Source organism: Enterobacter sp. JBIWA008 (genome assembly GCF_019968765.1).
In the GTDB taxonomy this organism is placed as follows: Bacteria; Pseudomonadota; Gammaproteobacteria; order Enterobacterales; family Enterobacteriaceae; genus Enterobacter.
In genome coordinates, this window is sequence record NZ_CP074149.1 from 1429155 (window position 1) to 1659840 (window position 230686).

Below are 230686 nucleotides of genomic sequence, written 5' to 3' on the forward strand. Positions count from 1 at the left end.
AACCTGGAAGGCAGTGAACCGCTGGTGTATGGCAAAAGCGTGACCGATGCCTGCATTGGCTGGGACGATACCGATACCATCCTGCGTCAACTGGCGAATGCGGTAAAAGCGCGTCGCGGCTGAATTCTCAGGCACAAATAAAAAAGCGCGGAAGGCTCCGCGCTTTTTTTATGTCTGGCGAAAATTACTTCGCTTTACCCTGGTTTGCGACAGCCGCTGCTTTCGCTGCGATCTCATCTGCGTTACCCAGATAGTAGTGTTTGATTGGCTTGAAGTTTTCGTCGAACTCATACACCAGCGGTACGCCAGTTGGGATGTTCAGTTCGAGGATTTCGTCTTCACCCATGTTGTCCAGGTATTTCACCAGCGCACGCAGGGAGTTACCGTGAGCAGCGATGATCACGCGCTCGCCGCTTTTCAGGCGTGGCAGAATGGTTTCGTTCCAGTAAGGCACAACGCGGTCGATGGTCAGCGCCAGGCTCTCGGTGGTTGGCAGCTCAGCGTCGGTCAGTTTCGCGTAACGCGGGTCGTGACCAGGGTAGCGCTCGTCATCTTTGGTAAGCTCTGGTGGGGTGACCGCGAAGCCGCGACGCCACTGTTTAACCTGCTCGTCACCGTATTTCTCAGCGGTTTCCGCTTTGTTCAGGCCCTGCAGCGCACCGTAGTGACGTTCGTTTAGTTTCCAGGACTTCTCAACCGGCAGCCAGGCCTGATCCAGTTCGTCAAGCACGTTCCACAGGGTGTGGATGGCACGTTTCAGCACAGAGGTGTAAGCAAAATCAAAGCTGAAGCCTTCTTCCTTCAGCAGTTTACCTGCTGCTTTTGCTTCGCTTACGCCTTTCTCAGACAGATCAACGTCGTACCAACCGGTAAAGCGGTTTTCGTTGTTCCACTGGCTTTCGCCGTGACGCACCAGGACCAGCTTAGTTATAGCCATCTCTTACTCCTCAAGCATTTTTAGAATGATAACAATTCTCATTATATTGCCGTGACCGTGCCACCAGCAACGCTTAACCCTAACCATAGCGAAAATAGTCTCTGAGTGTAAGATGCTTGTGAATCCAGGGTTGTGATTTTGTCTGCGATCGGCGCTATTTTCAGCAAGGCATGCAGAAAAAAGCCCTCCGGAGGGAGGGCTGGACATTAATGTGGAATAAAATGGTATTCCGTCATGCTCACGTACTCTTCACCCGGGCGCAGCACGCACCCAGGCTGCGGCCATTCCGGGTGGTTTGGGCTGTCCGGCAGGAACTCGCTCTCCAGCGCCAGGCCTTGCCAGTCGCTGTACTCATCGTGTTCGCGCGCCGTCGTGCCGCCGAGGTAGTTGCCTGAATAGAACTGCAGGGCAGGGGCAGTGGTGTAAACCGTCATCTGCAGCTTCTCATCCGCAGACCAGACCTGCGCGGCAGGCTGTTTTACATCACCTTTGGCCTGCAGCAGGAAAGCGTGATCGTAGCCTTTCACCTTACGCTGATCGTCATCGCTCAGGAAATCCTGGGCGATGGTTTTCGCGCTGCGGAAGTCAAAGCTGGTGCCGCTCACGTCTTTAAGGCCCTGATACGGAATGCCCATCTCGTCAACCGGCAGATACGCATCCGCCAGGATCTGCAGCTTGTGCTCACGCACGTCGCACTGGCTACCGTCCAGATTAAAGTACGCATGATTGGTCAGGTTGACAGGACACGGCTTGTCGACCGTCGCACGGTATTCAATGGCGATACGGTTGTCGTCGGTCAGCGTAAAGCGCGCGGACGCGATAAGGTTCCCCGGGAAGCCCTGATCGCCATCAGGCGAATCCAGCGAGAACAGCACTTCCCCGTCGTTTTGACGAACAATCTTCCAGCGGCGTTTATCAAACCCGTCCGGTCCGCCGTGCAGCTGGTTCTCACCCTGGCTTGGAAGCAGGGTGTACTGCTCGCCGTCGAGCTCAAAACGGCTCTTCGCGATGCGGTTAGCATAGCGCCCAACGGATGCGCCCAGATAGGCGGACTGATTGACGTACTGCTCAGGCGAGGCGCAGCCGAGCAGGGTCTCGCGCACGCTGCCGTCCGGCATCGGTACGCGGGCAGAAAGAAGGGTCGCCCCCCAGTCCATCACCGTAACGACCATCCCCGCGCTGTTGCGCAGGGTTAACAGACGATACGGCAGACCATCCGGTGCGAGTGTAGGCGTTTCGTTTAGCACTGTCCGGCTCCTTGTGATGCTTTACAAACATAGAAGGTTTCTTTGATGCCTGTTTTTGCTTCGTACTGCTTCGCGACGGCGTCCTGGACGGCAGGGACCAGCTCTTCTGGCACCAGCGCAACGATGCATCCGCCAAAACCGCCGCCCGTCATGCGAACGCCACCTTTGTCGCCAATGGTAGCTTTAACGATGTCCACCAGGGTGTCGATCTGCGGCACGGTGATTTCAAAATCGTCGCGCATGGAGGCGTGAGATTCAGCCATCAGCTCACCCATGCGTTTCAGGTCACCTTTCGCCAGCGCGGAGGCGGCTTCAACGGTACGGGCATTTTCCGTCAGCACGTGACGAACGCGTTTAGCGACGATCGGATCCAGCTCGTGCGCCACTTTGTTAAATTCATTGAGCGTCACGTCGCGCAGGGCAGGCTGCTGGAAGAAGCGGGCGCCGGTTTCACACTGTTGGCGGCGGGTGTTGTATTCGCTGCCCACCAGCGTGCGCTTAAAGTTGCTGTTGACGATCACCACCGCCGCGCCTTTCGGCAGGGGAACGGCTTTGGTACCCAGCGAGCGGCAATCAATTAACAGGGCATGCTCTTTTTTGCCGAGCGCGGAGATCAGCTGGTCCATAATGCCGCAGTTACAGCCCACGAACTGGTTTTCTGCTTCCTGACCGTTCAGGGCAATTTGCGCGCCGTCCAGCGGTAAATGATAAAGCTGCTGGAACACGGTGCCAACGGCGACTTCCAGTGACGCAGAGGAGCTTAATCCCGCACCCTGCGGCACGTTGCCGCTGATGACTAAATCCGCACCGCCAAAGTTCTTGTTACGCTTCTGAAGGTGTTTCACCACCCCGCGCACGTAGTTAGACCACTGCTGGCTGTCGTGCGTCACAATCGGGGCATCAAGGGAAAACTCGTCCGTCTCATTACCGTAATCCGCCGCAACCACGCGGACTTTACGGTCGTCGCGCTTCGCACAGCTGATGACTGTCTGGTAATCGATAGCGCACGGCAGCACGAAACCGTCGTTATAGTCGGTGTGTTCACCGATAAGGTTAACGCGGCCTGGTGCCTGGATAACGTGGGTGGCAGGGTAGCCAAATTTCTCAGCAAACAGGGATTGTGTTTTATCTTTCAGACTCATTTTTTAGACTCCTGATTCGCGATAGTGGACGTCGCTAACGGCACGCAGACGTTCTGCTGCCTGTTCCGCCGTCAGGTCACGCTGGGTTTCTGCCAGCATTTCATAGCCCACCATAAATTTACGTACCGTCGCAGAGCGCAGCAGCGGCGGATAGAAATGGGCGTGCAGCTGCCAGTGTTGATTCTCTTCGCCGTTAAACGGAGCGCCGTGCCAGCCCATGGAGTACGGGAAGGAGCACTGGAAAAGGTTGTCGTAACGGCTGGTCAGCTTTTTCAGCGCCAGGACAAGGTCGTCGCGCTGCGCGTCGCTGAGATCGGTGATGCGCTGCACGTGCGCTTTCGGCAGCAGCAGCGTTTCAAACGGCCATGCGGCCCAGTAAGGGACGACGGCCAGCCAGTGTTCGGTTTCCACCACGGTGCGGCTGCCGTCGGCCAGCTCACGCTGGGTGTAATCCACCAGCATCGGCGAACCGTTTTCCGCGTAATACGCTTTCTGCAGACGGTCTTCACGCTCGGCTTCGTTAGGCAGGAAGCTGTTCGCCCAGATCTGGCCGTGCGGGTGCGGGTTAGAGCAGCCCATGGCCGCGCCTTTGTTTTCGAACACCTGCACCCACGGATAGCTCTGCCCCAGCTCTGCGGTTTGCGACTGCCAGGTGCTGACGACCTCTTTCAGCGCGTCCACGCTCAGCTCCGGCAGCGTTTTGCTGTGATCGGGCGAGAAGCAGATCACGCGGCTGGTTCCGCGCGCGCTTTCGCAGCGCATCAGCGGATCGTGGCTGTCCGGCGCGTCCGGCGTTTCGGTCATCAGGGCGGCAAAATCGTTGGTGAAGACGAAGGTACCTTTGTAGTCCGGGTTTTTATCCCCGGTGACGCGCGTGTTGCCCGGACAGAGGAAGCAGTCCGGGTCGTGCTGCGGCAGCGTCTGTTTTGCAGGCGTCTCCTGCGCTCCCTGCCAGGGTCGCTTGGCGCGATGCGGAGAAACCAAAATCCATTGCCCGCTTAACGGGTTAAAACGACGATGCGGATGATCGACGGGATTAAATTGCGTCATGACGGATCCTTAGTCCGGATAGCCTTGCGGGTGGCGTGACTGCCAGTGCCAGGTATCCTGTGCCATTTCATCAAGCGTGCGCGTCACACGCCAGTTAAGCTCTTTGTCGGCTTTGGTGGCATCGGCCCAGTAAGCAGGCAGGTCGCCATCACGACGCGGAGCGAAGTGGTAGTTCACCGGCTTACCGCAGGCTTTGCTGAAGGCGTTAACCACGTCCAGCACGCTGCTGCCGACTCCGGCGCCGAGGTTGTAAATATGCACGCCCGGTTTGTCAGCCAGCTGCTGCATGGCCGCAACGTGACCGTCGGCCAGATCCATGACGTGGATGTAGTCGCGCACGCCGGTGCCATCTTCGGTCGGATAGTCATTGCCAAAAATCGCCAGCGAGTCGCGGCGACCCACGGCAACCTGAGCGATATACGGCATCAGGTTGTTCGGAATGCCCTGCGGATCTTCACCCATATCGCCAGACGGATGCGCGCCGACCGGGTTGAAGTAGCGCAGCAGCGCGAAGCTCCACTCCGGCTGTGCTTTTTGCAGGTCGGTCAGGATCTGCTCCACCATCAGCTTGCTTTTGCCGTACGGGCTTTGCGGCGTACCGGTCGGGAAGCTTTCAACGTAAGGGATTTTGGGCTGATCGCCGTAGACGGTAGCGGAGGAGCTAAAGATGAAGTTTTTGACGTTGGCCGCGCGCATGGCGGAGATGAGGCGCAGGGTACCGTTGACGTTGTTGTCGTAATACTCAAGCGGCTTCGCAACGGATTCACCGACCGCTTTCAGACCCGCGAAGTGGATCACCGCTTCGATGGCGTGGTCGTGAAGGATCTCGGTCATCAGCGCTTCGTTGCGGATGTCGCCTTCCACGAAAGTCGGTTGTTTACCGCCAAGGCGTTCAATCACCGGCAGCACGCTGCGCTTACTGTTGCACAGGTTGTCGAGAATGATGACGTCGTGACCGTTTTGCAGCAGTTGCACGCAGGTATGACTACCTATGTAACCGCTACCACCTGTTACCAGAACTCGCATATTTCGCTCCATTGGGCTTATGGTATGTAATAACCATAGCATAACAGAGACGCGAAAAGTGTGACATGGGATAAAATAGTGGTATCGTTTACACTCGTTTTCACACTCACTTTTTCAATGACTGAGCGCATTCTAGATCAAAGAGATAGCGATGTATTGATGCAAGTTATCTGAAAAAGAGGAGGGCGGAGCCCTCCACGATTAATCGACGTTGCTGAGAAGGTAGCGATAACCCTCACCGTCCGGCACAAACTCCAGACGATGCGTGATGCAGGCGGGGGCATCTTCGGCATGGTGTGAAACGAACAGCAGCTGCGTTTCGCCTTCGCTAATCAGCACGTCCACAAAGCGGCGGATAAGCTGGCGATTCAGCGGATCGAGTCCCTGCAGAGGTTCGTCGAGGATCAGAAGCGTAGGGTGTTTCACCAGCGCGCGAACGATCAGGGCCAGGCGCTGCTGCCCCCACGACAGGCTATGAAACGGCGCGTCAGCCACCCGGTTGTCCATGCCCAGAATATCCAGCCACTGCTGGGCCAGCTTGTGCTGTTTGTCCGACACCGCCTGATAAATACCGATGGAATCAAAATACCCGGAAAGAATCACGTTGCGTACCGAGGTACTGACCCGGTAATCCAGATGCAGGCTGCTGCTGACATAGCCGATATGTTTTTTTATATCCCAGATGGTTTCGCCGCTGCCGCGACGCCGACCAAACAGCGTCAGATCGTTGCTATAGCCCTGCGGGTGATCGCCGGTGATCAGGCTCAGCAGCGTGGATTTTCCCGCGCCGTTAGGGCCGACAATCTGCCAGTGCTCGCCAGGATTGACCGTCCAGCTTAGACGGTTAAGGATCGGGCGATCGTCATAAGAGACAATTCCCTCCCGCAGCACGATGCGCGGCTGGTGGGGATCGAGCGCATGGCGGGCCGAAGGGGCGTCAGGTTCCGGAAGGGTAATACCGTCGAGTTGTTCGCTGTGCGCGAGCTGGGCAATGAGCGCCTGCTTAAGCAGCGCGTTTTTTTCCCCGGTCTCGGTCAGGTTACAGTCTGCCAGTACGCCTGCGTGCTGGATAAATTCCGGAATTTCATCGAAGCGGTTAAGCACCAGCACCAGGGTATATCCCTGCTGATTAAGCGACTCCAGCAGGGCCGCCAGCTGCGCACGGGACTGCACGTCAAGGCCGTCAAACGGTTCGTCGAGGATAAGCAGCTCGGGCTCGCTCATCAGCGCCTGACAAAGCAGCGTTTTTCGCGTCTCGCCGGTCGAAAGGTATTTAAAGCGCCGGTTCAGCAGGGCGGTGATGCCGAACCGTTCTGCCAGGCGCTGACAGCGGGCGGGATCTTTAATCTCATCCTGAATAATTTCCGCCGTCGTACGGCCGGTATCGTCTTCGCCAGGGCTGAGTAAATCAGTGTTATTGCGCTGCCACTCGTCGCTCACCAGCTTTTGCAGTTGTTCAAATGACAGGCGCGTCAGGCGCGTAAAGTCGCCCCGGCATTCGCCCTTGAGGAGAGGGAGCTCGCCGGCCAGTGCGCGGGCCAGCGCGGATTTACCGCTGCCGTTAGTGCCGACAAACGCCCAGCTTTCACCCGCGCGTATCGTCAAATCAGCAATCGTCAGCGTTCGGGTATCGCTAAGACGAAACGTGCCTTGCGAAATATGCAATGATGACATGATTTATCCCTGTTTTTGCAGCAACAGATATCAGGGATACGCACTGTCGGCTCGATTGTCAATGCGCTCAGCACAATGTGGCGATAATCACCCGGTCTGCGTTGAACCAGGCGGTAACGACAGAACCTTCTTCTAAACCGTCCGCTTCGCTAAGCGGTATTGTCGCGCAAAGCGGTTGCCCGTCTGCGAGAGTCATCAGTACTTCGCACTGCGCTTCACCGCGTTCGATATGGCTAATTGCGCCCTGTAGCTGGTTATCGGCTGCCTTTGCGGCGTCGGGATCGCGCGTGATATTAACCCACGGTGCTTTCAGCAGCACCAGCACCTCTTTACCTTCATCCAGCTCAAGGCGCTCTGCGCTCTGCTCCGTTATGGCGGCCTTCAGACGGGTGGTGCCATCGGCAAGCAGGATCTCAATATGCTGCTGTACCTGGAGATTATCCCGCGCCGTCACCGTACCAAACCACTGGTTGCGGGCGCTGGTTTGTAACGAGAAGCGGGAAATGGCGGCCAGCAAACTGTCCAGCGGAACGTTATCGTCATCGCTCAATACATCGAACGCTTTTTGCTGGATCTGGGCCAGCAGATCGTAAAGATGAATAAGGCGCTGGCCATAGCGCGTCACGATCGCACCGCCGCCGCCTTTGCCGCCTGTGGCTCTGTCCACCAGCGGTTGTTCGCTCAGGGTGTTCATTTCGTTGATGGCGTCCCAGGCACTTTTGTAGCTGATGCCCGCGTTTTTCGCACCCTGGCTAATCGAGCCAGTTTGTTCTATTTGTTTAAGCAGGGCGATACGTCGCGGATCGGCGAAAAGCTTTTGCTGAAGTCGTAGAGTGAGAAGAATTTCGGCCTGCATAACGGTGTCCTGGCAAAAAGAGTATTGTGACCCAAATGGTGCAGGGCGCAAAGGGCACCGCACAAAAGGGGATGTTTTTCTCACTTGAAAGGGTAGAATGAGCTATTCACAATATCTGGAGAAAACCATGTTAGAGTTGTTGAAAAGTCTGGTATTCGCCGTGATCATGGTACCAGTAGTGATGGCCATCATCCTCGGTGCCATCTACGGCCTGGGTGAAGTGTTCAACCTCTTTTCGAACATTGGTCATAAAGACCAGGCTAAAAAGCAGCATTGATTCCCCACAAAACGCCCGGCTAGTCCGGGCGTTTTGCTCTCAAGATTTTCCCGTGTACGCCGATATCATTCAATGCATCACCCCGGTTTACCCCTTGAGCGGTACGATTAAACGCTGGGATCTCCCTGACGTTACCGTTATATTAATATGTATATAACGCTACTCACAGGAGTTACAAATGGCACGTACATGGGTACGCCTTTTCGCAGGGGCAACGCTGACGCTTTCACTTACCGGCCACGCGCTGGCGGACGAGGGTAAAATCACGGTCTTTGCGGCGGCGTCGTTGACCAATGCAATGCAGGATATCGCGGCGGCGTATAAAAAAGAGAAAAACGTCGAGGTTGTCTCCTCTTTTGCCTCTTCCTCGACGCTGGCGCGTCAGATAGAAGCGGGCGCACCGGCGGATCTGTTTATTTCGGCTGATCAGAAGTGGATGGATTACGCGGTGGAGAAGAAATCGATTGATGCGGCAACCCGCGAAACGCTGCTGGGCAATAGCCTGGTTGTTGTGGCGCCAAAAGCCAGCGCGCAGGCGGACTTCACCATCAACAAAGAGACCCAATGGACCCGCCTGCTGAACGGTGGCCGCCTGGCGGTGGGCGATCCGGAGCACGTTCCGGCCGGGATTTATGCCAAAGAAGCGCTGCAAAAGCTGGGCGCATGGGAGGCATTGGCACCGAAGCTGGCCCCGGCGGAAGACGTGCGCGGCGCGCTGGCGCTGGTGGAACGCAACGAAGCCCCGCTGGGCATTGTGTATGGCTCTGATGCCGTTGCCAGTAAAGGGGTAAAAGTGGTCGCAACGTTCCCGGAAGACTCACACAAGAAAGTGGAATATCCTGTTGCGATTGTTGATGGACATAAAAATGCGACCGTGACGGCCTTCCGCGATTATCTGAAGGGGCCGGAGGCGTCCGCTATCTTTAAACGTTACGGATTTACGACTTACTGATGATATTGACCGATCCTGAATGGCAGGCTGTTCTGCTGAGCCTAAAAGTCTCTTCCCTGGCGGTTACGCTGAGTTTGCCCTTTGGGATCTTCTTTGCCTGGCTACTGGTTCGCTGTCAGTTTCCCGGCAAAACGCTGCTCGACAGCGTGCTTCATCTTCCGCTCGTTTTGCCGCCCGTGGTGGTCGGTTACCTGCTGCTGATTTCGATGGGGCGACGCGGTTTTATCGGCGAGAAGCTCTACGACTGGTTTGGGCTGACGTTCGCGTTTAGCTGGCGCGGTGCGGTACTGGCGGCCGCGGTGATGTCTTTCCCGCTGATGGTGAGGGCGATCCGCCTCGCGCTGGAAGGCGTGGACATGAAGCTTGAACAGGCGGCCCGCACGCTGGGGGCCGGGCGCTGGCGCGTTTTTTTCACCATCACGCTCCCGCTTACGCTGCCGGGCATTATTGTCGGGACGGTACTGGCCTTCGCCCGCTCGCTGGGCGAGTTTGGCGCGACCATCACGTTTGTGTCGAACATCCCCGGCGAGACGCGAACCATCCCGTCGGCGATGTATACTCTGATTCAAACGCCGGGCGGAGAAGGCGCGGCGGCGCGGCTGTGCATTATCTCAATCGTTTTAGCCCTTGTATCGCTAATGGTGTCTGAATGGCTGGCGCGGCTCAGCCGCGAGCGGATGGGGAAATAAGCATGCTTGAACTCCATTTCACCCAGACGCTGGGTAACCATACTCTGACGCTTAACGAGACGCTGCCGGCAAGCGGAATCACCGCCATCTTCGGCGTCTCTGGTGCGGGAAAAACGTCGCTGATTAATGCCATCAGCGGCCTGACCCGCCCGCAGTCAGGCCGTATTGTCCTGAATGACCGCGTCCTGAATGACGTGGAGAACAGAATTTACCTCTCGCCGGAAAAACGCCGCATCGGCTATGTTTTCCAGGACGCGCGCTTGTTCCCGCACTACAGCGTGCGCGGCAACCTGCGTTACGGCATGGCGAAAAGCATGGCCGGGCAGTTTGATAAGCTGGTAACGCTTTTAGGCATTGAGCCTCTGCTCGACAGGCTGCCATCCTCGCTCTCCGGCGGAGAAAAACAGCGCGTGGCCATTGGCCGCGCGCTGCTGACCGCCCCCGAACTGCTGCTGCTCGACGAACCGTTGGCCTCGCTGGATATTCCGCGTAAACGCGAACTTCTGCCCTATCTACAGCGCCTGACGCGCGAAATTAATATTCCGATGCTATACGTCAGCCATTCGCTGGATGAGATCCTCCATCTGGCCGACAGGGTGCTGGTGCTGGAAGAGGGCAGCGTGAAGGCCTTCGGCAACCTGGAAGAGGTATGGGGCAGCAGCGTAATGCACCCGTGGTTACCCAGGGAACAGCAGAGCAGCATCCTGAAAGTGAGCGTTCTCGAACATCACCCGCACTACGCGATGACCGCCCTGGCGCTGGGCGACCAGCATCTGTGGGTCAATAAGATCGACAAACCGCTACAGTCCGCGCTGCGAATTCGCATCCAGGCGTCGGACGTCTCGCTGGTGCTGCAGCCGCCGCTGCAAACCAGTATTCGAAATATTCTACGCGCCAAAGTCGCGGAGTGTTTTGATGATAACGGGCAGGTGGAAGTGAAGCTTGAAGTCGGCAGCAGGACGCTCTGGGCGCGCATTAGCCCGTGGGCGAGGGATGAGTTAGGGATCAAACCCGGCCTGTGGCTTTACGCGCAAATTAAGAGCGTCTCAATCACCGCCTGATTACAGCAGGTGGGTATAAATGTACTGCGCGATGCTGTCGGTGGTGTTGTCGCCAATCACCACGCTGGCGCGGGCTTTGACCGCGTCGTCGGCATTGCCCATCGCCACGCCGGTACCGGCGGCTTCCAGCATGCTGATGTCGTTGTAGTTGTCGCCGAAGGCGATTACGTCACGCATCGACCCGCCCTGCGATTCAACATACTGCGTCAGGCGCTTGCCTTTGCTGTTGCCTTTGCGGGCAATATCCACCTGGTCATGCCAGGACCATTCGCACTCCAGACCCAGCGTTTGTTCCACGTGTTTTGCGAAGGTATTCAGTTTGGTGGTGTCTTCATCCGTCAGGGCGAATTTCCAGATAGCCTCAACGTCCTGGGCTGCCTGACGCAGGGAGGAAACCTGGGTAAAGACCGGACGCTGCGCTTCAGGCAGGGATAACGCCCAGTTGCTGGTGCGCACCACGTGGCCGGTAGGGCGCTCGTACAGCATCGCGTTATCCACGTACATCAGGCCGTGAACGGCGTGCTCATCCAGCAGATCGATCAGCTGCAGCGCCTGGGGAACCGGCAGCGGGTCGGATTCTAAAACCTTTTTTGCCTGATAATCATACAAATAAGTGCCATTACAACAAATTGCAGGTGTATCTAACGCCAGTGCCTGATAAAAAGGGTGAATGGCAACGTGATGTCGACCCGTTACGATAAGGAGTTGATATCCCACTTCCTGCGCGCGTTTTAGCGCCTCAAGGGAGGAGGGGAGAAGGGTTTTTTGCGGCGTCAGTAAGGTACCGTCTAAATCCAGAGCAATCACACGCGAGGTCATCTGTTTTCCCGGGTTAATATTGAATTTACGTTTTGATGGGATGGTACACCGAGAGGCTAACGCTTCAAAACTCCTGTCGACAATTCAGCATTCACCGTCAAAAGTTAACTACTTTCATGCGCAGTGAGGAGTGAATATTCATGAAACAAACCGTTTATACCGCCAGTCCTGAAAGCCAGCAGATCCACGTCTGGCGCTTAAATACCGAAGGGACACTCACGCTGGTTCAGGTTGTTGATGTGCCAGGCCAGGTGCAGCCGATGGTCATCAGCCCGGATAAACGTTTCTTGTACGTGGGTGTGCGCCCGGAGTTCCGCGTGCTGGCCTATCGCATTTCTCCGGATGATGGCGCGCTGACGTACACTGCCGAAGCACCATTGCCGGGCAGCCCAACCCATATCTCGACCGATCGTAAAGGCAACTTTGTCTTCAGCGGCTCTTATAACGCGGGCTGCGTCAGCGTAACGCGTCTGGAAGATGGCATTCCGGTCGAAACCGTGGATGTGGTGGAAGGGCTGGAAGGCTGCCACTCGGCAAATATCTCTCCGGATAACCGCACGCTGTGGGTGCCTGCGCTGAAGCAGGATCGTATCTGCCTGTTCACCCTGAGCGACGATGGTCATCTGGTGGCGCAGAATCCTGCCGAAGTGACTACCGTTGAAGGCGCCGGTCCGCGTCATATGGTCTTCCATCCGAACCAGCAGTACGCCTACGTGGTCAATGAGCTGAACAGCTCGGTGGACGTATGGGAGCTGAAAGATCCTAACGGTCAGATTGAGTGCGTGCAGACGCTGGACATGATGCCGTCTGACTTCTCCGATACCCGCTGGGCGGCGGATATCCACATTACGCCAAATGGCCGCCATTTGTACGCCTGTGACCGTACTTCCAGCCTGATTACCGTGTTTAGCATCTCTGAAGACGGCAGCGTGCTGGCGATTGAAGGGTTCCAGCCAACGGAAACCCAGCCGCGCGGCTTTAATATCGATCACAGCGGTAAATACCTGATTGCGGCGGGGCAGAAATCCCACCACATCGCGCTGTACGAAATTAAAGGCGAGCAGGGGCTGCTGGAAGAGAAAGGACGTTATGCCGTAGGCCAGGGGCCAATGTGGGTCGTGGTAAACGCTCACTAAGCGGCTAAAAACAAAAAACCTCGCGAATGCGAGGTTTTTTTTATGCCCGGTAAACGCAGCGCCACCGGGCAAAACAGCTTACTGCTTCGGCTCAGCAACCACTTTGCTCCCCAGACCGCGGTTGTTGTATTCCCACATGCGGTTGAAGTTAGCGTCGTTCAGGTTGCGCTGCACGTTCCCTTTATCATCCACCGCACCGGTATTGCCGGAGAACGGACGTTTGGAGATCGCGGCATCAGCCCACGGCTTCGCCATGTTGAAGCCTTCGTTGATCGCGCTGTCGCGGATCACGACCTGACCGTTGGTTGCAGAGTCGACGTCCAGGGAACGTCCCAGCTGCGCCACGCCGTCACCGGCAGCATTAAAGCGGCTGTTCACGGCCAGGAAGCCGTAGAAGAGGTTAGACTGGGTTGCCGGAGCAAACACGTAACCTTCCTGCTGAGTGCGTGAGTTCACCACGCGGAAATCGGTATTATCAAACACCACCGCGCCGCGACCGGACACCAGATCCACGTCACCTTCAACGTAGCTGTTGGTCACCAGAGTACGGGTCAGACGGTTATTCTGCAGGGTGTTCTGCACGCCGCTGTTGGTCACGAAGAAGGTGTTCTGACGGCCCAGAATGTTGACGTTATTAACCTGCACCTTATCGCCATCGCTGCGCAGCGCAACGGCCTGGTGGTTACCGGCATCAACGCTGTCGCCCAGGGTATTCTGAATGGTCAGGTTCTGCAGCTGCAGACCGTTATTCTGAGACCAGAATACCGCGGAGCACATCACGCCAATGGTGGCGGAACGCTTGCTCTGGCAGTTATCAAACATGTACCACGCCGGTTTACCCGGCATATATTTACCGGCCGGGTTCACCAGGTGGCGCCAGGTGTTGCTGTCAATTTCGGAATCAATCGCCAGGCCAATTTTTACGTCGATCGCTTTTTCGCCCAGACCGTAAAGCGTAATGCTGCCTGGTGCCGCAGGAACATACACGGTGCCTTCATATTCACCAGGCAGGATCGCGATGTACTGGCGAGACGCGCTGTGTTTGGTGATGGCAGCATCAACCGCAGCCTGAATAGAGGTATGCGTTACGCCCTGCGCACCCGCCGGGCCAACCACGAAGTCAGGCTGTTTAGGCAGGTTAATAGAAGACGGTGTCCACGGCGCAGCGTTAGGATCCATCGCTGAGAAGTAGTGCGCACGATCGAAGTTCTTCGCTTCATCAGCGGACAAAATCGGGCGGGAGGCGGTACCAGGCGCAACCTGCTCAGAAGGGCGCTGATCCGGTGGAGTTGAACTGCATGCGGATAAGGTCACGCCAAAGGCGAGTGCTAACGCCAGACGGGAAATCCTGGAAATGTTCAAGGTAGAGCTCCTGGGTATGCAAGTCTTAACGGGATAGACGAAATAGCCTGCTTTTTTATACTAAGTTGAGCGAAACGGGAAGATAAAAAGGGTAAAAGTTGCATTTTTAGCCCCGGAGCAGCAGGTAAGTGATCACAAATAAATAACATTTTCCTTCAGGGCGGTTGACAGTAGACGGCGGATGCAAATAAATGTCTATACAACCCATGACAAGTGGAATGCCCCATGCAGCAGATTCATCCCGACGATGTAATATGGCGAAATGCGCGACTGGCTACGATGGCGCCGGACGTACCTGCGCCTTATGGACTGAAAGAGCAACACGCCCTGGTCGTGCGCGGCCACACAATCCTGGCCGCGATCCCTGAATCTGAAATTCCTTCCGGACACCGACACTGTGTCGATCTTCAGGGACGTCTGGTCACGCCTGGCCTGATTGACTGCCATACCCATCTGGTATTTGGCGGCGACCGCGCGGCGGAGTGGGAGCAGCGTCTGAACGGCGTCTCTTATCAAACCATCAGCGCCCAGGGGGGCGGGATTAACGCAACCGTGGCGGCGACGCGCAGCAGCTCACCCGAAACCTTGCTGAGACTGGCGCAGCAGCGGCTCCAGCGTCTCATGAATGAAGGCGTGACGACCGTTGAAATCAAATCGGGATACGGGCTAAACGCCGAGGCCGAAGATAAGATGCTGCAGGTTGCCCGCCAGCTGGGCCTCAATAATCCGATCGATATCAGCCCAACGCTGCTGGCGGCCCATGCGGTTCCGCCGGAATACCGGCAGGATCCGGATGCCTACCTCACGCTGGTCTGTGAGCAGATTCTGCCCACGCTGTGGCAAAAAGAGTTATATGAGGCAGTCGACGTGTTTTGTGAAAACGTCGGCTTTACCCCGTCGCAAACCGAGCGCCTTTTCCAGGCTGCCGCCGCGCTCGGTATCCCGGTGAAAGGGCATGTCGAACAGCTGTCGAATCAGGGCGGCGCGGCGCTGGTCAGCCAGTATAAGGGTCTTTCCGCCGATCATATTGAATATCTCGACGACGCAGGCGTTCAGGCGATGGCGGAAAGCGGTACGGTTGCGGTATTGCTCCCCGGCGCGTTCTATTTTCTTCAGGAGCGCCAGCGTCCGCCGGTTGAACAGCTCAGAAAACGGGGGGTTCCGATGGCCGTCGCCACCGACTATAACCCCGGCACCAGCCCGTTCGCGAGCCTGCACCTGGCGATGAACATGGCCTGCGTCCAGTTTGGACTGACCCCTGAAGAAGCCTGGGCTGGCGTAACGCGCCATGCCGCGCAGGCGCTGGGCCGTGGAGCAACCCACGGGCAGCTGCGGGCCGGGTTTGTCGCCGATTTTATCGTCTGGGATGCCCGCCATCCGGTAGAGATGGTCTACGAGCCGGGACGCAATCCGCTGTATCAACGTATTTTCCGTGGGGAGGCAGTATGAGGTTATGGCGGCCCGTCGCCGAAACGGTCTGGCAGGGGCGCGACGACAGCGCCGAGGCCAGCAGTGCAAAGCGCATTTTCCAGACGATACAGCAGCAGGGGCAGTTCACGCCGCTTGCATCCGGCATCGCGCTGATAGGCTTTGAATGTGATGAAGGGGTTAAACGCAATCAGGGCAGGCCCGGCGCCGTGCAGGCACCGGATATGCTGCGAAAAGCGCTGGCAAATATGGCAAGCCATCAGGGACACGATCGGCTGGCGGATATGGGCTCGGTGTACGTTGAAGGCGACGAGCTGGAAGCGGCACAGCAGGCGTTAAGCGATGCCGTCACGGCCTGTCAGCGGTCCGGGATGCGTACGCTGGTCTTTGGCGGCGGGCACGAAACCGCCTGGGCGCACGGTCGGGGCATTCTGGATGCATTCCCGAACGAGCGCGTGGCGGCGATCAATCTTGATGCGCATCTTGACCTGCGCAAGGCCGACCGGGCGACATCCGGCACCCCGTTTCGCCAGCTGGCGCGCTACTGCGATGATCGCGGACGGGAATTTCAGTACGCCTGTTTTGGCGTCAGCCGGGCGGCGAACACGCAGGCATTGTGGGATGAGGCCGAACGCCTGAACGTCGCGCTGGTGGAAGATCTCCATTTCAGGCGCGATTCGCTCTCCGCGCTGGAAAAGGTGCTGGCGCAGGCCGATCGTATCTATCTGACGATCGATCTGGACGTCCTGCCCGCCAGCGAAATGCCTGCCGTGTCCGCACCGGCGGCGTTAGGCATACCGGCGCTGGATCTTTTGCCGGTTATCGAACAAATCTGCCGTAGCGGTAAGCTACAGGCCGCCGATCTGGTAGAGTTTAACCCGCAGTACGATCGGGACGGACAGGGCGCTAAGCTCGCCGCCCGGCTGGCCTGGCAAATTGCTCACTGGTGGGCATAACACTATTCAAGGAGTCACGATGTTTTCACGCTCACCTCTGCCGCAACCGAGCCCTCCCGCGCCTTTCTACGAAAAGGTGAAGCAGGCGATCAGCGAAAAAATCGCCACCGGCGTCTGGCGGCCGCACGATCGCATTCCCTCGGAGGCCGAGCTGGTGGCGCAGTTTGGTTTTAGCCGGATGACCGTCAACCGGGCGCTGCGCGAGCTGACCGACGAGGGGCTTCTGGTGCGTCTTCAGGGCGTGGGAACATTTGTGGCGGAACCGAAAGGGCAGTCGGCCCTGTTTGAAATCCGCAGCATTGCGGACGAGATAGCCGCGCGTAATCATCAGCACCGCTGTGAGGTGCTGGTGCTCGAAGAGACCCAGGCCAGCGCCGAGCAGGCGGTAGAGCTGAATGTCAAAGAAGGCAGCCGCATCTTCCACTCCGTGATGGTGCATTATGAGAACGACATTCCGGTGCAGATTGAAGATCGCTGCGTTAACGCTGAGCGGATACCGGACTATCTGAACCAGGATTACACCCAGACCACGCCGCATGCCTATCTCTCGCTCGTCGCACCGCTCACGGAAGGGGAGCACATTGTGGAGGCCGTGCGCGCCACGCCGCAGGAGTGCGAACGGCTGCGCATTAAAGAGCACGATCCGTGCCTGCTGATCCGCCGTCGAACCTGGTCCTCGTCGCACATTGTGTCGCATGCCCGGCTGCTGTTCCCGGGTAACCGCTACCGGCTGCAGGGCCACTTCATGTCATAAGTTTTATAAGCGTGATCGCTAACGCAATATAACAAAATTGTATCTTTTTTGTTAAATCCGACCTTGTGTGTGCTTGTCTATACAAGTATATCTAAATGCATCATCTGTCCCCTATGAGGAGCACACAATGTCGTCAGGTAAATACCGCCAGCAGGACGTCCGCGCCGCGCGCGGCACCACGCTTACCGCCAAAAGCTGGCTCACCGAAGCCCCGCTGCGCATGTTGATGAACAACCTCGATCCTGAGGTGGCGGAGAACCCCCACGAGCTGGTGGTCTACGGCGGCATAGGCCGCGCCGCGCGCAACTGGGAATGCTATGACGCAATTGTAAAATCCCTGACCGAACTCGAACACGACGAAACCCTGCTGGTGCAGTCCGGCAAGCCGGTTGGCGTATTTAAAACGCACAAAAACGCGCCGCGCGTGCTGATTGCCAACTCTAATCTCGTGCCGCACTGGGCTACGTGGGAACACTTCAACGAACTGGACGCGAAAGGGCTGGCGATGTATGGCCAGATGACTGCGGGGAGCTGGATCTACATCGGTAGCCAGGGGATTGTCCAGGGCACCTACGAGACCTTCGTGGAAGCCGGTCGTCAGCACTATAACGGCTCGCTGAAAGGCCGCTGGGTGCTGACCGCGGGTCTCGGCGGCATGGGCGGCGCGCAGCCGCTGGCCGCCACGCTTGCCGGCGCATGTTCTCTAAACATTGAGTGCCAGCAGAGCCGCATTGATTTCCGCCTGCGCACCCGCTACGTCGACGAACAGGCTGAGAATCTCGATGACGCGCTGGCGCGCATCAAAAAATACACCTCCGAGGGCAAAGCGGTGTCGATTGCCCTGTGCGGCAACGCGGCGGACATTCTTCCTGAACTTGTCGCCCGCGGCGTGCGCCCGGATCTGGTCACCGACCAGACCAGCGCCCATGATCCGCTGCACGGTTACCTGCCAAAAGGCTGGACGTGGGAAGAATATCAGCAAAAAGCGGAAACCGACCCGGAAGGCACGGTGCTTGCCGCGAAGCGCGCCATGGCGGAACACGTCTCCGCGATGCTGGCCTTCAGCGAGATGGGCATTCCGACCTTTGACTACGGCAACAACATCCGCCAGATGGCGAAAGAGATGGGCGTGAATAACGCGTTCGACTTCCCGGGCTTCGTTCCGGCCTATATCCGCCCGCTGTTCTGCCGCGGCATCGGCCCGTTCCGCTGGGTTGCCCTGTCCGGCGATCCGGAGGATATCTACAAAACCGACGCCAAAGTGAAGGAGATAGTCACCGATGACGAACACCTGCATCGCTGGCTGGACATGGCCCGCGAGCGCATTAACTTCCAGGGCCTGCCGGCGCGTATCTGCTGGGTAGGGCTGGAGTGGCGTCAAAAACTCGGTCTCGCCTTCAACGAAATGGTGCGCAGCGGTGAAGTCTCCGCGCCGATCGTCATCGGCCGCGACCACCTTGACTCCGGCTCCGTCGCCAGCCCGAACCGCGAAACCGAAGCCATGCGCGACGGCTCGGATGCGGTTTCCGACTGGCCGTTGCTGAACGCCCTGCTGAATACCGCAAGCGGCGCGACCTGGGTGTCGCTGCACCACGGCGGCGGCGTAGGGATGGGCTTCTCCCAGCATTCCGGGATGGTCATCGTCTGCGACGGAACCGATGAAGCCGCCGCGCGTATCGCTCGCGTGCTCCACAACGACCCGGCAACCGGCGTGATGCGCCACGCGGATGCGGGTTACGAAATTGCCATTGACTGTGCCAAAGAGCAGGGCCTTAACCTGCCGATGATCCCTGCCACACAAGGAAAGCATTAATGAACGCATTAACACTTACTCCCGGCTCGCTGACGCTCAGGCAGCTGCGTAACGTCTGGCGTAACCCGGTCACCCTTTCTCTTGATGAAAGTGCCCACGCCGCCATTAACGACAGCGTTGCCTGCGTCGAAGCCATCGTTGCCGAAGGGCGCACGGCTTACGGGATTAATACCGGCTTTGGCCTGCTGGCGCAGACCCGCATCGCGACACACGATCTGGAAAACTTGCAGCGTTCGCTGGTGCTGTCACATGCGGCGGGCGTCGGCCAGCCGCTTGACGATGAAATTGTCCGTCTGATGATGGTGCTCAAAATCAACAGCCTGGCGCGCGGTTTCTCCGGCATTCGCCTGAGCGTGATTCAGGCGCTGATGGCGCTGGTTAATGCGGAAGTCTATCCGTGGATCCCGGCGAAAGGCTCCGTCGGAGCATCCGGCGATCTTGCGCCGCTGGCGCACATGTCGCTGCTGCTGCTGGGCGAGGGCAAAGCGCGCTGGCAGGGCGAGTGGCTTCCTGCGAAAGAGGCGCTGAAAAAAGCCGGGCTGAACCCGATCACCCTGGCGGCGAAAGAGGGGCTGGCGCTGCTGAACGGCACGCAGGCGTCGACCGCTTTCGCGCTGCGCGGCCTGTTTGAAGCGGAAGATCTGTTTGCCTCGGCGGTGGTGTGCGGTGCGCTGACCACCGAAGCCGTGCTGGGCTCGCGTCGCCCGTTCGATGCCCGCATCCACGAGGTGCGCGGTCAGCGCGGGCAAATTGATGCCGCCGCGATGTACCGTCACGTGCTTACCGACACCAGCGAAATTGCCGATTCACACCATAACTGCGAGAAGGTTCAGGATCCGTATTCCCTGCGCTGCCAGCCGCAGGTGATGGGCGCGTGCCTGACGCAGCTGCGACAGGCTGCAGAGGTGCTGCTGGTGGAGGCCAACGCGGTGTCCGATAACCCGCTGGTGTTCGCCCAGGAAAACGAGGTGGTTTCCGGGGGCAACTTCCACGCCGAGCCGGTGGCAATGGCGGCGGATAATATCGCCCTGGCGATTGCCGAAGTCGGCGCGTTGTCCGAGCGCCGCATCGCGCTGATGATGGATAAACATATGTCCCAGCTGCCGCCGTTCCTGGTGCGTAACGGCGGGGTCAACTCGGGCTTTATGATTGCCCAGGTGACCGCGGCGGCGCTGGCGAGCGAGAACAAAGCCCTGTCGCACCCGCACAGCGTGGACAGCCTGCCAACGTCAGCGAATCAGGAAGATCACGTTTCGATGGCACCGGCTGCCGGGCGTCGTCTGTGGGAAATGGCGTCCAACACCCGCGGCGTGCTGGCGGTGGAATGGCTGGCGGCAAGTCAGGGTGTCGATCTGCGTGAAGGGCTAAAATCCAGCCCGCTGCTGGAGCAGGCGCGTCATGTGCTGCGCGAGCACGTATCGCACTACGACGATGACCGCTTCTTTGCGCCGGATATTGATAAGGCGATGCAGCTTCTGGAGGAAGGACGGCTGGTGGGATTGTTGCCTTCGGTGCTGTGATATTTTGCCCTCACCCTAACCCTCTCCCTGTGGGAAAGGGCCGAGGTGAGGGCATCAGCCCGCACTATTACGAATACATCGCCGTAATCGACGCGCTGCCAAGCGAATGGAAATGCACGTTAAACCCTACCATCGCGCCGCTCGCCCCTTCATCGACCTCAATCTTCTCCACATCCAGCGCGTGCACCGTGAAGATATAGCGGTGGGTTTCCCCTTTTGGCGGCGCAGCGCCGCCGTAGCCCGCTTTACCAAAATCGGTGCGCGTCTGAATGGCACCTTCAGGCAGGGCAACCAGGTCTGAACCGGAACCCTGCGGCAGGACGCGCGTGTCGGCAGGCAGGTTCGCCACAATCCAGTGCCACCAGCCGGAGCCGGTCGGCGCATCCGGGTCGTAGCAGGTCACGACAAAGCTTTTTGTTCCGGCCGGAACCTCGTCCCACGCCAGGTGCGGGGAGATATTGTCTCCCTGATACCCCATGCCGTTGAATACGTGGCGTTCCGGCAGTTTTTCACCGTCGCGCAGATCTTTACTGATGATTTTCATACGGTTTACCCTCGTTGATCGCTCGTTCAGCAAGTGTAATGCATAGGGTTACATCGTGAAATGCGCGGGAATGTTAACGGCTGTTACAACCGCGCCGGTTAATTTACGCAGCTGCTCCTGCGTGATGCTGTACGGCGGCATCAGGTAGATAAGCTTGCCGAAAGGCCGCACCCAGACGCCCTGCTCAACGAAGAAGCGCTGCAGCGCCGCCATATTCACCGGATGGGTGGTTTCAATCACCCCGATGGCGCCCAGCACGCGCACGTCCGCCACGAAATTCGCACCCGAGGCGGCGCTCAGCTCGTCTTTCAGCTGCGCCTCAATCGCCGCCACCTGCGTTTGCCATTCGCCGCTCTCCAGAATGGCCAGGCTTTCGCTTGCGACGGCGCAGGCGAGAGGATTACCCATAAACGTCGGGCCGTGCATAAAGCAGCCCGCCTCGCCGTCGCTGATGGTGTCGGCCACCTGGCGGGTCGTGAGCGTGGCGGAGAGCGTCATGGTGCCGCCTGTCAGCGCTTTACCCAGACACAGAATATCCGGGGCAATACCCGCATGCTCGCAGGCAAACAGCTTGCCGGTGCGGCCAAAGCCGGTGGCGATCTCATCGGCAATCAGCAGAATGCCCTCGCGGTCGCACATCCTGCGAATACGCCTCAGCCATTCCGGGTGGTACATCCGCATTCCGCCTGCACCCTGCACAATCGGCTCCAGGATCACGGCGGCGATTTCATGGCGATGCGCCGCCATCAGCTGGGCGAAACCGACCATGTCCATCTCGCTCCACTCGCCGTCGAAGCGGCTCTGCGGGGCAGGGGCGAACAGGTTTTCCGGCAGATAGCCTTTCCACAGGCTGTGCATCGAGTTGTCCGGATCGCACACCGACATCGCCCCGAAGGTATCCCCGTGATAGCCGTTGCGGAAGGTGAGGAACCGCTGGCGCGTTTCGCCTTTGGCGTGCCAGTACTGCAGCGCCATTTTCATCGCCACTTCCACCGCCACGGAGCCGGAATCGGCCAGGAACACGCACTCCAGCGATTCAGGCGTCATCGCCACCAGGCGACGGCATAAGTCCACCGCGGGCTGATGGGTGATTCCGCCAAACATCACGTGCGACATCTGGTCAATCTGCGCCTTCATCGCCGCGTTCAGGCGCGGGTTGTTGTACCCGTGAATGGCCGCCCACCAGGAAGACATTCCGTCAACGAGCCGTTCGCCGCTGGCGAGGTGCAGCTCGCAGCCGTGGGCCGAGGCCACCGGATAGACGGGAAGGGGGCGGGTGGTGGAGGTGTAAGGGTGCCAGATATGCTGCTTGTCGAAGGCGAGATCGTCCTGGGTCATAATCGACTTGTAAACCATTTTGAAAAGTTTTAGGTTTACGAGTATAAACCGAACCGAAAATTAACAAAACCCTTTGGAGAAGCCCCATGGCTCACCACGCACGCTGGACGATGTCGCAAGTCACTGAATTATTCAACAAACCTTTCCTTGAGCTGATGTTCGAAGCCCAACAGGTGCATCGTCAGCACTTCGATCCCCGCCATGTTCAGGTCAGCACGCTGCTGTCGATCAAGACCGGTGCCTGCCCCGAAGACTGCAAATATTGCCCGCAGAGCGCGCGCTACAAAACCGGTCTGGAGTCAGAGCGCCTGATGGAAGTGGAGCAGGTGCTCGACTCGGCGCGCAAGGCGAAAAACGCCGGCTCGACCCGCTTCTGCATGGGCGCGGCGTGGAAAAACCCGCACGATCGCGACATGCCGTATCTGGAGCAGATGGTGAAGGGCGTGAAGGAGATGGGCCTCGAAGCCTGTATGACCCTCGGCACGCTGAACGACGAGCAGGCTCAGCGCCTCTCCGCCGCAGGGCTGGACTACTACAACCACAACCTCGACACCTCGCCGGAGTTTTACGGCAACATCATCACCACGCGTACCTATCAGGAGCGTCTGGACACGCTGGATAAAGTGCGTGACGCGGGGATCAAGGTCTGCTCGGGCGGTATTGTCGGCTTAGGCGAGACGGTTAAAGACCGCGCGGGCCTGCTGCTGCAGCTGGCGAACCTGCCGACCCCGCCGGAAAGCGTGCCGATCAACATGCTGGTGAAGGTTAAAGGCACGCCGCTGGCGAATAACGACGACGTGGATGCGTTTGATTTTATCCGCACCATCGCGGTGGCGCGCATCATGATGCCGACCTCTTTCGTGCGCCTCTCTGCGGGCCGTGAACAGATGAACGAGCAGACCCAGGCGATGTGCTTCATGGCTGGAGCCAACTCCATCTTCTACGGCTGCAAGCTGCTGACTACGCCGAACCCGGAAGAGGACAAAGACGTTCAGCTGTTCCGCAAGCTGGGGCTTAACCCGCATCAGACCGAGGTGCTGACGGGCGATAACGAGCAACAGCAGCAGCTGGAGCAGCAGATTTTCAACGCCGACACCGACCAGTTCTACAACGCGGCAGCAGTATGACCTGGCAGGCACGAATTAATACCGCGCTGGACGAACGCCGGGCGGCAGAGGCGTTTCGCGTTCGCAGGGTGGTGGAAAACGGCGCGGGCCGTTTTCTTACCCGCGACGGGCGGCAGTTTTGTAATTTCTCCAGCAACGACTATCTCGGGCTGAGCCAGCATCCGGCCATCATCCGCGCCTGGCAGCAGGGTGCTGAGCGGTTTGGCGTGGGCAGCGGTGGCTCGGGACACGTCAGCGGCTACACCACGGCGCATCAGGCGCTGGAAGAGGCGCTTGCCGACTGGCTCGGCTACCCGCGCGCGCTGCTCTTTATCTCCGGCTTTGCTGCGAATCAGGCGGTGATTACCGCCCTGATGGAAAAAGAGGATCGCATAGTCGCTGACCGCCTGAGCCACGCCTCGCTGCTGGAGGCGGCAAATTTAAGCCCGGCGCAGCTGCGCCGTTTTGCCCATAACGATGCGGGGCAGCTTGCTGCGCTGCTGGATAAACCCTGCGACGGACAACAGCTGGCGGTCACCGAAGGCGTGTTCAGCATGGACGGCGACAGCGCGCCGCTTGCCGCGCTGCACGAGGCCGCAAAGCGGCAAAACGCCTGGCTGCTGGTGGACGATGCCCACGGGATTGGCGTAATGGGCGACGAAGGTCGCGGCAGCGCGCATCAGCAAAACGTGAAGCCGGAGCTGCTGATTGTCACCTTCGGCAAGGGCTTTGGCGTCAGCGGCGCCGCCGTGCTGTGCAGTGAGTCCGTCGCCGACTATCTGCTGCAGTTTGCCCGACACCTGATTTACAGCACCAGCATGCCCCCGGCGCAGGCCGTGGCGCTATCTGCGTCGCTGGCGGTGACCCGCAGCGCAGAAGGGGATGAGCGTCGTCAGCGGCTGGCAGAGCATATCTCCCGCTTCCGTCAGGGGCTAGCGGCGCTGCCTTTCCACAGCCCCGATTCGCAGAGCGCTATCCAGCCGGTGATTGTCGGCGAAAACGGCCGCGCGCTGGCGCTGGCACAGGCGCTGCGCGAGCGCGGCATGTGGGTCACCGCCATCCGCCCGCCAACCGTTCCACCGGGTACCGCGCGGCTGCGTTTAACCCTGACGGCGGCGCATGAAGCACGGGATATCCAGACGCTGCTGGAGGCGCTCCATGCTGCCGGTGAATAAACAGGCCGTTGCGGCGGCATTTGGTCGGGCCGCGCAGAGCTATTCGCAGCACGACGACCTGCAGCGTCAGAGCGCGCAGGGGCTTCTGGCCGCGCTTGGCGAAAACCGTTTTCCGCAGGTGCTGGACGCGGGCTGTGGTCCCGGCAGCAACAGTCGCTACTGGCGCGGGGCGGGAAGTCAGGTCACGGCTATCGACCTCTCAGACCAGATGCTCGACGAGGCGCGTCAGAGGCAGGCCGCGGACCATTATCTGCTGGCCGATATCGAGGCTATCCCGCTGGCGGATGCGCAGTTCGATCTGGTCTGGAGTCATCTGGCGGTCCAGTGGTGCAGCAGCCTGCCGCAGGCCTTGCGCGAGCTTTATCGCGTGGCGCGACCGGGCGGGAAGGTGGCCTTTACCACCCTGCTGGAAAGTTCGCTGCCGGAGCTGAATCAGGCGTGGAAAGCGGTGGATGAGCAACCGCACGCTAACCGCTTTTTATCGCATGACCAGGTGACGCAGGCGCTGGCAGGCTGGCGCTATCGCAGCACGGTGCAGACCATCACCCTCAATTTTAGCGATGCGCTCAGCGCCATGCGCTCGCTGAAGGGCATAGGCGCCACGCACCTGCATGCCGGACGGGAGAAAAAACCGCTCACCCGGGGCCAGCTGCAGCGCCTTGAGCTGGCCTGGCCGCAGCAGCGGGGTCATTTCCCGCTCTCCTATCAACTTTTTCATGGGATTATCGAACGTGACTGAACGTTATTTTGTCACCGGAACGGATACAGAAGTGGGCAAAACGGTTGCCAGCTCGGCGCTGCTGCAGGCGGCACGACGGCTCGGGAAAAACACCGCCGGGTATAAGCCCGTGGCGTCCGGCAGCGAGATGACGGCTGAAGGGTTACGCAACACCGACGCGCTGGCGCTCCAGCGTAACAGCACCCTTGAGCTCGCCTATTCAGCGGTCAATCCGTACACCTTTGCCGAGCCGACCTCGCCGCACATTATCAGCGCTGACGAAGGTCGTCCGATTGATTTCACCGTGCTGTCAGCCGGGTTACGGACGCTGGAAAGCCAGGCCGACTGGGTGCTGGTGGAGGGTGCAGGCGGCTGGTTTACGCCGCTTTCGGACGCGCAGACGTTTGCTGACTGGGTGCAGGCCGAGCAGCTTCCGGTCATTCTGGTCGTCGGCGTCAAGCTGGGCTGCATCAATCACGCCATGTTGACCGCGCAGGCCGTACAGCAGGCCGGGCTGACGCTGGCGGGCTGGATAGCCAACGACGTGGTTGCGCCGGGTAAACGACACCTGGAGTATCTGGCGACGCTCAGGCGCGTCCTTCCCGCCCCGTGCCTCGGAGAAATTCCCTGGCTTGCTGACGGCGCGGAAAATGCCGACACCGGGCGTTATCTCGATCTCAGCGTCTTGCTTCCCGAGACATCCAGTGCGCGATAAGCTCGTCATCCAGTTCGTTAACGTGGCCCTGCGCCACGTTACGCCCGCGATAGAGCATACAGAAACGGTCCGCCACCCGGCGGATAAACGACAGCTGCTGCTCCGCTAACAGCACCGTCATGCCTAACTCCCGGTTTAAGCGCGCCAGCAGCTGCCCCAGCCTCTGGGCGAAGCTGTGTCCTGCGCCGTGCAGGGGCTCATCGAGGATCAGCAGGTGCGGACGGTTCACCAGCGCATTAGCCAGCGCCAGCTGGTACTGGTCGTCCGGAGAGAGCGTGTTCGCGCGGGTCTGTCGCAATGCGTAGAGCGCCGGAAACAGGTCGTAAACCTCACTTTTCGCTTCCGGGTTGGGTTTCCCCATCGCCCGCATGGCGATATGCAGATTCTCCTCAATCGTTAGCTGGGAGAAGATCCGCCTGTCCTGCGGGACATAGCCTATCCCCGGTCCTGAACGCTGTTCTGGCGGCAGGTTAAGCAAGTCCCGCGGCGGCGCGCCCGCCTCATGCCAGATGATGCTGCCGCTTTCAACGGGCACTCTCCCGGCGATGCAATTCATGAGGGTGGTTTTCCCCATTCCCGGGAGGCCAACGACGCCTGTACACATCCCTTGCGGAAAATCCAAATTCACGTTCCATAGCGTATGTTGGCTTCCGTAAAACTGATTCACAGCACGCAGACTCAACATCTTTCTCTCCTTAAAAATGTGTGTAGGTGAGGCTCGGGTTTGAATGTGCAAAACCCCTGCCAGAAACCAGAAAGTGTTCAAAAAAACGACTTTTTTAGGAATAAGTCACCGGAGAGGGGCTGAGAAAAAAGGGGATTGCACATCGACGGTGCTGTCGGTGCCGAGTTGTGGTGCAGTACCCGAAATGATGAAAATGTGAGCAATATCTCATCGCTTGGTTATGAATGACACAACTGTTAATCATCAAAAAATAGCTATAAAAATTTTTTGCTGCCGTCTCGTGGGAAAATCCGGGAATTTGCCGAGCGCCACTCTGCACGGGCTGGAAGCAGTTATCCACTATTCCTGTGGATAACCATGTGCATTAGAGTTAGAAAACACGCGATAAGCGAGAGAAGACGCGGCTTACGCCCAAATTGACGCGAAACGCGGCTTTAGAAAATATCGTTTATTATTTAACTGCTTAGATAAAAGCAATTCCCGTCATGAAAGTGTCACCCGTTGCCACAAAACTATCATTACCTGGCTTGACAAATGTTAAAAAAGAAAAAGTTCTGGGGATAACCTGACCTGACTGGTGTTTTATATTGTCACAGCCCAAATTTTGGTCGTTATCGCACCACCCCTTCAGGCGCTATGCTAAATATCCTGACATGCCACTGGTTTTTCATCCAGTATTTTTTACTGGCATTCCTGGCAACAACGAGTAAAATTACTCACCTGCCGCTTATAACGTCATCAGGTTGTCGCCCATGAGTAAACCGTTCAAATTGAATTCTGCTTTCCGTCCATCTGGCGATCAGCCTGAGGCGATCCGTCGTCTGGAAGAGGGGCTGGAAGATGGGCTGGCGCACCAGACGCTGCTGGGGGTAACCGGGTCGGGTAAAACGTTCACCATCGCCAACGTGATTGCGGATCTCCAGCGCCCAACGATGGTGCTGGCACCCAATAAAACCCTGGCGGCGCAGCTTTACGGCGAGATGAAAGAGTTCTTCCCGGAAAATGCGGTGGAGTATTTCGTCTCCTACTACGATTACTACCAGCCTGAAGCCTACGTGCCGAGCTCTGACACCTTCATCGAGAAGGATGCCTCGGTGAACGAACACATCGAGCAGATGCGACTGTCGGCCACTAAGGCGCTTCTGGAGCGTCGCGACGTTGTCGTCGTCGCATCGGTTTCCGCGATCTACGGTCTGGGCGATCCGGATCTCTATCTCAAGATGATGCTGCACCTGACGCAGGGGATGATCATCGACCAGCGCGCCATCGTTCGTCGTCTGGCGGAGCTGCAGTATGCCCGTAACGATCAGGCGTTCCAGCGCGGCACCTTCCGAGTACGTGGAGAGGTGATCGACATCTTCCCGGCGGAATCGGACGATATGGCGCTGCGCGTCGAGCTGTTTGACGAAGAGGTTGAACGCCTGTCGCTCTTCGACCCGCTGACCGGACACGTTGAGTCGGTGATCCAGCGCTTCACTATCTACCCGAAAACGCACTACGTGACGCCGCGCGAGCGTATCGTGCAGGCGATGGAAGAGATCAAAGTGGAGCTGGCCGAGCGCCGTAAGGTGCTGCTGGCGAACAATAAGCTGCTGGAAGAGCAGCGCCTCAGCCAGCGTACCCAGTTCGACCTTGAGATGATGAACGAGCTGGGCTACTGCTCCGGCATCGAAAACTACTCGCGCTTCCTCTCCGGGCGCGGGCCGGGCGAGCCGCCGCCGACGCTGTTTGATTACCTTCCGGCAGACGGTTTGCTGGTAATCGACGAATCCCACGTCACGATTCCGCAGATCGGCGGGATGTACCGCGGTGACCGGGCGCGTAAAGAAACGCTGGTGGAGTACGGATTCCGCCTGCCGTCAGCGCTGGATAACCGTCCGATGAAGTTTGAAGAGTTTGAGGCATTAGCGCCGCAAACCATTTACGTTTCGGCAACCCCGGGCAACTACGAGCTGGAGAAATCCGGTGAAGACGTTGTCGATCAGGTTGTGCGTCCAACTGGCCTGCTCGACCCAATTATTGAAGTTCGTCCGGTTGCGACGCAGGTGGACGATCTGCTCTCTGAAATTCGCGCCCGTTCCGCCATCAACGAGCGCGTGCTGGTGACCACGCTGACCAAACGCATGGCGGAAGATCTCACCGAGTATCTCGAAGAGCACGGCGAGAAGGTGCGTTATCTGCACTCGGATATCGATACCGTGGAGCGCATGGAGATTATCCGCGATCTGCGTCTGGGCGAGTTTGACGTGCTGGTGGGGATCAACCTGCTGCGAGAAGGTCTGGATATGCCGGAGGTCTCGCTGGTGGCGATTCTGGATGCGGATAAAGAGGGCTTCCTGCGTTCCGAGCGTTCGCTGATCCAGACCATTGGCCGCGCCGCGCGTAACGTTAACGGCAAAGCGATTCTGTACGGTGACAAAATTACCCCGTCGATGGCGAAAGCGATTGGCGAAACGGAGCGCCGCCGCGAGAAACAGCAGCGCTACAACGAAGAGCACGGCATCACGCCGCAGGGGCTGAACAAGAAGGTGGTGGATATCCTGGCGCTGGGTCAGAACATCGCCAAAACCAAAGTGAAAGGTCGCGGCAAGGCGCGTTCAGTGGTGGAAGAAGATACCGTCGTGCTAACGCCGAAAGCGCTGCAGCAGAAAATCCACGAGCTGGAAGGGCAGATGATGCAGCACGCGCAAAACCTGGAGTTCGAAGAGGCGGCGCAGATCCGCGACCAGCTTCATCAGCTGCGGGATCTTTTCATCGCGGCATCGTGAGCAAAAGCGTTGTTTTCTCCCTCTCCCTATGGGAGAGGGCATCAGGCCGCACAAAACGAACCTAACCCAGCGCCTGAATCGCCTTCTCCAGCGCCTCGCGCAGCAGGTGACGGTCATGGCGATATTTAATGTCACTCGCTTCCAGCGGCTCCTGTACCACCACGCGGTCGCCAATACCCGACACATCCACTTTCGGCCCGACCACGACACCATCGATAATTTTTTTACCGACGTACTGCTCCATCAATTCAAGTTTGTCTGCCAGCGTCAGGCTTGCCGCCGCCGGGCTCAGCTCACGTCCCAGGTTACCGATGTAAACCATCGGGGCAGGGGTGCGGCGCAGCGCCTGCGCCAGCTCTTTCACCAGCAGAATTGGCATCAGGCTGGTGTAAAAACTGCCTGGACCGATCAGGATAAGATCCGCTTCCCCAATGGCCTCCACCGCTTCTCGCGTGGCGGGTACGCTCGGATAGGTCATTAACTCCGCTGGCGGCAGGATGAGCTGGTCAATGTTCACCTCACCGTACACTTCATGCCCCTCGGCGTCGATTGCCATCAAGTCAACCGGTTGTTCAGACATGGGGATTAGAAATGCGTCCACTTTGAGCAGATTACGGATGAGGTTGATGGCTTCCAGAGGCCGTACGCTCAGGTGATCAAGCGCCTTTAACATCAGATTTCCGAGGTTATGTCCGGAAAGTTCGCCATTACCGCCAAAACGGTACTCAAACATCGCCGACGCGACGCTCGGCTCGGTAATTAACTGGTTCAGACAGTTACGCATATCTCCCCAGGCAATGCCGCCTTCGGCACGACGAATGCGCCCGGTTGAGCCGCCGTTATCGGTGGTGGTCACTATCCCTGTCAGCCTTGAGCCGAGTGACGACAAAGAGGACATAACCCGGCCTAAGCCGTGTCCTCCGCCAAGAGCGACCACTCGGTCAAGATCCGCAAAAGTGAGATTGCGCATACGTATTCCTTATCACGTTCGATCGCGTAACAGTAACCTAACTACCCCTAAAAGACGATGCCTCACCCGATGCAAAATGACGTATATCAATGTGAAAATGCGGTTTTTAGGTATTCTGTAGCGAAAATGCAGGATCGATTCGCTATATAGATAATTATATAGCGTAAAGCGATAATGGCGCCGTCAGAATTTCCGCGCTACTATCGCCCTAACCACGTTTTCAAAAATTGAAAACATACACTCTAGCCCTTGTGCCTGTGTCGAAAGATATGGCGCTCTGGCCGTGGCGAATTTGCCACCAGGGTACAGAAAGAAATGACTGTGCCTCCCGATCTGGAAAGGTGTACATGGCTTCACAACTTACTGATGCTTTCGCGCGTAAGTTTTATTACTTACGTCTGTCGATTACCGATGTGTGCAACTTCCGTTGCACCTACTGCCTGCCCGATGGCTACAAACCGGGCAGCGTTACCAATAACGGCTTTCTCTCCGTGGATGAAGTGCGCCGCGTCACGCGCGCCTTCTCTGAGCTTGGCACCGAAAAAGTGCGTCTGACCGGCGGCGAACCCTCGTTGCGCCGCGATTTCCCCGACATCATTGCCGCCGTGCGTGAAAACGAACGTATCCGCCAGATTGCGGTAACCACCAACGGTTACCGCATGGCGCGTGACGTGGCGAACTGGCGAGATGCGGGGCTGACGGCGATCAACGTCAGCGTCGACAGCCTGGACGCCCGCCAGTTCCACGCCATTACCGGCCAGGATAAATTCCAGCAGGTCATGGACGGTATCGACGCGGCATTTGCGGCCGGGTTCGAGAAGGTCAAAGTCAACACGGTGCTGATGCGTGATGTGAACCATCATCAGCTGGATACCTTCCTGGCGTGGATCAAACCGCGCCCTATACAGCTGCGTTTTATCGAGCTGATGGAAACCGGCGAGGGCAGCGAGCTGTTCCGTCGTCATCACATCTCCGGCATGGTGCTGCGCGACGAGCTTCTGAAACGCGGCTGGATCCATCAGATCCGCCAGCGCAGCGACGGACCGGCGCAGGTCTTCTGCCACCCGGATTACGATGGTGAGATTGGGCTTATCATGCCCTATGAGAAAGACTTCTGCGCCAGCTGCAACCGCCTGCGCGTTTCCTCCGTTGGCAAGCTCCATCTTTGCCTGTTTGGCGACGGTGGCGTAGACCTTCGCGATCTGCTGGAAGACGATGCGCAGCAGGACGCGCTTGAAGCACGCATTTCTGACGCGCTGACGCATAAAAAACAGACCCACTTCCTGCATCAGGGCAATACCGGTATTACTCAGAACCTGTCCTACATCGGCGGGTAATCAGGCTTTAGAAGGAATCAGAAGATGAGTCAGGTAAGCGCAGAATTTATCCCGACACGCATTGCTATCCTTACCGTTTCCGACCGCCGTGGCGAAGAGGATGATACCTCCGGCCACTGGCTGCGCGAGGCGGCCCATGACGCGGGGCATCACATCGTCGATAAAGCGATCGTGAAGGAGAACCGCTACGCCATTCGCGCTCAGGTTTCGCAGTGGATTGCGAGTGATGAGGTGCAGGTGGTGTTGATTACCGGCGGCACCGGCTTTACCGCAGGCGATCAGGCCCCCGAGGCGTTGATCCCGCTGTTCGACCGCGAGGTGGAAGGCTTCGGCGAAGTGTTCCGCATGCTCTCCTTTGAAGAGATTGGTACCTCCACGCTCCAGTCGCGCGCCGTTGCCGGGGTGGCTAACAAAACTCTGATTTTCGCCATGCCGGGCTCGACCAAAGCCTGCCGTACCGCATGGGAAAACATCATCGCTCCGCAGCTGGATGCCCGTACCCGTCCGTGTAATTTCCATCCCCATTTAAAGAAATAAGCTATGTCACAACTGACCCACATTAACGCCGCCGGCGAAGCGCATATGGTGGACGTTTCCGCCAAAGCCGAAACGGTGCGCGAGGCGCGCGCGGAAGCGTTCGTCACTATGCTGCCGGAGACGCTGGCGATGATTATCGACGGCAGCCATCACAAGGGCGACGTCTTTGCCACCGCACGCATCGCGGGTATTCAGGCCGCCAAGCGCACCTGGGATCTCATTCCGCTGTGCCATCCGCTGATGCTTAGCAAGGTGGAAGTTAACCTGCAGGCGCAGCCGGAGCATAATCGCGTGCGCATTGAGTCACTCTGCCGCTTAACCGGCAAAACCGGCGTGGAGATGGAGGCGCTCACGGCGGCCTCCGTTGCCGCACTGACCATCTACGACATGTGCAAAGCGGTGCAGAAAGATATGGTGATTGGCCCGGTTCGCCTGCTGGCAAAAAGCGGCGGCAAATCCGGTGATTTTAAGGTGGACAGCCATGATTAAGGTGCTCTTTTTTGCGCAGGTGCGCGAGCTGGTGAATACCGACAGCCTGACGATGGATGCGTCCTTCGAAAACGTCGCCGCCCTGCGCGCGCATCTGGCGGCACAAGGCGACCGCTGGGCGCTGGCGCTCGACGAAGGCAAGCTGCTGGCCGCCGTTAACCAGACGCTGGTCGAATTCACGCACCCGCTGAAGGCAGGGGATGAGGTCGCCTTCTTCCCGCCGGTGACAGGAGGCTAAGATGGCTGACACCCGAATTCTGGTGAGTCCCGAGCGTTTTAGCGTGGGGACCGAATACAGCTGGCTGGCGGAACGCGATGAAGACGGCGCGGTCGTGACCTTTACCGGAAAGGTGCGCAACCACAACCTCGGCGACAGCGTGAAGGCGCTGACGCTGGAGCACTATCCGGGCATGACCGAGAAATCGCTGGCGGAGATTGTCGACGAGGCGCGAGGCCGCTGGCCGCTCGGGCGCGTTACGGTGATCCACCGCATCGGTGAGATGTGGCCTGGTGAAGAGATTGTCTTTGTGGGCGTGACCAGCGCGCACCGCAGCAGCGCGTTTGCGGCAGGGGAGTTCATTATGGATTACCTCAAAACCAAAGCGCCGTTCTGGAAGCGCGAAGCCACGCCGGAAGGCGATCGCTGGGTGGAGTCTCGCGACAGCGATAAACAAGCCGCCAGCCGTTGGTAGTCGGTTTACGTGGATGTGTTAATCTTAACGTGTGTGTCTACTTAATCTTAATCAGGAGTGAATCATGGACCGATTTCCGCGTTCCGATTCAATAGTACAGCAGACCCGTAGCGGCCTGCAGACGTATATGGCTCAGGTGTACGGCTGGATGACGGTCGGCCTGCTGCTTACCGCGTTTATCGCGTGGTATGCGGCGAACACGCCTGAACTGATGATGTTTATCTTCTCCAGCAAAATCACCTTCTTTGGGCTGATTATCGCGCAGCTGGCGCTGGTGTTTGTGCTTTCTGGTCTGGTGCAAAAGCTCAGTGCCGGAATGGCGACCACGCTATTTATGCTCTATTCGGCGCTGACCGGGCTGACGCTTTCCAGTATTTTCATCGTCTACACCTACTCCTCCATCGCCAGCACCTTTGTGGTGACCGGCGGGATGTTCGGCGTGATGAGTCTCTACGGTTACACTACCAAACGTGACCTGAGCGGCTTAGGCAGCATGCTGTTTATGGGGCTGATTGGGATTGTGCTGGCGTCGCTGGTAAACCTGTGGCTGAAGAGCGACGCGCTGATGTGGGCCGTGACCTATATCGGGGTGGTGATCTTCGTTGGGTTGACGGCGTATGACACCCAGAAGCTGAAAAACATCGGCGAGCAGATCGACGTACGCGACAGTTCAAACCTGCGCAAATACGCGATCCTGGGCGCGCTGACGCTGTATCTGGACTTCATCAACCTGTTCCTGATGCTGCTGCGGATTTTCGGCAACCGTCGCTAAGGTTGTTTTGCCGGGTGGCGGCTTCGCCTTACCCGGCCTACGAAACGCGAACCGTAGGTCGGGTAAGGCGAAGCCGCCACCCGACTTATTTACTTCGCCATTACTTTTTCGTTCTTCGCTCTCAGCTTTTTCGCCCGACTCTCCAGCACCAGATAACACACCGTTGCCAGCGCCAGCGGCAGGAAGTAATACAGCATGCGGTACGCCAGCAGGGCGGCGATAATCGTGCCCTGAGAAACATGCTCCCCGGCCAGCAGGGCAATAAATACCGCCTCCAGCACGCCGATCCCCGCCGGAATATGCACAATTACGCCCGCAATGCTGCTCACCAGCAGCACGCCCAGCACGAAGAAGTAATTTACGTCCTCGCCAATCAGCAGCCAGATAATGGCCCCCATCGCCATCCAGTTGGCGCTGGAGACGGCCATCTGCAGCACCGCAAACTTCCACGAGGGCAGCACCAGCTTTTGCCCTTTAATGGTCATGTGACGGCGTCTGGCAAACGCGCAGGCCCACAGATAAACGGCGATAATCAGCAGCAGTACGATGCCCAGAATGCGCAGCGTGGCCTCGTCGATATACCAGTGCGCGGGCAGCTGCACCACGCCGATGGTGAAGATCACCCCGCCGAGCAGAATATAGCCCAGCCAGTTGGTGGTGATGCTTAACGAGAAAATGCGCGTGATGGTCCCGCCCGGCAGGCCGAGCCGCGAATAAAGGCGATAGCGCATGCCAATGCCGCCCACCCAGGTGCTCAGCGTCAGGTTGAAGGCGTAGCAGATAAACGACACCAGCATAACCTGACGTTTGGCCAGCTTGTGGCCGCAGTAAGCTCGGCCCAGCAGGTCATAGCAGCCGTACATCAGGTAGCTGACAATAACCAGCCCCACAGCGCCCAGCAGCACCATCCGGTTATAGTTGCGGATAACTTTCCACACCTCTTCCCAGTCAACTTTCTGCGCGTAGACCACCAGCAGAACCGCGACCGCAATGAAAAACAGCCAGGTCAGGATCTTTTTTGCAAGCCGCCAGCGCGGATGCGATTTCGACATCAGGGTTTGCCTCCATCTTCCGCTTCAACACGGTCCTGGGTTTCCAGTTCGGGTTGCACCGGCGGGTCCACCTGCGCAAGCTTCGGCGTATGGGCCGGCAGCCAGCCGACCATGGCCGGGAAATGGCGCAGAAAGTGGAATACCACCACGCTAATGCCCAGATTCCACCAGGTGCGTTTGGGAACCATAGATTCGTCCACGCGCACGCAGTCGTTAACGATCAACGCCTGCAGATTATCCCGCAGGGTCTGATTAAACTGGCGATCGTGAATGATCAGGTTAGCCTCGAGATTGAGCGATAAGCTCAGCGGATCGAGATTACTGGAGCCTACGGTAGCCCAGTGATCGTCCATCAGTGCGACTTTGCCGTGCAGCGGCCGACGGCGATATTCGTAGATCTGTACGCCGCCCTTCACCAGATAGTTATACAGCAGACGCGCGCCGACTTTGACGATCGGCATATCCGGCTCGCCCTGCACAATCAGCTTCACGCGTACCCCGCGTCGGGCCGCATTGCGCATGGCATGCAGCAGACGATAGCCCGGGAAAAAGTAGGCGTTAGCAATAATCACTTCGCGCTTCGCGTTGGCAAGCATCTTGAGATAATGACGTTCAATATCGTCCCGGTGCTCGCCGTTGTCGCGCCAGACGAAAAGGGCCTGCGCCTCGCCGGGTTTCCGGTTCTCTTCCGGGCGATGGCGGCGTCTCCACCAGCGGCGAACGGCCTCTTTACCCGGCAGGTTCTCCAGTTCAAACAGTAAGATGTCCTGCACCACCGGGCCTTCAATGCGAATGGCGTAGTCCTGCTTCGCTTCCGGGCCGTAGTCGGACATATGCTCAGCGGAGTAGTTAATGCCGCCGACAAACGCCACCGTCTCATCTACCACCACAATTTTTCGGTGCATCCGGCGGAAAAGATTGGTCCGCATGCCGAACAGGCGAGGGCCGGGATCGTAGTAGCGGAACACCACCCCCGCGGCGGTCAGTTCATTAACAAACGCATCGCTGAGATCCGGCGAGCCATAGCCATCCAGCAGCACTTCGATTTTGACGCCGCGCCGGGCGGCGCGCAGCAGCACGCTGTGCAACTGCTTGCCGACGTTATCTTCGAACCAGATAAAGGTTTCGAGGATCACCTTCTGCTGAGCGTTATCAATCGCCTTAAACACGGCCGGGTAGTACTCGTCCCCGTTGACCAGCAGCGTGATCCGGTTGCCTTCCTGCCAGGTACATTTCATAGGTGGATCTCCGCGCTGAGCGGGGCATGGTCGGAAAGATGTCGCCAGTTAAGGAGCGCCAGGGCGGTCGGGCTGCTGGCGTGGGCATTTTTCACGTAGATGCGGTCAAGCCGAAGCAGCGGGAAACGGACCGGGAAGGTGCGCGCAGGCCTGCCGTTGGCGCGAGTAAAAATCTCCTCCAGTCCGGCATCCACTTTCAACGGATGGTTTGCCCGCTGTCGCCAGTCGTTGAAATCGCCCGCCACCACCACCGGTTCACCTTCGGGAAGCGCGTTGGCCCATTCGGCCAGCATTTTCAGCTGCGCCTGACGATGGGCTTCGCGCAGTCCCAGGTGAACACAGCCTACATGAATGGGCAGCTCAAGGTCGGGCGGGGTAATACGGCAGTAAAGCAGGCCGCGTTTTTCGCTCTCCCCGACGGAAACGTCGCGGTTCTCGTAATGTTCAATGGGATAACGGGACAGCACCGCGTTGCCGTGATGCCCTTCCGGATAGACCGCGTTGCGGCCGTAGGCGTAATCACTCCACATGGTGTCGGCCAGAAATTCATAGTGCGGCGTGTCGGGCCAGTTCTCAAAGTGGAGCGGATGCACTTCGTGTGCGCCCATCACCTCCTGCAGGCAGACAATATCCGCGCTGACGGTGCGTACCGCGTCGCGCAGCTCCGGTAAAATGAAGCGGCGGTTAAATGCTGTGAAGCCCTTATGAATGTTTATCGTCAGCACCTTAAGCGAGAAATGCTGCATTTTTTGAGTCATAAGCTCCTTCCTGAGTGACTATCCTAATGAAAATAAAGTGTAGTCGTCGTCACAAAAAGATGCGGCGTTACGGAATTTTCCGTAAAGTGCGGTAGTCTGATTAAGCAGAGAAAAATCCTTCAGGAGAGAAGCCATGAAGTGGCAACAACGTGTTCGTGTCGCAACTGGCCTGAGTTGCTGGCAGATAATGTTGCATTTACTGGTCGTGGCCGTACTGGTGATGGGCTGGATGAGCGGCACGCTGGTGCGTGTTGGTCTGGGGCTATGCGTCCTTTATGGCGTCACCGTGCTGTCGATGCTGTTCTTGCAGCGCCACCATGAAGCGCGCTGGCGCGAGGTGGGTGATGTGCTCGAAGAGCTCACCACCACCTGGTATTTTGGTGCGGCGATGATTGTGCTTTGGCTGCTGTCGCGCGTGCTGCAAAACAACCTGCTGCTGGCCCTGGCCGGTCTGGCTATCCTTGCAGGGCCTGCGGTCGTCTCGCTGCTGACCAAAGAGAAAAAGCTACGCAATGTTGCGTCTAAACATCGCGTACGCCACTGAGCCCGTCGTGGCCGCTATGACCAGTAGCGGCCACAAACTTCCCCAGACAATATCCAGACTCGCATCCTTCAGATAGATTTGCTTGGTGATGTCCGTAAAGTGCCGAATCGGGTTTACCCACGTTAAATCCTGTAACCATACCGGCATATTCTCGACGGGCGAAACATAACCCGAGAGCAAAATCGCGGGCATCATAAATACGAATACCCCGATAAACGCCTGCTGCTGCGTCGAGCAGAGCGCCGAGATCAGCAGTCCAAATCCCACCAGCGACAGCCCGTAAATCACCATCGTGAAGTAAAACAGCGCCAGCGAACCGGCGAACGGGATCTGGTAGGCCCAAATGCCTACCCCCAGCACGATAGTGGCCTGAAACGTCGCGACGATCAGCGCCGGCACCGCTTTGCCGACGAAAATTTGCCAGGTGGCGAGCGGGGAGACCAGCAGCTGGTCCAGCGTGCCCTGTTCGCGCTCGCGGGCGACGGAAAGGGAGGTCACGATCATCACCCCGATGGTGGTGATCATGGCGATCAGCGACGGCACCACGAACCACTTGTAGTCCAGGTTCGGGTTGTACCAGTTACGCACCACCAGCTCGCTGTTGTTGGGCTTCGGTTTGCCCTCCATCAGCTCCTGCTGGTAATCCTTCACCACCTGCTGCAGGTAGTTGGCCGCTATCTGGGCGCTGTTGGAGTTACGCCCGTCGAGAATCAGCTGCATCGGCGCGGTCTGGAAGGTATCCAGATTGCGTGAAAAATCCGCCGGGAATCGTACCAGCAGCAGCGCTTTTTGCGTGTCGATGGTGGGCTGGATCTCCTGCGGGCTTTTCAGCAGCAGGATGTGGGTAAAAGCCTTCGCGCGGGCAAAACGCTGCGTTAGCTCAACGGAATGTTTGCCGTTGTCTTCGTTGTAAATGGCAATGGTGGCGTTGGTCACCTCAAGGGTGGCGGCAAACGGGAACAGTAAAACCTGGATCAGCACCGGCAAGACCAGAATGGCGCGGGTTTGCGGCTCGCGCAGCAGGGATTGCAGCTCTTTGCGTATCAACGTCCATAATCGGTGAAACATGTTCGCTCCTTAATCCAGTCGCCGTTTGGTTTTCATCCAGGTCAACCCGATAAACATCACCGCCGACGCCATCAAAAACAGGGTGTTGATAATAAGCACCACCGGAATATTCCCCGCCAGGAACAGGCTTTGCAGCGTGCTCACGAAGTAGCGTGCCGGGATGATGTAAGTCACGGCGCGGATCACCGCAGGCATACTGTCTATCTGGAAGATAAACCCGGACAGCATAATCGACGGCAGAAAAGCAGCGTTCAGCGCCACCTGCGCGGCGTTGAACTGGTTGCGGGTGACGGTGGAGATGAGCAGCCCCATGCCCAGCGTGCTGAGTAAAAACAGGCTGGTGATAAAGAACAGCACGATCGGCGAGCCGCGATACGGCACGCCGAGGATAAAAACTGACACCAGCATACAGAGCAGCATCGCCAGCATGCCGAGGAAGTAGTAGGGGATGAGCTTGCACAGCAGCAGCTCGACGCGCGTGACCTCGGTAGAGAGCAGCGCCTCCATGGTGCCTCGCTCCCACTCGCGGGCGATGACCAGCGAGGTAAGTATCGCGCCGATTACCGTCATGATAATCGTCACCGCGCCCGGAATAATAAAGTGCTGGCTGATGGCGGCGGGGTTAAACCAGTAGCGCGTCTGCACGTCGATGAGCGGTTCAAACGTCTCGCCGCGGTCTTCCGCACGCTGCATCTGCCAGAGCTGCCAGATCCCCTCCGCGTAGCCCTGCACGAAGTTGGCGGTGTTCGGCTCGCTGCCGTCGGTAATCACCTGGATCGGCGCCTCGGTATTCGCCCGCGCCATATTGGCGGCGAAATCCACCGGAATGACGATCAGACCGCGAATTTTCCCGGCCTGCATTTTCTGGATCAATTCCTGCCGGCTGTCGCTGATGGTGGCGTCGATGTAGGGCGAGCCGGTCATGGCGTGGGTAAAGTCCAGCGCCTCTTCGCTCTGCTGCTCCAGCAAAATCCCGACCCGCAGCTTGCTGGAGTCCAGGTTAATGCCGTAGCCAAAGATAAACAGCAGCAGCAGGGGGATCACCACCGCAATCAGCCAGCTGCTGGGATCGCGCACGATCTGCCGCGTCTCTTTAATGCACAGCGCGCGCACCCTGCGCCAGGAAATGGCATTACTGCGCATGGGCATTCTCCTTATCCCAGTCGTGGATGAGGGTGATAAACGCCTGCTCCATGGTCGGGTCCGGGACCTCATCGTCGGCGGCCTGGTTTTTCAGGTCGTCCGGGGTACCGTGGGCAATAAGCTTGCCGCGATACACCAGCCCGATGCGGTCGCAGTACTCCGCCTCGTCCATGAAGTGGGTGGTCACCATCACGGTCACCCCTTTTTCCACCATGCTGTTGATATGCAGCCAGAACTCGCGGCGGGTAATGGGATCAACGCCAGAAGTGGGTTCATCCAGAAACAGAATATCCGGCTCGTGCATCAGCGAGCAGGCCAGCGCCAGCCGCTGCTTAAAGCCGAGCGGCAGCTCGTCGGTGGCGTGGGAGGCAATGTTGCTTAACCCGAAGGCGTCGCTCATGCGGCGGATTTTCTCGTTCTGCGCGCGCCCGCGCAGGCCGTACACGCCGGAGAAAAAGCGCAGATTCTGTTCGACCGTCAGGTTGCCATACAGGGAAAACTTCTGCGCCATATACCCCAGATGCTGGCGCGCCTTGCCGGAGCTGACCTTCAGGTCCATATCCAGCACCAGCGCCTTGCCGGACGTCGGCACCAGCAGGCCGCACATCATCTTAAAGGTGGTGGATTTTCCCGCGCCGTTCGGCCCGAGCAGGCCAAAAATCTCGCCGCGTTTTACCGCGAAATTGACGTTATCGGTGGCGGCGAAATCCCCGAACTTTTTGGTGAGGGATTTGGCTTCGATTACAGTTTCGCCCGGTGTGCCTTCCACCGTATGCAGAATGGCGGCAAGCGGCGACTCTGAGGTGCCCGCGCCGCCCAGCAGGTCGATAAACGCGTCCTCAAAGCGCGGCGCGGTCTCTTCCATCTCGATCTCAGGCATGCCGGGCGCGCGGCGAATGTCGTCGGCGGTGGCCTCTTTTTTGAGAATAATGCGTACCGAGCGGCCCTGGATCATCCCGTCGCTGACCTGCGGCAGCCTGAGCACCCGCTGCAGCAGCCTGCGGTTGGACTCCTGCGGGCTGTGCAGCAGGAAGCTGCGCCCGGCCATGCTCTGGGTCAGCGTCGTCGGCTCGCCCTGATAAAGCAGTTCGCCTTCATTCATCAGCAGCACGTCCCGGCACTGTTCCGCTTCGTCGAGGTAGGAGGTGCTCCAGAGGATCAGCATCCCGTCGCCCGCCAGCTCGTGCACCATCTGCCACAGTTCGCGGCGCGAAATCGGGTCTACGCCGACGCCGGGCTCATCCAGCAGCAGCACTTTCGGCTCGCCGACCAGCGTGCAGGCCAGCCCCAGCTTCTGCTTCATCCCGCCGGAGAGCTTGCCCGCCAGCCGGTCGGTGAACGGGCCGAGGGAGGTAAACTCCAGCAGGCGCGCGAAGGTTTTCTGCCGCGTTTCGCCGGTGACGCTGCGCAGGTCGGCGTACAGGTTCAGGTTTTCCATCACCGTCAGGTCTTCGTACAGGCCAAACTTCTGCGGCATATAGCCGAGCATAGCGTGGAGCGCGCCGTCGTCTTTAATAGGGTCCAGGCCCAGCACTCTGGCCGAGCCTTCATCCGGCTTTAGCAGCCCCGCCAGCATCCGCATCAGCGTGGTTTTCCCCGCACCGTCGGGGCCGACCAGCCCGGTCACATAGCCCTTCTGGATGGTGCAGTTCAGCGGCGCGACGGCCGGTTTGTCCATTCCCGCGAAGCGTTTAACCAGATTGTTGAGCTGAATAACCGCGTCATTCATGTCGTTCCCCGCTGTCTACTTTTACGTTGACGGGCATGCCCTGACGCAGCGCGTCGTCCGCATCGGTAACGATGATGCGCAGGCGATACACGAGGTCGGTACGCAGGTCCGGTGTTTCAACGGTTTTCGGCGTGAACTCGGCAGTTGGGGAGACAAAGCCCACTTTACCGTGATACGGCTTGTCCGGGCGACCGTCGGTATAGAGCAGCAGCTCGCGGCCCGGCTGCATCTGGCCGAGGTTTGGCTCATCAATGTAGGCGCGTACCCAGACCGGGCGGGTCAGGGAGAGCGTTAAGACGGTGCTGCCCGCGCTGAGCATGCTGCCCGGCTCCACGGCGCGGGTCATCAGCATGCCGTCAGACGGCGCAATTAAGGTGGTGTCGCGCAAATCAAGCTCCGCCTGAGCCAGCTGCGCCTGCGCCTGTTCAAGGCTGGCTTTCGCCTGGGCAATATCCTGCTCGCGGTTACCGGTGCGGTACTGGCTTAATTTATCCTGTGCGGACTTCAGCGTGGCCTGCGCCTGGTCGCGGGACGAGCGCGCATTTTCCAGATCGTTAGCGGAAATGGTGCGGCTTTTCCACAGCCCCTGCTGGCGCGCGTAGAAGTTCTGCGCATAGTCATAGGCGGCTTGCGCCTGCTTAACGGCGGCGGCGGCCTGAGCGATCTCTTCGTCGCGATAGCCTGCCAGCATCAGATCATATTGCGCCTGGGCGACGGATACGCCTGCTTTGGCCTGCAGCAGCGCATTCTCATAGGGCGCTTTGTCCAGCATCCCCAGCGTCTGCCCGCTTTTAATGGCATCGCCTTCATCAACGTTCAGCGAGGCGAGACGCCCGCCCACGCGGAAGCTCATATTCACCGTACGAATATCCACGTTACCGTACAGCGTCAGGCCTTTATCCTGATGGCTCTGGTACCACAGCCATCCACCGACTCCGGCGGCAAGCAAAACAACAACCACCAGAATGATGGCGACAGGTTTTTTCATGACTTCAGGCTCCTTTGCGTTAAGCCTTGCAGGATCAGATCGAGATGACAGGCGATGACCTGGCCAATCTGCGCGGCTTTATCCTCATCAAATTGTGTCCAGCCGGTGCGTAACAGGATGGTTTCCCTGCCCAGACGGAAGGCAAGAATCTCACCCAGCAGGGCGTGGGTATGCAAAATTGTCTCGGTATCAGTGGCATCCCGCCCGGTGTAGGCGGCAATCAGCCGGGTCAGATGGGTATGCATCGGGGCGATCACCCGATCGTGTACCCGCTGGTAGGCGACGGTCGGGGAGAGCTGCTCCCGGGAGATAAACTTGCTCAGGTTGAGCGTATCGTCGTGCGTCAGCAGGCGGATCATATCGTGACAGGCCTTGAGAATAAGCTGCCGAACGGCCTCGCGATCGGGTGACGGCTGGCCGAGCAGCGCGGTGGCTTCCTCAACGTGCGGGTGAAACTGCGTGCCGATAAAATCGGCGATCCACTCGGCGCAGGCGAGATATAAATCCTCTTTTGAGCCAAAATAGTAGGTAATCGCCGCAATGTTCTGCCCGGCCTGCGCGGCAATATCGCGCGTGGTCGCATGCAGCCCGTACTCACCAAACTGCGCCAGCGCGGCGGCAATAAGCTGATTTTTGGCCTGTTCACCTTTGGATGTTGTGGGTGTCGTGTTCATGGCGGCATTAAAAATTAATCAATCGATTGATTAAGATTAGGCCTGATTCTCGCTAACGTCGAGGGAACGCTGAGGGATATTTTATGCGCTACGTCACAAAAGCTGCTACACTCCGCCCCTTCGCGACATTGTGGTTTTTGTCCTCCCCTATTCGTTATATCTCCCTGAAAACTACACCTGTGATGGTCGGGGCGGTTCGGAGTTTTTATGTCTTTTGATTCCCTTGGCCTGAACCCGGAAATTCTGCGCGCGATCGCAGAGCAGGGCTACGTTGAGCCAACCCCAATCCAGCAGCAGGCGATCCCCGCTGTTCTGCAGGGTCGTGACCTGATGGCCAGCGCCCAGACCGGCACCGGTAAAACAGCGGGCTTTACGCTGCCGCTGTTAGAGCTGCTGGTAAAAAACCAGCCGCACGCCAAAGGCCGTCGTCCGGTTCGTGCCCTGATCCTTACCCCAACCCGCGAGCTGGCGGCGCAGATTGGCGAGAACGTGCGTGACTATAGCCGCTATCTCAACATTCGCTCGCTGGTGGTTTTTGGTGGCGTCAGCATCAACCCGCAGATGATGAAGCTGCGCGGCGGCGTGGACGTGCTGATCGCAACACCGGGCCGTCTGTTGGATCTCGAACACCAGAACGCGGTGAAGCTCGATAGCATCGAAATTCTGGTGCTGGACGAAGCCGACCGCATGCTCGATATGGGCTTCATCCACGATATTCGTCGCGTGCTGGCCAAGCTGCCTGCGCGTCGTCAGAACCTGCTCTTCTCCGCGACCTTCTCCGACGAGATCAAGGCGCTGGCGGAAAAGCTGCTGCATAACCCGCTGGAAGTGGAAGTAGCGCGCCGCAACACCGCCTCTGAGCAGGTGACGCAGCACGTTCACTTTGTGGATAAAAAGCGCAAGCGGGAACTGCTTTCCCAGATGATCGGACAGGGTAACTGGCAGCAGGTGCTGGTCTTTACCCGCACCAAGCACGGCGCTAACCACCTGGCGGAACAGCTGAATAAAGACGGCATCCGCAGCGCGGCGATCCACGGTAACAAGAGCCAGGGCGCGCGTACCCGTGCGCTGGCTGACTTCAAGTCCGGCGACATCCGCGTGCTGGTGGCGACCGACATCGCCGCCCGTGGCCTCGACATTGAAGAGCTGCCGCACGTGGTGAACTACGAGCTGCCAAACGTGCCGGAAGATTACGTTCACCGTATTGGCCGTACCGGCCGCGCGGCGGCAACCGGTGAAGCGCTTTCTCTGGTCTGCGTGGACGAGCACAAGCTGCTGCGCGACATCGAGCGCCTGCTGAAGAAAGAGATCCCGCGCATCGAAACCCCGGGCTATGAAGTGGACCCGTCGATCAAAGCCGAGCCGATTCAGAACGGTCGTCAGGGCGGCGGTGGACGTGGCCAGGGCGGCGGCGGTCGCGGTCAACAGCCGCGTCGTGCCGAAGGCGGCGCGCCAAAATCAGCGGGCAAACCGCCGCGTCGTAACAACGACGGCAAACCGGCCGGTGAAAATCCGTGGCGCAGCGGCGAAGGCAAGCCGGCAGGGGAAGGGCAGCGTCGACGCCGCCCGCGTAAACCTGCTAACCCGCAGTAATATTGAAGCCCGGTCGTAAAGCCGGGCTTTTCTTTTTGCGGCAGCGAAGAGAAAGTGCCACAATAGTGGCTGTTTATACAGTGTTTCAGGTTTTACAATGGCTTTAACCGCTGCGCTCAAGGCGCAAATTGGCGCATGGTACAAGGCGCTACAGCAGCAGATCCCCGATTTTATCCCCCGAGCGCCGCAGCGGCAGATGATTGCCGACGTGGCAAAAACGCTCGCCGGGGACGACGGGCGACATCTGGCGATTGAAGCCCCGACCGGCGTCGGGAAAACCCTGTCGTATCTCATTCCCGGCATCGCGATTGCGCGGGAAGAGGACAAAACGCTGGTGGTCAGCACCGCCAATGTGGCGCTGCAGGATCAGATCTTCAGCAAAGATTTACCCCTGCTGCGCAAAATCATCCCCGATCTGCGGTTTACGGCAGCCTTTGGGCGCGGGCGTTACGTGTGCCCGCGTAACCTGGCCGCACTTGCCAGCAGCGAGCCGAATCAGCAGGATCTGCTCGCGTTTCTGGATGACGAGCTAACGCCAAACAATAAGGCCGAGCAGGAGCAGTGTGCAAAACTCAAAGCCGAGCTCGACGGCTATAAGTGGGACGGCCTGCGGGATCACACCAGCCAGGCCATCAGCGACGACCTGTGGCGCAGGCTCAGCACCGACAAAGCCAGCTGCCTGAACCGCAACTGTCACTACTACCGCGAATGCCCGTTCTTTGTCGCCCGGCGCGAGATTCAGGAGGCGGAAGTGGTTGTGGCTAACCACGCGCTGGTGATGGCCGCGCTCGAGAGCGAAGCGGTGCTGCCGGAGCCTAAAAACCTGCTGCTGGTGCTTGATGAAGGCCACCATCTGCCGGACGTGGCGCGGGATGCGCTGGAGATGAGCGCCGAAATCACCGCCCCGTGGTTCCGCCTGCAGCTGGATCTCTTCTGCAAGCTGGTGGCGACCTGCATGGAGCAGTTCCGCCCGAAAACTACGCCGCCGCTGGCGGTGCCGGAGCGGCTGAGCGACCACTGTGAAGAGGTCTATAGCCTCATTTCGTCCCTGAACAACATCCTGAATCTTTATCTTCCGGCAGCCCAGGAAGCTGAACACCGCTTTGCGATGGGTGAGCTACCGGAAGAGGTGATGGAGATCTGCCAGCAGCTGGCGAAGCATCTGGAAAAGCTGCGCGGGCTGGCGGAGATGTTCTTAAACGATCTGAGCGAGAAAACCGGCTCGCATGACGTGGTGCGTCTGCACCGCGTTCTGCTGCAGATGAACCGCGCGCTGGGGATGTTCGAAGCGCAGAGCAAGCTCTGGCGGCTGGCCTCAATGGCACAGGCGTCCGGAGCGCCGGTCACCAAATGGGCCACCCGCGAAGTCCGGGACGGGCAGGTGCACCTGTTCTTCCACTGCGTGGGGATTCGCGTGGCCGATCAGCTGGAAAAGCTGATCTGGCGCAGCGTGCCTCACGTGGTTGTCACCTCTGCCACGCTGCGCTCCCTGAACAGTTTCTCAAGGCTGCAGGAGATGAGCGGGCTAAAAGAGAAAGCGGGCGACCGTTTCGTGGCGCTGGACTCGCCGTTTAACCACTGCGAGCAGGGCAAATTGGTCATTCCGCGCATGAAATTCGAGCCGCTTATCGACAACGAAGAGCAGCACATCGCTGAAATGGCGGCCTATTTCCGCGAACAGGTCGAGAGTAAAAAATATCCCGGCATGCTGGTGCTATTCGCCAGTGGACGCGCCATGCAGCGTTTTCTGGAGCACGTCACCGATCTGCGTTTACTCCTGCTGGTGCAGGGTGACCAGCCGCGTTACAGGCTGGTGGAAACCCATCGTAAGCGCATTGATAACGGCGAGCGCAGCGTGCTGGTGGGATTGCAGTCTTTCGCGGAAGGTCTCGACCTGAAAGGCGACTACCTGACGCAGGTGCACATTCATAAAATTGCCTTCCCACCCATCGACAGCCCGGTGGTGATCACCGAGGGCGAATGGCTGAAAAGCCTTAACCGCTATCCATTTGAGGTGCAGAGCCTGCCTGCGGCATCGTTTAACCTGATTCAGCAGGTGGGGCGTTTGATTCGAAGCCACGGCTGCTGGGGCGAAGTGGTGATTTACGATAAACGTCTGCTCACCAAAAATTACGGTCAACGGCTCCTGAACGCGCTGCCGATCTTCCCGATCGAACAGCCGGAGGTGCCTGAGGTAAAAAAACAGCCGGTCAAACTGACCGCCGGGCGCAAGAAAAGCATCCGTGCCAGGGGGCGCAGGTAAAGGTCGATCCAGACGAAGCGGGGCCTGCGACAATTGCGGTCCCCGTTTTGGGGATAACGTTCGCCGAACTTCAGAGTGCTAACCAGCGTGCAATGGATATTGCTGAGACGGTGTATACACGGTGACAGGCTGCTTTGAAGCCGGGTAAGAATATTGCCTGTATATTTCATCGTGACCCTTAATGACTTCCCACTCTTTATTTAAACAAATAATGAAGCGTTAAGAATCTCCTGTAGAACCCGCAAATACTTGAAATAAGTCCAGCATGTTAATTTTTTTATCATGAAAACAGGACCTTGATTCTGGAGAAAAAACTAACCTCCGGATATTCAACAGGGCTATATTGTTAACAAGATGATTTTTTCAGGAGTGATGCCGTGGATTATCGCAAGATTATCAAAGAGGTAGGCAGAGGCAAAAACCACGCCCGCGATTTGGACCATGAAACCGCGCGCGCGCTTTACACCCGTATGCTTAACGGCGAGGTACCGGAGCTGGAGCTGGGCGGTATCCTTATTGCGCTGCGTATTAAAGGCGAAGGTGAAGCGGAGATGCGCGGCTTCTATGAAGCCATGCAGGCGCAAACGCTGCGCTTAACGCCGCCGGTGGCAAAACCAATGCCGATCGTGATCCCGAGCTATAACGGCGCGCGCAAGCAGGCAAATTTAACCCCACTGCTCGCTATCTTATTACACAAGCTGGGATTCCCGGTGGTAGTGCACGGCGTAAGCGAAGATCCCACCCGCGTGCTGACGGAAACCATTTTCGAAATGCTGGGCATTGAGCCAACGCGTCATGCCGGTCAGGCGCAGGCGAAGCTGGAAGGTCATCAGCCTGTTTATATCCCGGTCGGCGCACTCTGCCCACCGCTGGAAAAGCAGCTCGAAATGCGCTGGCGCATGGGCGTGCGTAACAGCGCGCACACGCTGGCGAAACTGGCCACGCCGTTTGGCGAAGATGCCGCCCTGTGTCTCTCCAGCGTCTCGCACCCGGAATACGTGGCGCGCGTGGGGCAATTTTTTGAGGCTATTGGCGGAAGGGCATTGCTGATGCACGGCACGGAAGGTGAGGTTTATGCGAACCCGCAGCGCTGCCCGCAGGTGATGCTGATTGATTCTGCAGGTACGCGCGCCGTTCTGGAACGCGGGGAAGAGAATGCCGGTGTGATATTGCCTGAGGCAAAAGATCCTCATACCACAGCCCACTGGATTGAGCAGTGCCTTGCCGGAAATGTTCCTGTTCCGCATTCGATCAAACTGCAGATGGCCTGCTGTTTGCTGGCAACCGGAGAGGTGGAATCCGTCCAGGCCGGGCTTGAACGCGTGGCGCAGGCGTTTTAGACAAAAAAAAGCCCGTCCAGTGGCGGACGGGCAAGCAAGGGTAACAACAACAGGGTCAATGAGGGTGGAGCAGCTCACCAGAGGGTATGGCGAGGGTACAGCATTCGTTCAGTCGATTATTTGTAGATAACCGCGGTACCGCTCAGCTTGTTATTGCCGTTAGCTGAGGTAATGGTGTATCCGCTTGCACCGGCAGCAGCGGCTTTTTCAGCCAGTTTAGCTTCCAGTCCGTCCAGCGTGGTGGCGCCATCTGCACTGACCACACCAACTTTGTTCATGTTCTGTGCCTGAGTAGAAGAGACTGGCTCTACAGCGAAAGCGCCAAAAGACAGGGCAGACAGGGCAACAGCAGCTACAGCATATTTGATGGTTTTCATAATTAATCTCTCGCAGGTGTTTCTGTTAAAGGGACGATGTTCCGTCGATGTGATAAGTATCACGGTTTTTCGCGAGTGATAAAATCGAAGAGAATTGACGTGGCTGCTCAAAAAAATTGAATGACAAATAACTTATTGAATATTAATAAATTCAAATTACGGCTTTACACTTCTTGTTGATGCGCTTTACAGAAGAAAGATGAATGGCACATTTTGCTACGCGGTTCGCTAAAAAGCGTGAGCGTAAAGGTAAGCGTCCGGGCGGTTAACTTAGGTAAAGGAAAGTCAGCGTAACTGGCTGTCTTTCGATCCTCTGCGATTATATCCCGAATGTGAAGCATTTTTCGAATCTTTATCCTGCTGACAGTTTATGCATAACCTTACCCCAGGGATGGCTTTTTGACGCGCCTCCGGAATCGGCTCTCCACACTCTTCGCATTCCGTTAAGCTTTCGCCGCGCGGAATTTCGCCGCGAGCGCGCGCAACCGCATCTTCAATCGTACTGTTGATCTGTTCGTTAACAGCGTCGTCATTTGCCCAGCCCGAAGCCATAGCGTCCTCCTCAAATTGGTTTAAGCCATACGTTTACTATGGGGTTAAAAAATGAACAATCAAGGCGAAGGGAGAAGAGAACTGCACCCGTTGGGCAGATGCAGTCTTACAGAAGAGACAGGTTATTTATAAATGGTCGCAGTGCCGTACATATGGTTATCTCCGCCAGCGGAGTTCACCACGAATCCTTTTGCACCTTCCTGACGGGCTTTTTCGGCGAGCTTAGCCTGTAGATCGTCAAGGTTACTGGCACGGCTTACCGAAACGGTGCCCGCAGGACGTAGCTGGCTGGTATCGGTACTCTGGGTCAATGACTGAACGGCCATGGCAGAGAAAGACGCGGTCGCCAGGGCGGCTGCGATAACAGTAAGGGTCAGGTACTTTTTCATAATCACATCCTCATGAGGAAACAACAGGTGATTTCCCTCTAAGTTTAGAAGCCTGCCGAGTGTGACTTAGCGCAAATATTTGATGATGATCTGCTTATTTTTTGAACGATATAAATTGACAATTCGCTGACGGATCATAGACATAGAGGTGTTTGATTTATGGCGAGTTTTTGAGCATCGCATAGAAAGATTTACCGTTGGGCCAGCAAAGGGTATCTTACGCCGCTGTTAAAAGGAGAATGCCATGACTGCCCAAAAGCCGGGATTGCACCCGCGAAATCGCCACCGCAGCCGCTACGACATGAATGCGTTATGCCTGAGCTGCCCGCCGCTGCAGGACTATCTTGTTCAAACCCCAGCTGGTGAGCCCTCGGTCAACTTTGCCGATCCGCAGGCGGTTAAAATGCTGAACAAAGCCCTGCTGGCGCATTTTTACGGTGTGGCTCACTGGGATATTCCGGAAGGCTTTCTCTGCCCGCCTGTGCCGGGCCGCGCTGATTACGTTCATCACCTTGCCGACCTTCTTGCCGAAGGCAATGAGGGTGTCGTTCCACAGCAGGCCACCATTCTGGATATTGGCACCGGGGCGAACCTGATTTACCCGCTGATCGGCGCGCATGAATATCAGTGGCGCTTTACCGGAAGCGAAATCGGTGACGAGGCCTTTGCCAGCGCCCAGGCGATTATCAGCGCTAACCCGGGATTAAGCCGCGCCATTCGCCTGCGTCGTCAGAAAGATGCGGGTTCGATCTTCAACGGCATTATTCACAAAAACGAAAGCTATGACGCCACAATGTGCAATCCGCCGTTCCATGATTCGGCGGCATCGGCCCGTGCTGGCAGCGAGCGCAAGCGCCGTAACCTGGGTCAGGCTGAAGACGCCGCGCTGAACTTCGGCGGACAGCAGCAGGAGCTCTGGTGTGACGGTGGCGAAGTGGCGTTTATCCTGCGCATGATTGCCGAAAGCAAGCAGTTTGGCCGACAGGTGAAATGGTTCACGACGCTGGTTTCCCGCGGGGATAACCTGCCGCCGCTCTACCGCGCGCTGACCGAAGCGGGCGCCGTAAAAGTGGTGAAAAAAGAGATGGCGCAGGGCCAGAAACAGAGCCGCTTTATCGCCTGGTCGTTTATGGAAAATAACAAACGCAAGAAGCAGGCCTGAGCCCGTAGGCCCGGATCGCTACGCGTCACCGGGCAAAATGACTACAGCGTCGGCTCCTGCGGCGGGAGCGGCGATGCGGGCGGCGGCAATACCTGATACGTCTGCACGGGCATCCGCACGTTCGCCAGATCAAAGTGTTTTTTCACCATGCTGTCGAGGGCAAAGCGCACCGTCCACTGCTTCAGCGGCTGGGTGGTGAACGACACCCGCAGGGTAAACGCCGTGTTCGTCAGCCCGACGATGCCGGCAAATGTCGGCTCTCCGATCACCAGCCCACGAACATCCTCCATCTGCATCAGCTCTTCTACCGCATCATGCAGCGCCTGCTTCGCTTTGTCCGCATCCTCGTGGCGATCCACATCGTAGTTCGCCACAACGGAGCCAATCCCGCGCACAAAGTTGGCGAAGGTGGTGATCGAAGACCAGGGGATGATGTGGTAGGCCCCGGTGTCCTGACGCACGCCAACCGAACGGATGGACATCCTCTCGACCGTACCGGTTAACGGTCCGATGGTCACCAGATCGCCCGTGTTCATCCCGTTCTCAAACTGGATAAAGATGCCGGTAATAATATCCTTCACCAGCGTTTGCGAACCGAAGGAGATGGCCAGCCCCAGGGCACCGGCACCCGCCAGCAGCGGGGCAATATTCACGCCGATTTCCGAAAGCACAATCATGATGGTGATGGTGCTGATAATCACCGCCAGCGCATTGCGGAACAGGGTTAGCAGCGTTCTTGCCCGCGCGCTGGGCAGGGGCCTGCCGTGAATATCCGATACCAGGCGGTTCTCAATAAGGCTCGCCAGCAGCGTCCAGCCAACGGCGGAAAAGAACAGGATCAGGGCGATGCGAATTAAAATATCGACGGTCTTTTCGCCCGTGCCGTTATGCAGCCAGTTCCAGAAATCAAACAGGCTCCACGCATTCAGGAGCAGCATAATCGCCACGCAGACGGTGAGAATGCGAGCCACTTTGAGCGATACCGACATCCAGCCGTTTACCCGTTTTTGCAGTTCCGGGTAATTACGCTGGACCTGCGGCGACAGGGTGATGGTTTTCGAGATCCAGCGCGACAGCAGCCCCGACACAAAGGCCGCGATGCCGATAATGGCCAGGCTTTTGAACGTCGCTCCCATCATAAATTTCAGGCTATTGCCCGGGTCAAACAGCGAGAAGAAGCACAGCACGATGAAGTAAGCGCTTGCCAGCCAGTGCCACACCAGGGCGAACGCGCGAATAAAGAGGCTAAAGAACGAGAGGGAGCGATCGGCCAGATTCAGCAGGCTTTGGGTAATGGTTTTTTTATTGTGGAAGATAAGATACAGCGACCAGACGGTAATGCAGATCATGATCAGCACGTTTGCCAGCGCGCCGAACTGGACGTTCACCTGGTTGGATATGATCGGCACGGCAACCAGCAGACCGTAGCCAATCAGACCGCTGAGCACGCTCAGGCGCAGCGCCCAGTACTTCGCGCTCGCATCCCGAATGGAGAAAGGACGCAGCTCCGGCACGTGCGGACAAAAGAGTAACCGCAGCAGCGCCTTGAAGAACTCAATCAGGGCAAAGGCATTCAGGAAAAGCGACTGCTGGAAGGCGATGGTTTTGTTGCCTGCATTCAGCCTGTCGGCCAGCAACTGGCCTAAAAACAGCGTCAGCGCCAGCAGCAGTATATCGAAGATAAACGCAGAGGCTATCATCAACGGCAGATGCAGCCAGCTGCTTTTCTGCTGATTCTTTCTGCGACCCCATTGCCCCATTTTGCGGTACAGCGGCCACGCGCACAGACGCACCAGCCAGTAAAAAAGGAATACTGCGCCTGCCAGCATCAGGAACTGCGTGGCGGCGGCGGTAAACGTTTGTGGGTTAAACGGCTTATGCGGTGAGCCAATCAGGTTGCGGTAAAGCTGAGCGAAGCGTGAGGAGAGTGCTTCCCCATAGTGGCGGCTCACGTCGGTGACGTTTTCCAGCACCGTTTTTTGTTCCTCAACCTGCGGAGGGGTGAGGGTTGGCACCGACTCCTGCGGCGGCGTGGCGGCGGCTTTTCGCAACTGGCCAATCAGCTCCTGCCGGGAGGTGTCGTTCTCGAGGACGTCAGCGAGGGCGCTGTAGGCGGCTTTTTTCTGTTCAACATCCGGTTCGGGAGGGGCCGTACTTTGCTGGCTGGCGGTTGCTCCGGTGGTCACTCCGGGGATCGCGACGGCGAACGCTGGCACACTAAACAGGCTAATCAACAGCAACAGGATCCACGGCACGGCGTCCTCCGGTGAAAATGTCGAACAAAATGATAAGTATAGAAGTCGGGACGCGGAGGGGGATTTTTGGGAACAATCTGGCGTAAAAAAGCCGGGCAAGCCCGGCTTAGCGTAAAGCGATGGATCAGGAGACGTGCTGCAGGAACTCCTGCAAACGCTGGCTCGGCGGGTTCGCAATCAGCTCCTGCGGGTTACCGTCTTCCGCGATACGGCCTTTATCTATAAAGATCAGGCGGGACGCCACTTTCTCGGCAAAGCCGATTTCGTGGGTTACGATAACCATCGTCATCCCTTCTTCTGCCAGATCCTGCATGACTTTCAGCACCTCGTGACGCAGCTCCGGATCGAGTGCGGACGTAGGCTCATCAAAGAGCATCATTTTCGGTTTGACCGCCAGGGCACGGGCAATCGCCACACGCTGCTGTTGACCACCGGACAGTTCGGAAGGGTAGTGATGCGCACGTTCTGCCAGACCGACTTTCGCCAGCAGATCTTTTGCCAGTGCTTCAGCCGCCGCTTTGCTGGCACCGCGCACGCGCAGTGGACCAAACATCACGTTTTCCAGCGCCGTAAGGTGCGGGAACAGGTAGAACTGCTGGAACACCATGCCCGCTTCCTGACGAATCAGACGGTCATCCACTTTCGGGTCGTTCACCTTCAGGCCGTCGACGATCAGATCGCCGCTGGTGATCTCTTCCAGCTTGTTAATGCAGCGCAGAAGGGTGGATTTACCGGAGCCGGATGGCCCAATAATCACCACCACTTCACCCTGTTTGATGTTCAGATCAATATTGTGCAGCACCTGGGTTGGGCCAAAGTGCTTGGAAACGTTTTTAAATTCAATCACAGGATTTTCATCCTTCTTTCAAGACGACGCAGAACGAAGCTCAGAACCAGAGTAATAATCAGGTAGACAACGGCTACCGCACTCCAGATTTCCAGCGCGCGGAAGTTGCCAGCAATAATCTCCTGCCCCTGACGGGTCAGCTCTGCCACGCCGATAACAATGAACAGCGACGTATCTTTAATGCTGATGATCCACTGGTTACCGAGCGGCGGCAGCATGCGGCGCAGCGCCAGCGGCAGAATAACGTGGCGGATCGTTTCGCGACGAGAAAGACCCAACGCCAGGCCGGCTTCACTGAAACCTTTATGAATCGACAGCACCGCACCGCGAGTGATTTCCGCAATATAGGCGCCTGAGTTGATCATAATGGTGACGACGGCCGCGCTGAACGGGTCGATGCGCAGGTCGGTGAACGCCATAGGCAGGGCGAAGTAGATGAACATGACCTGCACGACAATTGGGGTGCCGCGGATCACTTCGATGAAAACCAGTGCGATATGGTTTGCGATCCAGCCACCGTAGGTGCGGGCGAAACCGGCAACAAGACCGATAATCAACCCACCAACCAGACCCAGGACCGAAATCCACAGAGTCATTTTAGCGCCTTCAAGCAAGAGTGGAATGGCAGGCCAGATGGCGCTCCAGTCAAACTGCATGATAATTTCCTGTTACTGTTACCGTGTTTCAAAAATAGCAGGGGCGAAAGGTCGCCCCTGAGTGAACGTCATTTTTACGTCTTATTATTTAGGCTCGGTACCGAACCATTTTTTGTAGATTTCGTTATAGGTGCCGTTCTCTTTCAGCGTTTTCAGCGCGCCGTTAACTTTCGTGCGCAGGTCGTCGCTGCCTTTCGGGAATGCGATACCGTACTGCTGTGCTTCCAGTGACTCACCCACGGCTTTGAACTTGCCGTTTCCTGCTGTTTTGATGAAGTACAGGATGTTAGGCGTGTCGTGCAGAACAGCGTCAGCACGGTTGGTACCGAGTTCCATGTACGCGTTGTCGATGTTCGGGAACTGACGCAGGTCTTTGGTTTTGATATTGGCTTTCGCGTAATCAACAGAACCGGTGCCGCTCTTCACCGCCACCACTTTGCCGTCGAGATCCTTCACGCTTTTTACGTCGTTATTATCGGCTTTGACCATAACCAGCAGGCCGCTTTTGTAGTAACCATCTGAGAAGTCGATCGCTTTTTTACGTTCATCGGTAATGGTGATGCCTGCCAGCGCCAGATCAACGTTCCTGGTTTGCAGTGCCGGGATGATGCCGCTGAAGTCCATAGGCTTCAGGGTGTAATCCAGTTTGAGTTCTTTTGCGACAGCGGCCCACAGATCCACATCAAAACCAACGTATTTATCACCCTGTTTAAATTCAAACGGAACGAACGCCGTGTCGGTCGCCACAACCAGTTTGTCGGCAGCCTGAGAGGACACTGCAAAAGCCAGGGTAAGTGCAGCCAGTGAAACTTTTAATACAGACTTCATAGCATTTCCTTTTATATCCACGGGGCGATCCCCTGCGAGAACAGGTGGCACAATGAAAAAATCGTGCCAACTTTACAAGCTATTGTTTTGCAAAGGGGATGACGTCATGCATTGCACGATAAATGGGGCAATGAGAGTTTATTGCACCAAAGTGGAGCACCGTTTTGGTGCGCTTCGTTTGGCTCAACTGACGGAGAGACATTTAGCGTAAATTCTGACGAAAAAACAATCTTCCGTTAACGGTTGTGTGAGGTGATTATTACAATTTTTTCACTTTTGCACTGTCTCATGCAAAAAACGTGCACCATAGATGTGCAAAACCCTCACCGGAAGGCGAGGGTTTGATAGAAAATTCGTATGAATTATTCGATGTTAGATTCGATAAACCACAGGAACTGATCCAGATCGCGGGACGCGGCGGTGAAGATATCTGCGGTATCTTCATCTTTAGCTTCGCCAATCGCTTTGCGCACGTCATTTGCCACAATCGCGTAGCGGTCCGCCAGCTCTTTCAGGTGATCCTGAACGGTATGGATATCCAGCGGATAACTCTTCAGGGGGGTTTTGCTGTTAATCACCTGCGTAGTACCCAGCGCTACGCCGCCTAACTGAACCGCACGTTCAGCCATCGTATCCAGGTGGGTAACCAGTGCTGTGCGGAAGCCATCCAGCATTTCATGAACGGCAATAAAGTTTGCACCGCGCATATTCCAGTGGGCCTGTTTGGTGATCAGCGAAAGGTCGATGAACTGGATCACCTGGCGATTCAGCAACTCAATAGTCGCTTTTTTGTCGCTATCCGGTACATCGTTACGGGTATAGAGCAGATTAGACGTTTTCGTTTTCACCAGTTTTGCGGTACTCATAATCTCATATCCTCTTGATGTTTGTGTCCCAGGTAATTACGGAACTAAGTATAGCACCGGATTTTTTCTCCGCGGTTTGGCTGTGCCTATCGGTTTAATAGCGAGAAGTGAGTTGTGAATTTAATTTATTGAAATTATTAAATTATTTTTAAATTGATACAGATCAATCTTAATTTATGAAGGGGGAAGTCAACGTTGAGGGATATTTTGCTGGCAGAATTTAGTGTGTAAGAAATTATAACGGCTGTCTTTCTGGCCTTTATTCTGCATGGCCTGGAAGCCATGCAGAATATATGGCCTTAGCTGATATCCACTTTCTCAATTTTAGGTTCCGGGCGCATGGTGAGCGTCGAGCCCATTGATGCCGCGATAATTGAGCAGAGCGCCAGCGTCTGGGTCAACGTCAGGGTTTCGCCGAGAAACACCATCCCGGAAATTGCGGCTAGCGCAGGCTCCATGCTCATCAGCGTGCCAAATATGCGTGTCGGCAGACGCGTCAGGGCGATCATCTCAAGAGAATAGGGGAGTGCGGTAGAGAGAATCGCGACCGCCAGCCCGATGGGCATAACGGACCATTGCCAGATAGATTCGGTCGCCTGCGCCATGCCAATAGGCACAAACACGATGGCCGCAATCAGAGAACCCAACGCCACTGTTGCCGGACCGTGCTCTTCTCCCGCACGTTGGCCCGTGAGTATATAGACAGCCCAGCAGGCGCCTGCACCCAGCGCCAGAGCAGCCCCCGTCAGATCAATCTCAGCGACGCTCTGACCCAGGGGAAGCAGGAACCATAAGCCCAGAACGGCCAACACGACCCAGATAAAATCGACCGGACGTCGCGAGGAGAAAAGCGCCACCGCCAGCGGGCCGGTAAACTCCAGCGCGACGGCGATCCCCAGCGGTATCGTCTGGATGGAGAGGTAGAACAGATAGTTCATTGCTCCCAGTGAGAGTCCATAAAACAGCAGAGGTAAACGCTGCTCCTTTTTGAAGCGCAGACGCCAGGGTTTGAAAATGACCACCAGTATCACCGTGCCCAAAACAATACGCAGGGCGGTCACCCCTGGCGCACCTACCAGTGGAAAAAGTGATTTTGCAAGCGAGGCACCGCTTTGAATGGACAACATAGCAATGAGTATGACTGCGACCGGTAACCAGACCGACGACGTACGGGATAACCCAGGCATCCTTTCTCCTGTCAGCTAATGTCAAATGAGGTAAAAGTTGCAGTGTAAAGGAAATAAGCGGCAACGGTTGAGGCGCTGTTGAAAAAAAACCACGTGAAATCCGTAAAATGGTTAAGCGCTGGTGGATTTATCGCCTGATAGATTAGGAATAATCTGGATGAATGTAACGGCGCGTGAGCGCACTATGCGCATTTAGTAGTGAAAATTGCATGTGATTTGAAAGAGATAGCTGAGGCTGGAAACGTTCTGTTACAGGAAAGATTTCATTAGACATCACGAATCACAAAGAGTTTCGCAAATTTTTTTGATATATTTAAAACTTACGGACTTACTTGAAGCACATTTGAGGTGGTTATGAAAAAAATTGCATGTCTTTCAGCACTGGCCGCTGTACTGGCTGTTTCCGCAGGTACTGCTGTAGCTGCTACTTCTACTGTTACTGGTGGTTACGCTCAGAGCGACTATCAGGGCGTGATGAACAAAGCTAACGGCTTCAACCTGAAGTATCGCTACGAGCAGGATAACAACCCACTGGGCGTGATCGGTTCTTTCACCTACACCGAGAAAGATCGTTCTGAAAACGGCGCATACAACAAAGGCCAGTACTACGGTATCACCGCTGGTCCAGCTTACCGTCTGAATGACTGGGCGAGCATCTACGGTGTTGTAGGTGTTGGCTACGGTAAATTCCAGCAGACCGAAAACCAGGGTCTGAACCGCACTGCAAGCAACAGCGACTATGGCTTCTCCTATGGCGCAGGCCTGCAGTTCAACCCAATCCAGGACGTTGCTCTGGACTTCTCCTATGAGCAGAGCCGTATCCGCAACGTTGACGTTGGCACCTGGATCGCGGGCGTAGGTTACCGCTTCTAATCACTCCGGTGAGCTAATAAAAAATCCGCCCAATGTGGCGGATTTTTTTTTGTGGAAGATAAAAGCAAAACGGCAACCCCAGGTTGCCGTTTTTAGTGTTTGTTCCCTCTCCCCGTGGGAGAGGGCCAGGATGGCATCAGACCGTACGAGATGGCAGAAATTACTTAGTCTTAATATCGAAAATATCCGTACCGAGATGGTTGTAGTCAACTTTCTGTAACTTGAAGTTGGTAACGTACACTGGGGGAGCTTTCTTGTTAGAGACAAACGGGTAAGCATTTTTTATCTGCTCGGCCTTAATCCCCGTCCACTGCGAGAAGAACTGCAGGAAATCATTTGCCGAACGACGCGCTTTAATGACGCGATGCGTTTTATCATCACTCGACAGCACCATAAACGGCACCTGGAAGTTCTGCTGGAACTTGTCATCGTGCGCCAGGTACTGCACCTCTTTACCTCGCTCTTTAAACGCCAGCCCGTGATCCGAGAAATAGACCATGGAGAAACTGTCGCCCGTGTTGCGTAGCTGATCGTACAGCTTGCTCAGCAGGTCGTCGGTCTGCGTCATGGTGTAGAGATAGCAAGACGTCTCTTTGGACTGCACGAACTCCGCGTACTTCCCGCCGGTCCGATCGCAGGCCTGTGGATGCGACCCCATCAGGTGCAGGACGATCAGCTGAGGCTGGGTGCGCGGAGTGGCGAAGACCTGTGCCGTCATTTTCAACAGCGCTTCGTCTTTGGTGTTTTTATCGGCTTCAAAGTCACCGTTCTTCAGGAACTGCACTTCGTCGGCACGTTTGGCGATACTGGCGATGGCCGTATCGTATTCGCCAATTTGCCCCTGATTGGAGAACCACCAGGTCTGATAACCCGCGCGGTTTGCCAGGGTGACAAAATTATCCTGATACTGAGGTTTGCCGTCGACGACCCGGTTAAGCGTCAGGCCGAGGGATTTCTGCGTCGAGCCGCTGGCCGCGACATAATCGGTAAACAGCGTGCCTTTGACCGAATTAGCAAACGGTGTGTTATCCCAGTGACCGCCGAACGCCCCCATTGCATCGCGACGTGCACTTTCGCCAATCACCACCACATAGGTGTGATATTTAGGCTTAACGGCCAGCACGTTCCAGGTGTCTTTCATATTGGAAAGCTCAGCCATCCGCGCCTGTTCGTCGAGAACCTCTTTATTATTTACAACGACGTCTTTCACGAAGCGGAAAACCGGATAACCGATATTGCTAAGCCTTAGCTTACCGTCCCAGGGAATATTCTGGATGGGGGCGACAAACGCCACGGCAATGCTGAACACCAGACAGAGTATTTCGATCTTACCCCAGGATTTTTTCTCGCCCGGCTGACGGCGGATGGCGATAACGCCCAACGCGAAGATAAAGAGCCCGACCACGTAGCTGTACCAAGGGAAGATCGTCAGGATCTCCGTCGACTCTTCCATATTCGTTGAGTGCAGCGCCAGCAGGGTATTAAAGTTTGGCGCGCCGTAAGCCTGGCCAAACGGGAAATAGAGTGCAGCAACCAGCGAACAGATCCCGATTAACGCTTTTTGCACGCGCGGTGCGGCTCGCCACAGCACATGCAGAACGCAGGTGAACGCCACCGCGTAGAGCAGACTGAAGGGATAACCCAGCGCAAAGTTAATCAGTAATGACTGCAAAAAGTAAAAACCCGTCCACGGGCTTAAGGCCCGGCTGCGGGTCACAACGGTATCTATCAGGGTTAAATTCATAGGTCACTATCATGGATGAAAACGCCATGTGCTCACCCTGGCGTCAAGGGTCATAACCTGCCTGACAGTGCGTGGAGAGGGAATGTGGGTCCGCTTCAGCGAGCCGCAAATTGTGCAGGGCTGCAAGAAGATAGTGCGAGCGCTAAATAATATCAACAGTTGCTAAGCAGATGTTTTGCGAAGGGGACTGCAAATCCGTAAAAAAGATCGGGGATAAAGCGGCTGGAAGCCAGTTTACAGCGAGATTGTGACGGGAAAATGAAGCGGCGTACCGCAACGCCGCTTAGTGGGAAGGTTTGTCGTCCTGATGCGGTTTGTTGTTAAACATATCGCACAGCATGTTCAACAGCATTAAGCGCACTTTAAAAGGAGAGTGGGTAAACACGGTCATGCACCTCTTGAATTCGTTCATAAGACCTCCTGAGTTTTGATCCCTTCGATCCGTGAAGGGTGACTGCATTACATACAGATATAGCACAGGCTATATTGTATAGCTATGGCTATTTCGTTAATTTTTTGTGCTTGCGGAGCTATGGTTTACAATGTGCGCTCTCGAAACCGGGCGCTGGAAGCGTCACCCCACTGAGGAAGTACAATGAACCGTCGCGCAGGTCATCCGACAATGAGGAAAACGACGCAACTGGTGAATGTTGAAGAACATGTCGAAGGTTTTCGCCAGGTCCGTGAAGCGCACCGGCGTGAACTGATTGATGATTATGTTGAACTCATTTCCGATCTGATCCGTGAGGTTGGTGAAGCGCGCCAGGTCGATATGGCCGCCAGGCTGGGGGTTTCACAGCCTACTGTCGCTAAAATGTTAAAACGCCTGGCCTCCGTGGGCTTAATTGAAATGATCCCCTGGCGCGGTGTTTTTCTGACACCGGAAGGGGAGAAACTCGCGCAGGAGAGCCGCGAGCGCCATCAGCTTGTCGAGAATTTTTTACTGGTGCTGGGCGTTAGCCCGGAGATCGCCCGCCGGGATGCGGAAGGAATGGAACATCACGTTAGCGAAGAGACGCTGGTGAAGTTTCGTGAGTTTACGCTTAAATATGGTCCCTCCGCTGAATGAAAATCCCTGGACTGCAGGCCCTGGCACGCGATCGTTTCTTCCATCTCTTATTAATTATTGGCGCAGCATTAAGCCTCTTTGTGCCGTTTGCCCCACACGCCTGGCCCGCCGCGATTGACTGGCGCACTATCATTACCCTGAGCGGCTTGATGATGCTCACCAAAGGGGTCGAGCTGAGCGGCTATTTTGACGTCCTGGGTCGTAAAATGGTGCGTCGCTTTGCCACCGAGCGCAGGCTGTCACTGTTTATGGTGTTCTCCGCCGCGGTGCTGTCGACGTTTCTGACCAACGATGTGGCGCTGTTTATCATCGTGCCCCTCACGCTCACGCTGCGCAAGCTGTGCGAGATCTCGGTCAGCCGGCTGATCATCTTTGAAGCGCTGGCCGTCAACGCTGGTTCACTTCTGACGCCAATCGGCAACCCGCAAAATATCCTTCTCTGGGGACGGTCCGGTCTCTCGTTCGCCGCATTTACCTGGCAGATGACCCCTCTGGCGCTGGTGATGATGCTGTCGCTGATGGCGGTGTGCTGGTTTGCGTTTCCTGATAAAAAACTGCAGTACCACAGCGGCACCACGGGTCCACAGTGGCAGCCTCGTCTGGTGTGGAGCTGTCTCGGGTTATACATCGTCTTTCTGTTCGCGCTGGAGCTGAAGTATGAGCTGGCGGGCGTCCTGCTCGTTGCCGCAGGCTTTGTCGTGCTGGCGCGTCGCGTTCTGGTGAGCGTGGACTGGACGCTGCTGCTGGTCTTTATGGCGATGTTTATTGATGTGCATCTTCTTATCCAGCTTCCGGTGCTGCAAAACGTTCTGCACAGCGTCAGCACGCTGTCTCAGTCGGGACTGTGGCTGACGGCAATTGGCCTGTCGCAGTTTATCAGCAACGTACCGTCCACCATTCTGCTGCTCAACTATGTTCCGCCCGATACGCTTCTGGCCTGGGCGGTCAACATCGGCGGGTTTGGGCTGCTGCCCGGCTCGCTGGCAAACCTGATTGCCCTGCGTATGGCCAACGACCGTCGTATCTGGTGGCGTTTCCACGTCTGGTCGATTCCGATGCTGGTTTGGGCCGCGGCGATCGGTTTCGGAATATTCCTTCTCATATAGTGCGCAATTTGTCAGTTTTTCCTGGCAAACGTATAGCAACGTCCTAGCTTTAGTGAACGGCATAGTGTGATGCCGCTCACTGACAGGACCGTTGCTGAACTATGGCTGAAGATCAAAACCCGCCTGCTGACGAGCAGGACAAAAACAATAATGAGCGTAAGCGCCCGGGCAAGAAACCGTTAATTATCCTCGGCATTGTCGTGGTGGTAATGGTTGTCGTGGCGCTGGTCTGGTGGTTTTTAACCCGTAACGAAGAGACGACCGACGACGCCTTTACCGACGGCGACGTGGTGACGATTGCCCCCAAGACGGCGGGCTACGTCACCGAGCTGCGCGTGCGCGATAACCAGCGCGTGAAAAAGGGCGATCTGCTGGTAGTCATCGATCCGCGAGATACCACCGCGCAGCGCGATCAGGCCCAGGCCCAGCTTGGGCTGGCTATCGCGCAGCTGCATCAGGCCCAGGCGCAGCTGGCGCTTTCAAAAGTCCAGTATCCCGCCCAGCGTGACGAAGCCAAAGCGCAGGTGCTGAAGGCGCAGGCCGATCTGGCGAACGCGCAGGCAGAGTACCGTCGCCAGCGCGGCGTCGACCCGCGCGCGACCACCCAGCAAAGCATCGATTCCGCGAACGCTCAGCTGCGTAGCGCACAGGCAGGGCTGGCCAGCGCTCAGGCGCAGCTGGAAGTGGCGGAGCAGGTCCAGCTGCAAATCCGCCAGCAGGAAACTAACGTTGAAGCGCGCGAGCGTCAGGTCGATCAGGCGAAAGCGCAGCTCGAAACCGCCAACCTTAACCTCTCTTACACCGAAGTCCGCGCCCCGTTTGACGGCTTTGTCACCAAACGCAACGTGCAGCCCGGCACGCTGGTGCAGGCGGGAACGGCGCTGTTCTCGCTGGTTTCTCCTAACGTGTGGGTGGTGGCGAACTTTAAAGAGTCGCAGCTTGAGCGCATGAAGCCGGGCGATAAGGTCACCGTGTCCGTCGACGCGTGGCCAGATATGGAGCTTGAGGGCCACGTCGACAGTATTCAGCAGGGCAGCGGCTCACGCTTCTCCGCCTTCCCGGCAGAAAATGCCACCGGCAACTTCGTCAAAATTGTGCAGCGCGTGCCGGTTAAAATCGTGATTGATAAGGGACTTGACCCGAATAAACCGCTGCCGCTGGGGCTGTCGGTGGCACCGAAGGTAACGGTGGAATGACGGATCACAGCCACGACAGCTGGAAACCCGCCAGCAATCCGTGGGCGGTGGCGATTGTCGTCACCCTTGCGGTGTTCATGGAAATTCTGGACACCACCATCGTCAACGTGGCGCTGCCCCACGTGGCTGGCTCGCTCTCGTCCAGCTATGACGAATCCACCTGGGTGTTAACCAGCTATCTGGTCGCGAACGGTATCGTGCTCCCCATCTCGGCGTTTCTGAGCCGGGTGTTTGGCCGCAAGCAGTTCTTCCTGATTTGCATCGTCATGTTTACCGTCTGCTCGTTCCTGTGCGGGATCGCCACCGAGCTGTGGCAGATTATCCTGTTCCGCGTTATGCAGGGCTTCTTTGGCGGCGGGCTGCAGCCCACGCAGCAGTCGGTGCTGCTCGACTACTTCAAGCCGGAAGACAGGGGCAAGGCCTTTGGTCTGTCGTCCATTGCAATCATCGTTGCACCGGTCCTCGGCCCGACGCTGGGGGGCTGGATCACCGATAACTACTCGTGGCGCTGGGTGTTCTTTATCAACATTCCGGTGGGGATAGTGACGGTTCTGGCGATCTACCAGCTGCTGGAAGATCCGCCGTGGGAGAGCAAATCAAAAGAGAAGCTGAGTATCGACTGGACGGGGATCGGCCTGATCGCGCTGGGGCTGGGCTGTCTGCAGGTGATGCTTGACCGGGGGGAAGATGAGGACTGGTTCTACTCGAACTTTATTCGTACCTTCGCCGTATTAACGCTTATCGGCATTATCGGCGCGATCTACTGGCTGGTGTATGCCAGAAAGCCGGTGGTGGATCTGCACTGCATGAAGGACCGCAACTTTGCCATCTCCAGCCTGCTGATGGCGGGGATGGCGATGATCCTCTACGGCAGCTCGGTGGTGATCCCGCAGCTGGCGCAGCAGGACCTGGGCTATACCGCCACCTGGTCCGGGCTGGTGCTGTCGCCTGGGGCGGTACTGATCGTATTGACTATACCGCTGGTGCTGAAGCTGATGCCGGTGGTGCAGACGCGCTGGATTATTGCTTTTGGCTTTACCTGCCTGGCGGTGTCGTTCTTCTGGTCGCGCACGCTGACGCCGGATATCGACTTCGAAACCCTGGTCCTGTTCCGCAGCGCCCAGTCGATAGGGCTGGGGTTCCTGTTTGTACCACTGACTACCATTGCTTTTATCTCGATACCGAGGCGGCTCAACGCCGATGCGGCAGCGCTGTTCACCATGTTCCGTAACGTTGCGGGTTCGGTCGGGATCTCGCTGTCGACGGCGGCCATCACCGAACGATCTCAGGCGCACAGCGCGCATCTGGCGTACCACGCCTCGCCGTTTAACGAGCAGTTCCAGCTGGCGATACGCGAAAGCGCGCAGGCGATCCAGAACTTCACCACCCAGGTGGGAGACCCCACCGGCATCGCCACCGGACGTATGTACCAGACCATGATCGAGCAGTCGCGCTTTTTGGCCTACATCGACGTCTTCACCATCCTGAGCGCCGTGGCCTTGTTACTGATCCCGTTTTGTTTGTTGCTCTCGCCGGTTAAGAGCGAGGGGAGTGCAGGAGCACATTGATGATACACAGACGTTTACACCCTCTGATGATAATGATGCTGCTGGCGGGCTGCGCCGTAGGGCCGGACTACCAGCAGCCTGCGCCGCCCGCCGTTACGCACTGGAACGATAAGGGCGACAGCGCGGTGAAATCGCAAACCACCTCCGCCGCGACCAATCCGCGCTGGTGGAAAACCTTCGGCTCGCCGCAGCTCGACAGCCTGGTTGAGCGCGCCATCGCCGGGAACCTGACGCTGCAGCAGACGGTGCTGCGCATCGCCGGGGCCCGTGAGCAGATTAACCAGGCGGGCGGGGCGTTTTATCCGTCGGTCAACGGCAATCTGCAGGCGACGCGCCAGCAGCTCGGGCTGGAAGGGGAGCTGAAATCCCACGGCGTGTATGACCAGGTGGATAGCATCGATCCAGACCTGAAGGGCGCGCTGGGGCCGCTGACGCAGCCGATTAATCTCTATCAGGGCAGCTTCGACGCCCAATGGGAAATCGATCTCTGGGGCAAGGTGCGTCGTCAGGTTGAGGCCGCCGAAGCGCAGCAGAAAGCGGCTATCGAGCAGCGTAACGACGCGCTGGTGTCGCTGGAAGCCGAAGTGGCGCGCGCGTGGCTCCAGCTGCGCGGGGCGCAGAGCATAATCGCCACGCTTAATACCCAGATTAAAAGCGCGCAGCAGACGCTGGATCTCACCGAAAGCCGCCAGCGCGGGGGGCTGTCTCCGCAGATGGACGTGGAAAACGCCCGGGCGCAGTTAGGCAACCTTGAAGCACAGCTTCCGCAATATCAGGCGCAGGAGCGGCAGGCGATGAACGGCCTGGCGATCCTGCTCGGCAAGCCGCCGGGGGCGCTGGATGCGGAACTGCAAAGCGTGCAGCCGATGCCTGCCCTGCCGGATATTGTGCAAACGGGCATTCCATCCACGCTTGCGCGACGCCGTCCGGACGTGCGCGAAGCGGAGGCGAATCTTAATGCCGCTACGGCGCAAATTGGCGTCTCGGTAGCCGAGCTGTTCCCGAGCTTCACCCTCTCCGGACAGTTCGGCCTGCGCAACAGCGAAACCAACTGGCTGACCGACTGGAGCAGCCATTTCTACAGCTTCGGCCCGCAGGTCTCCATCCCCATTTTCCAGGGCGGTCGGCTGGTCTCCAGCGTCAAGGTGGCGCGCGCGCAGCAGGGGGCGGCGGTGCTGGACTATCGCCAGACGGTGCTCACCGCGCTTGGCGATGTCGAAAATGCGCTGGTGAGCTACCGCACCGACCAGCAGCGTGAAGCGGGTCTCGCAAAAACCATCGACGCGCTGCAAAACGCCTTTGATTTAGCCAGCGACAGCTACCGCCAGGGGATCGCCAGCTTTATCGACGTGCTGGACGCCCAGCGTCAGCTGGCGCAGGCCCAGCAGCAGCGCGCGCAGGCGCAGGTGCAGAGCGCGCTCGATCTGGTGGCGCTCTACAAGGCCCTCGGCGGCGGCTGGGAGCCGTATCAGCAGGTGCAATTACCGGACTACAGCGTCTTTGGCGACGCCCCGCGCGGATAAACTTTCAGAGGATTGGGCAAGAAACGGACAGGAACACCACATTCGCGATGGCTGCGGGGCGGGTATAACTAACAGACACCCAATCGACATGCGAGGAAAGCGTTATGCGTTATCAAAAACTGGGCAACACCGGACTGTTCGTTTCTGAACTCTGCCTCGGCACCATGACCTTCGGCGGAGAAGGCGGCATGTGGGGCAAGATTGGCCAGCTTCAGCAAAGTGAGGCCGAGCAGCTGGTGGGCCGCGCGCTGGATGCCGGGATCAACTTTATCGACACCGCGGACGTTTACTCTGAAGGGCGCTCGGAGGAGATCACGGGTCAGGCGCTGAAAAACCTGAAAATCCCGCGCGAGAACGTGGTTGTCGCCACGAAAGTGTTCGGCGAAACGGGAACGGCAGGGGTGAACTCACGCGGCAGCTCGCGCTATCACATCATCAGCAGCGTGAAGGAGAGCCTGCGCCGCATGCAGCTCGATCATATCGATCTCTACCAGCTTCACGGCTTCGACCCCGCAACACCGATTGAAGAAATGCTCTATGCGCTGGATAACCTGGTGCAGCACGGCCACGTGCGTTACATCGGCGTCTCGAACTGGGCGGCGTGGCAGATTGCCAAAGCGCTGGGCATTTCCGAGCGTCTCGGGCTGGCGCGTTTCGCATCGCTCCAGGCGTATTACACCATCGCCGGACGCGATCTTGAGCGCGAGCTGGTGCCGATAATGCAGAGCGAAGGCGTCGGGCTGATGGTCTGGAGCCCGCTGGCGGGCGGCCTGCTGAGCGGAAAATATGGCCGCGACGGGCAGAGCGAAGCCGGCGGTCGTCGTCTGGAGTTTGACTTCCCGCCGGTGAACAAAGATCGCGCCTTCGACTGCGTGGACGTGATGCGCACTATCGCCGAAAGCAAGGGCGTCTCCGTCGCGCAAATCGCGCTGGCCTGGCTGCTGCATCAGAAAGCGGTAACCAGCGTCATCATTGGCGCGAAACGCGTCGAACAGCTGGACGACAACATCGCCGCAACGGGGATCCGCTTAAGCGAAGACGAACTTAAGCAGCTTGATGCGGTGAGCGCGCTGCCGCGGGAATATCCTGGCTGGATGCTGGAGCGCCAGGGGGAGTATCGTCGGCATCAACTAGCGCAACAATAACCCTCCTCATTCCCGGTGGCGCTGCGCTGCCGGGGATGAGATATAAGAAAATGACGATTTGCTGCTTTTAACGGCAAAATATATCACTATTATAATTAGGATTTCAGGGTGTCTACGATCAAAGAAAAGTGGTGAATAAAAAATAAAAGTAATAAAATGCCAATCATGGCTAATGTTCTTAGTGTGGTTTCTTTAAATGCAGAGCTCAATTCCGCTTCGTTTACTAGAGGTAAACTCTTCACTGATCTGGCACTGGCCATACTTGCAGAGTGTCATTGCAGTGATGGTAAGAGACAAATTTAATGGGCTTGTTATTAACCAACAGAATTTATTATCCCTGTTAGTCCCTCCCTCCAAATATTGCCAACATGGTCGTGAAAATCTGTTGCGTGAGTATCAGGAACATTTATTGTACTTACAACGATTATGTCGTTATTGTCAGGCATCGGGCATTGGCGTTTGGTTGCAAGGTGAAGCACTACCGCGGGATGGAAAAATACAAGAAAAATATCCAGAATATGCTTTGATTGATAATATTAGCGCAGATGAAATTTTCTGGAAAAATTTTTATCAACACACACTCTTTGAAGCCTTAGAACAGTTATCCGGCATTGATGGAATGATTGTTAATCTTCACCGACATCAACCCTATAAAGCCAGTTGGGTCTCCACAATCCCTTTCCTCTACCAAACCCTGCGAAGCCTGGGGAAAAAAATGGTCCTCCGTGACTATATGGAGGATGAGGCAGCATCGTGGCAATTAGTCAATGCGTTGCAGGTATTACCTCCGGATGTGAGGGTATCAATAAAAGCAGTGGCTCATGGTTATCGCCCGGGTTTTGTAAATAATCCTTTATTGACTCAGCTTGAAGGGCGGGTCAAGTGGATTGAGTTTGATATGTGGGGGCTGGAGTACGGCTGGACTCTACTACCGTGCTACTTATTAGAGGAAATTCAGGGCCGTCTGAGTTGGGTCGAAAGTATGGCCGGTGAGGAGCTGGAAGCGATTACGGGACGGCTTAGTTGGGAATGGATCTCTAACAGTTCCCTGATTAATTCAGTAAATTCAGTGAACCTACATGGCTTAGCGATGTTTGGTCGTGAGATATTTATGTCTGAAAAACAGGCGTTTCACTGCTGGCTCACGGATATGCTTGAACGTAAGGTGGATGTGGCCGAATTAAACATCTTTCATCAATTGTACACCTGCAGCTATGAATGGATGAGAAAGACGCCCTATATCCTGGGACATGTTTTACACCATTTCAGTCAGGTCCCGGTAAGCTATGCGCAAGCCGTAAAACAGCTGCAGTTTCATTTGCTTAAATCTGATGACTATACGGCGACGGTCTTGTTCCCGATAAACGATCCCGATGTCGGACGTGAACAGTTCCAGCAATTAGTTTTAGAGAAAGAACGCGCTATGTTTTTAGCACAAGACTCTCGTAACCGACTCTTTCAAATAATACACTCCATTGAGATGTCGGATGAGAAAAAAGATTTATTCAAACGCGTCTGGGACCGCGTCCCGTACTACACTGAAATGTTCAAAAGAGTCGCGCGAAGTGTCGCTATGAAAATGATGGTCGATCGTTACGGCCATCAGAGTGGCATATCTTCATTTGAATTAAATAATGAAATTAATGAACTGCGCCTTTTCGCTATTCGAATTTCTGGGTGGATTGATAAAGAAGAACAACAACAGCCACACTATCTGGCTATGCTATTTGATCCTGCCAGGCTACTTAGCCTGGCAGAAAGTCTGACAGAAAGTTGATTAATTATGACCCGGTATTTTTTAATTGCTGATAAAAATCACGCAATACATAAAATGCCTTTTTGCGCGTTATTTTATCTGCGGTAATCAGTCCCTTGCAATTGAATCCTTTCTGATAGGGGTTCTGACGTCTTTCTGTACGGTAGTCATACAACAACCATGGGGTAAAACCGCGCACATAATTAAGTTTTGGCAGATACTCGGTCTGTTTGCGATAAACATCCGCCATATAGTTTTCCGAGAATGGCCCCGACTGAGGTGCATGTTCGCCTAAAACCCCCTCGGCACCTGTTTCTGTGATGACGACAGGCTTTGTTGGCGATGAGTTTTCACCCAGCACAATCAGATCGTCAAAATTCTCTTCGTACCAGCCGTAATACTCATTCAGACCGATAATATCAAGATAATCTGCAAGACGATCCTCAATCTTCATTTTTGCATGATTGACAAGGCAAGCGGCAGAAATCAAACGGCTGGGATCGGCCATGCGGGCAGCCTCAATCAGCATGCTCATAAAATCCAGGCGCTCGTCGGTATCGGCATTTTCATTACCTACTGACCAGATAATTACGCTGGCACGGTTTCGGTCGCGATAGATTAACTCCATCAACTGATTATGTGCATCGCGCTGCGTTGTCGGATTTTTAAAATCTATCGCCCAGTAGTTTGGAATTTCTTCCCAGAGCAACAAACCGACCTCATCCGCAATGCGTGCGACCATCTCATGGTGAGGGTAATGCGCCAGTCTCAGGTAGTTGCAGTTGAGCTCCTTAGCATCATGAAAACGGCGGCGGATATCCGCTTCGTTGGTCATTTTGCCCAATAACACATCATCTTCGTGGCAATTTATGCCACGTAGATAGAGCGACTTACCGTTTAGACGAATATCCGTGCCTACAACGTCAATTTGTCTGAAACCCACACGGTCGCTGACACAGTCTCGCCCCAACGATGCCATAACGCGATACAATTTAGGGGATTCAGGAGACCAAATCTGCGGTTCAGCAGAAAGGTTAGCTTCTGCAACGCCATTAATCACCGGAAGAGTAACGGAGATGCCCAGTTCAGCGAGAGTGAAATTCACCTCCTTCGCATCACCTTCCACAGCTATTCTCACGGCTATTTGATTATATTTTCCGTCTGGAACTAAATAAACGAACAGATCCCTGATATAAGTCTGCGGTGTTCGAATAATATCAATTTCACGGTATATCCCGCCATAGTTGAACCAGTCGTTATTTCTCAAAGGTAGTCTGTCAGTGGTGCGGGTGTTATTCACACATAACATCAACACATTTTCTCCAGGTTGCAATACAGACGTTAATTCCGCGCAAAATGGGGTAGAGCCCCCATAATGGTTGCCTATAAACTGGTGATTGACAAAAATTTTGCAATCGTAATTGGCTGCGCCTATGCGTAAGAAAATACGTTCATCCGAGTCCTGTTTGATGTAATCAATGTCCCGGGTGTACCACGCGCTCCCTTCAAAATAAAACCATTTTTCTTTCATCATTTGCCAGCATCCCGGCACCGGAACGGTATCGCCGGAAAAAGGATCGTAATCGTAAGGATCGCGACGTGTTTCGGCATCGCTTTTCTCTAAAAGATGCCATTTTTGCCTTAATCCTGTGTCGTGAAGATCCAGCGTAAAACGCCATTCGCCACTCAGGCTTTCACGCTCTCGGCCCCCCGTGAATAACAGATTAGTATGATTGAGATTCTGCCTATTATACGGTTGGTCATATTGTTCGTTATGTAAGCATTCAACGGCGTTTTCAGCCAGGTCCGATTTTTCCAGCATGGGATATCCTTCATAAAAGAGGTGTTTCTGAAGAATAACGGTTCGAATTCAGACGCTGGAGATGTTCCTTATAAACAGAGGGGCAGTAAAGTGGAAAAAGCATGTAAATGTGACGGATGTCGAATATGGAAACACTTCTGATGTGATGCAAATCTCATAATTGATTTTATCATGGTGATTTTGATCACATCAGTAACCCTGAGGCGCGATATTACTCACATAAAATTATGGCAGGACTTCAGGGATCTCACTTCTGTTTCCTATGAGTCATGCATTCAGGCCGGGTAACGTACACTGGTTGAAAGTGATTACTACTGGGTCTGTTTGGATACGATTAATAAATCGTGACGGAGGAAATACGATGGGTCAGTTGCAGGATGGTGTCAGTAATGAAGCAGTAAATGTTGGTTCTACAACCAGTCGGTATCGATGGACAATTTGCGCGTTGCTCTTTTTTTCTGTCACCATAAATAATCTCGACAGATCTATATTAGGATTGCTCGCCCCAATATTACAAAAAGATATTGGCTGGAATGAAATTGAATACGGTAATATTGTGACGGCATTTCAGGCTGCCTACGCTTTAGGTTTATTTCTGTGCGGACGTTTCGTCGACGTTTATGGTGCACGCCTGGTTTTACCTATCGCACTGGCCATCTGGAGTTTAGCTGCGATGGCTCACGGAATGGTCGGTACCGTTATAGGATTTATCTACGCGCGAATTTTCCTTGGGCTGGGGGAGAGTGCTAACTTCCCTTCAGCTGTGAAGGTTGCCGCAGAGTGGTTTCCGAAACGAGAGCGTGCTTTCGCAACGGGTATTTTTAATTCGGGTTCCAATGTCGGTAATATTTTTGCTCCTGTTATTATTCCATGGATAGCATTACAATGGGGTTGGCGTGAAGCGTTCATCGTAACCGGTGCCGTAGGGTTTATCTGGATTATTTTCTGGTTAGTATTATACGGAAAGCCGGAGAGAATTAAGAAAGTAAATAAAGAAGAATTAGCCTGGATTAATCAGGATGATGACGCAGGTATAACAGAACTAACACCTCAAAAAATCAGCTGGTTGGGTTTGCTGAAATATAAGCAGACCTGGGCATTTGCCATTTGTAAATTTCTCACTGACCCTATTTTCTGGTTCTTCCTTTTTTGGTTACCGAAGTGGCTACACGACGCGCGCGGTATTGATATGGCGCATATGGCGATGCCCCTGGTTTTAATCAATATTCTGGCAACGATGGGTGGTCTTGCAGGTGGCTATCTTCCGGCATGGATGGTAAACCGCGGTATGGCCATAAATAAAGCGCGTAAAGTGACATTATTGTTATGTGCTACCTGCGTGCTTCCTATTTTACTGGTCTCGAACGTTTCTAATCTTTGGTGCGCTGTACTGCTGATTGGGCTTGCTGTCGCAGCGCATCAGGGCTGGTCAGTCAATCTTTATACCAGCGTATCCGATATGTTCCCTAAACAGGCTGTGGGCGCTGTTGTCGGTATTGGTTGCCTGATTGGTTCTCTCGGTTCAATTATTTTTGCGCAGGCCACAGGCCATATTTTACAGGCAACAGGAAGCTATTGGTCTATGTTCCTGATGGGCGGTTTTGCCTATCTGCTGGGTTTCCTGATTATGCATTTATTAATTCCCGCAATGTCAGCGGCTAAATTTAAATAATATTAACTTTACAGGAACTGATCATGTCATTTACCGATAGTCTATTAAAGGAACGTATTCTCGCAGCCAAAGAGAAAAGCCTTCTTTGGCTAAAGAAAATGCAACTCCCCAACGCAACGCCGGGCGTATTACGCGTTAGCGAACTTCACCAGCCCGAACAATGGCCGCAGATGCTTCTACCGGGAACCTATGATGGTACGATGGCTCGCGTTTTATTGGGGGATGAGATCGACGGGAAAAAGGCACTTGCGGACTGGATATTGAGTCATCAGCTGGAGGACGGTTTTTTCCAGTTGCCGGGGTTGTGCTGGAACGAAACATGGAAAGGCCCAGATGCTGAAAAAACGCGGCAGTACATGCGTTTTCATACAACAAATTACTGTATGGGGACGCTGGAAGTGTTGGATCAACTGGATAGAATCGAACTGCCATTTTTGAAACCCTACCTTGACGCTCAGTATTTTTGGGCATGGTTAGGTCAACGTGATATGCGCGATCCCTGGCTGGAAGGTAACAACATCGTCAATATCGGAAGTTTTCTGTTACTCGAACAGCAAAGAGAACCGAACGGCCCTGCGGCTCAACGTTTGCAGGATATGATCTTCTGGCATAATCAGCAAAGCGAACCATATTCAGGTTTTTGGGGGCCGGGTCAACAGTACAGCCAGGAAGCTTTATTGTTTGCGCTCTGCGGTGCGACGCATAATTTACATGTATTTTATGCACTCGATGAAAATATTCCCTATTTTAACCAGTCAATAAGCCGCTGCCTGGAACAACCATTAGCCATTCGCAGCAGCTGTATTGATGTCGATATTATCGATATTCTGGCGCACGGCCACGCACGCTGCCCATATCGCAGTGATGAAATTGAGCAATGGCTCCGCAGTATGCTCTTGAAATTGTTGGACTTTCAGAATGCAGATGGTGGATTCCCGGACACTCTACTTGGCGAGCGAGGGTATGATGGATGGGTGAAGGGATATAAAGAGCCTCAGGGACATAGTAATACGTTTGCCACCTGGTTCCGATGGATAGCTATCGCGATGATCGCCTACGTTTTATGGCCTCAATGGCAGGACTGGCGTTTCCGTAAGACGATCGGTATTGGATATTTTAAAAACGTGTCGAGGTGATTTTTAATTTCTTTGCCCATCGGTACAGCAATTGGCGAAAGCAGTTTATTGCATTGAGCATGCTTTTGCCGATTCAACGATGGGCTGTGGCGATTCATTGCTATCCAGAGCATGCATTAATATCCAAGAAAGCAAACTGTACTTTTTTTTCTTAAGGTAATAGAAAAAGGGGCAGTAAAAGCTGCCCATACACAGACATGATAATCTACAAAAAATATCTCAAACTTCTACAGGCCATAACTAACAATTGAAGATCCGTGTACCATATTCCCACACCATACATTATGAAAAGTTGTTACACCGTAGCGGTTGCACCAAGGATCTCATAGCCCGGTAATGGGAAATGATTAATGAACTTTTCCAGTGCAGCTGTATCAGGAAGGGCGGTAAGTGCACCTTTTTTGGTAGTTGCGAGTGCTCCGGTTGCACTGGCCTGAGTGATTGCTAATTGAAGTTCTGGAAAATTCATTGGCAAACCTTTATGGGCGATGCTGGCAAGTAACCCAGCCATAAAAGCATCTCCAGCGCAAGTTGTGTCAATACTTTTAACATTAAATCCTCTGAAATGTATCACCATATCTTGCCATAATACTAATGAACCTCTCGCACCAAAGGTGACCACTTTTAACCTCGCAGGATGGGTTTTGAGTGCTTCTAACGCCTCTGTATAATCATGTGTACCAATTAACCAATACCACTCTTCTTCAGAGAGTTTAAGGATATCGGCTTTTTCAGCGAATTGACTCACCGTGGTAAACATCTCTTCCTTATCACGCCACATTTGCTCACGTAAATTAACATCAAAGCTGACGAGTCCACCGTGGTCAATGACTTCCTGGACAGCTTTAGTCAATGTAGTGCGGCAGTCTGTAGCAACCAGCGCAAGTGAACAAAAATGCAGGATATCATCACCAAACGCTGGTAAGGCATCTTGAGTTAAAAATTGGTCGGCTGAAGGGTTCGTAAGAAAAGTAAAACCACGTTCTCCCTGATCTTTAAGAGAAACGAGTACTGTACTTGTTCGATGATGTTTATCCATTTGGATACATTGTGTAGAAACTCGTGAATCTTCGAGGGTTTTTCTTAAAAAATGTCCAAAATCGTCATCTCCTACACGACCTATAAAGCCAGTCCGACATTTCAATCGTGCTGTACCTATCGCAACATTAAATGGCGCACCTCCTGCACAAGCACGAAATTGCATATCTGCGAGAGGTAGAAGATCCACAACAGCATCGCCAAGAGTCCAGATATTCATGACATTTCCTTAATAATAATTAACTTGTTTTTTTAAACGTGACCTGCGGTAAGGTCACTATTTTTACTAGCGCTTCAGTGTATTCAGGTGCCATGGATTATCCAGGCGTGCGGTTTAAAAGTTATAATCCAGCATCAGCTTATATTCAGTGGTAATAGCCTCACCATTAGTGACCCAACTTCCGTTCTGTTTGAGCAACGAACCAGTAACTTCTCCGGACACGGTAAAACGAGAGGTCAAAGGATAATTTGCCGTTACCTTTAGGAAGCGATTGCGGGTATTCTGGAAGACTTCACGATCCTCAGGCTGCGCATTGTCTTTTTTATAATGACCATAACCGCCGCTGAGCGTTGTGGATAACTTCCCCCAATTACGCCAGACGCCGACTGACGTGGTCCAGCTTTTTTCGTCGATATCGCCCCACTGCGCCCTGTCTAAAATGGCAGACGCGAATTGCTGGCGGAACCAGACGCCGGTGGTGTTATTAATAATGTATTGCACGCCAGGCTCAATCTGAAATGAACGCACGTCACGGTCATTTTGCGACCCACCGCTGCGGCGGTGATCGATCTGCTGATACAGGTAGTTAAAGAATGAGAAATTGTCCGTAACAAGAAGGTCGGTAAAAAACTTAATGCGCCCTTGCCAGCGGTCCTCGATTGACGCGCTTCCGCCCATAACATCACAGCCATAGCGCAGACGTTTGTAAAAATATTCATGGCCGATGATCAACTGAGTCCACTGGTTTTGGCTGAGGTAAGATTGATCCTCCCACGTTCCGTTATAGTTGGTGGTTCTGCCCTCAGAGAAAGCCAGATACCAACCGGGTAATGTATCGTGCCGCATGACACCTTGTACAAACGTCAGCGAATCATTCCCGTTGTGGAAATGGCTGTTACGCCAGTTATTATCCTCAATGGCATATTTCATTTTCAGTTGACCATGAACGCGGCCGCCGGCAGGATTGGAGGAGCGGGCTGAGGTCCACATAACATCTTCATCAAGATATGACCACGGGTCCACGGCGACAACCTTTCCCGATGGATCCTTCATGATGCTCATGCTCGCATTCGCCAGCGCGGGAAACAGAAGAGTAAAAATAACAGACAGGGCATGATAGTTTTTCATAATAATATCCCGTTAGATCATTTCTTTTATTTTCAACGTCGCGTGAAAATGGTCGTTTTGAGGCAGGCTAATACTCCACGGCTTCTCCTGCATGGAATACATCCGGGTACTGAATGCCGCTTTATTGTTTATATAAAAGACAGCAATTGAGTTTTGAATGAGAACGCGTAACTCAATTTTTTCCCCGATCGGAACGTCCACCCAGGATTCCGCGTTAGCCTGATGAATCGACGCGAGCGGCACGTTGAAAAAATAGACTTTTCCTTTGCTCTTATTGAACACAACATTCAGCATCGCATTACTGACTCTGTCGTCGGTCAGACCAAAGCTCATCACCATTCCGGCAGAAGGAACATCGATGGTTGCGCTCAACTCACCGCGCTCAGGCAAAGCCGGGTACAGCGCCGACTGTAAGGGGCCGAATGACGTGGCCGTTTTTAGCGTTTTAGTGCTCGTTAAGGTGGTCACCGGACCTGGATTCTCACTGATGACCTGCTGAAGTTCCTGGGGCAGGATGCTGTTGAGATGGCCCTGGTCATCTGCGGCGAGCTCATGAGCAACCAGATTCCCTGCCCAGTCAATTTTGCCGCTGTCACTGTTACCGGCTTTCGTCGGGATCCAGCCGAAAACAAACAGCCGATCTTTTTTGAGTACCAGTTTACCCGCGTAAAAACCCGAGCCGTCGACCACATAATTGTCCAGTTTCCGCCACGGCCCCTCCGGATTGTCTGCAACCCGGTATTGTGTCAGGCGTAACGGCCATTGGTCGCTAAAGCTGAGATACCAGCGTCCGTTGAAATAAACCAGTGTCGGGCATTCAAGGTTGGCATTGCTGGTGATGGTGTCGTTATCAAAAAATACGCCGCGATCTTCCCAGTGCTTTAAATCCGTTGAACTGTACCGGGCAATAACCCCACGACCGTTACTGCGCGTAGTAATTAACATCCAGTATTCTTTCTTTTCCTCAACCCAGACGACGTGAGGGTCCCGGAAATCATTACCCCGATAGTTACCGCCGGGTAAAATGGTGTCCTGCGGGTGTTTCACCCAGTGAAGGCGGTCCTTACTGGTTGCGTGCATAATAGATTCAACCGGGAACACATTTTCATTGTGTGCGGTATACCAGGCATGCCAGGTATCGCCGACTTTAATAATCGAACCGGTGCCCAATAACAGTTCAGGATCGTCAACGTCGTTAACGTAGGGGATCACTTCCGAATGGTTCTGATAATCATACAAGTTGGCACTCGAAAAGAGATGAAAAGCATGTACTCCCAGATCGCTGCCGCCGCGGACATCATTAAGATAATAAATATCAAATTTGCCATCGTTAAAAACGGGCATGGGGTCGCCTACGAATGAACCTTCAACCCGCGGAAAAAAGCCATTAATATGGGTTATGCTTTTATTCTGTAATGTCTCTTTCGAAGGCTGTGACCAGGCATGGTTATTGCCGAGCGAAAGCGCAAGCAGAGCGACAGATGCCGCAACTATTAATTTTTTCATGCTACACCTGAATGTCAGAAGTTATAATTCACGCCAACCACTGTAAAAGGATTCCATGAGTGACCGGTTGATGTCCAAAGTCCGGTTTCTTTCGTAAATTGTGCTTTGAATTCACCGTATAATCGCACTTCACCAAATACCGGATAACTCAGCGTGCCACCGATAAACTTATACCGGCCATCATAGAAAACTTCGCTGGCATTGCTGGCGTTATCTATTTTGTCCTGTCCAAATCCAAAATACAGGGAGGTTAATAATGGATACCAGTTTCGCCAGAGCCCGGCCGTGACTTTCCATTCTTCTTCTACAATGTCGCCCCAGCTCTGACGCTCCTGGCGGTTATGGTAATAATAGGGTCGCAAATAGAGTCCGAGATCCGGATTCACGCGGTATTGAATGGCTGGCTCAATTTCGAAAATGTACTGATCCAGATCGCCATTCCCCGGTTCGTTCCCCTGAGGCTGATACTCGCCATATGCGTATCCGGCCAGGCTCCATTTGTTGGACAGTCGCAGGTCCTGCCAGACTTTGAACCGGTTTTTCCAGCGTTTAGTTGCCGTTTCGGAGCCGACCATGACTTCCGTACCGATATTACCTCGCCAGGTTTCGAAAATATGGCCCACAAAAAATTCATTGATGGTATTGGTGCCTTTATAGTCCTGATTACTGAACTGTCCTTTATAACTGTCTTCTCTGGCATTCCAGAAACCGAAATACCAGTTAGGCAATTCATCGTGCCTTAAAAAAGCCTGAATGGTAGCGAGTTTAAACTTGCCGCTGTTTTTCTTATTATTGCTCCAGCGAACGTCGTCAATTTCTATCTGAGACCCGATGTTTCCATGCAGGCCACCCACTTCCATGTTACGACCGATACTGTTCCAGTGAACCGGCGGATCTTCCTGCCTTAAACGCAACAGACTGACGTCTTCAGGGTTATCCCCTTTAGGACGTTTTTTTACTTCAGCTTTGTTATTCTCCGCTGCAGCCGATAACATCACGGGCTTTGACGAGGTCGTGAGTTCAGGTTTTTGACCTGCAGCAACTGGAGAAGACGAAGCACTAAGGGACGGTTGTTCATTGCCTTTATTGGCTGATGATACACTCGTACCGTTGGTGTCTGACTCATCCTGAAAATAGCTTTGATAATTTCCTGTAACGTCTTCAGCAATAGCAGGAAATGCCGCTAATGTCACCATTAATGCCAGCGTCTGTTTTCCTGGAACAAATATGTTTTTATCTTTCGAGGTAATGCAATTTTGAGGTATTACGCTTTCATCCATTTTGCTCTCTCATTATTCCAGACAATAACATGCCAGCCAGAGACTGGCAGAAATAAAAACTCACCCTGCTAGAAACAGGTCGGAACGGAGAATTATTTATCTAAAGACCAGTATCCCGCATCGTATAATGAGGCCACACCCTGATTTGCAAACAATGAAATATCGCGCTCGCCCGGCTGCGGATAAATACGACTGCTTAAGCAAGCGTCACCATCGTTAACAAAAACTTCCACCGATGAGCGGTCAATAAAAATTCGCAGTGACAGAACGCTGTCTGCTGGTAGCGGAATACTGCGAGTGCCTTCCAGCGAATATTCCGGATAGCGACGCTCCACCACCAGACGCCCGGCCTGATCGTCGACGTAAATTCTCAGCCCGTCGCCCAAGGCGATACCAAACTGTTCAGCCGTCGATGTGCTCAAATCCCATGCCAGCTGTACTTCGACCGCGTCGGCATCTGCCGCGACAAGGACGTTCTGATTGTTCAGACAGCGAACGGGCGTGGGATAATAGCTGCCACGCAGCGCGGTCACTTCGGCAGCAGGTTTCATTCTCACACGACCATCGACAAGGCTTAATTCGCGCGGAAGAGAGAGCATTCCGGCCCAGCCATCCTGCTGTTCGGGCATAGGTGATTCCCACATATCCAGCCACCCGATGACAATGCGTCGGCTATCCGGGGTCATGAAACTCTGTGGGGCATAAAAGTCGTGTCCTTGGTCCAGCTCAGTAAATTGTCCGTTGTGGTTGAACGGTTGACCTGGCTGCCAGTCCCCAAGTAAATAGCCACTCTGGAACAGGTTGCGATAGTGATACCCTTCCGCCGCCATGCCCTGTGGCGAGAACATCAGGACACGCTTCCCTCCCAGGGTGAAGAAATCCGGGCATTCCCACATAAAGCCCTTGCCTTCATCAGCCTCGGCGAAAATGCCTTCGTCATGCCATTCGCGGAGATCGGTGGAACGGTACAGTCGCACCTGGCCGGTATTCTCCACGCGGGAGCCGACAACCATGTACCAGAACTCACCTTCACGCCACACCTTCGGATCGCGAAAGTGATGCAGTCCGGGTGGTGTATCAATCACCCAGCCGTGCCGTTCAAAATGAATGCCGTCACGACTGGTCGCCAGACATTGTACCTGGTAGAGATTGTCGTCTGTGTCCGACGGTCCGTGAAATTTATGCCCGGTATAGATGAGCGCCAGCGTATCGCCGTCCACCACGGCGGAGCCGGAGAAACAGCCGTCTTTGTCCGCCGGGCCTTCCGGCGCTAGCGCGACGGGCAGATGTTCCCAATGCACCAGATCTTTGCTTCGGGCGTGCCCCCAGTGCATCGGACCCCATTTCGGGGAGTAGGGATGGTGTTGATAAAAGGCGTGATACCAGCCGTCAAACCATACCAGGCCATTAGGATCATTCATCCAGCCTGCGCGAGGGGCGAGGTGATAGCGCGGATACCAGCGCGGATTAATCCCGGATTGTGCTTTTTCAAGCACCTGTTCAGCCTGTTCTAATAAGGATGTCATCGTCTTTACTCTCAGTACATTACACAGCTTTTTGCTGCAGAAAAGATGGCTCAGATGAGGATTTGGTTGAGCGCAAAAGGAAAATGGAAATAAACGTGGTGCTGAATACCATGATGCCCATGATGAGATAGGATTGGGCGAAGCCAAATCTCTCATAGCTAAAGCCTGCCAGCGGGGACAATACGGTACCAATGACGGAACTGGTGCAGGCAAATCCCACCAGATAAATGGTGGAGGAGAGACGTTTGTCGAAATTCAGACTGTTGTATTTAAATATGGCGACTAACAATATTGGCAGTTCGACCGCGTGAAGCAGTTTGGTAATGGAGATAAGCAGGGGGCCTTCCACCAGCCCGGAAGCAATCATGCGCAGCGCCATCACCATTCCTGCGAATATCAGACCATTTTTAGCGCCAATGCGATTAACCAGCCACGGCGCACAAAACATACCCGCGGCCTCGAGAAAGACCTGGAAAGAGTTTAAATAGCCAAACATCTCGTTCCCTTCGCGTAATGTCGGGAACTGTGACGAGAAATAGACCGGGAATTGCTGATCGTATACGCCGTAAATGCAGGTTCCGACCACGAAGAATATCAGTGCCCAGAAGCGCGGCAGAGTAAGCAGACGTAAGGCGTCTTCCAGAGAAACTTTTTTAGCGCCAATTTCGAGTTTCTCCATGCTTGCCGGCGCGGCTACCTTTAAGCGGGCCAGGAGACAGAAGAAGATTAACCCTGAGCATGAAGCTACCAGGAAGTTAAGGTCAGGGTTGATATTAAACAGTAACCCGGCAAAAAACGTAGCGACAGCCCAGCCCAAAGACCCCCACATGCGTGCCCGCCCAAACTCAAAGGTACTTTGACGCGCAACGCGCTCGGTATAAGACTCCAGAACGCCGATACCGCCATTAAACGTCAGCCCGATAAATAATCCCCCGAATACGCTGCCCAGCAGAATATTAACGTTCAGCAAATAGCTAAAAAGCAGATAAGCCGGGCCGGAGAGGATCAACAGCGCGGTGATAAACCATAACAAATGTTTGCGCAGTCCGAGTCGGTCCTGGATAAAGCCATAACATACCTGCGCGAAGAGTGCGGAGACGGATAAAACTGAAAAAATAATGCCGGTTTCCGATGCCTTTAGCCCCACTTCCTGGTGAAGCCAGATTGAGAGCAGTGAACTTGATGAGGACCAGGTCACAAAGAAAAAGAACAGCAGAGCGCTGAGCAGCAAGTAGCTTCGAGTAGGCCGTTTTTTCATCTACGTAATCTCGTAAGAAGGATATGTTAATATGGTAACGTTAACATTTTAGAGGTACACTCGATTTTGATTTGTTAGTCGATGTTAATCACAAAAGTTAACGTTAACATTAAAGTGTTGAGATCTAGCTCAAATTTTTCAGAGTGGCCTGCATAACTTTGGGTGTCGGTGCCTAGAATAGGGCATTCGCATTTGCTCACAACACCTTACCAGGTGGAATGCATTCAGATAATGGAAAACTATGGCGTCTTTAAAGGATGTGGCCAAACTGGCCAATGTATCGCTCATGACGGTCTCACGGGTGCTGAATGACCCGAAACGCGTAAAGCCTGAGACTCTGGCTCGGGTACAAGAGGCGATACTGCAGTTAAATTATGTGCCAGACCTCTCAGCCCGGCAGATTCGTCGTGTTGGCACCCGGAACAAAACAATTGGTGTACTTGCGCTGGATACCGTCACCACTCCTTTTTCGGTAGAAATCACGCTGTCTATCGAAGAAACCGCACGGGCGTATGGCTGGAACAGCTTTGTGGTGAATATGTTTACCGATGATAATCCTGACGATATTGTCGACTTGCTGCTCGCCCATCGACCCGGGGGGATCATTTTTACTACCATGGGGCTGCGTGAAGTAAGCATTCCTCCCCGGTTACTGGAGCTTCCTTGCGTCCTGGCCAACTGTGAGAACAAGGGAGAGCCGGTTGCCAGCTATATACCTGACGATGAACATGGCCAGTATACGGCCGTACAGGCACTGCTGGCAGCAGGATACAGCCGCCCTCTCTGCCTGCATTTACCTGTCAACCATCTGGCGACGCGTCGTCGTCGTCGGGGGCTTGACCGCGCCTGCCGAGAAGCCGGTATCGATCCTGATACGCTTGAGCACTGCTATATGCAATTCGGCGATGAGCACTACCGGGATATTCCGGAGATGCTGCTGGCGCATATCGATCAGGGGAAACCGCGATTTGATTCGGTCATCTGTGGTAACGATCGTATTGCATTTATGGTGTATCAAACATTGTTAACGCAGGGTATCCGAATCCCACAGGATATTGCCGTTCTTGGCTACGACAATCTTGTAGGTATCGGAAATTTATTTTTACCCCCGCTATCCACGGTCCAGCTGCCGCATTATGAAATCGGGCGCTTAAGTACATTGCACATTATCAATGGCGACACTCACCGGGATAAAGTGATAGTCGAGAGTCCTTGGCTTCCTCGCGAGTCAATCTAGTTGTATTTTATTTGGCCAAATACCTTGCGGATGAGTTGCCTTACACTGCGTGGAAGAGTGCATGAGGGAATATCTGACGATCATTGTTGCCTTTATGATTTCAGGCGTACAGAAAACGCGTGACCTGAACGCCTGAAATCCCGAATTCGGTGACACGTGAAGTCATCCACACTGGTCAGGCACTTGATCCTGCGACCTGTAGCCAGCGTGTCCATTACGAAATCTATTGAGCAGGTCAGGTTGGGCGCCGCCGGGCGGAGCAGCGGCAGATGCTCCATTGCCAGACCTTTACGACGCCGTCTGCGTTTTACGCCCAGCCCGCTGAGATGATAAAGGCGGTACACGCGCTTGTGATTAACATGAAGGCCTTCATGGCGCAGTAACTGCCAGATGCGGCGCTAGCCAAAACGCCGGCGCTCCAGTGCAAGCATCCGTGATGCGCCCGGATAACTGCGCATCAGTCGCCGGACGCTGAGCCTCATAGCGGTAGGTCGACAGAGACAAACCTGTAAGCCTGCAGGCACGACGTTGCGACAGATCGGTCGCATCACACATAAACTTAACGGCGTCTGTCGTCAGTACTTTCGCCCAAGAGCCACCTGAAGCGCCTCCTTATCCAGCATGGCTTCGGCAAGCAGCTTCTTGAGTCTTGCGTTCTCTTCCTCAAGCGACTTCAGGCGCTTAACCTCGGGCACCTCCATACCGCCATACTTCTTACGCCAGGTATAAAAGGTGGCATCGGAAATGGCGTGCTTAGGCAGAGCTCACGGGCAGAAACCCCGGCTTCAGCTTCGCGGAGGATACTGATGATCTGTTCGTCGGAAAAACGCTTCTTCATGGGGATGTCCTCATGTGGCTTATGAAGACATTACTAACATCGCGGTGTATTAATCAACGGGGAGCAGGTCAACTTTAATATGACACGACCCCAGGCGTCTTCTTTCCAACATATCTCACAAAAAACGATCCTCCTCTTTGATCCACATTTCATCTTCGCCTATATGACTAGTCATGAATTTTTAAATGAATAGTCATATTGGGAGGGAATATGAACAATCAGCTGCCGGCCAATTTTTTATGGGGCAACTCGGTGTCAAGCATGCAGACGGAAGGAGCCTGGAACGAGGGTGGGAAAGGCATGTCGGTGTACGACATTCGCGAAGCCGGGGAGAACATCTCCGACTGGAAAGTCGCGACCGACTCCTATCACCGCTACCGGGAAGATTTCGACCTGATGCAGGATCTTGGCATGAACTGCTACCGCTTTCAGATCTCATGGAGCCGCGTCTGTCCGCAGGGCGACGGCGAGTTTAACGACGAAGGCATCGCGTTTTACGACCGTTTTATCGACGATCTGATCGCCCGCGGCATTGAGCCGATGATCTGCCTCTACCACTTCGACATGCCTCTGGCGCTGGCGCAGGAGTACAACGGCTTCAACGATCGCCGCGTGATGGAGTCCTTTATCCGCTACGGCAAAAAGATGATCGACTGCTATGGCGACCGCGTGAAGTACTGGCTGACCTTCAACGAGCAGAATATCTTCCATATGCCGGAGGCCTTCCGCATTTCCGGCTATATGAAAGGCGAGAAAACCCTGCGCGAGCTTTACGAGCTGCAGCATCATACGATGGTGGCGCACATGGCGCTGACCGAATATCTGCACCAGACCAGACCGGGCCAGCTTATGGGCGGTATGCTGGCGCACCAGCTCATCTACCCGGCCACCTGCAAACCGCGCGATATCTTCTGCGCCCAGCAGTACGACGAGTTTCTCAACCAGAATCTGCTGCGCGTTTTCGCAGGGCAGGGCTACAGCCCGGCGGTGATGGCGGTGGTGGAGCAGGAGGGCTTTGGTGATATCTATCGCGCCGAGGATCTCGCGCTGCTGGCGCGCACCAGAAACGACTATATGGCCTTCAGCTACTACGCCAGCAAAACGCTGGACAGCGATGCGATCCCGGAAGGCACCCCGGTGAACTATTACCTGCTGCACGGCGAGAAAAATAACCCGTACCTGAAGGCCACCGAGTGGAACTGGCAGATCGATCCGCTGGGCTTTCGCACCATCATCACCCGCTACGCCAACGACTGGCGGATGCCGGTATTCCCGATCGAAAACGGCATCGGGGTGATTGAGTCCTGGGACGGCGTGAACCCGATTGAGGACACCTACCGCATCGACTACCACCGGGCGCATATCAATGCCATGAAGGAGGCGATGTTCGAGGACGGGGCAGAGGTGATCGGCTACCTCGGCTGGGGCTTAATCGACATTCTCAGCTCCCAGGGCGACATGCGTAAGCGCTACGGCGTGGTCTATGTCAATCGTGAAAACCACGACCTGAAAGACCTGAAGCGCGTGCCGAAGAAGAGCTACGCGTGGTTAAAACAGGTTATCCATACCAACGGACGCGAGATGTAAGCCGTACGCTGCCGGGCCGTTTTTGTGACTGATTGATGGGAACTATCCGCTATGTCTGAAACAAAAATAACACCGCACATGCAGTCTTTTGTCGATAAGTTTGTAGAGTTCTCGGCGCGCCTGGCAAACCAGGTGCACCTTCGCTCCCTGCGCGACGCTTTCGCCACGGTGATGCCCATTTTCATCCTCGCCGGCCTGGCGGTGCTGGTGAACAACGTGGTATTTCCGTGGATTTTTCACGGCGACACGCTCGCGCAGTTTAAGGTGTGGGGCGAGGCGATTATCAACGGCACGCTGAACATCGCCGCGCTGCTGCTGGCCCCGATGATTGCCTGGTCGCTGGCGCGCAACAAAGATTTCGACAATCCGGTCTCGGCAGTGGTTATCGCCGTCAGCAGCTTCATCATCATGATGCCTATGCGCCTACAGATTACGCCCGTCGGCAGCGACGCCGCGGTGAACGTCACCCAGGTGCTGACGTTCGCCAATATTGGCTCAACCGGGATCTTCGCCGGGGTGCTGATCGGGCTGCTCTCAACGGAGCTGTTTATCACCATTTCGCGGCTCAAGGCGCTGCACATTTCCCTCGGGGAAAACGTGCCTCCGGCGGTGAGCAAATCCTTTACCGCGCTGATCCCGACCATCCTCACGCTCTCCCTGTTCGCGGTGCTGGCGGCCGTGCTGGCAAACGTGCTGCACACGGACCTGATCCATCTCATAACGACCTTTATCCAGCAGCCGCTGCGGCTGATCAACACCAGCCTGCCGGGGACGATTTTCATCTACAGCTTCGGTAACTTCCTGTTCACGCTTGGTATTCATCAGTCTGTCGTCAACAGCGTGGTGCTGGAGCCGTTCCTGCTGATCAACACCAACGAGAACATGCTGGCCTTCGCCAACGGCCAGCCAATTCCGCATATCATCAACAACATCTTCGTGCCGACGTTCGGCATGGTGGGCGGCACGGGCAGCACGATCTCGCTGCTGATTGCCATCTTTATCTTCTCCCGACAAAAGTCGGCGAAGCAGGTGGCGCGTCTGTCGCTGGCGCCCGGTTTATTCAACATAAACGAGCCGGTGATTTTTGGCCTGCCGATTGTGTTTAACCTGCCGCTGATGATCCCGTTTGTGCTGCTGCCCGCCATCGGCATTTACTTCGCCTGGCTTTGCACCACCCTGGGGTTAATGTCGCGCTGCGTAGTGATGATCCCGTGGACCACACCGCCAATTCTCAGCGCCTGGCTGGCCACGGCGGGAGACTGGCGGGCGGTGGTGGTGCAGTTGGCAATCATCATATTTGGTGTATTCTTCTACCTGCCTTTCCTCAAAATTGCCGAGCGAGTGGCCTTGAAAAACAGCGGGATAGAAAACTAACTGAAAGGAAGGACGATGGCGGCGAAGTACATCACCATAGCGCGGGAAATCAAGAAACGCATTATCAGCCAGCAGTACGCCGCCCATGAACCGCTTCCGGACCAGTTTGCGCTGGCGGCTGAGTTTAGCACCAGCCGGATGACCATCCAGCAGGCGATGCGCCAGCTGATTGTTGAAGGTCTGGTTTATACCCGTCAGGGGCAGGGCACCTTTATCCGCAAAAACTTCCTGCAGCTCTCGCAGTGGGATCTCTCCGGCAGCGACTATTTCGGTGCGACCAAAACCTGGGCGCATCTGGGCACGGTGACCAGCCGGGTGGTGCATTTCGAGCTGCGCTTCCCGAACGACAAAGAGCAGGCGTCGCTGATGATTAACGCCGATGCGCCGATCTATGACTTCATTCGTCTACGCTTGCTGAACGGCGAACCTATGTCGCTGGATTCCACCGTGATGCCGATGAATCTGGTACCGGGCCTGACGAAAACCCATCTTGAAGGTTCGGTGTTCCAGTACGTGCAGGAGACGCTGGGGCTGAAAATTATGGGGTCATACCGGGTGGTGCGGGCGCTTAAGCCCAGCGCGCTGGACAGGGAGCATCTGGTCTGCGAGGAAACCGATCCGGTGCTGGAGGTGGAGCAGGTCATTTATCTGGAGGATGGCACGCCGCTGGAGTATGCCCACTGCCACTATCGGTACGACCACGGCGGGATAGTCATCGTGAATAACGGATAAAAAAAAGCGGGCAACGAGGCCCGCTTTTTTAATGCTTCTCTATCAGTTCAAACGCACCGGCATACCGGAGCGGTTCTGCACGGCCTGGTCAACAATCGCCGTTTCTACGTCTGGCTGAGAAGTCACCGCCTGCACCGCGCTGTTCAGCGTAACAGGAACGACTTCGTTATTGTTGATCTGGTCTTCGCTGGTGGACAGCGGGTTGTGCACTTCAATGTAGCGGCTGCCGTCTGGCTCTGAGGTCGCCTTCACTGGTTCGTTGATGAACTGCACGCGCGTACCGACCGGCACGTTTTCGAACAGGAATTTGATGTCGTCGTTACGCAGGCGCACGCAGCCGTGGCTTACGCGCAGGCCGATGCCGAAGTTGGCGTTGGTACCGTGGATAGCGTACAGGCGGCCAATATACAGCGCGTACAGGCCCATTGGGTTATCCGGGCCTGCCGGTACAACGGCTGGCAGCGGTTCGCCCGCAGCGATGTATTCCGCGTGCATTTTGGCAGTTGGGGTCCAGGTTGGGCCCGCTTTCTTACGCTCAACTTTGGTGGTCCAGTTCAGCGGAGTGTCTTTGCCCAGCTGGCCGATACCGATTGGCAGCACGATCACGGTGTTGGTGCCTTTCGGGTAGTAATACAGACGCATTTCGGCGCTGTTAATCACGATACCTTCATGAACGGTATCCGGCAGGATCAGCTGCTGAGGAATATTCAGCACGGTACCCGCTTTCGGCAGATACGGGTCAACGCCCGGGTTCGCTTCCAGCATGTTAGACAGACCCAGCTGGTACTGCGCAGCAAAATACTCCAGCGGCTGAGAGTTACCTTCTGGTACCGTCACAACCTGGTTCTGGCCCACCAGACGGCTACCGTCTGTTGGCAGGGGATACGTCACCGCAGACGCGGTCTTACAAAAACCTACTACGGCTAACGCCGCCGCAAAAAGCGTTGTTAATTTCATGTTCATGTTGTGCGAGGTATCTAAGCCATTCTGGCGATGAGTTGATAAGTCTGAATCTGTGATGGGAGCGCATTATATGTGCATTCCCGCTTACAGGGAATTCAGATGTGTACGAAATCACATTTTTTTCGACTTTGTTAAAGTTTAGTGGATTGCCGCAACACGGGATCTCAATTCGGAATTGTGGCATAATGCCGTGTTTATCACACTTTTCGCAGGAATCTCCCCGTGTTAGTTACCAGCAACGTCACTATGCAGTTTGGCAGTAAGCCGCTGTTCGAAAATATTTCCGTCAAATTTGGCGGCGGCAACCGTTACGGCCTGATTGGTGCCAACGGTAGCGGTAAATCCACCTTTATGAAGATCCTCGGCGGTGACCTGGAGCCGACGCTCGGTAACGTATCGCTCGACCCTAACGAGCGTATCGGTAAGCTGCGTCAGGATCAGTTCGCCTTCGAAGAGTTCACCGTGCTCGACACCGTGATCATGGGGCATGGGGAGCTGTGGGAAGTGAAGCAGGAGCGCGATCGCATTTACGCGCTGGCCGAAATGAGCGAAGAAGACGGCTATAAGGTGGCCGATCTGGAAACGCAGTATGGTGAGATGGACGGCTACTCTGCGGAAGCGCGCGCGGGCGAGCTGCTGCTGGGCGTAGGTATTCCGGTTGAACAGCATTACGGCCCGATGAGCGAAGTCGCGCCAGGCTGGAAGCTGCGCGTGCTGCTGGCACAGGCGCTGTTCTCTAACCCGGACATCCTGCTGCTCGACGAACCGACGAACAACCTGGACATCGACACCATCCGCTGGCTGGAGCAGACGCTGAACGATCGCGACAGCACCATGATCATCATTTCGCACGACCGTCACTTCCTGAACATGGTCTGTACGCACATGGCGGATCTGGACTACGGCGAGCTGCGCGTTTATCCGGGCAACTACGACGAATACATGACGGCGGCCACCCAGGCGCGTGAACGTCTGCTGGCGGATAACGCCAAGAAGAAAGCGCAGATTGCTGACCTGCAGTCCTTCGTCAGCCGCTTTAGCGCCAACGCCTCTAAGTCGCGCCAGGCTACCTCCCGTGCGCGTCAGATTGACAAAATCAAGCTGGACGAAGTCAAAGCCTCCAGCCGTCAGAACCCGTTTATCCGCTTCGAGCAGGACAAGAAACTGTTCCGTAACGCGCTGGAAGTGGAAGCCCTGGCAAAAGGCTTTGAGAACGGCCCGCTGTTTAAAAAATTCAACCTGCTGCTGGAAGTGGGCGAGAAGATTGCCATCCTCGGCGCCAACGGCGTGGGTAAATCCACCATGCTGAAAACCCTGGTCGGCGAACTGCAGCCGGACAACGGCACCGTGAAGTGGTCTGAAAACGCGCAGATTGGTTACTACGCTCAGGACCATGAGTACGAGTTCGAAAACGACCTCACCGTCTTCGACTGGATGAGCCAGTGGAAGCAGGAGGGCGACGACGAGCAGGCGGTGCGCAGCATTCTGGGTCGTCTGCTGTTCAGCCAGGACGACATCAAAAAGCCGGCTAAAGTGCTTTCCGGTGGCGAGAAGGGCCGCATGCTGTTCGGCAAGCTGATGATGGAAAAACCGAATATCCTGGTGATGGACGAACCGACTAACCACCTGGATATGGAATCGATCGAATCCCTGAACATGGCGCTGGAGATGTATCAGGGCACCCTGATCTTCGTCTCTCATGACCGTGAGTTCGTCAGCTCGCTGGCGACCCGCGTGATCGAAATTACGCCAGAGCGCGTGGTGGACTTCACCGGTAACTACGAAGACTACCTGCGCAGTAAAGGTATCGAGAACTAAAAAAAGCCGGGTGGCGGTTTCGCCTTACCCGGCCTACGTTCTATTCCCTCTCCCTGTGGGAGAGGGTCAGTTTGAGGGCATCAGGCCGCACTAGGCCACCCATTCATCCCCTTCAATCCCGTTCACCAGCAGCTTACGTTTTTCCCCTACAGGCAACGACACCTTCAGTACCTTCCACGCCGGACGATAATCCCCGCGCGCGTTCACCTTCAGGTTGATGGTTGCGCCGTCGCACACCATTTCCCATTCCACCCACAGCGCATTGCCGTTCTGGTAGCCCCAGCTTTCGCCGTCGTCTTCAAACAGCATGCCTGAGGATGTCCCGGCGCCCTTCACCGGGAACAGCTTCAGCTCGCGGGTGTTGTCTTTTTCAGCGGACACGTGGGTAATGCGTTCGCTTAGCGGCAGAGCAGCACCGGCGCGCACCAGCAGCGGCAGTTTTTCCAGCGGCGCGTCGAGGACGATCGACTGGCCGCCAGCAAACCACGCGTGGGTGTAAAAATCGTACCAGCCCGTTTCGTTATCCGGCAGCCAGACGCGGCGCTCGCGCTGCCCGGCTTCGACGACGCTGGCCACCAGCAGGTCGCGGCCCAGCAGGAAGTCATCGCACTCTTCAAAGGTCTGCGCATCGTGCTCGTGATCGAGGAAGGTTGGGCGCAGCATCGGCTCGTCGTCGGCGTGCGCCTGCCAGAGCAGGGTGTAGAGGTAGGGCAGCATGCGGTAGCGCAGCTCAACCGCGCCGCGAATGGCGGGCGTGACGCCCGGGTACATCCACGGTTCGTTCACGGTATGGTCATCGTTCCACGAGTGGATGGTAAAGCGCGGGTGCATCACGCCGTTCTGCACCCAGCGAACGAACAGCTCGGCGTCCGGCTTGTCGCCGGAGAAACCGCCTACGTCGTGACCGACGTTGAACAGCCCGGACAGGCTCATGCCCAGCCCCATGCGGATGTTATAGCGCAGGGTGTCCCAGCTGGTGCGGTTGTCGCCGCTCCAGGTCTGAACGTAGCGCTGCATCCCGGCGCAGCCGGAGCGGGAGATGAGATACGGACGTTTTTCTGGTGCGAAACGCTGCTGCGCTTCCAGCGAGGCGCGCATCATCAGCAGCGGCATCACCGGGCGAATGTGCTTGATGGCAATCTCCTTGCCGAAGCCAAAGCAGCGCGCTTCCCCGTCCCACACTTCGTACTCGTTGTTGTCGTTCCAGGTGGAGTCGATGCCCATCTCCAGCAGCTGCGTGGTGACGCCGTTCTGCCACCACTGCACCGTCTGCGGGTTGGTAAAGTCGAGGTGTGAGCCTTCGTCATCCCAGAAGCTGGAACGTTCCGGTGCATCGGTTTCTGAATCGCGAATGAACAGGCCGCTCTCCGCCACTTCGTTATAGCGCGGATGGTCCTGCAGCAGGCACGGCTTGATGTTCGCTGCAAGCTTCAGTCCCGCGTCGTGAAACGCCTGACTCATCACCTTCGGCTGCGGCACCTTGTCGTAGTTCCAGTTGAAGACGTAGCGCTTGCCGTTGATGGAGGTATAGCCGGAGGAGAGCTGGAACGAGTCGCACGGAATGGCATGTTCTTCGCACAGGCGAATGAAGTTCATCAGCTGGTTTTGGGCGTCCGGCGCGTCGGTGTAATGCATGGTAGAGCCGCTGTATCCCAGGCTCCATTTTGGACCGAACAGCGTTTTTCCGGTCAGACGCACGAAGGCCTTGGTGACGTCCAGCACACGCTTGCCGGTAAAGATGTAGTAATCGATATCGCCCGCTTCCGCCTGCCAGCGACGATAGGCGGTGTGGTAGTTGTCGATTTCGTTACCCAGATCCAGCCAGCAGCTGCTCAGGTTGTCATAGAACAGGCCGTAGCTGACGTCGTCGCGGCGGGCGATAGTGAACGGAATATGCTTGTAGAGCGGGTCGGTGCTGGCCGCGTTGTACCCCATTGCGTCGAGGTTGCGCATCTCGTAGCGTTTACCGTTGCGCTGCAGATCGCCCGCTTTCTCGCCCAGGCCGTAGAAACGCTCATCCTTACGACGGCTGAGGTAGTGCGCTACGCCGTCGCCGTGGGCGTTCAGCAGGTAGGCGCTGGTGGGGCGGTCATTGACCAGCGGCTGCCACTCGCCCGCTTCATTGCGGTAGTGCCACTCCAGCCACAGCGGCTGGTGGACCGTCACGCGCAGCTGTTCGGTTGCCACGGTTAGCGTCTCGCCTTGCTGCGTCAGCGTCCAGGCCGGGCAGGAGAAACCGCTTATATCGTCACGACGGCGGCCTTCCCACGGCACGTCTTTTTCCGGCGCGATGCTCCAGGTGCGGTCAAGCGCCAGCTCGCCTTTGCGTTTGATCAGCACGCGGAACAGGTTCTCTTCCAGCACATACAGGCACAGGCGGTGCTGGTTATCGACCAGCAGTTCAATATGGTTTGCCGACTGCGTATCAATGGTCCAGTTTTTCAGGGTTTTCATATGCAATACATCCACTATCAGGCGCGCTTGGCGCGACGTTCAGCAATAAATGCTACCAGGAAGACAGCGCCAATCAGGTCAAAGAAACCCATGGCAATAAAGAGCGGGTTAAAGCCGATTTTGTCGGCGGTCACACCGATTAACAGCGAGAACAGGAAGCTGGCGATCCACGCCGCAGAGCCGCGCATGCCGTTTACGGTCGCCATCTGGCCTTTGTCGAACGACTCCACGACAAGGGCGCTCAGCATGCAGGAGATGATCTGGTGCCCGAAGCCGCCGATGGAGATCAGCACGATGGTGATATACGGGTCTCGGGTAATGGCCACGATGCCCAGAGAGATCATCAGGAACGCGCCCGTCACGGAGCTGGCAACAACCGAGTTAACGCGCGAGCAGCCAAACAGGCGAGTGTACAGACGCGTCAGGTAGCCGCTCGCCACGCTGCCGAGGTCGGCGGCGAGGAACGGCAGCCAGGCAAACATCGCAATCTGCTTCAGGTCCATGCCGTGCTCTTTGGCGAGGTACAGCGGCACCCAGAAGCTCAGCACCGCCCAGGCCGGTTCCGCCATAAAGGCCGGAATGGCGATACCGTAGAAGCGTTTGTTTTTCGAGACGGTTTTCAGCGCGGTCAGGAAGGGCAGTCTCACCGCAGGCGGTTCGTTGTCCTGCTTGATAAACGCCAGCTCGTCCTTGCTCAGGTTCGGGTGCTGCTCCGGATTGTGGTAGAACGCCCACCACATGATCACCCACAGCAACGCCAGCACGCCGGTAAACATAAACGCCCCCTGCCAGCCGAACGACGCGTGAGCAAAGTAGATGATGGGCGGGGCCAGCATCGCGCCGATGGAGAAGCCCACGCCCGCCCAGCCTGCAGCAACGGGGCGTTCTGATTTCGGGAACCATTCGCCGATGGTTTTAGCGTTCGCCGGGGTAGCGGCGGCCTCAGAGGCACCCATAAAGAAGCGCAGAATAGCGAGGTGCAGCCAGCTTCCGGCGCCCGCGTGGAAGATACACATCAGGGCCCAGATCCCGGCACAGACCATAAAGCCAATCTTCAGGCCGATGACGTCAATCAGCCAGCCGCACAGGGGCTGGAAAATGGTATAGGCGATCTGGAACGCACCAACGATCCAGGAGTATTGCTCGGTGGTGATCCCGAGGCTCTCTTTCAGTTCCGGGGCGAGGATCCCGAGCGAGTTTCGGGTGATGTAGTTAACGGTGACGCCAAGTAAGAACAGCACCAGCACGTACCAGCGCAGGTTCTTAATGACGCGACGGGTTTTGCTTGTCGCTACGGTGTTATTGATGTCCTGACTCATTTTACTCTCCACAAGACGGACGGTAAGGGAACGGAGGTTAAGGTGTCACACGGATTTTTATGCCTTTGATTTCTATCCGTTTAACATGCTTAAGTTGGTATACAACTAGTATGGAAGTTGTGTGACAAGTTCACCTTAAGGAAGAAAATGAGTGGGCAAAAGTGGATTTTGTGCAAAATTTCTCATAACTGACGTTAACGCTCTGGCATGATGACCTTTATGTCAGCTATTGCCTGATAGATACGCTATGAAAATTTTTTCATTTCGCAAATGGAGCCAGATCACAAAATGGACAAAAGGCTAAAAATCACCGAAATTGCCGCCCGAACGCAGCTCTCGATCAGCACCGTGTCGCGGGTGCTGGCGGGAAAAGCGAATACCAGCGAAAAAGCGCGTGCAAAGGTGCTGGCGTGCGCGCGGGAGCTGGGGGTGATGGACGGCATGGCGGCAGGGCGTCTGCTGCTTAACAGCCTGGTGGTTTTTGCCCCGCAGCGAGCCTTCGACGAGCGGTCCGACATCTTTTACTACCGCGTGATCCAGAGCGTGAGTAAAGGCCTGGCGTCCCACGATGTGCGCCTTCGCTACTGCGCGCTGGAAGAGAACGACAGCGACGCCCAGCTGTTTCTGGCGCGCATGAATGAGCCGGATACCCAGGCGGCAATCCTTCTTGGCATCGACGATCCCCATATCCACGATCTGGCGATTGACGTGGGTAAACCCTGCATGCTGATTAACTGCCGCGACCGGCACATGCGCCTGCCTGCTGTCGCGCCGGATCATCGCGGCATTGGCGAACGGGCGGCGGAATATCTGTTCGAGATGGGACACCGTGAGGTGATGAACGTGCTGTGCCTGCGCCGCTACACCATGGAGCTGCGCCTGGCGGGGATCCGCGACGCGTGGCAGTCTCACAACCTGAAATTCAACGATAAACGCGATCTGCTGGTGGTGCCCAGCTTCAGCGCGCGCGAAACGGAAGAGATGGTCAGCAGCTGGCTCAGTGAAGTGCAGGGGAAGGATTTACCTACCGCGTTCCTGGTCGGCGGCGACTTTATGGCGGCGGGCACCATTAGCGCATTACAAAACCACGGCCTGCGCGTGCCGCAGGACGTGTCGGTGATGAGCATTGACGGGTTTAACCTGGCGGCAATCCAGGATGTCCCGCTGACGGCCGTGCATGTCCCTCGCGATGAGCTGGGAACAGAAGCGGTATATATGCTCCAGCAGCGGCTCATGCGCCCGGACGCGCCGGTGGGAACGTTACTGCTAAACGGCACGCTGGCCGTGCGGGAATCGGTACGGCGGATACGTCAGGGAAAACGACGCACCGCCGTGGAGCGGGAAGGGCTTTACGACAGTTAAGCCATGCCCAGCGCGCGCTTGCCGTGGATGTTGAGATCGTTCACGGTAAAGCGGTCCTGCCAGTTCTTTTCATAATCCTCGCGCGGGAAGTCTCCCGGCGAAGCGCCGGTTTCCAGCGCTTCCTTGACCTTTTTGGCGTAGGCGAGGTTTTTCTCGCACATCGGCGCGGCAGGAATGTACATCACGTTGCCCCAGCCCTGCTGATTTTCCACCGGCGCGACGGAGTGGATCACATCGCAATGCCACCACACGGAATCGCCCGCCTCGAGTGCCGGAATGCTGCTTAATGCCTCGATGAGCAGCGGGTGCCACTTCTCTGAAACCGGCAGCACGCGCCCCGGCGCCACGCCGCACAGCTCGTCTTCCGGCACGTCGTCCAGCAGCGGACGCAGCAGAATGTAGGCCATTGCTTCCGGGATCGGCACCACGTGCAGCAGCCCCTGGCCGGGGATCATGTCCGACAGCGCCGTCCAGCCCTGGAAGGTGCGGAACACCGAGCATTTGGTGGTGTTATCGACGGTATATTCTTCCACTTCGGTGCGGTGAGCGGCGTTCCACGGATCGTATTTCTCGACGTTGCCGTCAAACACGCGGGCAAAGACCTGCTGATAAGCCGGAAGCAGCCAGCGCTCCAGCGCGCCGGAGTCGGTATGCGCCCCAAGCCCTTTCGAGGTGGTTCCCGGCGGACGGCGGCGGATACGGTCCGGGTAAATCACGCTCACGTCCGGGTTGAACCACTGCTTGCCGTTGCTCTCGAACGTCCATAAACGGTTCAGGAACGACTGCACCTTCGCCATCTCTTCGCTCTGGCGCGCCTGCATCTGCGCCTGAGACCAGTAAATCGGGTAAATCTCCGGACGAGAGGCCGTTAAGGTGCCGAAGAAGTTATCGCCTGGCCCTTTGTAGACCTCGTCAAACTTGTTCAGATCGAGGTAGTCGAGCATCGACTGATCCCACGCCAGCGCCTGCTCGCGCGGGAAGTGACCTTTAATCACCGCGCAGCCGCGGCGTTTAACGGCCTCGCGCTGTGCGTCGGTAATCGTGCCGTTTTTCACATCCGCAAACGCAATCACCGGCCAGACGGATTCGCCTTTATTCTTAAGAGCGTTGATTTCCGCCACGCGGGTGGCAATTTTATCGCTGAGCTTATTAAACACCGCCTGCACGTCGCCGATCTGCGCGCGCAGCTCACGTTTCAACTGACGTATTGCCGCTTTGTGATCCGCTGGCAAGGTTTCACTGGTAAAGGTCATAACTGCCTCGCATCTTTCATTCGAAAGTAAAAATATCTACAAGTGATACTTTAAGTTAAAAATAAGTTAATGCAAGTTTAAAAACTTGACGCAAGCCACAGGACGGAAAAAGAGTGAGAGGCCGGAGCGACGCTCCGGCGAGGAGAGGATCAGGCGTCGAACGGGGAATGGTTGTCGAGCACGGCCTGAATGACGTTCAGCGCGCCCTGATGGTTGTTGTCGTCGGTGCCGTAGCGGCTGATTTCTTTGATGCTCTCTGCCGCGTTGCCCATCGCAAAGGAATATTTCACCAGCTTCAGCATCTCGGCATCGTTGCCGCTGTCGCCAATGGCCACGCACTCCTGCGGGGAGATTTTCCAGCGTTTCAGCAGACGACTAATGCCGTTGGCCTTGTGCAGGCCGGGGATAATCAAATCGACAAAACCAAAGCCGCTGGTGACCGGCTTCATGATGCCGTTCAGGGAGACGTGCAGTTTATCCACCAGCGTTGGGATATCGCTGTCCGGCAGGTTCAGGGAGAACTTAAACAGTACGTCGTCAATTTCGCGGTAATCGCTGATGCGCTTTAAGCGGTGATAGTGCTTTGACATCAGCGTCACGAACGCTTCAGGAGCCTGGTCGCTGACCCAGGCACTCTCCAGACCGCAGGCCACAAAGTTCAGCCCCTTGTCTTTCAGCAGTTCGCCAATCACGATCTGCGATTCATGACGCGTCAGCTCGCCGTGGAAAATCTGTTCGCCGCGATCGAACACTAGCGCGCCGTTTTCCGCAACGAAGGAGATCCGATCTTTCAGCTCCGGAAAAAAGGAGATGAGCTGGTAATACTGGTTGCCGCTGGCGACAACAAATTCAATATCGCGGGATTTAAGCTGTTCAAACTGCGCCTGGAAGCGGTCACGATCGTACTGCTTGGCATCATCAAGGAAAGTTCCGTCCATATCGGTGACGATAACTTTAACGGTCATACTGTGCTCCTGGGTCACTGCGTTTTGAAACATTCTAATAACAAGGTGACGGGGAGCACAAATTTAATTTCATTCGAAAGTAAAAGCAAAACGGCAACAGAGGTTGCCGTTTTTAGTATTTTCTCCCTCTCCCCGCAGGAGAGGGAATACGCCGTTACAGCGTATGCTCGGTACGGGCAATAATATCGTCCTGCGCATCCGGCGACAGGGCGGTGAAGAACGCCGAGTAGCCCGCGACGCGCACCACCAGGTCACGATACTGATCCGGGTGTTTCTTCGCCTCCAGCAGCGTTTCGCGCGAGACGATGTTGTACTGAATATGCCAACCCTTATGCACCTCGAAGAAGGTGCGCAGCAGCACCATCAGCTTCTGGCGATCGCTGTCGTTTTCCAGCGTCGACGGGTTCAGCTTCTGGTTCAGCAGCACGCCGCCGAGAATCGCCTCGGTAGGCAGTTTACCCACCGAGCCAATGACCGCCGTCGGGCCGAGGTGGTCCGTACCGGAGGCCGGGCTTGCTCCTTCCGCCAGCGGGGTGTGCGCCTTACGTCCGTCCGGGGTGGCCATTGTCGCCGCGCCAAACGGCACGTTTGCGGAAATCGAGGAGGTGCCCGCGTAGTAGTTACCGCCAATCGGGCCGCGGCCGTAGCGCGGGTTGTGGTACTGCTTCAGCTCTTCGATGTAGGTCTGATAGGCGCGCGTCAGCAGCATGTCCACGCTGTCGTCGTCGTTGCCGTACTTTGGCGCACCGTTGATCAGGCGCTGACGCAGCTGCTCGTGAGTCAGCCCGTCGAAGTCATCCGCCAGCGCCGCCGCCAGCTGCTGTTGGCCGATAGTGCCCTGTTCGAACACCAGCTTTTTCACCGCTGCCAGGCTGTTGCCGAGATTGGCGATGCCCACCTGGAGGCCGGAAACCCAGTCATACTTCGCGCCACCCTGCTTGATGCTTTTCGCGCGCTCGATGCAGTCGTCCACCAGCGCCGAGCAGAGAATATCGTGAACGTTCTCTTCCAGCATGGTATCCACCACGTACTCAATCTCGATGGATTTGCGGGTGTAGTAGCGGATCTGGCTATCCCATGCTGCCATCACCTCCTCAAAATTGTCGAAGTTACCGGCAGAGAGCGCTTTCTCCTGCGGCAGGAACACCTTGCCGCTCGTGGCGTCGCGCCCGCCTTCCAGCGCGGCGAGCATGACGCGGGCGAAGTTGATAAAGCTCATGCCGGTGCAGCGGTAGCCCCACTTGCCGCCCACCGCGGTTTCGATACAGCCGATGGCCGCGTAGTCGTAGGCGTCGTCGCGCTCAACGCCGAGCTTGATGAATTCCGGAATGACGATTTCATCGTTGTTGAACGCGGGCATACCGAAGCCGCAGCGGATCACCTGCACGCAGGCGTCGAGGAAGTCGTTGCTCATGCCCGCGTGATAGCGCACGCTCAGGTTCGGCTGGGTGGAGCGCAGGCGACCGCAGGATTCCAGAATCGCGTACGAGAGCGGGTTCACCGCGTCCATCGGCTCACCGTTGACCAGCTTCTGGCCGCCGATGGTGACGTTCTGGTATAGCGGGCTACCGGCGGAAGCCTTGGAGTGCGAGCCGGAGCGGATTTTGTTCACTTCCAGCAGCTTCAGCCAGCAGCTGTGCAGCAGCTCGATGGCGTGTTCGCGGTCGAGGCTCTGGTTCAGCTCCACGTCGCGGCGGTAGTATGGATAGAGATACTGGTCCATGCGCGCGAAGGAGACGGAGTGGCCGTTGGACTCAATCTGCAGGATCAGCTGGATGAAGTAGCACAGCTGCAGCGCCTGCCAGAAGGTTTTTGGCGGCTCGTGGGCAATCACGTCGCAGTTTTCCGCCATCGCCAGCAGCTCGTCGCGGCGGCTTTCGCGGGTTTCCGTGGCGGCCACTTCACGCGCCAGATCGGCGAAGCGTGTGATGTGCAGGCTTACCGCTTCCAGCACGATATCGATCGCCTTCAGGAACTGGTCGCCGTGCAGGTCTTCCAGCACCGTCAGGTTGATGCGCGAGCGGCGTTCGGCCACTTTGGCGCGCAGGCCGTCGAGTCCTTTCTCCAGCACCAGCGGGAAGTTAACGGCCAGGTGCGCGTCGCCGGAGGTCATGTTGCCTTCGGCTTTGATAATGCCGGTTTCCAGCAGGCCTTTCTGCTCGTCGGTGAACATGCCGTAGCAGCGGTCCTGCACCGTCTGGCCGCGCCACCACGGACAGATCTCATGCAGCACGCGCTTGTTCTCTTCGCTCACCGCAAAGCCCGCACCCGGGCGGTCCGCCAGATCGTCGATCTCTTTCTCAATCCAGGATACGGTATATTCCGGGAAAATCGGTGCGGCGCGCACTTCGCTTGCCTGGTTCCCGATAATCAGCTCGTCGTGTTTGATCCAGATGGTACGTTCCGCCAGGTGATGCGCCAGCGCCAGAGCGCGACGCACCGGGATCGGCTTGTCCATATGCTGCTGGTACATTTCGGTGTAATGCTGCGCGCGCTCGGTACAGACCGGCGGCTTGACGATATGCACCAGCGCCGTTTTGTGCGCCTTGATGCGCTCGCTGAGGGTGTTGAGATTCAGGGTGGTCATAGGTTTATCCTCGTAAGGTCGCGGTTAACCCTTTCTGGCAGGCGTACTGCTGCGCGAAGTCCAGCAGGGCAGGGTTATCCAGCGGTTTGTCAGGGGCAGAGTAAGGTTGGCCGAGCAGGGTGTATTTGTTCATGCCCAGCGTGTGATACGGCAGAAAATGAATATCCTCTACGCCGAGTTCGTCGGCGGCAAAGTTGGTAATAGCCGTGATAGACGCTTCGTCAGCGTTAAAGCCCTGGATCAGCGGCACGCGGATGGTGATTTTTTTCCCGGCGGCGGCAAGGCGCTTCAGGTTGTCCAGGATTCGCTTAGCCGAACCGTCCGTCCACTGTTTGAACACCTCCCCGTCGACGTGCTTCAGGTCGGCGAGGAACAGATCGACGTACGGTAAAGACGGCTCAATGTAGTGCCACGGTACGTGAAGGCAGGTTTCCACGGCGGTGTGGATCCCCTGTTCGTGGCTGGCTTTAAACAGGGCATGTGCCAGCTCAGGGTTCATAAACGGCTCGCCCCCGGAGAGGGTGATCCCGCCGCCGCTGCGGTCGTAGAAGGGTTTGTCGCGCAGTACGGTCGCCATGATCTCCTCGACCTGCTGTTCTTCACCGCAGACGGTCAGCGCCTGCGTCGGGCAGCAGTCGGTGAGGGCATTAAGCGACTCTTCACTCAGCTTTTCGCGGTGAATCACCAGGCCATTCAGCGCGCGTTCGATACAGCCCGGCGCCGCCTGCTGGCACAGGTCGCAGCCGTCCAGGCACAGACGCGCGTCAAACAGCACGTCCCGTTTGCGGGAGCGGCTTTCCGGGTTCTGGCACCAGCGACAGCCCAGCGAGCAGCCTTTCAGGAACACCACGGTGCGAATACCGGGGCCGTCGTGGGTAGAGTAACGCTGAATATTGAAGATCATGATTTTGCCTCTCGAATTGCATATGAAGATTAAATGGCTTTCGAATGAAAGTTATCTTGATGCAGGTCAACTACTGAGCAGGTTTTGTCGTGATAGGGTAAGTGCAGGCAAATTTTGAGGGTGACATCATGGAACTTTATCTCGACACATCTGACGTTGCGGCAGTTAAAAAGCTGGCGCGTATCTTCCCGCTGGCGGGCGTGACCACCAACCCAAGCATTGTGGCGGCAGGTAAAACGCCGCTGGACGAGCTGCTGCCGGCGCTGCACGATGCGCTGGGCGGCAAAGGCCGTCTGTTCGCCCAGGTGATGGCGACCACCGCCGAAGGGATGGTTGAAGACGCGCGTAAGCTGCGCGCCATCATTAACGACCTGGTGGTGAAAGTGCCGGTGACCGCCGAAGGGCTGGCGGCGATCAAAATGTTGAAGGCTGAGGGGATCCCGACGCTGGGTACGGCGGTTTACGGTGCTGCGCAGGGGATGCTCTCCGCGCTGGCGGGGGCGGAGTATGTGGCACCCTACGTTAACCGCGTGGACGCGCAGGGTGGGGACGGGATCCAGACCGTGGTTGAACTGCAACAATTGCTGACGCTGCACGTCCCGCAGTCAAAGGTGCTGGCCGCGAGCTTTAAAACGCCGCGTCAGGCGCTGGACTGCCTGCTGGCAGGGTGCGAGTCCATCACTCTGCCGCTGGACGTGGCGCAGCAATTTATTACCTCTCCGGCAGTAGATGCGGCGATTGTGAAGTTTGAGCAGGACTGGCAGGGGGCGTTTGGACGGACGTCGATCTGATGGGGGCGGCCTGATGCCCTCACCCCAACCCTCTCCCACAGGGAGAGGGAGCAAACACTAAAACGGCAACCTGAAGGTTGCCGTTTGCTTTAACCTCCGCAAACCTCACACCCAGGATTACGCATCAGCTTCATCTCGCGGAACTGGCAGGTCATCGCGTCATACATGACGATTTTCCCCGCGGCTGGCGCGCCGTAGTGCGCCAGGACTTTGATCGCTTCCATCGCCTGCAGTGAGCCAATCACGCCGACCAGCGGCGCCATCACGCCCGCCTCAACGCAGGTCAGCGCATTCTCGCCGAACAGGCGGCTCAGGCAGCGGTAGCAGGGTTCGCCTTTCGCGTAAGTGAAGACGCTAATTTGCCCCTCCATGCGGATCGCCGCGCCTGAGACCAGCGGGATTTTGTGGGCAAAACAGCCCGCGTTCAGCTGGTTACGGACGGCTACGTTATCGGTGCAGTCCAGCACCAGGTTGTGCTGAGTAATCTGCGCGGACAGCGCGTCGTCATCCAGCATCGCGTCAATCAGGGTGAATTCACAATTAGGGTTAATGCGTGCCAGCGCCGTGCGGGCAGAGTCCACTTTCGGCTGGCCAACCGTCGCATCGCTGTGCAGCGTCTGGCGCTGCAGGTTGGACACCGATACGGTATCGAAATCCAGCAGCGTCATCCTGCCCACGCCCGCCGCGGCAAGATACTGCGTGGCGGCGCAGCCAAGACCGCCGAGCCCGACAACCAGCACGCTTGCTGCCTTAAGCGCTTCCTGGCCTTCGAAATCAAACCCGCGCAGCACAATCTGGCGGTTGTAGCGCATCATCTCCTGGTCGCTCAGCTCCACCGTCATGTCAGCCTCCGAACAGGTGGTTAAAGCGCTCGACCTCAACCCATTCACCGGCTTCCACATTGCCGCGCTCGCGCTCCAGGACGATAAAGCAGTTACCCTGGCTGAAGGAGCTGAAGATATGCGAGCCCTGGTGCCCGGTGGTGCTCACTTCTAGCTCTCCGTCCGCGTTGCGCGCCAGGATGCCGCGCTGGAAATCGAGGCGGCCCGGCGATTTTTTCAGGCGCGTGGCGGCACGTACGCGCTGGCGTTCTGGCAGCGGGCTGGCGCTGTTGCCGGAAAGCTTCGCCAGCAGCGGGATCGCCAGCTGGTAGAAGGTGAGTGCCGCCGAGACCGGATTACCCGGCAGGCCGCAGAACCAGCCGTGTGGAAGCTTGCCAAACGCGAACGGCTTGCCCGGCTTAATCGCCAGCTTCCAGAAGGCGATTTCGCCCAGTTCTTCAAGAAGGGTTTTGGTGTAATCCGCTTCGCCCACGGAGACGCCGCCGGAGCTGATGACCACGTCGGCTGCGTTATCCGCCTCGACAAACGCGGCGCGCAGTTTTTCCGGATCGTCAGGAATGATGCTGAGGTTGATCACTTCGCAGCCAAGCTGCTCCAGCATCAGGTGTACCGCCAGGCGGTTGGTGTCGTATATCTGGCCGTCCTGCAGCGGCTGGCCCGGAAGCTGCAGCTCGTCGCCGGTGGAGAAAACGGCGACGCGCACTTTACGGATAACGTCGATGTCCGCGATGCCGAGCGAGGCCAGCACCGGCAGCTCCGCCACCGTCAGCTTTTGCCCGGCGGCAAAGACCGTCGCCCCAAGCGTGATATCTTCGCCCGTGCGGCGGATGTTCTGGCCCGCTTTAACGTTCGCGGTAAAACGCACGCCGTCGTCGGTCTGTTCGGTCTCTTCCTGCATTACCACGGCGTCGCAGCCGGCCGGAACCGGCGCGCCGGTCATGATGCGCACGCAGGTGCCCGCAGGCCATTCACCGCTAAACGGCTGACCCGCAAAGGCTTTACCCGCCACCGGCAGGGCGTTACCCGTCTGGAGATCCGCCAGGCGTACCGCGTAACCGTCCATCGCGGAGTTATCAAACCCCGGCACGTTCATCGGCGAGACGATATCGCGTGCGGCAATACGGCCAAAACAGCGCACGAGGGGCAGCGTCTCAACGTCATGCAGCGGGGAAACTCGGTCAAGCATCTGCGTGAGTGCCGTCTCAAGCGGCATCAGTCCGGCGGTAAAATCCATGGTGGGCTCCTGCGGAGTAACAACGAAAGCGCTCATTATGGCAGAAAAGTGCGGCTAACTGTATGACCCGATGGGTGTACGCTTTACATCACAGTTACGTCTTTCTATATTCAAAAATCTTCTGAAGTTTCATCGACGATAATGATATTTATAGAAAAAGCCGCAAATCAGGCTAACGGGTGATGCGAATGGTTAATGCGGTAATTGCAATTCATGGTGGCGCCGGGGCAATCACCCGAGCACAGCTCAGTCCCGAGCAGGAAAAGCGCTATATCGACGCGCTGTACGCCATTGTGGAAACGGGCCAGAAAATGCTGGAAGCGGGCGAAAGCGCGCTGGACGTGGTCACCGAGGCGGTGCGCCTGCTGGAAGAGTGCCCGCTATTTAATGCGGGGATCGGTTCGGTCTTTACCCGGGATGAAACGCACGAGCTGGATGCCTGCGTGATGGACGGCGTCACCCTGAAAGCGGGCGCCGTGGCGGGCGTGAGCCATCTGCGCAATCCTGTGCTGGCCGCGCGTCTGGTGATGGAGGAGAGTCCGCACGTGCTGCTGACGGGGGCCGGGGCGGAGGCGTTTGCCTTCGAGCACGGAATGGAACCGGTATCGCCGGATCTGTTTTCCACCGAGGAGCGCTATCAGCAGCTGCTGGACGCCCGTACAGCGGGTATGACGCAGCTTGACCATGCAGCGCCGCTCGATGAAACCACCAAAATGGGCACGGTCGGCGCGGTGGCGCTGGATAAGGCCGGAAACCTCGCGGCGGCGACGTCAACTGGCGGCATTACCAACAAGCTGCCCGGGCGCGTCGGTGATAGCCCCCTGCCGGGTGCCGGCTGCTATGCCAATAACGCGACGGCGGCAGTGTCGTGTACCGGAACCGGGGAAGTGTTTATCCGCGCCCTCGCGGCCTACGACATTACCGCGCTGATGGATTACGGCGGTTTAAGCCTCAGTGAAGCCTGCGAGCGCGTGGTGATGGAGAAACTGCCTGCCCTGGGCGGCGTCGGCGGACTCATTGCGGTGGATCGTGAGGGCAACGTGGCTTTGCCGTTCAACAGCGAAGGCATGTACCGGGCCTGGGGTTATGCCGGTGATGAACCGAGCACGGGTATCTATCGTGAATAAGGGGGCAGCGCGTGCCGCACAGTGAAGAACTGGACAACCGCGAAGTGCTGGCTGTCCATCAGCTGAATATTGCGTTTCAGGAAGAGCGGCAGTTCATCCCCGCAGTACAGAATTTATCGTTCACGCTCAGGCGCGGCGAGACGCTGGCGATTGTTGGCGAGTCCGGCTCCGGTAAATCGGTTACCGCGCTGGCGCTGATGCGCCTGCTGGAACAGACGGACGGGCAAATCAGCAGCGAGAAAATGCTCCTGCGCCGTCGTAACCTTCAGGTCATTGATTTAAATGAGCTGAGCGGCTCACAGATGCAGGGCGTGCGCGGGGCGGATATTGCGATGATCTTCCAGGAGCCGATGACCTCCCTGAACCCGGTTTTCCCGGTAGGGGAACAAATCGCCGAGTCCATCCGCCTGCATCAAGGATTGAGCAGCGATGAGGCGCTCAAAGAGGCCCGACGGATGCTGGAGCTGGTGCGCATTCCGGAGGCGCAGGCCATTCTGGGCCGCTACCCGCATCAGCTTTCCGGCGGCATGCGCCAGCGGGTGATGATTGCCATGGCGCTCTCGTGCCGTCCGGCGGTGCTGATTGCCGATGAACCGACGACGGCGCTGGACGTGACGATTCAGGCGCAGATCCTGCAGCTCATCAACGTGCTGCAGCAGGAGATGGAGATGGGGGTGATCTTTATCACCCACGATATGGGCGTGGTTGCCGATATCGCCGATCGCGTACTGGTGATGCACAAGGGCTGCGCAGTAGAAACCGGCACGGTTGAGCAGATTTTTCACGCCCCCGCGCATCCTTACACCAAAGCGCTGCTGGCGGCGGTCCCGCGCCTGGGGGCGATGAACGGCAGCGATCTGCCGCGCCGTTTTCCGCTGATTTCCCTCGAGGCCTCTGAGCTGCAGGAGGATGAGCGCGAGCAGGACACCGTGGTGCCGGGTAAGCCCATTCTGGAAGTGCGCAATCTGGTCACCCGTTTTCCGCTGCGCAGCGGCGTATTGAACCGCGTCAAGCGCGAAGTGCACGCGGTGGAAAACGTCAGTTTCGATCTCTGGCCGGGCGAAACGCTGGCGCTGGTGGGGGAGTCAGGTTGCGGTAAGTCCACCACCGGGCGGGCGTTGCTCCGTCTGGTGGAATCACAGGAAGGCAGTATTACCTTTAACGGTGAGCGCATTGATACCCTTCCGGACAGCAGGCTGCAGGCGGTGCGGCGAGATATTCAGTTTATTTTCCAGGATCCGTATGCCTCCCTCGATCCGCGCCATACGGTGGGGTATTCGATCATGGAGCCGCTGCGGGTGCATAACCTGCTCGACGGCGAGGCGGCGCAGCGGCGCGTGGCCTGGCTGCTGGAGCGCGTCGGCCTGAAGCCGGAACACGCCTGGCGTTATCCGCACGAGTTTTCCGGCGGACAGCGGCAGCGTATCTGCATCGCCCGCGCGCTGGCGCTGAACCCGAAAGTGGTGATTGCCGATGAATCCGTCTCGGCGCTGGATGTCTCTATCCGCGCGCAAATCATTAATTTACTGCTGGATTTACAGCGGGATATGGGGATTGCCTTCCTGTTTATCTCGCACGATATGGCCGTGGTCGAGCGCATCAGCCATCGCGTGGCGGTGATGTTTATGGGGCAGATCGTGGAGATTGGGCCGCGAAGGGCGGTGTTTGAAAACCCGCAGCATCCTTACACCCGCAAGCTTATCGCGGCGGTCCCGGTTGCCGATCCCGCGCATCGTCGCGGCCAGCGCGTGCTGCTGCAGGATGAAATGCCGGGCAATATTCGTAAACGCGGCGAGGCCGTGGAGCGCGTGACGCTGCGCGAGGTCGGGCCGGGTCATTTCGTGGCTCCCCCGCGTCAGGACAATGCTTTTTCGCGGTTATAACTTACAACAGGCAGGAGAACACAATGGTTACTTTTATAGCGCGTAGATGGTTGTTAGCCGCGAGCGCGACGGCAGCCCTGTCCGCTGCCCCCGCGTTCGCTGCCAAAGACGTGGTGGTTGCCGTCGGCTCCAATTTCACCACGCTCGATCCGTATGACGCCAACGACACGCTCTCTCAGGCGGTGGCGAAATCGTTTTATCAGGGCCTTTTCGGCCTTGATAAAGAGATGAAGCTCAAAAACGTGCTGGCGGAGGGGTACACCGTGTCCGACGACGGGCTGGTGTATACCATTAAGCTCAGAACCGGCGTGAAGTTCCAGGATGGGACAGATTTCAATGCGGAGGCGGTGAAGGTTAACCTCGATCGCGCCAGCAATCCGGAAAATAGCCTCAAGCGCTATAACCTGTATAAAAATATCGCCAGCACCGAGGTGGTTGACCCGGCGACGGTAAAAATCACCCTGAAAGAGCCGTTCTCCGCATTTATCAATATCCTGGCGCATCCGGCAACGGCGATGATTTCCCCTGCCGCGCTGAAGAAATACGGCAAGGAGATTGGTTTCCACCCTGTAGGCACCGGTCCTTACGAACTGCTTACCTGGAACCAGACCGATTTTGTGAAGGTGAAGAAATTCGCGGGATACTGGCAGCAGGGGCTGCCGAAGCTCGATACCATCACCTGGCGCCCGGTGGTGGACAACAACACCCGCGCGGCGATGCTGCAAACCGGCGAGGCGCAGTTTGCCTTCCCGATCCCGTATGAGCAGGCCGCTATTTTGCAGAAAAACAGCAAGCTGGAGCTGGTCGCCAGTCCGTCGATCATGCAGCGCTACATCAGCATGAACGTCACGCAAAAGCCGTTCGATAACCCGAAGGTGCGTGAAGCTATCAACTATGCCATTAACCGTCAGGCGTTGGTGAAGGTCGCATTTGCGGGCTATGCCACGCCGGCGACCGGCGTGCTGCCGCCGGCAATCGCCTATGCGCAAAGCTATCAGCCGTGGCCGTACGATCCAGCCAAAGCGCGCGAGCTGCTGAAAGAGGCGGGCTTCCCCAACGGTTTCAGCACCACGCTGTGGTCCTCGCATAATCACAGTACCGCCCAGAAGGTGCTGCAGTTTACCCAGCAGCAGCTGGCGCAGGTCGGCATCAAGGCGCAGGTGACCGCGATGGATGCCGGACAGCGTGCGGCAGAAGTGGAGGGGAAAGGGCAGAAAGAGAGCGGCGTGCGGATGTTCTATACCGGCTGGACGGCCTCGACCGGTGAAGCCGACTGGGCGCTGTCGCCGCTGTTCGCCTCGCAGAACTGGCCTCCAACCCTGTTCAACACCGCGTTTTACAGCAACCCGCAGGTGGACAAAGACCTGGCCGATGCCCTGAAAACCACCAAACCGGAAGAGAAAGCGCGCCTCTACAAAGACGCGCAGGATATTATCTGGAAAGAGTCACCGTGGGTGCCGCTGGTGGTGGAGAAACTGGTGTCAGCCCATAATAAAGCGTTGACCGGGTTCTACATCATGCCGGACACGGGCTTTAGCTTTGACGATGCGGATTTAAAATAAACCTCATGCTGAATTATGTTTGTAAACGCCTGCTGGGGCTTATCCCGACGCTGCTGATTGTGGCGGTCCTGGTGTTTCTGTTTGTCCATATGCTGCCGGGCGATCCGGCGCGTCTGGTTGCCGGCCCTGAAGCGGATGCCACCGTCATTGACCTGGTGCGTAAGCAGCTTGGCCTCGACCAGCCGCTGTATATGCAGTTCATCCATTACATCTGTAATGTTCTGCAGGGCGATTTTGGTATCTCGATGGTGTCGCGCCGTCCGGTGTCGGAGGAGATTGCCACCCGCTTTATGCCGACGTTCTGGTTAACGATAGCCAGCATGAGCTGGGCGGTCGTGTTTGGGCTTGGCGCCGGGATTGTCGCGGCCGTCTGGCGCAACCGCTGGCCGGACAAGCTCGGCATGGCGCTGGCGGTAACCGGTATCTCCTTCCCGGCGTTCGCGCTGGGGATGCTGCTGATGCAGATCTTCTCCGTCGAACTGGGCTGGCTGCCCACCGTCGGGGCCGATACATGGAAGCATTACATCCTTCCTTCCATGACGCTGGGGGCTGCCGTTTCAGCGGTAATGGCCCGCTTTACCCGCGCCTCGTTCGTTGACGTGCTGAGCGAAGATTATATTCGCACCGCGCGGGCGAAAGGGGTTAGCGAGAAGTGGGTCATTCTGAAACACGGATTTCGCAATGCGATGATCCCGGTGGTGACGATGATGGGGCTGCAGTTTGGCTTCCTGCTCGGCGGCTCGATCGTCGTGGAAAAGGTCTTCAACTGGCCGGGACTGGGGCGCCTGCTGGTCGATTCCGTCGAGATGCGCGACTACCCGGTGATTCAGGCGGAAGTCCTGCTTTTCTCGCTGGAGTTTATTCTTATCAACTTAGTGGTGGACGTGCTCTACGCCGCCATTAACCCGGCCATCAGGTACAAGTAAGATGCGATTGTTGAACTGGCGACGTCAGGCCGTTTTAAACGCCATGCCGGGGCTAAAACCGGACCACGTCCGCACCCCGTGGTCTGAATTCTGGCGGCGTTTTCGTCGTCAGCCGGTCGCGATGACCGCGGGGCTGTTTGTGCTGCTGCTGATTGCGGTGGCAGTGATTGCGCCGTGGGTGGTGCCGTTTGATGCGGAAAACTATTTTGACTATGACCGTCTGAACGACGGACCGTCGATGCTGCACTGGTTCGGTGTGGACTCCCTCGGGCGGGATATCTTTAGCCGCGTGCTGGTGGGGGCGCAGATCTCGCTTGCCGCTGGGGTGTTCGCGGTGCTGATCGGCGCGGCCATCGGTATCGTGCTGGGTCTCGTTGCCGGGTATTACGAAGGCTGGTGGGACCGCATTATCATGCGCGTCTGCGACGTGCTGTTTGCTTTCCCCGGCATTTTGCTGGCGATTGCCGTGGTGGCGATCATGGGCAGCGGCATGGCGAACGTCATTATTGCTGTAGCGATCTTTTCGATTCCCGCGTTTGCGCGTCTGGTGCGCGGCAACACGCTGGTGCTTAAACAGCAGACCTTTATCGAGTCCGCCCGCAGCATGGGGGCCAGCGACGCCACCATTCTGTTCAGCCATATTTTGCCGGGTACGGTGTCGTCTATCGTGGTTTATTTCACCATGCGTATCGGCGTGTCGATTATCTCGGCGGCCAGCCTGTCGTTTCTGGGGTTAGGCGCACAGCCTCCGACGCCGGAGTGGGGCGCGATGCTGAACGAGGCGAGGGCAGATATGGTGATTGCGCCGCACGTGGCGATCTTCCCGAGTCTGGCGATTTTTCTGACCGTGCTGGCGTTTAACCTGCTGGGTGACGGGCTGCGCGACGCGCTGGATCCGAGGATTAAGGGGTAGTGCAGTGAAATGTGCCGGGTGGCGGCTACGCCTTACCCGGCCTACAAAAGCGGAGTGGGGAGATTAAACCCGGCTACCCCACAGGTCATACTCATCCGCGTTTTCAACCTTCACGCGAATAATATCACCCGGCTTAACGCTGGTTTCGCCGTTCAGGTACACCGCACCGTCGATTTCAGGGGCATCCGCCATGCTGCGGCCAATCGCGCCTTCTTCGTCCACTTCGTCAACGATGACCATGATCTCGCGGCCCACTTTCTCCTGCAGACGCTCGGCAGAGATCTGCTGCTGCAGCTGCATGAAGCGGTTCCAGCGCTCTTCTTTTACCTCTTCCGGCACCTGGTCAGCCAGCTCGTTGGCGGTTGCGCCCTCTACCGGGCTGTACTTGAAGCAGCCAACGCGGTCCAGACGGGCTTCTTTCAGGAAGTCGAGCAGCATCTGGAAATCTTCTTCGGTTTCACCCGGGAAGCCGACGATGAAGGTGGAGCGCAGGGTCAGATCCGGGCAGATTTCACGCCACTGCTTGATGCGCGCCAGCTGACGGTCAACGGAGCCGGGACGCTTCATCAGCTTCAGGATACGCGGGCTGGCGTGCTGCAGCGGAATATCCAGGTACGGCAGAATTTTGCCTTCCGCCATCAGCGGGATCACGTCGTCAACGTGCGGGTACGGGTATACGTAGTGCAGACGCGTCCAGATACCGAGCCTGGACAGCTGCTCGCACAGGCCCACCATGCTGGTTTTCACCGGCTCGCCGTTGTGGAAACCAGAGCGGTGCTTAACGTCCACGCCGTAAGCCGAAGTGTCCTGGGAGATGACCAGCAGCTCCTTCACGCCCGCGTCGGCCAGACGTTTCGCTTCCGCCAGCACTTCACCAATCGGACGGCTCACCAGATCGCCACGCATGGACGGGATGATGCAGAAGGTGCAGCGATGGTTGCAGCCTTCGGAAATTTTCAGGTACGCGTAGTGGCGCGGCGTCAGCTTCACGCCCTGTTCTGGCACCAGGCTCAGGAACGGGTTGTGCTTGGGTTTTGGCACGTAGTGATGAACATGTTGCAGCACCTGCTCGTAGCTGTGCGGGCCGGTGATCTCCAGCACCTTCGGGTGCACCTCGCGGATCTGGTCTTCTTTCGCGCCCAGACAGCCGGTAACAATCACTTTGCCGTTTTCCGTCAGGGCTTCACCGATGGCTTCCAGTGACTCCTGAACCGCGCTGTCGATAAACCCGCAGGTGTTCACGATCACCATATCGGCGTTGTCGTAGCTTGGCACCACGTCATAGCCCTCGGTGCGCAGTTCGGTCAGGATGCGTTCGGAATCCACCAGGTTTTTCGGGCAGCCCAGGGAGACGAAGCCGATTTTCGGCTGGTGCGTAACATTGCTCATAGGTTAAAAATTCATCAATTATGGAGTTATCAGGGCGGGATTTTACAGCGTATCGCGGGGGATTTATACACTCTTCGCAAGGCGGATGCGTCGGGCAGACGTTGTAACATTGTAAATAATGTTAATCAGTTAATAAAAATTGATCCCAGGCATTAAACTGTACAAAAAATGTACTTATCCTGATTATGCACAATGGCTGACAGAGGAGGAAAGAGCATGACCGTTGACAGACTAAAACGCGATCTGCTGAACAAGCTGATCAACGCCCGAATCGACCTGGCCGCGTACCTGCAGTTGAGGAAGGCGAAAGGGTATATGTCAGTCAGCGAAAGCGAACATCTGCGTGATAACCTGTTTGAACTGTGTAATTTCATGCGTGAAAAAGCACCGACCCTGAAGGCGAACTACGGCGAAAGTGAGCTGATCGCGCTGCACCGCGCCGCTGAGGTGCTCTCCATCGCTGGGGTATGTTTGATGAATGGACGCCACGACTGCCCGAATTTTATCGCTGTTAACGCGGAGAAGCTTGAAAACTGCCTGACCACGCTCTCTCTATGCATCATGTGCCTGAACGAGCACGAGAAGCTTGAACAGCACTGAGCCAGGGGGAGGCAACTCCCCCTTCTGATTAAGCTTTTGTAAAAGTGGTAACGCGCCCGGATGCAGTGGCTAACCTTTATGCCATATGCCGATAAAGGAGCGCGTTATGACTCGATCCTCGCTAATTTCCCTGTTTGCGCTGTTCGTTCCGTTTTCGCTACTTGCAGCCCCAGAGGCGGTCAAGGTCGAGGTGCTGCAAAATAAACTCGATCACCCATGGTCTCTGGCATTTTTGCCGGACAATAAAGGCCTGCTGGTGACCCTGAAGGGCGGTCAGCTCAAACGCTGGCAGGCCGGAAAAGGGCTGTCCGATCCGATTATCGGCGTGCCGAAGGTCTGGGCAAACGGTCAGGGAGGATTGCTGGACGTGGTCCTCGCCCCGGATTTCGAAAAGTCGCGCCGCGTCTGGCTGAGCTACGCCGAGGCCGGGCATGACGGCAAAGCCGGAACGGCGGTGGGCTATGGCCGACTGAGCGACGATCTGACGCGGATTGACGCTTTCCAGGTGGTGTTCCGCCAGATGCCGAAACTCTCCACCGGGAACCATTTTGGCGGGCGGCTGGTGTTCGACGGCAAAGGCGCTCTCTTTATCGGACTCGGCGAGAACAACCAGCGTCCGACGGCGCAGGATCTGGACAAGCTGCAGGGTAAAGTCGTGCGCCTCACCGAAGACGGGAAAGTGCCGCCGGATAACCCGTTTGTGAATACTCCCGGCGCGCGCCCCGAAATCTGGTCTTACGGCATTCGTAACCCGCAGGGGATGGCGATGAATCCATGGAGCGACGCGCTGTGGCTGAACGAGCACGGCCCGCGCGGCGGGGATGAGATCAACATCCCGGAGAAAGGAAAGAACTACGGCTGGCCGCTGGCAACGCACGGCATTAACTACAGCGGCCTGAAAATCCCGGAAGCCAAAGGCGAGCACGTTGAGGGCACCGAGAAACCGCTGTTCGTCTGGAAAGTGTCACCTGCCGTGAGCGGGATGGCGTTTTACAACAGCGACGTCTTCCCGCAGTGGAAAAACAAGCTGTTTATTGGGGCGCTGAAGGAAAAGGACGTTATCGTGCTGAGCGTTGAGGGAAACAAGGTGACGGAGGACGGGCGCATTCTGGGCGACCGGGATCGTCGTATTCGCGATGTGCGGGTGGGGCCAGACGGCTATTTATATGTCCTGACCGACGAGACGGACGGGCAGCTGTTGAAAGTCAGCCCGTCCGGTGCGTAATCAGGTGACCGGGATCATCACCACGTTGCGGTAAGCCGGGCGATCGCTCAGCTGTTTAAGCCAGCGCTCAAGGTGAGGGCACGGCGTCCACTTCAGGCCCATGTTGGTCAGGTTCCAGACGAACGGCGCTACGGCAATATCGCCCACGCCGAAGGCCTCACCGGAGAACCAGGCGTGCTTCGCCAGTTCGTCATCCATCATCGCAAACAGGTTTTCGCAGGCGTCCTGGGCGGCATGAATGGCCGGATAGTCGCGCTCGGCTTCCGGCGTACGGATAAGCCCCATCAGGATCACGCGGTGGGTTGGCGATAGCGTCTGATTCGCCCAGTCCATCCACTTTTCGCCCTGGGCGCGCTGCGCAGGGCTTTCTACCCACAGGCGGCCCTGACCGTACTGGGCGGCAAGGTAACGCACAATGGTGTTGGACTCCCAAAGCGTCGCGTCTGTTTCATCATCGCGCAGCAGCGGCACCAGTCCGTTCGGATTCATGGCCAGATAGTCGGCCTCTTTGTTCACGCCGAACGACATGCCGGCCATGATTTGATTGAACGGTAAATCCAACTCCTCGAGCGTCCAGAGCACTTTCTTAACGTTGGTCGAGTTGTTCCTGCCCCATAGCGTAATCATATTTACTCCTGATGAGATGTGAATCCGGGTCAGCTTTCGCCATGGTGAGATAAACCTAACAATTACGCAACAGAAGACAAAAAAATCGCCTGAATCAAAGCGTATCTGAATGTTATTGCATAAACTTTAATAACTTTACCCTCGTTGGGTTTCTTTAACCGTTTTAGTGCGCTATTACTCATCGCTTCTTGCGACACGGTGATGTGACGTAATTTTTGAATGGACACTCGGGTGGCATTTATGACGCGTAAAATGACTTCTCTGCGCAGCCTTGCGACAGGCTCTGCGCTCCTTTTCCTGTTTGCACCAACCCTCTACGCAGCTGAACAGGCTGCGCCCGAAGCGCCGCCTGTGGATGCGCGCGCCTGGATCCTGATGGATTATTCCAGCGGTAAAGTGCTGGCGGAAGGCAATGCGGATGAGAAACTCGATCCGGCAAGCCTGACCAAAATCATGACCAGCTATGTGGTCGGCCAGGCGTTGAAAGCGGGCAAGATTAAGCTGGACGATATGGTCACCATCGGGAAGGATGCCTGGGCGACCGGAAACCCGGCGCTGCGCGGGTCTTCCGTGATGTTCCTGAAGCCAGGCGATCAGGTTTCCGTTTCCGATCTGAACAAAGGGGTAATTATTCAGTCGGGAAATGATGCGTGCATCGCGCTGGCCGATTACGTTGCCGGCAGCCAGGATTCTTTCATTGGCTTGATGAATGGCTACGCGCAGAAACTGGGCTTAACCAACACCACGTTCAAAACGGTTCACGGTCTGGATTCGCCGGGACAGTTCAGTACCGCGCGCGACATGGCGCTGCTGGGGAAAGCGCTGATCCACGACGTGCCGGATGAATACGCCATCCATAAAGAGAAAGAGTTTACCTTCAATAAAATCCGCCAGCCGAACCGCAACCGCCTGCTGTGGAGCAGCAACGTTAACGTGGACGGAATGAAAACCGGCACCACGGCGGGCGCAGGCTATAACCTGGTGGCCTCCGCGACTCAGGGCGACATGCGCCTGATTTCGGTGGTGCTGGGTACTAAAACCGATCGCATCCGGTTTAACGAATCAGAAAAACTGCTGACCTGGGGCTTCCGTTTCTATGAAACCGTGACGCCGATTAAACCGGATGCCACGTTCGTCAGCCAGCGCGTCTGGTTTGGCGACAAGAGTGAAGTGAATCTGGGCGCTGGCGAAGCGGGCTCGGTAACCATTCCTCGTGGCCAGCTGAAAAACCTGAAGGCCAGCTATACCCTGACCGACCCGCAGCTCACGGCGCCGCTGAAAAAGGGCCAGGTGGTTGGGACGATTGATTTCCAGCTAAACGGTAAGTCTATTGAACAGCGTCCGCTGATTGTGATGGAAGCGGTAGAAGAGGGCGGCTTCTTCAGCCGGATGTGGGATTTCGTATTAATGAAATTCCACGGATGGTTTGGCAGCTGGTTTAGCTAAACCTGATGGATTTTCTCCCTCTCCCTGTTGGAGAGGGCCGGGGTGCGGGTATCACACCGCACCCCTTTTAATACATCAACTTCACCTGCTGCGCCTTCGCATGGGCCACAATCTCGTCGTCCGGGCGGCAGTCGCTGACGATGGCGTCAAACTGCGCCAGCTCGCCCATTCTCGCCGAACGCACCTTACCAAACTTACTGTGATCGACCACCAGCACATGGTACTGCGCGGCGCTTAACGCCCAGTGCTTCACCGGCAGCTCTTCCAGGTTAAAGCAGGTCGCGCCCTGACGCACGTTGACGCCTGCGGCGGAATAAAACGCGATATCCGGACAGAGGTTGCTGAGCGTGTCCTGCAGGTTAAGCGGCTTAAAGATGGCGTTGCTGGCGTGAAACTCACCGCCGCAGAGGATCACCCGGCACTCCGGTTTCTCCTGAAGGGCCAGAAAGGTATTCAGGGAGTAGCACACGGCGGTGAAAGGGAGGCTGCTGTCGATGGCTTCGATAATCCAGGGCGTTGTGGTTCCGCAGTCAAAAAACAGCGTCTGGTGCGGCTGTACCAGTGAGGCCGCAAGCCGGGCGGCTTTGCGTTTCTCTTCCACCAGGCGCGTCTTCTGGTCGCTGATCAGATAATGGCTGGCGCTACGCGGCTCAAGCACAATATACCCGCCCAGCAGCACGACGGGCGCGCTTTCGCTGTTCAAATCCCGACGAATGGTCATCTCTGAGACGCCGAGGAGGTTGGCGGCTTCCTTAAGATGCAGCTTATCGCTGCGCTTCAGCGCCTGTAGCAGCTGAGCAATGCGGTCATCGCGACGTGTTTCCATAGTTCCTCGGGATAAAAAAGTGAACCCCCGCAGGGCGGGGGCTCAAGTGTAACCTGTCAGGTTGGGGTTAGTCACGTATCCAGCCTTTGCGGATCGGGATAGCGAAAATGGCGCGATAGAGCGAAGACAGCGTGCGGTAAAGCGCTTCACCGAAGAGGCTCCACAGAATAGCCGCGCTCACGCAGCCAATCAGCCCGACCAGGAAACCGCCCACCATATCCAGCGGCCAGTGAACGCCCAGGTAAACGCGAGACCAGGCGATAGCCATGGCTGCCACCATCAGGATCGCACCGGACCACAGGCGATGCCAGAACAGGAAGGCCAGCGCAAAGGTGAAGATCACTGTCCCGTGATCGCTCGGGAACGAGTCATCCGGCGCGTGGTGCAGGAAGGTATAGCCCACGCGATCGACAAAAGGACGATCGTGCGGGAACGCATGGCCGAGAATGTAGCTCACCAGGACGCTTACGCCGAGCGCCATTGCGACTTTAATCACCAGCTGGCGCTGCGCCTTCACCTGGCTGCGGGGACCCCATAACCAGAGGATGACTGCCAGTGCAGGCACGATACCGATCAGATCTTTTGCGAGAAAGGTGGCAAAATCGATCGTCCACTCAGGCGAGGCTGGCGTGGCATTGATCAGATAAAACAGCTGATAATTCAGATTCTCTAGCATAGCGTTATCACTCTTTAGCAAACCAGGTGGAAACCAGCCCGTAGACGGCCACCTGGGAAAACCAGACCCACCACCCGGCCCACAGGTTGTGAGAGAAAAAATGTGCCCCGCGCATGACCTGGCCGAAGCCCATCGCCAGACCGAGCGCCACGCCGAGGATCACAAAGCTCCAGGCGAGACGCGGACGCTCGCGCCAGAAGGCAAAAAACAGCCCCATCACCATAAAGCCGCTGGAGGCATGACCGCCGGGGAAACAGCGCCCCGGACCGCTGTCAGAAGGTAGGGCACTGAAAAGGGGATAAGAGACGGCCTTTCCGCCATACTCCACCAGATCCCACGGACAGCTGTGATGGCTCACGCTTTTCAACGCACCTACTACCAGCGCACCGAGCCCCATCAGCAGCGCCGCCATAACCAGCCTTGCGTTACGCTTGTAAGCGCCGTAAAACAGCGCCACGGCACCTAAGGCGATGGCAATGTACTTCGCCAGACGGTGGTTCAGCAGATCCAGCAGATGGTCTTTCTGCAGCGGGAAGCTCTGCGTTGCCGCGTCATACCAAAAGCCGGTGATCCATCTGTCGAGCGCTTCATTGCGCGATAGCCACGTAAACACCACGGCAAGGGCAATCAGTATGAAAAGCTGATAACCATAAAAGCGGGGCGGTAAGCGGTAAAGTCGTTTTGTCTTATTTGTCTGTAAGTTAGACAATTCTGAACGGCTGGAGGTGAGTGCCATAATTTGGGGTCGTTGACGAGTAATCGGGCTATCATAAAACTGTCAACTTAAGGAAACCTTAAACGAAGACGATATGTGCTTTATTTCTGTTTATCCTCGATATATCACTATCTCGGGCTGCGGCATTTCATTAAACTCGTCGCGATTTTGTCATTATAAAGAGATTGCATGTTAAACCGTTCTTCTTCTGGTTCACGTCTGGGTCGTCAGGCGTTGCTTTTCCCTCTGTGTCTGGTGCTCTACGAATTCTCTACCTATATCGGCAACGATATGATCCAGCCCGGTATGCTGGCCGTCGTTGCGCAGTACAACGCGGGTATTGAGTGGGTACCGACCTCCATGACCGCCTATCTGGCTGGCGGCATGTTTTTACAGTGGCTGTTAGGCCCGCTGTCGGATCGTATTGGCCGCCGTCCGGTAATGCTGACGGGCGTGGTCTGGTTTGTCGTCACCTGTCTCGCCACGCTGCTGGCGCAAAACATTGAACAATTTACCCTGCTGCGCTTCCTGCAGGGGGTGAGCCTGTGCTTTATCGGCGCCGTGGGGTATGCCGCCATTCAGGAGTCGTTTGAAGAGGCGGTGTGCATCAAAATTACCGCGCTGATGGCGAACGTGGCGCTGATTGCTCCCTTACTCGGGCCGCTGGTGGGTGCCGCGTGGGTGCATGTTGCGCCGTGGGAAGGGATGTTTGTGCTCTTTGCGGTTCTCGCCGCCATCGCATTCTTTGGCCTGCACCGTGCGATGCCGGAAACGGCGACCCGCATCGGCGAGAAGCTCTCGCTGAAAGAGCTGGGTCGGGATTACAAAGAGGTGCTGAAGAATGGCCGCTTTGTGGCGGGCGCGCTGGCGACCGGGTTCGTTAGCCTGCCGCTGCTGGCGTGGATTGCGCAGTCGCCGGTTATTATCATCAGCGGCGAAAAGCTCAGCAGCTATGAGTATGGCCTGCTGCAGGTGCCGATCTTTGGCGCGCTGATTATCGGGAACCTGGTGCTGGCACGTCTGACGTCACGCCGCACCGTGCGTTCACTGATTATCATGGGCGGCTGGCCGATTGCGGCAGGGCTGATTCTGGCTGCTGTGGCAACCGTCGCATCATCCCACGCCTATCTTTGGATGACGGCGGGACTCAGCCTCTATGCTTTCGGGATTGGCGTGGCCAACGCCGGGCTGGTGCGCCTGACGCTGTTTGCCAGTGAGATGAGTAAAGGAACAGTCTCAGCGGCGATGGGGATGTTGCAGATGCTGATTTTTACCGTCGGTATTGAAGTGAGCAAGCATGCCTACGTGATGGGCGGCAACGGGTTGTTCAGCCTGTTTAACCTCGCCAACGGCGTGCTGTGGGTTGGACTGATGGTGGTGTTCCTGAAAGACAAACGCGTCGGAAACACTCTGCAACCGTGATCTTTATTCCCTCTCCCTGTGGGAGAGGGTTAGGGTGAGGGCACCAGACCGCACGCGGTCAATTAAACGGTGCTTCCCCGTTCAACACCTTCTCAATCACGTTTAAAACGCCTTCATCGTTATTATGCGGCGCTTCAAAACGCGCCGCCGCTTTTATATGCGGCCTGGCATTCGCCATCGCAAAGCTGAACCCGGACTGGCGCAGCATCTCCACGTCGTTGCCGCTGTCGCCGAAGGCCACCACTTCGCTATCGTCTATGCCCCAGCGCTTTTGCAGGATCCGCAGGCCGTTGGCTTTATGCACGCCGGGGATAATCAGGTCGATACTGCCGTGACCGGTGGTGACGGGCACCATGATGTCACTCAGCTTTTCATGCAGCAGCGCCTGAATACGCGGAATTTCATCATCAGAAACGTTAAGCCCGAACTTGAAGAAAATATCGTTCAGGTTGTCAAAATCACTGACCATTTCGAGACGGTGATAGTACTTTGCCGCGATATCCTTAAAGCCTTCGTCATAGCATTTCAGCGTGTACGCGCTGCTTTTCCCGCAGGCGATGATCTCAATGCCCGGAACGTCGTTTAACACGTTCGCGACGGTCGCGAAATGGGCTTTCGACAGTTCGCCGTTAAAGACATCTTCACCTTCGCTCACGACCCAGCCGCCGTTTTCGGCGACGAACGCAATTTCATGCGCAATCTCCGGGAAAAAGGAGATCAGCTGGTAGTACTGGTTGCCGCTGGCGACCACGAAGCGAATGCCTTGCTCCTTCATGCGGGCGTACTGCGCCAGAAAGCGCGGGCGATTATAGGTCTTGGCATCGCTCAGGAATGTGCCATCCATGTCGACGGCGATCAGTTTAACGCTCATATCCCTTCTCCAGTGTCGTGTGTTTCGTTTCCGGCTTTGCCACCGCGCGCGCCACCAGCGCGGCGATGATGACCAACCCTAATACCACCAGCATGGCACTGCGCAGCCCGTAGTGCTCGCCGAGGAAGCCGAGCAGCGGCGGCCCGACCAGGAAGGCGAGATAGCCCGTGGTTGCCACCACGCTGACGCGCGTCGGGGCATCCGGGCCGGTGTCGCTGGCGGCTGAAATGGTCAGCGGGAAGCCGAGCGACGCGCCCAGTCCCCAGAGGATCACCGAGACGCCGGCAATCCAGTCGACATCCACAAAAATGATCATCGCGATGCCCAGCCCGCCCAGCAGGGCGCTGGCGCGCACCACCGCCACGCGGCTATAGCGGTCGATAAACCAGCCGCCGGTGAAACGCCCGACCGTCATCCCCAGCGTAAACCCGGCGTAAATCAGCGAGCCGGAGGTCGGGCTAAAGCCGTGACCGTCCACCATCAGCAGCGGCAGCCAGTCGTTGGCGGAACCTTCGGCGAACGCCATCGCCAGCACAACCACGCCGATCAGCATCAGCTGGAAATCGCGGTAGAAGGGCAGCCCTTTTTCGGCCGAGTGCTGTTCGTCCGCGGAGTTCTTACCGGTGCCGTCCGGGATGGCCCGGATGCCGGTCAGGATCGGAATGATGCACACCAGCGCCGCCAGCAGGATATGCAGATTCGCGCTCACGCCAGTGGCCGTCAGCGCCATCCCCACGCCCGCACCGGCAAGCGTGCCGAGGCTGTAAAAGCCGTGCATCATCGGCAGCACGGTTTTGTTCATCTCACGTTCGACCGCTGCCCCTTCAACGTTTATTGCAACCTCTGCCGAACCGAAGCTTCCACCAAATACCGTCAGGCCCAGGGCGAAAAGCACCGGCGAAGCAAACCACAGCGCGGTGCTCAATATCCCCATCCCTAACACGGCAAAACACATGGTGGTGCGGATCACCGCCCGCGTGCCAAAGCGCTTCACCAGCCACGCGGAGCAGAGGATGCCGCTCATGGAGCCTATCGACAGGCCGAACAACACGATGCCCATCTCAGCGGTAGAAACGGACAAAATATCGCGAATGGCGGGCGTACGCGTGGCCCAGGAGGCCATCAGCAGGCCGGGAATAAAGAAGAACATAAACAGCGCCCACAGGCGGAGCTGCAGGGCTTTACGGGGAGAGGTCAGCGTCATTGGGGTAGCACCAGAAGTACAACAATAGCGACAACACTAGCAAGTATGTGTACATTTGTACACAAACCACGTGAGGAATTTATGAGCAGACCACCGAACGATCCGCATCGCCGGGAGAAGATCCTGCAGGCAACGCTTGATACCATTGCCGGGCACGGGATTCACGCCGTCACGCACCGTAAAATCGCCACCTGCGCGGGCGTGCCGCTGGGGTCGATGACCTACTATTTCGACGGTATGGAGCCGCTGCTGGAGGAGGCCTTCACGTGGTTTACCCGGCAGATGTCGCAGCAGTACCGGGATTTCTTCGCCGGCGTCACCGGGCCGGAAATGGCGTGCGAATCCATCACCACGCTGATTCACAGCTCGCAGGTGACGACCCCGCACAACATGGCGCTGATGTATCAGCTCTACGCCTTTATGCACCGCAGCGCGGCGCTCAAAACGGTGATGCAGGACTGGATGAAGATGAGCCAGACCACGCTGGAGCAGTGGTTCGACCCGGTCACCACCCGCGCGCTGGACGGGTTTATCGAAGGGATGACGCTGCACTACGTGACCGACCGGACGCCGTTAACCCGCGAAGAGATCCGGGCGATGGTGGGGAGAATTGCGGGCGAGGGGAACCCTTAGGTATTACTCGCCCTGTCACTTTTACCTGTGTTCGATTTTTTTCCCGCTGGCGTCAACGACGGCTTCGCCATCCTCTTTCGTAAACGCCCCTTTCTGCGCGTCCGGCAGGATGTCGAGGACAACTTCAGATGGGCGGCACAGGCGGGTGCCCAGCGGCGTCACCACGATCGGACGGTTAATCAGGATCGGGTGTTGCAGCATAAAATCGATAAGCTGGTCGTCGGTGAAGTTATCGTCGGCAAGGCCCAGCTGTTCATAGGGCTCCACGTTTTTACGCAGCAGGTCTCGCACTGAAATGCCCATATCGGCAATCAGAGTGGTCAGCTCATCGCGCGACGGCGGAGTTTCCAGATAGAGGATAATTTCTGGCTCCGTGCCGCTGTTGCGGATCATCTCCAGCGTGTTGCGCGACGTGCCGCAGGCGGGGTTGTGATAGATAGTGATGTGGCTCATATCAGTGGCTCATTACAGTGTGAAGGAGAGACGTAGCGCCAGCGCGGCGAGCGTCACAAACAGGACCGGCAGCGTCATAATGATGCCCGTCCGGAAATAGTAGCCCCAGGTAATCGTCATGTTTTTCTGCGCCAGCACGTGGAGCCAGAGCAGGGTGGCGAGGCTGCCGATAGGGGTGATTTTTGGCCCCAAATCGCAGCCAATCACGTTGGCGTAAATCATCGCGTCCTTGATCAAGCCTGTCGCCGTACTGCTCTCAATGGAGAGCGCGCCAATCAGTACCGTGGGCATATTGTTCATTATGGATGACAGAAACGCGGTGATGAACCCGGTTCCCAGCGTGGTGATCCACAGCCCGTGTCCGGCCAGGCTATCCAGTACGCCTGAGAGATATTCCGTCAGCCCTGCATTGCGCAGGCCATACACTACCAGATACATCCCCAGCGAGAAGATAACGATCTGCCACGGTGCGCCGCGCAGCACTTTTCCGGTGTTTATCGCATGTCCGCGTTTTGCAACGGCAAACAAAATCAGCGCGCCGACGGCCGCAATGGCGCTGACCGGAATGCCGAGAGGTTCAAGCACGAAGAAACCGACGAGCAGAAGGAGCAGGACGATCCAGCCCGTTCTGAACGTCGGGAGATCGTGAATGGCCCGAGCGGGCTCGCGGAGTTTTGCCAGGTCATATTTCGGGGGAATTTCCTTGCGGAAGAAGAGATGGAGCATCACCAGCGTTGCGGCAATCGCGGCGATATCAACCGGGATCATTACCGAAGCGTATTCGCTGAACCCCAGCTTAAAGAAGTCTGCCGACACAATGTTGACCAGGTTAGACACAATCAGCGGCAGGCTGGCGGTATCGGCGATAAAACCTGCTGCCATCACAAACGCCAGCGTGGCCTGCTTGCTGAACCCCAACGCCAGCAGCATGGCGATAACTATAGGCGTCAGGATCAGCGCCGCGCCGTCATTGGCAAACAGCGCCGACACGGCTGCACCCAGCAGCACGATATACGTAAATAGCAATCGCCCGCGGCCATTTCCCCAGCGGGCAACGTGCAGCGCCGCCCACTCAAAAAAGCCGGACTCATCCAGCAGAAGGCTGATGATGATAACGGCGATAAACGTCGCCGTGGCGTTCCAGACGATATTCCACACGACCGGAATATCGTTAATGTGAATTACGCCGCTAATCAGCGCGAGCACGGCGCCGATGGTGGCGCTCCAGCCAATACTCAGTCCTTTGGGCTGCCAGATGACCAGTACCAGCGTAAACAGAAAAATTGCCCCTGCCAGAAACATTTGTTACTCCGATATATCTGTTTTTGTGAATGTGTTGTTATCAGCACGAGCCTGAAAGTCGGTTTTTAAGCTTCATGCGCGTCTCTTCCCGCAGGCAGTTCCAGCTGTTGTCGATAACAGTTGCCGCCCATGCAGGCATGTTTGGAGAGAGACGGTAATGGACCCATTTGCCCTCGCGACGATCGATAACCAGCCCGGACTCGCGCAGCAAGGCCATGTGGCGTGAGACTTTCGGTTGCGACTCGGTGGTGGCGGAGCAGAGATCGCAGACGCACAATTCTCCGGCTTCACGGAGCAGCATGACGATGGCGAGCCGCGTTTCGTCGGAGAGGGTTTTGAAGAGCTGGAGCGGGTGGAGCATGTGGATTCCTGCTAGTCGATTAAATCACATATGCTTAATCATATATGTTTTGACGGCGAGCGAGAAGAAAAGATTAGAGAAAGGTGAATTTAAGGCAACAAAAAACCCATCAACCTTGAACCAAAACGGCGGGGTTGATGGGCTCCACAAATTGGGGACATCAAAGAAAAGCAGTGGCACTAGTTATGACTGCCCCCTGATTAAAAAGTTCTGCGCTTAACGAAAATATTTTTCACCACGCGCAAACTTAAGAGTTATCCGAGTCCAGGCCAGATGATGACGATCAGCGTACCCGCCAGCGTCAGCAGCACGTTAGCAATAGCATAGGTTCCCGCATACCCCAGCGCCGGAATGTTGCTTCGCGCGGTGTCGCTGATAATCTCCATAGCCGGCGCACAGGTACGCGCCCCCATCATGGCCCCGAAGAGCAGGGCGCGGTTCATGCGCAGCACGTAGGCGCCGAAAAGGAAGCAGATAACGACCGGCACCAGGCTGACGATAAGTCCGGAAACCAGCATCTGCCAGCCGACGGCACCAAGGCTGTGTCCGATACCGCTACCGGCGCTTAAGCCGACGCCCGCCATGAAGACCATCAGACCGAACTCTTTCACCATGTTCAGGGCGCCCTGCGGAATGTAACCGAAGGTCGGGTGGTTCGCTCGCAGGAAGCCCAGCATGATCCCGGCAAACAGCAGCCCGGCGGCGTTACCGATGCCGAAGCTAAAGTTGCTGAACTGGAAGGTGATCATCCCGATCATCAGGCCAACAATAAAGAAGGCGCAGAAGGCCAGCAGGTCGGTGACCTGGCTGTGAATGGAGATAAAACCGATGCGGTCGGCAACGGTTTTCACGCGTCGGGCGTCGCCGCTGACCTGAAGAACGTCACCTTTGTTGAGCACGACGTTATCGTCGATAGGCATCTCAATCTGGCTGCGGATCACGCGGTTGAGGAAGCAGCCGTGGTCGGTCAGCTTCAGCTGCGCCAGACGGCGGCCTACGGCGTTATGGTTTTTGACCACGATCTCTTCGGTGACGATACGCATGTCGAGCAGGTCGCGGTCGAACACCTCTTTGCCGTTACGGAAGCTTGGATCGAGACGGGCGTGGGCATCCGGATAACCCACCAGCGCGATGTCGTCGCCCATCTGCAGCACCGCGTCGCCGTCCGGGTTCGCCAGAATGCCGTTGCGTCGAATGCGCTCGATATAGCAGCCCGTCTGGCGGTAAATCCCCAGCTCGCGCAGATTTTTGCCGTCTGCCCATGCCACCAGCTCTGGCCCGACGCGATACGCGCGGATCACCGGGAGATAGACTTTACGTTTGGAATCGGTATCGAGACCGCGCTCGCGTGCGATTTGCTGGGCGCTGGTCTGCAGATCCTGGTGCTGAAGTTTTGGTAGGTAACGCGCGCCAACGATAAGGCTCACCAGACCAATCAGATAGGTCAGGGCATAGCCCAGGCTCAGGTGGTCGAGGGCGGTGGAGAGCTGCGCGCCGGCCATGCCGGAATGGCGCAGGGTATCACCGGCACCCACGAGCACGGGGGTGGAGGTCATGGAGCCTGCCAGCATACCGGCCGTTAACCCGATATCCCAGCCAAACAGTTTACCCAGCCCTAACGCGATCAGCAGCGCGCTGCCGACCATGACCAGCGCCAGCATCAGATAATTTTTGCCGTCGCGGAAGAAAATTGAAAAAAAGTTCGGTCCCGCTTCCACGCCAACACAAAAAATAAACAGCATAAAACCTAAGTTGAGCGCGTCCGTGTTAATGCTGAAGTGCTGCTGGCCTAATAATAAGGAGACGACTAAAACGCCAATGGAATTACCAAGTTGAACTGAACCCAGGCGCAATTTACCCAGGCAAAGCCCCAGCGCCAGTACCACAAATAATAACAGGATGTAATTCCCATTTAACAAGTCTGCGACGTTTATATTCACGGAGGCTAACTTCTTGTTTACCAGTAAGTTGTTGAATGAAAGGACTATTTGGGCTACTGTTTTCTGGGTCAGGGAAAGGCGTTAACGCTCCCTGTTTCCTGCTTTATTCCCTAAAACATTAGCTGGCCGATAGTTTAATCGTATTAGCTACTGACAGCTACCTATTATCGCATCACCCTGTACGTACTTTGGCAAGGATTGCCGTATTGCTTTATCTGACTGGGCGTCTACCCGACGAAGGTGTATTTGATAGAGAGAAGTCAGGAGGATAATTTGAACATTAAACGAAACTGGGCGGGGGTGTTCAGCTGCTTTTTGCTGTTCACGGTCGTATGCATGTCGCTTGCTTTTAATGTGAAAGGGGCATTCAGGGCGGCGGGTCATCCGGAGCTGGGGCTGCTCTTTTTTACGCTGCCGGGGGCTGCTGCCAGTTTTCTCTCCCGTAAAGGGGAGGTGGTGAAGCCGCTGCTGGGCGCTATGCTGGCCGCGCCGCTCTGTTTGCTGCTGATGCGCTTGCTCTATATATCAACGCGGAGTTTCTGGCAGGAACTGGCATGGCTGATGAGCGCCGTATTCTGGTGCGCCCTTGGCGCGCTCTGCTACTTATTTGTGCACAGTCTGCTTCAACACCGACGGCACCACAAATAAAAACGCCCTCTCTGTGAGGGCGTCCTTTCATTACTGGGCAGCAAACAGGCCCAGATGCTCTTTGGCGTAAGCTTCAAAGTCAGTGCAGCCGCCAATGTGCTTCTGATCGAGGAAGATCTGCGGCACGGTTTCAACCGGCTTGCCGACGGTTTTTTCGAGATCCGCTTTCGTGATGCCTTCCGCGTGGATATCCACGTAACGGAAGTTGAAGTCATCGCGCTCTTCTGTCAGTTTCTCAGCCAGCTCTTTCGCGCGTACACAGTATGGGCACCCTGGACGACCAAAAATTACTGCAAACATTTCTCTCTCCTCAAAAAACAAGCCTGACGGCGAATAGGACATATAGTGCCCGATAACCTGCCGCCATTAAAGAAGGTTTCGCCTGTCGCTTCGATACAGTCAGGCTATGTTTCGCCAATTACACCGCGCAAAACATTGCCTATACTGGCTGGCATAAGGTTTAAGCAAGAGAAAGAGAGACAAGATGACACCAACGATTGACCTGCTCCGTTCCCACCGTTCCATTCGCCACTTCACCGATGAGCCGATTACCGAGGCGCAGCGCGAAGCGATTATTAATAGCGCAAGGGCGACCTCCAGCTCCAGCTTCCTGCAGTGCAGCTCGATTATCCGCATCACCGACCCGGCCATGCGTGAACAGCTGGTCACGCTGACCGGTGGGCAGAAGCATGTGGCCCAGGCGGCGGAGTTCTGGGTGTTCTGCGCCGACTTTAACCGCCACCTGCAGATCTGCCCCGAGGCCGAGCTGGGGCTGGCCGAACAGCTTCTGCTGGGCGTGGTGGATACCGCTCTGATGGCGCAAAACGCCTTCACGGCGGCGGAATCGCTGGGGTTAGGCGGTGTCTATATCGGCGGCCTGCGTAATAACATCGAAAGCGTGACCGAGCTACTGAAGCTGCCAAAACATGTACTGCCGCTGTTCGGCCTGTGCCTCGGATGGCCTGCGGATAACCCGGATCTGAAGCCGCGCATTCCTGCCGCTATGCTGGTGCACGAAAATCACTACCAGCCGGTCGATCAGGACGTCCTGAATCAATATGATGAAGAACTGGCGAACTACTACATGACGCGCGGTAGCAATAATCGTCGTGATACCTGGAGTGACCATATTCGTCGCACCATCATTAAAGAAAATCGCCCGTTTATTCTTGATTACCTCCACAAACAGGGGTGGGCGACGCGATAGTCCATTCCTCCTGCGCCAGCCTGCGTATATGATATGCAGGCTTTTTCCATGTCTTCAGAGAGGTGCAGGGTGAAAATTGCCATATTGTCCCGGGATGGAACGCTCTATTCATGTAAGCGCCTGCGAGAAGCGGCGGCGAAACGCGGGCATCAGGTTGAGATCCTCGACCCGATGTCCTGCTATATGAACATCGATCCGGCCGCCTCGTCGATTCACTACAAAGGCCGCAAGCTGCCGCACTTTGATGCGGTGATCCCCCGCATCGGCTCCCAGATAACCTATTACGGCACCGCCGCGCTGCGCCAGTTCGAGATGCTGGGCAGCTATCCGCTCAACGAATCCGTCGCCATTTCACGCGCCCGCGACAAGCTGCGCTCGCTGCAGCTCCTCGCCCGTCAGGGGATCGATCTTCCCGTCACGGGGATTGCCCATTCACCGGACGACACCAGCGATCTCATCGACATGGTGGGCGGTGCGCCTTTGGTGATTAAGCTGGTGGAAGGCACGCAGGGCATTGGCGTAGTGCTGGCGGAAACGCGTCAGGCGGCGGAGAGCGTGATTGACGCTTTTCGGGGACTGAATGCGCATATTCTGGTGCAGGAGTACATTGAAGAGGCGAAAGGACGCGACATCCGCTGCTTCGTGGTCGGCAATGAAGTGGTGGCGGCCATCGAGCGCCAGGCCAAAGAGGGCGACTTCCGCTCTAACCTTCACCGCGGCGGCATTGCCAGAATCGCCGATATCAGCGACCGGGAGCGGGAAATTGCCGTCAAAGCGGCGCAAACGCTGGGGCTGGACGTGGCGGGCGTAGACCTGCTGCGGGCGACGCGCGGGCCGCTGGTCATGGAAGTGAACGCCTCGCCGGGGCTGGAAGGCGTGGAAAAAACCACAGGTGTCGATATTGCGGGTAAAATGATCGCATGGATCGAGCGTCATGCCACGCCGGGTTACTGTCTGAAAACGGGCGGTTAAATGGTATTGAACGCACTTTTTGCGTAATCTAAGCGAAGTTTTTATTTAAGAGGCTGCACAGCGATGGATTTACAGGTCGTACCTACACTGGATACGTTACGTCAATGGCTTGACGATGCCGGAATTACGTTCTTCGAATGTGATTCCTGCCAGGCGCTGCATCTGCCTCATATGCAGAATTTCGACGGCATTTTCGATGCCAAAATCGATCTCATTAACGACGTGATTCTTTTCTCTGCGCTGGCTGAAGTTAAGCCGTCTGCGCTGCTGGCGCTGGCCTCCGACCTGTCAGCGATTAACGCCAGTTCTTTGACGGTGAAAGCATTTCTCGACATACAGGATGATAATCTGCCAAAACTGGTCGTTTGCCAGTCTTTATTCTCCGGTGCCGGGCTGTCGTTCAAGCAGTTTTCCTGGTTTATGCGCTTGAGCGAAGAGCAAATTTCGATGGTCATGATGGAAGCTAATGCACACCACCTGCTGTATAGCGCGGAAGATGATGCAGAGAATAATGATGCATCTCCCAATTTTCTTCACTAAGCCTGTCTGACTTTTGCGCAGTCGCTGCCATAGCGGCTGCAGAAGGCCATTTTTTCTGCTGCTTTTAACCTTTCTTTAAAGAATTTTTCACCTCCCTGAAGGCCGTTTCGGCTTATCACGTAGACTTAACCTGCATAAAAAATTGATAAAAGGCGTTTTTTCGTCTGGGCTATAGCCGCAGACACGGGCTACAGTTATTCTTGCGATGCTTCAAAAAGCGAGCGGAAGCTGCCGGGTAAAGAGGTTTCTTTTTATTTTGAGCAGAGCGACAAACTATGCATGGTTTTTGCATATATCCAGATTGCACAGTTTTAGTTCGTTTGTTAACGAGCTTTCAGAAGGAATAACACTATGATCGCCTTGAATAAAAAATGGTTATCGGGTCTGGTTGCGGGTGCTCTGATGGCCGTCTCTGCCGGCACGCTCGCTGCGGAACAAAAAACGCTGCACGTTTACAACTGGTCTGACTATATTGCGCCGGACACGGTGGCGAATTTTGAAAAAGAGACCGGGATTAAAGTGGTCTACGACGTTTTTGATTCCAACGAAGTGCTGGAAGGAAAACTGATGGCGGGTAGCACCGGGTTTGACCTCGTGGTGCCTTCTGCAAGTTTCCTTGAGCGTCAGCTGACGGCAGGCGTCTTCCAGCCGCTGGATAAGAGCAAGTTACCGAACTGGAAAAATCTCGATCCAGAAGTGCTGAAGCTGGTGGCCAAGCATGACCCGGACAACAAATACGCCATGCCTTACCTGTGGGCGACTACCGGTATCGGCTACAACGTTGATAAAGTCAAAGCGGTGCTGGGCCCGGACGTCAAGCTGGACAGCTGGGACGTGGTGTTGAAGCCGGAAAATCTTGAGAAGCTGAAAAGCTGCGGCGTCTCATTCCTCGATGCGCCGGAAGAGATTTTCGCCACCGTGCTGAACTACCTGGGCAAAGACCCGAACAGCAGTAAAGCCGATGATTACACCGGCCCGGCGACCGATCTGCTGCTGAAGCTGCGTCCAAACATTCGTTACTTCCACTCGTCTCAGTACATTAATGACCTGGCGAACGGCGACATCTGCGTCGCGATCGGCTGGGCAGGGGACGTATGGCAGGCGGCTAACCGCGCGAAAGAGGCGAAAAACGGCGTGAACGTCTCTTACTTCATTCCGAAAGAGGGGGCGTTGGCCTTCTTTGACGTCTTCGCGATGCCGGCTGATGCAAAAAACAAAGACGAAGCGTATCAGTTCCTCAACTATCTGATGCGCCCTGAGGTGATCGCCCACATCAGCGACCACGTTTACTACGCGAACGGTAATAAGGCCTCCGTGCCGCTGGTAAGCGAAGAAATCCGCAATAACCCGGCTATCTACCCGCCAGCGGATGTGTTCGCCAAGCTCTTCACCCTGAAAGTTCAGGATCCAAAAATTGACCGTGTGCGTACCCGCGCGTGGACCAAGGTGAAAAGCGGTAAATAACCCTTTGTCGTAGGCCGGGCAAGCGAAGCGCCCCCGGCAACAGGTGCACCGTTCTGGTGCGCCTGCACCATGATTTGATTTCTGCCGGAGAACACCCCGTGAATGACGCCATCCCCCGCCCGCAGGCAAAAGTCCGTAAAGCGCTGACCCCGCTTCTTGAAATTCGTAACCTCACCAAATCTTTCGATGGCCAGCATGCCGTGGACGACGTCAGCCTGACTATCTATAAAGGCGAAATTTTTGCCCTTCTGGGGGCTTCTGGCTGCGGCAAATCGACCCTGCTGCGCATGCTGGCCGGTTTTGAACAGCCCACTGCCGGGCAGATAGTGCTCGATGGCGTGGATCTCTCCAGCGTGCCGCCGTATCAGCGGCCGATTAACATGATGTTCCAGTCCTACGCGCTGTTTCCGCACATGACGGTGGAGCAGAATATCGCCTTCGGCCTGAAGCAGGACAAGCTGCCAAAAGCCGAAATTACCGCGCGCGTGGCCGAAATGCTGAGCCTGGTGCACATGCAGGAGTTCGCGAAGCGTAAACCACACCAGCTCTCTGGCGGCCAGCGCCAGCGCGTGGCCCTGGCCCGCAGTCTGGCAAAACGTCCGAAACTTTTGCTGCTCGACGAACCGATGGGCGCCCTGGATAAAAAACTGCGCGACCGTATGCAGCTGGAAGTTGTCGATATTCTCGAGCGCGTGGGGGTGACCTGCGTGATGGTCACACACGACCAGGAAGAGGCGATGACCATGGCCGGACGTATCGCGATCATGAACCGCGGGAAGTTCGTGCAGATTGGCGAGCCGGAAGAGATTTATGAGCATCCGACCACCCGCTACAGCGCGGAGTTCATCGGCTCGGTTAACGTCTTCGAAGGGCTGCTGAAAGATCGTCAGGAAGATGGCCTGGTCATCGAATCGCCGGGGCTGCAGCATCCGCTTAAGGTCGATCCGGATAACTCCGTGGTGGATAACGTGCCGGTCTACGTCGCGCTGCGCCCGGAGAAGATCATGCTCTGTGAAGACCCGCCTGCCGATGGCTATAACTTTGCCGTGGGCGAAGTGGTGCACATTGCCTATCTGGGCGATCTGTCCATCTACCACGTGCGCCTGAAAAGCGGGCAGATGCTCAGCGCGCAGCTACAGAACGAACATCGCTATCGCAAAGGCCAGCCAACATGGGGCGACGAAGTGCGCCTGTGCTGGGATGCTGACAGTTGCGTTGTGCTGACGGTATAAGGAGCGGCAAATGAGTGCACTTGAACCTCCAGCCCGCGTAGAAAAGCCGGGCGGCTTTGCCCACTGGCTGACGCGCATGCAGATGAAACACGGCCGCAAGCTGGTGATCGCCATGCCATACGTGTGGCTGATCCTGCTGTTCCTGCTGCCGTTCCTGATTGTTTTCAAGATAAGCCTGGCGGAAATGGCGCGGGCGATCCCGCCCTATACCAACCTGCTGGACTGGGCTGACGGGCAGCTGACGCTGACGCTGAATCTCGGCAACTTCCTCCAGCTCACCGACGACCCGCTCTATTTCGAAGCGTATTTGCAGTCGCTGCAGGTGGCGGCGATCTCGACGCTTTGCTGCCTGGTGATGGGCTACCCGCTCGCGTGGGCGGTGGCGCACAGCAAACCGTCGACGCGTAACATCCTGCTGCTGCTGGTGATCCTGCCGTCGTGGACCTCGTTCCTGATCCGCGTTTACGCCTGGATGGGGATCCTGAAAAACAACGGCGTGCTGAACAACTTTCTGATGTGGTTAGGCGTTATCGATCAGCCGCTGACGATCCTGCACACCAACCTCGCGGTCTATATCGGCATTGTGTACGCCTATCTGCCGTTTATGGTGCTACCGATCTACACGGCGCTGACGCGTATCGATTACTCGCTGGTGGAAGCGTCGCTCGATCTCGGCGCCCGTCCGTTAAAAACCTTCTTCAGCGTCATTGTCCCGCTGACCAAAGGTGGGATTATCGCCGGGTCAATGCTGGTCTTTATCCCGGCGGTGGGGGAGTTTGTGATCCCGGAACTGCTCGGCGGGCCGGACAGCATCATGATTGGCCGCGTGCTGTGGCAGGAGTTCTTCAATAACCGCGACTGGCCGGTGGCGTCGGCGGTGGCGATTGTCATGTTGCTGCTGCTGATCGTCCCGATCATGTGGTTCCACAAGCATCAGCAGAAACAGATGGGAGATCACGGATGAACAACTTACCGGTAGTGCGCTCCCCGTGGCGAATTGCGATCCTCGTTATCGGTTTTACCTTCCTGTATGCGCCGATGCTGATGCTGGTGATTTACTCGTTCAACAGCTCCAAACTGGTGACGGTCTGGGCGGGTTGGTCGACGCGCTGGTACAGCGAGCTGTTCCACGATGATGCGATGATGAGCGCGGTGGGGCTGAGCCTGACCATTGCGGCCCTGGCGGCCACGATGGCCTGTGTTCTGGGTACCATCGCCGCGCTGGTGATGGTGCGCTTCGGACGTTTTCGCGGTTCGAACGGGTTCGCCTTTATGATCACCGCGCCGCTGGTCATGCCGGACGTGATCACCGGTCTCGCGCTGCTGCTGCTGTTCGTGGCCCTGGCGCATGCCATCGGCTGGCCGGCGGACCGCGGCATGCTCACCATCTGGCTGGCGCACGTCACCTTCTGTACGGCCTACGTAGCGGTGGTGATCTCCTCGCGCATGCGCGAGCTGGATCGCTCGATTGAAGAGGCGGCGATGGATCTTGGCGCGACGCCGCTGAAGGTCTTTTTCATCATCACTCTGCCGATGATTATGCCAGCGGTAATCTCCGGCTGGCTGCTGGCGTTTACGCTGTCGCTGGACGATCTGGTTATCGCCAGCTTTGTCTCCGGCCCGGGGGCGACGACCCTGCCGATGCTGGTCTTCTCCAGCGTGCGCATGGGGGTTAACCCGGAGATTAACGCCCTGGCCTCTATCATCCTCGGCGTGGTCGGAATTGTCGGATTTATCGCCTGGTATTTGATGGCGCGCGCGGAAAAGCAGCGCGTGCGCGATATCCAGCGTGCAAGACGCGGCTGAAGGATTTAAAATTTCCAGTGATGTGCCGCGCATGACGCGGCACTGTTTTTCAGGGAAGTAAAACATTGGGATTATTAAAAAAATCACGTACTACGCACGCGCGTCCTAACGTACCTGCACTGGTTCAGGTGGCGGCACTCGCCATTATTATGATCCGCTGCCTCGATGTGCTGATGATTCTGAACACCCTGGGCGTGCGCGGCATCGGTGAATTCATTCACCGCAGCGTGCAGACGTGGAATCTGACGCTGGTCTTTTTGAGCAGCCTGGTGCTGGTGTTTATCGAGATCTACTGCGCATTTTCGCTGATCAAAGGGCGCAACTGGGCGCGCTGGGTCTATCTGCTGACGCAAATTACCGCCGCAAGCTATCTGTGGGCCGCCTCGCTGGGATACGGCTACCCGGAGCTGTTCAGCATTGCCGGTGAATCCAAACGCGAGATCCTGCGCGCGCTGTTTATGCAAAAACTCCCGGACATGCTGGTTCTGTCCCTGCTTTTTATCCCCGCCTCCAGTCGGCGGTTCTTCCGCCTGCAATAATGTGTATAATCGCAGCCCTCGTGATTCTTAAGGTTTTCATATGCAGTGCGCACTCTATGACGCCGGACGCTGCCGCTCCTGTCAGTGGATAGAACAGCCGGTCTCTCAACAACTCACCGCCAAAATGGCCGACCTGCAACAGCTGCTGGCAGCTCACGCGGTGGGCGAGTGGTGCGCACCCGTCAGCGGTCCGGAGCAGGGCTTTCGTAATAAAGCCAAAATGGTGGTCAGCGGCAGCGTTGAAAAACCGCTGCTGGGAATGTTGAACCGTGACGGCACGCCGGAAGACTTAACCGACTGCCCGCTGTATCCCACCTCGTTTGAGCCCGTCTTTGCCGCACTGAAACCGTTTATTGCGCGTGCAGGGTTAACGCCTTACAACGTCGCCCGCAGGCGCGGCGAGCTGAAATACCTTCTGCTGACCGAAAGCCAACTCGACGGGGGCATGATGCTGCGCTTCGTGCTGCGCTCGGAAGCCAAGCTGGAGCAGCTGCGCGCGGCGCTGCCGTGGCTGCAGGAACAGCTGCCGCAGCTGAAGGTCATTACGGCAAACGTTCAGCCGGTGCATATGGCGATCATGGAAGGGGAGAAAGAGATTTTCTTCACCGACCAGCACGCGCTGGCCGAAAGCTTCAACGGCGTGCCGCTGTGGATCCGCCCGCAAAGCTTCTTCCAGACTAACCCGACCGTGGCAAGCAGCCTGTACGCCACCGCCCGCGACTGGGTACGTGCGTTAAACATCCAGCATATGTGGGATCTCTTCTGCGGCGTGGGCGGCTTTGGCCTGCACTGCGCCACGCCCGGGATGCAGCTTACCGGAATTGAGATCTCTGCCGAAGCGATTGCCTGCGCGAAACAATCCGCTGCCGAGCTGGGCCTGACGAATCTGCGCTTCCAGGCGCTCGACTCCACGCAGTTCGCCACCGGCCAGGGCAACGTGCCGGAGCTGGTGCTGGTCAACCCGCCGCGCCGCGGCATCGGGAATGTGCTGTGCGACTACCTGAGCCAGATGGCGCCGGAGTACATCATCTATTCCAGCTGCAACGCGCAGACCATGGCGAAAGACATCGCTCAACTACCGGGCTACCGCGTTGAACGCGTTCAGCTTTTCGATATGTTTCCGCACACCGCCCATTATGAAGTGCTGACGTTGCTCGTAAAATCTTAAACAAAATGTGAACTCTTCATCCCGGCGAAATCAGGTAAGCTTACGTCATAAGACATGAATAAAGGTTTACCCATGAAGCAGATCCTGCTGGTGGAAGACGACCACGATATCGCGGCGCTTCTGCGACTCAATTTAGAAGACGAAGGCTACTCCATCGCCCACGAGCCCGACGGGGGCAAGGCCTTACTGCGTCTTGAAAAACAGCCGTGGGATGCGGTGATCCTCGACCTGATGCTGCCCAGCGTTGACGGTCTGGAGATTTGCCGCCGAATCCGTCAGATGACGCGCTACCTGCCGGTGATCATCATCAGCGCCCGCAGCAGCGAAACCGACCGCATCACCGGGCTGGAAACCGGCGCCGATGATTATCTGGCTAAGCCGTTTTCGGTGCAGGAGTTAATTGCGCGCATCAAAGCGCTGTTCCGCCGCCAGCAGGCGATGGGGCAGGCGCAAACCGACGGTCAAATTCAGGCCCACGGTCTGACCATCGATCCGCTGGCGCGCAGCGTGCTGCTTCATGGCCAGGTGGTGGATCTCACTCCGCGCGAATTTGAGCTGCTGTACTTTTTTGCCCGTCATCCTGGCGAGGTCTTTTCTCGTCTGGCGCTGCTGGAGCAGGTCTGGGGCTATCAGCACGAAGGCTATGAGCACACGGTTAACACCCATATCAACCGCCTGCGCATCAAGGTTGAGAAGGACGCCGCCGAGCCGGAGATTATTCGCACCGTCTGGGGCAAGGGCTATAAATTTGCGGAGCCAAATCATGATGCGCCGCTTTAGCCTGAGCCAGCGCCTGACGCTGCTGTTTATCCTGCTGATGATGCTCTGCGCCACCGTCGCCTGCGCGGTACAGCTCTACACCAGTACGCAGTACGGTAACGCGATGGTGCAGCGGCTGTCGGGCGGGCTGGCGCAGCAGATCGTTCAGCGCGAACCGATTCTGGACGCGCAGGGCAGGGTCGACCGAACGGCACTCAAGCCGCTGTTCGATCGGCTAATGACCTTTAATCCGAGCGTTGAGCTGTACGTTGTCTCCCCGGACGGCGATATCCTGGCCGATGCCGCACCGCCGGGCCACATTCAGCGGCAAAAAATCGACCTGGCACCGGTTCAGACCTTCCTGAGCGGTACCGCCATACCGGTCCTGGGCGACGATCCTCGCAGTCAAAATAAAAAGGTCTTTAGCGCCACGCCGCTGCGGCAGGATGGCGAGCTAAAAGGCTATCTGTACATTATCTTGCAGGGCGAGGAGTCAAACGCCCTGGCGGAGATGGCCTGGCACAAGGCGCTGTGGAGCACGGTGCTGTGGTCATTGCTGTGGGTCGCGCTGTTTGGCCTGTTGGCAGGTTTGCTGGTCTGGTACTGGGTCACGCGCCCGGTAAAAGAGCTGACGGTGGAGGTCGGCGGGCTGGAGCAGGACAGTATAAGCGCTATCAGGCAGCTGGCCGCTCAGCCGTCGGACGCGGCGGCAAAGGATGAAGTGGCGATCCTGCGCAACAGTTTTATCGAGCTGGCGCGCAAAATCACCCGCCAGTGGGACCAGCTGGCCGACAGCGATCGTCAGCGCCGGGAGTTTATAGCCAACATCTCGCACGACTTGCGCACGCCGCTGACCTCACTGCTGGGCTATCTGGAAACCCTGTCGCTAAAATCCGCCACGCTGACGCCGCAGGAGCATCAGCATTATCTCACCACCGCGCTGCGCCAGGGGCAAAAAGTCCGCCATCTTTCGCAGCAGCTGTTCGAGTTGGCGCGCCTTGAGCACGGCGGCATTAAGCCGCAGCGCGAGCGTTTCGCGATGGGGGAGTTGATTTCCGACGTGGCGCAGAAGTTTGAGCTCACCGCCCGCACGCGTGAAGTGAATCTGCATATTGACGTCCCGGGACCGCTGCCGCTGGTGAATGCCGATGTGTCGATGATCGAACGCGTGGTAACCAACCTGCTCGATAACGCGATGCGCCATACGCCAGGCGGCGGGGAAATTCGTCTGGCGGTCTGGCAGGAGAATGAACAGCTTCAGGTCGAAGTGGCTGACAGCGGAACGGGCGTCGATGCCGCGCTGCGCGACGATCTGTTCCAGCGGCCCTCGGCGTTGAATACCCAGGCATCGCGGGAGAATCGCGGCGGGTTGGGGCTGTTAATCGTGAAAAGAATGCTGGAGCTGCACGGCGGTGGGATCAGGCTGATGGAGTCGGCGAGCGGGGCAAGATTCAGGTTTTTCGTGCCGTTGTGAGAAATTGCCGGGTGGCGGCTTCGCCTTACCCGGCCTACAGACTACCACCCCCGTAGGCCGAGCCACCCGGCAAAAAAATCTTACTGCGGGAACCACTGCTCGCTGATTTTCTGATACGTACCATCAGCTTTAATCGCTTTCAGCGCGCCGTTCAGTTTTTCCAGCAGGGCTTTGTTATCCGGACGTACCGCGATGCCAAGGCCTGTACCAAAGTACTGTGGATCGGTCACTTTTTCCGTTGCGGTGCCCAGCTGCGGGTTGGTTTTCAGCCACTCGTTCACCACGGCGGTATCGCCGAATACGCCATCGATACGGCCATTTTTCAGGTCGATAATCGCATTCTGGTAGCTGTCATAGGCCACGGTTTTCACTTCAGGATGTTTGTCCTGGAGATATTTCTGGTGCGTGGTGCCGTTTTCCATTCCGATACGTTTGCCTTTCAGCTGATCGAAGGAGGTATAAGCGCCTTTCTTCGCAATCACCACCGCCGAGTTGGCGTAGTACGGGTCGGTAAACGCGACCTGCTTGCTGCGCTCCGGCGTGATGTCCATCCCGGAGATCACCGCGTCGTATTTTTTGAACTTCAGCGATGGGATCAGGCTGTCAAAAGCATGGTTAGTAAAGGTGCAGTCGGCCTGCATTTGTTTGCACAGCGCTTTTGCCAGATCGATATCGAAACCGACGATCTGGTTGCTGGCATCCAGTGATTCAAACGGCGGATAGGTGGCGGATACGCCAAAATTGATTTTATCAGCTGCGGATGCGCCAGCGGCGAAGGTGGCGAGTAATGCGGCCAGAACTAACTTTTTCATTGTAATGCTCCCGTCTGTCTTATTTATGCGCCGTGTCTGCGGCATGGATGTACAATGCCAGTTAATGAATTTATATTCAATAAAAATGATTAAATATTATTTTTGTTGCAAAAAAAAGCGGATAACCCATCAGGTTACCCGCTCCATTAATAACGTTTTATGCATTTGCGTGATTAATTTCTGCGCTCAAACGCCAGCGCTCTACGCTCGATCAGGCGCATCATCAGCGTTAGCAGGCCGTTAACCACCAGGTACACCACGCCCGCCGCGCCGAACACCATCACGTCATAGGTGCGCCCGTACAGCAGCTGTCCGTGACCCATCACCTCCATCAGGGTGATGGTGTAGGCCAGAGAGGTACTCTTGAACACCAGCACCACTTCGTTGGAGTAAGAGGAGAGCGCGCGCTTAAAGGCGTACGGCAGCAGGATCGCCAGCGTGTCTTTCTTGCTCATGCCCAGCGCCCCGCAGGACTGCCACTGTCCTTCAGGAATGGCGCGGATCGCCCCGTAGAACAGCTGGGTGGTATAGGCCGCACTGTTGAGCGAAAGGGCAATCAGGGCACACAGCCACGGTTCAGAGAGCAGATGCCAGATAACCGGATACTCCTGCAGCGACGGGAACTGGCCCGGGCCGTAGTAAATCAGGAAGATCTGCACCAGCAGCGGCGTACCGGTAAACAGGGTGATGTAGCCACGCACGATCCACACCAGCACCGGCGTTTTCAGCGTCAGGATGATGGTGAAGATAAGGGCCAGAATCAGCGCCACGATAATGGACGCCACGGTCAGCGTCAGGCTGGTGTGCAGCCCTTTCATCAACTCGGGGAAATATTCAAGCATCAGCCTGGTCTCCGTTCAAAGCGCGTCGCACGCAGGTCAATACGCTTGAGGATGTACTGACTGAGCAACGTGATCACCAGGTAGATAGCCGCCGCCACAATGTACCAGGTAAAGGGCTCCTGGGTACGGGTGGCGATGCTTTTGGTTTGCAGCATCAAATCGTTAACGCTTATCAGGCTCACCAGCGCGGTATCTTTCAGCAGTACCAGCCACTGGTTGCCGAGGCCCGGCAGGGCATGGCGCCACATCTGCGGCATGACCAGACGGAAGAAGATGGCTGATTTCGACAGGCCTAACGCCTGACCTGACTCCCATTGACCCTGCGGCACGGCTTTCAGCGCACCGCGCAGGGTTTGCGACGCGTACGCAGAGTAGAGCAGGGAGAGGGCGATCACGCCGCACAGGAACGGGCTGACGTCGAAGTTTTCAATCTGCATCTGCACCGGGATCTGCGCAAAGCCAAGATTGAGGGTGAAGCCGTCAGACAGCGTGAGCAGCAGCTGCGAAGAGCCGAAATAGATAAACAGGACCACCAGAATTTCCGGTAGCCCACGCAGCACGGTGACCAGCGCGGAGCCTGTCCAGGCGACGGGGAACCATTTTGCAGATTCCCACACCGCAAAGAACATCGCCAGCACGAGGCCGATAATCAGCGCGCAAACGGCAAGGCCGACGGTCATCCCGGCGGCGCTTGCTAAAGGAAAAATTTCATTCATCAGGAATTACTTCTGGAACCATTTTTTGTAGATGGTTTCGTAGGTGCCGTCTTTCTTCACTTTTTCCAGCGCAGCGTTGAATTTCTGCTGCAGCTCAGTGTTGCCCTGACGAACGGCAATCCCCAGACCGGTACCGAAGTAATCCTTATCGGTCACTTTGTCGCCCACAGGCGCCAGCTTGTCGTTGGCTTTCAGCCACTCGGTCACCACCGCGGTATCACCAAATACGCCGTCGATACGGCCATTCTGCAGATCCAGCTTCGCGTTCTGGTAGCTGTCATACGGAACGGTGGTGATTTCCGGATGTTTATCCATGATGAATTTCTGGTGCGTGGTGCCGTTCTGCACGCCGACTTTTTTGCCTTTCAGCTGATCGACAGAGGTGAATTTACCTTTCTGACCAATGAACAGAGCGGAGTTGTCATAGTAAGGCGTAGAGAACAGGACCTGCTTCTCACGCTCCGGGGTGATGTCCATACCGGCCATCACGGCGTCGATACGGCGGAACTTCAGGCTTGGGATCAGGCTGTCGAACGCCTGGTTGCTGAAGGTACAGGTCGCGTCGATCTCTTTACACAGGGCGTTTGCCAGGTCCACGTCGAAGCCAACAATTTTGTTGTTTGCATCAATGGACTCAAACGGAGGGTAAGAGGCTTCCGTGGCGAAACGAATGGTCTGGGCTGCGGTAGCGGAAAGGGTAACGCCAGCAAGCAGCACGGCAAGTAATACTTTTTTCATTATATTTCCCCTGACACAATCAATGAGATAAATAGTTTTTGAAGGCATCGGTTTGCGGGTTCGCGAAGCAGCTCGCATCACCTTGCTCAACGATATACCCGTTTTCCATGTAGACCACACGGCTGGCGGTTTTACGCGCCACTTCCACTTCGTGGGTGACGATAACCTGAGTAATATTGGTTTCCGCCAGCTCGCGAATGATGCTGACGATCTGGGCGGTGATTTCCGGATCCAGCGCTGCGGTCGGTTCATCAAACAGCAGCACCGCAGGCTCCATCATCAGCGCGCGGGCAATGGCCACGCGCTGCTGCTGACCGCCGGAAAGGTGCAGCGGATAGCGGTCGCTGTAGGGCTTAAGACGCAGACGATCCAGCAGCTTTTCGGCGCGTGCAATAGCCTGATCCTTGCTTAACCCCAGCACGCGGCACGGCGCTTCAATCAGGTTTTGCAGGACGGTCAGATGCGGCCAGAGATTGTATTGCTGGAAGACCATGCCGACGTTTTGACGCAGTTCGCGAATCGCTTTATCAGACGGCGTTTTCGCGAAATCAAAATGGTTACCGGCAATCGCCAGCGTACCTGAGCGGGGCATTTCAAGCAGATTAAGGACACGCAGAAGGGAGCTTTTGCCTGCACCGCTTGGGCCAAGCAAAACCAGCGTTTCGCCTTCCGGGCAGTTCAGCGTGATGTCAAACAGCGCCTGGTGTGCGCCGTAGAAGCAGTTAATGCCGTTTAGTTTAATACTCATCGGGGCAGTCTTTACTCATCCAGGCAATCTATAGCAATTGAGGCCGCAGATAGTACCGTTGACAGAATAGTTATGCAATATTTATGCGTTAAAAGTTAAATATAACCCGTGTTTCCTCTTAAACATAGCACAAAATAGCGAACGGTAAGGTCGGCGAGTATAAATGTCGGCATTCCGCATGAAATGCCGCACATTTTACGGGGGTTACCAGGTTGTATCGACGGGTTTAGCGATTCTCAATCGACTGGCGCAGCGTGCCTGCCGGGGCATGAACGCTGCCGCCAACGTAGCGCACGTCGTCTACCGCCCAGCACTGACCTTCGCGGATCATCAGCACTTCATCCTGCCAGGTTTGGGTTCCCTGCGTCAGCTTCACGCGCAGCGGAATATTGCGGGCATCGGTATTGGGGATGGTTGACGCGCTGGCTACTTCGGCGCTGTCTGGCAGCGTGGCGCGGCTGGAGAACGGATCGGATTTCAGCAGAGCGTTATGCTGTGGATCGCGGGTGGCGTCGTTAAGCAATTTTGCCAGGCCGTCACTCAGATACGGGCGCAGGCCGGTGAGATCGTTGCTGCGGTGCTGAATGCGATAATCATAGAACTGCTGCGCCACGGTGTCCGGGCCGCCCTCAATGCAGGGGCCGCTGCGGGTACCGATATCCTTAAAGGCTGGCGTGACCGTGGTGGTACAGGCGCTGAGCACCAGCGCGCAGGGCACGAAAAGTGTTAAAGCAGAATAGCGCATGTTGATTTCCTTATTTATTAACTATCCTTTCAATCATAGCGTAACGAACCGATAATGCTGTGCCTAAGGCATTGAACGCTAAAGAAGGAGAGAAACCATGCAGTTTTCAACAACGCCAACCCTGGAAGGGCAGACAATAACCGAGTATTGCGGTGTGGTTACCGGTGAAGCGATTCTCGGCGCCAATATCTTCCGCGACTTTTTTGCCGGTATCCGCGATATCGTTGGCGGCCGCTCGGGCGCATACGAAAAAGAGCTGCGTAAAGCGCGCGAAATTGCCTTTAAAGAGCTTGGCGAGCAGGCGGAAGCTCTCGGCGCTGATGCGGTTGTGGGGATTGATATCGACTACGAAACAGTCGGAAAAGATGCCAGCATGCTGATGGTGAGCGTAAGCGGTACGGCGGTGAAAACGCTGCGATGACGCGTTCGTTTGCCACGCTCCTGCTGGCGCTGCTGCTGGCAGGATGCGTCACGGAAAAAGGGATTATCGACAAAGGCGCCTACGAGCTGGATACGCGTCATCAGGCGCAGGCGGCTTACCCGCGCATCAAGGTGCTGGTGATCCATTACACCGCGGATGACTTTGACAGCTCGCTGGCCACGCTGACGGATAAGAACGTCAGTTCTCACTATTTGATCCCGGCTAAACCCCCTGCACCAGACGGTAAACCGCGCATCTGGCAGCTGGTGCCCGAGAGCGAACTGGCCTGGCATGCGGGCATCAGCTTCTGGCGCGGCACCAACCGGATTAATGATACGTCGGTCGGCATTGAGCTGGAGAACCGTGGCTGGCAAAAAACGTCGGGCGTTAAGCACTTTACGCCGTTTGAGCCTGCGCAAATTGCGGCGCTGGTGCCGCTCGCCAAAGACATTATTACCCGCTACAACATCAGACCTGAAAATGTGGTAGCCCATTCGGACATCGCTCCGCAGCGCAAAGACGATCCCGGCCCGCTGTTCCCGTGGCGTGAGCTGGCGCTGCAGGGGATTGGCGCCTGGCCCGATGCCGGGCGCGTTGCGTTCTATATAAACGGGCGACCGCCTTATCAGCCGGTGGACACCGCAGCGCTGCTGGATTTACTCGCACGTTATGGTTATGAGGTGCCCGACAGCAGCACGCCTGCCCAGCAGAAGCGCATCATCATGGTGTTCCAGATGCACTTCAGGCCGCAGCTGTGGAACGGCGTCGCTGATGTGGAAACAATGGCTATTGCTGAAGCACTCTTAGAGAAATACGGGCAGGGGTAATTCTTTGGATATCCCTCCCCGTGAATTAAGGCTATCGGTGCAACTTCCCGTGATCCCGCAGCCACGCCGCCGTGCGCGTAATCCCTTCATCCAGCGTCACGATCGGTTTGTACCCAAGCTCGTTCTCCGCCCGCGAAATATCCAGCGTGAAATCAAAGTTAAGCTTCGATACGCCGTAATGCGTCAGCGCAGGCTCTTTGGCCGATTTACTGCCAAAACGCTCCATGCTGCGGGCAATCATATCCAGCATTGGGTAAGGGACTGAACGGATGCGGCAGTCGATCTGCAACTCATCAATTAAGCGCTTCACAATGCTGCGCAGCGTGCAGGGTTCGCCGTTCGTGATGTTGTAGGCGCGACCGGAGATCAGCTTATCGCAGTCCGGCTGGCTTGCCAGCCACATGGCGTGAACGGCATTTTCGTAATAGGTCATATCCACCAGCGCATCGCCGCCGCGCGGCAGCAGCACGCTGCCGTAGTGGTGCATCATCTGCGCCAGACGCGGAATAAACACTTTGTCGTGCGGCCCGAACAGGCTCTGCGGACGCAGCACGGTAAAGCGGGTATGCGGGTTTGACTGCGCCAGCAGGTCAATGACCTCTTCGCTGGCCGCCTTGCTGCGGGCAAACTCACAGGCAAAGCGGGCAGGGCGGAAATCTTCCTGCACGTCACGATGGTGGTGATAGTCGAAATAGAGCGATGGTGACGAGATATGAATAAAGTTACGCACGCCCCAGGCGACGGCCCATTCGCCCAGACGGCGGGTTGCCCGCACGTTGGCGAGATAGAAGGCTTCCTGCGTGCCCCACGGGGAGGTGAAACTGGAACAGTGCCACAGCGTGTCGATACCGGCGAGCATCACTTTCGCCTGAGAGGACACCAGCTCCGTCAGGTCAGCATGGACGAACTCTGCGCCCATTTTTTGCAGCAGTTTTCCCATCGCTTCGTTGCGACCGGTAGCCCTGACGCTAATGCCCTTGTTGCGCAGAAATTCGACCGCATTTCGGCCTAAGCCGCTGGTCGCCCCGGTAACCAGTACCTTCATATCAATCCACTGTGTTGAAAAGAATTTCGTGCGCATTCTTTCGTGAATTACGGCGCTATGCAATGGGAAAGGTGAAAGAAAGAGTGTTTTATTAACTTATTTTCATCTTTTTTTCTGCCCGTTGCGCAATGCGTTTCGCCATTCCCCGGAAGATAAACAGGTGGGCGGGGATCATCAACAGCCAGTAGAACAGACCCGGCATTCCGTGCGGATGCCACCAGGCGCGGACGTCCAGCTCACGACGATCGCCTTTGTCTTTGAGGGTAAAGCAGAGTCGGCCCAGCCCCGGGGCTTTCATACCGAATAGCAGTGCCAGCTGTTTTTCCGGCTCGACGATGATCACCTTCCAGCTGTCTACCGTGTCGCCCACCTCAAGATACGGGCGTGCCGGGCGGCCTTTCGCCAGCCGGTGGCCCACCAGCAGGTCCATCGCCCCACGCGTTTGCCAGAGGATATTACCGAAGAAATAACGTTCCTTGCCGCCAATCTGGTTCACTACCTCCCACAGATCTGCAAGGCTGGCAGAAGTCTTCACCGTGCAGCCCGCCTGTTTTGGGTAATACCCGTACTCCGGCCGCCAGCGGGCAAACGCCTGGGCGTCGTAGCCCCAGTCGCTGGAGTTCACCAGCTGCTCTTCCTCTTTCAGCGTATTGCGCACGGCATCATCAAAGCGGATCAGGTCCTGGGGAATGAGTGCCCGCAGCGCGCGATCGTCCGCCAGTAAATCGTGTTTGAGTCCCTGGATCAGCGCCTTGGCGGTCGTCGGCGGCACGGAGGTGATCACATTCAAAAACCACACCGAAATCCAGCGGGTCGGGAAGGGGATGGGGATTAGCCAGCGGCGGCGGCCGCTGACGCGCATGAAATGTTCGAACTGCTCCTGATAGCTCAGCACTTCAGGGCCAGCCGCCTCCAGCACGCGGTGTTGCTCCGCCGGATGATCCAGCAGGGCCACCAGATAATGCAGTAAATTCTCCAGCGCAATCGGCGTGGTGCGCGAACGCACCCAGCGCGGCGGCGTGAGTACCGGCAGGTTGTAGACCATATCGCGCATCACTTCGAAGGCGGCGGAGCCTGCGCCGACGATGATCCCGGCGCGCAGTTCGGTAACAGGGATAGTGGCGCCGCGCAGGGTTTCAGCCGTCAGCTGGCGGGCACGAAGATGATCGGATTGCTCGTGTTCAGGCGCCTGAAGCGAGCTTAAAAAGATCACCTGCTTCACCGGGGTTTGCAGCAGGGCATCGCGGACGTTCATCGCCACCTGTCGCTCGTGGGCGATAAAATCCCCGCCTTCGCCCATGCTGTGTACCAGGTAGTAAAGGGTGTCGACCCCTTCCAGCAGCGCGGGAAGCTCCTTCGGCCAGTTGAGGTCAACGTTGTGACAGGTAACCCCGGGCAAACTGAGTTTTTGCAGGCGTTCGGTGTTGCGTGCCGCTGCCAGCACCTGGTGTCCCTGCTGGCTCAACGCCACGGTGAGATGCTGACCGATGTACCCGCTGGCGCCGAGCACCAGAATTCGTTGCGGCACGTAATGCTCCTTATCGCTGTAAAAACGCCTGCCAGTGTTTCACCACGTCCACCAGCTGTTCGCGGCTCACGTCAAGATGCATGACCAGGCGCACGACCGGTGAGGCGTTGATCAGCACGCCACGTGATTTCATAAATTCACCCAGCGCAGCGGCGTGGTTATCGCCCACGCGAACGAACAGCATGTTGGTGTCGTGACGCATCACGTCGGCACCAATCTCGCGCAGCTGCGCCGCCATCCACGCGGCGTTGTCGTGATCGTCCTTCAGGCGCGCCACGTTGTTTTTCAGGGCATATAGCCCGGCAGCCGCCAGAATACCCGCCTGACGCATGCCGCCGCCGGTCATTTTGCGCCAGCGGTTGGCGCGCTTGACGTAGTCCGCATTGCCCACCAGCAGGGAACCTACGGGCGTTCCCAGCCCTTTTGAGAGGCAGATGGTGAACGAGTCGCAGTATTGCGCAATCTCTTTCAGCTCGCAGCCATACTCCACCACGGCGTTAAAGATACGCGCGCCGTCAACGTGCAGGCCGAGCCTGCGCTCGCGGGTGAATTCCCACGCTGCTTTCAGGTACTCGCGCGGCAGCACTTTGCCGTTGTGGGTGTTTTCGAGGCTGAGCAGCCTGGTGCGGGCGAAGTGAATATCGTCGGCTTTGATTTTCGCCGCGACTTTATCGAGCGGCAGGGAGCCGTCCGGCGCGGCGTCAATCGGCTGCGGCTGAATGCTGCCGAGCACGGCGGCACCGCCTGCTTCGTAGAGGTAGTTATGCGCGCCCTGGCCGACAATGTACTCTTCACCGCGCTCGCAGTGGCTGAGCAGCGCGACCAGGTTGGCCTGCGTACCGGTTGGCAGGAACAGGGCGGCCTCCTTGCCGCTCAGTTCAGCCGCGTAGCGCTGCAGTTCGTTGACCGTCGGGTCATCGCCGTAGACGTCGTCCCCGACCGGGGCGGCCATCATCTCTTCGAGCATGGCGCGGCTCGGGCGGGTTACGGTATCACTGCGTAAATCAATCATTTCACATCCCTTTAATTTAAGAGGTCATGCGAAATGTTTTACCTGAGCCAGTTGGTTTTTGCCAGTTCGATCACCTCGTCACCGCGACCGCTGATGATGGCGCGCAGCATATAGAGGCTAAAGCCTTTGGCCTGTTCCAGCTTGATCTGCGGCGGGATCGCCAGCTCTTCTTTGGCGACGACAACATCCACCAGCACCGGGCCGTCGATGGAAAAAGCGCGCTGCAGGGCTTCATCCACCTCTGAGGCTTTCTCCACGCGAATACCGGTGATGCCGCAGGCCTCGGCGATGCGGGCGAAGTTGGTGTCGTGCAGCTCGGTGCCGTCCGTCAGGTAGCCTCCGGCCTTCATCTCCATCGCCACGAAGCCCAGCACGCTGTTGTTGAAGACCACGATTTTCAGCGGGAGCTTCATCTGCACCACCGACAGGAAGTCCCCCATCAGCATGCTGAACCCGCCATCGCCGCACATCGCCACCACCTGACGCTCCGGCGCCGTCGCTTTTGCGCCCAGTGCCTGCGGCATGGCATTGGCCATCGAGCCGTGGTTAAACGAGCCGAGCAGGCGGCGCTTGCCGTTCATTTTCAGATAGCGGGCCGCCCAGACGGTTGGCGTGCCCACGTCGCAGGTGAAGATGGCATCGTCGTCAGCGAAATGGCTGATCTGCTGCGCCAGATACTGCGGGTGAATGGCTTTGTCGCTCGGTTTGGCGAGGTCGTCCAGCCCCTTGCGGGCATCGCGATAATCGCTCAACGCCTTATCAAGGAACTTGCGATCGGTTTTCTCTTCCAGCAGCGGCAGCAGGGCGGCAAGGGTGGATTTGATGTCGCCCACCAGCGCCATATCGACCTTGCTGTGTGCGCCAATGCTGGCCGGGTTGATATCAATCTGAATGATTTTCGCATCCGTCGGGTAAAACGCGCGATACGGGAACTGGGTACCCAGCAGGATCAGCGTGTCGGCGTTCATCATGGTGTGGAAGCCGCTAGAGAAACCAATCAGCCCGGTCATCCCCACATCAAAGGGGTTGTCGTATTCGACGTGTTCTTTGCCGCGCAGGGCGTGGACAATCGGCGCTTTTAGCTTACCCGCGAATTCAAGCAGCTCCTTGTGGGCGCCCGCGCAGCCGCTGCCGCACATCAGGGCGATATTGCTGGAGTAGCGCAGCAGCTGCGCCAGCTTTTTCAGCTCCTCTTCAGCAGGCGTAACGACGGGCTGCGGGGCGTGATACCAGTGGGTGCTGGCCCCTTCCGGCGCGGCCTTGAGGGCTACATCGCCCGGGATGACGACCACAGAAACGCCGCGGTTCAGCACGGCCTTGCGCATGGCGATCGCCAGCACCTGCGGGATCTGCTCCGGGGATGAAACCAGCTCGCAATAGTGGCTGCATTCACGGAACAGCTCCTGCGGATGCGTCTCCTGAAAATAGCCGCTGCCGATTTCGGAAGAGGGGATATGGGCGGCAATGGCCAGCACCGGCACGTGGTTACGGTGACAGTCGAACAGGCCGTTGATCAGATGCAGGTTACCCGGCCCGCACGAGCCCGCACAGACGGCCAGCTCCCCCGTGAGCTGTGCTTCAGCGCCTGCGGCGAAGGCGGCAACCTCTTCATGGCGGGTAGGCATCCATTCGATGGTTTTCATCTTATTGAGGCTGTCGCTAAGTCCGTTCAGGGAATCGCCGGTCACGCCCCAGATACGTTTCACGCCAGCCTGTTCGAGCGTTTTCGCTATATATGCAGCCACGGTTTGTTTCATGGTTTTCCGTCTCCTTTTTGTGATATCGCTTACAAGCTTAGAAGAAAGTCTCCGTATTGCCCGTCGCATTCCCCCAATTAAAAGGTGCTTTTCACGCGCAATTATTCGGCATAATCTGGTGGTATCTCAGTTAAAACAGGAATCATTTCAAATGGTTAAATCATTGTTAATTGCTGTTAATGAAAAGCTATCGTGCGACGATCTTGGCAAACTCTTGTTACGACTTGCCGTCGGCGGACTGATGCTCTTTCACGGTTTGCACAAGCTTTTTGGCGGCGTGGGGTTTATCAGCGGCATGCTGGTGGAAAAAGGGCTGCCGGGATTTATCGCCTACGGCGTGCTGGTTGGCGAAGTGGTGGCACCGATCCTGATTATTGTCGGGCTCTTTACGCGTCCGGCCGCGCTGGTGCTGGCCTTTACGATGATTGTGGCGTGGCTGATGGTGGGAATGGGTGAAACGCTCGCCCTCGATAAGGTAGGCGCATGGGCGATTGAAAGCCTGGTGTACTTCTTTATCGGCTCGCTGGCTGTCGCGTTTTTAGGGGCCGGGCGGTTTGCGCTGGGTAAAGGTCCTGTGTGGCGGTGAGGATAACAAAAGCCCGGTGGCGCTAGCGCTTACCGGGCCTACGATTGAACGTTTACCGTTTATGCGAGGACCAAATCCCCTTGCGGGTGGCACGAACATGCCAGCACGTAACCCTCGGCAATTTCCGCGTCGGACAGCGTCATGGTGCTGGTGACGGTATACTCCCCGGAAACTACCTTCGTCTTACAGCAGCCGCACACGCCCGCACGACAGGCAGCCACTACCGGCACCTTGTTGCTTTCCAGAGCCTCAATCAGCGTTGTCCCCACGCGGCCAAAGAAGCTTTGCGCAGGCTGCAGTTTGGTGAACTTAATCCCACTGGTCGCCGCTTCCGCCACCGGCGTGAAGAACTGCTCTTTGAAGAAGCGGGTCACGCCAAGCGCTTTCACTTCCTTTTCCACGATATCCATGTACGGCGCCGGTCCGCATGTCATCACGGTGCGGTTCGCAACATCCGGCACGCATTGCAGCAGTTCGCGGCTTAGGCGACCGGGCACAAAGCCGTGGGTCGCGTTGTGCTCAGCCACCAGCGTCACCGGATAATCACGCCACTCCCCGGCAAAAATCACATCTTCCGGGGAACGCACGCTGAAGATCGCCTGCACGTCGGCCTGCGGGCGATTTTTCGCCAGCCAGCGGCGCATCGACATAATTGGCGTTACGCCACAGCCTGCCGCCAGCAGCAGGAATTTATCGTCTGCTTTGTCGTCACAGGTGAATTCCCCCTGCGCGTCTGACAGCCAGATGTAATCCCCGCGCTTCACGTCCCGCGTCAGCCACTGGGAGCCCGCTCCGTCGTCAATGCGGCGGACGGTGAGCGTAATGTACTCGCTCACGCCCGGCGTGGAGGAGATCGTGTAGGCGCGCAGGGTCTCCGCCGAGTTGCGAACGCTCACCAGCGCATACTGGCCTGCACGATACGGATAGTAGTCATGGCACAGCAACGACAGCGTCCACACATCCGGCGTCTCCTGATGGATGTGATGAACCTGCATCCGCCACGGACATTGTGAGGTTGGCATGGTCATGAATCACTCCTTACGCGCTTAGCAGCTGCTTCATATCATCTTCAACGTTGGTCACGGAACGCAGGCCGAATTTCTCGTTCAGCACCGCCAGCAGGTCCGGCGTCAGGAAGCCAGGCGCGGTAGGACCGGTCACGATGTTGGTGACGCCGAGAGAGAGCAGGGTCAGCAGGATGACAATCGCTTTCTGCTCAAACCATGACAGCACCAGCGACAGCGGCAGGTCGTTCACGCCGCAGCCCAGTTTCTCCGCCAGGGTGACTGCCAGAATGATGGCCGAGTAAGCATCGTTACACTGGCCCGCATCGATCAGGCGCGGCAGACCTTCGATGTCGCCGAAATCCAGCTTGTTGAAACGGTATTTGCCGCACGCCAGGGTCAGGATCAGGCAGTCTTCCGGCACGCTGGTGGCGAAATCGGTGAAGTAGTTACGCTCGCCGCGCGCGCCGTCGCAGCCGCCGACGAGGAAGATGTGGCGCAGCTTTTCACGGCTGACGAGATCGATCAGCGAATCAGCGGCACCCAGCAGGGTTTCACGACCGAAGCCGACGGTGATCAGGTGTGGGATCTCGCTGTACGGGAAGCCCGCCATCTGCTGCGCCTGGACGATAACCGGCCCGAAATCGTCGCCTTCAAGATGGCTCACGCCCGGCCAGCCGACGATGCTGCGCGTCCAGATGCGGTCGTCATACGCGCCGACGGTAGGGTCGATTATGCAGTTAGAGGTCATCACGATAGGGCCAGGGAAACGGGCGAACTCAACCTGCTGGTTCTGCCAGCCGCTGCCGTAGTTACCGATCAGATGCTTAAACTTGCGCAGCTCCGGGTAGCCGTGCGCCGGCAGCATTTCGCCGTGGGTATAAACGTTAACGCCGGTGCCTTCGGTTTGCTTCAGCAGGTTGTAGAGATCTTTCAGGTCGTGACCTGAAATAAGGATGCACTTGCCTTCGGTCGCCTTGACGTTGACCTGCGTTGGCGTCGGGTGGCCGTAGGTGCTGGTTTCACCGGCATCCAGAATGCTCATCACTTTGAAGTTCATCTGGCCGATTTCCATTGAGCACTCCAGCAGGGCATTCATATCGGCAGGCCAGGTGCCCAGCCACGCCATGATTTTGTGGTACTGGGCGTAGATGTCGTTGTCGTACTGACCTAGCACGTGTGCGTGCTCCATATAGGCCGCAGCGCCCTTCAGCCCGTAAAGGCACAGCAGGCGCAGGCCGAGAATGTTCTCGCCAATTGCCGCTTTGTCTTTGTTTGGGGTGAATTCTGCCGCCTGACGCTGCAGGTCACCCAGATCGTCGCTCACCAACTGCAGTTCGGACATCGGGTTTTCCACCCGGGCGCTGGCGTCCGCCTTCAGGCACTGTGCTTTCAGCGCTTCACGCAGGGCAATCGCTTCGCGGGCGTAGCCGACAATGCGCGGAGAATCGAAGTTAACGTTGGTCAGCGTGGAGAAAAACGCGCGTGGAGCGAAGCTGTCGACGTAGTGATCGACAATGCCGTATTCACGGGCTTTGAAAGCCCATGCGGAAAGGCCTTGCAGAGCCGCAATCAGCAGGTCCTGCAGGTCAGATGTTTCTGCGGTTTTGCCGCACATACCCTGTGCGTAAGAGCAGCCATTGCCTGCCGGAGTACGGATGGTTTGTTCACATTGCACACAAAACATAATCACACCTGTTAAACTTATATTTAATATACATGTTTAAGGTTATGCCTGTGCCAGAACGGTGAAAAGGGCTTTCTGCTACAAAATAGAGGGAGATTGATTTAGCGCAATTTTGGCGGCAGGAAAACTACCGCCAAAGAAGTATCAGGCAGAGAAGAAGGCCATCATGACCGGAACCAGAAGACTTAAAATAAAGCCGTGAACGATAGCCGCGGGCACCATCTCCAGCCCTCCGGAGCGTTGTAATACCGGCATGGTAAAGTCCATCGACGTTGCGCCGCACAGGCCCAGCGCGGTAGAGCGACTGCGGCGAACCAGGCTCGGGATCAGCATGATGGCAATCAGCTCGCGCGCCAGATCGTTAAAGAAGGCGGCGCTGCCGATTACCGGGCCGAATGATTCGGTCAGCAGAATACCGGAAAGGGAATACCAGCCAAAACCTGACGCCATCGCCAGGCCGGTTTTCAGCGGCAGATCGAGAATAAGGGCATTAATGACTCCCGCCACCATTGAACTGGCGACAACAATCACGGCAACCATCATTCCCCGACGGTTGAGGACAATTTGTTTCAGCGTCATGCCATTATTTCGCAGCTGAATACCGATCAAGAACAGCAGGAAGATCAGCGTATACTCACTGGCCTCTGTCGCGTGCTGTAAAAATGCCCAACCGGTCAGTCCAAGAAGAAAACCGAGCACCACGACGCCGCATAATTTTAATGATTCAAGCGCCATTGCAATTCGTGAAGGGAGTTTTTCCTGATGATGGTGATTTTTCCATGGAATAGTGCGTTCCAGCCAAAGCAGCGCGGCAATATTGCACAGCAAAATAACCACCACGGTGACGACAGAATAATGGAGGATAGACAGTAAATTCGCCGACAGGTTATCCAGGAAGGCCAGGCTTATCCCCATAAAGAAAAGAATGACGTAAACAATCCAGCTGAGAAAACGGTTGATTAACCGTAATGCAGATTCCTGACGCAGCGGGATAAGGTAGCCCGCAATCAGGGGCGGCAGAATAATGAGGAGTCCTGAAAACATGAACAGCCGGTCCTTTTGAGTATCTGTTGAGCGCCAGAGACACTACCCAATAAAGGCTGTCAGGTAAAGGAACAATAAAAAAGCCGGGTGGCGTTACGCCTTACCCGGCTTGTGTCTATCTGGGGTGTGCGGCCTGTTGCCCTCACCCCGGACCTCTCCCAAAGGGAGAGGGGGAAAGATTAATCGCGTTTTTCCAGCAGGGTGCGATACAGCACGCCGCCCAGGATACCGCCGATAATTGGCATCACCCAGAACAGCCACAGCTGCTCAAGCGCCCAGCCGCCCTGGAAGATGGCGACGGCGGTGCTGCGCGCCGGGTTAACGGAGGTGTTGGTCACCGGGATTGAGATCAGGTGAATCAGCGTCAGCGCCAGACCAATGGCGATTGGCGCGAAGCCTGCAGGTGCGTATTTGTCCGTTGCGCCGTGAATAACCAGCAGGAAGCCCGCGGTCAGCACAATTTCAATCACGATGGCAGACAGCATGGAGTAGCCGCCTGGAGAATGTTCTCCGAAGCCGTTAGAGGCAAAGCCGCTGGCTGCGGCGTCAAAGCCTGCTTTGCCGCTGGCAATCACGTACAGAACACCTGCCGCAATAATACCGCCAACCACCTGCGCCACAATGTAGCCAATCACGTCTTTAGCCGGGAAACGGCCGCCTGCCCATAAACCTAACGTCACTGCCGGGTTAAAATGGCCGCCGGAAATATGCCCCACGGCAAATGCCATGGTTAATACGGTTAAACCAAACGCCAACGCGACGCCGACAAAACCAATGCCTAATTCCGGGAATGCCGCTGCCAGCACTGCACTACCGCAGCCGCCAAATACCAGCCAGAATGTACCAAAACATTCTGCCGCTAATTTTCTAAACATAACCACCTCAAAATAATTATCCGCACGCTTTCCCGCGCGGGATATTTCGCCATAAAGGGATGACGACTCAAAGAGCCTGTATTTTAGAAACCATCAACACCCCTTCGCCACTTAAATAAATTCGATTAATTTGATTTAAGGCAATGTGATGTCAATCCTTGTTCAAATCAGCGGTAAATAGAGCATAGACCAATTCTCGCAAGGATGAATGTTGTGCTGTCGTGCCTGGGTTCCTGCCGCTATACTGCTGATAACTTAAAGGAAAAAGTGGTCATTTGGCGGGGGATTTATGCTTCTCGAACGTGTGGAAATTGTTGGCTTTCGCGGTATTAACCGCCTGTCGCTGCAGCTGGAGCAGAACAACGTCCTGATCGGCGAGAACGCGTGGGGTAAGTCCAGCCTGCTGGATGCGCTGACGCTACTGCTTTCGCCCGAAGACGATCTGTATCACTTCGTCCGCGACGATTTCTGGTTTCCCCCCGGCGACGTGACGGGGCGCGAGAAGCACCTGCATATCATCCTGACGTTCCGTGAATCCGAGCCCGGACGTCACCGCGTGCGTCGTTTCCGCCCGCTGTCACCCTGCTGGGTGCCGTGCGATGACGGTTTCCACCGGATATTCTATCGGCTGGAAGGGGAGATGGCGGAAAATGAGGGGGTCCTCACCCTGCGTGATTTTCTCGATGAGAAAGCCAACCCGATCCCGCTGGACAATATCGACGACCTGGCCCGTCACCTGATCCGCCTGACGCCGGTGCTGCGCCTGCGCGATGCGCGCTTTATGCGCCGTATTCGTAACGGTACCGTACCCAATATGCCGGAAGTGGAAGTCACCGCCCGCGAGCTGGATTTTCTGGCAAGAGAGCTGGTGTCGCGTCCGCAAAATCTTACCGATGGTCAAATCCGTCAGGGGTTGTCCGCGATGGTACAGCTCCTGGAGCACTATTTTTCCGAGCAGGGAACGTCACAGTCCCGCCATCGTCTGATGCGCCGCCGCTCTCATGATGAGCAGCGAAGCTGGCGTTATCTCGACATTATTAACCGGATGATCGACCGGCCCGGTGGTCGTACCCATCGGGTGATTTTGCTGGGGCTGTTTTCAACGCTTCTGCAGGCCAAAGGCACCGTTCGTCTTGACCGGGACGCCCGGCCGCTGCTGCTGGTTGAAGATCCGGAAACGCGCCTGCATCCCATCATGCTCTCCGTGGCATGGCATCTGCTGAATCTGCTGCCGCTCCAGCGCATTACGACCACCAATTCCGGGGAGTTATTATCGCTGACGCCGGTAGAACACGTCTGTCGCCTGGTGCGTGAATCCTCCCGCGTCACTGCTTTCCGCCTTGGGCCTGGCGGTTTGAACGCGGAAGACGGGCGGCGCATCGCGTTTCATATTCGCTTTAACCGGGCGTCGTCGCTCTTTGCCCGCTGCTGGCTGCTGGTGGAGGGGGAAACGGAAACCTGGGTCATCAACGAGCTGGCGCGCCAGTGCGGCCACCATTTTGATGCGGAAGGCATTAAGGTGATTGAATTCGCCCAGTCGGGATTAAAGCCGCTGATAAAATTTGCCCGCCGGATGGGGATCGAGTGGCACGTGCTGGTAGACGGTGATGAGGCGGGTAAAAAATATGCCTCGACCGTGCGTAGCCTGCTGAATAACGAGCGCGAGGAAGAGCGCGACCATTTAACCATGCTCCCCGCGATGGATATGGAACACTTTATGTATCGTCAGGGGTTCGACGACGTCTTCCACCGAATTGCCATGGTGCCGGTCGATGTCCCGATGAACATGCGGCGCGTGATCGCCAAAGCCATTCATCGTTCGTCAAAACCGGATTTAGCCATTGAAGTGGCGACGGAAGCAGGGAGGCGGGGCGTGGAGGCGGTGCCGGCCCTGCTGCGGAAGATGTTCTCCCGCGTGCTGTGGCTGGCACGCGGGAAAGCGGATTAGCGTTGGGTTGCCTGTTTCACCTGCTGAATCAGGCTATCCAGCAGCGCGTAGCGGCGGCGATATTCGGAACGCTTTTTGCTCGCGATCTCTTCCATCGGTTTACGCGGCATGACGAGCGGCAGCATAAAGTTACCGTTGTCCTGCTTTTCACCGCCGAGGGAGGTCCAGAAACTGTCGTAATCGGCCAACAGTTTCCCCTCTTTTTTCTTGCGGTAGCGCCAGCTGCGATAAATATGGGTATCGTTACTGACGGCGACAATTTGCTCTACCGGGAACGCGGCGCCGAGCGTCATGGCGGCCTCGACCAGCAGACGTTTCGGGAACAGGCCATGGCAGGCTTTCGTCGCACCCTGGATCAGCTCATGGGGAACATGCGCTTTTGCGCCCTGCAAACCGCCAATGAACAGCGTCGATTTTCCCTCAAACTGGCACAGCGTAAAGGTCATCTCCGCCAGCGCCGTATTTTGACTGTCACAGAAAACGAGGGTAGCTTCTCCCTCTTTATCCATAAACGCGTCGGCACACAGGCGGACGGTAAATTGCTGTTCATCTTTTCCGATTATGGTCAGCAGGGTCACGCCCTGCTTTGAAAGATAGCCACTAGTCAGCGTAGCCGGCAGCTGGCGACACATCATCTGATAGTGCCAGGCAAGCGATTCCAGCGCACGCTGTCGATCCATATTGACCGTCAACCACGGACGATGAAGGCGGCAGGGCAGCCCCGGCTGAACCTGGAGCATTTGCATCAGGTGCGGATGCCTGGCAAGCTCAGACAGCAGACGCGCGGTGCTAAGCGGTGTCGCCAGTGAACGCAGCATGAACTTACGTCGGTAGGCGGTTTTTTCCCATGCCAGCCCGGGCGCGATCTCACCGAAAGCCAGGTTTTTGAAAAGCTGCCAGCCGGATTTTGGCTGCGGCAGGTTTGAAAGTGAGGTATCGACGATAGAAGACATGATAGATCCTGATCCTTTTGGAATATCGCTATTTCAACAGGGGAAATGTCAACGTCTCGTAAACAAATTAGGGCGATTTCGGATAACGGGGGTTTCGTTGAAGAGTCGTTTAGATAGAATCAACATTTATAATTGCCAGAACATTTATTTGGAATATTTATGAACCTCAAGGGAAAACGCAGAACGCTGTTTCTGCTGCTGGCGGTCGTGGTTTTAGCCGGTGGGTACTGGCTATGGCAGATGCTGAATGCGCCGGTGCCGCAGTATCAGACACTCATTGTTCGCCCGGGCGAACTGCAGCAAAACGTCCTCGCGACGGGTAAGCTTGACGCTTTGCGTAAGGTTGACGTCGGCGCTCAGGTCAGCGGCCAGCTGAAAACGCTGTCGGTTGAGATTGGCGACAAGGTGAAAAAAGGCCAGCTGCTCGGCGTTATTGATCCTGAGCAGGCTGAGAACCAGATCCGCGAGGTGGAAGCCACGCTGATGGAATTGCGAGCGCAGCGAGCGCAGGCACAGGCAGAACGTAACCTGGCCCAGGTGACGCTGACCCGTCAGCAGGCGCTGGCTAAAACCCAGGCTATTTCGAAACAAGATTTAGATACTGCCACTACTGAACTGGCGGTGAAACAGGCGCAGATTGGCACGATTGACGCGCAAATCAAACGCAACCAGGCCTCGCTGGATACGGCGAAAACCAACCTCGACTACACCAAAATCGTTGCGCCGATGGCGGGCGAAGTCACCCAGATCACTACGCTCCAGGGCCAGACGGTGATTGCCGCGCAGCAGGCGCCAAACATTCTGACGCTGGCGGACATGAGCACCATGCTGGTCAAAGCCCAGGTCTCAGAGGCGGATGTTATCCACCTTAAGCCCGGGCAGAAAGCCTGGTTTACGGTGCTGGGAGACCCGCAGACGCGCTACGAAGGCGTGCTGAAAGACATTCTGCCGACGCCGGAAAAAGTTAACGACGCTATCTTCTACTATGCCCGCTTTGAGGTGCCAAACCCGCAGGGCGTGCTGCGTCTGGACATGACCGCCCAGGTGCATATCCAGCTGACCGGCGTGAAGAACGTGCTGACTATCCCGCTTTCTGCGCTCGGCGAGTCCGCCGGGGATAGCCGTTATAAAGTGAAAGTGCTGCGCAACGGCGAAACGCGCGAGCGCGAGGTCGTGATCGACGAGCGTAACGACACCGACGTGGTGGTGGTGAAAGGGCTGGAAGAGGGCGAGGAGATTGTTGTCAGCGAAAGCCTGCCCGGAGCCGCTAAATGACGGCGCTGCTTGAGCTAAATAACATTCGTCGCAGCTATCCCTCCGGCGACGGCCCGGTGGAGGTGCTGAAGGGCATCTCCCTGCGCGTGGAAGCGGGCGAGATGGTGGCCATTGTCGGGGCATCGGGTTCCGGTAAATCGACGCTGATGAACATTCTCGGCTGCCTGGATAAACCGACCAGCGGTACCTATCGCGTAGCCGGGACGGATGTATCCACGCTGGACGGCGATGCGCTGGCGAAGCTGCGTCGGGAACATTTCGGCTTTATCTTCCAGCGTTACCACCTGCTTTCTCACCTGAATGCGGCTCAGAACGTGGAAGTGCCTGCGGTGTATGCGGGCGTCGAGCGTAAAAAGCGCCTTGAGCGCGCACAGATGCTGCTGACGCGTTTGGGGCTGGCGGAGCGGGTGGAGTACCAGCCCTCGCAGCTGTCCGGCGGCCAGCAGCAGCGCGTGAGTATCGCCCGTGCCCTGATGAACGGCGGGCAGGTGATCCTCGCGGATGAACCGACCGGCGCGCTCGACAGCCATTCCGGCGAAGAGGTGATGGCGATCCTGCATCAGCTTCGCGATCAGGGGCATACGGTGATTATCGTTACCCACGATCCGCAGGTGGCGGCGCAGGCGGAACGCATTATTGAGATCCACGACGGCGAGCTGGTCAGCAACCCGCCGCCGCGTGAGTCCAGGGCAACGGCGCCGAAAGAAGTGCTACCGGCATCAACCGGCTGGGGACAGTTTTCCAGCGGCTTTCGCGAGGCGCTGGCCATGGCCTGGCTGGCGATGGCGGCCAACAAAATGCGCACCCTGCTGACGATGCTCGGCATCATTATCGGTATCGCCTCGGTGGTGTCGATCGTGGTGGTGGGCGACGCGGCCAAGCAGCTGGTGCTGGCAGATATCCGCGCCATCGGCACCAATACCATTGACGTCTATCCCGGCAAAGACTTTGGCGACGACGAGCCGCAGTATCAGCAGGCGCTGAAATATGACGATCTGGCGGCGATTCAGAAGCAGCCGTGGGTTAATTCGGCCACGCCTGCGGTGTCGCAGAACCTGCGTCTGCGCGTGGGCAACGTTGACGTTGCCGCCAGCGCTAACGGCGTGAGCGGAGACTATTTCAACGTCTACGGCATGACCTTCAGCGAAGGCGCCACCTTCAACGCCGAGCAGCTGGCGGGCAGGGCGCAGGTGGTTGTGCTGGACGCAAACTCACGCAGGCAGCTCTTCCCCAATAAAGCCAACGTGGTGGGCGAAGTGATCCTGGTCGGCAACATGCCTGCCACGGTCATCGGCGTGGCGGAAGAGAAGCAGTCGATGTTTGGCAGCAGCAAAATCCTGCGCGTCTGGCTGCCCTACACCACCATCTCCGGGCGGATTATGGGGCAGTCATGGCTCAACTCCATCACCGTACGCGTGAAGGAGGGCTACGACAGCGCGCTCGCCGAACAGCAGCTTGAGCGGCTATTAACCCTGCGCCACGGGAAGAAAGATTTCTTCACCTGGAATATGGACGGCCTCTTGAAAACGGCGGAAAAGACCACACGTACTCTTCAGCTGTTCCTCACGCTGGTGGCGGTGATTTCGCTGGTCGTCGGCGGTATCGGGGTGATGAACATCATGCTGGTGTCGGTAACCGAGCGCACCCGGGAGATTGGCATCCGCATGGCGGTTGGGGCCCGGGCCAGCGACGTGCTGCAGCAATTTTTGATTGAAGCGGTGCTGGTGTGTCTGGTCGGCGGTGCGATGGGCATTGCGCTCTCGATGATGATCGCCTTCGCGCTCCAGCTCTTTTTACCCGGCTGGGAAATTGGCTTCTCGCCGGTTGCCATCATTACCGCGTTTTTGTGTTCAACCTTTACCGGCATTTTGTTTGGCTGGTTGCCCGCCCGCAACGCGGCGCGGCTGGATCCGGTGGACGCGCTGGCTCGGGAATAACCCGAAAATAAAAATGCCAGCCGATCGGGCTGGCATTTTGACTGCGGGATGTACACAATAAAACAGAGAGCTATGCAACCGTCTCTGCTTCAACGGGTACGATTAGGCTTGCATGATTGCCTTTTGGTCCCTGATGTACATCGAACCGGACGGACTGCCCGGCTTTGAGCGTTCTGTAGCCATCCATCTGAATGGTGGAATAGTGAGCGAAGATATCCTCGCCGCCGCCTTCGGGGCAGATGAAGCCAAACCCTTTGGCGTTGTTGAACCACTTAACAGTACCCATTTCCATGCTTCGACATCCTTCGTAAATCTTATAAGTTAAGATGGAATGAACCGGTGGTGGAGTGGGGGCTGTTCAAAACCTCGCCATCTCACGCTTGTACAATTTAGAGAAACGAAAGAAGTCGTCAAGCGTTTGGCGTTGGAGATGGGACAATAATCAACCAAAGTTTGAAGCAGTTAACGCTATTGCAACAGTTTGTGACAGACATCGCGGATGACAGTAATAGATGATTGTTATCTAACATCTGAGGTAGATTCAAAGTGGTTATGCATAATGGGTAAGACCAACGATTGGCTGAATTTTGATCAGCTGGCGGAAGACAAAGTGCGCGACGCGCTAAAACCGCCATCTATGTATAAAGTTATGTTAATGAACGATGATTACACGCCGATGGAATTTGTTATTGACGTGCTACAAAAGTTCTTTTCTTATGATGTAGAACGTGCAACGCAACTGATGCTTACCGTTCATTATCGTGGCAAAGCTATCTGCGGCATCTTCACTGCCGAAGTGGCGGAAACCAAAGTGGCGATGGTGAACGACTATGCGAGGGAGAACGAGCATCCGTTGCTGTGTACGCTGGAAAAGGCCTGATAAGGCATAAAATTGGGGGAGGTGCCTATGCTCAATCAAGAACTGGAACTCAGTTTAAACATGGCTTTCGCCAGAGCGCGTGAGCACCGACATGAGTTTATGACCGTCGAGCATTTACTGCTCGCACTGCTTAGCAACCCATCTGCCCGCGAAGCGCTGGAAGCCTGCTCCGTGGATCTGGTTGCGCTACGTCAGGAACTCGAAGCCTTCATCGAACAAACCACACCGGTGCTGCCAGCCAGTGAAGAAGAGCGCGACACGCAGCCGACGCTCAGCTTCCAGCGCGTGCTGCAGCGTGCGGTATTCCACGTCCAGTCTTCCGGGCGTAGCGAAGTGACTGGCGCAAACGTCTTAGTCGCCATCTTCAGCGAGCAGGAGTCACAGGCTGCCTACCTGCTGCGCAAACACGAAGTCAGCCGCCTCGACGTGGTTAACTTTATTTCTCACGGTACGCGCAAAGACGAGCCTAACCAGGCATCGGATTCCAGCAATCAGGTCAATAACAATGAAGAGCAAGCAGGCGGGGAGGATCGTATGGAAAACTTCACCACCAACCTTAACCAGCTTGCTCGCGTTGGCGGTATCGACCCGCTGATTGGTCGCGATAAAGAGCTGGAGCGCGCAATCCAGGTGCTGTGCCGTCGCCGCAAGAACAACCCGCTGCTGGTGGGGGAATCTGGCGTGGGTAAAACCGCGATTGCCGAAGGTCTTGCCTGGCGTATTGTGCAGGGCGACGTGCCGGAAGTCATTGCCGACTGCACCATCTACTCGCTGGATATTGGCTCGCTGCTGGCGGGCACCAAATACCGCGGTGATTTTGAAAAACGCTTCAAGGCGCTGTTGAAACAGCTGGAGCAGGACACCAACAGCATCCTGTTTATCGATGAGATCCACACCATCATCGGCGCGGGTGCGGCCTCCGGTGGCCAGGTGGATGCCGCGAACCTGATCAAACCGCTGCTCTCCAGCGGCAAGATCCGCGTGATTGGCTCCACGACCTACCAGGAGTTCAGCAACATCTTTGAGAAAGACCGTGCGCTGGCGCGCCGCTTCCAGAAAATCGACGTGACCGAGCCGTCCGTCGAGGAAACGGTGCAGATTATCAACGGCCTGAAGCCAAAGTACGAAGCGCACCACGACGTGCGTTACACCGCGAAAGCGGTCCGTGCGGCGGTGGAGCTGGCGGTGAAATACATCAACGATCGTCACCTGCCGGATAAGGCGATTGACGTGATTGATGAGGCAGGGGCGCGCGCGCGCCTGATGCCGGCCAGCAAGCGTAAGAAAACCGTTAACGTGGCGGATATTGAGTCAGTGGTGGCCCGCATCGCGCGTATCCCTGAGAAGAGCGTTTCTCAGAGCGACCGCGACACGCTGCGCACCCTCGGCAATCGCCTGAAAATGCTGGTCTTTGGTCAGGATAAAGCCATTGAGGCCTTAACCGAAGCGATCAAGATGGCCCGCGCCGGGCTGGGGCATGACCACAAGCCTGTCGGTTCCTTCCTGTTCGCTGGCCCGACGGGCGTGGGGAAAACCGAGGTAACGGTTCAGCTCTCCAAAGCGCTGGGTATCGAGCTGCTGCGCTTTGATATGTCCGAGTATATGGAGCGTCACACCGTCAGCCGTTTGATTGGTGCGCCTCCGGGCTACGTGGGCTTTGACCAGGGCGGCCTGCTCACCGACGCGGTGATCAAGCATCCGCACGCCGTCCTGCTGCTCGATGAAATCGAGAAAGCGCACCCGGACGTGTTCAACATCCTGCTGCAGGTGATGGATAACGGGACGCTGACCGACAACAACGGGCGCAAGGCGGACTTCCGCAACGTGGTGCTGGTGATGACCACCAACGCCGGGGTGCGTGAAACCGAGCGTAAATCCATCGGCCTGATCCACCAGGATAACAGCACCGATGCGATGGAGGAGATCAAAAAGATCTTCACGCCGGAGTTCCGTAACCGTCTGGACAACATTATCTGGTTCGATCACCTGTCTACCGACGTGATCCATCAGGTGGTGGACAAGTTTATCGTCGAACTGCAGGTCCAGCTGGATCAGAAAGGCGTGTCGCTGGAAGTGAGCCAGGAGGCCCGCAACTGGCTGGCCGAGAAAGGCTACGACCGTGCGATGGGGGCCCGTCCGATGGCGCGCGTCATTCAGGACAACCTGAAGAAACCGCTGGCAAACGAGCTGCTGTTTGGCTCGCTGGTGGATGGCGGTCAGGTGACCGTAGCGCTGGACCAGGCGAAGAATGAACTGACGTACGATTTCCAGAGTGCAGCGAAGCACAAGCCGGAAGCGGCTCACTAAGTTGTTTTACTCTAAAAGCCGGGTTTGTTAACCCGGCTTTTTTGTCTCAGATCCTCTTTTTTGTTCGTGTCTCAGTCCGGTCCTTGATGCCGCGTCTGGTTATAGATCTGTGCCAGACATACCAGATGCAGACTTACCACCCGAGCGCTCAGCGTGTTGCTGCGCGCCAGCCATGGATGGGCCTCAAGCCAGTCTATAAACCGTGTGCAGGCGCCAAGGGAGATTTGAGTAGGGTTAAGCGCTTTTTTTTGCCCGGTAAGCGGGCTAATCAGTTTGTGATTTTCACCCTGGCTCCATTGTTGCCAGCGGTTATTCCACCATCCTGCATACCAGGTTCCGATAAGCCGATATTGCTCAGCAGCGGATTTGCAATCTGAGTTGTCTTCCACCACGAACCACAGATCGGTCTTTGCGCTGCGTACTTCTGCAGACCATGCCGTAATTGCTGCGCCTCGCAGGACACATTCATGCGCCAGAAAATGATCTGACACCTGAGGAAAAAGAATGCGCAGGCGCTGAAAATGGCCATGTATAGCGATCACCGGGCGCACGATACATCCCCGTGCATTTTGTTTAAGACGTGCGCTACCGAAGGCAATCTCATCAAACTGGCTGCGCTGCATAAAGTGTTTCTCTTGCAGAATAACCTGCTCTATCGTACAGGCATGTGAATGTTGAGGTACTTCGCTGTCGGATGCCCGATAGCGAAGTATTTCACCCGTGCTCCAGGTGCAGTAATTAGTGGAGATTTGCAAAACCATGCCGGAATTAATGTCTGCGCTTACAATGACGAAAATTTTTTCTGCAGCTGTTCTGCCCTGAAAGGGAAGGGTAAAGATCCGCGTAGCGACAGACGTAGCCCCTGGCGCGGGGAGGCGCAATCGTCGTTCACATTCGTTCACCGCCAGGGTGAGCATGCGATAAGCCGTTGTTTCACTGTCATATTGTCCCGCATCCAGTCGTCGCAGAAGGTTTGCGACGCTTTCCTGCTGATGCGCCGTCAGGCGCTGCGGTGTGAAAACCGTCCGGCAGGCACGGCATTGAAGACGTGCACTGCCCGCGCGCGTTTGACCGTAATGAATCATCTCCGTTGTATAACAGCGAGGACATCCCAGCCCGGTGGCACCTAGCTTATCGCCCATCAGCCGGGCAAACCATGCACTGTATTCCGTTTCATCAAAGAGCGGTGGCAAACTGCCGCATTTCCCGCACTCAAGCGCAGCGTAGCCCAGGCGATAAACAGGCCATACGTAGTCGCTGGCATTTGCAATGCCGAGATTCGGGCATAAAGCACTCTTACAGACGTTAAGATCTATTTTTCGAATCCTGCTCATGACTCCGCGCCAACTCATTTTGTCAGTCGAGTGATAGTGAGGTCTTTGCCATTTTTCAATCGTGAAGATGTTCACAAAAACGGTTTATCACCTCGTCAAAATGGAACTCCTTTTTTAATTTAAGGATAAAAAATGAAACGGACCCTTGTTGCTGTTGCCTTATTAACGGCCTGTGCCAGCCATAGCTTTGCTCAGGATATAACCATTATTTACACCAACGATCTCCATGCTCACGTTGAGCCTTACAAGATACCGTATGTCGCAGAAGGTAAGCGGCTGGTGGGTGGTTTTGCCAATATTTCGACGCTGGTTAAACAGGAGAAAACACATAATAAGGCGACATTTTATTTTGATGCGGGTGATTATTTTACCGGGCCGTACATCAGTAGTCTGACAAAAGGAAAGGCAATCATTGATATCCTGAATACTATGTCGCTGGATGCCGCTTCCGTTGGTAATCATGAATTCGATCACGGCTGGGATAATACGCTGCTGCAGTTCAGCCAGGCAAAATTTCCCATTTTGCTGGGTAATGTCTTTTATCAGAATAGTCAGATGCCTTTCTGGAACAAGCCCTATACCATTCTGGAAAAGGATGGGGTGAAAATTGGCGTGATTGGATTGCACGGCGTATTTGCGTTCAACGATACAGTGTCTTCGGCAATGCGTCAGGGCATTGAGGCCCGGGATGAGGTGAAATACCTGCAGCGCTATCTGGATGAAATCCGCGGTAAGGTTGATATCACCGTTGCACTGATGCATGAAGGATTTCCCGCCCGGCAGTCAAGCATTGGTAATACCGACGTGAAGCGTGCGCTTGATAAAGACATTCAGACTGCGAAGCAGGTGAAAGGGCTGGATATTTTGATTACCGGACACGCGCATGTTGGTACGCCGGAGCCGATTAAGGTGGGGAAAACATTGGTGCTGTCGACAGACAGCGGTGGAATCGATATCGGAAAGCTGGTTCTGGATATTAACCCAAAAACACGCCAGCATGTGGTTAAGTCCTTTGAACTCAAGACGGTTTATGCCGATGAGTGGAAGCCGGACCCTGTAACTCAGGGCGTGATTGATAGCTGGAATAAAAAGCTTTCTAAAACCGTTCGTCAAAAGGTGGGTGAAACCCCTATCGCCTTGACCCGCGCCTACGGAGAGTCTTCTTCGCTGGGAAATCTGTTTACCGACGCCATGCTTGCTGATGCACCCGATGCGCAACTCGCTCTGACTAACTCTGGCGGCCTGCGCGCCGATCTGAATGCTGGTCCAATTACCCTTGGTGATGTTATCAGCGCTTTCCCGTTCCCTAATGAGCTTACCGTGATGGATTTAACCGGAAAGTCTTTGCGCAATTTAATGGAACATGGTGCATCACTCAGCAATGGCGTATTGCAGATGTCAAGGGGCATGGAGATGCAATATGACCCACGCAAGCCACTGAATCAACGCGTGGTATCGTTCACGCTTAATGGTAAGGCAATCGCAGATACTGAAACGTACCGTGTTGTTACCAACAGTTTTTTAGCTCCCGGTGGCGATGGCTTTATGGCTTTTACCGAAGGTAAGAATAAACAGGTCAGAGGCGGTTATAACCTCTCTGATGCGGTTATTGATTATCTCAGAAACGGAAATAAGGTCATTCCCCAACAGGTGAATGAGATGCGTGTAATGGAAGTCCAACAGTAACGCATTACTTACAGGTGAATAACATGGCAATTATTAATACAGGAACGGAGCTTGCCCCTGCAAACAACCAGCTTGCGGCCTATATCAGTTTTTCAATTGATGAACCCATCACTTTTTCTTATAAGGTACTTAAACGTAACACCAGCACGACAGGCGTGGATTTTACTTATACCCATACTGAATTGATTACAGACCTGACGAAAGAACTTAACGTTCCGGTAATAGGTCTTTACGCGAACGACGTCAATGAAGTTGAGATTATTTTTTATAATGCCAGTGGTATTGAAATTTATAACAGTACTTTTACGATAAGCACCCTCGACCAGACCTACCGGGATGCGACGATCTTTCATCTCGACATTGAGCATACTGATCCCGAACTTTTTTCCAGCGTGTGGGGAAATAGCTGGTTAATGACAACCAACTGCGATGGTTACGATCAGAATGGCGATCTTCGTTGTTATTACGCCCAGCCCTATCGTAATCAGATGCTAAAGACCAATAAGGGTTATTTTTATATCGGCAGCGATGAAGACGAACACTGGTATGGTCGCCGTTTCTTCAAAATTGACATCCTCGGGAATATCGTTCTGGAATTTGATATGCGGGATCAGGATGGCAATCATTACGCCAACACGCACGATCTGGTCTGGGACTCAAACGGCGATCTGTATATGATTGGTAACGACAACCCGGATCGCTCGACAAATACCATGAGGCAGGATGCATCGATCCTCAAATTCAACGATCAAACCGGTAAAATGATATGGGCTAAAAACTATACCCGTTCATTTGATAATGCGCTGATCCTGAATAACAGCCCAACAAATGATGCCCACCTCAATTCACTTTCTGTGTTTAACGGGACGGGGGCGTACAGCGACGTGATTATTGTTCACTCGCGCTCAGCAGGGGTGACATTTGGTATCTCGCCGACAGATGGGGCTATCCAGTGGACCATTAATACCGGCAACTTTAATGCACAATTCCCATCCGGGACGACGGTAACGAAAATAGATACGTCGGGTATAACCGCGTTTGAAAACGGCGCTCATACGGTTTTTGTTACCAACAATGCGGTTTTTTCTGATTACAACATTCCGGGTTCTGGGAAATTTGTTCTCTCTCTGTTTGATAACCGATCTTGCCTAAGTACAACAGGAGAAGCGCTCACGCGCGCGATTACTGAGGATGCTAGTACCGAGGTTTATCAAACCGAGCCCGCCCGGGTGATGTTTTACTATGTAGATCTCCAGGCTAAAACAGCAACTACAGTGGGTTCAACTATTGCACTGCCGCAAGACAGAGTCCCGCAGATCACCGATTTCATGGGGGCTGTATTCGACTACGGCCAGTACTACAGTATTTACACCAATCACGCACGTTCATTCTTTATCAGTGATGTGGGCGGTAAGATTGTTGCCACCATCTATGATGTTATCTGTTCGCTGGACGGCTATCCGGAGTTCCCGGGCGAATGCTATCGGGCTAGACAGTTTGCCGGCGCGGAACTGACATCGTTAATCGATATTGGTTTTAACGTGGCTAACGTTTGATGTGCTTCTGATAAGAGAAAACAGAAAAGGCCGGGATTACCCGGCCTTATTTAATATTCATCTGCCATTACAGGCGAAAACAATTAGCGACTACGGAAGACAATGCGGCCTTTGCTCAGGTCGTACGGGGTCAGTTCAACAGTCACTTTGTCGCCCGTCAAAATGCGGATGTAGTTTTTGCGCATTTTACCGGAGATGTGCGCAGTTACCACGTGACCGTTTTCCAGCTCTACGCGAAACATGGTATTAGGCAACGTATCAAGTACGGTACCCTGCATTTCAATATTGTCTTCTTTGGCCATCTAATCCTCTGGGGTATCACTACCAAGTTTTGAACCGGCAAGATAATGCCGAAATTCATCAATTAAGTAAAGAATTGCGCGATTAAAACGCAGCAAAACAGTTTCGGCGCATTGCCCAAGCGTCACGGTACAACCGAACAGGAAGCGCATTCGTAAAGGGGAGACAACAGGATAAACGTCAGGACGTTATCTGAAGCGAGGGTCCCAAACGGCGGCGGGGCAACAGGCAGAAGCTACTCTGCGGCATAATTATAACACCCTCACAAAAAATATGCGGAAAACATTTAGGCATTGGGCATAAAGAGCGTTCTCGGTATCCAGAAGTCGCGCGGAAGCCTCTCCTGGCGGCTGGCATCGAGTTGTTCGATGTACTGGCGTCGCGGGATTTCAACGGCACCCAGGGAGGCGGTATGCTCGTTGAGCACCTGACAATCGATCAGGCGTCCGCCGCGCTGGGCAAACGACTGGCTGAAGACCAGCAGCGCGGTTTTCGAGGCATTAACTGCGCGGGAGAACATCGACTCACCGCAAAACAGCGTGCCTTGCGCTACGCCGTACATGCCGCCGACGAGTGCTCCACCATCCCATACCTCGATGGAGTGAGCGTAGCCAAGCTCATGAAGCTGGTGGTAGGCGGTAATAATATCGCGGGTTATCCATGTTCCCTCAAAGCGGTCTTCGGCACAGCCTTCAATGACCTGACCAAAGGCGTGGTTGAGGGTGACGCGGTATGGTGATTTTGCATGGAAACGCTTCATGCTGCGGCTGAGGTGAAACTGCTCTGGCCACAGCACGGCACGCGGGTCGGGAGACCACCATAAAATGGGGTCGCCGGGAGAAAACCAGGGGAATATACCGCGCTGGTACGCCATCAATAGCCGCGCAGGACTAAGGTCACCGCCAAGGGCCAGCAGCCCATTGGGCTCACGCAGCGCCCCTTCCGGAGAAGGGAACGCAATGTTATGACGAGAAAGCTGGACCAGGCGCATGACAGCAAAACTCCAGTACGCGAGCGAGGACGCTACAAATATAGTCTACAGACGTTGTTTAAACTGGTAGTAGCGACCCTGTTTTGCCAACAGCTCTGCGTGACTACCTTGCTCAATAATGTGTCCGTTGTCCATCACAATTATCTGATCAAAACTCGCCAGTCCGCGCAGGCGGTGTGTGACCATCAGCACGGTTTTGTCGGTCATAACATTCGCGAGTAAATCAAGTATTTGGCTCTCGGTTGTGGCATCCAGCCCTTCGGTGGGTTCGTCGAGCAGCATCAGCGGCGCATCGTGCAGCAGCGCGCGCGCGATTGCCAGCCGGCGCAGTTCACCGCCGGACAGCTGACGACCGCCTTCGCCCAGCCAGCTGTTTAGCCCATCGTTCTCAAGAAGTTTTTGCAGTCCAACCTGCTCCAGCACGGTGCGAAGCGCATCATCAGAGTCCTCTGGTGCGGCCAGCAGCAGGTTATCGCGCAGGGTGGCGCTAAACAAATGCACGCGCTGTGGAACCACACTCACGGTCTTGCGCAGGGCCTGTTCGCTGAAATCGGTCAGTAACGTATTATTAAAACGAATATGACCGCGCTGCGGATCCCATGCGCGGGTCAGCAACTGCAGCAGCGTCGATTTACCGCAGCCGGTACGGCCGAGAATCGCAATCCGCTGTCCCGCATTAACTGACAGATTGATACCGTCCAGGGCGTTCTGCGCCTGTTTGTCATAGGCGAAGGTGACATCTTCAAGCGTCAACGCAACCTGCTCTGGTACAGCGGTTTGCGCGGCACTGAACGTGACTTCAGGCTCCTGCTCGGCAATCTGGGTGATGCGCAGGGCAGAGGCGATCACCTGACCCAGATGCTGGAAGGCGCCCGTCACCGGGGCCAGCGCCTCGAACGCCGCCAGCGCGCAGAATACGAAAAGGGCAATAAGAGGACCCGGCTGTGAATTCCCCCCGATATCGCCGGACGCCAGCCACAGCATGGCAATTACGGCCACGCCGCCGATGAGCATCATCAGCGCCTGAGAAAAGGCTGTCAGTTCCGACTGGCGGCGCTGGGCCTCATGCCAGTTTAGCTCTGTACTTTCCATGCGCGCGCGATAGCGCTTGCTGGCGCCAAAAATGGTCAGCTCGGCCTGACCCTGAAGCCAGGAGGTCAGCTGCTGGCGGTAGTCCCCGCGAAGACGCGTAAGATTTTCCCCTGTGGTTTTCCCGGCGCGGTAAAACAGCGGCGGAAGAATGATGAGCGTCAGCAGCATGATCCCGCCCAGCGTTAGCGCAACGGGAACATCCAGAACAGACAGCCCCAGTGTGACCACCACAATCACCACAAACGCGCCCACGATCGGGGAAATCACGCGCAGGTAAAGGTGATCCAGGGTGTCGACATCCGCCACGACGCGGTTGAGCAACTCGCCCTGACGAAAACGCGCCAGCCCGGCAGGGGAGAGGGGCAGCAGCTTGCTGAACGTGTAGATGCGCAGGTGCTGCAGCACGCGGAAAGTGGCGTCGTGGCTGACCAGCCGTTCGAAATAGCGTCCGGCAGTACGGGTGATGGCGGTACCGCGAACCCCGGCAGCCGGAAGCATATAGTTGAAGCTGTATAATCCTGCGAACCCTGCGACGGCCGAGGCCGACAGGAACCAGCCGGAAAGCGTGAGCAGTCCGATGCTGGCGAGCAGTGTGACAATTGCCAGCACAATCCCCAGCGTCAGCATCCATTTGTGGCGTTTATAGAGCGCAAGATAAGGCAGCAGAGCACGCATCAGATGTCCTCCTGACGGTTCGCCAGCAGGGCGGTAAACGGTCCCTGCGCGGCAACGAGAGAGGCGTAATCGCCTTGCTCAACAATACGGCCGTTCTCCATGACCCAGATCTGGTCCCAGTCGGCAATGCCTTCCAGCTGATGGGTGACCATCAGGGTGGTTTGCTGCCGGGAGGCGGCGTTCAGGGCCTCCATTACCCGCTGCTCGCTATGAGCATCCAGGCTGGCGGCGGGCTCATCCAGCAGCATCAGCTGGCATGGGTTAAGCAGCGCGCGGGCAACGGCTACGCGTTGTGCCTGTCCGACCGACAGCCCGGCGGACTGGTCGCCGACCACGGTATCCACCCCTTGCGGGAGCAGCGGCAGAAACTCGCTGACCCAGGCACGGTCGAGAACCGATTGCAGTTCATCTTCACGCGCATCCGGGCGCGCCAGCAGGACGTTTTCACGCAGCGTAGAGGCGGGAAGCTGCGGGTTTTGGCCCACCCAACTGAGCTGTTTACGCCAGGCGTCAGGATCGAGGTTGCGCAGTTCGGTTTTGTTGATTCGCAGTGAACCCGTGTAGGCCATAAAACCGGATAGCGCATTCAGCAGAGAGCTTTTCCCGGAACCGCTGGTGCCGACGAGCACCACGCGTTGTCCTGCAGGTAAGGTAAAGTTCAGTGGACCTGCGAGCACTTTGCCTTCGGGTGACAGAATGGAAAAGTCCTGCGCTTCAATGGTAACGGGATCTTTAGCATTCAGCGTCACGTCACCCCGCTCCGGGTGTGCCAGCGGCGTTTCCAGGAACGTTTTAAGGCTATCGGCTGCGCCAACCGCCTGGGCTTTGGCGTGATAGAAGGTTCCCAGATCGCGAAGCGGCTGGAAAAACTCCGGAGCCAGGATCAGCGCCAGAAACCCGGCAGAAAGGGTCACCGCCGTGCCGTAATGGCCGAAATCCAGCGCGCCGAGGTAGGAGAAGCCGAAGTAGACCGCCACGAGGGCAATCGACAGCGAGGTAAAGAATTCAAGCACGCCGGAAGACAAGAAGGCGAGGCGTAACACTTCCATGGTGCGCTGACGGAAGTCCTGCGATGCCTGGCGAATGTTTTCGGTTTCCGCTTCACCGCGGCCAAAAATGCGTAACGTCTCCATGCCGCGAAGACGATCGAGGAAATGGCCGCTCAGGCGACCCAATGCCAGGAAGTTACGGCGGTTGGCATCCGCTGCCCCCATGCCAACCAGCGCCATAAACAGCGGGATCAGCGGGGCGGTGCCCATCAGAATCAGCGCAGCCATCCAGTTCACCGGGAAGATGGCGATCACGATCAGCAGCGGAACGAAGACGGCAAGAGCCATCTGCGGCAGATAGCGCGCATAGTAGTCGTGCATATCGTCAATCTGCTCAAGGATCAGCGTCGCCCAGCTACCGGCCGGTTTACCCTGGATCCACGCGGGCCCGGCTTCCTGAAGGCGATCGAGCACCTGACGGCGTATCTCGTATCGTATGTGCTGTCCGGCGTGAAAACCGACGCGCTCACGCAGCCACACCACCCAGGCACGCAGGACAAAAACCAGGATCAGGACAATAAAGGGCAACAACAGCGCTTCGCGAGGAATGTTCTCCATGATCATGTGATTAAGAATGCGGGCCAGCAGCCATGCCTGGGCAACAATCAAGAGACCGCTAACGAATCCCAGGAGACGGGAAATCGTAAGCCAGCGGCGGGAAATAACGCTTTGCTGTTTCAGCCAGCGTGTTAACTCTTGTTGACGGGTTTTTTCCATTGCGTACTTTGCAGGTGACGTTATTAGAAATTGGGCAGCGCAATGTTACAACGGGGAGACAATAAAGGCGACTTATCGCCGCCTTTATTTACGTTTGTTACTGACTTGTAAAGATTATTTACCTTGTTCAGCCAGTCCATCGAGGTAGCGTTCAGCGTCCAGCGCGGCCATACAGCCGGTCCCAGCCGAGGTAATCGCCTGACGATAAATATGGTCCATCACGTCGCCAGCCGCGAACACGCCCGGGATGCTGGTCTGGGTCGCGTTACCGTGAATACCCGACTGCACTTTGATGTAGCCGTTTTCCAGCTCCAGCTGACCGTCGAAGATCGCGGTGTTTGGGCTGTGACCGATCGCCACAAACAGACCCGCCACTTCCAGCGTTTCGACGTTATCGGTGTTCTGGGTATCACGGATACGCAGACCGGCAACGCCCATCTGGTCGCCCGTCACCTCTTCCAGGGTACGGTTGGTGTGCAGCACGATGTTGCCGCTTGCCACTTTATCCATCAGACGTTTGATCAGGATCTTCTCCGCGCGGAAGGTTTCGCGACGGTGGATCAGGTGCACTTCAGAGGCAATGTTCGCCAGGTAGAGCGCTTCTTCTACTGCGGTGTTGCCGCCGCCGATGACCGCGACTTTCTGATTGCGGTAGAAGAAACCGTCACAGGTTGCGCAGGCAGAGACGCCGCGGCCTTTGAATGCTTCTTCGGATGGCAGACCAAGGTAACGGGCAGAAGCGCCGGTGGCGATGATCAGCGCGTCGCAGGTGTATTCGCCGCTGTCGCCCGTCAGGCGGAACGGACGGTTCTGCAGATCGACCTTATTGATGTGGTCGAACAGAATTTCGGTTTCGAATTTAGCGGCATGCTCGTGCATACGTTCCATCAGCAGCGGCCCGGTCAGGTCGTTCGGGTCCCCTGGCCAGTTTTCTACTTCGGTGGTGGTGGTCAGCTGACCGCCTTTTTCCATGCCGGTGATGAGTACCGGGTGCAGGTTAGCGCGTGCAGCATAGACCGCTGCGGTATATCCCGCAGGTCCAGAACCAAGGATTAGCAGCTTACTGTGTTTGGCCGTGCCCATGAGATCCCCATTGTTGTTGGCAGACATTTGGCTGGATTGTAGGGAATTTGTTGTCGTAAAAAAAGAGCGCAGCAATTTTGATATCAATCTGTGTAATAGCCACGGGCGATGAATGATGCGCCATAACATCACGCTTTCGCCTGAAAAACGGTCGTTTGTAAGGCAATAAAATGAGGATTAATACCCTGCCGTAATGAATATCCGGCATGTTGTACTAAAAAACGATGTTTTGCTTTGACAATCCCCTGCGCTTTTGCGAAAACATTCAAGGAAGAAAAAAAACCGCGTTAACCGTATGCCGCATAGGCATGCACGTAAATGCCATTTTTACCGGGTCAGTGAAATCTACGCATGGCGTGGACAGACGCCATACGTGATGTCGGTGACAGCCTTCGGGCAACGGTCTTCTTACCAACAGAACCCGAATCCGCATCGCGTCTAATACAAAACCAGGCGATGTGATGACTAACGGGTACAGGCTCTGAACAGTGATGTGCACAGGGTCCAGGCAGGAGTAGGGAAGGAATACAGAGAGACAATAATAATGGTAGATAGCAAGAAGCGCCCTGGCAAAGATCTCGACCGTATCGATCGTAACATTCTTAATGAATTGCAAAAGGATGGGCGTATTTCCAACGTCGAGCTTTCAAAACGTGTGGGACTTTCCCCGACGCCGTGCCTTGAGCGTGTGCGCCGACTGGAAAGACAGGGTTTCATTCAGGGCTATACTGCTCTGCTGAACCCGCATTATCTGGATGCCTCACTTCTGGTATTTGTTGAGATTACTCTGAATCGTGGTGCGCCGGATGTGTTTGAGCAATTTAACGCCGCTGTACAAAAACTTGAAGAAATTCAAGAGTGTCACCTGGTGTCCGGTGATTTCGACTACCTGTTGAAAACCCGTGTGCCTGATATGTCCGCCTACCGTAAGCTGCTGGGGGAAACCCTGCTGCGTCTGCCAGGCGTGAACGACACCCGTACATATGTGGTGATGGAAGAGGTCAAACAGAGCAATCGTCTGGTTATTAAGACGCGCTAACACGGAACAGGTGCAAAATCAGCGTAGTTTGATTACACTCCTGTTAATCCATACAGCAACAGTGCCGGGGAGTCCCGGCGCTGTTGTCCGTTTTAGCAAAAAGGCAGGATATGCCTGATACCTGGAGAGCCTTTTTTGAGCCAGGAATACACTGAAGACAAAGAAGTCACACTATCGAAGCTAAGCAGCGGACGTCGTCTCCTCGAGGCTTTGCTGATTGTTATTGCCCTTTTTGCCGTCTGGCTGATGGCAGCCTTACTCAGTTTCAACCCCTCAGATCCCAGCTGGTCACAAACTGCATGGCATGAGCCTATCCATAATTTAGGCGGTGTCCCCGGTGCCTGGCTTGCGGACACGCTGTTCTTCATTTTCGGTGTGATGGCCTACACCCTTCCCGTCATTATCATTGGCGGATGCTGGTTTGCGTGGCGTCATCGTCAGAACGATGATTACATCGACTATTTTGCCGTGTCGCTGCGCCTGATTGGCGCGCTGGCGCTGATCCTCACCTCGTGCGGGCTGGCGGCAATCAATGCGGATGATATCTGGTACTTCGCCTCTGGCGGAGTGATCGGCAGTTTACTCAGTTCTGCGCTGCAGCCGATGCTGCACAGCAGCGGCGGCACGCTGGCGCTGCTGTGCATCTGGGCTGCCGGGCTGACGCTGTTTACCGGCTGGTCCTGGGTAAGCATTGCTGAGAAGATCGGTAGTTTTATCCTCACCATTCTGACTTTCGCCAGCAACCGTACCCGCCGTGACGATACGTGGGTTGATGAAGACGAATACGAAGATGAAGAGGAAGATGACGCGCCTGTGCAGCGTCGCGAGTCTCGTCGTGCGCGTATTCTGCGCGGCGCGCTGGCGCGTCGTCAGCGTGTTGCAGAGAAATTTGCCAACCCGCTGGGTCGTAAAACCGATGCGGCGCTCTTCTCCGGTAAACGCATGGATGAAGACGAGCAGGTGGCGTATCGCGCGGCGGGTGTCGCCGTCGATCCTGACGATGTGCTCTTCTCCGGCAGCCGGGCCACTCCGGGTGACTTCGACGAATACGATCCGCTGTTAAATGGCCACTCGGTTACCGAGCCGGTTGCAGCCGCCGCAGCCGCGACGACCGCTGCGCAGGCGTATGCCGCGCCTGTCGATGCCGTGATGCCATCCGCGCCGGTTTCGCCGCCGGAATCCGTTATTCAGCAGCCTCAGGTTGACTGGCAGACTGCGCCAGGCGTTCACACGCCGGAGCCGGTTATCGCACCTGAACCAGAGAGCTACATCCCTGTGCAGCAGGAGCAGTGGCAGCAGCCATATCAGCCGCCGCAGCCTTCGTATGAACCACAAGAGTACCCGCACTATGAACAGCCTGTGGCCCAACCTTATCAGGAGTATGTGCCTGAACCGGTTGAACCTGTGCAGCCTTATGTAGAGCCGCAGCCTGAACCTGAAATCGTGGAAGAGGTAAAACCCTCTCGTCCGCCGATGTACTATTTTGAAGAAGTTGAAGAGCGTCGCGCGCGTGAACGCGAGCAGCTGGCGGCCTGGTACCAGCCTGTGCCTGAACCGGTGCAGGAGCCGGTGACGAAAGCGCCTTCTGTTTCCGTTCCACCGATCGACCCGACGCCTGCAGTCGCACCCGTAGCGGAAAGCGTGAAGCAGGCTACCGCGGCCGCTGCCGTGGCTGCACCTGTTTTTAGCCTGGCAACCAGTGGCGCGCCACGTCCTCAGGTGAAAGAGGGGATTGGTCCGCAACTGCCTCGCCCTAACCGCGTTCGCGTTCCAACCCGTCGTGAGCTTGCCTCTTATGGCATCAAGCTGCCTTCCCAGCGTATGGCGGAAGAGAAAGCGCGCGAGCCTGAGTACGAAGATGACGCCGATGAAATGCAGCAGGACGAGCTGGCCCGTCAGTTCGCCGCGCAGCAGAATCAGCGCTACGGTAATGAATACCAGCACGATGAACCTATGCTGGAAGACGAAGAGGACGCGGCTGAAGCAGAACTGGCGCGCCAGTTTGCCGCCACCCAGCAGCAGCGCTATTCAGGTGAACAACCGGCTGGTGCAAATCCGTTCTCGCTGTCTGATTTTGAATTCTCGCCGATGAAGGATCTGGTGGATGATGGCCCGAGCGAGCCTTTATTTACCCCTAGCGTGATGCCGGAAGCTGAGCCTGTGCGCCAGCAGCCAGCATCACAGGCCTACGCGCAGCCGCAGCAGCCTGTTCAGCAGCCGTATGCGCAGCCGCATCAACCTGTTCAGCAACCGCAGCAGCCACCACAGCCACCACAGCCGCCGCAGTTCCAGCAGCCTGCGCCTCAGCCGCAGGAAAGTCTGATTCACCCTCTGCTGATGCGTAACGGTGACAGCCGTCCGCTGCAGCGTCCAAGCACGCCGCTGCCGTCTCTGGATCTGTTAACGCCTCCGCCGTCAGAAGTGGAGCCGGTCGATACCTTCGCGCTGGAGCAGATGGCGCGTCTGGTGGAAGCGCGTCTGGCTGACTTCCGCATCAAAGCGGACGTGGTGAACTACTCGCCGGGTCCTGTGATCACCCGTTTTGAACTGAACCTGGCGCCCGGCGTTAAAGCCGCGCGTATTTCCAACCTGTCCCGCGACCTGGCGCGTTCTCTCTCGACCGTTGCGGTGCGAGTGGTGGAAGTGATACCGGGCAAACCGTACGTTGGCCTTGAGCTGCCGAACAAGAAACGTCAGACCGTCTACCTGCGTGAAGTGCTGGATAACACCAAATTCCGCGATAACCCATCTCCGCTGACCGTGGTGCTGGGTAAAGATATCGCTGGCGATCCGGTAGTCGCGGATCTCGCCAAAATGCCTCACCTGCTGGTAGCAGGTACCACCGGTTCCGGTAAGTCTGTCGGTGTGAACGCCATGATCCTCAGCATGCTCTATAAAGCGCAGCCGGAAGATGTGCGTTTCATTATGATCGACCCGAAAATGCTCGAACTGTCGGTCTACGAAGGCATCCCGCATCTGCTGACCGAAGTGGTCACCGATATGAAGGACGCCGCCAACGCCCTGCGCTGGAGCGTTAATGAGATGGAACGCCGCTACAAGCTGATGTCTGCATTGGGCGTGCGTAACCTGGCCGGGTATAACGAGAAAATTGCCCAGGCTGTGCGCATGGGGCGTCCGATCCCGGATCCTTACTGGAAGCCGGGTGACAGCATGGATGCCCAGCATCCGGTGCTGGAAAAGCTGCCTTATATCGTCGTGCTGGTCGATGAATTCGCTGACCTGATGATGACCGTCGGTAAGAAAGTAGAAGAGCTGATTGCCCGTCTGGCGCAGAAAGCGCGTGCGGCCGGTATTCACCTTGTGCTGGCGACCCAGCGTCCTTCCGTGGACGTGATCACTGGTCTTATCAAAGCGAACATCCCGACGCGTATCGCCTTTACCGTATCCAGTAAAATTGACTCCCGTACCATTCTTGACCAGGGCGGCGCAGAGTCGCTGCTGGGTATGGGTGATATGCTCTATTCCGGCCCGAACTCCACCTCTCCGGTGCGTGTCCACGGTGCGTTCGTCCGCGATGAGGAAGTTCACGCCGTCGTGCAGGACTGGAAGGCGCGTGGTCGTCCGCAATACGTTGACGGTATTACCAGCGACACGGAAAGCGAAGGCGGCGGCGGTGGCTTCGACGGCGGCGAAGAGCTGGATCCGTTATTCGATCAGGCGGTTAACTTCGTTACCGAAAAACGCAAAGCGTCCATCTCTGGCGTGCAGCGTCAGTTCCGCATCGGCTATAACCGCGCAGCGCGCATCATCGAGCAGATGGAAGCGCAGGGTATTGTGAGCGAGCAGGGGCATAACGGTAACCGCGAGGTGCTGGCACCACCGCCGTTTGATTAACCTTCAGCGATTGCAAAGAAGGGTAAATCAGCCAAAATTAAGCATTTTCTTCTGTCGCCTGCCTTCGGGCAGGTCCAGAATAGAAGACGGAAACCCCATATCGGGAAGACGTATTTTAAGGAATAACAATGAAAAAAATCGCCATCGCCTGTGCATTACTCACCAGTTTTGTCGCCAGCAGCGTCTGGGCTGATGCAGCCAGCGACCTTAAAAGCCGACTGGATAAAGTAAGCAGCTTCCACGCCAGCTTCACGCAAAAAGTGACTGACGGCAGCGGCAACGCGGTGCAGGAAGGTCAGGGAGATTTGTGGGTAAAACGCCCAAATCTGTTTAACTGGCACATGACCCAGCCGGATGAGAGCATCCTGGTCTCTGACGGCAAAACCTTATGGTTCTTCAACCCGTTCGTTGAGCAGGCAACGGCGACCTGGCTGAAAGATGCCACCAGCAATACGCCGTTTATGCTGATTGCCCGTAACCAGTCCAGCGACTGGCAGCAGTACAATATTAAACAGACGGGTGACGAGTTTGTCCTGACGCCGAAAGGCAGTAACGGCAACCTGAAGCAGTTCACCATTAACGTAAGCACCAACGGTACGATTAATCAGTTTGGCGCGGTTGAGCAGGACGATCAGCGCAGCAGCTACCAGCTCAAGTCTCAGCAAAACGGCGCCGTTGATGCATCGAAATTCACCTTTACCCCGCCGCAGGGCGTAACGGTGGACGACCAACGCAATAAGTAAGAGGCGTGAGTGGGCAATCTGTCGCTCGATTTTTCAGATAACGCGTTTCAACCTCTGGCCGCCCGTATGCGGCCAGAAAATTTAGCGCAGTACATCGGCCAGCAACATCTGCTGGCTGCCGGTAAGCCATTGCCGCGCGCCATTGAGGCCGGGCATCTTCACTCCATGATCCTCTGGGGCCCCCCTGGCACCGGCAAGACCACGCTTGCAGAAGTTATCGCCCGCTATGCCAACGCGGACGTTGAACGTATCTCGGCGGTCACCTCCGGCGTGAAAGAGATCCGTGAGGCGATCGAGCGTGCGCGGCAGAACCGCAACGCCGGGCGGCGTACCATCCTCTTCGTGGACGAAGTCCACCGCTTCAACAAGAGCCAGCAGGATGCCTTCCTGCCGCATATTGAAGACGGCACGATCTTCTTCATCGGTGCGACCACCGAAAACCCGTCGTTTGAACTGAACTCGGCGCTGCTTTCCCGCGCGCGCGTTTACCTGCTCAAATCGCTCACCACCGAGGATATCGAAAAGGTTCTCACCCAGGCGATGGACGACAAAGCGCGCGGCTACGGCGGACAGGATATCGTTCTGCCTGACGACACGCGTCGTGCGATTGCCGAGCTGGTCAACGGCGATGCGCGTCGTGCGCTGAATACGCTGGAAATGATGGCCGATATGGCCGAAATCGACGATGCCGGGAAGCGGGTGCTGAAACCGGAACTGCTCACCGAAATTGCGGGGGAGCGCAGCGCGCGTTTCGATAACAAAGGCGACCGTTTTTACGACCTGATCTCGGCGCTGCATAAGTCCGTGCGCGGCAGCGCGCCGGATGCGGCGCTTTACTGGTACGCGCGCATTATCACTGCGGGCGGCGATCCGTTATATGTCGCGCGTCGCTGTCTGGCGATTGCGTCAGAAGATGTCGGCAATGCCGATCCTCGCGCCATGCAGGTTGCGCTGTCGGCCTGGGACTGCTTCACCCGCGTTGGACCTGCGGAAGGCGAACGCGCCATTGCGCAGGCGATTGTTTATCTGGCCTGCGCGCCGAAAAGCAATGCGGTTTATACCGCCTTTAAAGCGGCGATGTCCGACGCGCGTGAACGTCCGGACTACGATGTGCCGGTTCACCTGCGTAACGCGCCGACCAAACTGATGAAAGAGATGGGGTATGGGCAGGAGTATCGTTACGCTCATGATGAACCCAATGCCTACGCTGCCGGGGAGGAATATTTCCCGCAGGAGATGGCACAAACGCGCTATTATCACCCCACAAACAGAGGTCTTGAAGGCAAGATTGGTGAAAAGCTCACCTGGCTCGCCGGACAGGATCAAAATAGCCCTATAAAACGCTACCGTTAGTTCAATCGTTGCGGTAATGTTGGCAATGTATCCTTGTGGCCGCAGGCTGTGGTCACATTTTCCTATTTTAATTCGATAAGCACAGGATAAGCATGCTCGATCCCAATCTGCTGCGTAATGAGCCAGACGCAGTCGCTGAAAAACTGGCACGCCGGGGCTTTAAGCTGGATGTAGATAAGCTGCGCGCTCTTGAAGAGCGTCGTAAAGTTCTGCAGGTACAAACTGAAAATCTGCAGGCAGAGCGTAACTCTCGATCGAAATCCATCGGCCAGGCGAAAGCGCGCGGGGAAGATATTGAGCCATTACGCCTGGAAGTGAACAAACTGGGTGAAGAACTGGATCAGGCTAAAGCTGAGCTGGATGTTCTTCAGGCCGAGATTCGTGATATTGCCCTGGCTATCCCGAATATTCCTGACGACAGCGTGCCTGTCGGCAAAGATGAGAACGACAACGTTGAAGTGAAACGCTGGGGTACGCCTCGTGAGTTTGACTTCGAAGTACGCGATCACGTGACGCTGGGCGAAATGCACGCGGGCCTGGACTTTGCGGCAGCGGTTAAGCTGACCGGTTCTCGCTTCGTGGTGATGAAAGGCCAGATTGCTCATCTGCACCGCGCGCTGGCACAGTTCATGCTGGATCTGCACACCGAGCAACATGGCTACAGCGAAACCTACGTGCCGTATCTGGTTAACCACGATACGCTGTACGGTACGGGTCAGCTGCCGAAATTTGCCGGCGATCTGTTCCATACCCGCCCGCTGGACGAGGAAGCTGACAGCAGCAACTACGCGCTTATCCCAACCGCTGAAGTGCCGCTGACTAACCTTGTGCGTGATGAGATCATTGATGAAGACGACCTGCCAATTAAGCTGACAGCGCATTCACCGTGCTTCCGTTCTGAAGCTGGTTCTTATGGTCGTGACACGCGCGGTCTGATCCGCATGCACCAGTTCGACAAAGTTGAGATGGTGCAGATCGTCCGTCCTGAAGAATCCATGGACGCGCTGGAAGAGATGACCGGCCACGCGGAGAAAGTGCTGGAGCTGCTGGGTCTCCCGTACCGTCGTATGGCCCTGTGTACCGGTGATATGGGCTTTGGCGCCTGCAAAACCTTCGATCTGGAAGTGTGGGTGCCTGCGCAGAATACCTACCGTGAGATCTCCTCCTGCTCTAACGTCTGGGATTTCCAGGCGCGCCGCATGCAGGCTCGCTGCCGCAGCAAATCTGACAAGAAAACCCGTCTGGTGCATACCCTGAACGGTTCTGGTCTGGCTGTGGGCCGTACGCTGGTTGCCGTGCTGGAAAACTACCAGCAGGCAGACGGTCGTATTGAGATCCCTGAAGTGCTGCGTCCATACATGAAAGGCCTGCAGTACATCGGCTGATAATCTGTCTTAAAACAAAAAAGCGCCTCAGGGCGCTTTTTTTATGCCTTTGATTTGATACGAAGCAATAACCTCTCCCTCTAAAGTAGTAATACTCCTCCGAATGAAAGTCAGCATAAAAAAGCTGATTACGAAAAATTCGTTATATATAAAACTACATAGCGGTTAGCGCCGCCTTCTCTTTTCTTTGTGAGCAACCAAAGTGAGTCTCTATGAAAATCAACGCGCCTGAAGCATTAATGGCTGCCGAGGTCACTCGCCGTGGGTTGATGAAAACCACGGCAATAGGCGGCCTGGCTGTAGCCAGTAGTGCCTTCACGCTCCCTTTTACCCGACTGGCGTCGGCGGCAGATGCACTGTCTCCGGCCACCACGCCGGAAAAAGTGGTGTGGAGTGCCTGTACCGTCAACTGCGGTAGCCGTTGTCCGCTGCGTATGCATGTGGTGGATGGTGAAATTAAATATGTCGAAACCGACAATACCGGGGACGATAACTACGAAGGATTACATCAGGTTCGTGCGTGTTTGCGTGGTCGCTCCATGCGTCGCCGCGTCTATAATCCGGACCGCCTGAAATATCCGATGAAGCGCGTCGGTAAGCGTGGGGAAGGGAAATTCGAGCGGATTAGCTGGGATGAAGCCTACGACATTATCGCCACCAATATGCAGCGTCTTATCAAAGAGTACGGCAACGAATCCATCTACCTGAACTATGGCACCGGGACGCTCGGCGGTACGCTGACACGCTCCTGGCCACCGGGTAAAACGCTGGTGGCGCGACTGATGAACTGTTGCGGCGGTTATCTCAATCACTACGGCGACTACTCATCGGCGCAGATTGCCGCTGGCCTGAACTATACCTACGGTGGTTGGGCGGACGGCAACAGCCCGTCTGATATCGAAAACAGTAAGCTGGTGGTGCTGTTCGGCAATAACCCGGGCGAAACCCGCATGAGCGGCGGCGGGGTAACCTATTACCTCGAACAGGCCCGAGCCAAATCCAATGCCCGCATGATCATTATCGATCCGCGCTATACCGACACCGGTGCCGGACGTGAAGACGAGTGGATCCCAATCCGTCCGGGTACCGATGCGGCGTTGGTCTCAGCGCTGGCGTGGGTGATGATCACCGAAAACCTCGTCGATCAGCCTTTCCTGGATAAATACTGCGTCGGCTATGACGAGAAAACCCTGCCAGCCAGCGCGCCTGCTAACGGGCATTACAAAGCCTACATTCTCGGTCAGGGCAGCGATGGCGTGGCGAAAACGCCGGAGTGGGCTTCCACCATCACCGGGATCCCGGTGGAGCGTATCGTTCAACTGGCGCGTGAGATTGGCTCAGCCAAACCAGCCTACATTAGCCAGGGCTGGGGACCGCAGCGTCATGCGAACGGCGAAATCGCGACCCGTGCCATCTCCATGCTCTCCATTCTGACCGGCAACGTGGGCATTCACGGCGGTAACACCGGCGCTCGCGAAGGCTCATATGAAGTGCCGTTTGAACGTATGCCAACGCTTGATAACCCGGTTCAGACCAGCATCTCCATGTTTATGTGGACCGATGCGATCGAACGTGGCCCGGAAATGACCGCCCTGCGCGACGGCGTGCGCGGCAAGGACAAGCTGGACGTGCCGATCAAGATGATCTGGAACTATGCCGGTAACTGTCTCATTAACCAGCACTCTGAAATCAACCGCACCCATGAAATCCTGCAGGATGACAAGAAATGCGAGATGATTGTGGTGATTGACTGCCACATGACCTCCTCGGCGAAATATGCCGATATCCTGCTGCCGGACTGCACCGCCTCTGAGCAGATGGATTTCGCGCTGGACGCTTCCTGCGGCAACATGTCCTACGTGATCTTTACCGATCAGGCCATCAAACCGCGCTTCGAGTGCAAAACTATCTATGAGATGACCTCTGAGCTGGCGAAACGTCTTGGCGTTGAGCAGCAGTTTACCGAAGGGCGTACTCAGGAAGGGTGGATGCGTCATCTGCACGAGCTCTCTCGTAAAGCTATCCCTGACCTGCCGGACTTCGACACCTTCCGTAAGCAGGGTATGTACAAACAGCGCGATCCGGAAGGGCACCACGTGGCGTACAAAGCGTTCCGTGAAGATCCGCAGGCGAATCCGTTGACCACGCCGTCGGGCAAAATTGAAATCTACTCCGAAGAGCTGGCAAAAATCGCGTCGACCTGGGAGCTGCCGGAAGGGGACGTTATCGATCCGCTGCCGATCTACACGCCAGGTTTCGAGAACTACAACGATCCGCTGACGGCGAAATTCCCGCTGCAGCTGACCGGTTTCCACTACAAAGCGCGCGTGCACTCCACCTACGGCAACGTCGACGTACTGAAAGCCGCCTGCCGTCAGGAGATGTGGATCAACCCGATGGATGCCAAAGCACGCGGCATCAGCAATGGCGATCGCGTACGCATCTTCAACGGTCGAGGCGAGGTGCACATTGAAGCCAAAGTGACGCCGCGCATGATGCCAGGCGTGGTGGCGCTGGGGGAAGGGGCCTGGTACAGCCCTGATGCCAACCGCATCGACCAGGCGGGCAGTATTAACGTGCTGACCACGCAGCGTCCGTCGCCGCTGGCGAAGGGCAACCCATCCCACACAAACCTTGTCCAGGTTGAAAAGGTTTAAGGAGTAGCCGATGACAACCCAGTATGGATTTTTTATTGATTCCAGCCGTTGCACCGGGTGCAAAACCTGTGAGCTGGCCTGTAAAGATTACAAAGACCTGACTCCTGACGTCAGCTTCCGCCGTATTTACGAATACGCCGGTGGCGACTGGCAGGAAGATAACGGCGTCTGGCATCAGAACGTCTTTGCGTATTACCTGTCGATTGCCTGTAACCACTGTGAAGATCCGGCCTGCACCAAGGTCTGCCCGAGCGGGGCGATGCACAAGCGTGAAGACGGTTTTGTAGTGGTGGATGAAGATGTCTGCATCGGCTGCCGGTACTGCCATATGGCGTGCCCGTACGGCGCGCCGCAGTACAACGCCGCCAAAGGTCATATGACTAAATGCGACGGTTGCCACACCCGCGTGGCGGATGGCAAAAAACCGATTTGCGTCGAGTCCTGTCCGCTGCGCGCGCTGGACTTCGGCCCTATTGAAGAGCTGCGCAAAAAACACGGCCAGCTTGCTGCCGTTGCACCGCTGCCGTCTGCGCACTTCACGAAGCCGAGTATTGTGATTAAACCTAACGCCAACAGCCGTCCTACAGGTGACACTACCGGCTACCTGGCAAATCCGAAGGAGGTGTGAGATGGGAAGTGGATGGCATGAATGGCCGCTGATGATCTTCACGGTCTTTGGTCAGTGCGTGGCGGGCGGTTTCATTGTGCTCGCGCTGGCGCTGTTAAAAGGGAACCTCAATGCCGAACAGCAGCAGCGTCTGGTGTTGAGCATGTTTGGCCTGTGGGTGCTGATGGGAATTGGCTTTATCGCCTCTACGCTGCACCTGGGTTCGCCGATGCGCGCGTTTAACTCTCTGAACCGCGTGGGGGCCTCGTCGCTCAGTAACGAGATTGCCAGCGGGGCAATTTTCTTTGCCGTCGGTGGGCTGGGCTGGTTGCTGGCCGCGACGAAGAAATTGCCTGCGGGTCTGCGCAGCCTGTGGCTGATCGTGACGATGGTTCTGGGCGTGGTGTTCGTGTGGATGATGGTGCGCGTCTATAACACTATTGATACCGTTCCAACCTGGTACAGCGTCTGGACGCCGATGAGCTTCTTCCTGACGATGTTTATCGGCGGGCCGCTGCTGGGCTATTTGCTGCTGCGCGTGGCGGGCGTAGACGGATGGGCAATGCGTCTGCTGCCCGCTGTTTCGCTGCTGGCGCTGGTGGTGAGTGCGGTGGTCGCCCTGATGCAGGGTGTCGAACTGGCAACCATTCACAGCTCTATCCAGCAGGCTTCTGCCCTGGTGCCTGACTACGGTTCTCTGATGGCCTGGCGCATCGTTCTGCTGGTCGCCGCGTTGGTATTCTGGATTGCCCCTCAGCTCAAAGGTTATCAGCCCGCGCTGCCGCTGGTGTCACTGGCCTTTGTGCTGGTCCTGGCGGGTGAACTGATTGGCCGTGGTGTGTTCTACGGGTTGCATATGACCGTTGGGATGGCTATCGCAAGCTAACCTTGCATTTAGTTATATCAAGCCGGGCCTGAGTGCCCGGCTTTTTCTTTTTTCAATCATGAAATTTTTCGACTGTCGTTTTGTTTTAATTTTGACTGTTAATAAATAAAAACAGATACATAATTAATATCTATAGCAGGCGTGGCATTAGCAGGATAAGTTTTTTAAATCGACAGGGAACATATTGTGCGAGGCGGCTAAATCAGTGGATTGACTTTGTTTTTGCCAGTGGCATGATGCGCACGAAATCTGAACTTCCTCACGGTTTTTAATCCATGACCACCTATACCCGGCCAGTGCTTCTGTTGCTCTGTGGCCTGCTTCTGTTGACCCTTGCGATCGCAGTGTTAAATACGCTCGTCCCGCTGTGGCTCGCCCATGAAAACTTACCGACCTGGCAGGTGGGTATGGTCAGCTCGTCCTTTTTTACCGGCAACCTGCTGGGTACGCTGGTGACCGGGAGCCTGATTAAGCGCTTTGGTTTTAATCGCAGCTATTATCTGGCTTCGCTGATTTTCGCCGCCGGGTGTGCCGGACTGGGCCTGATGGTTGGCTTCTGGAGCTGGATGGCATGGCGCTTTATCGCTGGCGCGGGCTGCGCGATGATTTGGGTGGTGGTTGAAAGTGCGTTGATGTGCAGCGGCACCTCCCGTAACCGTGGACGCCTGCTGGCAGCCTATATGATGGTTTACTATGTCGGAACCGTGCTGGGTCAACTGATGGTTAGCAAGCTGCCAACCGACCTGATGAGCGTTCTGCCGTGGGTAACGGGCATGGTGCTTGCCGCGATCCTGCCGCTGCTCTTCACGCGCATTGTGAACCATAATAGCGAGCATCAGGAAGCGACCCACGTCTGGCCAATGCTCAGACTCCGTCAGGCGCGTCTGGGCGTTAACGGCTGCATAATTTCGGGGATTGTACTGGGCTCGCTCTACGGCCTGATGCCGCTTTATCTGAATCATCAGGGCGTCAGCGATTCCGGAATTGGCTTCTGGATGGCGGTCATGGTGAGTGCGGGGATCGTCGGGCAGTGGCCGATTGGCCGTCTGGCGGACCGCTTCGGTCGCCTGCTGGTGCTGCGCGTTCAGGTCTTCGTGGTTATCATGGGGTGCCTTGCCATGCTCAGCAACGCCGCGATGGCGCCTGCGCTGTTTATTCTCGGGGCCGCGGGCTTTACGCTCTATCCGGTTGCGATGGCCTGGGCCTGTGAGAAAGTGGAACATCACCAGCTGGTGGCAATGAACCAGGCGCTGTTACTAAGCTATACCATCGGCAGTTTATTAGGGCCGACGTTTACCGCGATGCTGATGCAGAATTATTCTGATAATTTGTTGTTTATCATGATCGCCAGCGTATCGTTTATTTATCTCTTAATGCTGCTGCGCAAAGTTGGCGAACACCCAACGCCTGTGGCTCATGCCTGATTAATAAAAAGCCTGTCGATGACAGGCTTTTTTGTCCCTGTCACAACTAAGAGTATTACTTATTGTTTGTTTATTGCGCCAGGTGATAATTCATGTGAGTCCTACCACTATAAGGCATCAATCATGTCTATTCGTCGTTTTTCCACTACCGCACTTGCCGTAGTGTTGTCGTTAACGTTTGCAACGGCTCCGGTCATGGCTAATCCTGGAAACGGGAATGGCAATGGTCACGGAAACGGTGGCGGGCAAGGCAATGGCGGTAATCATGGTAACGGGAATTCTGGTAACCATAGCAATAAGCAAAATAACGGTCAGGATAACCCTGGAAAATCGGATAAAAGCTTTAAAAGCAGTAAAGATGTCGGTAACGATGTCGACGCTCGCGTGAGTTTCGATCATGCCCGCCATCTGGCGCTGAATTACGGCTTAACGGGCTACAAGTCTTTGCCTCCGGGGATCGCGAAAAACCTGGCGCGCGGTAAACCGTTGCCTCCGGGCATTGCGAAGAAAACCGTGCCGGCCTCTATGCTGGGCCAGCTTCCTTCCTACCCTGGCTATGAATGGCGCGTGGTCGGAGACGACCTGGTCTTAATTGCGTTGAGTACAGCCATTGTGACGTCCGTTATTAACGGCGTCTTTAAATAGAATATAAAAAGGCCCGGTTCTCACCGGGCCTTTTCTTTAATACATCACCTTGTGGCCGTACTGTTCAAGAATACCTTTGACGCGTTCCATCGTCTCTTTCTTGGGCGGCTTCACGCCATCAAGTTTGTACTCTTCTCCCATTGCCACCCATTTATGTTTACCCAGCTCGTGATAGGGCAGAAGCTCAATTTTCTCGACGTTGCCCATGTCGCGGGTAAATTCCCCCAGGCGGTGCGCGGAGTCGTCGTCATCTGACCAGCCAGGAACAACCACGTAGCGGATCCAGGTTTTAATGCCTTTATCGGCAATGTATTTGGCAAATTCCAGCGTGCGGTGGTTTGAGACGCCAACGAGGTTCTGGTGAATCTCATCGTTCATCTGTTTGAGATCGAGCATCACCAGATCGGTCACTTCGAGCAGCTCGTCGATAACCGGATCGTAGCGGCGTACAAAGCCGTTGGTATCGAGGCAGGTATGAATGCCTTCCTTGCGGCAGGCACGGAACCAGTCGCGCACAAACTCCGCCTGAAGAATGGCTTCACCGCCGGATGCGGTGACGCCGCCGCCGGACGCGTTCATAAAGTGGCGGTATGTCACTACCTCTTTCATCAAGTCTTCAACGGTCACTTCTTTACCGCCGTGCGTATCCCAGGTGTCACGGTTATGGCAGTACAGGCAGCGCATCAGGCAGCCCTGGAAAAAGGTGATAAAGCGGATGCCTGGGCCATCGACGGTGCCACAGGATTCAAAGGAGTGAATGCGACCAATAATTGACATTGCGTTGATATCTCCAGCATCGGCCCGTCCGGGGCCTGTGTATGCACAGCTCAAAACCGGCTGTGTTGAAGTCTGTTTTGGCTGATATCCATAGAGTATAGATAGCGGACAAAAGAGACTGAGGTGGAGAGGGTGCTAAAAAGGCCCCACTGACGTGGAGCCTTTATTGTACGCTTTTTAACGCGTGATTTCAGTCAATTCCACTTACATGGACTGAGTGAAAGTACGGGTGATAACGTCCTGCTGCTGTTCTTTAGTCAGGGAGTTAAAACGTACTGCGTAGCCAGATACGCGGATGGTCAGCTGAGGATATTTCTCAGGGTGTTCCATCGCGTCGAGCAGCATTTCACGGTTCATTACGTTCACGTTCAGGTGCTGACCACCTTCGATGGACGCTTCGTGATGGAAGTAACCATCCATCAGACCCGCGAGGTTAGTTTTACGCACTTCGTCGTCTTTACCCAGCGCATTTGGCACGATAGAGAAGGTATAAGAGATACCATCTTTCGCGTAAGCAAACGGCAGTTTAGCAACGGAGGTCAGAGAGGCAACTGCACCTTTCTGGTCACGACCGTGCATTGGGTTAGCACCTGGGCCGAATGGCGCGCCAGCACGACGACCGTCTGGGGTGTTACCGGTTTTCTTACCATACACAACGTTAGAGGTGATGGTCAGAACAGACTGAGTCGGGATAGCGTTACGGTAAGTAGTCAGTTTCTGAATTTTCTTCATGAAACGTTCTACCAGGTCAACCGCCATGTCATCAACGCGAGAGTCGTTGTTACCAAACTGCGGATATTCACCTTCGATTTCGAAGTCTACAGCCAGGCCGTCTTCGTCACGAATTGGTTTAACTTTCGCATATTTGATTGCAGACAGAGAGTCAGCTGCAACGGACAGACCTGCGATACCACACGCCATGGTGCGTACAACGTCACGGTCGTGCAGCGCCATCAGAGAGGCTTCGTAGCTGTACTTGTCGTGCATGTAGTGGATAACGTTCAGCGCAGTGACGTACTGTTTAGCCAGCCAGTCCATGAAGTGATCCATACGCTCCATCACTTCATCGAAGTTCAGAACGTCGCCTTTGATCGGCTCAGACTTAGGACCAACCTGCATTTTCAGTTTTTCATCAACGCCGCCGTTGATTGCGTACAGCATGGTTTTCGCCAGGTTTGCACGCGCACCGAAGAACTGCATTTGCTTACCAACAACCATTGGGCTTACGCAGCAAGCGATAGCGTAATCGTCGTTATTGAAGTCCGGACGCATCAGGTCATCGTTCTCGTACTGCAGAGAAGAGGTATCGATGGACACTTTAGCGGCGAATTTCTTGAAGTTCAGAGGCAGTTTTTCAGACCACAGAACGGTGATGTTTGGCTCCGGAGAAGGACCCATGGTGTACAGGGTGTTCAGGAAGCGGAAGCTGTTTTTGGTAACCAGAGTACGGCCGTCAACGCCCATACCGCCGATAGATTCTGTTGCCCAGATTGGGTCACCAGAGAACAGCTCATCATATTCAGGAGTACGCAGGAAGCGAACCATACGCAGTTTCATGACCAGGTGGTCAATCATTTCCTGAGCGTCTTGCTCGGTGATTTTGCCAGCTTTCAGGTCACGTTCGATGTAGGCATCCAGGAAGGTGGATACGCGACCGAAGGACATCGCTGCACCGTTCTGAGACTTAACTGCGGCCAGGTAGCCGAAGTAGGTCCACTGGATAGCTTCCTGAGCGTTGGTCGCAGGACCAGAGATATCGCAGCCGTATTTAGCAGCCATCTCTTTGATCTGACCCAGCGCACGGTGCTGTTCAGCGATCTCTTCACGCAGACGGATAGTCGCTTCGAGGTTTACGCCATTTTCCAGGTCAGACTGCAGGGAAACAAACTGCGCGTACTTGTCTTTCATCAGGAAGTCGATACCGTACAGCGCAACGCGACGGTAGTCACCGATGATACGGCCACGGCCATACGCATCTGGCAGACCAGTCAGAACGCCAGATTTACGGCAGTTCAGAATGTCTTTGGTATAAACATCGAATACACCCTGGTTGTGGGTTTTGCGGTATTCGGTGAAGATTTTTTTCAGCATTGGGTCCAGCTCGCGGTTATACGCTTTGCAGGAACCTTCAACCATTTTGATACCACCGAACGGGATGATTGCGCGTTTAAGTGGTGCTTCAGTCTGCAGACCAACGATTTTCTCAAGGGCTTTGTTGATGTAGCCAGCATCGTGAGAAGTGATGGTGGAAGCAACGGAGGTGTCAAAATCAACTGGCGCGTGAGTGCGGTTTTCCAGTTTAACGCCTTCCATTACGCTGTCCCACAGCTTGGTGGTCGCGTCAGTTGCGCCAGCCAGGAAGGATTCGTCACCTTCATACGGGGTATAGTTTTTCTGAATGAAGTCACGTACGTTTACTTCATTCTGCCAGTCACCTTTCGCAAAACCTTCCCAGGCTGTGGCTAACTTTTCATTAAGCTCGGACATGTAACACCTACCTTCTTAAGTGGATTTTTTATTTACTGCCTGAGAAAACCATCAATGATGATCGTCGCCACGCAGGTAAATGACCCAGTATGTCAACCCAACTAACAGACCCCCACCGATAATGTTCCCGATAGTGACAGGGATCAGGTTATCAGTAATGAAATTCATAATAGTCAGGTGAGAGAAACTTTCCGGGGATGAACCAACTGCGGTCCAGAACTCCGGGCTCGCAAAGTCGCGGATAACAATGCCCATTGGGATCATGAACATATTCGCGATACTGTGCTCAAAGCCGCTGGCAACAAACATCGCAACCGGCAGAACCATAATTAAGGCTTTGTCCATCAGGCTACGACCAGAGTAGCTCATCCATACAGCCAGGCAGACCATCAGGTTAGCGAGGATGCCGAGAGCAACGGCTTCGATAAATGTGTGGTGCATTTTGTGGTCGGCAGTTTGCAGGACGTTGAGGCCCCATCCACCGTTGGCGGTCATGTACTCGCCAGAAAGCCACATCAACAAAACAAAGAGCAGACAGCCAACCAGGTTACCCACGTAGACGTTAAGCCAGTTACGTGCCAGCTGACCCCAGGTAATTCTTCCGCTGGCCTTTGCCACGACAATCAACACCGTTGAAGTGAAAAGGTCGGCGCCGCAGATAACGCAGAGAATCAGGCCCAGTGAGAAGCAAATGCCGCCAATCAGTTTGGCCATGCCGAAAGGCATTCCGGCAGTACCGGTTGTGGCGGTGATGTAGAAGACGAAAGCGATAGAGATAAACACACCAGCCGTGATCGCCAGATAGAACGTCTTCATCGGGTGTTTCGTTGCTTTATAGACACCCGCTTCTTCGGCAACTTTGGCCATCGCAGCAGGGAGTAAAAGATCAAAAGGGTTGTCAGCTTTCACACTAACTCTCTCTTTATTAAGTCGGCGACGAGATACTAACAAAGCATTATAGAAGAGAAATTGATATAGATCATATCTCGCCTGGCTTATAGGCCCGCAGTGTGTATGGTTTTACGACAAAAGCGGAGTAAGTATTTGATTATCCGTATAAAAATAAATTTTAAAAGTTATGAAAAGAGTTGAATTTTTTCGTTCAGCCACCTCAGAGACAGTTAATTAGTATGGAGTATTTACCATAAAAAGTAACAGTAAAGCCCAGGTAAATATTATTATATTTACCCATGTTTAACTTTATTATTACAATCAACAGTCATTGCCGAAGAAAATAAAAAACGGGGCAATGAAATTGCCCCGTAATATAGCCCAGACGATTGAATACGCCTACTGCTGGTAATGTTATGTGCGCTTATTTTGACCAGTAAGCGGCTTTTGCTTTCTGCAGTTTTTCGTAGGCCTTCAGTAGCGACTGATGCGCCGGGAAGGCCTTCAGATCGCTATCAACAGCCTGCAGGCCATAGAACGGCGCTTCGCCGCTCAGGGCCGCGCTGGCTGCTTCTACGGCCTCAGCACCGTACATACGCACGAAAGCATTCAGGTATTGCAGCGGTTCGCGATCTTCTTCCTGTGCCAGCAGTAACAGAGTCTGCAGGCAGCGGTAATAGTTGGTGCGCTCGGCAGAGAAGACCGACTGGTTGAATTCCATGGTCCACTCGGTCCAGGCCAGGGCCTGATCCAAATCGCCACCCGCCAGTGCCAGCATCGCTTTCAGCTCACCTATACGCAGGGTATACCAGCCGTTGTCTTTACCGGTCGCCAGACCCAGCAGTTCGCGTACGCGGGTGAAGTCGTCGTGGCCTTCTTCGTCCAGTTGGGCGATCAGGTTCAGATAATCTTCTTTCTCCCACTCGCTGCCCGGCAAAGCCAGCAGCGTTTCGCGCAGGTGCGCGCCCATGCTGTTATTCGCCAGCCACAGGTCTTCAGCCGGGTAGATGTCGGACATGCCTGGAACAATGATGCGGCACGCGTAAACGCCAAGATGTTCGTAGTCGGCAATGTAAACTTCCTGATCTTCCGCGTTGAAGATCGCCATCAGCGTGGCGAACTCTTCTTCCGTGGTACCGGCAAAGCTCCAGTCCACGAACGGATAGTCGGCGTCCTGCTTGAACATATCCCAGGAAATTAAACCGCTAGAGTCGATGAAGTGGGTTTCAAGGTTGGTATGCTCGGCCACTTCTTCATCGTCAAACGTTGGCGGCGTAAACACGTCGAGATCTTTCAGGCTGCGGCCCTGCAGCAGCTCGGTGACGGTACGCTCCAGCGCCACGCCGAAGTCCGGGTGCGCGCCGAAGGAGGCGAAGCAGGTGCCGTTGGTCGGGTTAAACAGCACAACGCAGATAACCGGGTACTTGCCGCCCAGCGAGCCGTCATAGGCAAAGATTGGAAAGCCTTCAGCTTCCAGCTTGGCGATGGACTCCACTACGCCCGGATAGCGCGCCAACACGTCGGCCGGAATTTCTGGCAGGCTGATGGATTCGGCGATGATCCGGTTTTTAATGTGGCGTTCAAAGACTTCAGACAGACCCTGCACGCGCGCTTCATTGCGGGTGTTACCGGCGGACATACCGTTGGAAACATACAAGTTGCCGACGATGTTCATCGGAATATAAACGGTCTGCTCGTCTGACTGACGGGTAAACGGCAGAGCGCAGATACCGCGATCCTCGTTACCGGACTGCAGATCGATCAGCATGCTGGCGGTCAGTTCGTTGTCTGGATCGTAGAAGGCACGCAGACGCCCGTCGAGAATGCCTTCCGGCAGTTCGTCATCTTCGGTCAGCGGGAACCATTTTTCATTTGGATAGTGAACGAACGGACCGTTAGCGATGGTTTCGCCCAGCCAGAAGTCAGCGAAGAAATAGTTGGTGGACAGACGCTCAAAATACTCACCCAGCGCAGAGGCCAGTGCCGCTTTTTTTGTCGCGCCTTTACCGTTGGTAAAGCACAGGGCACAGTCTTTATCGCGAATATGTACGGACCAGACATGAGGCACCGGATTGAGCCAGGAGGCTTCTTCGATGTTAAAACCCAGGTCGGTCAGTTTCTGCTGGAAGCGAGCGATGGAATCTTCCAGAGCGGCGTCTTTGCCGGGGATAAACGTTTGAGTCATGGCGTTCACTTTTATCGTACGTAAAGCGCGCAATGATACGGGTTTTGCGTGACGGGTGCTATCTTCGGCGAAAATAAATGGCTGGGCTATGCTTAGTGGCAGTAACTGACTGTTAAGGCATAGAAAAATGAAAGCATTTGATCTCCAGCGGATGGCGTTTGATAAAGTTCCTCCAGAATTTCTGGGCGAAGTGGCGCTGCGCAGCCTGTATACCTTCGTACTCGTTTTCCTGTTTCTTAAAATCACCGGCCGTCGCGGTGTACGGCAGATGTCGCTCTTTGAGGTGTTGATCATCCTGACGCTGGGCTCGGCGGCGGGGGACGTCGCCTTTTATGATGACGTGCCGATGGTGCCGGTGTTTATCGTTTTTGTCTCACTGGCGCTACTTTATCGTTTTGTCATGTGGCTGATGTCGAAAAGCGAAAAGCTGGAAGATCTGCTTGAAGGGAAGCCGGTCGTTATCGTCGAGGACGGACAGCTGGCCTGGGAAAATGTACAAAGCGCCAATATGACCGAGTTTGAGTTTTTTATGGAGCTACGCCTGAACAGCGTTGAACAGCTCGGGCAGGTGCGTCTGGCGATCATGGAAACCAACGGGCAGATCACCGTCTATTACTATTCTGACGACGAGGTGAAGCCGGGGCTGTGTATCCTTCCGGATATGCTGATTGAGCGCTTCAGAACGGTACCCGAATCAGGCGAGTATGCTTGCGTAAGATGTAGCCATGTTGTCGCGATGCAGCCGGGGGATCGACAATTATGCCCCCGCTGTGCAAATCCGGAATGGGCGAAGGTTAGCCGGGCCAGGCGTATCACCTGACAGCCATTTTGTCGGTTTTGTCTTAGCGAGGCGGCAGATTGTTTTGTGTGACGTGGGGCACATTTCATGGGTCATAAGTTTTAGACATTGCGGCGCGTGTCACTGAATGATAAAACCGATATCCACAGTTATAACTTATGGCTTTTAGCGTGGTGAGGGGAAATGGCTCAAGTCTTTAATTTCAGTTCAGGTCCGGCAATGTTACCGGCAGACGTGCTTAAACAGGCTCAACAGGAACTTTGCGACTGGAACGGTCTCGGTACGTCGGTGATGGAAATCAGCCACCGTGGCAAAGAGTTTATTCAGGTGGCGGAAGAGGCAGAAAAGGATTTTCGCGATCTGCTGAATATTCCCTCGAACTACAAAGTATTGTTCTGTCACGGCGGTGGACGCGGCCAGTTTGCGGGTATTCCGCTGAATATCCTCGGTGATAAATCGTCGGCTGATTACGTTGACGCGGGTTACTGGGCGGCAAGCGCCGTTAAAGAAGCGCATAAATACTGCACGCCGAATGTTATCGACGCCAAAGTGACCGTTGACGGTCTGCGCGCCGTGAAGCCAATGAGCGAGTGGCAGCTTTCTGATAACGCAGCGTATCTGCACTACTGCCCGAATGAAACCATTGACGGGATTGCTATTCACGAGACGCCAAACTTCGACAGCGATGTTGTGGTTGCCGCCGACTTCTCCTCCACCATTCTGTCTGCGCCGATTGATGTCAGCCGCTACGGCGTTATCTATGCGGGCGCGCAGAAAAATATCGGTCCGGCCGGTTTGACTATCGTCGTCGTGCGTGAAGACCTGCTGGGTAAAGCGCATAAATCCTGCCCGTCAATTCTCGATTATACCGTGCTGAACGATAACGATTCGATGTTCAACACCCCACCAACCTTTGCCTGGTATCTCTCAGGTCTGGTCTTCAAATGGCTGAAGCAAAACGGCGGCGTGGCGCAGATGGACAAGCTGAGTCAGCAGAAAGCCGAACTGCTGTATGGCGTGATCGACAAGAGCGATTTCTACCGCAACGATGTGGCGAACGCTAACCGTTCTCGCATGAACGTGCCGTTCCAGCTGGCAGACGGCAACCTGGACAAAGTGTTCCTGGAAGAGTCCTTCGCGGCAGGTCTGCATTCGCTCAAAGGCCACCGTGTCGTTGGCGGCATGCGTGCCTCCATCTATAACGCGATGCCGCTGGAAGGCGTTAAAGCCCTGACGGATTTCATGATCGACTTTGAACGTCGTCGCGGTTAGTTTGCTGTTTTTCACCCCCGTAGCCCTGCTGCGGGGTTTTTATTATGTTGAGTTGAGAGTTTAGTTTTCATGGAATCCCTGACGTTACAACCTATCGCGCGGGTAGATGGCACCATTAATCTGCCTGGTTCAAAAAGTGTCTCGAACCGCGCTCTGCTGCTGGCAGCTCTGGCAAACGGCAACACCGTCCTTACAAACCTGCTGGACAGCGATGACGTGCGCCATATGCTCAATGCGCTGAAAGCGTTGGGCGTTCATTACACTCTCTCCGACGATCGTACCCGCTGCGAAGTGACCGGCAACGGCGGCGCGCTGCGCTCGGGCGAAGCGCTTGAGCTGTTTCTGGGCAACGCGGGTACCGCGATGCGCCCGCTTGCGGCGGCCCTGTGCCTGGGGAGTAACAACATTGTGCTGACCGGCGAGCCGCGCATGAAAGAGCGTCCAATTGGTCATCTGGTGGATGCCCTGCGTCAGGGCGGCGCGCAGATTGAGTATCTGGAGCAGGAAAACTATCCACCACTGCGTCTGCTCGGTGGTTTTACCGGTGGTCACGTCGAGGTTGATGGCAGCGTTTCCAGCCAGTTCCTGACGGCACTGCTGATGACCTCGCCACTGGCACTTCAGGATACGACTATCACGATTAAGGGTGAGCTGGTCTCTAAACCGTACATTGATATCACGCTGCACCTGATGAAAACCTTCGGTGTTGAGGTGGAAAACCAGTCTTATCAGCGCTTCGTGGTGCGAGGGGCGCAGCAGTATCAGTCTCCGGGCAACTACCTGGTCGAAGGGGATGCGTCATCTGCGTCTTACTTCCTGGCCGCGGGTGCGATTAAAGGCGGCACGGTAAAAGTGACCGGTATTGGCCGTAACAGCGTGCAGGGCGACATTCGTTTTGCGGACGTGCTGGAAAAAATGGGCGCCATTGTCACCTGGGGCGATGACTTTATCTCCTGTACCCACGGCGAACTGAACGCCATCGATATGGACATGAACCATATCCCGGATGCGGCGATGACCATTGCCACGGCGGCGCTGTTTGCCAAAGGCACGACCACGCTGCGTAACATCTACAACTGGCGCGTAAAAGAGACGGACCGCCTGTTCGCAATGGCGACAGAGCTGCGAAAAGTCGGCGCCGAGGTTGAAGAGGGCGAAGACTACATTCGCGTGACCCCTCCGGCAAAACTGCAGTTTGCGGAAATCGGAACCTACAACGATCACCGTATGGCGATGTGCTTCTCGCTGGTGGCGCTGTCAGACACGCCTGTCACCATTCTTGACCCGAAATGTACGGCGAAAACCTTCCCGGACTACTTCGAACAGCTGGCACGCATTAGTACGCTGGCCTGATAACGCCTTGCCGCATCACCCGATGCGGCATTTGCTTACGCTTCATTACGAATACCTTCGCTCATTTCTTCTACACTCTGCTTCAATCATTCCGTAATTTGCACGCAAAGGTAACAGTTGCGCACGTTGGCGCGTATAATGCGCGGCGTTCATGTAAACGGTATGCCTTATTTAAGGAGAATAAGATGACGGCAGTTGCCCCGGTAATCACCATTGATGGGCCGAGTGGCGCAGGGAAAGGTACTCTGTGCAAAGCGATGGCGGAAGCATTGCAATGGCATCTTTTAGATTCGGGAGCAATCTATCGCGTGCTGGCGCTGGCCGCGCTGCATCATCATGTGGATGTCGCGTCTGAAGAGGCGCTGGTTCCGCTGGCTGCGCATCTGGATGTGCGTTTCGTGTCGACCGATGGCAACCTGGAAGTCATCCTTGAAGGGGAAGACGTGAGCGGCGAAATCCGTACTCAGGAAGTGGCGAATGCGGCCTCCCAGGTTGCGGCCTTCCCGCGCGTTCGTGAGGCGCTGCTGCGTCGTCAGCGCGCGTTCCGTGAAGCGCCGGGTCTGATCGCTGACGGACGCGATATGGGAACCGTGGTATTCCCTGATGCGCCAGTGAAAATTTTCCTCGACGCCTCTTCGGAAGAACGTGCTCAACGCCGCATGCTTCAGTTGCAGGAAAAGGGGTTTAGTGTTAACTTTGATCGCCTTTTATCCGAGATAAAAGAGCGCGATGACCGCGATCGTAACCGCGCCGTCGCCCCACTTGTTCCTGCAGAAGATGCATTAGTTCTGGATTCAACCAGTTTAACTATTGAGCAAGTGATTGAAAAAGCGCTACAATATGCGCGCCAAAAACTGGCACTCGCGTAATCGCGACCAATTTAGTAGTACCCCCGCTGCAATGGATTGACGGCGGGTATGTGAAACAACCCCATCCGGCACGGAGCCAGGTGGACGTTATATTAACCTGAAGATTAAACATGACTGAATCTTTTGCTCAACTGTTTGAAGAATCCTTAAAAACAATCGAAACCCGCCCGGGTTCCATCGTTCGCGGTGTTGTTGTTGCTATCGACAAAGACGTAGTACTGGTTGACGCCGGTCTGAAATCTGAGTCCGCCATTCCGGCAGAGCAGTTCAAAAACGCCCAGGGCGAGCTGGAAATCCAGGTAGGTGATGAAGTTGACGTTGCTCTGGACGCAGTAGAAGACGGCTTCGGTGAAACCCTGCTTTCTCGTGAGAAAGCGAAACGTCACGAAGCATGGATCACGCTGGAAAAAGCTTACGAAGAAGCTGAAACTGTGGTCGGTGTTATCAACGGCAAAGTTAAAGGTGGCTTCACTGTTGAGCTGAATGGTATTCGTGCGTTCCTGCCAGGTTCTCTGGTAGACGTTCGTCCAGTTCGTGACACTCTGCACCTGGAAGGCAAAGAGCTTGAGTTCAAAGTAATCAAGCTGGACCAGAAGCGTAACAACGTTGTTGTTTCCCGTCGTGCCGTTATCGAATCTGAAAACAGCGCAGAACGCGATCAGCTGCTGGAAAACCTGCAGGAAGGCATGGAAGTCAAAGGTATCGTTAAGAACCTCACTGACTACGGCGCATTCGTTGACCTGGGTGGCGTTGATGGCCTGCTGCACATCACCGACATGGCGTGGAAACGCGTTAAGCACCCAAGCGAAATCGTGAACGTGGGCGACGAAATCACTGTTAAAGTGCTGAAGTTCGACCGCGAACGTACTCGTGTATCCCTCGGCCTGAAACAGCTGGGCGAAGATCCATGGGTAGCTATCGCTAAGCGTTACCCAGAAGGTACTAAACTGACTGGTCGCGTAACCAACCTGACTGACTACGGCTGCTTCGTTGAAATTGAAGAAGGCGTTGAAGGTCTGGTGCACGTTTCCGAAATGGACTGGACCAACAAAAACATCCACCCATCCAAAGTTGTTAACGTTGGTGATGTAGTGGAAGTGATGGTTCTGGATATCGACGAAGAACGTCGTCGTATCTCCCTGGGCCTGAAACAGTGCAAAAACAACCCATGGCAGCAGTTCGCGGAAACCCACAACAAGGGTGACCGTGTTGAAGGTAAAATCAAGTCTATCACTGACTTCGGTATCTTCATCGGCCTGGACGGCGGCATCGATGGCCTGGTTCACCTGTCTGACATCTCCTGGAACGTTGCAGGCGAAGAAGCAGTTCGTGAATACAAAAAAGGCGACGAAATCGCTGCAGTTGTTCTGCAGGTTGACGCAGAGCGTGAGCGTATCTCCCTGGGCGTTAAACAGCTCGCAGAAGATCCGTTCAACAACTGGGTTGCACTGAACAAGAAAGGCGCAATCGTAAACGGTAAAGTGACTGCAGTTGATGCTAAAGGCGCAACCGTAGAACTGGCTGACGGCGTTGAAGGTTACCTGCGCGCTTCTGAAGCTTCACGTGACCGCGTTGAAGATGCCACTCTGGTTCTGAACGTAGGCGACGACGTTGAAGCTAAGTTCACCGGTGTTGACCGTAAGAACCGTGCAATCAGCCTGTCTGTTCGTGCTAAAGACGAAGCTGATGAGAAAGATGCAATCGCAACTGTTAACAAACAGGAAGATGCAAACTTCTCTAACAACGCAATGGCTGAAGCTTTCAAAGCAGCTAAAGGCGAGTAATATCAGGTTCTCAGCATCATTTGCACTGTAACGCATTTACAGCGTGAAGGATGAGGAGCAAACTTGACAGATTGCAGGATTCGTCCTGTAATCAATAACAAAGGGCGGCTACGGCCGCCCTTGTTTAATGAGCTGTTCAGCTAATTGGTTTGAAAGGAACCGGAGGAATCATGACCAAGTCAGAATTGATTGAAAGACTTGCCAGTCAGCAACCGCATATCCCTGCCAAGGCAGTGGAAGATGCCGTAAAAGAGATGCTGGAGCATATGGCCTCCACTCTTGCCCAGGGCGAGCGCATTGAAATCCGCGGTTTCGGTAGTTTTTCTCTGCACTATCGTGCTCCACGTACCGGGCGTAACCCGAAAACTGGCGATAAAGTCGAGCTGGAAGGTAAGTACGTTCCACACTTTAAGCCGGGTAAAGAACTGCGCGATCGCGCCAATATTTACGGCAACTGAGTTTAGCCAGCCGGTTAAACTGGGTTCGAAAGAAAGCACCTGCGGGTGCTTTTTTTGTGTTTGTTGCTTTCATTCTGAAGATGCCCCGCATTTTCCGTTTCGTTTTCTGCAAACCGTTAAAAACAACACAGCGTGCGCCGTAAAACGCATTCTTCTCATCTGACAATTCGCTCTGCTTGCTTACATACTGCCCCTCTGAAACAGGGAGGTAGCAATGGGAATTCCCGCGCTTAGTATCTGCGCCATTCTGGCGATAGCCCCGTTACTCTGGTTACCTGAACTGCCATCACGTCATACCGTATGGATAATGATTGTTGGTGGGGTCGCGCTGGCCGCACGGCGAAACGTACGACTTAAATATGCGGGTATCACGCTGTTATTTTGCGTCTGGGGTATTCTGGCTGCGAAGGAGAGCGTCTGGCCTATGCAGCATTTAACCACGGGGGCTGTACAGGCTGAGGTAGCGATTACCGCCACAGATGGCGCAACTCAGCATCAGGGAAACATTCTTCGCATCGATGGCCAGCGCTGGTGGGCTTTGACCGGCGTAACGCTGTATGGCAACTATCTGCCACAGAAAGCGTGTGCCGGTCAGCGCTGGACCATGACGCTCAGACTCAGGCCTGCCCATGGCGAATTGAACGACGGTGGTTATGATTCTCAGCGCAGCGCCTTTGCCCGACATCAAACGCTGAGCGGGCGTTTCACCCGTGCTGAACTCGTCGATGGGCGCTGCAGCCTGCGAGCGCAATATCTCATGTCACTGCAAAACCGACTTTCTGCTTACCGCTGGGGGGCGGTTATCCTCGGGCTGGGGATGGGAGAACGTCTGGATGTGCCCCGGGAAATAAAAGACCTGATGCGTGAAACCGGGACGCTGCATTTGATGGCGATTTCGGGTCTGCATATCGCGCTGGCGGCATCCCTCATCTGGTTGCTCGCACGTGGACTCCAGTTTTTATTACCCAGCCACCGGGTCCACTGGCACATGCCGCTCCTGGCCGGGTTATGCTTTGCCGCTTTCTACGCCTGGCTTACCGGTCTGCAACCTCCTGCGCTACGGACGGTCATCGCGCTTGCTGTGCTTGCAATGTTGCGGATCGCTGCCCGCCAATGGTCTCCCTGGCAGGTATGGGGGTGCTGTATCGCGGCGATCCTGATAAGCGATCCCTTAGCCGTACTTTCGCAGAGTCTGGCCCTGTCCGCATTTGCCGTCGCCGCGCTGATTTTCTGGTTTCAGTGGCTGCCTCTTCCTGACTGGCCGCGGGCTCGACGTATTCGGCCGCTAATCAATCTGATCTCTCTGCAGGTTGGCATGCTGATGCTGCTCATGCCGTTACAGGTTCTGATATTCCATGGCTTCAGCATCTCCTCCCTGGTTGCGAATCTTTTTGCCGTTCCCCTGGTGACGTTTATCTCCGTACCGCTGATCCTGCTGGGCATGCTGCTTCACCTGTTACCATTGGCGGCACTGGAAAGCGTCGTCTGGTTCGCAGCCGATAAGTCACTCGCGGGTTTGTTCTGGCTCCTCATGCGCCTGCCTGACGGTTGGCAGAGTGTTGATCAACGCTGGCAGTACATGACGTTACTGCCCTGGCTTATCATCATTGGCTGGCGATTTCTTGCCTGGGAAACCCTTCCTGCCGTTTGCCTGGCAGGAAGTGTCTTACTCACGTTTCCTCTCTGGCGAACAGCAAAAAGCGAGAGCTGGACGCTGCATATGCTGGATGTAGGGCAGGGGCTGGCGATGGTCATTGAAAGGCAGGGGAAAGCCATTCTTTATGATACCGGGCTCGCCTGGCCGGGCGGGGATAGCGCGCAGCGGTTAATTATCCCGTGGCTTCGCTGGCATCACCTGAGGCCTGAAGGCGTTATTCTCAGTCATGAACACCTCGACCATGCGGGAGGCCTCGAGTCGTTGCAAAAAGCGTGGCCTGACGTGTGGATAAGAAGCCCCTTGCGCCAGGCGGGACATCGTCCCTGTTTTCGCGGGCAGAGATGGCGATGGCAGGGACTCTCCTTCACCGTCCACTGGCCCCCTGAAAATTATCCGGCTCAGGGGAACAACCGTTCCTGCGTGGTAAAGGTTGACGACGGTGAGCAGAGCGTTCTGCTAACAGGGGACATTGAAGCGCAAGCGGAACAGGCTATGCTTAGCCATTACTGGCGTTATCTGACGTCCACGCTCATACAGGTGCCCCATCATGGAAGTAATACTTCTTCTTCATTACCGCTGGTACAGCGGGTGGAAGGTCAGATCGCCCTGGATTCAGCGGCCCGCTATAACGCATGGCGATTCCCGTCGGCAAAAGTTGTCCGACGTTATCGAAAAGAGGGGTATATCTGGCACGATACTCCCCATTCTGGACAAATATCGGTGACATTCTCGCAACATCACTGGCAAATCCGGCGCTTGCGAGAGCAATTTTTACCCGTTTGGTATCATCAGTGGTTTGGCGCGCCCGTCGATAACGGGTAGAATATGCGGCTATTTCAACGAATGCTGGTTTTTTGAATGCATAACGACAAAGATCTCTCCACGTGGCAAACCTTCCGCCGACTCTGGCCGATGATTGCGCCCTTTAAAACAGGCCTGATCGTGGCGGGAGTAGCGTTAATCCTCAACGCAGCCAGCGATACTTTTATGCTATCGCTTCTCAAACCGTTACTGGACGACGGTTTTGGTAAAACGGATCGCTCAGTGTTGCTATGGATGCCTCTGGTGGTTATCGGACTGATGATCTTACGCGGCATCACCAGCTATATCTCCAGCTACTGTATTTCATGGGTATCAGGGAAAGTGGTGATGACCATGCGCCGTCGTCTGTTCGGTCACATGATGGGCATGCCGGTCTCTTTCTTTGACAAGCAGTCTACCGGGACGCTGCTGTCCCGTATTACCTACGACTCCGAGCAGGTTGCCTCCTCGTCCTCAAGCGCATTGATCACCGTTGTGCGTGAGGGCGCGTCAATCATCGGCCTGTTCGCGATGATGTTCTATTACAGCTGGCAGCTGTCGCTCATCCTTATAGTTTTGGCACCGGTAGTTTCTATTGCCATCCGCGTCGTCTCAAAGCGCTTCCGCAATATCAGTAAGAATATGCAGAACACGATGGGGCAGGTGACGACCAGCGCGGAACAGATGCTGAAAGGGCATAAGGAAGTATTGATCTTCGGCGGTCAGGACGTCGAAACCAAACGCTTTGATAAAGTCAGCAACAAAATGCGTCTGCAGGGGATGAAAATGGTATCAGCCTCGTCCATTTCTGACCCGATTATTCAGCTGATTGCCTCTCTGGCGCTGGCATTCGTCCTGTATGCGGCAAGCTTCCCGAGCGTCATGGAGACGCTGACGGCGGGTACCATTACCGTGGTCTTCTCCTCTATGATCGCCCTGATGCGTCCGCTGAAATCCCTGACGAACGTGAACGCCCAGTTCCAGCGCGGGATGGCCGCCTGTCAGACGCTGTTTAGCATTCTGGATTCCGAACAGGAAAAAGATGAAGGTACCCGCGAGATTGAGCGCGCCCGTGGCGATGTCGAATTCCGTAATGTCACTTTCGCCTATCCTGGACGTGAAACGCCGGCGCTGCGTAATATCAACCTGTCGATTCCTGCGGGTAAAACCGTTGCACTGGTAGGTCGTTCTGGTTCGGGTAAATCGACTATTGCCAGCCTGATGACCCGTTTCTACGATATTAACGAAGGTGAGATCTTGTTAGACGGTCACGACCTGCGGGAATATACCCTGCAGTCGCTGCGTAACCAGGTGGCGCTGGTTTCCCAGAACGTGCACCTGTTCAACGATACTGTGGCTAACAACATTGCGTATGCGCGCACGGATGAATACAGCCGCGAACAGATTGAGAACGCCGCGCGTATGGCCTACGCAATGGACTTTATCAGCAAGATGGATAACGGTCTGGATACGATAATCGGCGAGAACGGGGTGCTGCTCTCCGGTGGCCAGCGCCAGCGTATTGCGATTGCGCGTGCGCTGCTGCGCGATAGCCCAATTCTGATCCTGGACGAAGCGACGTCCGCGCTGGATACCGAATCTGAACGCGCTATCCAGTCCGCGCTGGATGAACTGCAAAAGAACCGTACCTCACTGGTGATTGCGCACCGTCTGTCGACTATTGAACAGGCTGATGAAATCGTCGTGGTCGAGGATGGCGTCATTGTGGAACGCGGAAGCCATGCCGATCTACTGGAACACCGCGGCGTTTACGCCCAGTTGCATAAGATGCAGTTCGGTCAACAATGATTGCACGCATCTGGTCCGGTGAATCCCCGTTGTGGCTGCTGCTTTTGCCACTCTCCTGGCTATACGGCCTGGTGAGTGGCACTATCCGTCTGCTTTACCGTCTGGGGCTGAAGCGTGCCTGGCGCGCGCCGGTTCCGGTTGTGGTTGTCGGTAATCTTACGGCGGGTGGCAACGGTAAAACGCCGGTGGTGATCTGGCTGGTGGAGCAATTGCAAAAACGCGGCATCCGCCCAGGTGTGGTATCGCGCGGATATGGTGGTAAAGCGGCGCGTTATCCGCTGCTGCTGGCGGCGGAAACCACGACCGCCGAAGCGGGTGATGAACCGGTATTGATTTTCCAGCGTACCGGCGCGCCGGTTGCGGTCTCCCCGGTGCGCAGCGACGCCGTTCAGGCACTCCTTGCCGAACACGCGGTACAAATCATTATCACTGACGATGGCCTGCAGCATTACGCCCTGGCGCGTGATAAAGAGATTGTGGTCATCGATGGCGTTCGCCGTTTCGGTAACGGCTGGTGGCTGCCGGCCGGACCCATGCGCGAACGCGCTTCGCGTCTTAAGTCCGTTGATGCGGTGATTGTGAACGGTGGTGAGGCAAAAGCGGGTGAAATCCCGATGCACCTTCAGCCGGGCCTGGCGATCAACCTGGTAACGGGGGAACGCCGGTCGGTTGCTGAGCTGCCTTCACCGGTGGCGATGGCGGGGATTGGTCATCCGCCGCGCTTCTTCGCGACGCTGGAACAGTGTGGCGCACGGCTTGAGAAACGCGTTCCGCTGGCCGACCACCAGGCGCTGATGGAAGGGCAGGTCGATGCGCTCACCGTGCCCGGTCAGACCCTGATCATGACCGAAAAAGATGCGGTGAAATGTCGTGCCTTTGCGAAAGATAACTGGTGGTATTTGCCGGTTGCCGCTGAACTCAGCGGCGAGCAGCCGGAACACTTGCTCAAGGAACTGATTGCGTTGGTGCAGTAAAGGCTTACGCGATTCTGGTGGTGCTTTGACTGACAGGAAAACGCATGTCTTTACCGCAACTCTCTCTTTCAGCTGCACGTCATTTACACCTTGCCGCGCAGGGGCTGCTTAAAAAGCCGCGCCGCCGCGCGCAACCTGCCGATATTCTCTCTACCGTCCAGCGCATGTCGCTGCTTCAAATCGATACCATCAACATTGTGGCCCGTAGCCCTTACCTGGTGCTGTTTAGCCGCCTGGGAAATTATCCTTCTCAGTGGCTGGATGAGGCGCTCAGCAAGGGAGAGTTGATGGAGTACTGGGCGCACGAAGCCTGCTTCCTGCCCCGCAGTGATTTTGCCCTGGTTCGTCACCGCATGCTTTCCCCTGAAAAGATGGGCTGGAAATACCGTCAGGCGTGGATGCTGGAACATACGGCTGAAATTGAGCAGCTCATCGCGCATATTCAGGAAAACGGTCCCGTGCGCTCCGTCGATTTTGAACACCCTCGCAAAGGCACCAGAGGCTGGTGGGAGTGGAAGCCGCATAAGCGTCATCTCGAAGGGCTGTTCACCTCTGGCAAAGTCATGGTTATTGAGCGGCGTAATTTTCAGCGCGTCTACGACCTGACGCATCGGGTGATGCCGCACTGGGACGACGAGCGTGACCTGCTTACCCAGGAGGCGGCCGAGGCCATCATGCTGGAGAACAGCGCCCGCAGCCTGGGGATTTTCCGCACGCAATGGCTGGCTGATTATTATCGCCTTCGCCAGCCCGCGCTGAAGCCGCTGCTGGACATCTGGCAACGCGAACAGCGCGTCATCCCCGTCACGGTGGAAACGCTGGGCGAAATGTGGCTGCATGCGGATCTCCTCCCGCTACTGCCTTTGGCCCTCGAGGGAAAACTTCAGGCAACCCACAGTGCCGTATTGTCGCCTTTCGACCCGGTCGTCTGGGACAGAAAACGCGCTGAGCAGTTGTTCGATTTTAGCTACCGGCTGGAATGTTATACCCCGGCCCCAAAGCGCCAGTATGGTTACTTTGTTCTCCCGCTGCTGCATAAGGGGCAACTGGTCGGGCGTATGGATGCCAAAATGCACCGCAAGACCGGCACGCTTGAAATCATTGCGCTTTATCTGGAAGAGGGTATCAGGGTGACGGCGAGTCTGGAAAAAGGGTTAACTATAGCCATTAGCGAATTTGCGCGCTGGCAGGGTGCCCGCGACGTGACGCTGGGCCGGGTACCCGACGGACTGTTTACAACCTGTCGAAGTGGCTGGGAAACAGGCACTCCCTGAAAAGGGAATGTGTTAAGCTTTAGCGATTACCCATACGGAGGAACTATGGATCACCGTTTACTTGAAATTATTGCCTGCCCGGTATGCAACGGCAAACTCTACTACAGCCAGGATAAACAGGAGCTGATTTGCAAGCTGGACAGCCTGGCTTTCCCGTTGCGTGACGGCATTCCGGTACTGCTGGAAAATGAAGCTCGTTCCCTGGTGGCAGAAGAGAGCAAACCATGAGTTTTGTTGTCATTATTCCTGCGCGTTATGCCTCAACGCGTCTGCCGGGTAAACCGCTGGTGGATATCAACGGCAAGCCGATGATTGTGCATGTTCTTGAGCGTGCACGGGAATCCGGTGCCGATCGCGTGATTGTTGCTACCGATCATTCTGACGTTGCCCGTGCGGTTGAGGCGGCAGGCGGTGAGGTATGCATGACTCGCGCCGATCACCAGTCCGGCACCGAGCGTCTGGCGGAAGTGGTTGAAAAATGTGGTTTCAGTGATGATACGGTCATCGTTAACGTTCAGGGCGACGAGCCGATGATCCCGGCGGTGATTATCCGTCAGGTGGCAGAAAACCTGGCTCAGCGTCAGGTCGGTATGGCGACGCTCGCGGTGCCTGTTCACCATGCTGAAGAGGTATTCAATCCGAATGCGGTTAAGGTGGTGATGGATGCCGAAGGTTATGCGCTCTATTTCTCTCGCGCCACGATCCCGTGGGATCGCGATCGCTTTGCGCTCTCCAAAGAGACTATCGGTGATACCTTCCTGCGTCATATTGGGATCTACGGCTATCGCGCCGGCTTTATTCGCCGCTATGTGGCCTGGGCGCCGAGCCCGCTGGAGCATATTGAAATGCTGGAGCAGCTTCGCGTGCTCTGGTATGGTGAAAAAATTCACGTTGCCGTTGCTGAGGAAGTCCCTGGCACGGGCGTAGACACCCCTGAAGATCTTGAGCGCGTTCGCGCCGAATTGCGTTAATCTTACTGGCATCTCTCCGTTGGGAGGGATGCACTCTCCGGTTTATTTTTCACTTTCTCTTTCCTGATTGATCTCTTCCGGGTGACAACTTCCTTCAGGACGCTCATTATAAAAGCAGTATTCTTAATGGGGATAATCTCATATGGAACAGCTGCGTGCCGAACTTAGCCATCTGCTGGGTGAGAAATTAAGCCGGGTCGAATGCGTGAGTGAAAAGGCCGATACCGCGCTTTGGTCGTTGTATGACGGTCAGGGTAATCCAATGCCGCTGATGGCCAGAAGTTTCACCTCACCGGGCGTAGCCAGGCAGCTTGCATGGAAAATGTCGATGCTGGCGCGGGAGGGGACCGTCCGTATGCCGACGGTGTATGGTGTAATGACCCACGAGGAACACCCCGGTCCGGACGTACTGCTAATTGAGCGCTTGCGCGGCGTGCCCGTTGAAGCCCCCGCGCGCACGCCGGAACGCTGGGAGCAGTTAAAAGACCAGATTGTCGAGGCGTTGTTGGCCTGGCACCGTCAGGATAGCCGCGGGCTTGTCGGTCCGGTCGACAGCACTCAGGAAAACCTGTGGCCGCTGTGGTATCGCCAGCGGGTTGAGGTCCTGTGGGGGACGCTTAACCAGTTCAACAATACCGGTTTAACCATGCAGGACAAACGTATTCTGTTTCGCACCCGAGAGTGCTTACCGGCGCTGTTCGAAGGTTTTAATGACAACTGCGTGCTGATCCACGGTAATTTCACCCTGCGCAGCATGCTCAAGGACTCCCGTAGCGATCAGCTTCTGGCGATGCTCGGGCCGGGGATCATGCTCTGGGCTCCGCGCGAATATGAGCTCTTCAGGCTTAGCGACAGCGGGGCGGCGGAAGGGTTACTGTGGCATTACCTTCAACGCGCCCCCGTTGCGGAAGCGTTTCTCTGGCGGCGCTGGCTCTACCTGCTTTGGGACGAAGTTGCGCAGCTGGTCAATACCGGACGCTTTAATCGCGCAAACTTCGATCTGGCAACAAAATCACTCTTGCCCTGGCTCGCCTGACGATCCTTTCAGCCACTGCCAGAGGCGTCCAAGCGTCTCGTAGCCGACGCGATCGCTATGCATCAGCCACGCCGGGGAGGGGATCGCCCGTTCCCACGGGTTGAGCGGCGCGTCGATAGCCATCTGGTTTGCCGGTGCGGGAAGCGGGTGCAGGCCTTGCTTCTCAAAGAAAATCATCGCGCGCGGCAGGTGTGAGGCGGAGGTCACCAGCAAGAACGGGACATCGCCAATTGCCTGCTTCACTGCGGCAGCCTCTTCTTCGGTATCTTTTGGGCTGTCCAGGGTGATAATCGAGGAACGCGGTACGCCGAGTGATTCCGCGACTCGGGCGCCCGCTTCAGCCGTACTTACCGGGTTCGTTTTGGCCGCCGCGCCGGTGAAGATCATTTTTGATCCCGGATTCGCCAGCCAGAGGCGAATGCCTTCGTTTAGCCGTGGCAGACTGTTGTTGATCAGGTTTGAACTTGGGGCCCAGTCAGGATCCCAGGTATATCCACCCCCCAGCACCACGATGTACGCCACTTTCTGATTTCCCTGCCACGTCGGGTACTTGTTTTCGATGGGACGTAACAGACCATCCGCGACCGGCTGCAGGCTCAATAGCAGCAAGACAAACCAGCCGAGCGTGATAAGCGTTTTGCCACTCTTCTGAAAGCGACTGAACCACACCAGCGCCAGCCCCAGCGCGATGATGAGCAGCAGCAGCGGAAGGGGAAGCATCATCCCTCCAATGTATTTCTTAAGGGTAAAAAGCATCCTTTTTGGTTCCTTTTTTGACCATATAGCAGGTGATTACCCGTGATATTACACCAGAGAGGTTCATTCTCCGCGCGGGTGTGACAAAATAGCGGTTTTGCAGTTAGCGAGTGGAACTCTCCCAATGCGGGATCGCAATTTTGATGACATCGCGGAAAAGTTTTCGCGCAACATTTATGGCACCACGAAAGGGCAGCTCCGTCAGACGATCCTCTGGCAGGATCTGGACACCATTCTGGCCACCTTTGGTGGGCAAACGTTGCGCGTGCTGGACGCCGGTGGCGGTGAAGGGCAGACGGCGATAAAAATGGCCGAGCGCGGTCATCACGTCACGCTTTGCGATCTTTCTGCTGAAATGGTCGCCCGCGCGACCCGTGCTGCAGAAGAGAAAGGTGTGAGCGACAACATGCATTTTATACAATGCGCCGCTCAGGACATCTCACAGCATTTGGAAACCCAGGTTGATCTGATATTGTTTCATGCGGTGCTTGAGTGGGTTGCAGATCCGCAAAGCGTGTTACAAACCCTGTGGTCGATGTTGCGCCCGGGCGGCACGCTGTCGCTGATGTTCTACAATGCTAACGGCTTCCTGATGCACAACATGGTTGCAGGAAATTTCGACTATGTGCAGGTCGGGATGCCCAAAAAGAAAAAGCGCACGCTTTCCCCGGACTATCCGCGCGATCCACAGCAGGTTTATGGCTGGCTGGAAGCGATTGGTTGGCAGATCGTCGGGAAGACGGGCGTCAGGGTGTTTCATGATTATCTGCGTGAAAAACACAAACAGCGTGACTGTTTTGACACCTTAACAGAATTAGAAACGCGGTATTGCCGTCAGGAGCCTTTTATCAGCCTTGGCCGCTATATTCACGTCACCGCGCACAAGCCGCAGATGCAAGGATAACCTATGAGTGAATTTTCCCAGACAGTCCCCGAACTGGTTGCCTGGGCCAGGAAAAACGATTTCTCCATCTCGCTGCCGGTAGACAGACTCTCTTTCCTGCTGGCGGTTGCCACGCTGAACGGCGAACGGCTGGACGGTGAAATGAGCGAGGGTGAACTGGTGGATGCGTTCCGCCATGTCAGTGATGCGTTTGAGCAAACCAGCGAAACCATTAGCGTGCGTGCCAACAACGCGATCAACGATATGGTGCGTCAACGTCTGCTGAACCGCTTTACCAGCGAGCAGGCGGAAGGAAACGCCATCTATCGCCTGACGCCGCTGGGCATCGGCATCACCGATTACTATATCCGCCAGCGTGAATTTTCCACGCTGCGTCTTTCCATGCAGCTCTCGATCGTGGCGGGTGAGCTTAAGCGCGCCGCCGACGCGGCGGATGAAAACGGTGACGAATTCCACTGGCACCGTAACGTCTACGCGCCGCTGAAATATTCGGTGGCCGAGATTTTCGACAGTATCGATCTCACCCAGCGCCTGATGGATGAACAGCAACAGCAGGTGAAAGACGATATCGCGCAGCTGCTGAATAAAGACTGGCGAGCGGCCATCTCCAGCTGTGAACTTTTGCTGTCAGAAACCTCCGGCACGCTGCGTGAGCTCCAGGATACGCTGGAAGCCGCAGGTGACAAGCTGCAGGCTAACCTGCTGCGCATCCAGGACGCGACGCTCGCGCACGACGATCTGCATTTTGTCGACCGCCTGGTGTTCGATCTGCAGAGCAAACTCGACCGCATTATCAGCTGGGGCCAGCAGTCGATAGACCTGTGGATCGGCTACGACCGGCACGTGCATAAATTTATCCGTACCGCGATTGATATGGATAAAAACCGCGTCTTTGCTCAGCGTCTGCGTCAGTCGGTGCAGACCTATTTCGATGCGCCGTGGGCGCTGACCTACGCCAGTGCCGATCGTCTGCTGGATATGCGCGACGAAGAGATGACGCTGCGCGATGAAGAGGTGACCGGTGAACTGCCGCCGGATCTGGAATACGAAGAATTTAACGAAATTCGCGAGCAGCTTGCGGCGATGATCGAAGAACAGCTCGCAGTCTACAAAACCAGACAAGTGCCGCTGGATCTCGGGCTCGTGGTGCGCGACTATCTGGCGCAATATCCACGCGCGCGCCACTTCGACATAGCCCGCATTGTAGTAGACCAGGCGGTGCGCCTGGGCGTTGCGCAAGCAGATTTCACCGGACTGCCGCCTAAGTGGCAGCCAATTAACGATTACGGAGCCAAGGTACAGGCGCATGTCATTGACAAATATTGAACAAGTGATGCCCGTTAAGCTGGCACAGGCGCTGGCGAATCCGTTATTTCCGGCGCTGGATAGCCAGCTGCGTGCCGGTCGTCACATTGGCTTAGACGAGCTGGATAATCACGCCTTTTTGATGGACTTCCAGGAGTACCTGGAAGAGTTTTACGCCCGTTACAACGTGGAGCTTATTCGCGCGCCGGAAGGTTTTTTCTACCTGCGTCCGCGCTCCACGACGCTGATCCCGCGTTCCGTGCTCTCCGAGCTGGATATGATGGTCGGCAAAATTCTTTGCTACCTCTACCTCAGTCCGGAACGTCTGGCGAATGAAGGGATCTTCACCCAGCAGGAACTTTACGACGAGCTGTTGACGCTGGCTGATGAGAGTAAGCTGCTCAAGCTGGTGAACAACCGCTCCACGGGGTCGGATCTTGACCGTCAGAAATTACAGGAAAAAGTTCGCTCTTCCCTGAACCGTCTGCGTCGTCTGGGGATGGTCTGGTTTATGGGCCACGACAGCAGCAAATTCCGCATTACGGAATCTGTCTTCCGCTTCGGCGCCGACGTGCGTGCGGGCGATGACGCGCGTGAAGCGCAGCTTCGCATGATCCGCGACGGTGAAGCGATGCCGGTGGAAAACCATTTGCAGCTCAATGACGAGCATGAAGAGAATCTGCCGGATAGCGGGGAGGAAGAGTAATGATTGAACGCGGTAAATTTCGCTCACTGACGCTGATTAACTGGAACGGCTTCTTTGCCCGAACGTTCGATCTGGATGAGCTGGTCACGACGCTCTCCGGCGGTAACGGTGCGGGTAAATCCACCACCATGGCGGCCTTTGTCACGGCGCTGATCCCCGATCTGACGCTGCTTCACTTCCGTAACACCACCGAAGCGGGGGCGACAAGCGGCTCCCGTGATAAAGGTCTGCACGGTAAGCTGAAGGCCGGCGTCTGTTATTCGGTTCTGGACGTCATTAACTCCCGTCATCAGCGTGTGGTGGTGGGCGTACGCCTGCAGCAGGTCGCCGGTCGCGACCGTAAAGTGGATATCAAGCCGTTTGCGATCCAGGGCTTGCCGACCTCCGTGCAGCCGACGGCGCTGCTGACGGAAACCCTGAACGAACGTCAGGCGCGCGTGCTGACGCTGCAGGAGCTGAAGGACAAGCTTGAAGCCATCGAAGGCGTGCAGTTCAAGCAGTTCAACTCTATTACCGACTACCATTCGCTGATGTTCGATCTGGGCGTGGTGGCGCGTCGTCTGCGCACCGCATCAGACCGTAGCAAATACTACCGCCTGATCGAAGCGTCTCTGTACGGCGGTATCTCCAGCGCGATTACCCGCTCCCTGCGCGACTACCTGCTGCCGGAAAACAGCGGGGTGCGTAAGGCCTTCCAGGATATGGAAGCGGCGCTGCGTGAAAACCGTATGACGCTGGAAGCGATCCGCGTTACCCAGTCTGACCGTGACCTGTTTAAACACCTGATAAGCGAAGCCACCAACTACGTGGCGGCAGACTATATGCGCCACGCCAACGAGCGGCGCGTGCATCTCGATCAGGCATTAGAATACCGTCGCGAGCTGTTTACCTCTCGTAAACAGCTGGTGGCCGAGCAGTACAAGCACGTCGAGATGGCGCGCGAGCTGGGTGAGCACAACGGTGCTGAAGGCGACCTGGAGGCCGATTACCAGGCCGCCAGCGATCACCTGAACCTGGTGCAGACCGCGCTGCGTCAGCAGGAAAAAATCGAGCGCTATGAAGCGGACCTCGACGAGCTGCAAATTCGCCTCGAAGAGCAGAATGAAGTGGTGGCTGAAGCCGCCGACATGCAGGAAGAGAACGAAGCCCGCGCCGAAGCCGCCGAGCTGGAAGTGGATGAGCTGAAAAGCCAGCTTGCCGATTACCAGCAGGCACTTGACGTGCAGCAGACCCGTGCGATTCAGTACACTCAGGCACTGCAGGCATTACAGCGTGCGAAAGAGCTTTGCCATCTGCCTGATCTGACGCCGGACAGCGCCGACGAGTGGCTGGATACTTTCCAGGCCAAAGAGCAGGAAGCCACCGAGAAGCTGCTGTCCCTCGAACAGAAAATGAGCGTCGCGCAAACGGCGCACAGCCAGTTTGAGCAGGCTTATCAGTTAGTCGTTGCGATTAACGGCCCGCTGGCGCGTAACGAAGCCTGGGATGTTGCCCGTGAACTGCTGCGCGACGGTGTGAACCAGCGCCATCTGGCCGAGCAGGTTCAGCCGCTGCGTATGCGTCTGAACGAGCTTGAGCAGCGCCTTCGCGAGCAGCAGGAAGCCGAGCGTCTTCTGGCGGAATTCTGCAAGCGTCAGGGAAAAAATTACGATTTCGACGAGCTTGAAGCGCTGCATCAGGAGCTGGAAGCGCGTATTGCGGCCCTGTCCGATACCGTATCAAACGCCAGCGAACAGCGTATGACCCTGCGTCAGGAGCTGGAGCAGATTCAGTCCCGTTCTAAAACGCTCCTGGAGCGTGCGCCGGTCTGGCTGGCGGCTCAAAGCAGTCTGAACCAGCTCAGCGAGCAGTGCGGCGAGCAGTTCGAATCCAGTCAGGAAGTGACCGAATACCTGCAGCAGCTGCTGGAGCGCGAACGTGAAGCCATCGTTGAACGTGACGAAGTGGGCGCCCGCAAGCGCGACGTCGATGAAGAAATTGAGCGCTTAAGCCAGCCGGGCGGGTCAGAAGATCCACGCCTGAATGCGCTAGCGGAGCGTTTTGGCGGCGTGCTGCTGTCCGAGATTTATGACGACGTTGGCCTTGACGATGCCCCGTACTTCTCCGCGCTGTACGGTCCATCCCGCAATGCGATTGTGGTCCCGGATCTGTCGCTGATTTCTGAGCAGCTTGCCGGCCTGGAAGATTGCCCGGAAGATCTCTACCTGATCGAAGGGGATCCGCAGTCGTTCGATGACAGCGTATTCAGCGTCGACGAGCTGGAAAAAGCGGTGGTGGTGAAAATTGCCGACCGTCAGTGGCGTTATTCCCGCTTCCCGGAGCTGCCGCTGTTTGGCCGCGCCGCGCGCGAAAGCCGCATCGAGAGCCTGCACGCCGAGCGTGAGACGCTGTCTGAACGTTTTGCGACCCTGTCTTTTGACGTGCAGAAAACCCAGCGCCTGCATCAGGCGTTCAGCCGCTTTATCGGCAGCCATCTCGCCGTAGCGTTTGACGCGGATCCGGAAGCCGAAATCCGCAAGCTCAATACCCGCCGTGGCGAGCTGGAACGTGCAATTGCCAGTCATGAAAGTGATAACCAGCAGAGTCGCGTTCAGTTTGAACAGGCGAAAGAGGGCGTTGCTGCCCTTAACCGCATTCTGCCGCGCCTGAATCTGCTGGCGGATGACACCCTGGCCGATCGCGTGGACGAGATCCAGGAGCGTCTGGATGAAGCGCAGGAAGCCGCGCGTTTCGTTCAGCAGCACGGCAATCAGCTGGCGAAGCTCGAGCCTGTCGTCTCTGTACTGCAGAGCGACCCGGAACAGTTTGAGCAGTTAAAAGAAGATTATGCATGGTCGCAGCAGGTGCAGCGCGAAGCGCGTCAGCAGGCGTTTGCCCTGACGGAAGTGGTGCAGCGTCGGGCCCACTTTGGCTACTCCGATTCGGCGGAAATGCTGAGCGGTAACAGCGACCTGAACGAAAAACTGCGCCAGCGCCTTGAGCAGGCGGAAGCGGAACGTACTCGTGCCCGCGAAGCAATGCGCAGCCACTCCGCTCAGCTGAATCAGTACAACCAGGTGCTGGCCTCGCTGAAAAGCTCCTTCGACACCAAGAAAGAGCTGTTAAATGATTTGCAGAAAGAGCTTCAGGACATCGGGGTTCGTGCCGACAGCGGGGCAGAAGAACGCGCGCGTATTCGTCGTGACGAGCTGCATTCTCAGCTCAGCAATAACCGTGCGCGTCGTAATCAGCTGGAAAAAGCGCTGACCTTCTGCGAAGCAGAAATGGATAACCTGACCCGTCGCCTGCGCAAGCTGGAACGCGATTACTTTGAGATGCGCGAACAGGTCGTGACCGCCAAGGCGGGCTGGTGCGCGGTGATGCGCATGGTGAAAGACAATAACGTTGAGCGTCGTCTGCACCGCCGTGAACTGGCGTATCTCTCTGCCGATGAGTTGCGATCCATGTCGGATAAGGCGTTGGGTGCGCTGCGTCTGGCGGTGGCGGATAACGAACACCTGCGCGACGTGCTGCGTATGTCGGAGGATCCGAAACGTCCGGAACGTAAAATTCAGTTCTTCGTGGCGGTTTACCAGCACCTGCGCGAGCGTATTCGTCAGGACATCATCCGTACCGACGATCCGGTCGAAGCCATCGAACAGATGGAAATCGAGCTGGGCCGCCTGACGGAAGAGCTGACCTCGCGCGAGCAGAAGCTGGCGATCAGCTCCCGCAGCGTGGCGAACATTATTCGTAAAACCATTCAGCGTGAGCAGAACCGTATTCGCCAGCTGAACCAGGGTCTGCAAAGCGTGTCGTTTGGCCAGGTGAACAGCGTGCGCCTTAACGTCAACGTGCGTGAAGCCCATGCGACGCTGCTGGAAGTGCTCTCAGAGCAGCACGAGCAACATCAGGATCTGTTCAACAGCAACCGTCTGACCTTCTCCGAAGCGCTGGCGAAGCTGTATCAGCGCCTGAATCCGCAGATTGATATGGGGCAACGTACGCCGCAAACCATCGGTGAAGAGCTGCTGGACTACCGTAACTACCTGGAAATGGAAGTTGAGGTAAACCGTGGCTCAGACGGCTGGCTGCGTGCGGAATCCGGGGCGCTCTCTACCGGTGAAGCGATCGGTACCGGGATGTCAATTCTGGTGATGGTCGTACAGAGCTGGGAAGATGAAGCGCGTCGCCTGCGCGGCAAAGACATCTCCCCATGCCGACTGCTGTTCCTGGATGAGGCGGCGCGTCTTGATGCGCGCTCCATTGCCACGCTGTTTGAGCTTTGCGAACGTCTTGATATGCAGCTCATCATTGCGGCACCGGAGAACATCAGTCCTGAAAAAGGGACAACCTACAAGCTGGTGCGTAAAGTGTTCCAGAACAGTGAACACGTTCACGTTGTGGGGCTGCGTGGCTTTGCGCCGCAGCCGCCAGAGTCACTACCGGAAACCACGGCGGACGCTTCCTGACGCGTTTTCCGATCCGAAGCGGCGCCCTGGCGCCGCTTTTTTTTTAAACTTAACTTGTGCTTAGGACTGCGTTATCTTTAAACTTCTTTACATAAGGTAAGGCAACAGCTTAGACGTCTACCTATAATGAAAGAAAGCCCCAACGTGATGGGCATGTCGTGAAAACAGGGGGCAAGGGATGTTGCTAAAGAAAGAATGTGGTCGTCAGCTGTCTGCGCTGAGTTTATGCCTGGCAGTGATGTTTGCTCCGCTGTTAACCGCCCAGGCCGATGAGCCTGAAATTGTGCCGACTGACAGCTCGGCAACGACAGGTGCTCAGCCAACGTCGTTGTCCCAGCCGCTGGAGCAATCTCCGGCGACGGCGATCATGGCCGGTATTAAACCGCTGCCGGAAGGCATCGACGTCGAATCGCTCAGTCAGCAGCTGCAGTCGGAGCTGCCGTCAGGCTACACGCCTGTCTATATCAATCAGCTCACGCTCCTCTATGCTGCCCGCGATATGAAACCGATGTGGGAAAACCGCGATGCCGTGCGCGCCTTCCAGCAGCAGCTGGCAGAGGTCGCAATTGCCGGGTTTCAGCCGCAGTTTACAAAGTGGGTTGAGCTGTTAACCGATCCTGCCGTCACCGGGCAGGCGCGGGACGTGGTGCTTTCCGATGCCATGATGGGCTACCTGCAGTTCGTGGCGGGTATTCCGGTCAATGGCAACCGTTGGCTATACAGCGATAAGCCGTACAAGCTGGCGACGCCGGCGCTGTCGGTGATTAACCAATGGCAGTTAGCGCTGGATAACGGCGAACTGCCGCGCTTTATTGCCAGCCTCGCACCGGCGCATCCACAATATGCCACTCTGCACCAGTCGCTCCTCGCGCTGGTGGGGGACACGCGTCCATGGCCGCAAATGCGCGCTACCGCGACGCTGCGTCCGGGGCAGTGGAGCAGCGATGTGCCGGCCCTGCGCGAGATCCTGGTGCGTTCCGGTATTCTGGAAGGCGGGCCAAAGATTGCTCTCCCGGGTGATGATCCACAAAACGTCGCCGTCAGCCCGTCAGCTCCTGTGAAAGAGAAGAAAGCCGATGTCCTGAGCAGCAAACCTGCGGCTTACGATCGCGAGCTGGTTGCGGCCGTTAAGCAATTCCAGGCCGCTCAGGGGCTGGGGGCCGATGGCGTCATTGGCCAGACGACGCGCGACTGGCTGAACGTATCGCCTGCGCAGCGGGCAGGGGTGCTGGCGCTCAATATCCAGCGTTTGCGCCTGCTGCCGGGAACGCTCTCTACCGGGATTATGGTTAACATCCCGGCGTATTCCCTGGTCTATTATCAGGATGGTAGCGAAAAACTGGCGTCGCGCGTGATTGTCGGGCGTCCGGATCGTAAAACACCGATGATGAGCAGCGCGCTGAATAACGTGGTGGTTAACCCGCCGTGGAACGTACCGCCGACCCTGGCGCGAAAAGACATTCTGCCGAAGGTCTGGAACGATCCGGGCTATCTGGAACGTCATGGCTATACGGTGATGCGTGGATGGAACAGTAAAGAGGCCATCGACCCTTATATGGTCGACTGGTCGACGATCACTGCGTCGAATCTGCCGTTCCGTTTCCAGCAGGCTCCCGGGGCGCACAACTCTTTAGGGCGCTACAAATTCAATATGCCGAGTTCAGAAGCTATCTACCTGCACGATACGCCGAACCACAACCTGTTCCAGAAAGATACTCGCGCGCTGAGTTCTGGCTGCGTGCGAGTGAACAAAGCCTCTGAGCTGGCCAATATGCTGCTGCAGGATGCGGGCTGGAACGATACGCGCATCTCGGATGCCCTGAAACAGGGGGATACGCGTTACGTTAATATTCGCCACAATATTCCGGTCAATCTTTACTATCTGACGGCGTTTGTGGGCGAAGACGGACGTACCCAGTATCGTACAGATATTTACAATTATGATCTCACCGCGCGATCCGGCGCACAAATCTTGCCAAAAGCGGAACAATTAATCAGGTAAATGAAGTAGTTCGGGAAAAATGATTGTCGTAAGTTATGGTGAATAAGGGGCTATATCGCTGTAAGCCGCGTATTCACTGGGATTGGGCGCCTTGACGTACCTGGTTTTGCCAGTTAAGGTGCCCTTCGTGCGCTAAGCATATTACGATTTCTTTTACCTGTAGACCTGATTATCATGGACAAATTTGACGCTAATCGCCGCAAACTGCTGGCGTTAGGTGGTGTTGCGCTTGGCGCAGCGGCCATCCTGCCGACGCCAGCATTTGCCACCCTCTCGACACCTCGTCCGCGAGTTTTAACGCTCAACAATCTGCATACCGGTGAGTCGCTAAAAGCGGAGTTTTTCGATGGCAGAGGCTATATTCAGGATGAATTAGCAAGACTTAACCATTTTTTCCGTGATTTCCGCGCGAATAAAATAAAAGCCATCGATCCAGGACTGTTTGATCAGCTTTTCCGCCTTCAGGGCCTGCTGGGCACCAGCAAGCCGGTGCAGCTCATCTCTGGCTATCGCTCGATTGATACCAATAATGAACTGCGCGCCCACAGTCGCGGGGTAGCGAAAAAAAGCTATCACACGAAGGGACAGGCAATGGATTTCCATATTGAAGGCGTTTCGTTAGCCAATATTCGCAAAGCCGCGTTATCTATGCGCGCAGGTGGTGTAGGATATTACCCCAGCAGCAACTTTGTGCATATTGATACCGGTCCGGTTCGGCACTGGTAATAACGAAACACAGGAGCAGTATGAACTATCGTATTATTCCGGTTACCGCGTTCTCGCAGAATTGTTCATTGATCTGGTGCGAACAGACTAAACTGGCCGCGCTTGTCGATCCCGGCGGTGACGCTGAGAAAATCAAGCAGGAAGTCGCAGCAAGCGGCGTCACGCTGATGCAGATTTTGCTCACTCATGGTCATCTTGACCATGTAGGTGCTGCGGCTGAACTGGCTGAACACTACGGTGTGCCGGTGATCGGCCCGGAAAAAGAAGATGAGTTCTGGCTGCAGGGATTACCCGCCCAAAGCCGCATGTTTGGCCTTGATGAGTGTCAGTCCCTGACGCCCGATCGCTGGCTGAACGAAGGAGAGAGCGTTAGCGTAGGGAATGTGACTTTACAGGTGTTGCATTGTCCTGGGCATACGCCAGGCCATATCGTCTTCTTTGATGACCAGTCCCGTCTGCTGATTTCCGGCGATGTGATCTTCAAAGGTGGCGTAGGACGTAGCGATTTTCCGCGCGGCGACCACGGGCAGCTGATTCAGTCGATTAAACAAAAGTTATTGCCGCTGGGTGATGACGTTACGTTTATCCCTGGACACGGTCCTAAGTCAACGCTGGGCTATGAACGGCTCCATAATCCGTTCCTTCAGGATGAAATGCCTGTCTGGTAACCCGCATAAAAAAAGCCTGCATAACGCAGGCTTTTTTATAGGCGCAAATTACAGTACGGCGACAATCGCTTCGCACAGCGGCGCCATGTTGTCAGGCGTCATGCCTGCAACGTTCACGCGGCCAGACGCCACGGCGTACACGCCGAACTCTTCACGCAGACGTAGAACCTGCTCTTTGGTCAGGCCGCTGAAAGAGAACATGCCGTTCTGTTTGATGATAAAGCTGAAGTCGCGGTCCGCGCCTTTCTCCGCCAGGGTGTTCACAAACAGCAGGCGCATGCGCTGAATGCGCTGACGCATATCGTTCAGCTCTTGTTCCCAGATGGCGCGCAGCGCATCGTTGCTCAGGATAGTCGCAACGACAGATGCACCGTGTGCCGGCGGGTTAGAGTAGTTAGCGCGGATAACGGATTTCATCTGGCTGAACGCGCGATCGACGGTCTCTTCGTTAGCTGCAACCAGCGTACAGGCGCCTACGCGCTCATTGTACAGACCGAAGTTCTTGGAATAGGAACTCGCCACGATCAGCTCCTGATGCACGGCTGCGAACGCGCGCAGGCCTTCGGCATCTTCTTCCAGACCACGGGCGAAGCCCTGGTAGGCAAAGTCAAACAGCGGCAGCCAGCCTTTTTCAACGGACAGCTTCGCCAGGTGTTGCCACTGCTCAAGCGTCGGATCGATACCGGTTGGGTTGTGGCAGCAGCCGTGGAACAGTACCACGTCACCTGACTGTGCTTCGCTCAGGCTCGCCAGCAGGCCGTCAAAGTCGAGAGAGTGGTTTGCCGCGTCGTAGTAGGCGTATTCACGCACTTCCAGACCCGCAGAGTTAAACACGCTCTTGTGGTTTGGCCAGCTTGGGTTGCTCACCCAGACACGCTTAACAGAGGTGTTTTTCGCAAGGAAATCCGCCGCCACGCGCAGCGCACCGGTACCGCCTGGGGTCTGTGCTGTACGGGCACGTTTGTCACTCACAATTGCGCTACCTTTACCGAACAGCAGCTCCTGGGTGCAGCGACCAAATTCAGGGATACCATCGATACCGAGGTAGTTTTTGGTGGTTTCGTTTTCCAGCAGATACTGCTCAGCTTTCTTAACGCTGGTCAGTACCGGAGTTTTGCCGGTTTCATCTTTATATACACCAATACCCAGGTTGATTTTGCCAGGGCGGTCGTCGGCACGAAACAGATCGGCCAGGCCCAGAATAGGGTCGGCAGGAGCGGCGGTAATGTTCTCAAACATGACGAAGTTCCATTGTGATTACAGAAGTGAAATCCGCTATCAGGTTAACGGTAGATTTACAAAATGCCAACCGTTTGCGACGAAAAGCGTGCGGCTTTTCAAAAGTCGCCATTATTTTCTGTCACGCATAAAAAAACAGGGCCGAAGCCCTGTTCATTAAGCATATAACAAAGTGGTGTACTGATTAGAACTGGTAAACAGCAGCCAGACCAACCTGGTCGTCGGTACCAACCCAGCCGCCGCCAGTGCGCTTGGCCTGATCTTCGTCGATCAGGTTGATGCGGTAGTCAGCAGACACGTTGAAGTTTTTGTTGAAGTAGTAAGTAGCACCAACTTCAACGTATTTAGCCAGATCTGCATCGCCGCCAGATACGGTGTTCAGGTTTTTACCTTTACTCTGGACGTAGGACAGGGATGGACGCAGACCGAAGTCGAACTGGTACTGAGCGATAACTTCGAAGTTCTGGGTTTTGTTCGCTACGTTGAACACGTCACCAGAATCATCAGGAGTGTTGGAACCGGTGGTGTTAGCCAGGAGGCTCATATTGCGGGTTTCTGCGTATACAGCAGCCAGATACAGGCTGTTTGCATCGTATTTACCGCCAATTGCCCATGCTTCGGCTTTGTCGCCTTTACCATCGGCCTTCTGGTCAAGAGTACGGTTAGCATTGCTGTACGCGCCAGTCAGAGCAAAGCCACTGCCGAAGTCATAAGCTACAGAGTAACCAACACCGTCGCCATTCGCACGACGCAGGTCAGCGCGTTCGTTTTTAGCCTGGTACTGGAGACCGAAGCTCAGACCATCAACCAGACCAAAGAAATCGTTGTTACGGTAGGTCAGCAGGCCAGTAGAACGGCTAGTCATGTAGTTATCAACATTGCCACCGCCCCATGTTTCGCCGGACCAGGTTGGCGCCATGTCGGTGTAGGATTCTACATCGTATACGATGCCGTAGTTACGACCGTAGTCGAGGCTGCCAGCGTCAGCCATTTTCAGGCCAGCGAAAGCCAGACGAGTACGAGTAGAGTTGTTTGCAGACTGTTCGCCTTCCGCAGAGCTGGCCAGTGCACGGTATTCCCACTGACCATAACCGGTCAGTTGGTCGTTGATCTGAGTTTCGCCTTTGAAACCGATCTGTGCATAAGTTGAATCTGAGTTGTTGGTGTTATCGCCATTGGTAACGAAGTCACGCTCAGCATTAACTTTTCCGTACAGATCCAGCTTGTTGCCGTTCTTGTTATAGATTTCTGCAGCGTTAGCTGCACCAGCTACCAGCAGAGCAGGGATAACCACTGCCAGAATATTGCGCTTCATCATTATTTATTACCCTCATTGGTTTTTTTATGACACTCGCCACTGCCGTCAATAAATTCTGTCAATAAATATTTCCGGAACTATTGATGAGAGTTTGGTGTCTTTATGTGTCTGACAGGCATCTTTCCATTCGGCGAAGCGTTTCGCTAGCCTGAAAGTACTACAATTCTCAAGATTAAGTAACCAAAAGAAAATATATGTAACTAAGTATGTATTTTTGGGAACTTTGTGAACCACCTCAAACTTCAGAACACCCTGGCGAATTAAACAACAAAACCTATCCTATATATATGAAATCCTTATGATTAATTGAGATAAAGGCGATTCGTATAAACAGACCTTAAACGGCTCGTTTTTTCTTATGTCTGTGAAAGGCCTTCCGGATGGCTGTAAAAGTGGTTGAAATTTGTGCTATCGCCTGAGGGTGTAATAATCGCAATAAGAATGGGGTTTATTTTTTGTGGCTGGATATTTCGCGGAAACAAAACGTAACAGGTAGTGGTTGTGACGGGGTTAAGGTTTAAAGATGCTGACTTTGCGCTGACGAAAACTGACAATGCAGAATAAAATAATGGCCAGCATCTGCTGGCCATTTTAGTCTTTTAGCGATTAGAAGCTGGCGTTACGCGGAGTACGTGGGAACGGGATCACGTCGCGTACGTTCTGAACACCGGTAACGTAGGCAATCAGACGCTCGAAGCCCAGGCCAAAACCGGCGTGCGGTACGGTACCGTAACGGCGCAGATCGCGGTACCAGCTGTAGTCAGCGGGGTTGAGCCCCATCTCTTCCATACGCGCGTCCAGCACGTCAAGACGTTCTTCACGCTGAGAGCCACCGATGATTTCACCAATGCCCGGCGCCAGAACGTCCATCGCTGCCACGGTTTTACCGTCTTCGTTAAGGCGCATATAGAAGGCCTTAATGTCTTTCGGGTAGTTTTTAACGACAACCGGCGCTTTGAAATGTTTCTCGGCCAGATAGCGTTCGTGCTCAGACGCCAGGTCAACGCCCCAGTAAACCGGGTTCTCGAACGTCTCACCGCATTTCTCGAGGATCGCCACCGCGTCGGTATAGTCCACCTGCGCAAAGTCGGCAGAGACGAAGCGTTCAAGACGCGCCACAGCATCGCTGTCTACGCGCTCGGCGAAGAATTTCATGTCGTCAGGACGCTCTTCCAGCACCGCTTTGAAGACATACTTCAGCATCGCTTCCGCCAGACCCGCAACATCGTCCAGGTCGGCGAACGCCACTTCAGGCTCCAGCATCCAGAATTCCGCCAGGTGACGGCTGGTGTTGGAGTTTTCGGCACGGAAGGTAGGGCCGAAGGTGTAGATTTTAGACAGCGCACAGGCGTACGTTTCGCCGTTGAGCTGACCGGATACGGTCAGGAAGGCCTCTTTACCAAAGAAGTCTTTGTCATAGTCCACTTTACCTTCCGGCGTGCGCGGCAGGTTTTCCATGTCCAGCGTTGAAACGCGGAACATCTCACCCGCACCTTCCGTATCGGACGCGGTGATCAGTGGGGTAGACACCCAGAAATAACCCTGCTCATCGAAGAAACGATGCAGCGCTTGCGCCAGCGTATGACGCACGCGCGCCACCGCACCAATCAGGTTGGTACGCGGACGCAGGTGGGCGACTTCACGCAGATATTCGATGCTGTGGCGTTTTGCCGCCATCGGATAGGTGTCCGGATCTTCAACCCAGCCGGTGACTTCAATCGCAGAAGCCTGAATTTCGAAGCTCTGGCCCTGGCCCGGGGATGCCACAACCACGCCGGTAACAATGACGGAACAACCTGTTGTCAGGCGCAGAACGTCATCATTGTAATTGGGCAGAGAATTATTAATGACGGCCTGTACAGGATCAAAGCAGGAACCGTCATAGACGGCAAGGAAGGAGATGCCAGCTTTAGAATCTCGGCGGGTACGCACCCATCCGCGCACGGTGACTTCCTGGTCAACGGCGACACGGCCCTGGAGTACGTCGGCTACAGGCACAACGCTCATAATATTCTCTCTGTTAATAGTCGGAAAAAATAAACACTTGTCCACCCTTATGGGGGGATATCTATGTTACCTGCCATCCGCTATCAGACAAGTAAATTTCGCAGTCAAAAGAGAAGAATTGAGAAATAAATAAGGAGAAGGGAGCCATAAAGGCTCCCTTAAGCGCTTAACTGGCTTTTTTGATCAAGGGGAGATCGAACGCTTTGCGCAATGCGCGGACAAACGCTTTGTCATGGCAGATGGTTTTACCCGGGCTGTCGGAGAGTTTTGCCACCGGCTTGCCGTTACATTCCACCAGCTTAATCACGATATTCAGAGGTTTCACCTGAGGAATATCACAGGTCAAACGGGTACCAATCCCGAAGCTCAGGTTCACACGGGTGCTGAAATGGCGATAGAGGTCGACCGCTTTCGCCAGGTCGAGATTATCCGAGAAGACCAGCACCTTGCTCATCGGGTCAATGCCAAGTTTTTGGTAATGGGCAATGGCCTTCTCGCCCCATTCAACCGGATCCCCGGAGTCGTGGCGTAACCCCTGGTAACGTTCAGCGAACTCGGGACCAAAGTCGCGCAGGAAGGCATCCATCGTAATACAGTCGGTGAGGGCGATCCCGAGCTGATTCGGGTACTCCTCAAGCCATGCGGCCAGTGCTGCGCGCTGGCTGTTAGCCAAATCGGGGCTGATCTGCTGATGCGCCTGGAACCACTCGTGCGCCTGGGTACCCATTGGCGTCAGGCTGAGGCGACGGGCCAGATCGTAGTTACTGGTGCCCACGAACCACGGCTCCCGCTGCAGACGTTTAACGATGGCCTCCTGAACGTCACGCGAAAAACGGCGCCGCGTACCAAAGTCCATCAGGCGGAAGCGGGACATATCCAGCCCTGCGGTCAGCGTGGAGAAGTCAGCGAGTTTGTTTTCCAGCGCGGCGACGGCCTGCTCGACGCTCGTTTCCGGCGAACGATAGCGGTGAGCCAGTTCACTGATCACCGCCAGAAGCGGTACTTCCCACATGATCACTTCCCGCCACGGACCTTCAAGGCGAATATCCAGCTTGCCGTTATCGTTAAGCACGGTGACCTGCTCCGGCTTATAGCGGAAATCGCGCAGCCAGTTCAGGTAGTCGGTTTTGAAGAAAGGCAGGCCGGAAAGCCACTGATATTCCTCGTCCTGCAGCGTCAGATGCTGCATCGCATCGACCTGTTCACGAATGGCGTCTGCGTAGATACCGAGCAAGTCGTCGCCACGACAGCGGAATTCCGCCGCGACATGAACGTCATAGTAATGGTGGAAAACGGCTTGCTGCATATGCAGTTTATACGCGTCGGTATCCAGCAACGTATGCAGAACTGGAGAAGCGAATTGAGTCATAGGTGCGCAGTAGCATCCTCTCACAGGAGCGTTTAGTACAATAAACAACTCCGGAGTATACCTTGTTTAGTGATTTATTGAACCCCGATCACAACATAAGCGCGTTTTATGGTCGAGGGCATTTTGTGCCCCGTGTTATACAAATGTAGCAAAAAAAGGTTTTGACCCTGAAAAGATGAACATTCTGCATAGCGCGATTTGCGCAACAGGAATATATTGAAACGTTACTCGACAAACGATGCATAAGGTTTTCTATGACACAACAGCCACAAGCCAAATACCGCCACGACTACCGTGCGCCGGATTACCTGATTAGCGAAATCGATCTGACTTTTGACCTGGATGCCACTAAAACCGTTGTCACGGCAGTGAGCCAGGTTACGCGCCATAGCGCAACTGCGGTGCCGCTGCGTCTGGATGGTGAAGACCTGACGCTGGTCTCCCTGCATATTAATGATGAAGCCTGGTCGGACTATAAGGAAGAAAACAACCAGCTGGTCATCGACAACCTGCCGGAACAGTTTACGCTGCGCATCGTGAATGAAATCAGCCCAGCCGCCAACACCGCGCTGGAAGGGCTTTACCAGTCGGGCGTGGCGCTGTGTACCCAGTGTGAAGCGGAAGGGTTCCGCCACATTACGTGGTATCTCGACCGTCCGGACGTCCTGGCGCGCTTCACCACCAAAATCATCGCCGATAAAACCCTGTATCCCTTCCTGCTCTCCAACGGTAACCGCGTAGGCGAAGGCGAGCTGGAGAATGGCCGTCACTGGGTGCAGTGGCAGGATCCCTTCCCGAAACCGTGCTACCTTTTTGCGCTGGTGGCGGGGGACTTCGACGTGCTGCGCGACACCTTCAAAACGCGCTCAGGCCGCGAAGTGGCGCTGGAGCTGTTTGTTGACCGCGGCAACCTGGACCGCGCGCCGTGGGCGATGACCTCGCTCATCAACTCCATGAAGTGGGACGAAGAGCGCTTCGGCCTCGAATATGACCTCGACATCTATATGATCGTCGCCGTTGATTTCTTCAACATGGGCGCAATGGAGAACAAAGGCCTTAACGTCTTTAACTCCAAATACGTGCTGGCGCGTACCGATACCGCAACCGACAAAGACTACCTCGATATCGAACGCGTTATCGGCCACGAATATTTCCACAACTGGACCGGTAACCGCGTCACCTGCCGCGACTGGTTCCAGCTGAGCCTGAAAGAGGGCCTGACCGTCTTCCGTGACCAGGAGTTCAGCTCCGATCTCGGTTCACGCGCGGTGAACCGCATCAACAACGTGCGTACCATGCGTGGACTACAGTTTGCGGAAGATGCCAGCCCAATGGCGCACCCGATCCGCCCAGATAAAGTCATCGAGATGAACAACTTCTACACCCTGACGGTGTACGAGAAGGGCGCTGAAATTATCCGCATGATCCACACCCTGCTGGGCGAGGAGAACTTCCAGAAAGGCATGCAGCTGTACTTCGAGCGTCATGACGGCAGCGCGGCCACCTGCGACGACTTTGTGCAGGCGATGGAAGATGCCTCTAATGTCGATCTCTCTCACTTCCGCCGCTGGTACAGCCAGGCCGGGACGCCAGTTGTCACCGTCAAAGACGATTACAATCCGGAAACCGAGCAGTACACCCTGACCATCAGCCAGCGCACGCCGCCGACGGCAGAGCAGGAAGAGAAATATCCGCTGCATATTCCGTTCAGCATTGAGCTGTACGATAACGAAGGCAAAGTCATCCCGCTCCAGAAGGGCGGCCACCCGGTACACCACGTGCTGAACGTGACCCAGGCCGAGCAGACCTTTATCTTCGATAACGTCTACTTCCAGCCGGTGCCTGCGCTGCTGTGTGAATTTTCCGCGCCGGTGAAGCTGGAATACAAGTGGAGCGATCAGCAGCTGACGTTCCTGATGCGTCACGCGCGTAACGATTTCTCCCGCTGGGACGCGGCGCAAAGCCTGCTGGCAACCTACATTAAGATCAACGTAAACCGTCATCAGCAGGGTCAGCCGCTGTCGCTGCCTGTCCATGTGGCTGACGCGTTCCGCGCGATCCTGCTGGATGAGAAGATTGACCCGGCGCTGGCCGCTGAAATTCTGACTCTGCCATCTGCAACTGAAATTGCGGAGTTGTTCGAGATTATCGATCCGATCGCGATCGTGGCGGTGCGTGAAGCGCTGACCCGTACGCTGGCTGCTGAACTGGCGGACGAGTTCCTCGCCATTTATAACGCCAACAAGCTTGACGCTTATCGCGTTGAGCACGCGGACATTGGTAA

Annotated in this window: 198 protein-coding genes, 1 pseudogene and 1 riboswitch (2 of these 200 only partly in view); of the genes and pseudogenes, 107 read left to right on the plus strand and 92 right to left on the minus strand. The window is 56.0% G+C overall.

All coding sequences use genetic code 11. The features are described from left to right. Nucleotides 1-123: the 3' portion of a 3-deoxy-7-phosphoheptulonate synthase AroG gene (aroG, locus tag KGP24_RS06975; RefSeq protein WP_024908788.1), read on the plus strand. 930 nt of this gene lie to the left of the window's left edge; 123 of the gene's 1053 nt are visible here — the last part of the coding sequence; its start codon lies beyond the left edge, outside the window; the stop codon is at nt 121-123. Between the two features lie 61 nt (nt 124-184). Here aroG and gpmA read toward each other — a convergent pair whose 3' ends face one another. The 7 genes from gpmA to modE form a co-directional block, all read right to left on the minus strand. Beyond that, nucleotides 185-937: a 2,3-diphosphoglycerate-dependent phosphoglycerate mutase gene (gene gpmA, locus KGP24_RS06980; RefSeq protein ID WP_008501111.1), complete on the minus strand. Its 753-nt coding sequence runs from the start codon at nt 935-937 to the stop codon at nt 185-187. Between the two features lie 206 nt (nt 938-1143). Further along, the gene (galM, locus tag KGP24_RS06985; RefSeq protein ID WP_223562799.1) at nt 1144-2184 is read right to left on the minus strand and encodes a galactose-1-epimerase; all 1041 of its coding nucleotides are present in this window, start codon (nt 2182-2184) and stop codon (nt 1144-1146) included. Beyond that, nucleotides 2178-3326 carry a galactokinase gene (galK, locus tag KGP24_RS06990; RefSeq protein ID WP_223562800.1) on the minus strand — a complete coding sequence of 383 codons (1149 nt, stop codon included), beginning with the start codon at nt 3324-3326 and terminating at the stop codon, nt 2178-2180. Before galK ends, galM begins: the two co-directional genes overlap by 7 nt. A gap of 3 nt (nt 3327-3329) precedes the next feature. Beyond that, on the minus strand, nt 3330-4376 hold the full coding sequence (gene galT, locus KGP24_RS06995; RefSeq protein WP_223562801.1) for a galactose-1-phosphate uridylyltransferase: 1047 nt from the start codon (nt 4374-4376) through the stop codon (nt 3330-3332). A 9-nt stretch (nt 4377-4385) separates the two neighbouring features. Continuing rightward, the gene (gene galE / locus KGP24_RS07000) at nt 4386-5402 is read right to left on the minus strand and encodes a UDP-glucose 4-epimerase GalE (RefSeq protein ID WP_223562802.1); all 1017 of its coding nucleotides are present in this window, start codon (nt 5400-5402) and stop codon (nt 4386-4388) included. Nucleotides 5403-5603: 201 nt separating this feature from the next. Next, nucleotides 5604-7076, minus strand: coding sequence for a molybdate ABC transporter ATP-binding protein ModF (gene modF, locus KGP24_RS07005; protein WP_223562803.1), 1473 nt, complete (start codon nt 7074-7076; stop codon nt 5604-5606). A gap of 67 nt (nt 7077-7143) precedes the next feature. Beyond that, on the minus strand, nt 7144-7932 hold the full coding sequence (gene modE / locus KGP24_RS07010; RefSeq protein ID WP_223562804.1) for a molybdenum-dependent transcriptional regulator: 789 nt from the start codon (nt 7930-7932) through the stop codon (nt 7144-7146). Nucleotides 7933-8059: 127 nt separating this feature from the next. Here modE and KGP24_RS07015 point away from each other — a divergent pair, with 127 nt between their 5' ends. From KGP24_RS07015 to modC, 4 genes are all read left to right on the plus strand, one after another. Then, on the plus strand, nt 8060-8209 hold the full coding sequence (locus KGP24_RS07015; RefSeq protein ID WP_014883059.1) for an AcrZ family multidrug efflux pump-associated protein: 150 nt from the start codon (nt 8060-8062) through the stop codon (nt 8207-8209). A gap of 178 nt (nt 8210-8387) precedes the next feature. Then, on the plus strand, nt 8388-9161 hold the full coding sequence (gene modA, locus KGP24_RS07020; protein ID WP_223562805.1) for a molybdate ABC transporter substrate-binding protein: 774 nt from the start codon (nt 8388-8390) through the stop codon (nt 9159-9161). Next, complete coding sequence (gene modB, locus KGP24_RS07025; protein ID WP_223562806.1) at nt 9161-9850, plus strand: molybdate ABC transporter permease subunit; 690 nt, start codon at nt 9161-9163, stop codon at nt 9848-9850. Before modA ends, modB begins: the two co-directional genes overlap by 1 nt. 2 nt (nt 9851-9852) lie before the next feature. Beyond that, nucleotides 9853-10911 carry a molybdenum ABC transporter ATP-binding protein ModC gene (modC, locus tag KGP24_RS07030; protein WP_223562807.1) on the plus strand — a complete coding sequence of 353 codons (1059 nt, stop codon included), beginning with the start codon at nt 9853-9855 and terminating at the stop codon, nt 10909-10911. On the opposite strand, the gene KGP24_RS07035 is transcribed toward modC, so the two are convergent. Next, complete coding sequence (locus KGP24_RS07035) at nt 10912-11730, minus strand: pyridoxal phosphatase (RefSeq protein WP_223562808.1); 819 nt, start codon at nt 11728-11730, stop codon at nt 10912-10914. It abuts the gene before it with no gap. Between the two features lie 140 nt (nt 11731-11870). On the opposite strand from KGP24_RS07035, the gene pgl reads away from it, so the two are divergent. Next, entirely contained in the window at nt 11871-12866 is a 996-nt protein-coding gene (gene pgl / locus KGP24_RS07040) for a 6-phosphogluconolactonase (protein ID WP_033144969.1), read from the plus strand. Nucleotides 12867-12944: 78 nt separating this feature from the next. Here the strand turns inward: pgl and KGP24_RS07045 are convergent, their stop codons facing one another. Then, nucleotides 12945-14228 carry a putative acyl-CoA thioester hydrolase gene (locus tag KGP24_RS07045; RefSeq protein ID WP_223562809.1) on the minus strand — a complete coding sequence of 428 codons (1284 nt, stop codon included), beginning with the start codon at nt 14226-14228 and terminating at the stop codon, nt 12945-12947. A gap of 225 nt (nt 14229-14453) precedes the next feature. Here KGP24_RS07045 and hutI point away from each other — a divergent pair, with 225 nt between their 5' ends. The 5 genes from hutI (at nt 14454) to hutH (ending at nt 20699) form a co-directional block, all read left to right on the plus strand. Next, on the plus strand, nt 14454-15677 hold the full coding sequence (gene hutI, locus KGP24_RS07050) for an imidazolonepropionase (protein WP_223562810.1): 1224 nt from the start codon (nt 14454-14456) through the stop codon (nt 15675-15677). Further along, nucleotides 15674-16612 carry a formimidoylglutamase gene (gene hutG, locus KGP24_RS07055; protein WP_223562811.1) on the plus strand — a complete coding sequence of 313 codons (939 nt, stop codon included), beginning with the start codon at nt 15674-15676 and terminating at the stop codon, nt 16610-16612. The genes hutI and hutG overlap by 4 nt, the downstream gene beginning before the upstream one ends. Nucleotides 16613-16631: 19 nt before the next feature. Beyond that, a complete protein-coding gene (locus KGP24_RS07060) occupies nt 16632-17366 on the plus strand; it encodes a histidine utilization repressor (protein WP_223562812.1) in 735 nt (244 codons plus the stop codon). Between the two features lie 127 nt (nt 17367-17493). Then, entirely contained in the window at nt 17494-19179 is a 1686-nt protein-coding gene (gene hutU, locus KGP24_RS07065) for a urocanate hydratase (RefSeq protein ID WP_223562813.1), read from the plus strand. After that, entirely contained in the window at nt 19179-20699 is a 1521-nt protein-coding gene (gene hutH / locus KGP24_RS07070; RefSeq protein ID WP_223562814.1) for a histidine ammonia-lyase, read from the plus strand. Before hutU ends, hutH begins: the two co-directional genes overlap by 1 nt. A gap of 67 nt (nt 20700-20766) precedes the next feature. On the opposite strand, the gene KGP24_RS07075 is transcribed toward hutH, so the two are convergent. Together KGP24_RS07075 and bioA are read right to left on the minus strand one after the other, a co-directional pair. Then, on the minus strand, nt 20767-21243 hold the full coding sequence (locus tag KGP24_RS07075) for a kinase inhibitor (protein ID WP_008501131.1): 477 nt from the start codon (nt 21241-21243) through the stop codon (nt 20767-20769). A gap of 48 nt (nt 21244-21291) precedes the next feature. After that, nucleotides 21292-22599 (minus strand): adenosylmethionine--8-amino-7-oxononanoate transaminase, encoded by a 1308-nt coding sequence (bioA, locus tag KGP24_RS07080; RefSeq protein WP_223562815.1) that lies wholly within the window; start codon nt 22597-22599, stop codon nt 21292-21294. A gap of 68 nt (nt 22600-22667) precedes the next feature. Here bioA and bioB point away from each other — a divergent pair, with 68 nt between their 5' ends. Genes bioB through bioD form a run of 4 tightly spaced genes read left to right on the plus strand, consistent with a single transcriptional unit; the run spans nt 22668 to nt 26295 of the window. After that, a complete protein-coding gene (gene bioB / locus KGP24_RS07085; protein ID WP_223562816.1) occupies nt 22668-23708 on the plus strand; it encodes a biotin synthase BioB in 1041 nt (346 codons plus the stop codon). Next, entirely contained in the window at nt 23705-24862 is a 1158-nt protein-coding gene (gene bioF, locus KGP24_RS07090) for an 8-amino-7-oxononanoate synthase (RefSeq protein WP_223562817.1), read from the plus strand. The genes bioB and bioF overlap by 4 nt, the downstream gene beginning before the upstream one ends. Further along, a complete protein-coding gene (bioC, locus tag KGP24_RS07095) occupies nt 24846-25601 on the plus strand; it encodes a malonyl-ACP O-methyltransferase BioC (RefSeq protein WP_223562818.1) in 756 nt (251 codons plus the stop codon). The genes bioF and bioC overlap by 17 nt, the downstream gene beginning before the upstream one ends. Further along, nucleotides 25594-26295 (plus strand): dethiobiotin synthase, encoded by a 702-nt coding sequence (bioD, locus tag KGP24_RS07100; RefSeq protein WP_223562819.1) that lies wholly within the window; start codon nt 25594-25596, stop codon nt 26293-26295. Before bioC ends, bioD begins: the two co-directional genes overlap by 8 nt. Here bioD and KGP24_RS07105 read toward each other — a convergent pair. Then, nucleotides 26258-26980, minus strand: a complete 723-nt coding sequence (locus tag KGP24_RS07105) for an ATP-binding cassette domain-containing protein (RefSeq protein ID WP_223562820.1) — start codon at nt 26978-26980, stop codon at nt 26258-26260. The genes bioD and KGP24_RS07105 overlap by 38 nt on opposite strands. Nucleotides 26981-27732: 752 nt before the next feature. On the opposite strand from KGP24_RS07105, the gene uvrB reads away from it, so the two are divergent. Then, complete coding sequence (gene uvrB, locus KGP24_RS07110) at nt 27733-29748, plus strand: excinuclease ABC subunit UvrB (RefSeq protein ID WP_223562821.1); 2016 nt, start codon at nt 27733-27735, stop codon at nt 29746-29748. Between the two features lie 61 nt (nt 29749-29809). On the opposite strand, the gene yvcK is transcribed toward uvrB, so the two are convergent. Then, nucleotides 29810-30718 (minus strand): uridine diphosphate-N-acetylglucosamine-binding protein YvcK, encoded by a 909-nt coding sequence (gene yvcK / locus KGP24_RS07115; RefSeq protein ID WP_223562822.1) that lies wholly within the window; start codon nt 30716-30718, stop codon nt 29810-29812. Between the two features lie 226 nt (nt 30719-30944). Next, nucleotides 30945-31078, plus strand: a riboswitch (molybdenum cofactor riboswitch). Here yvcK and moaA point away from each other — a divergent pair. The 6 genes from moaA (at nt 31066) to KGP24_RS07145 (ending at nt 34545) form a co-directional block, all read left to right on the plus strand. Then, nucleotides 31066-32055: a GTP 3',8-cyclase MoaA gene (gene moaA / locus KGP24_RS07120; protein WP_223562823.1), complete on the plus strand. Its 990-nt coding sequence runs from the start codon at nt 31066-31068 to the stop codon at nt 32053-32055. It overlaps the preceding riboswitch by 13 nt. 24 nt (nt 32056-32079) lie before the next feature. Further along, nucleotides 32080-32592, plus strand: coding sequence for a molybdenum cofactor biosynthesis protein B (gene moaB, locus KGP24_RS07125; protein ID WP_024908761.1), 513 nt, complete (start codon nt 32080-32082; stop codon nt 32590-32592). Nucleotides 32593-32595: 3 nt separating this feature from the next. Further along, on the plus strand, nt 32596-33081 hold the full coding sequence (gene moaC / locus KGP24_RS07130; protein ID WP_008501142.1) for a cyclic pyranopterin monophosphate synthase MoaC: 486 nt from the start codon (nt 32596-32598) through the stop codon (nt 33079-33081). Continuing rightward, the gene (gene moaD, locus KGP24_RS07135; protein WP_223562824.1) at nt 33074-33319 is read left to right on the plus strand and encodes a molybdopterin synthase sulfur carrier subunit; all 246 of its coding nucleotides are present in this window, start codon (nt 33074-33076) and stop codon (nt 33317-33319) included. Before moaC ends, moaD begins: the two co-directional genes overlap by 8 nt. A 1-nt stretch (nt 33320) precedes the next feature. Beyond that, nucleotides 33321-33773 carry a molybdopterin synthase catalytic subunit MoaE gene (gene moaE, locus KGP24_RS07140; RefSeq protein WP_223562825.1) on the plus strand — a complete coding sequence of 151 codons (453 nt, stop codon included), beginning with the start codon at nt 33321-33323 and terminating at the stop codon, nt 33771-33773. 64 nt (nt 33774-33837) lie between these two features. After that, nucleotides 33838-34545 (plus strand): Bax inhibitor-1/YccA family protein, encoded by a 708-nt coding sequence (locus tag KGP24_RS07145; protein ID WP_029742164.1) that lies wholly within the window; start codon nt 33838-33840, stop codon nt 34543-34545. Between the two features lie 89 nt (nt 34546-34634). On the opposite strand, the gene KGP24_RS07150 is transcribed toward KGP24_RS07145, so the two are convergent. Genes KGP24_RS07150 through KGP24_RS07160 form a run of 3 tightly spaced genes read right to left on the minus strand, consistent with a single transcriptional unit; the run spans nt 34635 to nt 37593 of the window. Next, the gene (locus KGP24_RS07150; protein ID WP_063442025.1) at nt 34635-35597 is read right to left on the minus strand and encodes a YbhN family protein; all 963 of its coding nucleotides are present in this window, start codon (nt 35595-35597) and stop codon (nt 34635-34637) included. Further along, entirely contained in the window at nt 35597-36835 is a 1239-nt protein-coding gene (gene clsB, locus KGP24_RS07155; RefSeq protein WP_223562826.1) for a cardiolipin synthase ClsB, read from the minus strand. Before clsB ends, KGP24_RS07150 begins: the two co-directional genes overlap by 1 nt. Beyond that, nucleotides 36832-37593, minus strand: a complete 762-nt coding sequence (locus tag KGP24_RS07160; protein WP_194399878.1) for an endonuclease/exonuclease/phosphatase family protein — start codon at nt 37591-37593, stop codon at nt 36832-36834. The genes clsB and KGP24_RS07160 overlap by 4 nt, the downstream gene beginning before the upstream one ends. Before the next feature lie 133 nt (nt 37594-37726). Here KGP24_RS07160 and KGP24_RS07165 point away from each other — a divergent pair, with 133 nt between their 5' ends. Further along, a complete protein-coding gene (locus KGP24_RS07165) occupies nt 37727-38137 on the plus strand; it encodes a YbhQ family protein (RefSeq protein ID WP_014883088.1) in 411 nt (136 codons plus the stop codon). Here KGP24_RS07165 and KGP24_RS07170 read toward each other — a convergent pair. Genes KGP24_RS07170 through cecR form a run of 5 tightly spaced genes read right to left on the minus strand, consistent with a single transcriptional unit; the run spans nt 38099 to nt 43739 of the window. Then, a complete protein-coding gene (locus KGP24_RS07170) occupies nt 38099-39205 on the minus strand; it encodes an ABC transporter permease (protein ID WP_023310860.1) in 1107 nt (368 codons plus the stop codon). The genes KGP24_RS07165 and KGP24_RS07170 overlap by 39 nt on opposite strands. Nucleotides 39206-39214: 9 nt before the next feature. Further along, complete coding sequence (locus KGP24_RS07175) at nt 39215-40348, minus strand: ABC transporter permease (RefSeq protein ID WP_223562827.1); 1134 nt, start codon at nt 40346-40348, stop codon at nt 39215-39217. Then, nucleotides 40338-42077, minus strand: coding sequence for an ATP-binding cassette domain-containing protein (locus KGP24_RS07180; RefSeq protein WP_223562828.1), 1740 nt, complete (start codon nt 42075-42077; stop codon nt 40338-40340). The genes KGP24_RS07175 and KGP24_RS07180 overlap by 11 nt, the downstream gene beginning before the upstream one ends. After that, the gene (gene hlyD, locus KGP24_RS07185; RefSeq protein ID WP_223562829.1) at nt 42070-43065 is read right to left on the minus strand and encodes a secretion protein HlyD; all 996 of its coding nucleotides are present in this window, start codon (nt 43063-43065) and stop codon (nt 42070-42072) included. The genes KGP24_RS07180 and hlyD overlap by 8 nt, the downstream gene beginning before the upstream one ends. Then, nucleotides 43062-43739: a transcriptional regulator CecR gene (cecR, locus tag KGP24_RS07190; protein WP_223562830.1), complete on the minus strand. Its 678-nt coding sequence runs from the start codon at nt 43737-43739 to the stop codon at nt 43062-43064. Before cecR ends, hlyD begins: the two co-directional genes overlap by 4 nt. Nucleotides 43740-43946: 207 nt before the next feature. On the opposite strand from cecR, the gene rhlE reads away from it, so the two are divergent. From rhlE to ybiB, 3 genes are all read left to right on the plus strand, one after another. Then, nucleotides 43947-45332 carry an ATP-dependent RNA helicase RhlE gene (gene rhlE, locus KGP24_RS07195; protein WP_223562831.1) on the plus strand — a complete coding sequence of 462 codons (1386 nt, stop codon included), beginning with the start codon at nt 43947-43949 and terminating at the stop codon, nt 45330-45332. Nucleotides 45333-45429: 97 nt separating this feature from the next. Further along, the gene (gene dinG / locus KGP24_RS07200) at nt 45430-47595 is read left to right on the plus strand and encodes an ATP-dependent DNA helicase DinG (RefSeq protein ID WP_223562832.1); all 2166 of its coding nucleotides are present in this window, start codon (nt 45430-45432) and stop codon (nt 47593-47595) included. 377 nt (nt 47596-47972) lie between these two features. Continuing rightward, nucleotides 47973-48935, plus strand: coding sequence for a DNA-binding protein YbiB (ybiB, locus tag KGP24_RS07205; protein WP_223562833.1), 963 nt, complete (start codon nt 47973-47975; stop codon nt 48933-48935). Between the two features lie 116 nt (nt 48936-49051). Here ybiB and ybiJ read toward each other — a convergent pair whose 3' ends face one another. The 3 genes from ybiJ to mcbA form a co-directional block, all read right to left on the minus strand. Further along, complete coding sequence (ybiJ, locus tag KGP24_RS07210) at nt 49052-49312, minus strand: DUF1471 family protein YbiJ (RefSeq protein ID WP_023310874.1); 261 nt, start codon at nt 49310-49312, stop codon at nt 49052-49054. Nucleotides 49313-49597: 285 nt separating this feature from the next. Then, nucleotides 49598-49864 carry a DksA/TraR family C4-type zinc finger protein gene (locus KGP24_RS07215; RefSeq protein WP_223562834.1) on the minus strand — a complete coding sequence of 89 codons (267 nt, stop codon included), beginning with the start codon at nt 49862-49864 and terminating at the stop codon, nt 49598-49600. 122 nt (nt 49865-49986) lie between these two features. Next, nucleotides 49987-50253, minus strand: a complete 267-nt coding sequence (gene mcbA / locus KGP24_RS07220) for a DUF1471 family periplasmic protein McbA (RefSeq protein ID WP_223562835.1) — start codon at nt 50251-50253, stop codon at nt 49987-49989. Nucleotides 50254-50497: 244 nt separating this feature from the next. On the opposite strand from mcbA, the gene rlmF reads away from it, so the two are divergent. Further along, on the plus strand, nt 50498-51415 hold the full coding sequence (gene rlmF / locus KGP24_RS07225) for a 23S rRNA (adenine(1618)-N(6))-methyltransferase RlmF (RefSeq protein ID WP_223562836.1): 918 nt from the start codon (nt 50498-50500) through the stop codon (nt 51413-51415). A gap of 41 nt (nt 51416-51456) precedes the next feature. Here the strand turns inward: rlmF and ybiO are convergent, their stop codons facing one another. The 6 genes from ybiO to rhtA form a co-directional block, all read right to left on the minus strand. Then, nucleotides 51457-53670, minus strand: coding sequence for a mechanosensitive channel protein (gene ybiO / locus KGP24_RS07230; protein ID WP_223562837.1), 2214 nt, complete (start codon nt 53668-53670; stop codon nt 51457-51459). Nucleotides 53671-53794: 124 nt separating this feature from the next. After that, nucleotides 53795-54517 (minus strand): glutamine ABC transporter ATP-binding protein GlnQ, encoded by a 723-nt coding sequence (gene glnQ, locus KGP24_RS07235; protein ID WP_023310879.1) that lies wholly within the window; start codon nt 54515-54517, stop codon nt 53795-53797. Then, nucleotides 54514-55173: a glutamine ABC transporter permease GlnP gene (glnP, locus tag KGP24_RS07240; protein WP_003858462.1), complete on the minus strand. Its 660-nt coding sequence runs from the start codon at nt 55171-55173 to the stop codon at nt 54514-54516. The genes glnQ and glnP overlap by 4 nt, the downstream gene beginning before the upstream one ends. Before the next feature lie 84 nt (nt 55174-55257). Continuing rightward, entirely contained in the window at nt 55258-56001 is a 744-nt protein-coding gene (glnH, locus tag KGP24_RS07245; protein ID WP_223562838.1) for a glutamine ABC transporter substrate-binding protein GlnH, read from the minus strand. Between the two features lie 362 nt (nt 56002-56363). Then, nucleotides 56364-56867, minus strand: coding sequence for a DNA starvation/stationary phase protection protein Dps (gene dps, locus KGP24_RS07250; RefSeq protein WP_223562839.1), 504 nt, complete (start codon nt 56865-56867; stop codon nt 56364-56366). Between the two features lie 299 nt (nt 56868-57166). Beyond that, nucleotides 57167-58054 (minus strand): threonine/homoserine exporter RhtA, encoded by an 888-nt coding sequence (gene rhtA / locus KGP24_RS07255; RefSeq protein ID WP_223562840.1) that lies wholly within the window; start codon nt 58052-58054, stop codon nt 57167-57169. A gap of 354 nt (nt 58055-58408) precedes the next feature. Here rhtA and ompX point away from each other — a divergent pair, with 354 nt between their 5' ends. Beyond that, complete coding sequence (gene ompX / locus KGP24_RS07260; RefSeq protein WP_024908709.1) at nt 58409-58927, plus strand: outer membrane protein OmpX; 519 nt, start codon at nt 58409-58411, stop codon at nt 58925-58927. A gap of 160 nt (nt 58928-59087) precedes the next feature. On the opposite strand, the gene KGP24_RS07265 is transcribed toward ompX, so the two are convergent. After that, nucleotides 59088-60671, minus strand: a complete 1584-nt coding sequence (locus tag KGP24_RS07265; protein ID WP_223562841.1) for a phosphoethanolamine transferase — start codon at nt 60669-60671, stop codon at nt 59088-59090. 283 nt (nt 60672-60954) lie between these two features. Then, nucleotides 60955-61083 carry a manganase accumulation protein MntS gene (gene mntS, locus KGP24_RS07270; RefSeq protein ID WP_014831181.1) on the minus strand — a complete coding sequence of 43 codons (129 nt, stop codon included), beginning with the start codon at nt 61081-61083 and terminating at the stop codon, nt 60955-60957. Nucleotides 61084-61266: 183 nt separating this feature from the next. Between mntS and mntR the strand changes: the two genes are divergently transcribed. From mntR to KGP24_RS07305, 7 genes are all read left to right on the plus strand, one after another. Continuing rightward, nucleotides 61267-61740: a manganese-binding transcriptional regulator MntR gene (gene mntR / locus KGP24_RS07275; protein ID WP_023310887.1), complete on the plus strand. Its 474-nt coding sequence runs from the start codon at nt 61267-61269 to the stop codon at nt 61738-61740. Beyond that, the gene (locus KGP24_RS07280) at nt 61737-62846 is read left to right on the plus strand and encodes an anion transporter (RefSeq protein ID WP_223562842.1); all 1110 of its coding nucleotides are present in this window, start codon (nt 61737-61739) and stop codon (nt 62844-62846) included. The genes mntR and KGP24_RS07280 overlap by 4 nt, the downstream gene beginning before the upstream one ends. A gap of 101 nt (nt 62847-62947) precedes the next feature. After that, nucleotides 62948-64042: an HlyD family secretion protein gene (locus tag KGP24_RS07285; protein ID WP_047742414.1), complete on the plus strand. Its 1095-nt coding sequence runs from the start codon at nt 62948-62950 to the stop codon at nt 64040-64042. Beyond that, entirely contained in the window at nt 64039-65610 is a 1572-nt protein-coding gene (locus tag KGP24_RS07290; protein WP_223562843.1) for a DHA2 family efflux MFS transporter permease subunit, read from the plus strand. Before KGP24_RS07285 ends, KGP24_RS07290 begins: the two co-directional genes overlap by 4 nt. Then, complete coding sequence (locus KGP24_RS07295; protein ID WP_223562844.1) at nt 65610-67133, plus strand: efflux transporter outer membrane subunit; 1524 nt, start codon at nt 65610-65612, stop codon at nt 67131-67133. The genes KGP24_RS07290 and KGP24_RS07295 overlap by 1 nt, the downstream gene beginning before the upstream one ends. A gap of 104 nt (nt 67134-67237) precedes the next feature. Continuing rightward, entirely contained in the window at nt 67238-68278 is a 1041-nt protein-coding gene (locus KGP24_RS07300; protein ID WP_223562845.1) for an aldo/keto reductase, read from the plus strand. A gap of 196 nt (nt 68279-68474) precedes the next feature. Continuing rightward, complete coding sequence (locus KGP24_RS07305; RefSeq protein ID WP_223562846.1) at nt 68475-70055, plus strand: hypothetical protein; 1581 nt, start codon at nt 68475-68477, stop codon at nt 70053-70055. Nucleotides 70056-70059: 4 nt separating this feature from the next. On the opposite strand, the gene KGP24_RS07310 is transcribed toward KGP24_RS07305, so the two are convergent. Then, nucleotides 70060-71856: a glycoside hydrolase family 2 TIM barrel-domain containing protein gene (locus tag KGP24_RS07310; protein ID WP_223562847.1), complete on the minus strand. Its 1797-nt coding sequence runs from the start codon at nt 71854-71856 to the stop codon at nt 70060-70062. 361 nt (nt 71857-72217) lie between these two features. Between KGP24_RS07310 and KGP24_RS07315 the strand changes: the two genes are divergently transcribed. Then, on the plus strand, nt 72218-73528 hold the full coding sequence (locus KGP24_RS07315; RefSeq protein WP_223562848.1) for an MFS transporter: 1311 nt from the start codon (nt 72218-72220) through the stop codon (nt 73526-73528). Nucleotides 73529-73551: 23 nt separating this feature from the next. After that, entirely contained in the window at nt 73552-74664 is a 1113-nt protein-coding gene (locus KGP24_RS07320) for a hypothetical protein (RefSeq protein ID WP_223562849.1), read from the plus strand. 295 nt (nt 74665-74959) lie between these two features. Here KGP24_RS07320 and KGP24_RS07325 read toward each other — a convergent pair whose 3' ends face one another. The 6 genes from KGP24_RS07325 to KGP24_RS07350 all read right to left on the minus strand — a co-directional run bounded on the left by KGP24_RS07325 (nt 74960) and on the right by KGP24_RS07350 (nt 82620). Further along, nucleotides 74960-75922, minus strand: a complete 963-nt coding sequence (locus KGP24_RS07325) for an aminoimidazole riboside kinase (protein ID WP_223562850.1) — start codon at nt 75920-75922, stop codon at nt 74960-74962. A gap of 114 nt (nt 75923-76036) precedes the next feature. Further along, nucleotides 76037-77050 carry an OmpG porin family protein gene (locus KGP24_RS07330; RefSeq protein ID WP_223562851.1) on the minus strand — a complete coding sequence of 338 codons (1014 nt, stop codon included), beginning with the start codon at nt 77048-77050 and terminating at the stop codon, nt 76037-76039. A gap of 12 nt (nt 77051-77062) precedes the next feature. Further along, on the minus strand, nt 77063-78556 hold the full coding sequence (locus KGP24_RS07335; RefSeq protein WP_223562852.1) for a glycoside hydrolase family 32 protein: 1494 nt from the start codon (nt 78554-78556) through the stop codon (nt 77063-77065). Between the two features lie 14 nt (nt 78557-78570). Further along, on the minus strand, nt 78571-79836 hold the full coding sequence (locus KGP24_RS07340) for an OmpG porin family protein (protein ID WP_223562853.1): 1266 nt from the start codon (nt 79834-79836) through the stop codon (nt 78571-78573). 92 nt (nt 79837-79928) lie between these two features. Then, on the minus strand, nt 79929-81362 hold the full coding sequence (locus KGP24_RS07345; protein ID WP_223562854.1) for a glycoside hydrolase family 32 protein: 1434 nt from the start codon (nt 81360-81362) through the stop codon (nt 79929-79931). A gap of 19 nt (nt 81363-81381) precedes the next feature. Continuing rightward, nucleotides 81382-82620, minus strand: a complete 1239-nt coding sequence (locus tag KGP24_RS07350; protein WP_223562855.1) for an MFS transporter — start codon at nt 82618-82620, stop codon at nt 81382-81384. Between the two features lie 241 nt (nt 82621-82861). On the opposite strand from KGP24_RS07350, the gene KGP24_RS07355 reads away from it, so the two are divergent. Beyond that, on the plus strand, nt 82862-83857 hold the full coding sequence (locus KGP24_RS07355) for a LacI family DNA-binding transcriptional regulator (protein ID WP_223562856.1): 996 nt from the start codon (nt 82862-82864) through the stop codon (nt 83855-83857). A gap of 109 nt (nt 83858-83966) precedes the next feature. Here KGP24_RS07355 and KGP24_RS07360 read toward each other — a convergent pair. Then, nucleotides 83967-84695: pseudogene (locus KGP24_RS07360) on the minus strand (transposase); the annotation flags it as partial. Between the two features lie 210 nt (nt 84696-84905). Between KGP24_RS07360 and KGP24_RS07365 the strand changes: the two are divergent. The 3 genes from KGP24_RS07365 to KGP24_RS07375 are packed head-to-tail and all read left to right on the plus strand — an operon-like array spanning nt 84906 to nt 88388. Further along, nucleotides 84906-86282 (plus strand): glycoside hydrolase family 1 protein, encoded by a 1377-nt coding sequence (locus KGP24_RS07365; RefSeq protein ID WP_223562857.1) that lies wholly within the window; start codon nt 84906-84908, stop codon nt 86280-86282. Nucleotides 86283-86333: 51 nt separating this feature from the next. Beyond that, nucleotides 86334-87656: a PTS transporter subunit EIIC gene (locus KGP24_RS07370; protein WP_223562858.1), complete on the plus strand. Its 1323-nt coding sequence runs from the start codon at nt 86334-86336 to the stop codon at nt 87654-87656. A gap of 15 nt (nt 87657-87671) precedes the next feature. Beyond that, complete coding sequence (locus KGP24_RS07375; RefSeq protein WP_223562859.1) at nt 87672-88388, plus strand: GntR family transcriptional regulator; 717 nt, start codon at nt 87672-87674, stop codon at nt 88386-88388. Nucleotides 88389-88430: 42 nt separating this feature from the next. Here KGP24_RS07375 and ldtB read toward each other — a convergent pair whose 3' ends face one another. Beyond that, nucleotides 88431-89351, minus strand: a complete 921-nt coding sequence (gene ldtB / locus KGP24_RS07380) for a L,D-transpeptidase (RefSeq protein ID WP_223562860.1) — start codon at nt 89349-89351, stop codon at nt 88431-88433. A gap of 222 nt (nt 89352-89573) precedes the next feature. On the opposite strand from ldtB, the gene KGP24_RS07385 reads away from it, so the two are divergent. Then, the gene (locus KGP24_RS07385) at nt 89574-91169 is read left to right on the plus strand and encodes an ABC-F family ATPase (RefSeq protein WP_047061448.1); all 1596 of its coding nucleotides are present in this window, start codon (nt 89574-89576) and stop codon (nt 91167-91169) included. Nucleotides 91170-91259: 90 nt separating this feature from the next. On the opposite strand, the gene KGP24_RS07390 is transcribed toward KGP24_RS07385, so the two are convergent. Continuing rightward, nucleotides 91260-93623, minus strand: a complete 2364-nt coding sequence (locus tag KGP24_RS07390; RefSeq protein ID WP_223562861.1) for a glycoside hydrolase family 31 protein — start codon at nt 93621-93623, stop codon at nt 91260-91262. A gap of 17 nt (nt 93624-93640) precedes the next feature. Next, complete coding sequence (locus KGP24_RS07395) at nt 93641-94942, minus strand: MFS transporter (RefSeq protein WP_223562862.1); 1302 nt, start codon at nt 94940-94942, stop codon at nt 93641-93643. A gap of 288 nt (nt 94943-95230) precedes the next feature. On the opposite strand from KGP24_RS07395, the gene KGP24_RS07400 reads away from it, so the two are divergent. Beyond that, nucleotides 95231-96304, plus strand: coding sequence for a LacI family DNA-binding transcriptional regulator (locus KGP24_RS07400; RefSeq protein WP_223562863.1), 1074 nt, complete (start codon nt 95231-95233; stop codon nt 96302-96304). Here the strand turns inward: KGP24_RS07400 and KGP24_RS07405 are convergent. The 4 genes from KGP24_RS07405 to KGP24_RS07420 all read right to left on the minus strand — a co-directional run bounded on the left by KGP24_RS07405 (nt 96301) and on the right by KGP24_RS07420 (nt 102013). Further along, nucleotides 96301-97557, minus strand: a complete 1257-nt coding sequence (locus KGP24_RS07405; protein WP_223562864.1) for a DUF1479 domain-containing protein — start codon at nt 97555-97557, stop codon at nt 96301-96303. The two genes, KGP24_RS07400 and KGP24_RS07405, sit on opposite strands and share 4 nt — an antisense overlap. A gap of 149 nt (nt 97558-97706) precedes the next feature. After that, complete coding sequence (locus KGP24_RS07410; RefSeq protein WP_223562865.1) at nt 97707-98522, minus strand: Cof-type HAD-IIB family hydrolase; 816 nt, start codon at nt 98520-98522, stop codon at nt 97707-97709. A 154-nt stretch (nt 98523-98676) separates the two neighbouring features. Further along, nucleotides 98677-101109 carry a formate C-acetyltransferase/glycerol dehydratase family glycyl radical enzyme gene (locus KGP24_RS07415; RefSeq protein WP_223562866.1) on the minus strand — a complete coding sequence of 811 codons (2433 nt, stop codon included), beginning with the start codon at nt 101107-101109 and terminating at the stop codon, nt 98677-98679. Between the two features lie 4 nt (nt 101110-101113). Continuing rightward, nucleotides 101114-102013 (minus strand): glycyl-radical enzyme activating protein, encoded by a 900-nt coding sequence (locus tag KGP24_RS07420; RefSeq protein ID WP_223562867.1) that lies wholly within the window; start codon nt 102011-102013, stop codon nt 101114-101116. A 128-nt stretch (nt 102014-102141) separates the two neighbouring features. On the opposite strand from KGP24_RS07420, the gene fsa reads away from it, so the two are divergent. Next, a complete protein-coding gene (gene fsa, locus KGP24_RS07425; RefSeq protein WP_223562868.1) occupies nt 102142-102804 on the plus strand; it encodes a fructose-6-phosphate aldolase in 663 nt (220 codons plus the stop codon). Nucleotides 102805-102893: 89 nt separating this feature from the next. Here fsa and moeB read toward each other — a convergent pair whose 3' ends face one another. Then, nucleotides 102894-103646: a molybdopterin-synthase adenylyltransferase MoeB gene (moeB, locus tag KGP24_RS07430; protein ID WP_223562869.1), complete on the minus strand. Its 753-nt coding sequence runs from the start codon at nt 103644-103646 to the stop codon at nt 102894-102896. Between the two features lies 1 nt (nt 103647). Further along, nucleotides 103648-104880: a molybdopterin molybdotransferase MoeA gene (gene moeA / locus KGP24_RS07435; protein ID WP_223562870.1), complete on the minus strand. Its 1233-nt coding sequence runs from the start codon at nt 104878-104880 to the stop codon at nt 103648-103650. A 188-nt stretch (nt 104881-105068) separates the two neighbouring features. Between moeA and iaaA the strand changes: the two genes are divergently transcribed. Genes iaaA through gsiD form a run of 5 tightly spaced genes read left to right on the plus strand, consistent with a single transcriptional unit; the run spans nt 105069 to nt 111291 of the window. Beyond that, nucleotides 105069-106007 (plus strand): beta-aspartyl-peptidase, encoded by a 939-nt coding sequence (gene iaaA, locus KGP24_RS07440; protein ID WP_223562871.1) that lies wholly within the window; start codon nt 105069-105071, stop codon nt 106005-106007. Nucleotides 106008-106018: 11 nt separating this feature from the next. Beyond that, nucleotides 106019-107890, plus strand: a complete 1872-nt coding sequence (gene gsiA / locus KGP24_RS07445) for a glutathione ABC transporter ATP-binding protein GsiA (protein WP_223562872.1) — start codon at nt 106019-106021, stop codon at nt 107888-107890. Between the two features lie 23 nt (nt 107891-107913). Then, the gene (gsiB, locus tag KGP24_RS07450) at nt 107914-109452 is read left to right on the plus strand and encodes a glutathione ABC transporter substrate-binding protein GsiB (RefSeq protein ID WP_223562873.1); all 1539 of its coding nucleotides are present in this window, start codon (nt 107914-107916) and stop codon (nt 109450-109452) included. A 5-nt stretch (nt 109453-109457) separates the two neighbouring features. Continuing rightward, nucleotides 109458-110378 (plus strand): glutathione ABC transporter permease GsiC, encoded by a 921-nt coding sequence (gene gsiC / locus KGP24_RS07455; protein ID WP_223562874.1) that lies wholly within the window; start codon nt 109458-109460, stop codon nt 110376-110378. 1 nt (nt 110379) lies between these two features. Further along, a complete protein-coding gene (gsiD, locus tag KGP24_RS07460; protein WP_223562875.1) occupies nt 110380-111291 on the plus strand; it encodes a glutathione ABC transporter permease GsiD in 912 nt (303 codons plus the stop codon). A gap of 63 nt (nt 111292-111354) precedes the next feature. Here gsiD and rimO read toward each other — a convergent pair whose 3' ends face one another. Further along, the gene (gene rimO, locus KGP24_RS07465; RefSeq protein ID WP_223562876.1) at nt 111355-112680 is read right to left on the minus strand and encodes a 30S ribosomal protein S12 methylthiotransferase RimO; all 1326 of its coding nucleotides are present in this window, start codon (nt 112678-112680) and stop codon (nt 111355-111357) included. 216 nt (nt 112681-112896) lie between these two features. Between rimO and bssR the strand changes: the two genes are divergently transcribed. Further along, a complete protein-coding gene (gene bssR / locus KGP24_RS07470) occupies nt 112897-113280 on the plus strand; it encodes a biofilm formation regulator BssR (protein WP_223562877.1) in 384 nt (127 codons plus the stop codon). 106 nt (nt 113281-113386) lie between these two features. After that, nucleotides 113387-114505: a PQQ-dependent sugar dehydrogenase gene (locus KGP24_RS07475; RefSeq protein WP_223562878.1), complete on the plus strand. Its 1119-nt coding sequence runs from the start codon at nt 113387-113389 to the stop codon at nt 114503-114505. Here the strand turns inward: KGP24_RS07475 and KGP24_RS07480 are convergent, their stop codons facing one another. Then, a complete protein-coding gene (locus tag KGP24_RS07480) occupies nt 114506-115132 on the minus strand; it encodes a glutathione S-transferase family protein (protein ID WP_223562879.1) in 627 nt (208 codons plus the stop codon). 240 nt (nt 115133-115372) lie between these two features. Between KGP24_RS07480 and dacC the strand changes: the two genes are divergently transcribed. Beyond that, nucleotides 115373-116578 (plus strand): serine-type D-Ala-D-Ala carboxypeptidase, encoded by a 1206-nt coding sequence (gene dacC / locus KGP24_RS07485; protein WP_223562880.1) that lies wholly within the window; start codon nt 115373-115375, stop codon nt 116576-116578. Nucleotides 116579-116645: 67 nt separating this feature from the next. Here dacC and deoR read toward each other — a convergent pair whose 3' ends face one another. The 3 genes from deoR to KGP24_RS07500 all read right to left on the minus strand — a co-directional run bounded on the left by deoR (nt 116646) and on the right by KGP24_RS07500 (nt 118816). Next, nucleotides 116646-117404, minus strand: coding sequence for a DNA-binding transcriptional repressor DeoR (gene deoR, locus KGP24_RS07490; RefSeq protein ID WP_223562881.1), 759 nt, complete (start codon nt 117402-117404; stop codon nt 116646-116648). 67 nt (nt 117405-117471) lie between these two features. Then, complete coding sequence (ybjG, locus tag KGP24_RS07495) at nt 117472-118080, minus strand: undecaprenyl-diphosphate phosphatase (RefSeq protein WP_223562882.1); 609 nt, start codon at nt 118078-118080, stop codon at nt 117472-117474. Nucleotides 118081-118087: 7 nt separating this feature from the next. Further along, a complete protein-coding gene (locus tag KGP24_RS07500; protein ID WP_223562883.1) occupies nt 118088-118816 on the minus strand; it encodes a phosphatase PAP2 family protein in 729 nt (242 codons plus the stop codon). Between the two features lie 168 nt (nt 118817-118984). Between KGP24_RS07500 and KGP24_RS07505 the strand changes: the two genes are divergently transcribed. After that, complete coding sequence (locus KGP24_RS07505; RefSeq protein WP_223562884.1) at nt 118985-120217, plus strand: MFS transporter; 1233 nt, start codon at nt 118985-118987, stop codon at nt 120215-120217. Nucleotides 120218-120275: 58 nt separating this feature from the next. On the opposite strand, the gene KGP24_RS07510 is transcribed toward KGP24_RS07505, so the two are convergent. Next, nucleotides 120276-121088, minus strand: a complete 813-nt coding sequence (locus tag KGP24_RS07510; protein WP_223562885.1) for a Cof-type HAD-IIB family hydrolase — start codon at nt 121086-121088, stop codon at nt 120276-120278. Beyond that, a complete protein-coding gene (locus KGP24_RS07515) occupies nt 121078-122292 on the minus strand; it encodes an MFS transporter (protein WP_223562886.1) in 1215 nt (404 codons plus the stop codon). Before KGP24_RS07515 ends, KGP24_RS07510 begins: the two co-directional genes overlap by 11 nt. An 81-nt stretch (nt 122293-122373) precedes the next feature. Here KGP24_RS07515 and KGP24_RS07520 point away from each other — a divergent pair, with 81 nt between their 5' ends. Then, the gene (locus tag KGP24_RS07520; RefSeq protein WP_223562887.1) at nt 122374-122925 is read left to right on the plus strand and encodes a TetR family transcriptional regulator; all 552 of its coding nucleotides are present in this window, start codon (nt 122374-122376) and stop codon (nt 122923-122925) included. A gap of 21 nt (nt 122926-122946) precedes the next feature. Here KGP24_RS07520 and arsC read toward each other — a convergent pair whose 3' ends face one another. From arsC to KGP24_RS07540, 4 genes are all read right to left on the minus strand, one after another. Then, the gene (gene arsC, locus KGP24_RS07525; protein WP_223562888.1) at nt 122947-123378 is read right to left on the minus strand and encodes a glutaredoxin-dependent arsenate reductase; all 432 of its coding nucleotides are present in this window, start codon (nt 123376-123378) and stop codon (nt 122947-122949) included. Between the two features lie 12 nt (nt 123379-123390). Continuing rightward, nucleotides 123391-124680, minus strand: coding sequence for an arsenic transporter (locus tag KGP24_RS07530; RefSeq protein ID WP_223562889.1), 1290 nt, complete (start codon nt 124678-124680; stop codon nt 123391-123393). Between the two features lie 40 nt (nt 124681-124720). Beyond that, nucleotides 124721-125041 carry a metalloregulator ArsR/SmtB family transcription factor gene (locus KGP24_RS07535; protein WP_045142923.1) on the minus strand — a complete coding sequence of 107 codons (321 nt, stop codon included), beginning with the start codon at nt 125039-125041 and terminating at the stop codon, nt 124721-124723. A 254-nt stretch (nt 125042-125295) separates the two neighbouring features. After that, on the minus strand, nt 125296-126981 hold the full coding sequence (locus tag KGP24_RS07540; protein WP_029739442.1) for an aspartate:alanine antiporter: 1686 nt from the start codon (nt 126979-126981) through the stop codon (nt 125296-125298). Between the two features lie 273 nt (nt 126982-127254). Here KGP24_RS07540 and KGP24_RS07545 point away from each other — a divergent pair, with 273 nt between their 5' ends. After that, nucleotides 127255-127629 (plus strand): inner membrane protein YbjM, encoded by a 375-nt coding sequence (locus KGP24_RS07545; protein ID WP_223562890.1) that lies wholly within the window; start codon nt 127255-127257, stop codon nt 127627-127629. 30 nt (nt 127630-127659) lie between these two features. On the opposite strand, the gene KGP24_RS07550 is transcribed toward KGP24_RS07545, so the two are convergent. Then, nucleotides 127660-127929, minus strand: a complete 270-nt coding sequence (locus tag KGP24_RS07550) for a GrxA family glutaredoxin (RefSeq protein WP_006809455.1) — start codon at nt 127927-127929, stop codon at nt 127660-127662. A gap of 184 nt (nt 127930-128113) precedes the next feature. Here KGP24_RS07550 and nfsA point away from each other — a divergent pair, with 184 nt between their 5' ends. From nfsA to KGP24_RS07605, 11 genes are all read left to right on the plus strand, one after another. Further along, entirely contained in the window at nt 128114-128836 is a 723-nt protein-coding gene (gene nfsA / locus KGP24_RS07555; RefSeq protein WP_223562891.1) for a nitroreductase NfsA, read from the plus strand. A 69-nt stretch (nt 128837-128905) separates the two neighbouring features. Further along, nucleotides 128906-129808, plus strand: coding sequence for a 30S ribosomal protein S6--L-glutamate ligase (gene rimK / locus KGP24_RS07560; RefSeq protein WP_213751029.1), 903 nt, complete (start codon nt 128906-128908; stop codon nt 129806-129808). Between the two features lie 63 nt (nt 129809-129871). After that, entirely contained in the window at nt 129872-130348 is a 477-nt protein-coding gene (locus KGP24_RS07565; RefSeq protein ID WP_014169308.1) for a YbjN domain-containing protein, read from the plus strand. Between the two features lie 351 nt (nt 130349-130699). Then, the gene (gene potF / locus KGP24_RS07570) at nt 130700-131812 is read left to right on the plus strand and encodes a spermidine/putrescine ABC transporter substrate-binding protein PotF (RefSeq protein WP_023335062.1); all 1113 of its coding nucleotides are present in this window, start codon (nt 130700-130702) and stop codon (nt 131810-131812) included. A 98-nt stretch (nt 131813-131910) separates the two neighbouring features. Continuing rightward, complete coding sequence (gene potG / locus KGP24_RS07575; protein ID WP_021240929.1) at nt 131911-133044, plus strand: putrescine ABC transporter ATP-binding subunit PotG; 1134 nt, start codon at nt 131911-131913, stop codon at nt 133042-133044. Nucleotides 133045-133054: 10 nt separating this feature from the next. Continuing rightward, nucleotides 133055-134008 (plus strand): putrescine ABC transporter permease PotH, encoded by a 954-nt coding sequence (gene potH / locus KGP24_RS07580; RefSeq protein WP_223562892.1) that lies wholly within the window; start codon nt 133055-133057, stop codon nt 134006-134008. Further along, a complete protein-coding gene (gene potI, locus KGP24_RS07585; RefSeq protein ID WP_223562893.1) occupies nt 134005-134850 on the plus strand; it encodes a putrescine ABC transporter permease PotI in 846 nt (281 codons plus the stop codon). Before potH ends, potI begins: the two co-directional genes overlap by 4 nt. Nucleotides 134851-134915: 65 nt before the next feature. After that, nucleotides 134916-135389, plus strand: coding sequence for a YbjO family protein (locus KGP24_RS07590; RefSeq protein WP_223562894.1), 474 nt, complete (start codon nt 134916-134918; stop codon nt 135387-135389). Between the two features lie 40 nt (nt 135390-135429). Continuing rightward, complete coding sequence (rlmC, locus tag KGP24_RS07595; protein ID WP_223562895.1) at nt 135430-136557, plus strand: 23S rRNA (uracil(747)-C(5))-methyltransferase RlmC; 1128 nt, start codon at nt 135430-135432, stop codon at nt 136555-136557. A gap of 72 nt (nt 136558-136629) precedes the next feature. Beyond that, the gene (locus tag KGP24_RS07600; RefSeq protein ID WP_223562896.1) at nt 136630-137337 is read left to right on the plus strand and encodes a response regulator transcription factor; all 708 of its coding nucleotides are present in this window, start codon (nt 136630-136632) and stop codon (nt 137335-137337) included. Beyond that, nucleotides 137321-138790 (plus strand): ATP-binding protein, encoded by a 1470-nt coding sequence (locus KGP24_RS07605; protein ID WP_223562897.1) that lies wholly within the window; start codon nt 137321-137323, stop codon nt 138788-138790. Before KGP24_RS07600 ends, KGP24_RS07605 begins: the two co-directional genes overlap by 17 nt. An 80-nt stretch (nt 138791-138870) precedes the next feature. On the opposite strand, the gene artJ is transcribed toward KGP24_RS07605, so the two are convergent. The 6 genes from artJ to KGP24_RS07635 all read right to left on the minus strand — a co-directional run bounded on the left by artJ (nt 138871) and on the right by KGP24_RS07635 (nt 143391). Continuing rightward, nucleotides 138871-139602: an arginine ABC transporter substrate-binding protein ArtJ gene (gene artJ / locus KGP24_RS07610; protein ID WP_021240923.1), complete on the minus strand. Its 732-nt coding sequence runs from the start codon at nt 139600-139602 to the stop codon at nt 138871-138873. 173 nt (nt 139603-139775) lie between these two features. Further along, a complete protein-coding gene (artM, locus tag KGP24_RS07615) occupies nt 139776-140444 on the minus strand; it encodes an arginine ABC transporter permease ArtM (protein WP_029739452.1) in 669 nt (222 codons plus the stop codon). Next, nucleotides 140444-141160, minus strand: a complete 717-nt coding sequence (gene artQ / locus KGP24_RS07620) for an arginine ABC transporter permease ArtQ (protein ID WP_025756069.1) — start codon at nt 141158-141160, stop codon at nt 140444-140446. The genes artM and artQ overlap by 1 nt, the downstream gene beginning before the upstream one ends. A gap of 6 nt (nt 141161-141166) precedes the next feature. Then, a complete protein-coding gene (gene artI / locus KGP24_RS07625) occupies nt 141167-141898 on the minus strand; it encodes an arginine ABC transporter substrate-binding protein ArtI (protein ID WP_033145049.1) in 732 nt (243 codons plus the stop codon). A 19-nt stretch (nt 141899-141917) separates the two neighbouring features. Further along, nucleotides 141918-142646 (minus strand): arginine ABC transporter ATP-binding protein ArtP, encoded by a 729-nt coding sequence (gene artP / locus KGP24_RS07630; protein ID WP_023310942.1) that lies wholly within the window; start codon nt 142644-142646, stop codon nt 141918-141920. Nucleotides 142647-142872: 226 nt separating this feature from the next. Further along, nucleotides 142873-143391 (minus strand): lipoprotein, encoded by a 519-nt coding sequence (locus tag KGP24_RS07635; protein WP_063144468.1) that lies wholly within the window; start codon nt 143389-143391, stop codon nt 142873-142875. Between the two features lie 97 nt (nt 143392-143488). Between KGP24_RS07635 and KGP24_RS07640 the strand changes: the two genes are divergently transcribed. Together KGP24_RS07640 and KGP24_RS07645 are read left to right on the plus strand one after the other, a co-directional pair. Beyond that, entirely contained in the window at nt 143489-143812 is a 324-nt protein-coding gene (locus tag KGP24_RS07640; RefSeq protein WP_023310944.1) for a heavy metal-binding domain-containing protein, read from the plus strand. Continuing rightward, on the plus strand, nt 143809-144639 hold the full coding sequence (locus tag KGP24_RS07645) for an N-acetylmuramoyl-L-alanine amidase (protein ID WP_223562898.1): 831 nt from the start codon (nt 143809-143811) through the stop codon (nt 144637-144639). Before KGP24_RS07640 ends, KGP24_RS07645 begins: the two co-directional genes overlap by 4 nt. Before the next feature lie 31 nt (nt 144640-144670). Here KGP24_RS07645 and KGP24_RS07650 read toward each other — a convergent pair whose 3' ends face one another. The 4 genes from KGP24_RS07650 to poxB all read right to left on the minus strand — a co-directional run bounded on the left by KGP24_RS07650 (nt 144671) and on the right by poxB (nt 149981). After that, entirely contained in the window at nt 144671-145684 is a 1014-nt protein-coding gene (locus tag KGP24_RS07650) for an NAD(P)-dependent oxidoreductase (protein WP_223562899.1), read from the minus strand. A 91-nt stretch (nt 145685-145775) separates the two neighbouring features. Further along, nucleotides 145776-147212, minus strand: a complete 1437-nt coding sequence (locus tag KGP24_RS07655) for an SDR family oxidoreductase (RefSeq protein WP_223562900.1) — start codon at nt 147210-147212, stop codon at nt 145776-145778. A 10-nt stretch (nt 147213-147222) separates the two neighbouring features. Further along, nucleotides 147223-148224, minus strand: a complete 1002-nt coding sequence (gene ltaE, locus KGP24_RS07660) for a low-specificity L-threonine aldolase (protein WP_223562901.1) — start codon at nt 148222-148224, stop codon at nt 147223-147225. Nucleotides 148225-148262: 38 nt separating this feature from the next. Continuing rightward, nucleotides 148263-149981, minus strand: coding sequence for a ubiquinone-dependent pyruvate dehydrogenase (poxB, locus tag KGP24_RS07665; protein WP_023310968.1), 1719 nt, complete (start codon nt 149979-149981; stop codon nt 148263-148265). Between the two features lie 151 nt (nt 149982-150132). Between poxB and KGP24_RS07670 the strand changes: the two genes are divergently transcribed. Further along, nucleotides 150133-150567, plus strand: coding sequence for a DoxX family protein (locus KGP24_RS07670; protein ID WP_223562902.1), 435 nt, complete (start codon nt 150133-150135; stop codon nt 150565-150567). Between the two features lie 59 nt (nt 150568-150626). Here the strand turns inward: KGP24_RS07670 and hcr are convergent, their stop codons facing one another. The 4 genes from hcr to aqpZ all read right to left on the minus strand — a co-directional run bounded on the left by hcr (nt 150627) and on the right by aqpZ (nt 155177). Then, the gene (hcr, locus tag KGP24_RS07675) at nt 150627-151595 is read right to left on the minus strand and encodes an NADH oxidoreductase (RefSeq protein ID WP_223562903.1); all 969 of its coding nucleotides are present in this window, start codon (nt 151593-151595) and stop codon (nt 150627-150629) included. 10 nt (nt 151596-151605) lie between these two features. Further along, nucleotides 151606-153258 (minus strand): hydroxylamine reductase, encoded by a 1653-nt coding sequence (gene hcp / locus KGP24_RS07680; protein WP_223562904.1) that lies wholly within the window; start codon nt 153256-153258, stop codon nt 151606-151608. 144 nt (nt 153259-153402) lie between these two features. After that, nucleotides 153403-154302 (minus strand): lysine exporter LysO family protein, encoded by a 900-nt coding sequence (locus KGP24_RS07685; protein ID WP_223562905.1) that lies wholly within the window; start codon nt 154300-154302, stop codon nt 153403-153405. Nucleotides 154303-154481: 179 nt separating this feature from the next. Then, nucleotides 154482-155177, minus strand: a complete 696-nt coding sequence (aqpZ, locus tag KGP24_RS07690) for an aquaporin Z (protein ID WP_223562906.1) — start codon at nt 155175-155177, stop codon at nt 154482-154484. Between the two features lie 289 nt (nt 155178-155466). Between aqpZ and KGP24_RS07695 the strand changes: the two genes are divergently transcribed. Next, nucleotides 155467-157125: an ATP-dependent endonuclease gene (locus tag KGP24_RS07695; protein ID WP_223562907.1), complete on the plus strand. Its 1659-nt coding sequence runs from the start codon at nt 155467-155469 to the stop codon at nt 157123-157125. On the opposite strand, the gene KGP24_RS07700 is transcribed toward KGP24_RS07695, so the two are convergent. Continuing rightward, nucleotides 157122-158078 carry a VirK/YbjX family protein gene (locus KGP24_RS07700; protein ID WP_223562908.1) on the minus strand — a complete coding sequence of 319 codons (957 nt, stop codon included), beginning with the start codon at nt 158076-158078 and terminating at the stop codon, nt 157122-157124. The genes KGP24_RS07695 and KGP24_RS07700 overlap by 4 nt on opposite strands. Before the next feature lie 159 nt (nt 158079-158237). Between KGP24_RS07700 and macA the strand changes: the two genes are divergently transcribed. Together macA and macB are read left to right on the plus strand one after the other, a co-directional pair. Next, nucleotides 158238-159353 (plus strand): macrolide transporter subunit MacA, encoded by a 1116-nt coding sequence (gene macA, locus KGP24_RS07705; RefSeq protein ID WP_223562909.1) that lies wholly within the window; start codon nt 158238-158240, stop codon nt 159351-159353. Then, nucleotides 159350-161290 (plus strand): macrolide ABC transporter ATP-binding protein/permease MacB, encoded by a 1941-nt coding sequence (macB, locus tag KGP24_RS07710; RefSeq protein WP_223562910.1) that lies wholly within the window; start codon nt 159350-159352, stop codon nt 161288-161290. The genes macA and macB overlap by 4 nt, the downstream gene beginning before the upstream one ends. Before the next feature lie 70 nt (nt 161291-161360). Here the strand turns inward: macB and cspD are convergent, their stop codons facing one another. Then, nucleotides 161361-161582, minus strand: a complete 222-nt coding sequence (cspD, locus tag KGP24_RS07715) for a cold shock-like protein CspD (RefSeq protein ID WP_006809408.1) — start codon at nt 161580-161582, stop codon at nt 161361-161363. A gap of 267 nt (nt 161583-161849) precedes the next feature. Between cspD and clpS the strand changes: the two genes are divergently transcribed. Beyond that, nucleotides 161850-162170 carry an ATP-dependent Clp protease adapter ClpS gene (gene clpS, locus KGP24_RS07720; RefSeq protein ID WP_223562911.1) on the plus strand — a complete coding sequence of 107 codons (321 nt, stop codon included), beginning with the start codon at nt 161850-161852 and terminating at the stop codon, nt 162168-162170. 27 nt (nt 162171-162197) lie between these two features. After that, nucleotides 162198-164477: an ATP-dependent Clp protease ATP-binding subunit ClpA gene (gene clpA, locus KGP24_RS07725; RefSeq protein WP_023335109.1), complete on the plus strand. Its 2280-nt coding sequence runs from the start codon at nt 162198-162200 to the stop codon at nt 164475-164477. Between the two features lie 71 nt (nt 164478-164548). Here the strand turns inward: clpA and KGP24_RS07730 are convergent, their stop codons facing one another. Then, on the minus strand, nt 164549-165886 hold the full coding sequence (locus tag KGP24_RS07730; RefSeq protein ID WP_223562912.1) for a cytoplasmic protein: 1338 nt from the start codon (nt 165884-165886) through the stop codon (nt 164549-164551). A gap of 57 nt (nt 165887-165943) precedes the next feature. Here KGP24_RS07730 and KGP24_RS07735 point away from each other — a divergent pair, with 57 nt between their 5' ends. Together KGP24_RS07735 and KGP24_RS07740 are read left to right on the plus strand one after the other, a co-directional pair. Next, nucleotides 165944-167497 (plus strand): bifunctional UDP-sugar hydrolase/5'-nucleotidase, encoded by a 1554-nt coding sequence (locus tag KGP24_RS07735; protein WP_223562913.1) that lies wholly within the window; start codon nt 165944-165946, stop codon nt 167495-167497. Nucleotides 167498-167520: 23 nt separating this feature from the next. Beyond that, the gene (locus KGP24_RS07740) at nt 167521-169053 is read left to right on the plus strand and encodes an aryl-sulfate sulfotransferase (RefSeq protein ID WP_223562914.1); all 1533 of its coding nucleotides are present in this window, start codon (nt 167521-167523) and stop codon (nt 169051-169053) included. An 83-nt stretch (nt 169054-169136) separates the two neighbouring features. Here KGP24_RS07740 and infA read toward each other — a convergent pair whose 3' ends face one another. From infA to trxB, 5 genes are all read right to left on the minus strand, one after another. Further along, nucleotides 169137-169355 carry a translation initiation factor IF-1 gene (infA, locus tag KGP24_RS07745; RefSeq protein ID WP_002211347.1) on the minus strand — a complete coding sequence of 73 codons (219 nt, stop codon included), beginning with the start codon at nt 169353-169355 and terminating at the stop codon, nt 169137-169139. Between the two features lie 284 nt (nt 169356-169639). Continuing rightward, nucleotides 169640-170344: a leucyl/phenylalanyl-tRNA--protein transferase gene (aat, locus tag KGP24_RS07750; protein WP_223562915.1), complete on the minus strand. Its 705-nt coding sequence runs from the start codon at nt 170342-170344 to the stop codon at nt 169640-169642. Nucleotides 170345-170389: 45 nt separating this feature from the next. Next, the gene (cydC, locus tag KGP24_RS07755; protein WP_223562916.1) at nt 170390-172111 is read right to left on the minus strand and encodes a cysteine/glutathione ABC transporter ATP-binding protein/permease CydC; all 1722 of its coding nucleotides are present in this window, start codon (nt 172109-172111) and stop codon (nt 170390-170392) included. Continuing rightward, complete coding sequence (gene cydD / locus KGP24_RS07760) at nt 172111-173877, minus strand: cysteine/glutathione ABC transporter permease/ATP-binding protein CydD (protein ID WP_223562917.1); 1767 nt, start codon at nt 173875-173877, stop codon at nt 172111-172113. The genes cydC and cydD overlap by 1 nt, the downstream gene beginning before the upstream one ends. Nucleotides 173878-173991: 114 nt before the next feature. Beyond that, on the minus strand, nt 173992-174960 hold the full coding sequence (gene trxB, locus KGP24_RS07765) for a thioredoxin-disulfide reductase (protein WP_032638969.1): 969 nt from the start codon (nt 174958-174960) through the stop codon (nt 173992-173994). Between the two features lie 544 nt (nt 174961-175504). Between trxB and lrp the strand changes: the two genes are divergently transcribed. The 10 genes from lrp to KGP24_RS07815 all read left to right on the plus strand — a co-directional run bounded on the left by lrp (nt 175505) and on the right by KGP24_RS07815 (nt 189554). Beyond that, nucleotides 175505-175999 carry a leucine-responsive transcriptional regulator Lrp gene (gene lrp / locus KGP24_RS07770; protein ID WP_000228469.1) on the plus strand — a complete coding sequence of 165 codons (495 nt, stop codon included), beginning with the start codon at nt 175505-175507 and terminating at the stop codon, nt 175997-175999. A 135-nt stretch (nt 176000-176134) separates the two neighbouring features. After that, nucleotides 176135-179854: a DNA translocase FtsK gene (gene ftsK / locus KGP24_RS07775; protein ID WP_223562918.1), complete on the plus strand. Its 3720-nt coding sequence runs from the start codon at nt 176135-176137 to the stop codon at nt 179852-179854. 128 nt (nt 179855-179982) lie between these two features. Beyond that, entirely contained in the window at nt 179983-180597 is a 615-nt protein-coding gene (gene lolA, locus KGP24_RS07780) for an outer membrane lipoprotein chaperone LolA (protein WP_023310983.1), read from the plus strand. Between the two features lie 9 nt (nt 180598-180606). Next, on the plus strand, nt 180607-181950 hold the full coding sequence (gene rarA, locus KGP24_RS07785; RefSeq protein ID WP_033145084.1) for a replication-associated recombination protein RarA: 1344 nt from the start codon (nt 180607-180609) through the stop codon (nt 181948-181950). Between the two features lie 92 nt (nt 181951-182042). Next, the gene (gene serS / locus KGP24_RS07790) at nt 182043-183335 is read left to right on the plus strand and encodes a serine--tRNA ligase (RefSeq protein ID WP_045908394.1); all 1293 of its coding nucleotides are present in this window, start codon (nt 182043-182045) and stop codon (nt 183333-183335) included. 212 nt (nt 183336-183547) lie between these two features. Beyond that, nucleotides 183548-185992 (plus strand): dimethylsulfoxide reductase subunit A, encoded by a 2445-nt coding sequence (dmsA, locus tag KGP24_RS07795; RefSeq protein ID WP_193940119.1) that lies wholly within the window; start codon nt 183548-183550, stop codon nt 185990-185992. A 10-nt stretch (nt 185993-186002) separates the two neighbouring features. Beyond that, the gene (locus tag KGP24_RS07800; RefSeq protein WP_032658209.1) at nt 186003-186620 is read left to right on the plus strand and encodes a DMSO/selenate family reductase complex B subunit; all 618 of its coding nucleotides are present in this window, start codon (nt 186003-186005) and stop codon (nt 186618-186620) included. 1 nt (nt 186621) lies between these two features. Next, on the plus strand, nt 186622-187485 hold the full coding sequence (locus tag KGP24_RS07805; protein WP_223562919.1) for a dimethyl sulfoxide reductase anchor subunit family protein: 864 nt from the start codon (nt 186622-186624) through the stop codon (nt 187483-187485). A gap of 275 nt (nt 187486-187760) precedes the next feature. Continuing rightward, nucleotides 187761-188909: an MFS transporter gene (locus tag KGP24_RS07810; RefSeq protein ID WP_223562920.1), complete on the plus strand. Its 1149-nt coding sequence runs from the start codon at nt 187761-187763 to the stop codon at nt 188907-188909. 123 nt (nt 188910-189032) lie between these two features. Next, entirely contained in the window at nt 189033-189554 is a 522-nt protein-coding gene (locus KGP24_RS07815; protein ID WP_223562921.1) for an anti-virulence regulator CigR family protein, read from the plus strand. Between the two features lie 36 nt (nt 189555-189590). On the opposite strand, the gene pflA is transcribed toward KGP24_RS07815, so the two are convergent. The 4 genes from pflA to ycaO form a co-directional block, all read right to left on the minus strand. After that, nucleotides 189591-190331: a pyruvate formate lyase 1-activating protein gene (gene pflA / locus KGP24_RS07820; protein WP_010429226.1), complete on the minus strand. Its 741-nt coding sequence runs from the start codon at nt 190329-190331 to the stop codon at nt 189591-189593. 204 nt (nt 190332-190535) lie between these two features. Beyond that, a complete protein-coding gene (pflB, locus tag KGP24_RS07825) occupies nt 190536-192818 on the minus strand; it encodes a formate C-acetyltransferase (protein ID WP_223562922.1) in 2283 nt (760 codons plus the stop codon). A gap of 51 nt (nt 192819-192869) precedes the next feature. Beyond that, a complete protein-coding gene (gene focA / locus KGP24_RS07830) occupies nt 192870-193727 on the minus strand; it encodes a formate transporter FocA (protein WP_008499974.1) in 858 nt (285 codons plus the stop codon). Between the two features lie 406 nt (nt 193728-194133). Then, the gene (ycaO, locus tag KGP24_RS07835; RefSeq protein WP_223562923.1) at nt 194134-195894 is read right to left on the minus strand and encodes a 30S ribosomal protein S12 methylthiotransferase accessory factor YcaO; all 1761 of its coding nucleotides are present in this window, start codon (nt 195892-195894) and stop codon (nt 194134-194136) included. A gap of 127 nt (nt 195895-196021) precedes the next feature. On the opposite strand from ycaO, the gene KGP24_RS07840 reads away from it, so the two are divergent. From KGP24_RS07840 to KGP24_RS07900, 13 genes are all read left to right on the plus strand, one after another. Continuing rightward, the gene (locus KGP24_RS07840; RefSeq protein ID WP_223562924.1) at nt 196022-196714 is read left to right on the plus strand and encodes a DUF421 domain-containing protein; all 693 of its coding nucleotides are present in this window, start codon (nt 196022-196024) and stop codon (nt 196712-196714) included. A 162-nt stretch (nt 196715-196876) separates the two neighbouring features. Continuing rightward, entirely contained in the window at nt 196877-197965 is a 1089-nt protein-coding gene (gene serC, locus KGP24_RS07845) for a 3-phosphoserine/phosphohydroxythreonine transaminase (protein WP_223562925.1), read from the plus strand. 69 nt (nt 197966-198034) lie between these two features. After that, on the plus strand, nt 198035-199318 hold the full coding sequence (gene aroA, locus KGP24_RS07850) for a 3-phosphoshikimate 1-carboxyvinyltransferase (protein WP_223562926.1): 1284 nt from the start codon (nt 198035-198037) through the stop codon (nt 199316-199318). A 185-nt stretch (nt 199319-199503) separates the two neighbouring features. Next, nucleotides 199504-200187, plus strand: a complete 684-nt coding sequence (cmk, locus tag KGP24_RS07855; protein ID WP_013097305.1) for a (d)CMP kinase — start codon at nt 199504-199506, stop codon at nt 200185-200187. 110 nt (nt 200188-200297) lie between these two features. After that, nucleotides 200298-201971 (plus strand): 30S ribosomal protein S1, encoded by a 1674-nt coding sequence (rpsA, locus tag KGP24_RS07860; RefSeq protein ID WP_014169387.1) that lies wholly within the window; start codon nt 200298-200300, stop codon nt 201969-201971. A 170-nt stretch (nt 201972-202141) separates the two neighbouring features. Then, nucleotides 202142-202429: an integration host factor subunit beta gene (gene ihfB / locus KGP24_RS07865; RefSeq protein WP_008499965.1), complete on the plus strand. Its 288-nt coding sequence runs from the start codon at nt 202142-202144 to the stop codon at nt 202427-202429. A gap of 214 nt (nt 202430-202643) precedes the next feature. Then, nucleotides 202644-204908, plus strand: a complete 2265-nt coding sequence (locus KGP24_RS07870; protein WP_223562927.1) for a ComEC family protein — start codon at nt 202644-202646, stop codon at nt 204906-204908. Between the two features lie 36 nt (nt 204909-204944). Next, entirely contained in the window at nt 204945-206696 is a 1752-nt protein-coding gene (gene msbA / locus KGP24_RS07875; RefSeq protein ID WP_223562928.1) for a lipid A ABC transporter ATP-binding protein/permease MsbA, read from the plus strand. Further along, entirely contained in the window at nt 206693-207670 is a 978-nt protein-coding gene (lpxK, locus tag KGP24_RS07880) for a tetraacyldisaccharide 4'-kinase (protein ID WP_223562929.1), read from the plus strand. Before msbA ends, lpxK begins: the two co-directional genes overlap by 4 nt. Nucleotides 207671-207714: 44 nt before the next feature. Continuing rightward, nucleotides 207715-208944 (plus strand): winged helix-turn-helix domain-containing protein, encoded by a 1230-nt coding sequence (locus KGP24_RS07885; RefSeq protein WP_223562930.1) that lies wholly within the window; start codon nt 207715-207717, stop codon nt 208942-208944. A gap of 45 nt (nt 208945-208989) precedes the next feature. Then, nucleotides 208990-209172 (plus strand): protein YcaR, encoded by a 183-nt coding sequence (gene ycaR, locus KGP24_RS07890; RefSeq protein WP_006174474.1) that lies wholly within the window; start codon nt 208990-208992, stop codon nt 209170-209172. Continuing rightward, nucleotides 209169-209915, plus strand: a complete 747-nt coding sequence (gene kdsB / locus KGP24_RS07895; RefSeq protein ID WP_223562931.1) for a 3-deoxy-manno-octulosonate cytidylyltransferase — start codon at nt 209169-209171, stop codon at nt 209913-209915. The genes ycaR and kdsB overlap by 4 nt, the downstream gene beginning before the upstream one ends. 142 nt (nt 209916-210057) lie before the next feature. Then, nucleotides 210058-210951: a YcbJ family phosphotransferase gene (locus KGP24_RS07900; RefSeq protein WP_223562932.1), complete on the plus strand. Its 894-nt coding sequence runs from the start codon at nt 210058-210060 to the stop codon at nt 210949-210951. Here the strand turns inward: KGP24_RS07900 and elyC are convergent. Beyond that, nucleotides 210928-211707 (minus strand): envelope biogenesis factor ElyC, encoded by a 780-nt coding sequence (gene elyC, locus KGP24_RS07905; protein ID WP_223562933.1) that lies wholly within the window; start codon nt 211705-211707, stop codon nt 210928-210930. The genes KGP24_RS07900 and elyC overlap by 24 nt on opposite strands. Nucleotides 211708-211831: 124 nt before the next feature. Here elyC and cmoM point away from each other — a divergent pair, with 124 nt between their 5' ends. From cmoM to KGP24_RS07940, 7 genes are all read left to right on the plus strand, one after another. Next, the gene (gene cmoM / locus KGP24_RS07910; protein WP_198885082.1) at nt 211832-212611 is read left to right on the plus strand and encodes a tRNA uridine 5-oxyacetic acid(34) methyltransferase CmoM; all 780 of its coding nucleotides are present in this window, start codon (nt 211832-211834) and stop codon (nt 212609-212611) included. Between the two features lie 3 nt (nt 212612-212614). Continuing rightward, a complete protein-coding gene (gene mukF / locus KGP24_RS07915; protein WP_223562934.1) occupies nt 212615-213937 on the plus strand; it encodes a chromosome partition protein MukF in 1323 nt (440 codons plus the stop codon). After that, nucleotides 213918-214622, plus strand: a complete 705-nt coding sequence (gene mukE, locus KGP24_RS07920) for a chromosome partition protein MukE (RefSeq protein WP_008499954.1) — start codon at nt 213918-213920, stop codon at nt 214620-214622. The genes mukF and mukE overlap by 20 nt, the downstream gene beginning before the upstream one ends. After that, entirely contained in the window at nt 214622-219073 is a 4452-nt protein-coding gene (gene mukB, locus KGP24_RS07925) for a chromosome partition protein MukB (protein ID WP_223562935.1), read from the plus strand. Before mukE ends, mukB begins: the two co-directional genes overlap by 1 nt. Nucleotides 219074-219251: 178 nt before the next feature. Continuing rightward, complete coding sequence (ldtD, locus tag KGP24_RS07930) at nt 219252-221075, plus strand: L,D-transpeptidase (RefSeq protein WP_223562936.1); 1824 nt, start codon at nt 219252-219254, stop codon at nt 221073-221075. Between the two features lie 174 nt (nt 221076-221249). Continuing rightward, nucleotides 221250-221801, plus strand: a complete 552-nt coding sequence (locus KGP24_RS07935) for a YcbK family protein (RefSeq protein WP_032639289.1) — start codon at nt 221250-221252, stop codon at nt 221799-221801. A 20-nt stretch (nt 221802-221821) separates the two neighbouring features. Continuing rightward, nucleotides 221822-222469, plus strand: coding sequence for an MBL fold metallo-hydrolase (locus tag KGP24_RS07940; RefSeq protein WP_223562937.1), 648 nt, complete (start codon nt 221822-221824; stop codon nt 222467-222469). A 48-nt stretch (nt 222470-222517) separates the two neighbouring features. Here the strand turns inward: KGP24_RS07940 and aspC are convergent, their stop codons facing one another. The 4 genes from aspC to pncB all read right to left on the minus strand — a co-directional run bounded on the left by aspC (nt 222518) and on the right by pncB (nt 228402). Next, nucleotides 222518-223708: an aspartate transaminase gene (gene aspC, locus KGP24_RS07945; protein ID WP_223562938.1), complete on the minus strand. Its 1191-nt coding sequence runs from the start codon at nt 223706-223708 to the stop codon at nt 222518-222520. A 184-nt stretch (nt 223709-223892) separates the two neighbouring features. Then, a complete protein-coding gene (locus KGP24_RS07950; RefSeq protein ID WP_282454304.1) occupies nt 223893-225026 on the minus strand; it encodes a porin in 1134 nt (377 codons plus the stop codon). 606 nt (nt 225027-225632) lie between these two features. Next, a complete protein-coding gene (gene asnS / locus KGP24_RS07955; RefSeq protein WP_029739509.1) occupies nt 225633-227033 on the minus strand; it encodes an asparagine--tRNA ligase in 1401 nt (466 codons plus the stop codon). A 166-nt stretch (nt 227034-227199) separates the two neighbouring features. Continuing rightward, nucleotides 227200-228402, minus strand: coding sequence for a nicotinate phosphoribosyltransferase (gene pncB / locus KGP24_RS07960; RefSeq protein ID WP_223562939.1), 1203 nt, complete (start codon nt 228400-228402; stop codon nt 227200-227202). A gap of 254 nt (nt 228403-228656) precedes the next feature. On the opposite strand from pncB, the gene pepN reads away from it, so the two are divergent. Next, a protein-coding gene (gene pepN, locus KGP24_RS07965; RefSeq protein ID WP_223562940.1) for an aminopeptidase N crosses the window boundary here: on the plus strand, nt 228657-230686 show its 5' portion. Its footprint extends 583 nt past the window's final position; the window shows 2030 of its 2613 coding nt (coding positions 1-2030); the start codon lies at nt 228657-228659; its stop codon lies beyond the right edge, outside the window.

Bases quoted from the DNA above. Each gene is read 5' to 3' on its own strand.
- rpsA (WP_014169387.1), top strand. From the start codon at position 200,298: ATGACTGAATCTTTTGCTCAACTGTTTGAAGAATCCTTAAAAACAATC.
- dacC (WP_223562880.1), top strand. From the start codon at position 115,373: ATGACGCGTAAAATGACTTCTCTGCGCAGCCTTGCGACAGGCTCTGCG.
- potF (WP_023335062.1), top strand. From the start codon at position 130,700: ATGATCGCCTTGAATAAAAAATGGTTATCGGGTCTGGTTGCGGGTGCT.
- bssR (WP_223562877.1), top strand. From the start codon at position 112,897: ATGACCGTTGACAGACTAAAACGCGATCTGCTGAACAAGCTGATCAAC.
- KGP24_RS07635 (WP_063144468.1), bottom strand. From the start codon at position 143,391: ATGCGCTATTCTGCTTTAACACTTTTCGTGCCCTGCGCGCTGGTGCTC.
- serC (WP_223562925.1), top strand. From the start codon at position 196,877: ATGGCTCAAGTCTTTAATTTCAGTTCAGGTCCGGCAATGTTACCGGCA.
- ompX (WP_024908709.1), top strand. From the start codon at position 58,409: ATGAAAAAAATTGCATGTCTTTCAGCACTGGCCGCTGTACTGGCTGTT.
- elyC (WP_223562933.1), bottom strand. From the start codon at position 211,707: ATGCTTTTTACCCTTAAGAAATACATTGGAGGGATGATGCTTCCCCTT.
- hutG (WP_223562811.1), top strand. From the start codon at position 15,674: ATGAGGTTATGGCGGCCCGTCGCCGAAACGGTCTGGCAGGGGCGCGAC.
- lrp (WP_000228469.1), top strand. From the start codon at position 175,505: ATGGTAGATAGCAAGAAGCGCCCTGGCAAAGATCTCGACCGTATCGAT.
- rhlE (WP_223562831.1), top strand. From the start codon at position 43,947: ATGTCTTTTGATTCCCTTGGCCTGAACCCGGAAATTCTGCGCGCGATC.
- mukB (WP_223562935.1), top strand. From the start codon at position 214,622: ATGATTGAACGCGGTAAATTTCGCTCACTGACGCTGATTAACTGGAAC.
- trxB (WP_032638969.1), bottom strand. From the start codon at position 174,960: ATGGGCACGGCCAAACACAGTAAGCTGCTAATCCTTGGTTCTGGACCT.
- asnS (WP_029739509.1), bottom strand. From the start codon at position 227,033: ATGAGCGTTGTGCCTGTAGCCGACGTACTCCAGGGCCGTGTCGCCGTT.
- infA (WP_002211347.1), bottom strand. From the start codon at position 169,355: ATGGCCAAAGAAGACAATATTGAAATGCAGGGTACCGTACTTGATACG.
- hlyD (WP_223562829.1), bottom strand. From the start codon at position 43,065: ATGAAAAAACCTGTCGCCATCATTCTGGTGGTTGTTGTTTTGCTTGCC.
- lolA (WP_023310983.1), top strand. From the start codon at position 179,983: ATGAAAAAAATCGCCATCGCCTGTGCATTACTCACCAGTTTTGTCGCC.
- KGP24_RS07160 (WP_194399878.1), bottom strand. From the start codon at position 37,593: ATGACTCAAAAAATGCAGCATTTCTCGCTTAAGGTGCTGACGATAAAC.
- gsiC (WP_223562874.1), top strand. From the start codon at position 109,458: ATGCTGAATTATGTTTGTAAACGCCTGCTGGGGCTTATCCCGACGCTG.
- KGP24_RS07510 (WP_223562885.1), bottom strand. From the start codon at position 121,088: ATGAGCGTTAAACTGATCGCCGTCGACATGGATGGCACATTCCTGAGC.
- bioC (WP_223562818.1), top strand. From the start codon at position 24,846: ATGCTGCCGGTGAATAAACAGGCCGTTGCGGCGGCATTTGGTCGGGCC.
- deoR (WP_223562881.1), bottom strand. From the start codon at position 117,404: ATGGAAACACGTCGCGATGACCGCATTGCTCAGCTGCTACAGGCGCTG.
- KGP24_RS07800 (WP_032658209.1), top strand. From the start codon at position 186,003: ATGACAACCCAGTATGGATTTTTTATTGATTCCAGCCGTTGCACCGGG.
- KGP24_RS07650 (WP_223562899.1), bottom strand. From the start codon at position 145,684: ATGAAGGTACTGGTTACCGGGGCGACCAGCGGCTTAGGCCGAAATGCG.
- KGP24_RS07505 (WP_223562884.1), top strand. From the start codon at position 118,985: ATGTTAAACCGTTCTTCTTCTGGTTCACGTCTGGGTCGTCAGGCGTTG.
- KGP24_RS07350 (WP_223562855.1), bottom strand. From the start codon at position 82,620: ATGAAAAAACGGCCTACTCGAAGCTACTTGCTGCTCAGCGCTCTGCTG.
- cydC (WP_223562916.1), bottom strand. From the start codon at position 172,111: ATGCGTGCTCTGCTGCCTTATCTTGCGCTCTATAAACGCCACAAATGG.
- ldtD (WP_223562936.1), top strand. From the start codon at position 219,252: ATGTTGCTAAAGAAAGAATGTGGTCGTCAGCTGTCTGCGCTGAGTTTA.
- KGP24_RS07735 (WP_223562913.1), top strand. From the start codon at position 165,944: ATGAAACGGACCCTTGTTGCTGTTGCCTTATTAACGGCCTGTGCCAGC.
- moeA (WP_223562870.1), bottom strand. From the start codon at position 104,880: ATGGATTTTACCGCCGGACTGATGCCGCTTGAGACGGCACTCACGCAG.
- KGP24_RS07700 (WP_223562908.1), bottom strand. From the start codon at position 158,078: ATGTCTTCTATCGTCGATACCTCACTTTCAAACCTGCCGCAGCCAAAA.
- pgl (WP_033144969.1), top strand. From the start codon at position 11,871: ATGAAACAAACCGTTTATACCGCCAGTCCTGAAAGCCAGCAGATCCAC.
- macB (WP_223562910.1), top strand. From the start codon at position 159,350: ATGACGGCGCTGCTTGAGCTAAATAACATTCGTCGCAGCTATCCCTCC.
- glnP (WP_003858462.1), bottom strand. From the start codon at position 55,173: ATGCAGTTTGACTGGAGCGCCATCTGGCCTGCCATTCCACTCTTGCTT.
- KGP24_RS07265 (WP_223562841.1), bottom strand. From the start codon at position 60,671: ATGAATTTAACCCTGATAGATACCGTTGTGACCCGCAGCCGGGCCTTA.
- KGP24_RS07310 (WP_223562847.1), bottom strand. From the start codon at position 71,856: ATGCTGGAAAAATCGGACCTGGCTGAAAACGCCGTTGAATGCTTACAT.
- KGP24_RS07295 (WP_223562844.1), top strand. From the start codon at position 65,610: ATGATACACAGACGTTTACACCCTCTGATGATAATGATGCTGCTGGCG.
- KGP24_RS07390 (WP_223562861.1), bottom strand. From the start codon at position 93,623: ATGAAAACCCTGAAAAACTGGACCATTGATACGCAGTCGGCAAACCAT.
- galE (WP_223562802.1), bottom strand. From the start codon at position 5,402: ATGCGAGTTCTGGTAACAGGTGGTAGCGGTTACATAGGTAGTCATACC.
- KGP24_RS07645 (WP_223562898.1), top strand. From the start codon at position 143,809: ATGACGCGTTCGTTTGCCACGCTCCTGCTGGCGCTGCTGCTGGCAGGA.
- KGP24_RS07605 (WP_223562897.1), top strand. From the start codon at position 137,321: ATGATGCGCCGCTTTAGCCTGAGCCAGCGCCTGACGCTGCTGTTTATC.
- ybjG (WP_223562882.1), bottom strand. From the start codon at position 118,080: ATGCTAGAGAATCTGAATTATCAGCTGTTTTATCTGATCAATGCCACG.
- mntR (WP_023310887.1), top strand. From the start codon at position 61,267: ATGAACCGTCGCGCAGGTCATCCGACAATGAGGAAAACGACGCAACTG.
- KGP24_RS07535 (WP_045142923.1), bottom strand. From the start codon at position 125,041: ATGCTCCACCCGCTCCAGCTCTTCAAAACCCTCTCCGACGAAACGCGG.
- KGP24_RS07400 (WP_223562863.1), top strand. From the start codon at position 95,231: ATGGACAAAAGGCTAAAAATCACCGAAATTGCCGCCCGAACGCAGCTC.
- dinG (WP_223562832.1), top strand. From the start codon at position 45,430: ATGGCTTTAACCGCTGCGCTCAAGGCGCAAATTGGCGCATGGTACAAG.
- KGP24_RS07405 (WP_223562864.1), bottom strand. From the start codon at position 97,557: ATGACCTTTACCAGTGAAACCTTGCCAGCGGATCACAAAGCGGCAATA.
- arsC (WP_223562888.1), bottom strand. From the start codon at position 123,378: ATGAGCCACATCACTATCTATCACAACCCCGCCTGCGGCACGTCGCGC.
- KGP24_RS07330 (WP_223562851.1), bottom strand. From the start codon at position 77,050: ATGAAAAACTATCATGCCCTGTCTGTTATTTTTACTCTTCTGTTTCCC.
- iaaA (WP_223562871.1), top strand. From the start codon at position 105,069: ATGGTTAATGCGGTAATTGCAATTCATGGTGGCGCCGGGGCAATCACC.
- KGP24_RS07145 (WP_029742164.1), top strand. From the start codon at position 33,838: ATGGACCGATTTCCGCGTTCCGATTCAATAGTACAGCAGACCCGTAGC.
- pncB (WP_223562939.1), bottom strand. From the start codon at position 228,402: ATGACTCAATTCGCTTCTCCAGTTCTGCATACGTTGCTGGATACCGAC.
- mcbA (WP_223562835.1), bottom strand. From the start codon at position 50,253: ATGAAAAAGTACCTGACCCTTACTGTTATCGCAGCCGCCCTGGCGACC.
- KGP24_RS07530 (WP_223562889.1), bottom strand. From the start codon at position 124,680: ATGTTTCTGGCAGGGGCAATTTTTCTGTTTACGCTGGTACTGGTCATC.
- yvcK (WP_223562822.1), bottom strand. From the start codon at position 30,718: ATGCGCAATCTCACTTTTGCGGATCTTGACCGAGTGGTCGCTCTTGGC.
- mntS (WP_014831181.1), bottom strand. From the start codon at position 61,083: ATGAACGAATTCAAGAGGTGCATGACCGTGTTTACCCACTCTCCTTTT.
- poxB (WP_023310968.1), bottom strand. From the start codon at position 149,981: ATGAAACAAACCGTGGCTGCATATATAGCGAAAACGCTCGAACAGGCT.
- KGP24_RS07410 (WP_223562865.1), bottom strand. From the start codon at position 98,522: ATGACCGTTAAAGTTATCGTCACCGATATGGACGGAACTTTCCTTGAT.
- KGP24_RS07805 (WP_223562919.1), top strand. From the start codon at position 186,622: ATGGGAAGTGGATGGCATGAATGGCCGCTGATGATCTTCACGGTCTTT.
- dps (WP_223562839.1), bottom strand. From the start codon at position 56,867: ATGAGTACCGCAAAACTGGTGAAAACGAAAACGTCTAATCTGCTCTAT.
- KGP24_RS07285 (WP_047742414.1), top strand. From the start codon at position 62,948: ATGGCTGAAGATCAAAACCCGCCTGCTGACGAGCAGGACAAAAACAAT.
- clpS (WP_223562911.1), top strand. From the start codon at position 161,850: ATGGGTAAGACCAACGATTGGCTGAATTTTGATCAGCTGGCGGAAGAC.
- KGP24_RS07150 (WP_063442025.1), bottom strand. From the start codon at position 35,597: ATGTCGAAATCGCATCCGCGCTGGCGGCTTGCAAAAAAGATCCTGACC.
- potI (WP_223562893.1), top strand. From the start codon at position 134,005: ATGAACAACTTACCGGTAGTGCGCTCCCCGTGGCGAATTGCGATCCTC.
- KGP24_RS07280 (WP_223562842.1), top strand. From the start codon at position 61,737: ATGAAAATCCCTGGACTGCAGGCCCTGGCACGCGATCGTTTCTTCCAT.
- clsB (WP_223562826.1), bottom strand. From the start codon at position 36,835: ATGAAATGTACCTGGCAGGAAGGCAACCGGATCACGCTGCTGGTCAAC.
- KGP24_RS07940 (WP_223562937.1), top strand. From the start codon at position 221,822: ATGAACTATCGTATTATTCCGGTTACCGCGTTCTCGCAGAATTGTTCA.
- ihfB (WP_008499965.1), top strand. From the start codon at position 202,142: ATGACCAAGTCAGAATTGATTGAAAGACTTGCCAGTCAGCAACCGCAT.
- KGP24_RS07075 (WP_008501131.1), bottom strand. From the start codon at position 21,243: ATGAAAATCATCAGTAAAGATCTGCGCGACGGTGAAAAACTGCCGGAA.
- KGP24_RS07175 (WP_223562827.1), bottom strand. From the start codon at position 40,348: ATGCGCAGTAATGCCATTTCCTGGCGCAGGGTGCGCGCGCTGTGCATT.
- KGP24_RS07355 (WP_223562856.1), top strand. From the start codon at position 82,862: ATGGCGTCTTTAAAGGATGTGGCCAAACTGGCCAATGTATCGCTCATG.
- KGP24_RS07600 (WP_223562896.1), top strand. From the start codon at position 136,630: ATGAAGCAGATCCTGCTGGTGGAAGACGACCACGATATCGCGGCGCTT.
- KGP24_RS07060 (WP_223562812.1), top strand. From the start codon at position 16,632: ATGTTTTCACGCTCACCTCTGCCGCAACCGAGCCCTCCCGCGCCTTTC.
- ltaE (WP_223562901.1), bottom strand. From the start codon at position 148,224: ATGATTGATTTACGCAGTGATACCGTAACCCGCCCGAGCCGCGCCATG.
- KGP24_RS07515 (WP_223562886.1), bottom strand. From the start codon at position 122,292: ATGACGCTGACCTCTCCCCGTAAAGCCCTGCAGCTCCGCCTGTGGGCG.
- KGP24_RS07290 (WP_223562843.1), top strand. From the start codon at position 64,039: ATGACGGATCACAGCCACGACAGCTGGAAACCCGCCAGCAATCCGTGG.
- moaD (WP_223562824.1), top strand. From the start codon at position 33,074: ATGATTAAGGTGCTCTTTTTTGCGCAGGTGCGCGAGCTGGTGAATACC.
- KGP24_RS07015 (WP_014883059.1), top strand. From the start codon at position 8,060: ATGTTAGAGTTGTTGAAAAGTCTGGTATTCGCCGTGATCATGGTACCA.
- modC (WP_223562807.1), top strand. From the start codon at position 9,853: ATGCTTGAACTCCATTTCACCCAGACGCTGGGTAACCATACTCTGACG.
- KGP24_RS07370 (WP_223562858.1), top strand. From the start codon at position 86,334: ATGTCTGAAACAAAAATAACACCGCACATGCAGTCTTTTGTCGATAAG.
- KGP24_RS07815 (WP_223562921.1), top strand. From the start codon at position 189,033: ATGTCTATTCGTCGTTTTTCCACTACCGCACTTGCCGTAGTGTTGTCG.
- modF (WP_223562803.1), bottom strand. From the start codon at position 7,076: ATGTCATCATTGCATATTTCGCAAGGCACGTTTCGTCTTAGCGATACC.
- KGP24_RS07520 (WP_223562887.1), top strand. From the start codon at position 122,374: ATGAGCAGACCACCGAACGATCCGCATCGCCGGGAGAAGATCCTGCAG.
- potH (WP_223562892.1), top strand. From the start codon at position 133,055: ATGAGTGCACTTGAACCTCCAGCCCGCGTAGAAAAGCCGGGCGGCTTT.
- cmoM (WP_198885082.1), top strand. From the start codon at position 211,832: ATGCGGGATCGCAATTTTGATGACATCGCGGAAAAGTTTTCGCGCAAC.
- KGP24_RS07550 (WP_006809455.1), bottom strand. From the start codon at position 127,929: ATGTTTGCAGTAATTTTTGGTCGTCCAGGGTGCCCATACTGTGTACGC.
- KGP24_RS07885 (WP_223562930.1), top strand. From the start codon at position 207,715: ATGTCTTTACCGCAACTCTCTCTTTCAGCTGCACGTCATTTACACCTT.
- KGP24_RS07170 (WP_023310860.1), bottom strand. From the start codon at position 39,205: ATGTTTCACCGATTATGGACGTTGATACGCAAAGAGCTGCAATCCCTG.
- ybiJ (WP_023310874.1), bottom strand. From the start codon at position 49,312: ATGAAAACCATCAAATATGCTGTAGCTGCTGTTGCCCTGTCTGCCCTG.
- clpA (WP_023335109.1), top strand. From the start codon at position 162,198: ATGCTCAATCAAGAACTGGAACTCAGTTTAAACATGGCTTTCGCCAGA.
- KGP24_RS07300 (WP_223562845.1), top strand. From the start codon at position 67,238: ATGCGTTATCAAAAACTGGGCAACACCGGACTGTTCGTTTCTGAACTC.
- KGP24_RS07325 (WP_223562850.1), bottom strand. From the start codon at position 75,922: ATGAATATCTGGACTCTTGGCGATGCTGTTGTGGATCTTCTACCTCTC.
- artQ (WP_025756069.1), bottom strand. From the start codon at position 141,160: ATGAATGAAATTTTTCCTTTAGCAAGCGCCGCCGGGATGACCGTCGGC.
- fsa (WP_223562868.1), top strand. From the start codon at position 102,142: ATGGAACTTTATCTCGACACATCTGACGTTGCGGCAGTTAAAAAGCTG.
- KGP24_RS07950 (WP_282454304.1), bottom strand. From the start codon at position 225,026: ATGATGAAGCGCAATATTCTGGCAGTGGTTATCCCTGCTCTGCTGGTA.
- rlmC (WP_223562895.1), top strand. From the start codon at position 135,430: ATGCAGTGCGCACTCTATGACGCCGGACGCTGCCGCTCCTGTCAGTGG.
- KGP24_RS07335 (WP_223562852.1), bottom strand. From the start codon at position 78,556: ATGAAAAAATTAATAGTTGCGGCATCTGTCGCTCTGCTTGCGCTTTCG.
- artM (WP_029739452.1), bottom strand. From the start codon at position 140,444: ATGCTTGAATATTTCCCCGAGTTGATGAAAGGGCTGCACACCAGCCTG.
- KGP24_RS07640 (WP_023310944.1), top strand. From the start codon at position 143,489: ATGCAGTTTTCAACAACGCCAACCCTGGAAGGGCAGACAATAACCGAG.
- KGP24_RS07375 (WP_223562859.1), top strand. From the start codon at position 87,672: ATGGCGGCGAAGTACATCACCATAGCGCGGGAAATCAAGAAACGCATT.
- KGP24_RS07365 (WP_223562857.1), top strand. From the start codon at position 84,906: ATGAACAATCAGCTGCCGGCCAATTTTTTATGGGGCAACTCGGTGTCA.
- mukE (WP_008499954.1), top strand. From the start codon at position 213,918: ATGTCATTGACAAATATTGAACAAGTGATGCCCGTTAAGCTGGCACAG.
- KGP24_RS07180 (WP_223562828.1), bottom strand. From the start codon at position 42,077: ATGAATGACGCGGTTATTCAGCTCAACAATCTGGTTAAACGCTTCGCG.
- moaC (WP_008501142.1), top strand. From the start codon at position 32,596: ATGTCACAACTGACCCACATTAACGCCGCCGGCGAAGCGCATATGGTG.
- aspC (WP_223562938.1), bottom strand. From the start codon at position 223,708: ATGTTTGAGAACATTACCGCCGCTCCTGCCGACCCTATTCTGGGCCTG.
- bioF (WP_223562817.1), top strand. From the start codon at position 23,705: ATGACCTGGCAGGCACGAATTAATACCGCGCTGGACGAACGCCGGGCG.
- ldtB (WP_223562860.1), bottom strand. From the start codon at position 89,351: ATGAACATGAAATTAACAACGCTTTTTGCGGCGGCGTTAGCCGTAGTA.
- cspD (WP_006809408.1), bottom strand. From the start codon at position 161,582: ATGGAAATGGGTACTGTTAAGTGGTTCAACAACGCCAAAGGGTTTGGC.
- hcp (WP_223562904.1), bottom strand. From the start codon at position 153,258: ATGTTTTGTGTGCAATGTGAACAAACCATCCGTACTCCGGCAGGCAAT.
- moaA (WP_223562823.1), top strand. From the start codon at position 31,066: ATGGCTTCACAACTTACTGATGCTTTCGCGCGTAAGTTTTATTACTTA.
- artJ (WP_021240923.1), bottom strand. From the start codon at position 139,602: ATGAAAAAGTTAGTTCTGGCCGCATTACTCGCCACCTTCGCCGCTGGC.
- KGP24_RS07320 (WP_223562849.1), top strand. From the start codon at position 73,552: ATGTCATTTACCGATAGTCTATTAAAGGAACGTATTCTCGCAGCCAAA.
- rhtA (WP_223562840.1), bottom strand. From the start codon at position 58,054: ATGCCTGGGTTATCCCGTACGTCGTCGGTCTGGTTACCGGTCGCAGTC.
- moaB (WP_024908761.1), top strand. From the start codon at position 32,080: ATGAGTCAGGTAAGCGCAGAATTTATCCCGACACGCATTGCTATCCTT.
- hutI (WP_223562810.1), top strand. From the start codon at position 14,454: ATGCAGCAGATTCATCCCGACGATGTAATATGGCGAAATGCGCGACTG.
- artP (WP_023310942.1), bottom strand. From the start codon at position 142,646: ATGAGTATTAAACTAAACGGCATTAACTGCTTCTACGGCGCACACCAG.
- KGP24_RS07695 (WP_223562907.1), top strand. From the start codon at position 155,467: ATGCTTCTCGAACGTGTGGAAATTGTTGGCTTTCGCGGTATTAACCGC.
- glnH (WP_223562838.1), bottom strand. From the start codon at position 56,001: ATGAAGTCTGTATTAAAAGTTTCACTGGCTGCACTTACCCTGGCTTTT.
- macA (WP_223562909.1), top strand. From the start codon at position 158,238: ATGAACCTCAAGGGAAAACGCAGAACGCTGTTTCTGCTGCTGGCGGTC.
- KGP24_RS07345 (WP_223562854.1), bottom strand. From the start codon at position 81,362: ATGACATCCTTATTAGAACAGGCTGAACAGGTGCTTGAAAAAGCACAA.
- lpxK (WP_223562929.1), top strand. From the start codon at position 206,693: ATGATTGCACGCATCTGGTCCGGTGAATCCCCGTTGTGGCTGCTGCTT.
- artI (WP_033145049.1), bottom strand. From the start codon at position 141,898: ATGAAAAAAGTATTACTTGCCGTGCTGCTTGCTGGCGTTACCCTTTCC.
- KGP24_RS07105 (WP_223562820.1), bottom strand. From the start codon at position 26,980: ATGTTGAGTCTGCGTGCTGTGAATCAGTTTTACGGAAGCCAACATACG.
- KGP24_RS07840 (WP_223562924.1), top strand. From the start codon at position 196,022: ATGAAAGCATTTGATCTCCAGCGGATGGCGTTTGATAAAGTTCCTCCA.
- KGP24_RS07215 (WP_223562834.1), bottom strand. From the start codon at position 49,864: ATGGCTTCGGGCTGGGCAAATGACGACGCTGTTAACGAACAGATCAAC.
- KGP24_RS07415 (WP_223562866.1), bottom strand. From the start codon at position 101,109: ATGACCACCCTGAATCTCAACACCCTCAGCGAGCGCATCAAGGCGCAC.
- galT (WP_223562801.1), bottom strand. From the start codon at position 4,376: ATGACGCAATTTAATCCCGTCGATCATCCGCATCGTCGTTTTAACCCG.
- moeB (WP_223562869.1), bottom strand. From the start codon at position 103,646: ATGACGGTGGAGCTGAGCGACCAGGAGATGATGCGCTACAACCGCCAG.
- bioA (WP_223562815.1), bottom strand. From the start codon at position 22,599: ATGGTTTACAAGTCGATTATGACCCAGGACGATCTCGCCTTCGACAAG.
- rlmF (WP_223562836.1), top strand. From the start codon at position 50,498: ATGACTGCCCAAAAGCCGGGATTGCACCCGCGAAATCGCCACCGCAGC.
- modB (WP_223562806.1), top strand. From the start codon at position 9,161: ATGATATTGACCGATCCTGAATGGCAGGCTGTTCTGCTGAGCCTAAAA.
- aroA (WP_223562926.1), top strand. From the start codon at position 198,035: ATGGAATCCCTGACGTTACAACCTATCGCGCGGGTAGATGGCACCATT.
- KGP24_RS07395 (WP_223562862.1), bottom strand. From the start codon at position 94,942: ATGAGTCAGGACATCAATAACACCGTAGCGACAAGCAAAACCCGTCGC.
- modE (WP_223562804.1), bottom strand. From the start codon at position 7,932: ATGCAGGCCGAAATTCTTCTCACTCTACGACTTCAGCAAAAGCTTTTC.
- serS (WP_045908394.1), top strand. From the start codon at position 182,043: ATGCTCGATCCCAATCTGCTGCGTAATGAGCCAGACGCAGTCGCTGAA.
- hutH (WP_223562814.1), top strand. From the start codon at position 19,179: ATGAACGCATTAACACTTACTCCCGGCTCGCTGACGCTCAGGCAGCTG.
- aqpZ (WP_223562906.1), bottom strand. From the start codon at position 155,177: ATGTTTAGAAAATTAGCGGCAGAATGTTTTGGTACATTCTGGCTGGTA.
- moaE (WP_223562825.1), top strand. From the start codon at position 33,321: ATGGCTGACACCCGAATTCTGGTGAGTCCCGAGCGTTTTAGCGTGGGG.
- KGP24_RS07810 (WP_223562920.1), top strand. From the start codon at position 187,761: ATGACCACCTATACCCGGCCAGTGCTTCTGTTGCTCTGTGGCCTGCTT.
- KGP24_RS07420 (WP_223562867.1), bottom strand. From the start codon at position 102,013: ATGATCTTCAATATTCAGCGTTACTCTACCCACGACGGCCCCGGTATT.
- pflB (WP_223562922.1), bottom strand. From the start codon at position 192,818: ATGTCCGAGCTTAATGAAAAGTTAGCCACAGCCTGGGAAGGTTTTGCG.
- KGP24_RS07500 (WP_223562883.1), bottom strand. From the start codon at position 118,816: ATGGCACTCACCTCCAGCCGTTCAGAATTGTCTAACTTACAGACAAAT.
- pflA (WP_010429226.1), bottom strand. From the start codon at position 190,331: ATGTCAATTATTGGTCGCATTCACTCCTTTGAATCCTGTGGCACCGTC.
- KGP24_RS07340 (WP_223562853.1), bottom strand. From the start codon at position 79,836: ATGGATGAAAGCGTAATACCTCAAAATTGCATTACCTCGAAAGATAAA.
- KGP24_RS07565 (WP_014169308.1), top strand. From the start codon at position 129,872: ATGGATTTACAGGTCGTACCTACACTGGATACGTTACGTCAATGGCTT.
- cmk (WP_013097305.1), top strand. From the start codon at position 199,504: ATGACGGCAGTTGCCCCGGTAATCACCATTGATGGGCCGAGTGGCGCA.
- hcr (WP_223562903.1), bottom strand. From the start codon at position 151,595: ATGACCATGCCAACCTCACAATGTCCGTGGCGGATGCAGGTTCATCAC.
- KGP24_RS07305 (WP_223562846.1), top strand. From the start codon at position 68,475: ATGCAGAGCTCAATTCCGCTTCGTTTACTAGAGGTAAACTCTTCACTG.
- rimO (WP_223562876.1), bottom strand. From the start codon at position 112,680: ATGAGCAATGTTACGCACCAGCCGAAAATCGGCTTCGTCTCCCTGGGC.
- galK (WP_223562800.1), bottom strand. From the start codon at position 3,326: ATGAGTCTGAAAGATAAAACACAATCCCTGTTTGCTGAGAAATTTGGC.
- ycaO (WP_223562923.1), bottom strand. From the start codon at position 195,894: ATGACTCAAACGTTTATCCCCGGCAAAGACGCCGCTCTGGAAGATTCC.
- KGP24_RS07475 (WP_223562878.1), top strand. From the start codon at position 113,387: ATGACTCGATCCTCGCTAATTTCCCTGTTTGCGCTGTTCGTTCCGTTT.
- KGP24_RS07035 (WP_223562808.1), bottom strand. From the start codon at position 11,730: ATGACCTCGCGTGTGATTGCTCTGGATTTAGACGGTACCTTACTGACG.
- gpmA (WP_008501111.1), bottom strand. From the start codon at position 937: ATGGCTATAACTAAGCTGGTCCTGGTGCGTCACGGCGAAAGCCAGTGG.
- KGP24_RS07935 (WP_032639289.1), top strand. From the start codon at position 221,250: ATGGACAAATTTGACGCTAATCGCCGCAAACTGCTGGCGTTAGGTGGT.
- KGP24_RS07480 (WP_223562879.1), bottom strand. From the start codon at position 115,132: ATGATTACGCTATGGGGCAGGAACAACTCGACCAACGTTAAGAAAGTG.
- uvrB (WP_223562821.1), top strand. From the start codon at position 27,733: ATGAGTAAACCGTTCAAATTGAATTCTGCTTTCCGTCCATCTGGCGAT.
- dmsA (WP_193940119.1), top strand. From the start codon at position 183,548: ATGAAAATCAACGCGCCTGAAGCATTAATGGCTGCCGAGGTCACTCGC.
- KGP24_RS07740 (WP_223562914.1), top strand. From the start codon at position 167,521: ATGGCAATTATTAATACAGGAACGGAGCTTGCCCCTGCAAACAACCAG.
- modA (WP_223562805.1), top strand. From the start codon at position 8,388: ATGGCACGTACATGGGTACGCCTTTTCGCAGGGGCAACGCTGACGCTT.
- gsiB (WP_223562873.1), top strand. From the start codon at position 107,914: ATGGTTACTTTTATAGCGCGTAGATGGTTGTTAGCCGCGAGCGCGACG.
- kdsB (WP_223562931.1), top strand. From the start codon at position 209,169: ATGAGTTTTGTTGTCATTATTCCTGCGCGTTATGCCTCAACGCGTCTG.
- gsiD (WP_223562875.1), top strand. From the start codon at position 110,380: ATGCGATTGTTGAACTGGCGACGTCAGGCCGTTTTAAACGCCATGCCG.
- KGP24_RS07315 (WP_223562848.1), top strand. From the start codon at position 72,218: ATGGGTCAGTTGCAGGATGGTGTCAGTAATGAAGCAGTAAATGTTGGT.
- cecR (WP_223562830.1), bottom strand. From the start codon at position 43,739: ATGAACACGACACCCACAACATCCAAAGGTGAACAGGCCAAAAATCAG.
- KGP24_RS07685 (WP_223562905.1), bottom strand. From the start codon at position 154,302: ATGTTTTCAGGACTCCTCATTATTCTGCCGCCCCTGATTGCGGGCTAC.
- nfsA (WP_223562891.1), top strand. From the start codon at position 128,114: ATGACACCAACGATTGACCTGCTCCGTTCCCACCGTTCCATTCGCCAC.
- hutU (WP_223562813.1), top strand. From the start codon at position 17,494: ATGTCGTCAGGTAAATACCGCCAGCAGGACGTCCGCGCCGCGCGCGGC.
- KGP24_RS07900 (WP_223562932.1), top strand. From the start codon at position 210,058: ATGGAACAGCTGCGTGCCGAACTTAGCCATCTGCTGGGTGAGAAATTA.
- msbA (WP_223562928.1), top strand. From the start codon at position 204,945: ATGCATAACGACAAAGATCTCTCCACGTGGCAAACCTTCCGCCGACTC.
- bioB (WP_223562816.1), top strand. From the start codon at position 22,668: ATGGCTCACCACGCACGCTGGACGATGTCGCAAGTCACTGAATTATTC.
- aat (WP_223562915.1), bottom strand. From the start codon at position 170,344: ATGCGCCTGGTCCAGCTTTCTCGTCATAACATTGCGTTCCCTTCTCCG.
- cydD (WP_223562917.1), bottom strand. From the start codon at position 173,877: ATGGAAAAAACCCGTCAACAAGAGTTAACACGCTGGCTGAAACAGCAA.
- KGP24_RS07870 (WP_223562927.1), top strand. From the start codon at position 202,644: ATGGGAATTCCCGCGCTTAGTATCTGCGCCATTCTGGCGATAGCCCCG.
- KGP24_RS07165 (WP_014883088.1), top strand. From the start codon at position 37,727: ATGAAGTGGCAACAACGTGTTCGTGTCGCAACTGGCCTGAGTTGCTGG.
- mukF (WP_223562934.1), top strand. From the start codon at position 212,615: ATGAGTGAATTTTCCCAGACAGTCCCCGAACTGGTTGCCTGGGCCAGG.
- ycaR (WP_006174474.1), top strand. From the start codon at position 208,990: ATGGATCACCGTTTACTTGAAATTATTGCCTGCCCGGTATGCAACGGC.
- KGP24_RS07670 (WP_223562902.1), top strand. From the start codon at position 150,133: ATGGTTAAATCATTGTTAATTGCTGTTAATGAAAAGCTATCGTGCGAC.